Below are 230,686 nucleotides of genomic sequence, written 5' to 3'. Positions count from 1 at the left end.
CTGACGCTCGAGTTCAACGAACGGGGTGACACCGGCATCCACCGTCGCTGTGGGCCCGGTACCGGGAGATTGCTCACTCACCCTGTGAATTCTGCCCCCTGACCAGGACATTAACAAACGGATAGCGGCCTCTCCGGTGAGCTGCACCACGCCTGAACTTCGCGGCGCAAAGGAAGGAGTGCTCGGCAGGTACGCTTAAGCCCATGTGTGGAATCGTAGGATACGTAGGCCGGAACAACGGCGCATCACTGAACAGCGCGGTACTCGAGGACGTCGATTCAAACGGCAGTCACGGCGCCCTTGACGTTGTCATGGAGGGCCTGCGCCGGCTCGAATACCGCGGCTATGATTCCGCGGGCGTTGCAGTCCTGACGGAATCCGGCATCCAGTCGCGCAAGAAATCCGGCAAGCTGACCAACCTTATTGCCGAGCTTCAGGAAGCGCCCCTTCCTGATTCACTGACGGGAATCGGCCACACCCGCTGGGCCACCCACGGCGGCCCGACAGACCAGAACGCACACCCCCACCTGGCCGACGACGGCCGGCTGGCGATGATCCACAACGGCATCATCGAAAACTTCGCAGAACTCAAGGCCGAGCTTCTCGACGCCGGTGCCACCTTCATCTCCGACACCGACACCGAGGTTGCCGCCGTACTGCTGGGCAGCATCTACCGCCGCCTGGCGGACGCCGACGCCGGTTCAGGTTCCGGTTCCGGTTCCGAGGACACGCTGACCCGGGCAATGCAGGAAGCCAGCCAGCGCCTCGAAGGCGCCTTCACGCTGCTGGCCATCCACCAGGACGCCCCCGACGTCGTTGTGGCCTCTCGCCGCAACTCGCCGCTGGTTGTGGGCCTGGGCGAGGGCGAGAACTTCCTCGGCTCGGACGTCTCGGGCTTCATTGACTTCACCCGCCGCGCAGTGGAGCTGGGCCAGGACCAGGTGGTCACCATCACCCCGGACGCGGTTTCGATCACCGACTTCTTCGGCGCTCCCGCCGAGGGTAAGGAATTCCACGTCGACTGGGACGCCGCCGCAGCGGAAAAGGGCGGCTACGACTCCTTCATGGAGAAGGAAATCAATGACCAGCCCGACGCCGTTGGGCAGACGCTGCTGGGCCGCACCGACGCCAAGGGAAACCTGGTGCTGGACGAGCTCCGCATCGACGAGTCAATCCTGCGCTCGGTGGACAAAATTGTTGTCCTTGCCTGCGGAACCTCCGCCTACGCCGGCTCGGTGGCCAAGTACGCCATTGAACACTGGTGCCGTATCCCCACCGAGGTGGAGCTCTCCCACGAGTTCCGCTACCGGGACCCGATTGTCAACGAGAAGACCCTCGTGGTTGCCATCTCCCAGTCCGGCGAGACCATGGACACCCTCATGGCGGTCCGCTACGCCCGCGAACAGGGCGCCAAGGTGGTTGCCATCTGCAATACCAATGGGTCCACCATCCCGCGTGAATCGGACGCCGTGCTGTACACCCACGCGGGGCCGGAAATCGCTGTGGCATCCACCAAGGCCTTCCTGGCGCAGATCACCGCCGCCTACCTGCTCGGCCTCTACCTGGCCCAGCTGCGCGGCAACAAGTTCCGCGACGAGATCAACGCCGTCCTGAGCGATCTCAACGAGATGCCCGCCAAGATCCAGCAGGTGCTCGACAACGCGGATGCCGTCAAGAAGCTCGGCCGGGACATGGCAGATGCCAAGTCCGTGCTCTTCCTGGGCCGCCACGTCGGGTTCCCGGTGGCCATGGAGGGCGCGCTCAAGCTCAAGGAACTCGCTTACATCCACGCCGAGGGTTTCGCTGCCGGTGAGCTCAAGCACGGCCCCATCGCGCTGATCGAGGAGGGCCAGCCTGTCGTCGTCGTGCTGCCGTCCCCGCGCGGCCGCGACTCCCTGCACTCCAAGGTGGTCTCCAACATCCAGGAGATTCGCGCCCGCGGTGCGGTCACCATTGTGATTGCCGAGGAGGGCGACGAATCCGTGGCAGCGTTCTCCGAGCACGTCATCCACGTGCCGCAGACCTCCACGCTCCTGGCGCCCCTGCTCACCACGGTTCCGCTGCAGATCTTCGCCCTTGAACTGGCATCAGCCAAGGGTTATGACGTTGACCAGCCCCGTAACCTGGCCAAGTCCGTCACGGTCGAGTAGGCGCCGATGATCATTGGTATCGGCGTAGACGTTGTGGACGTAGCCCGGTTCGAGCGCCAGGTCGAGCGCACACCCGGGTTGCGCGAGCGATTGTTCGTTGCGGCGGAGCGCGGGCTCAACACCCGCTCGCTGGCCGCCCGCTTCGCCGCGAAGGAAGCGGTGGCCAAGGCGCTCGGAGCACCGGCGGGCATGAACTGGCAGGACTGCTGGATAGGCCTCGACGCCAACGGCAGCCCCACGGTCCAGGTTTCCGGGACGGTCCAGGCCGTTGCGGATGCACGCGGAGTGAACCGCTGGCACCTCTCACTCAGCCACGACGGCGGGGTAGCAACCGCCATGGTGGTTGCCGAGGGGGAATATCCGGGGGCCACCCGGTAGGATTCTAAGCATGCTTAGTGCTTATACCGGGAATCAGGTCCGGGCAGCGGAATCCCCGCTGCTCGAGGCCGGTCTCGGCGGTGAGCTGATGCAGCGTGCAGCGTACGGGCTCGCACAGGCCTGCGTTGGGGAGCTGCACACAACGGGCGGCACTTACGGACGCGCCGTCGTCGTACTGGTTGGCAGCGGCAACAACGGCGGAGACGCGCTCTACGCCGGCGCCCGCCTGCAGCGGCGCGGAGCGGGGACGACGGCGGTACTCACCTCGGATCGCGTGCATACCGATGCTCTGGCCGCCTTCCGCGCCGCGGGCGGGCGGGTTGAACGGCTCACCGGGAACCTCGACCGCATCGCTGAGCGCGTCACCGCGGCCGACCTCATTCTTGACGGCATTCTCGGCACTGGGGGAGTCGGCGGACTGCGCGGCGAGGCGGCCGAGCTGGTCACGAAGGTCAATGTTCGCAGAACCTCCGGCCGGGTTGTGGCGTGCGATGTTCCGAGCGGAGTCAACGCAGACACCGGCGCTGCCTCCGGCGAAGTATTGGCAGCCGATCTCACGGTGACCTTCGGCGGCCTGAAGTCCGGGTTGCTGGTTGGTGCCGGGGCGCGGCTGGCGGGACGCGTCACCACCATCGACATCGGCCTCGGCGACACGCTGGCCGAGCCCAGCCTCTACTCGCTGGAGCCGTCGGAATTCCACCTCCTTTATTCCCAGCCGCAACCGGCCGACCACAAGTACAGCCGTGGTGTTCTCGGCATCGCAGCCGGTTCGGGGATGTACCCGGGTGCGGCCGTCCTGGCCACGGGTGCTGCGCTGGCTACCGGCGTTGGAATGGTTCGCTTCCTCGGCCCGGACGCGGTGACCACCCTCATCAACACCGTCCATCCTGAGGTGGTGTGCTCGCAGGGGGCGGTCGCCGACTCCCATGTGCAGGCGTGGCTCGTGGGGCCGGGCGCTACTGAGGATCCCGGCCAGCGGCAGCGGGCGCGCGACGCGATCGCTTCGGGCCTTCCGACCGTGGTGGACGCCGGAGCCCTCCCGCTGTTGCCGGAGAGGGTCGGGTCGCAGGTTATCCTCACCCCGCACGCCGGGGAATTGGCGGCGCTGTTCGAACGGCGCGGCGATACGGTGGAACGCGACGTCATCGAGTCCGAGCCCGTCGCCTTCGCCCTCCGCGCCGCGGAAGAAACCGGCGCCACCGTCCTGCTGAAGGGCAACACCACGGTGGTGGCAGCACCGGACGGCACGGTCTTCAGCCAGACCAACGCCACGCCGTGGCTCGCCACAGCAGGCTCGGGCGATACCCTCGCTGGGATCCTTGGCGCGCTGGTTGCCACCAACACGAACCATGACGACGCCGGCGCATCGCTGGGGCTGCCGCCGTCGTCGCGCTGGGCAGCGCTTGCAGCAGCAGCTGCGATGCTGCATGGTTTGGCCGGTCAACGCGCTGCGAAGCGCGGGCCGATTGTGGTGAGTGAGCTGCCACGCCATGTCCGGCTGGTTATCCACGAGCTGTTGCGGGACCCGCCCCGCGCTGACCAATAACTTACGTTCACCAAAATGTCAGATCCCTGCGCTATGAAAAGATGCAGGAGACGGCCCGAGCACATCGGGTGACACAAACAAGCAAGGAGCACATATGGAACTGTGGCCAGGAGATGCCTATCCGCTGGGGGCAACCTATGACGGCACGGGGACCAATTTCGCGCTCTACAGTGAGATTGCCGAGAAAGTGGAACTCTGCCTCATCCATGATGATGGCACCGAAACCCGCGTGGCCCTGAAGGAAGTGGACGGGTATGTGTGGCACGGATACCTGCCGCAGGTTGCTCCGGGGCAGAAGTATGGTTACCGCGTCCACGGCCCCTACAACCCAGCCGAGGGCCACCGCTGCAACCCCAACAAGTTGCTGCTCGACCCCTACGCCAAGGCCATCCACGGCGAGATGGACTGGGACCAGGCGTTGTTCAGCTACAACTTCGGTGACGAGACCTCCTATAACGACGAGGATTCGGCATCACACATGATGCTCGGCGTGGTCATCAACCCGTTCTTCAACTGGGACGGCGACCGGATGCCGCGCACCCCGTACCACCAGTCCGTGATCTACGAGGCGCACGTCAAGGGGCTTACCCAGCTGCATCCGGAGATCCCCGAAGAGCAGCGCGGCACCTACGCCGCAATCGCGCATCCGGCGATCATCGCCCACCTGCAGAAGCTGGGGGTGACGGCCATCGAGCTGATGCCCGTGCACCAGTTCGTCAATGACAGCACCCTGCAGGAAAAGGGCCTCTCCAACTACTGGGGCTACAACACCATCGGCTTCTTCGCGCCGCATAACGCGTACGGTTCGTCAGGGGACGAGGGCGAGCAGGTCCAGGAATTCAAGGCGATGGTGCGTGAACTGCACCTTGCCGGTATCGAGGTGATCCTCGACGTCGTCTACAACCACACAGCCGAGGGAAACCACATGGGGCCCACCCTGTCGATGCGGGGCATCGACAACTCGGCGTACTACCGCCTGGTTGAGGATGACAAGCAGTACTACATGGACACCACGGGAACCGGCAACTCACTGAACGTAGGACACCCCCATGCCCTGCAGTTGCTGATGGACTCGCTGCGGTACTGGGTGACCGAGATGCACGTTGACGGCTTCCGCTTCGACCTGGCCTCAGCGCTTGCCCGCGAATTCTACGAGGTGGACCGGCTCGCAACGTTCTTCGAACTCGTCCAGCAGGATCCGATCGTCTCCCAGGTCAAGCTCATCGCGGAGCCGTGGGACGTTGGCCCCGGCGGCTACCAGGTGGGCAACTTCCCGCCGCAGTGGACTGAATGGAACGGCAAGTACCGGGACACCGTGCGGGACTTCTGGCGCGGCGAGCCCTCCAGCATCGGCGAGTTTGCCTCACGGCTGACCGGCTCGGCAGACCTGTATGAGCACTCGGCACGCCGCCCGGTGGCCTCCATCAACTTCGTCACCGCCCATGACGGTTTCACGCTGCGGGACCTGGTTTCCTACAACGAGAAGCACAATGAGGCCAACGGCGAGGACAACAACGACGGCGAGTCCCACAACCGCTCCTGGAACTGCGGTGAGGAAGGGCCTTCGGATGATCCGGTAGTGCAGTCCCTGCGCGCGCGCCAGCAGCGGAACTTCATTGCCACGCTCCTGCTCTCGCAGGGTGTACCGATGATCTCCCACGGCGATGAACTCGGCCGCACTCAGGAGGGCAACAACAACACCTACTGCCAGGATTCGGAGCTGTCCTGGGTGCACTGGGACAACCTGGACCAGCCGCTGCTCGAATTCACCGCCGCCGTGAACCGGCTCCGTTCCGAGCATCCTACGTTCCGGCGCCGTCGGTTCTTCGACGGACGTCCTGTGCGCCGCGGCGAGGGCGAGGCCCTGCCGGACATCGTCTGGCTGGATACCGCAGGTGATCTCATGGCGCCCGAGGACTGGGACTCCGGATTTGGGCGCTCCATCGGCGTCTTCCTCAACGGGCAGGGAATTCACGGGCGCGATCAGCGTGGCCAGCGGATCACTGACCTGAACTTCCTGCTGTACTTCAACGCCAATGATGAACCGGTGACCTTCACGATTCCCTCGGCTGAGTACGGGCCCATGTGGGACGAGGTCATCGACACCGCCGGCGTGTACGCGGACTCCGAGCCCATCCCCGCGGGAGGGACGGTGACCGTGGAGGCCAAGTCCATGGTCGTCCTGCGTGCCCATGAGGAAGCCGAAGATCTGGACCACTCGGTTGCCGCGTCACTGGCAATCCTCGCAAACGAGAACACCGGGAAGACAACCGCCCCGTAAAGGCTTGTCCAACCGCACTACCACACCTCCGAGGAGGCATTCGTGCTGACACCCAAGTCCACCTATCGGCTGCAGATTCGATCCAGCTTCGATCTGACCGCCGCAGCGGAGACCGTGCCCTATCTTGTAGACCTCGGGGTGGACTGGGTGTATCTTTCACCCGTCCTCACGGCGGAACAGGGATCCGACCACGGGTACGACGTCACCGATCCCACCTCGGTGGATCCGGAACGGGGAGGCACGGAAGCATTCGACGCACTGTGCCGGACGGCCCACGAGGCTGGGCTCGGTGTCCTCGTGGACATCGTGCCCAACCACGTGGGCGTTGCCACCCCGGCGCAGAACGCGTGGTGGTGGGACCTCCTGGCCAAGGGAAAGGACTCCCGCTACGCCGAGGCGTTCGACGTTGACTGGGACGCCGGCGGCGGCCGGATCCGGGTGCCGGTGCTCGGAGACAGCGACACCGAGGAAGACCAGCTCAAGGTCGTCGACGGCGAGCTGCACTACTACGAGAACCGGTTCCCCATCGCCGAGGGGACAGCGCAGCCCGGTGACACCGGTGCTCAGGTCCACGCACGGCAGCACTATGAGCTGGTGAACTGGCGTCGTGCGGACAGCGAGCTGAACTATCGCCGGTTCTTCGGCGTGAACACCCTTGCCGGGGTCCGGGTGGAGGTGCCGTGGGTGTTCGATGAGGCGCATTCGGAAGTTCGCCGCTGGTTCGCGGAGTCACTGGTGGACGGAGTCCGGATCGACCATCCGGACGGTCTCGCTGATCCGGCGGGCTACCTCGAGAAGCTTCGGGACCTTTCGGGCGGCGCGTACACGCTCGTCGAGAAGATCCTGGAGCCGGGTGAGGAGCTGCCGGAACGCTGGGCCTGCGAGGGAACCACCGGTTATGACGGACTGGCGGTGGTGGACCGGCTCTTCGTCGACCCTGCGGGTCAGCCCGCGCTGGACGCAGCCGTGCCCACCGAGCGCTTCGTTCACATGATCCACGGCACCAAGCGCGGCATCACTGACGGCATCCTGCGCTCCGAGGTGCTCAGGCTTGCCCGGCTTGTGCCCGGTTCCGCACAGCTTGATCCGGAACAGAGTGCCGACGCGATTGCCGAACTGCTGACGTGCTTCCCGGTCTACCGGAGCTACCTGCCCGATGGTGCGGACCACCTCGCCGATGCAGTGCTGAACGCCAAGGTTCGCCGGCCGGACCTCGGGCCCGTCATTGACGCACTGCATCCCCTGCTGAACCCTTACCTCTCGGACGCGAAAGCTGAACTGACGGAGCTGGCGGTCCGGTTCCAGCAGACCTCGGGCATGGTGATGGCCAAGGGTGTGGAAGACACCGCGTTCTACCGGTTCAACCGGCTGACCTCGCTCAATGAGGTTGGCGCAGATCCGTCAATCTTCTCGCTGGACACTCACGAGGTGCACCGCGCGCTGCTAGAGCGCCAGGAGTTCTCCCCTCTGACCATGAACTCGCTCAGCACACATGACACCAAACGCGGTGAGGACACACGGGCCCGCATCACGGTGCTTTCCGAGCTGGCAGGGGAGTGGACGGAGGCCCTCGACCAGCTCAACCGGCTGGCACCGATCGGTGACACAGCCTTCGCATCCCTGATGTGGCAGGCCCTGATCGGAGCCTGGCCGCTGAGCCGTGAGCGGGCCCACGCCTACGTCGAGAAGGCCTCGCGGGAAGCCGATGCCAGCACCCACTGGACGGCGCCCAATGCCGCGTTCGAGGAGAAAATGCACGACGCCGTCGACGCAGCCTTCGACCGCCCTGAGGTGAACGGCCTCATCGCCTCGCTGGTGGAGAAGACGGCTGCGCCGGGGTGGTCGAACTCGCTGGGCGCCAAGCTCGTGCAGCTCACCATGCCGGGCGTCCCGGACGTCTACCAGGGCTCCGAACTGTGGGAGACCTCCCTGGTGGACCCGGACAACCGGCGTCCGGTGGACTTCGCGGCCCGCAAGCAGGGGCTCGTGGACCTCGCGTTCGGTGCGCTCCCGCAAATTGACGACGGCGGTATGGCCAAGCTCCTCGTCGTCTCGCGTGCCCTGCGGTTGCGCCGGGACCGGCCGGAACTGTTCTCCGGTTATCGTTCGGTGCTGTCCAACGGATCTGCTGCCGAGCACGCCTTCTCCTTCGATCGCGGGGGCGCAGTCACGGCCGTTACACGTCTTCCGCTGCGACTGGAGCGGGCCGGCGGGTGGCGGGACACCGCCGTCGTACTCCCGGAAGGCACCTACAGCTGCGCAATTACCGGCACCGGTTTCGAGGGTGGGCCGGTTCCCGCCGCACGGCTGTTTGAGACCTACCCAGTGGCACTTCTCGTGAAGGAGGAAGCTCGATGAATTCGGAAACTGCCTTTAATCCAACGATCGCAGCACGCTCAAGGTTTGATGTTTGGGCGCCGAAGGCGCAGTCCGTAACGCTGGTGGCAAACGGCACTAACTACCCCATGGTTTCCCGCGAGGGCAGCTGGTGGGAGGCCCCGGAAGCTCCGGCCAGCGGTGAGGTGGACTACGGTTACCTGATCGACGGCGCTGATCAGCCGGTCCCCGACCCCCGGTCCCGGCGACAGCCGGAAGGAGTACACAAGCTCTCCCGAACGTTCGACGCCGGTGCCTACTCCTGGGGCGACAGCAGTTGGGCATCACCTGGGCTGGACGGGAACGTCATCTATGAGATGCACATCGGGACGTTCACCCCCGAAGGCACGCTGGACGCTGCCATCGGGAAACTCGATTACCTGGCGGGCCTCGGCGTGCAGTACGTCGAGTTGCTGCCCGTCAATGCCTTCAACGGCACGCATAACTGGGGTTACGACGGCGTGCTTTGGTACGCGGTGCAGGAAACCTATGGCGGGCCTGAGGCTTACCAACGGTTTGTCGACGCCGCGCACCAGCGCGGGCTCGGCGTCATCCAGGACGTTGTGTACAACCACCTCGGCCCCAGCGGCAACTACCTGGGCCTGTTCGCTCCGTACCTGACCGAGGGCAAGTCCAACACGTGGGGCGAGTCCCTGAACCTGGACGGCCCACTGTCCGATGAGGTCCGCCGGTATGTAGTCGAGAACCTGCTGATGTGGTTCCGCGACTATCACGTCGACGGGCTGCGTCTCGATGCCGTGCACGCCCTGCATGACGAGCGCGCCATCCACATCCTCGAGGAATTCGCGGTGGAAACGGACCGGTGCGCCGCGGAGCTCGGCAAGCCGTTGTTCCTCGTGGCGGAGTCGGACCTCAACAATGCGAGGCTTATTGCACCGCGCAGCGTCGGTGGATACGGCCTGGCCGGCCAATGGAGCGATGACTTCCACCACGCGGCGCATGTCAACGTCACGGGCGAGACAGTGGGCTATTACGAGGACTTCGACTCGATCGGTGCGCTGGCGAAGGTCTACACGGAAGGCTTCTACCACAACGGAACCTGGTCTTCCTTCCGTGAGCGTTCGCATGGGCGTCCCATTGACCCGGCCAGGCACAGCCTGCACCAGCTCGTGGTCTGTACCCAGAACCACGACCAGATCGGCAACCGCGCGGCAGGCGACCGGATCAGCGCCTCGCTGAACACCGCCCAGCTGGCTCAGGCGGCAGTACTGAACATCGCCGGGCCCTTCACCCCGATGCTGTTCATGGGGGAGGAATACGGCGCACTCACGCCGTGGCCGTTCTTCACCTCTCACCCGGAGCCGGAGCTTGGAAAGGCGACGGCGGAGGGACGCCTGAGGGAGTTCGAGAAGATGGGCTGGGACCCGGACACCGTGCCAAATCCTCAGGATCCCGAAACCTTCGTCTCCGCGAAGCTCAATTGGACAGAGCAGGAGCGACCGGAACAGGCACGCCTCCTGAACATCTACCGTGAACTGATCGCGCTGCGCCGGAAGAACAAGGACCTGCACAACCCTGACTTCACGTCAGTGAAGGTCAGCTTCGACGAGGACCAGCGCTGGCTGGTGCTCCACCGGGGAGGCACCGCCGTCGTCGTGAATTTCGCGGACAGTGAGCGGGAGATTCCGGTGGCCGCGAAGAAGGTGCTGCTCAGTACCGAACCCGGGGAATCGATGGGGGACGGCACCGTCTCGCTTCCGGCGCACGGAACAGCAATCGTGAAGGTCTAGGAAAGGCAAGGCCACCATGCGCGAGCTCAGCACGGAGGTGCTTGTGGTCGGAGCCGGACCTACCGGCCTGATGCTCGCCGCCTGGCTGGCCAGGCTCGGTGTCGATGCCGTTCTCGTGGACGGCAAGAACGGACCCACCCGGGAGTCGCGGGCGCTTGGTGTCCATTCGCGCAGCATGGAAATTTATGACCAGCTGGGTGTGGTGGACCGTGTGCTTGCCGAGGGGTACTCGGCGGTAAAGATCCGTCCGGGCTATGAGAACCGTTCCTTCGGCGCCGTACCGATCGGCAGGTTCGGCGCCGGGCTGACGCCCTATCCCGGGCTCCACATCCTGGAACAGAGCAGGAATGAACGCATCCTGCTCGACCGCCTGACGGAACTGGGTGGATCTGTCGAGTGGCAGCTCCCGCTGGTCAGCCTGACCTCCGACGCCGGCGGTGTGACCGCGGAATGCAGCGGGCCCGCCGGGTCCCTGCGCGTCCGGGCGCGGTTCTGCGTCGGGGCGGATGGCGGTTCATCGGCGATCCGGAAGCTTGCGGGAATTCCGTTTGAGGGCCAGACCAACGAGCACACGTTCTACGTGGCGGATGTCAATGCTGTCTTGGGTGTCGCCGAGGACAGTGTGAACCTGCGCTTCGGGGCCGAGGAATTCCTGCTCGGCTTCCCCATGGGCCCCGGCGGCCATCACCGGCTGCTCGGGGTGTTGAGGACCGCCGGCGGTGAGGATGTTCCCGAGTCGCTGGCGCGTCAGCGCCTGGAAAAGGTGTTCGGCGTCTTCTACGGGGAGTCTCACTGGTTCTCCACATACCGCATCCACCATCGCGTCGCAGCCCGCTTCCGGGAAGGTCCGCTCTTCCTTGCAGGGGATGCCGGGCATGTCCATTCACCAGTCGGCGCGCAGGGAATGAACACCGGGCTGCAGGATGCGCACAATCTGGCGTTCAAGCTGGCGGATGTGATTCAGGGGCGTGCCTCGGAGTCCCTGCTCGACCGGTACGAGGTTGAGCGGCGACCGGTGGCGCTGCGCCTGGTCAACAGCACCGACTGGGTGTTCGGCCTGGTGACCTCCGACCACCGGGTGGCCCGCACCATCCGGCGCATCGCTCCGCGGCTCGTCGCCCCTGTGGCCATCCGGCTTCTTCCGCACTTGCCCATCGCGCCCAGGCTCTTCGGTTACCTGTCCCAGATCCGCATCCACTACTGGATGGACGGCTCCTCTCCTGGACGCCGGGGCCGGGTGATCGGCCGGAGACTGCCGTGGACCGGGTCGAATTTCGAGGCACTGCGCTCAGCGGCCTGGCAGGTCCACACCTACGGTGAGGTGGATTCGGAGGTGGCTGCCGCCGTCGGGCATGGTTTGAAAGTGCCGGTTCACTCATTTCCCGCGACGGCCGGCAAGGGGCTTCAGGAGGGGCTGTGTTACCTCGTGCGTCCGGACGGATTTGTGGCGGGGGCAGCGCCGGTGCATACCGCGGTGTCGCAGTTACGGGCGCTCCTGCCTGATCAGTGGTTCGAGGCCGGGCCCACTAGCGACCTAGGATGAATTCATGACCTTTCACCCCGCGGACAACCGCTATGACACCATGCCGTACCGACGAGTGGGCCGCAGCGGGTTGCACCTGCCGGCCGTCTCGCTAGGGCTCTGGCACAACTTCGGCGATGACAAGCCGTTTGATGTGCAGCGGGATATTCTGCGGCGTGCGTTCGATCTTGGCGTCAACCACTTCGACCTTGCAAACAATTACGGTCCTCCCTATGGCTCGGCGGAGACCAACTTCGGCAGGCACCTCAAGGATGACTTCCGGCCTTTCCGGGATGAGCTCGTCATTTCGAGCAAGGCTGGTTACGACATGTGGCCAGGCCCGTACGGCAACTTCGGATCACGGAAGTACCTGCTGGCGAGCCTCGACCAGTCCCTGAACCGGATGGGACTGGACTACGTCGACATCTTCTACAGCCACAGGCCCGATCCGGAGACTCCGCTGGAAGAGACCATGGGTGCGCTGGACACCGCAGTGCGGTCCGGGCGGGCGCTCTACGCCGGCATCTCCTCGTACTCCCCGGAGCGGACCGCTGAGGCAGCGGCGATCCTGCGCGATCTCGGCACGCCGCTGCTGATCCACCAGCCCTCGTACTCCATGCTGAACCGCTGGGTGGAGAACGGCGAGCCGAACCTGCCCGAGGTCCTTGAGCAGGTTGGCGCCGGTTCGATTGCGTTCTCCCCGTTGGCGCAGGGCCTGCTGACCAGCAAGTACCTCAACGGAGTGCCTGAGGGGTCCCGTGCGGCGTTGAACAAGTCGTTGTCCGAGGATCACCTGTCCGAGGACAATCTGCGGCGGGTCCGCGGACTGAACGGCATTGCGGAGTCCCGTGGGCAGACGCTGGCCCAGATGGCCATCGCCTGGATTCTGCGTCCGCAGGGCAAGGGTTCGCCCATCACGTCGTCGCTGATCGGAGCGTCGAGCGTGAAGCAGCTCGAGGACAGCGTGGGCGCCATCAATAACCTCGACTTCAGCGAGAGCGAGCTGCACGCGATCGACGAGTTCGCCGTGGAGTCGGACATCAACCTGTGGGCCAAAGCGCTCGAGGCGTAACAACAACTACTCAGCGTCAGCCTGCCGGTAGCGGCGCCCCCCCGTTCGCGCTGGCTCTCAGACGCGGGCGACTATGAGCCAGCCACGGCCCGGTGCATAGGGCAGGTCACGCACTTCGGTACTGGTGAAACCTGCTTTAGCCAGGGACAGGCAAAGCGCCTCTTGGGAGCGGAATCGCAGAGTGGACATGGAGTCGATGCGCTCACCATCAGCGTGGAAAATGGTCGGGGATTCGAACGTAACGAACTCCCCATCAACCTGGGTTACCTGAACCCAGTCCTCGACCGGTCCCTCTCCCTGGCAAGCCATTCCCCGTCATCAAGAAAGACCTGCGCGACATTGGCAGTCATTGTCGCCAGGTCGTACTGCCCCTCCTGGGAGGAATCTGCGGCAACATCCACCGCGGTTCCCACCAGCCATGTCACCCGGTCTGCCCCCGGTTTGGTCCGGGCGACATCCACCGAGGCCCCGGCAGGGTCGACCCCGAACACCTGGAGACTCCGCTCTGTTACCAGCCGGGAGCACAAGGTCCCTGTACCGCAACCGACGTCGAGAACCGCTGACGAGCCGAACTCGTCCACAAGGTCCACATAGGTGTCCAGATCGCTGCGGTCGGGATCAAGAGGGTCATACACGCGGGCAACCCGTGGGTGATCAAAGATAGCGTCAGGCATCACACAGTCGGTACCTCACCCACTAGGGCTCCAGGGATTTAGTGGGCTCCCGGAATTACCGCCAGAGATCCCGCAACCCCGGGAATGCCTTCTCGTACCCTCTAAGTAGCCGCTGCGCGGTATGCGCGGAGTCGATCAACGGATGCAGTGCGAAAGCCCGCCGCGCCAGTGAGCGGTCCCCCTGCACGACGGCGGCGATCACGTCCTGCTCGACTCCTTTGACCTGTGCCATGAGGCCGAGCTGGTGCGGCGTCGGCGTGCCCACCGGCAGAGCCTCGACGCCGCGGCCGGTGACGCGGGCCGGGATCTCCACCACGGCACCTGCGGGCAGTTGGGAGATTGTGTGCCCGTTGCGGATGTTGAGGATGAGCTCAGCAGCCTCGTCCCGCACCAGTGCACGCATTACCGTCAGGGCGACCTGCTCGTATCCACCGCCCGCCAGGTCCGCTTCATCGCGGGATTCCTCCTCCGTACGGGCTTCGGCAAGGTACCCCTCTTCCCGGAAACGCCGGGCTGCTTCCCAGACGGCGAACGGCGTATCGGTCACGAGCAGCTCCGGGTACAGACCCTCCTGCTGCCGAACCAGCGATTCCCCCCGGGTTTCGGCAGCGGCTGCAACGGACCGCCGGGTCTCCGCGTGGAAGTAGTAGTAGAAGAGATACTCGTTTGGGAGCGCACCGAGCATGTGCAGGAACTGCGGACCGAACACCCGGCCTTCCTCGAACGAAGCCAACCGGGCAGGGTCGGCCAGCAGGGCGGGCAGGAGGTCATCGCCGTCGTAATCTAACGCCCGCAACCATCCCAAATGGTTCAGACCCACGTAGTCGACGCCGGTCAGGACACCGGGGGGCAACGGCACGCCGGCCGCAAGAGACGCCCTACGCACCAGCCCGGACGCGGAGTCGCAGATCCCGATGACGCGTTCGCCGAGGAGCGGCTGCAGAGCCTCGGTGATGATTCCGGCAGGATTGGTGAAGTTAATGACCCATGCATCCGGGCACACCGCGACGATCGCTTCCGCGACCAAGAGCATTTCCGGAACCGACCGCAGCGCATAGGACAGCCCGCCGGCGCCCACCGTTTCCTGTCCCAACAGCCCTTCGGCGATCGCTACCCGCTCGTCCAGCACGCGCCCGGGAGCACCGCCGGGACGGATGGCAACGAAGACGGCATCGGCACCCGCCAACGCGTCCTCCAACCGGTCGCTCACGGTGAGACGGGGTGGCTGCGCGCCGTCCGGTAGGGGCATGTCGTGTGCCACACGGGCGACGGCCGCTGCGCGGGAGGGATCGGCGTCGTACAGGCGGACTTCGTGGACCAATCCGGCAAAGGCTCCCGAGCAGAGCGCACGGTAGATGAGGGGCACTCGAAACCCGCCGCCGCCGATGATAGCCAGTCTGATGGCATGCATGTGGTGATCCTTCCTGTCGCCTGAGCGCAGAGTAATGTGCCCTACATGGCCGCACCCAACCGCTTTGATCCGCTTGCCTCCGCTCGGACCGGGAACGATCCGGAATTCGACCTCCTGCTGACCGGCTCGGTGTTCTTCGACATTATCTTCACCGGCCTCGAAGCGCTGCCCACACCCGGAACTGAAGCCTGGGCCGAGGGGATGGGCTCGTGCCCGGGCGGGGTGGCGAACCAGGCCATCGCGGCAAGCAGATTGGGCCTGCGCACCACCCTGGCGGCCGCATTCGGCGACGACGGCTACGGCGCCTTCAACCGCAGCATCCTCGAGGGGCAGGAGCACGTTGACCTGTCCCGGTCACGCACCTTTGAGCAATGGCATTCGCCGGTGACGGTCTCGCTCTCGGTCGACAGGGACAGGTCGATGGTGACGCACGGACATCCCTCGCCGCTCTCGGCCTCCGCACTTATCGCGGACCTGCCGCGCTGCCGGGCGGCCATTGCGGAGGTCGGTCCGGAGGTGGAACCTTGGGTGCCCGCAGCACACGCCCAAGGCATGCGGCTCTTCGGCGACGTCGGTTGGGACCCAAGCGGAACCTGGTCTTCGGAGGCGCTCGATTCGCTGCAGTTTTTCCACGCTTTCCTGCCCAACGAGACCGAGGCCATGGCCTACACCCGGACCAGAGACCCGTGGGCGGCCCTGTATGCGCTCGCCGATCGGGTGCCGGTGGCAGTAGTGACGGTCGGGCAGCAGGGTGCCATCGCCGTCGACTCCCTGACCGGGGAGGAGGAATGGGTGCCCGCGCTGCCGGTGAATGCCTACGATCCCACGGGCGCCGGTGACTGTTTCGGCGCGGCTTTCGTGATGGGTGATCTGGCGGGGTGGCCGCTTGCGGACCGGCTGGCGTTCGCCAACCTGTGCGCTTCGCTGTCGGTTCAGGAGGTGGGCGGTTCCCTCGCAGCACCCGGTTGGGGAGACATCGCCGACTGGTGGCGGCGGGTGAGTGCCGAGCGCGATGGCGTGCGGAAGCAATGGCTGCGGCGCTACGCCTTCCTGGAGGACATCGTGTCGAACGTTCCTCCGTCAGCGGTGCGGCGCGCGAGCGCCACCATTGCGACGCAATCGGACGCGTAAGGGGGCTTCCAATCAGACCGTTCGCCAGTCGTCACTGGTGATATGGGATCCCGCCTGTGGCCCCATCTGTAGCATCCCGCCGTCCACAGCCCACGATGCGCCGGTGACGTAGCTGCTTGCGGGCGAGGCAAGGAATGCGATGACGGCGGCGATTTCCCGGGCATCGCCAGGGCGCCCCAGGGGTATGCCGGGACGGCTGATCTCGTGCGGGTCCTCGTTTTCCTCGTGCGTCATGGGAGTAGCGATCTCGCCGGGGAGAACCGTGTTTGCCGTGATTCCGCGGTCGCTGAGCTCAAGCGCAATGGTGCGGATCAGGCCGCCCAAGCCGTGCTTCGATGCGTCGTAGGCCGCTGCACCCACCCGGGGCTGTTCCTGGTGCACGCTCGTCACAGCGATGATCCGTCCACCTTTTCCCGCACTGACCATGTGCTTCGCCGCGCGCTGGATGCAGACAAAAGCGCCGTCCAGGTTCGCCCCCACGGTGGTGCGCCACGTATCCAGGTCCAGATCCAGGAACGGAGTTCCGTCACCGGTTCCGGCGTTGTTGACGAAGACGTCCACGCCGCCCAGCTCGTCAGCCAGCCGGTCGATGACGTCGCCGCACGCTGGGATGTCGGTGGTGTCGAGTTGCGCGACGGCCGCTTTTCGGCCTTGAGCCCGCACCTGGCGGGCTGTCTCCTCAGCCCCCTCTTGGTCCGAATGCCAGGTGACGCCGATGTCGCATCCCGCTTCTGCGAGTGCTACCGCGGTAGCGTGTCCGATGCCGGAATCAGACCCGGTGACTATTGCCGTTTTCGGTGAGAAGGTCATGGTCCATCCTGTCGCGCCCTGAAAGTTGAACGCAAGGGTGCACAGCGCGCGGTGCAGCCGGATTCCCGGCGGTCCGCCCGGAACTGACAGAATGGACCTGTGAGTTTTTCAGCAGGACCAGTACCGGAACGGCGTGTGGACATTGACCTCGCCGCGCTGCGGCACAACGTTCGCCACATCGCCGAGATAGCGAGCCCGGCACGCGTCATGGCCGTAGTGAAGGCGGACGGCTACGGACACGGCGCTGTTCCGGTGGCGATGGCGGCGCTGGAGGCGGGCGCAAGGTGGTTGGGCGTTGCCCACATCGCCGAAGCCGTTGAACTGCGCCGCGCCGGCATTGAAGCACCGATCCTCGCCTGGCTGCACACTGAGTCCAGTGATTTCGCCGCTGCCATCGAGCTGGGTGTGGACCTCGGCATTTCGGGTTGGGAGCTGGCTCACGTCGTCGCGGAAGCACGCAGGATCGAGCGTCCCGCGCGCGTGCACCTCAAGATCGATACCGGCCTGGGCCGGAACGGTTGCCCGCCGGAGCAGTGGGAAGCACTCCTGGGCCGGGCGCTGGAGCACCAGGAGGACGGGCTGCTGAGGGTGGTCGGAGTCTTCTCCCACCTCGCCGTCGCGGATGAACCCGACCGCGAAGAAACCGACGAGCAGATTGACCGCTTCCGGGAGGCTGTCGCAGTCGCCGAGGACGCAGGAGTTGACCTTGAGGTACGCCACCTGGCCAATACCCCCGGCACGCTCTCCCGGCCGGACGCGCATTTCGACCTTGTACGGGTGGGCCTTGGAATCTATGGGCTCTCGCCGTTTGACGGGCAGTCCTCGGAGGAGCTCGGGCTCCGCCCGGTCATGAGCTTCCGGACCACCATCGCCAATTGCAAGGAAGTGCCGGAAGGCCACGGTGTCTCCTACGGACTGGCCTACCGCACGGACAAGCGAACCACGTTGGGGCTCGTGCCGGTGGGCTACGGCGACGGCGTGCCACGAGTAGCAACCGGTGCCCCTGTCTCGGTCGGCGGCCGCTTCTACCCGGTAGTGGGCAGGATCGCCATGGACCAGTTCGTCATCGATTTCGAGGAGACCGGGATCGCGGACTCGGAGGACAGTCCACTGGGCCAGGAGGCGGTTCTCTTCGGAGCGGGCGGCGGCACGCCCACAGCCGATGACTGGGCCCGGGCAAGCGGCTCAATCAACTACGAGATTGTCACCCGCATCAGCCCCCGCGTGACCCGCCGGTATGTCGATTCAGAGGCTATTGACGCGGAGGCTGACCAGTGACCGGTCTTGTCTGGTCGCAGGAATTTTCCGTAGCATCCGTCGAGGAGTTGCAGGGCGCGGCCACAAGCATTGGAAGCCGGCTCGCCGCCGGTGACCTTCTCATCCTCACCGGCGAGCTCGGAGCGGGCAAAACCACCTTCACGCAGGGACTGGGCCGCGGGCTCGGCGTGCGGGAAGGCATCATTTCTCCCACCTTTGTGCTGGTCCGGAATCATCCCTCGCTCGCCGACGGGCCCGCGCTGGTCCACGTCGATGCCTACCGGCTCGAGTCAGACTCAGAAATAGACGACCTCGACCTTGAATCGACGCTGGACAGTTCCGTCACAGTGGTGGAATGGGGATCCGGCCGGGTGGAGCACCTGGCTGAGAGTTGGCTGCACATCACGCTGGTGCGTCCCGCCGCCTCTCCTGCTGCCGGTTCGCCCGCGGGGCAGGCGGCACCAACCGATGACGACGACGACGAACCGCGCCAGGTGCGCATCCAAGCCTTCGGTCCGCGCTGGGTGGACCAACAGCTGGGAGCGCTGGTCTAACGTGCTGATTTTGTCCCTTGACACGTCCGCCGCCGCCAGCGCTGGGCTGGTGCGCAACGGCGTCGTTCTCCAGCGGTTCGCCTCAACCGACACGCGCTCACACGCTGAAGTGCTGGCTCCCGCCGTCGAGCAATTGTTGGCAGACGCAGCAGTGCGCGGAACGGAACTCGATGCGATCGTGGTGGGCGTCGGTCCCGGCCCGTTCACTGGGCTGCGTGCCGGCATCGCGACGGCACGGATGCTGTCCTTTGTATGGAGCGTGCCGCTGCACGGAGTGATGAGCCTGGACGCGGTGGCGCTCGACGCCGGGCACGCCGGGGGCGAGTTCGCGGTGGCCACCGATGCCCGGCGAAAGGAAGTGTACTGGGCGCGCTACCGGGCGGAATCTCCGTTGCCGGTCCTCGTGGACGGTCCGCATGTGGGCCCCGCGGAAGATGTTCCGAACCTGCCGGTGTATGGCCGCGGTGCCGGCCTCTATGCTGAGCGGCTGACCGGTTCAGCCGCTGCAACCGAACTCACGCCCGACGCCGCGGCGCTGGCTTTGGTCGCGGAGCATACCCTCGCCAGGGGTGGGACCCTGCGCCCGACTACTCCGCTGTACCTGCGGGAGTCGGATGCCAAGGTGCCGGGCCCGCGGAAGAAGGCGCTGCTGTGACGTTTACTCTTCGGCCCATGCGGCTGCAGGACATCCCCGCGGTCGGCATGCTGGAGCAGAAGCTTTTTCCGATTGATGCCTGGCCGCTGGAACTGTTCTTCGACGAGTTCGCCCAGACCGAGACGCGGGAGTACCTGATTGCCGAAGTTGATGGGGAGCTCATTGGCTACTGCGGCGTCATGGTGGTCGGTAGGACCGCGGACATCCAGACCATCGGTGTGCTGCCGGAGTATGAGGGCCGGGGAATCGGCACGGCAATGCTGACCAGCATGCTCAAGGAAGCGCGGCGGCGCGGTGCAGCGGAAACCCTGCTCGAAGTCCGCGAGGACAACCCGCGGGCGCGCCGGCTGTATGAGCTGTTCGGTTTCGAGCACATCCACACTCGGCGACGGTATTACCGCGATGGTGTGAATGCGCACGTCATGCGGCTGATCTTCGACTCCTCCGGCGCAGCGAAAGGTGATCATGAACCGGTCTGAACCCCTGGTGCTGGGGATCGAGTCCTCCTGTGACGAGACCGGCGTCGGAATCGTGCGCGGAACCACCCTGCTGACCAACGCCGTGTCATCCTCCATGGACGAGCACGTGCGATTCGGCGGTGTCATTCCCGAGATCGCTTCCCGGGCACACCTTGACGCGATGGTGCCCACGCTTCAGCAGGCGCTCGATGACGCCGGGGTGCAGCTGGCGGACATCGATGCGCTCGCCGTCACCTCTGGCCCCGGGCTGTCCGGAGCGCTGATGGTCGGCGTGGCGGCCGCGAAGGCGCTTTCAGTGGCGACGGGCAAACCGCTTTACGCGGTGAACCACCTGGTGGCACACGTCGGGGTAGGGCTGCTCGACTCCGGCGAACTGCCCGAGAACCTTGGGGCACTGCTGGTATCCGGCGGGCACACGGAGATACTGCGCGTACGTAACCTAGCCTCCGACGTCGAGCTCCTGGGTTCCACGATCGACGACGCCGCCGGTGAGGCGTACGACAAGGTGGCGCGCATCCTCGGTCTCGGGTATCCGGGGGGTCCGGCGATTGACCGGATTGCCGCGCAGGGCAATCCTGCTGCAGTGAGATTTCCGCGCGGGCTGAGCCAGCCCAAGTACCTGGGGACCGCTGAGCAACCCGGCCCGCACCGGTATGACTGGTCGTTCAGCGGACTGAAGACCGCCGTAGCACGGTTCGTCGAGGACTGCGAGGCGCGCGGTGTCGAGGTGCCGGTCGCGGACGTCGCGGCGTCCTTTCAGGAAGCTGTGGTGGACATCATCACGTCGAAGGCGGTGCTGGCCTGTACCGAGAACGGCATCACGTCGCTGCTGCTGGGCGGGGGAGTGGCGTCGAACTCGCGGCTCCGTCAGCTGACCCGGGAACGCTGTGAGGCGGCGGGGATCACGCTCACTATTCCGCCGTCGTCGTTATGCACTGACAACGGCGCCATGGTGGCGGCTCTTGCCGCGCGCATCATCATGGACGGCGGCGAGCCCAGCGGGATCGGCTTCGGTACTGATTCCTCAATGCCGGTGAGTACGGTTCACCTCTAACCCTTCGCGTTCATTTGTCAGGACACGCCCCCAAAGGACGCGCGAAAGGGGAGTGTCCTGTGAATTCGCGGGGGGCTGTCGCTCGGGTGGCCTGCGGTTTACGGTAGTGCGATGACTACCTACTCGGAGCTGTTTAGGACTGAGAATGCCCGCTTGACCGAGATCCTCGAGACTGTGGAGGACTGGAATGCCCCGTCGCCGTGTGCCGGCTGGACAGTCCGCGATGTCCTTGACCACCTGATCGACACTGAACGCGATTTCCTGAGCGAGCATGACATTGACACGGGCTCCAGGCCGGACACGGCGCAGGACCCGGCGGGCGCGTGGAAGACTCATGCGTCGCGGGTTCAGCACGTCCTCGACACCGCCGAGCTCGCGGAAACGTCGTTCGACGGGTTTTTCGGGCCGACGACGGTCGGCGCTACGCTCGCAACCTTCTACGGGTTCGACCTGCTGGTGCATCGCTGGGATATTGCCCGCGGCGCCGGCAGGGACACCAAGTTCAACGAATCAGAGCTTGACCTCATTGAGAAGTCGCTCGAGGGATTCGGCGAGAACCTCTACATGGAAGGGATTTGCCGGCCGGCGCTTCCTGCCCGGGCAGATGCGGATCGGGCAACAAGGCTTCTGGCTCGGATGGGCCGCGACGCCGGCTGGCAGCCGGCCGTCAACGCCTGAGTTCGCGCACAACCTGGCGTCGAGTTGTCAGGACACGCACCTAAAGGACGCGCAAAAGGGGTGTGTCCTGCGAATTCAGCGCGGGGGACGGTTAGGCGCGGAGCTGGCGCACCATATCCAGTACGACGGCGCTCAGGTCGCCATTGTTCTCGGCGGCGATGCGGCGCTGGCGCTGGTAACCCGCGCCGCGCTGCAGGATTTTCTCAACGTCGGCGAGCTCCTGGCTGCAACCAAGCTTCGCCGCGACGGGCTCGAGCCGGTTCAGCTCGTCCATCAGATGCTCGGTGACCAGGCGCTCGTTGCCGGCGGCGTCCAGAATGATGATCGCTTCCAACCCGTAACGGGCGGCGCGCCACTTGTTCTCCTGCACATGCCAGGGCGGCATGGTGGGGATCGAGCCGCCGTTGTCGAGGGTGGTTGAGAAGTCGTCCACGAGGCACTGGGTCAGCGCAGCCACCGCGCCGACGTCCTCGAGTGTCGAGAGCCCGTCGCACACGCGCATTTCAACGGTTCCAAGGTTTCCGACCGGGCGAATGTCCCAGCGGATTTCGCTCACCGTATCGATCACACCGGTGGTGAACATGTCCTGCACATAGGACTCATACTCCGCCCACCTGGGGAACTGGAACGGCAGGCCGGCGGTGGGAAGCTGCTGAAACATCAGCGCGCGCTGGGACGCGTACCCGGTATCTTCGCCTCCCCAGAACGGCGACGACGCTGAAATCGCCTGGAAATGCGGGAAGTAGTTCACCAGCCCGTCAACCACCGGAAGCGCCTTGTCCCGGGAATCAAGACCCACGTGCACATGGACGCCGTAGATCACCATCTGCTGGCCCCACCACTGCGTGCGGTCGATCAGCTTGAAGTAACGGTCCTTGTCCGTGACCGGCTGGGAGCGCGGTGCACTGAACGGATGGGACCCGGCGGAGAACAGCTCTACGCCCATCGGGTCCGTCACCTCGCGCACCGCGGCGAGCGACCGGCTCAGGTCTTCTTTGGCTTCAGCGACGGTATGGCAGATGCCCGTCACAATCTCCACAGTGTTGAGGAGGAGTTCCTGCTTGATGTGGGGATGCTCGTCATCGGCCTGCAGCTCGGGATGCTGTTCGTTGACTCCGCGAAGTACCTCTTTGGCCACAGAGACCAGGTCACCGTTGTAACGGTCGACCAGGGCGAGCTCCCACTCAACGCCGAGGGTCGATTGCTCGGACTTCGCGAAATCAATCTTCAATGCTGCTCCTGACCGGTACCGGACTGTTGGAAATGTGTGCCTCGGTATCGCGCCATCGCGGGTGAGAACTGACCCAATAGTAGTGCAGGAGAGGTTCCGTTCTGCCGTGTGAAGCGACCACCCTCAGGAAACGACCGGCATAATTGACGGGTGCCGATCCTGAACAAAGACATGGTCCTGTGTATCTCCCTCGCCGCCCGGCCGAGCAATCTAGGAACCCGCTTCCACAACTGGCTGTATGACCAGCTGGGCCTGAACTACATCTACAAAGCGTTCACCACCACGGATCTTCCGGCAGCCATCGGCGGCGTACGCGCGCTGGGGATTCGCGGGTGCGCCGTGTCTATGCCGTTCAAGGAAGACGTCATCAAGCTGGTGGACCGCATGGATCCCTCCGCGCTGGCCATCGATTCGGTAAACACCATCGTGAACGACGACGGCGTCCTCACCGCCTACAACACCGATTACCTTGCGGTCGCGGAACTGATCAAACAGCGCTCGGAGGTGACGCCGTCGTCGTCGGTTCTGCTGCGCGGCTCCGGCGGAATGGCCAAGGCTGTTGCCGCGGCCGTACGGGACGCGGGCTTCACCCGGGTGACGGTTGTTGCACGGAACGAGGAGGCCGGCAGACGCCTGGCAGGGTTGTACGGGTTCCAGTGGCAGGCCGAGCCGGGAAACTCCACCGCGGACCTGCTCATCAATGTGACACCGCTCGGCATGGCGGGGCAGGACGAGGAGGTCCAGTCCTTCAGCGACGACGCTATTGCGGCAGCGTCGCTGGTGTTCGACGTCGTTGCGTTGCCCTCGGAGACGCCGCTCATCCAGGCGGCCCGGCGCGCAGGCAAGCCCGTGCTCACGGGAGCCGAGGTGATTGCACTGCAGGCGGCCGAACAGTTTGTCCTCTACACCGGCGTGCGTCCATCGGCCGAGCAGATCCGCGAGGCGGGAGAGTTCTCGCGGCAGCCTGCGTAGCTGCCAGCCCGGTACCGGATCTAGCCCAGTACCGGATCGACGACGACGGCGACGCGCTCTTCGCCGATCCGCGTCAGTACCAGCGTGGCCTTGTTTGTTGCCTTCTTCGAGCCGGCGAGGAGCTGCTTGCGCAGCTCTTCGGGCGTGACTGAGGTTCCGCGCTTTTTGATGTCGAGAATCCCTATGTCGTTGGCCTTGACCCACGCTTTCAACGCCTTGACGTTGTAGGGCATCACTTCGAGGACGCGGTAGGGCCGGGCGAACGGGGTGTCTACCAGCTCCGGCGCGCAGATGTAGGCGATGTGCGGGTCGACCAGGTGCCCGCCGATGGAACGAGCAACGTCGGCTACCAATCCGGCCCTGATCACAGCGCCGTCCGGTTCGTAGAGGTAGCCTTCCACCGGACCGATAGGGGCGTCGTCGTCCTCGCCGAAGTTGGTGTGGCTGGTCAGCTCAGTGGCGCCGTCCGCGCCGATGAGCAGGGCGCCGCGGCGGACGTTGTCGCGGCGGAGGGCGTTGAACCAGAGCACTACCTCGGCAACATCGCCGTCCACGCTTACCCACTGGGCTTCGCAGTTGGCCGGAACCGCGTCATGCGGGATCCCGGGCCCGAGCTTCACACCCACAGGCATGCCGGTGTCCGCGAGGCTCTCCACGAAGGACAGGGGAGGCGAGAAGGCTTCCGGGTCGAAGAGGCGCCTGGTGCCTGAGCTGGAAGTGGTCCGTCGGGCGGGGTCCAGCCACACGCCGTCGTACTTTGTCAGGTCAAGGGAGGAGGCATCAGTGTTGACAACAGTCGCGTTGGACCACGGCAGCAGATTCATGGTGGCGGCAGCGGCGGTGGTTTCGTCGAGTTCGACGGCGGTGACGTCGCGTTCCAGCGTGGCGAGGGCCATCGAATCCGAGCCGATCCCGCAGCCAAGGTCTGCGACCTTCTGGACGCCGGCAGTGACGTAGCGTTGGGCGTGGCGGGCGGCGACGCTGAGGCGGGTTGCCTGCTCGAGGCCGGCTGGGGTGAAAAGCATCCGGTCGGCGAAGGGACCGAACTTCACCTGAGCCTTCGCACGGAGCCGGGACTGGGTGAGGGCTGCATTGACGACGTCGGGGGAGTGGCCCGCCGCGCGGAGCTGTTCGTTGAGCCGGAGGCTGTCCGCTTCGGAGTACGGTCCGAGAGAGTTGAGCAGCTCCCAGCCCTCGGGAGTCAGGATGGGCTCAAGGAGGTTCTGGGTCACGGTGTCGCTTTCAACTGGAGCTTTCGGCGAGGGGCTGGGTCCGGTTCTTCAGTCTAGGGGTTGTGCCCGGGGCCGGATCCCCCACGTCCTGCTGTGAAAGTCCGCGCATCACCGGCGTGTTCCCGCCGACACGCCCCTGCCGGCTCCAGGAAGCGGGGAATTCGGACCGGCGCAGGGGGCCCGGCCCGCCCTGCAACACCACCCCTCTGGCACTCGCCTTGACCGAGTGCTAACCGTTGCATAAAGTCAGACTTGGCACTCTCACTATGAGGCTGCTAATCCTTCGAGGATGCGCCAACCGGCACCGCGACGACGGTCAGCGCCTGCTCGATACCCGAAGATTCATTCAAACCAAGTGAAGGAGAGGTCCGAGTGTCGGTCTCTATCAAGCCTCTTGAAGATCGTATTGTCGTCCGCCCGCTGGAAGGCGAGCAGACCACCGCATCCGGTCTGGTCATCCCGGACACTGCCAAGGAAAAGCCCCAGGAGGGCGAAGTTGTCGCAGTAGGCCCCGGCCGCGTTGATGACAATGGCAACCGCGTTCCCGTTGATGTAGCTGAAGGCGACGTCGTCATCTACTCCAAGTACGGCGGAACCGAAGTCAAGCACGGAGGCCAGGAATACCTGGTTCTTTCCGCTCGCGACGTTCTGGCGATCATCGTCAAGTAGTTGTGCAGAAGAACCCCGGTCAGCATCGGCCGGGGTTCTTTCCTGTCAGTACACATTCCTGCACAAGCCTGAAAGGAACGAAACAACATGGCAAAGCAGTTGGAATTCAACGACGCCGCCCGACGCAAGCTCGAAGCAGGCGTCGACAAGCTGGCCGACACCGTCAAGGTGACTCTCGGCCCTCGTGGACGCAACGTCGTCCTCGACAAGAAGTGGGGCGCCCCCACCATCACGAACGACGGCGTGACCATCGCCCGTGAGGTGGAGCTGGACGACCCCTATGAGAACCTCGGCGCGCAGCTCGCCAAGGAAGTTGCCACCAAGACCAACGACGTCGCCGGTGACGGCACGACGACGGCTACCGTCCTCGCGCAGGCACTGGTCAAGGAAGGCCTGCGGAACGTTGCAGCAGGCGCTGCCCCCGGCGCTCTGAAGCGCGGCATCGAGGTCTCCATCGAGGCCGTTGCTGCCCGTCTGCTCGAGAACGCCCGCGAGGTCGTTGGCAAGCAGACAGCAAACGTCGCAGCCATCTCCGCCCAGAGCCAGGAAGTCGGCGACCTGCTCGCCGAAGCTTTCGATCGGGTCGGCAAGGACGGCGTCATCACGATCGAGGAATCCTCGACCACCCAGACCGAACTTGTCCTCACCGAGGGCATGCAGTTCGACAAGGGCTTCCTGAGCCCCTACTTCGTCACTGACGCAGAGCGTCAGGAAGCCGTCCTCGAAGACGCGCTCATCCTGATCAACTCCGGCAAGATCTCTGCTCTGCAGGAATTCCTGCCGCTGCTCGAGAAGGCGCTGCAGGCAGGCAAGCCGCTGTTCATCATCGCCGAAGACATTGAAGGTGAAGCGCTGTCCACCCTGGTGGTCAACAAGATCCGCGGCACCCTCAACGTCGTAGCAGTCAAGGCTCCCGGTTTCGGGGACCGACGCAAGGCCATGCTCCAGGACATCGCCACCCTCACCGGTGCGCAGGTTGTCTCACCGGATCTCGGCCTGAAGCTGGACCAGGTCGGTCTTGAGGTTCTCGGCTCGGCCCGCCGCATCACCGTGACGAAGGACAACACCACCATCGTTGACGGCGCAGGCAGCGAGCAGGACGTTGCGGACCGCATCGCTCAGATCCGCGCTGAAGTTGAGCGCACCGACTCCGATTGGGACCGCGAGAAGCTCCAGGAGCGCCTCGCAAAGCTCGCCGGCGGCGTCGGCGTCATCAAGGTCGGCGCAGCCACCGAAGTTGAGCTGAAGGAAAAGAAGCACCGCATCGAGGACGCAGTGTCCTCGACCCGCGCCGCCCTTGAAGAGGGCATCGTGGCAGGCGGCGGTTCCGCTCTGATTCACGCCTCGAAGGTCCTTGATGAGGACCCAAGCGTGCTCAAGCTCGAGGGCGACGTCGCGACCGCCGTCGGTCTCGTGCGCCGCGCCCTGGTCCAGCCGCTGCGCTGGATCGCCGAGAATGCCGGCTACGAGGGTTACGTCGTCATCGACAAGGTGAGCCAGCTTGAGGTCGGCCACGGCTTCAACGCCGTCACCGGTGACTATGAAAACCTGGTCGACGCCGGCATCATCGACCCGGTCAAGGTCACCCGGTCGGCACTGCGCAACGCAGCGTCGATCGCGGCACTGGTTCTCACCACCGAAACCCTCGTGGTTGAGAAGCCGGTTGAGGAAGAAGAGCAGGGCCACGGCCACAGCCACTAGCGACACAGGGCGGGCGAGGACAGTGACCCACACAGGGAAAAGTCCTGAGCGCCGCCCCTGAGGCTGATGTCCTACCAGCGCCCCGGTCCACACGGACCGGGGCGCTGGTGCGTGAGGGTCCCCCAGTCTGGTGGGGATAACCCCACCAGACGCCGAGGCAAATAGGGGGTACGCACCAGAGACGCGGTGGTACCTCCAAGGGAAGGATTGGAGTATCACTTCCAGTAACAGCGAAAGGCACTTCCTTGAACGAGCGTGCACAACGCCGCCGCGGTTGGTTTGACCAGCTCACAGCGGATATCAGCTACAACTTCGCCGGTTTCTTCATCGGCCTGCCCGCTTTTGTGCTGGCGATTGCCCTATTCAGCGCGGGAATCAGCACCGCAATCATCTACATCGGCGTGTTCATCCTCGTAGGTGGGCTGTACACCGCAAGGTTCTTCGCATCAGCAGAGCGCCAGCTCAGCGAGCGGAACCGCGGACCTCTGCCGCCCGTCTACTACAAGAGCGGCTCCAACAGCTCGAGGCTGCGGGCCCTCCTCGTGCCCATCACCGATCTCCAGTCCTGGAAGGACTTGATCCACGCCGTCGTCAGTTTCCCGGTCCGGGTCGCCGCCTTCTCGATCACTCTCACCTGGATTGCCGGCGCGCTCGGAGCAATGACGCAGTGGCTCTGGATGCGGTTCATTCCCGGGCCGCCCAGTGATATCTGGGACCTGTTGGGAGTCGATCCTGCACTTCATTGGCTATTCCAGTTCGCCACCGGGCTGGTTCTCCTGCTCACCCTTCCGGCTGTCGCGAAAGGACTTGCCCTGCTCCAGCGCGCCCTCGCTGTGGGTCTGCTGACCAACGAACGCCGGCACCTGCAGGAGAGGACCGAGTACCTCACCAACTCCCGTAGCTCGGTGGTAGCAGCTGAGGCCGGAACGCTGCGCCGGATCGAGCGGGACATTCATGATGGTCCCCAGCAGAGGATCGTTCGGATGGCCATGGACCTCGAATCCGCGAAACGGCGGCTGCAGCCCGGTGACTCTGAAACCCGTGACCTGATTGAAGGCGCGATCGATCAGTCCCGCGAGGCCCTGGCAGAACTGCGTTCACTCTCCCGCGGGATCGCCCCGCCGATCCTCATCGAACGCGGGCTGCCGGCTGCGCTCGACGCCGCTGCGGCGCGTTGCCCTGTCCCGGTCACGCTCAGCACCGACGGAATGGGAACCGGCCGCTTCACGCCTGCTGCCGAAAGCGCCGCCTACTTCGCCGCCGTCGAAGCCTTGACCAATGTCGCAAAACACTCCAACGCCACCGAATGCCGCCTCAGCGCCCGCGCGGAAGAAGATGTCCTCACCGTAGAAGTCCACGACAACGGCCGGGGCGGCGCACACGTCGGCAAGGGGACCGGGCTGGCTGGTCTGCAGGATCGGTTAGCAGGCGTCGATGGCGCCCTGGAGGTCGACTCTCCAGCCGCCGAAGGCACCACAGTGCGGATCAGCATCCCGGTCTCGGTCATCCAGCCGGTGTGAACTGAGCCAGCGCCGGAGCGGATGAAACCAGGCGGTAGAGTCCAAAGGTGCGAGTAGTCTTGGCAGAAGATTCCGTCCTCCTGCGGGAGGGCCTCATCCGGCTCGTGGCCGAGGGTGGCGCGGAGGTGGTGGCGGCGGTGGAGGACGGCGACGCCCTCACCGCCGCCGTCTCGACCCACCAGCCCGACGTCGTCATCACCGATGTGCGGATGCCGCCGTCGTTCTCGGATGAAGGATTGCGAGCCGCGGCAGCAATTCGCCAAAGCCATCCGGAAATCGGCATCCTTGTCCTGTCGCAGTATGTGGAGCTGACCTATGCGTCGGATCTGATGGCGGGAGCGTCAGTGGTCGGGGCCGGTGGAGTCGGTTACCTGCTGAAGGACCGCATCTCGCGGCTGGAAGACATGATGGACGCGTTGGTCCGTGTGAAGGACGGCGGTATGGTGCTGGATCCGGAAGTGGTGGCCGCGGCGTTCAACCGGAGGGACGGCAACTCAGTGAGTTTGCTCACGCCGCGGGAGCGGGAAGTGCTGCAGCTCATGGCCGAGGGCCGCACCAATGCGGCTATCGCCCGGCAGCTCACGCTCTCCGCAGGCGGCGTGGAGAAGAACATTTCGTCGATTTTCACGAAGATGGACCTCCCGCCCCACCTGGATGACCATCGCCGCGTGCTTGCTGTGCTGAACTGGGTCCGGAACGGACGCTGACGCGACGGAATAGGGCGCACCCTCCTTTCGTTTTACGATAGAAGACCGCACAACCGGCAGAAAGAAGCCGGTGGTTCCTTCCTCCACATCCCCCGAAAGAGGCGCCGCGTTGAGCGAATTGTCGAACCATGACCCCTTCGGCTTCATCGGCCTGACGTACGACGACGTCCTGCTGCTTCCCGGGCACACGGACGTCATCCCGTCCGAGGCAGATACCAGCTCGCGGGTTTCCCGGCGGATCACCGTTCAGACGCCGCTGCTGTCCTCCGCCATGGACACTGTCACTGAAGCCCGCATGGCCGTCGCCATGGCACGCCAGGGCGGTCTAGGGGTCATCCACCGCAACCTTTCCATCGCAGACCAGGCCGAGCAGGTGGACCGCGTCAAGCGCAGTGAGTCCGGCATGATCACCAACCCGGTCACCATCGGCCCTGACGCCACCCTGCGCGAACTCGACGACCTCTGCGGCCACTACCGCGTCTCGGGACTTCCCGTGGTCGACGGCGGCGGCAAGCTCCTCGGCATCGTCACCAACCGTGACACCCGGTTCGTGTCGGAATCCGACTTCCCGAACCGCCTGGTCCGCGAAGTCATGACCCAGATGCCGCTGGTCACCGGGCACGTGGGCATCAGCGGTGAGGACGCCATCGGCCTGCTGGGCAAGAACAAGATCGAGAAGCTTCCGCTGGTCGACAGCGACGGCATCCTCCGCGGCCTCATCACCGTCAAGGACTTCACCAAAGCGGAGCAGTATCCGCTCTCCACCAAGGACGACGACGGCCGCCTGCGTGTGGGTGCAGCCATCGGTTTCTTCGGTGACGGCTGGGAGCGCGCCATGGCGTTGGTGGACGCCGGTGTGGACGCGCTCTTCGTTGATACCGCCAACGGCCACAGCGCCGGTGTGCTTGAGATGATTGCCCGGCTCAAGGCCGAGAAGTCCGCCGCCCATGTGGACATCATCGGCGGTCAGGCCGCAACCCGCGAGGGCGCCCAGGCGCTGATCGATGCCGGTGCAGACGGCATCAAGGTAGGCGTAGGCCCGGGCTCCATCTGCACCACGCGTGTGGTGGCCGGCGTCGGCGTTCCACAGGTCACGGCGATCTACGAGTCAGCGAAGGCAGCAATTCCCGCCGGCGTTCCCCTGATTGCCGACGGCGGACTGCAGTACTCCGGTGACATCGGCAAGGCGTTGGTGGCCGGTGCTGACACCGTCATGCTCGGCTCCCTGCTGGCAGGCTCCGCCGAGGCACCGGGTGAGCTGGTCTTCGTCAACGGCAAGCAGTACAAGACCTACCGCGGCATGGGTTCGCTCGGCGCCATGCAGACCCGCGGCAAGAACACCTCGTACTCCAAGGACCGCTACTTCCAGGCGGACGTCACGGGCGACGACAAGCTCATCCCCGAGGGTATCGAGGGTCGCGTCGCTTACCGGGGACCGCTCGCATCCGTTGCCTACCAGCTGGTAGGCGGCCTGCGCCAAACCATGTTCTACACCGGCGCACGCACCATTGAAGAGCTGAAGGCCAAGGGCAAGTTTGTCCGGATCACCTCGGCCGGGCTCAAGGAGTCGCATCCCCATGACATCCAGATGACCGTGGAAGCGCCCAACTACGGATCGAAGTAGCCAGCCGAAAGGCTAGAGCGGCCCGAACTGCATCCTGCCGTTCGGATCGCTGTGCGTTCGGGACATCTCCTCAAGCGCCTGCCGTAATCCGGGCTCTTGCCCAATCCGCTCGCGGAAGAGGCGCGCAGCGTTCTCGATGTGCCATGCGGGGATGAGGAGGGTCCCGGCGAAGAACGTGACAAGGAAGAAGACTCCCAGCACAGCACCAGTGACGGATCCGGGGCTGAGGCTCGCATTCCCGGATAGGGCAAGCGCCAGTATGAGTCCGCACGATCCAACCGCCACGAGGGTGATTCCGGTCCAGGCGCCACGTACCGTGCGCGGGGCCCGTGATGACGCCGGATGACGAGATGTTGGAACCTGCCGGCCGCGCCGGCGCGCGTGAAGCGCACCCGCAGCTCCACCGGTGAGCACAGCCCCCGCAACAGCGTAGGGAGCCCCACCGGGTGCGGTGAACGCCAGCGCAAGTGCCACGAGAGCCAGCCAGGCGCACCAGAAATACAGCATGAGGAAAGTAGCCCGGCTCTGTGCGTCGTTGAGCGCCATACGCCTGAGGATGCTGCCGGTGCCCTGTCCTGCCTCGCTGAGTTGAGGCGACATCCAGTAGTCGAGTGAACGGGTTCCCTGACTCATTCGGAACCCGTCGTGTCGTGATCGAGCTCCAGGGCTTCCTCGAACAGCTCCAGCGCCACGGAGCCGTCCACTTCGCGTTTCGCCAGTTGATCGCCGTCACCCGTGGCCAGCTGCCACGTGCCGGACTCGTCGACCATGAGGTTGGCTGTCTTCGACTGCACACCCAGACCATGGTGCTTGATCTGCGCGGCAACCGGTCGGCGCCCAGGTGATCCGCTCCCATCCGATTCCAGCCCTGAATCACCCAGGTAGTGTGCTGCCGCGTCCAACCCGAACTTCAGGACGGGCCTGTCGTTCTTCAGGGGAGTGAACCCGTGAGTGCCGTTGCCGTTGGCGTTCGCCACGAATGCCCCGCCGGCGGATGCCACAGCGAACATGACGTGGTTCCGCTCCGGAGTCACGAGCGCAATCTCGAGCCAATCGCCTGCAGTCGCCATCACGGCGGCGATAAACTCCGTGGGTCCCTTGAGGACCAAATCACTATCGCTTAGTTCGGCCAGGCCACGCACCAGCAGGGTTGTCATGCCGGCCTTGGTCAGTTGCTCGTTGTCTGCCTGCGGGGTGAGCCGAAAGATCTCGCGCGTCAGCGCAGTCGATTCACCGTCATTGAAGGCCAGGAGCGCCAAAATCTCGTGTTCCGTCAGTTGCAGCGAATCCGTAGTGGTCAATGCTCTCTCCGAGATCGGGGGCGGTTAGCGGTTCCTGAAATGACGCTACTATCCGAAGGCCCAGTTCCACGCATCTTCCGCTCCTTCCGCGATGGCATCAGCCCCATCAGAGATGGCGTCCCCTGCATCGGATGCAAAGTCGGTGATCCTTTCGGTGACCGGCACGTCTCCGGACAGGAACTGTGCGCCGGCCCAGACAAGCGAGGCCGCCGCGAAGAACGGAGCAGCCGGCGTGGGCGTGAGGCTGCCCGCTGCAAGGATTGTAGTGATAGCACCGTCGGCAACAACGTGCCCGTCCCCTGACTGGATACCCTGGTAGGTCTGGCCCAGCCCGGTCAGAATGCTGAGCCCGCCGGCGAACTTGCCGGCCAGGTTCAGGGCATTGAGGGTCTGGGTTCCGCGGAGGTATCCCACTTCCGGCGCCGTGCCGAAGCCGGGAGTGAGCAGGTCCGCCCGCGCCATCGCATTCAGGAGGCGCTCGGCTCCAAGTCCGCCGGCAGAAGTGACCCAGTTCGCTATCTGGAACGGCGGCCAGGCACCAAGATCCCCGAGCCCGTTGCCGAAGAGGTCGAGGAGGTCATCGCCTGCGGAGGCAGGGGTACTTCCGTCCGCCGCGCTCGCAGGGACACCGTCGAAGCCGCCGCCGCCGCTGTCGTCGTCGTTGCTTGTCTGCTCCTGCTGCACAGCCTGATCAACCAGCGCGTGCGACTGCGTCTCCAGCATGGCCGCCGTCTGATTGAGCTGCACGCGTACGGAGGTGTGCCAGCGGGTACGGAACTGGGCCGCATCCGGACCGTTCCAGGGAATTCCGTTCAGCAGCGCAGTGATGGTTTGGTCCGCCGTCGTAATAGCGGTGCTGGATCTCCCCATGGAGCGGGCGAGATCGCGCAACTGTTGGGGGTTGGCCCCGATTGTTTCCCCGGACATGGTTCTGACTGTACGGAACGGAACCCGGGCGGGCGATGGGCACCTCTCCCCGCTGGGATAACCTAGACCGGTGACTTACGAGATTGAGATCGGCCGAGGCAAACGCGGACGCAGGGCATATTCCCTCGATGACCTTGCGGTGGTCCCGTCCCGCCGCACCCGGGACCCGCGGGACGTCTCGGTTCAGTGGCAGATCGACGCCTACCAGTTCGAGATGCCGGTCATCGCTGCGCCCATGGATTCGACCATGTCGCCCGCGACCGCCATTGCGATAGGCAAATTGGGCGGGCTGGGTGTTCTCAATCTCGAAGGCCTCTGGACGCGCTACGAGGACCCTACGCCGGTCCTTGAGGAAATTGCCGGACTGTCCACCGAAAACTTCAGCCCCGCGGCCACCCGCCGCATGCAGGAGCTGTACGAGGCACCCATCCAGGCTGAACTTATAACCAGCCGGCTGGCCGAAATGCGCGACGCCGGCGTGACCGTTGCCGGGTCACTCACACCACAGCGCACCCAGGAGTTCTACAAGACGGTCTTGGCCGCGGGCGTCGATATTTTCGTTATCCGCGGCACTACGGTCTCCGCCGAGCACGTCTCCAAGAACGAGGAACCGCTCAACCTCAAGCAGTTCATCTATGAGCTGGATGTCCCTGTCATCGTCGGCGGCGCTGCCGGCTACACACCCGCGCTGCACCTCATGCGCACCGGCGCGGCCGGCGTGCTGGTGGGCTTCGGCGGTGGAGCAACGACGACGACGCGGCGCGCCCTGGGCATTCACTCACCGATGGCGTCGGCCATCTCGGATGTGGCTGCTGCCCGCCGCGATTACCTGGATGAGTCCGGCGGCCGGTACGTCCACGTCATCGCCGACGGCGGGATGGGCACCAGCGGTGACATTGTGAAGGCCATCGCGGTCGGTGCGGACGCCGTCATGCTCGGCTCAGCACTGGCCCGCGCAGAGGAAGCACCGGGCAAGGGCTGGCACTGGGGGCAGGAAGCCCACCACAGCGAACTTCCGCGCGGAGACCGCGTCAACGTCGGTACCGTCGGGCCGCTTGAGGAAGTGCTCTGGGGGCCCTCTCATCACACCAACGGCACCTCGAACATGATCGGTGCGCTTCGCCGCGCCATGGCAACCACGGGGTATTCGGACCTGAAGGAGTTCCAGCGGGTCGAGGTAGTCCTCTCGCCCTACCTTTCCAACGGCTGATTGCCTAAGGTTGAGGGACCAGTCCGCAACGATGAAGGTGGATCACGGCCATGACCAAAGGCGCCCTCAGCCCCCAGCAGCGTGAAGATGCACTTGCCGCTCTCAAGTCCACCAACCAACCCGGCAAGGAGTTGGACATCCTGATCGTGGGCGGCGGCGTCGTCGGCGTCGGTTCTGCCCTGGATGCGGTGACTAGGGGCCTCGACGTCGGAATCGTTGAGGCGCGGGACTGGGCAGCGGGCACATCCTCGCGTTCATCGAAGCTCATTCACGGTGGCCTGCGCTACCTCGAGATGCTGGATTTCGCCCTGGTTCAGGAGGCACTCAAGGAACGCGGCTTGCTGATCCAGCGAATCGCACCGCACCTCGTCCGGCCGGTGCCGTTCCTGTATCCGCTGACCAAGCGGTTCATCGAGCGGCCGTACGTCGGGGCGGGCATCCTGCTGTATGACACGATGGGAATGACTTCCGGCAACTCGCGCGGCGTCCCCATGCACAAGCACCTCACGCGCAGGGGCACCCTCCGGGCAGCTCCGAGCCTCAAGGATGACGCCATGGTGGGGTCAATCCGCTACTACGACGCCCAGGTGGATGACGCACGCTACGTCGTCAACATGATGCGCACCGCGGCGTCCTACGGGGCCAAGGCAGCAAACCGGGTCTCCGTCGAAGACTTCCTCCGGGAAGGGGAACGCGTTGTCGGGGCACGGGTGAAAGACCAGGAGACCGGCGAGGAATTCACCATCCGCGCCAAGCAAGTCGTCAACGCCACCGGCGTCTGGACGGATGAAACCCAGGCCATGGTCACGGACCGCGGTCAGTTGAAGGTCCGGGCCTCGAAGGGCATCCACCTGGTGGTTCCGCGGGATCGCTTCCAGTCCACCGTCGGGCTCATTCTGCGCACGGAGAAGTCCGTCCTCTTCGTCATCCCCTGGGGCAGGCACTGGATCATCGGCACCACGGACACCGACTGGGATCTGGACAAGGCGCATCCGGCAGCGTCGTCGTCGGATATCGACTACATCCTCGAGCACGTGAATAAGGTCGTGAAGCGGCCGCTGACCCGTGAGGACGTGGAGGGCGTCTACGCCGGCCTGCGTCCGCTGCTGGCCGGGGAGAATGACTCCACGGCCAAGCTTTCCCGCGAACATGTGGTTGCCCACCCTGTTCCGGGGCTGGTCGTTGTTGCAGGCGGCAAGTGGACCACCTACCGGGTGATGGCCAAGGATGCCGTGGATGAAGCCTCGCGTGCGCTCGATGAACGGGTACCGGCCAGCTGCACCGAGACCGTCCCCCTGCTCGGTGCCGAGGGCTACCGGGCAGCCTGGAACAAGCGCGCCCGCATGGCGGAGGAAGCAGGGGTCCACGTCGCGCGCGTCGAGCACCTGTTGCAGCGGTACGGCACCGACGCAGAGCTGGTGCTCGGCCTCATCCGGGAGGACGCCTCGCTGGCAGAGCCGCTCCCGGGTGCCGACGACTACCTGCGAGCAGAAGTTGTCTTTGCCACCACGCATGAGGACGCCCGCCACGTCGATGACGTACTGACCCGCCGCACGCGCATCTCGATCGAGTCCTGGGACCGCGGCGTCTCGGCAGCTCCTGTTGTCGCAAGCCTGATGGCTCCGCACCTGAACTGGAGTGATGCGCAGGTGGACCGTGAGGTTAAGCACTACCTCGCCCGGGTGGAAGCTGAAAGACTCAGCCAACAGCAGCCCGATGACGTGTCGGCTGACAGCGCACGCATGGGAGTCGATGACATCGTGCCGCTAAGCTAGGGTCCGGATCGGTGCACCGGTCAGGCAGAGGCGCCCGGCGCACCCGTCCTTCGCACACGTTCCCGAGTTACCCGTGAGAGGCCGGTTGTGACACCCCTCGACCTGCATGACGCCGAATTGACCACACCACAGTTGGTAATCCTCGACATGGTCGCTGAAGACAAGGCCGACGCCGCTGGCCAGTTGGCGGCGCGCCTTCACCAGGCGGGGCGCGTCACGGACCTCGAGGGCTTCCTCGCGCAGGTCAACTCCCGGGAGCACCAGATGGCAACCGGCCTGCCCGGGGGAGTGGGAGTGCCCCACGCCAGGAGCGAGTTCGTCGAGCAAACCTCGATCGCCGTCGGAGTCACGCGGTACGGGCACAGCCTCGACTTCGGTGCCCAGGACGGTCCCGCAACGCTGGTGCTGTTGATCGCGACCCCCGCAGCGTCCTTCTCCGAGCACCTCGAGGTCCTCGCAACCCTGGCCCGTTCCCTGTTCAAGGAGAACTTCCGCGAGTCGCTGCGCCGGGCACACGACGCGGAGGTCATCAGCGAACTCATCAACTCATCGTTGGTGTTCTTCGACCATTAACACCTGGGAAATTTTGCGCAGCTCCGGTGGGTTCGACGCCGTCTGAACCCACCGGAGCTGCACTAAATTTCCGGGTTTATTCCGTCCGCCAGGACCGCCAGAGCGACGCATATGAGCCGCCGAGTGCAAGCAGTTCGTCGTGGGAGCCGAGTTCTGTGATGTTGCCGTTCTCCACCACAGCCACGCGGTCGGCGTCGTGCGCGGTATGCAGGCGGTGCGCAATGGCCACAACCGTGCGGCCCTCCAGAACCGCACTGAGTGAGCGCTCCAGGTCACGTGCTGCCTGCGGATCGATCAGCGAGGTCGCCTCATCGAGCACCAGCGTGTGCGGATCGGCCAGGACAAGCCGGGCCAGGGCAACCTCCTGCGCCTGGGCGGGGGTTACCTCGTACGCACCTGAGCCAACCTCCGTATCCAGGCCCTCAGGCAGGGCGCGCGCCCAACCCAGCGCACCGACGTCGTCCAGTGCCTTTTCGATTTCGGTGGATGTCGCGTCCGCCTTGCCAAGCCGGATGTTGTCGGCGAGGGACCCCACGAAGACGTGATGCTCCTGCGTCACCAGGGCTACCTCCCGCCGCAGCGCGTCGAGCGGCCGATCCACCAGCGGCACTCCGCCCACCGTCACTGAACCGCCGGTGGGCGGATGAATGCCTGCAATAAGCCGTCCAAGTGTCGACTTCCCGGCTCCCGAAGGCCCCACCATCGCAAGGCGCTCGCCGCGCCGCAACTGAAGGTCCACGCCGTGCAGCACGTCATGGCCCGGCCGGTAAGCGTAGCGGGCACCGGAGACAGTGATGTCATCGGACGAGGGCTGAACGTCGGTTGCCGTCCGGTCCGCCGGGACGTTCTTGATCCCGATGATCCGGGCCAGCGAGGCCGCACCCACCTGTATTTCGTCGGTCCACATGATGAGCAGGTCCACCGGGTCGATCAGACGGACGGCGAACAGTGCCACTGTTGCGACCGCGCCGGGAGTGACCAGGTCCATCGAGGCAAGCCAGCCGCCCCACAGCAGCACACCGGCCACCGGAAGCCAGAAAGCGGTGTCCGCAGCCGGAAACAGCACCGATCGCAGCCATAGCGTGTAGCGCTCGGCAGCGAAACTGCCGGTCAGAGCCTCGTCGATCCGGTTGCGGCGCAGTCCTCCGAGACCGAGCGCATCTACGGTGCGGGCACCCTCGATGGTCTCCGTGATGGATCCGTTCACCACCGCGTAGCTCTCCCGCTCGGCCTTGTAGCCGGCGGAGCTGCGCTTGAGGTACCAGCGGGTGGCCGGATACAGCAGGGGAACACCCACCAAAAGGGCAATCGAAAGCAGGGGAGAGGTGAGGATCGCTGCGGCCAGCGTGATGATGATGGTCACCACCGAGACCACCACCTGCGGAACGCCGAAGCGGACGGTGTGGGAGACGGAGTCAACATCGTTGGTGGTACGGGAAACGAGGTCGCCAGTGCCGGCCTTTTCCACCGTGGACAGCGGCAGCGAGGTGACCTGCGCCATGAAATCCTCGCGCAGCTCAGCGAACACCGTTTCACCGAAGATCATGCCGGCCCGGACGGCGAGCTTGCGCAGGACGGCCTGAACCACCAGGAATCCGAGCATCAGCAGTGACATGGCCGCGATGAACCCACTGGTGGTGCCCGCCACCACGGCGTCGACAACCTGGCCGAGAATGAACGGCCCTACCAGGCCTGCAGCGGCTGAGCCGACGTAGAGCAGTACAACCCTGATCAGCCCGCCGCGGTGATGGCGGATCAGGCGCAGCGATTCCGCCTTCACTGCTTGTGCGTCAGCGACCGGCAGCTTCGCCGATGCAGCTACGGCCGGATCGGTCACCGGCTCTGACACCTGGGTATCACTCACTGCGGATCACCACATTTCGATAGGCAGGGACGGCGGACATCAGTTCCTGGTGCTTTCCTTGCGCACTCAGTCGGCCATCTTCGAGGAAGACAACATGGTCCATGGCGCCGAGCATCAGCGGGCTGGCAGTGACGACGACGGTGGTACCGCCTTCGGTGCGCCGCGCCCGTCCCAGCCGCTCGGCGATCCGGGATTCGGTGTGTGCATCGACCGCGCTGGTCGGCTCGATGAGCACGAGGGTCTCGGCATCCGTCAGCAGCGCCCGCGCAAGGACCAGGCGCTGGCGCTGGCCGCCGGAGAATCCGCGTCCCCGTTCGGTGACCTCGGAGTCCAGGCCGGCCTCCAGGCCGTCGAGGATGTCCAGTGCACTGGCGGCCTCCAGTGCGGCAAGGATCTCCACGTCACTGTGCCGCCCGTGCGGATCCAGCTGACTGCGCAGGGTGCCGGTGAACAACTGCGGGTTGGCCTCGCTCACCACAATGCGGCGCCGGACGTCATCGAGGGGGACCTCGTGCAGGGCGGCCCCACCCCACCGGACTACCGCTTCCCGCAACACCGCGTCATCGAACCTGCCCAACCGGGTGGCAAGGTCGGCAGACATCGCGGGGTCAGCTGAGACCAGAGCGGTCAGTCCGCCAGGCTTGAGAGCCACACCACTAGAGGTGTCCACGAGCGGAGCGGGACCGTCCGGTGCTGCGGCAGTTGCGTTGTCGGTGATGTTCGCGTCAACGGACAGCACGTTGATGATCTTTCGCGCTCCGACGAGGGCCCGGATCGAGTGGGACACCCCATCCGCCGCGCTGCGGATCGGAGTCATCAGGAACACGGAGTAGCCAAACAACGCCACCAGTTGGCCGGGCTCAATCTCACCGTTCAACACCAGCGTGGCACCCACCCAGGTGAAGACCACGCTGAAGGCACCGGCGATGAAGACCTGGGAGGCCTCCAGCGTGGCCAGCGAGCGCGCAACCTTGATACCGGCGTCGCGCGTTTCCGCCGACCGCTCACGGTACCGGCTGACGAAAATGTGTTCACCGCCGATCCCGCGCAGCACACGAAGGCCGGCGACAGTATCGGCGCCGACGGCGGTCATCTTCCCTGAAGCGTCACGCTGTTCGCGCTGGCGTGCCTGCAACGGACGGACAACAAACAGAAGCAGCGCGCAGCACGCCGGAACACCGATCAGTACAACAACTGCGAGCATGACCGAGCTCAGAGCGATAAGCGCGCACACCACCAACCAGGAAACCAGTGCACCCGCCAGCCGGGCGGCGACGTAGAAAATCTCACCCAGGCGGGTAGCGTCAGAGGCTGCCGTGGACACGACCTCACCGGTCGAAAGCTTCTGCGGCAAAGCGTCGCCCGTGCGGGTGATCTTGTAGCCCACGAGGCGGATCGACTTGAAGGCCGCCTGCATCCAGTTGCTGATCGCCGCGCGGTGCGCCAGCATACCGGCGAACGCCTGCCCTACGGTAAGCGCAACCAGGATGAGGACCCACCACAGCAGTGCGTCCCAGCTGCGGCCGATGATCCCCTCGTCGATGGCGCGGCCCAGTGCGAAGGGAACAACGGCCTGCGCCACCATGAGGAGCGTTTCGAGTACGACGGCGGCAGCAAGGGTGCCCTTCTGTTTGGATGCCAGCCACAACAGATAGCGGGACGGCGACCTAAGGTCAGGTTGGCCTGGATCGGGGTAGGGGTACGAGCGCACGAGAATCAATCCTAGTCTCAAATCACTCAAAGTGATAGATGATTCCCAATCACTCGCGCGAGAGTGATCTCGGTCTCCTGAGCAGGGCCGCAATTCGTTCCCTTCAGAGGGCACGAAGTACCGTTAAGGGGTGTTGAAAACCGCGCTCAAGCCGCGATGGATCCTTTCTCTGATCCTCGCTCTGGCTATTGCCGCGCTTTTCGTCCTTTTGAGCCAATGGCAGTTCTCGCGCTCGCAGGATTCCGCGCCGCCTCCTCCGAGTACCACCGAGCAGGTTCAGCCCCTCACCAAGGTCTTTCAGCCGGGCATCCCGATGACCGCCGGCGTGGCAGACCAGATGGTCCGGATGGAAGGCCGCTTCCTGCCGGACACCCGCGTTCTGGTGCAGACACGCCTGCAGGGGGACCGCGACGGACTGTGGGTGGTTTCCGCGTTCGAGGTAGCGGACTCCGGGCTGCCGTCCGCTGTTCTACCGGTCGTGCACGGTTGGGTACCTGAGGCACAAGCCGCGTCAGAGGTGCCCGAACGTGAGGGTGTGGCCGTCGTGCAGGGGAGGTTGCTGCCTACCGAAGCCCCGGCGGTTCAGGTGCCCGTTCCCGGTCAGGTTCCCACCCTGTCCGTTGCGCAGCTCATCAACGTGTGGGATGTACCCCTGATGTATTCCGGTTTCGTTGTTTCCTTTGAGACCGTCATGGACGGCAGCACCGTCCAGCCCGAGGCGCCCCTTGAGGCAGTGACCATTGGTCCGCAGCCGCAAGAGACACCGCTCAACTGGCTCAACATTTTTTATGCCGTGGAATGGTTCGTCTTCGCCGGATTTGCCTTCTTCCTCTGGTGGCGGCTCGTGGCTGACGATCACCGCCGCACGCTGGAAGAGGAAGAGGATCAGGACATCGCGTCGGATCAACACTCTCCGCAACAGCTACAACCCACTACCGACGAGGTAAGAACGTGACCGATTCCGTACCCGCCAAGAGCCCGGCCGGCAAACGCCGCTTCGGTGGAACCCACGCCCAAATCCGATCCGCGCTCAGCTTCTACAAGGTGCTGGCGTACGCGACCGGCATCATGCTGCTGCTCGTCGTGGTGGAGATGGTTGCAAAGTACGGCTTCGGTGCGGAGATCATCGCCGGCGGATCCGCTGGGGCGCTCGGCCTGGTTGAAGAAGCCCAGGTGGACGGCGCCGGCGGGTTCAACCTCTCAACAGCCGTGCTCATCGTCCACGGCTGGCTCTACGTGGTGTACCTGATCGCCGACTTCCGGCTCTGGCAGTTCATGCGCTGGCCGTTCTCCCAGTTCGTGATCATTGCACTGGGCGGCGTCATCCCGCTGCTCTCCTTCATCGTCGAGAAACGCGTCCACCGCCGGGTGGAGGAAGAACTCGCGGCCCACCCCCAAGCCAAGGCAAGGTACTGATTCCATGATGTGCAGCCTCACCCGCACTACCACTAGTGTTGACGCGTGACTACGCCCGCTCCTGCTCCAGAACACCAGCCGGTACTTGTTGTCGATTACGGCGCCCAGTACGCCCAGCTGATTGCCCGCCGCGTTCGGGAAGCGGACGTGTACTCGGAGATCGTTCCTCACACGATCAGCACCCAGGAGCTGCTCGCACGCAACCCCGCAGCAATCATTCTGTCCGGCGGACCGTCCAGCGTGTATGCCGAAGGCGCGCCTCGCATAGATCCTGACCTGTTCGACGCCGGTGTCCCGGTCCTTGGCATCTGCTACGGCTTCCAGGCCATGGCATCAGCGCTTGGCGGCACGGTCGCGAAGACGGGCCTGCGTGAATACGGATCCACCGACGTCGCCGTTTCCGAAGGCGCCCGGTCCATCCTCGAGGGAACCCCTGACCATCAGAATGCCTGGATGAGCCACGGCGACTCCGTTCAGGCTGCACCCGAGGGCTTTGACGTCCTGGCCAGCACAGCCGGTGCTCCGGTTGCTGCGATTGCCCACGAGGGCAAGCAGCTCTACGGCGTGCAATGGCATCCCGAGGTCAAGCATTCGGCACACGGTCAGCAGGTGCTGGAGAATTTCCTGTTCAAGGGCGCCCGTCTGAACCCCAACTGGACCACCGGCAATATTGTCGAGGAACAGGTTGAGCGCATCCGCCAGCAGGTGGGAGACGCACGCGTGATCTGCGGGCTTTCCGGCGGTGTTGATTCGGCAGTGGCTGCGGCTCTCGTGCAGCGTGCGGTGGGCAATCAGCTCACCTGTGTCTTCGTTGACCACGGGCTGCTCCGCGAGGGTGAAGCCGAACAGGTGGAACGGGATTTCGTGGCCGCTACCGGCGTGAACCTCTACGTTGCGAATGAGCAGAAGCGGTTCCTTGAAGCACTCGAGGGCGTCGAGGACCCGGAGACCAAGCGCAAGATCATCGGGCGCGAGTTCATCCGTGCCTTCGAGGAAGCAGAGCGGGCCATCATCGCCGACGCCGAAGCCCACGGCGAGAAGATCCGCTTCCTCGTGCAGGGCACGCTGTATCCGGACGTCGTGGAATCGGGCGGCGGCGAGGGTACAGCCAACATCAAGAGCCACCACAACGTGGGCGGACTCCCGGAAGACCTGCAGTTTGAGCTTGTCGAGCCGCTGCGCACCCTGTTCAAGGACGAGGTCCGCGCTGTCGGTGCCAAGCTCGGACTTCCGGCGGAGATCGTAGGGCGCCAGCCGTTCCCCGGTCCCGGCCTCGGAATCCGCATCGTCGGCTCCATCAACGCTGAACGCCTCGAGCTGCTCCGCAAGGCAGACGCCATTGCCCGAGCCGAACTCACGGCGGCAGGCCTCGACAACGAGGTCTGGCAGATGCCCGTGGTCCTGCTGGCAGATGTACGCAGCGTCGGCGTTCAGGGCGACGGGCGTACCTATGGGCACCCCATCGTGCTGCGTCCGGTCTCCAGCGAGGACGCGATGACCGCTGACTGGTCCCGGCTGCCGTATGAGCTACTTGCCCGGATCTCCAACCGCATCACCAACGAGGTCGACGGCGTCAACCGCGTGGTGCTCGATGTCACCAGCAAGCCGCCGGGAACCATCGAGTGGGAGTGACTTCCGGCCGGCAGCTGTTGCCGGCGGTGGAGGGCGCTTAGCTGATAACAGCGTGAAATCCGACGCCGGCCCGCGTTGCTTGCAGCCTCGGTGGGGCAGCGTCGGCTAGCTTGTAAGACATGCCTATCTGGTCAAGATCAGGCCGTGAGGCCGCAGGGAAGAGGACAACCGTGCCAGTGCAGGATGCCGGGGACTCCGCCGAGGATTTCCTGATTCCGTGGCTTCGCAGGCTGGGGCCGCACGCGGGAACAGATACGCTGCTGCATTTCACGCCGTCGCGCTCCAACAGCATAGACCTCACGCATGCGCATCCGTCCGGCCTTGCGCAGCTTCTGGCAGGCCGCCGGACACGCCTGTCCACCCTGCTGCGCGACCCCGATCAGTACGCCGCCGCCATGAAGGCTGCACGCCTGTTGCGTGCCAAGGTCTACGAACTCGCAACCGAGCGCGGAATCGACGTCGGGTATCTTGCTGCGGGCACCGCTTCGTGGCGGACCATTGACGACGGCGGCCGCACGGACTCGCTGACGGCACCGGTCCTGCTGACCTCCGTTGCACTGACTGTGCACGGATCGCAGGATGACTACGAACTTCAGCTGACGGAGCAGGCGCGGCTCAACCCTGCGCTGGTGCGTACGCTGCAGACGGACCACGGGATCGATTTCAACGCAGAAGCCGTTGCTCAGCTTGCCTACAGCACCGCCCGCTTCGACCCGCATCCCGTGCTGGACCGCCTCCGTGCACTGACCGACAACGTGCGCGGAATGACCATCGAGCATCACATCCTCGTGTCAACGTTCGCTGATCTAGCCGATGTCGGAGCGGACTCAGCTGTCAGCCCGGAGCATCCCCTGCTGTCTGCGCTGATGGACGCTGCCCGGGAAGGCATCGACGCTCCAACAGATGCGGAAGCGCCGTCGCGGGACATGCCGCTTGATGACAGGCATCCGTCCACCGAATTCCTGATCCTTGACGCGGACTCCGGGCAGCAGCGGGTCCTTGACGCGGTAACGGCAGGCGGGTCGGTTGTTGTGTCCGCACCTCCGGGAACAGGCCAGACGCAGACTGCCCTGAACGCAGCTGCTGCACTGGCAGAGCAGGGCAAGAGCGTGCTCGTGGTCGCCGAGCGGCGAGGAACCCTCAACCAGTTCGTGCAGCAACTCGACGCGCTGAATCTTGGCTCGCTCGTGCTGCAACTCAATGCCAACAGCAGCTCCACACAGTTGAAGGATCAGCTGGTTCGGGCCATTGTGCGCAATGAGAAGGCCGTGCAGCCGAAGCTCACGTCCCTGCATGAAACCCTCGTGTCCCACCGGCACAAACTGCTTGACCATGTCCGCTCCCTGCACAACGTACGCTCGCGCTGGGGGTGTTCGCCTTACCAAGCCATGCAGTCCCTCGCCGAACTGACGTCACTGAACCCTGCACCGGCCACCACGGTACGGTTGAAGCGCAGCGTCATGGACAGCATTCCGAACCGCACGGAACTGACCACGCGGCTCCGCCGTGCCGCCGAGTTGGGCGGCTTCAGCAAGGAAGCGACCCACAGCCCGTGGTACGGAGCGAAGCTGCGCAACCGCAAGGAAACCGAGCACGCCCACAGCCTGGCGGTGGACCTGGCCCGGGACATCCCGCTCTTGCGCGAGAAGGTCGGGGCGGTTGCGGCGCACTCGCACATCGAGCTGGGAACCACCTTCGAGGAGTGGGGCGGGCAACTGGACCTGCTGGTCGCCGTGCGCGCCAGCCTGGACAAGTTCACACCGGACATCTTCGATCGACCGGTCACGGACCTCATCTCGGCAACGGCGTCCTCGTCCTGGCGGCGGGAACGCACCATCGAGATGAGTTCGATGACGCGGTCCCGTTTGCGCAGGGTCGCCAAGGAATACGTTCGCCCGGGCGTTCATATTGCAGACCTCCACCAGTCCCTCGTAGAGGTACAGGAACAGCGCACACTGTGGACGAAGTACGCCACCACGGAGCGGCACCCGTCAGTGCCGACGGGGCTGGCGGAGATCAACAGCTTCTACCGCGCCATCGATTCCAAACTTACCGAGCTCACGGCGACGCTGGCCGGCACGCCGGGCGAGCCGCAGCTTTCCGGGATGCCGCTGGATGAGCTGGCAACCCGCCTTTCAGAATTGGCCCGCGACCGGCAGAGTCTGGCTACGCTTCCCGAGCGCACGCTGCTGCTCGATGAGATGCGGGACAACGGCCTGGGTGAGCTGCTCGATGACCTCTCTGCGCGTGAAGTGGGTGCCCGCCAGGTGGGGGCAGAGCTTGAGCTGGCCTGGTGGCAGTCCGCGCTTGAGGCGATGATCAGCGGTGATGATTATCTTGCAATGTCCGACGGCGCCAGCCTCCGCACGCTTGAGGCGGAGTACCGCCTCGCGGACAATGCGCATGTCGCTTCCGGCGCGAGCCGCATCCGCTGGGCACTCGCTCAACGGTGGCGGGCCGCGCTCGAGACCATGCCCGCCGAAGCCGATCAGCTCCGCGGCCTGCTGCGCGAGGGTGAGCCCGGGCTGGACGCCCTCAGCGCGCAGGCCGATGAACTAGTCACCGCCCTCATGCCGGTCTGGGCAGCCAGCCCGCTGGTCCTGCCGCTGGTCCTTCCCCAGGGCAAAACGTTCGACGCCGTCATTGTGCTCGACGCCGAATCGATCTCCCTCCAGTCCGTGGTTCCCGCTTTGGCGCGGACACGGCAGGTCATCGCCTTCGGTGACGATCGCCTAGGCGGCCCGCGCAGCTTCACGGTGTCGGTCGAGGACGAGCGCCGGAACACACCTGAGCACCTCCCCAGCGCTTACCAGGCGCTGGCGGCAGTCCTCCCTTCGCTGAAGCTTCGGGAGATCTACCGGGGCGTGGACAAGGATCTGGCCGCCTTCCTCAGTGAACGCTTCTACGGAGATGAGCTGACCCGGCTGCCCTCGGCCTCAGAAGTTTCCGCAATGGAGCGCGCGTTCACCGTCGAGTACCTTGCGGACGGAACCGGCATGCCGAGCTCGGATCACGACGGCGTGGAGAGCGTCGCCGCCGAAGTGAACCGCGTAGTGGATCTGGTCTTCGAACACATCCGAAAGCGGCCGAGTTATTCCCTGGCGGTTGTGACTGCAAGCGCTCGGCACGCCCAGAGGGTCGGCGAGGCTGTTCGGCTTACCATGGCAGACGCTCCGTGGGCAGCTGACTTCTTCCTGCCGGGCAATGAGTCTTTCCGCGTTGTGCCCATTGATCGGGCAGCAGGCCTCACCCGGGATGCTGTTATTTTCTCGCTGGGCTTCGGCCGGACGCCGCACGGGCGCGCGCTGCACAATTTCGGGCCTCTCTCAGCGCCGGGCGGGCGTGGCAGGTTTGTCTCCGCGATGACCCGCGCCCGCTACCGGCTGCACGTCCTCACGTGCTTCCGGCCGGAGGACCTGGATCCTGAACGCCTGGGACATGGCGCGCTTGACTTCTACGAGCTTCTGCGTCGGGAACTCGGCGAGGAAGCGGTGCAGAGCTCCGAGGTCCCGACGGAAGCCGCCAACGAAGACCCGCTGGTTGCGGACCTGGTGGAACGACTCCGGCAGCGCGGCGCCGTGGTCCGAAGCAATCACGCCGAGGTGCTGGACATTGTCGCAGCACCCGCTCCGGATGTTGCGACGGCCGATCAAGCTCTGCCTTTTGTTTCACCCGTGGCGATCGAGTCGGACGGATCGGACCGCTACCGTGGGATGACCGTGAGGGAGAGGAGCCGGCTCCGGCCACAGTTGCTCGAACGGATGGGCTGGCGCTACCTGCCGTTGTGGACGATCGAGGTGTTCACTGACCCGGAAGGCTGCGCCAACCGTATCTCCGGATATCTTGGTTTGGAGCAGGCTGACCGTCAGCGTTCGCGCCGGTCAGCACAGGAGCCGCCTGCAGGAAACGGGGAGACAATGGAAACCGGAACCGACAGCACCCAGCCCGAAGACAATGGCGATGCAGCCGGTGGCAAGGCCGGACCCGCCGCCGGAGACACGCCCGGCGATTCCGGGAGCGGGCATACTGCCGGCGCCGCATCCCCTGCAGCCCAGCCCAGCTCCGAGGCAACAACGAGTACCGCACCGCACGGAGATGTCATTCCGCAGCGTGCCGGTGAGGATGACCCGCGGTCCTGGAATGACGACGACGGCAACCATGACGAGTGGCTGAAGGAGCAGAAGCCGCCGCACTGGAGCTAGCATCCTCACTGCGGTGCTCGGGCCGGCAGCCACCATGGCTCAGGACCAGTGCGCCGCACTGGGATTCACTTACCCGCTGCTGTTCGCCGCGGTAAGCACCAGGTGAACCTGACCCGTGCTGGAGGCTCCGGCCAACGCCGCGGCTTCATCAGGGTTTGCAGCGACGACCACCAGCCCGTCTTCGGTCCCTGACGGGGCCGAGAACGGCCCCGTTCCTGACTCTTCGGACGTCCAGAGCACTGGTAGCCCGCGCGCCAGGACGGTGTTCTTCGCTGACACTTCAAAGCCGTTGCCCGTGCTCAGCACCACGTCCACCCGTTGCCCGGCCGCCACTAGCTGCACGGTTGATGCGTCAGCCGGTCGAAGGGGGACAGCCACCGTGCCCTCAGGGCTTCCGACGAGGAGGCCCGCTCCAACCAGGAAGTTCTGGGCGAGGATATCCCCGGCATAGACAGGCGTTGCCAGCTGCTGTCCGGCGACCAGGTCCGGTGAACCGAATGAGTGTTCCGGGACGGCCGCCTCGGGAAGATGAACAACGGATAGCTGGTCCGCAGTAAGTACCGTACCCACGGGAAGGTCCGCTGACGCAGCAACTACCTGCACGGTGGCCGGATCCGGTGGCAGGAACACTTCAACAGCGACGCCGGCGGCAGCGCAGAGGATGCCGGCAGCCAGCAGGCGCCGTTTTCGAAAGATGAACGCGCGGACCCGGTTCCGGGTCCGGTTGGGAGCGCTGGCGGATTTTCTCATGGACCAACGCTAGGCAGGCAGCCGTGCCAGTGGTCCGGAATGAGCCCCTATGTGGAAAAACCGCCCCGGGAGTGCCGGCTGTGCAGGACAACCGGGACTCCCGACGCGGAAAGCACTCGCGAAAAGATCCGGGCTAGGCCGAAGCCGCCGAGCTGGTTGTCGCGGTTCCCTTTGACCTTGCAGACGACGACGTTGCTGACGACGACGCTGGGGAAGAAGAAGGGGCCTTGCCCTCTGACCCCGACGAGCCTCCAGCCGGCTTGGCCGCCGGGCTGCTGCCCGCCTCGACTGAGGAGGACGTGGCACGGGAGTCCGTTCGGTAGAACCCGGAACCCTTGAAGACAACACCCACGCTGTTGAACTTCTTGCGCAGCCTGCCCTCGCACTCGGGGCAGACGGTCAGGGAGTCATCCGAGAAAGACTGCTGGACGTCGAAGGCATGGCCGCAGTCCCTGCAAGCGTAAGCGTATGTAGGCATGGACAATCCTCCTGGAGAAAGTTGTTCAGTGACGGTCCGGTTGCCCTGGTGACCCAGAAACGTTGGCACTCGACCCGTCCGAGTGCCAATTCTACACTGTCAGCCGGTGGGTGAGGAATGCTGCCCGGATACCTGGAAGAGACCCGAGGGCGTGAAAGCGCCGTGCAGCGGCATATCGAGCGGAGTTGCTTCGACCCTCCCGGCAGGTAGTACTTCCTCGTTGTACAGATAGCCGAGCCTGGCGGCATCCGGCTGTTCGAGGACCAATTGAGCCAGGAACCGGTCGTAGTACCCGCCCCCCTGGCCGATCCTGTTTCCCAGTTGATCCATGCCCAGCCCGGGCACAAGCACCAGGCGGAGCGGTAGCAGAGCCGTGAAACTTCGGCGCTCACCGACCGGCTCCCACAGCGGCGCGCGGGGGCTCTTGGCGAGCTCAACTCCGGGTTGCCAGGACACCCAGCTCAACTGGTACCGCGGTTCACACACCGGAACGACCACGTCGTAGCCCGCCTCAATCAGGGCAGGCAACAGCACCTCGGTGCCGGGCTCCGGAGGAGCTGACAGGTAGGCCGCAATGCACCCGGTGCCCCGCACAGTGCCGGAGTTCAGCCAGGTGAGCACGTGCCTGGCCAGCTCGGCTGCTGCTGTTTGTTGCTCCTGTGCCGCCACGTGGCGGCGCCGCTCACGCAGGGAGCGGCGAAGCTCCTCCTTCATCCGGGAGGCCGGCGTCGGGTTCGGCGAAGACTTCGGCAAAGAAGCGGGTGAGTCCATGCTGGCACTGTACAGCGGGCGTCCGACGTTGCACGTGCATCGAAGGAGCGCCCAATTCTGTAGTGTTGTGGCATGACTGAGCGACCAAGAGTGAACAAGGCCGTCATTCCTGCAGCTGGGCTGGGTACCAGGTTCCTGCCGGCCACCAAGGCGATGCCCAAGGAAATGCTGCCGGTTGTGGACCGGCCGGCCATTCAGTATGTGGTCGAGGAAGCGGTAGGCGCCGGTATCAATGACATCCTCATGATCACCGGGCGCAACAAGAGGTCACTCGAGGACCACTTCGACCGGGTGCCGTTCATCGAGCAGACCCTTGAGGCAAAGGGTGATTTCGAGAAGCTCGCCTCCGTGCGTCGCGCCTCGGAGCTCGGAGACATTCACTACCTCCGTCAGGGGGATCCCAAGGGTCTCGGGCATGCGGTGCTGCGGGCCAAGCTTCATGTTGGGGACGAGCCCTTTGCCGTGCTGCTCGGCGATGACCTGATCGATGAGCGCGATGAACTGCTTGAGACCATGATCGATGTCCAGGCCAGAACCGGGGGGTCCGTGATCGCGCTGATCGAAGTTGATCCCGATCAGATCAGCGCCTACGGCTGTGCTGACATTTCCGGGCTCGACGGTGAGGAATACGTCCGCGTCAACAAGCTGGTTGAGAAGCCCGCTGCTGACGAGGCGCCATCCAACCTTGCGGTCATCGGACGCTATGTCCTGCATCCTCGTGTCTTCGGAGTCCTGGAGGAAACCGGACCGGGCCGTGGCGGCGAAATCCAGCTGACCGACGCTCTGCAGACCCTTGCAGCCGCAGAGGGAGAGGGATCCGGCGTTTATGGCGTTGTCTTCCGCGGCCGCCGGTATGACACGGGGGACAAGCTGAGCTACCTCAAGGCAGTAGTCACCCTCTCCTCCGAACGGGAAGACCTCGGTCCTGACCTGAGGAAGTGGCTGCAGGAGTTCACTGGCTCCTTCGACGGCTAACAACTGACATGTGGGGTCGGTTCACCTGGCCGGTCACCCTTGAAGCCGGCAACCTAGTTCTACGTCCGCTCCGGCACCGCGACAAACGCGAGTGGCTGGAATTGCGTCAGCGCAACCTGGACTGGCTTTCGCCATGGGAAGCGTCCAACCCGGCACCGGGCGGATACTTGCCGACCTACCACGAGATGGTGCGGGCGCTGAATTCGCAGGTGCGCTCGGCCAGTGCGCTGCCGTTCGTGATCGCAGAGCGGCCCGAAGGTGGAGGCAGGCCTGCCATGGCAGGCCAGCTCACCGTGTCAGGAATCGTGTGGGGTTCCGCCCTCACAGCGACACTCGGTTATTGGGTGGACAGGGAGCGGGCGGGCCGGGGAATTGCGCCGACTGCGGTGGCGCTGGCAACCGACTACTGCTTCTGGGAACTCGGTCTGCACCGCATGGAAATCAACATCCGGCCGGAAAACGCTGCCAGTCTCCGGGTAGTCCAGAAGCTGGGTTTCAGGGATGAGGGTATTCGTCGGTCCTACCTGCATATCGCCGGTTCCTGGGCCGACCATCGTTCCTTTGCGTTGACGTCGGACGAGGTTCCAGGCGGTCTTTTGCGCAGGTGGCAGGAGAGAGCGCCGCGGCTCTGACGAACTTCTTGATTTCCCCCTCGGACACACCGCCGCGAATGAGAGACCGAAGGGGCAACTGCTCCTAACGTTTTGTAGGTGGACTTCTCTCTGAACAGCTCAGTCGTACTGGCGGCAATCGTCGGGCTCTGGCTCATCTGGGTGGCCCCCTTCCTGATGCGGCGCCGGCAGCCACTGCCCGTTACCGGCCTCGCACCCATCGCATTTCCAAGCACCGCACACGGAGACGCCGGTTTCCAGAGGAGCGTCATGACAATGTCCGCCGCTGACAATTCACGGCCCGCATCCGCATCCCCGTCTGCCGGGCGCGCAGGTTCAGGGTCCTCGAAGGTGTCAGGCGGCGCACCGGGCCTCCGGATTCACTGGGGCAGGCTCACAATCGCGCTGGTCGGCGCGGTTGCGCTCACAACAGCGCTTGTCACCTCGGTGCTCGCCGTCGTCGGCCTGGCCACTTCAGTCCTTCCTGTGGTTGCGCTCCTGGTGGCGATCGCCAGCGTCGCAGTGCTGCGCACGCTTGCACTGCGCGGGCGCAGCCGCAGTCCCCAGCAGGTCTCGGCTGCACCGCGGGAGCCGGCAGCCGTCCCAGCCCCGGAACGGCACACAGTGAAGCGGCCCACCAGGCTGTTCAATGCCGAGGAGCAGGGAAGCCCCAACACGGCGGAAGAAAGCACACCTCACGACGACGGCGCCTCCGCCACGGTCGCTGCCCCGGTCCAGTTCACTGCAGCCGAGCTGCGCGCAGCGGCACTCGCTGTTGCCGCAGAGTCGGGAGAGAATCCCGCCGGCTCAGGAACGCCCTGGCAGCCCGTGCAGGTACCGAAGCCCATGTACATTGAGGCTCCGAAAGCTGAGCGCGAGGATCCGGCTCCGCTGGACCTGCCCGAGGCGCCAAAGCCCGTGGCAAAGACGCCGATCAAGAACGGTGCCGTCGCGCCCACGACTGCTTCCGCGCCCACGACTGCTTCCGCGCCCACGACTGCTTCCGCGCCCACGACTGCTTCCGCGCCCACGACTGCTTCCGCGCCCACGACTGCTGCTCCGCAGGCCGAGACATCAGCTACACCCAAGATGAACCTGGACGACATCCTGCAGCGTCGCCGCGCCTAGTCCGCGGCTGAAAGCCCGAGTGTTTCGTTGACGGAGGCGGAAGAGCTCGCGCTGCTGGAAGGACGGGCCATTGGGCCGGCACTCGAGGCGGCGGCAGCAGCCCTGACCGGTTCGCTCATCCAATGGTCCCTGAGCGGCATCCATCACCGGCCGGGCGCGGGAGTCACGGGTATTTACGCCATCCGATGCGAGGTATCGGGCGAAATACTGAACGGGTTCCTGTGCGTCACCACCCGTCCGGTACCCGGAACGTTTGCCCGTTCCGTGCGCCTGCACGGTCCGGAAGGCCTGCCGCTCCTGGCCTGGAGCCATCCCAATGATCCGCTGCTTCCTGATCTGGACTGGGCGTGCGATGCCCGCTCTGTTGGTCCCGAACTGTTCGGTGTGCCTGCGGCCACGCTGACAACGCTCGGCTATCGCCCCATGAGGCGGGCAGTGCTTCGGGCCGAGGGCGCGGGGGAGACCCGCTTCCTGAAGGTGCTGCCGCGGGGCCGCGCTGCGGCGCTGTACGAGAGGCACCGGCTACTGCTCGATGCCGGCATTCCCGTTCCACAACCTGCGGAGTCCCCGCGCAGGGATGTGCTGGTCACCAGGCAGGCGTCCGGAACACCACTCGCGCAGCGGCTGCTGGAGGATGGCGCAACCGGTTTTGAGCCGGAAGTTGTGGTCGATCTGCTGGAGCGGTTGCCCCGTGCCGTGTGTGACCTGCCGGCGCGGCGGCCGTGGTCTGCGGGAGTCCACCGCTACGCGGGCGCCGCCACAGCCGTGCTGCCTGACCAATCGGAGCGGATCAGAACGCTGGCTTCCAGGGTGGAATATGGCATCCGCGCAGCACCGGCCGGGCCGGTGGTTCCAACCCATGGTGATTTCTATGAGGGCAATCTTCTGGTCGATGGCGGAAGCATCACTGCTGTTCTTGATCTCGACGGGTTGGGTCCCGGCCACCTGATCGACGATTTGGCATGTTTCCTGGCCCACCTTGCCATGCTGCCCTGCGTTGATGAACGCTACACCGCAGTTCCCGCAGCGCTGGCGCGGTTCCAAAGGGTATTCGAGGAGCGGGTCGACCCCACAGCGCTTAGGGCACGGGCGGCAGGGGTGAGCCTGACTCTTGTAGCGGGTGCAAGGAATTCAGGCCGGAACCAGGCCGGCGGCGGCTGGCGGGAAGGCGCGCTGCAGCGGCTGCTGGTGGCTGAGAACTTCCTGGGTCCGGGCCGCGGTCCGGGTCCGGCTGCTGGATGAGAGTTTTCTCATCAGGGCTTCCTCCTGCTCTCACAATGGATCGCCATGATTGAGCAACGGGACCCGTGGCCGGTTCGGACAGCAGTTGTCCCAACCGGTCACTTCCGAAGGACCCTGGTGCGTCTCCCCCAACCGCGCCCGGGTCCGCCCATGCTGGAAGCAGGTGGACGGTGGCCCGAGATCCGGACGCTGATCTCGCGGCGGTAGAGGTGTGTCAGGAAACGTCGGCGACGAGCCGGTAGCCCATACCGCGCACGGTCGCGAAGCGCTCGGCGCCCAGCTTGTTCCGCAAGTACCGCACGTAGACGTCCACCACGTTGGAGCCGGGATCGAAGTCATAACCCCAGACGCGGGAGAGCAGCTGTTCCCGGCTGAGTACCTGGCCGGGATTGCGAAGGAACGCCTCTGCGAGAGCGAACTCCCGTGCTGAGAGATCCACTTCCTTCCCGTTGACGAGCGCCCTGCGGGACCTCAGATCAAGCTGGAGATCGCCGTGGGAGAGCACGGAGTTGTCGGCGGTCGGGGCTTCCTGCCGAAGGCGCAGGCGCACCCGTGCCAGCAGCTCTTCAAATCGGAAGGGCTTGGACATGTAGTCATCCGCACCGCCCTCCAGCCCCGCCACGGTGTCATCGACCGAGCTGCGCGCCGAGAGAATGATGACCGGAGTGCTGTTCTTGGACTCCCGGAGCCGGCGCAGCACGGTGAAACCGTCTTGGTCAGGCAGCCCGAGGTCCAGCACTATGAGCTCGAAGTCTCCCGTCTGCGCGAGCTGGTACCCATCCCGCCCGTTATCTGCCACGGTCGGCACGTAGCCGGCGGAACGCAGGCCCTTGGCCACGAAGGAGCTGATACGGTCTTCGTCCTCAACGATCAGGATCTGGCTCACGGACGTTCTTCCTCAGCGGTGGTCGGGGTGGAGCCCAGCGGCAGGGACGGGATCGCCATAGTGAACGTCGAGCCCTGCCCGGGTGCAGACCGAAGCTCAACGGCACCCCCATGTGCCTCCGTAATAGCGCTGACGATCGTGAGGCCGAGACCGGCGCCTTCGGTGCGCTTGCTGCTCGGCCCACGTTCGAAGCGATCGAAGATCCTCTTCTGGTCCTCACGGGCGATGCCCGTGCCTTCGTCGCGCACCCAGAGCCACGCGCCGTCGTCGTCCTTTCGGGAGCCGATCGCTATGGTGGTTCCTTCCTCCGTGAATTTCACCGAGTTGGCCACCAGCTGCAGCCACGCCTGGGTGATCCTGCGTGGATCCAGCACTGCAATTGCCTCCGCCCGCGAATCGATGATCCAGCGGCGGGCCCCCAGTGTCCGTGCCTTGTCCATCACATCGTCGGTCAGTCTGCCGAGATTTACAGGTTCGGGGCGCACGAAGTTCGGCCCTGCGATGCCGGCGAGGGTTACGAGGTCATCCACCAGCAGGCGCATCCGGTCGAGCTCATCCAGGGCGATGTCGCGCACCGCCTGGACATCCCTCGGGTCTGACGAGTCCTGCAGCTCCAGGTGCCCCTGCACAATGGTGATCGGCGTGCGCAATTCGTGACCGACGTCGTCGAGCAGTTGGCGCTGTGAGGTGAACGAGCCCTCCAGGCGGTCGAGCATGGCGTTGACCGTGCGGGTCAGGTCGGAAAGATCATCATTGCCGGTCACCTCGATCCGCTGCGAGAGGTCCGTGTCCGTGATGCGCTGCGCAGTTGTGCGGACCCTGCGGATAGGATCGAGCAGCTTGCCGACGAGGAGGAATCCTACGACGCCGATGAGCGCCAGCGTGGCGAAGCTGATCAGCGCATAGGTGCCGAAGGTCCGGTTCAGCTGCTGGTGCTCCGCCTCGGCATCAAATCCCAGTACGAAGAAGGTCGGCTGGGTATCATTCGCGAGCATGACCGGGGCCACCAGGACCCGGTAGTCGGTGAAGGCGGTACTTACCGACTGAATGGTCACCTGATCCGGCGGCGCTACATCGGTTACATAGTTGACCAGCTCCGGATCATCCTCAAGGCGGACGTCGACCTCCTCGTTCGCGAAGAAAATCACCTGGTCACCGCGTACCGCCATCATTCCTTCATTGGGCTGGGTCAGCGTGCGCTGCATGAGGAGGTAGACCAGCTGGTCCGCCTCCACGAACGGCTCCAGTGTGTCGGGATCAATACCGGTTGCCAACAGGGTTTCCAGCTCCTGGAAGCTGCGGGCCAGCGATTCATCCATCTCGCTGTTGAGGTCGTTGCGCTGCAGTGCGTAGGCAGTGGCGCCGGCGAGCAGCAGCCCCAGCGCGCTGAGTACCAGCATTGCCGCCAGCACCCGGGTGCGCACCGATGAGTATCCGCGCAGCGACTGGAGGATACGGGTCCGGAGTCCGGGTTTGCCCTCGCGTTCGCCAGCTGCAGCGGGAGCGTCTGGTTTCACCACGTGCGGCAGCTTCACGAGGATCGTCGGTTCAGCGGACGGGGGAGGGCCCAGCGCCATCCGCTCCGTGGGTGGTGCCTCACCCAGTGGCGGCGAGGCCGGGCCCGTTGCGGGACGGGTGGATGCTCCGGCGTCGGGCCTAGTCATCATCTACCTCGCCGTCATCCTCAATGCCGTCATCGCCGCCGCGTCCCCGACCTCTGTCGTCATCGTCGTCCTGGATCACGGGCGGCGGGGCGGGAACAACAGCGGGTGGCGGCGAGGCCGCTTCCGTAGGTTCGACAGTCGCTTCGGCCGAGGGCTCCGGCGCGGGAGGGGCGGGCACTTCCGAGGGGGAAACGGACGGAGCCGCGGAGCTTGCCGGGGTGGGAGTTTGCGTGGGGCTAGGCGAGGGAGTGCCCGGAGGCGCCGGTACCTGCGTGTCGGTCACGCCTACGGCTGGACCCAGGTTCTCCGGTGCAGGCCCGCGCAACGAGCCGATCATCGCCACGCCAACCGCAACAACAGCTCCCGCGCTGGCTGCGGTAATGAGCCAGGTATGCACCTGTGACCGTTTCATGTACCAAGTATCCCCACACATCATGAGATGCAGATGAGAACGGAAGCGGCTATTTCCGGGCGGCGATCAGGATTCCGAAGACGGTTTGGCCTGTGACTTCTCGGCAAGCAGCCGGTCAAGCAGAGGCTCCACGCGGTACGGGATGTGTTCATGCAGGGCCAGCACTGTCTCGGTTCGGATTACGCCCTTGATGCGCAGGACCGACCGTAGCGCTGACTGGAGGTGATGGGTGTCTTTCGCCGCCACCCGGCACCATACGTCGCCACGGCCTGAGATCTCATGAACCTCGAGCACCTGTTCCAGCGTGCGCAGTGCAGAGATGACACCGTCCAGTTCCCGGTGGGTTACTTCGATCGTGACGAAAGCGACGACGTCGTACTCCAGCCGCGCAAGGTCCAGTTCCCTTCCGCTCCTGCGCAGGATGCCTGATCTGAACAGCCGCTGCATCCTCGCCTGCGCGGTGTTGCGGGCCATGCCGAGAGTCTCGCTGAGCTGGCTGACCTGCGAGCGCGGTTCGTGGACCAACTCGCGGAGGAGACGGATGTCTGTTCGGTCCAGCATGCGTACAACTCCTCGTTCAGCCCACCGGGGAGCCTAATCTCCCACGAATTTTGAGCACGATGATCAGAGTATGCCGAATTCAGCTGCCACGCTAACCCCCAGACCTCACCATCAATAGGAGGAATGGTAGGAATCGGCGGAAGGTGTACATGAGCGTCATCAGCGAATTGCGGATGCGTCCTGCAACCGCGCAGTCTCCCCGCTGGGACGCATCAAGGCGCACACGGCTCGGCCTCACCGTCGTCGTGCTGGCCACGCTGCTGGTGGGGGCCAATCTCGCGACCCCGCTATACCCGCTGATCCGCGCCAACCTCGGCCTCAGCGCCTTCGATACGACGGTAGCGTTCTCCGCGTACGTTCTGACCCTTGTCGCGGGCCTGCTCCTGGTCGGTCACTGGTCGGACCATATCGGGCGCCGGGCTGCACTGGTGCTCGCCGTCCTCACCGGCGTAGTGGGTGTTGTTGTGTTCGGCACAGCCACATCGCTGCCCATGCTGGTCCTGGGCCGCTGCCTTCAGGGAGCGGCAGTGGCGTGCGCTACCGGCGCCAGTTCTGCAGCGCTGCGGGATCTGTTGCCGCACCGTCCGGAATGGGCGTCACGCTTTACGCTGGTTGCGTCCGCGGGGGGAGTGGCTGCAGGGCCGATCGTGGGCGGACTCCTGTCCCTGCTTCCCGAGCCGACAAGGGTTCCGTTCGGGATCTACGCCGTCTTCCTCGCGCTGCTTCTGATTCCATTGGTGCGCCTCGATGCCCGCCCCGCGATCAAGCCCGCGCTGCCTGCCCGCCCATTGTCCGCATTGAAGCCAAGACGCCCAGCGGTGTCCAGGACCGCGCGCAGGGCGTTCTGGTCTGCTGCCGCCGTCGGCTTTCTCAGTTTCGCCGTGTTCGGCTTCTCGCTCAGCCTGGCACCGACCTATGTCACCGCCATGGCCGGAGAGGTCAGCAGGCCTTTGGTGGGCGTGCTTGCCGGGCTGGTCCTGGCGGTCTCGGCTGCGAGCCAGCTATTCCCGCAGGGCGCAGCGAAACCCGCGCAGGCCGGAGCAGTTGGGCTGCTCATTATGGCGGGCGGGGTCGCGCTTGTTCCGCTCGCGGGCAGTGTGGGCAGCGTTTCCCTCTTTGTTGCCGCGTTGGTTCTTGCTGGAGCGGGGCAGGGGATCGCCTTCCGAATCCTCTTCAACGCGGTCGCGCAGCAGGTTGAAGGCTCCCAGCATGCACAGATCATCAGCACCGTCTATGTGATCACCTACCTCGGAAGCGCCGTCCCGGTGCTTGGTTTGGGCCTCGCCGTGGATGCACTGGGGCTGATGACTGCGGTCACTTTCTTTTCGGCTGTGATTGCGGCTGCCTGCGTCGGTATGGCGATTTACCTTCGCCGAAGCGCTGCATCAAAGGCCTGAATCTACAAAGAAATATTTGCAAAGAACACATTGCAAAGGAATCTTTGCAGGTGTATTCTCCTCTCATGGAGTCTGCCAAACCGAACGATCGCACTGTCGATATCAACGCTTTGAAAGCGCTGACGCATCCACTGAGGATCCAGCTTTTGAACGCGTTGTCGCAGTTCGGTCCGCAGACTGCCAGTGCGCTCGCAGCCCGGCTCGGGGAGTCGAGCGGGTCCACCAGCTACCACCTGAGGCAGTTGGCGCGGCACGAGCTTGTCCGTGAAGTGGAAGGTCGGGGATCAGCGCGAGAGCGCTGGTGGGAGCGCCCACCCGGTGCCCTCAACCTCTACTCCAGTGAAATGGCGCATGATCCCGGTACCCGGGAGGTTGCCGCAATCGTCAATCGGGAGTTCAGCCATAATCGGGCCGCGCTGCTCGAGGACTACATGGAACGCGGTCCGTTCGTACTGCCGGAGGAGTGGCTGGATGCCTCGGTCATCTCCACCATCAACGCCCGTCTCACCGCTGCCCAACTCGCTGAGCTGTCGGATGAGCTGATGCGCCTTGCACGCGACCTCTTCGAAAAGTACCGGCCGGACGGCAATGCTTCGCCGGACGCCAAGGCCGTGCAGATCCACCTGAACACCTTTCCGATCGTCCAGGGCCAGTTCCCTGAGCCTGCTTCCCGAAAAGAGCACACGCCATGACCACGCTTGCCGGTCTCTACCCACCAGCACAACCCTCCGGATTCGAAGCCCTGCTCATTGCTGTTGGCCGCTGGCTCGTCAGCACAGGCGAACGGCGCGCTGCGCAGGAACACACGATGGTTGACCACCGTGCACACGAGGACCGTCTCCGCGACGGAACGGCTCTCCGTCATTCAGGGCTGTGGCTCTAGCCCTCTCCGGGCAGCAGGCCCGCGTTGCCCTCCATGCGGTTGAAGATCAGGGTGGTCTCCGTATGTCCTACCACCGGATCGGTGGTGAGGTAGTCCAGTACCCAGTCTCGCAGGGCGTCCGTGTCTGCCACCGCGAGGTGAATGAGGTAATCCACCGCACCTGAAACATGGTACGTGGCGACCACCTCGGGGAGTGCGGGCACGCGGGAGGTGAACCTGTCGATTTCCTCGCGGTTGTGCCCATTGAGCTGCACGGAGATCAGGGCCTGCACAGCACGGCCGATTGCGGCCAGATTCACCTCGGCGTGATAGCCGCTGACGACTCCGCGCTCCGTTAGCTGGCGGGTCCGGAGCAGCGCAGTGGATGGTGCAACGCCCACCTTCTCGGCGAGCTGCGCATTGGTGATCCGTGCGTCAGCGAGCAATTCCTGCACGATTCGACGGTCCACCGGATCCAGTCCGTCCGGTTTGCCACTGTTCGTCATGCGGGTGCTCCTGCCTTGCCTGAGTTCCTGCCTGTGGTCCTGTCTGCGGGAATTCCTCCAGCCTACCGGCGGTGCGTAACCTTGTGCTCATGCCAGAGCACAAGCACGAAAACCCAGCTGCCGACGTCGTCGGTCTCGATATCGGCGGTACCAAGACCCACGGGGTGCGCTGGAGCGCAGGTGTTGTGGCCGCAGAAGCAAAGAGCGGGAGCGCTAATGTCCAGAACGTCACAGCGGAGGAAGCGGCGCGGAACCTCGCAGAGCTCTTCACAGCCTTGGGCGGGCAGGTGGGTCACGTCGTGGCGGGGTCGGGCGGCGTGGATACCGACGACGACGCCGGCGCCCTCCGACAGCTGATCGCCGGGCAGGTGCCGAACGCCCGGATCGACGTTGTCCATGACACCCGCCTGATCCTTGCCGCCGGCGCAGCCTCCACCGGAATTGCGGTCATCGCGGGCACGGGGTCCGTGGCCTGGGGGCTGGACGGCGCGGGTCGGCAGGCGCGCTCAGGCGGCTGGGGGTACCTGCTCGGAGACGAGGGCAGCGGCTACTGGGTGGGCAGGGAAGCAGTGCGCGCAACGCTCCACCGCTTCAACCGCGCAGAACCGCTGGGGGTGCTGGGCGAGTCGGTTCTTGAGGCCACCGGCGCGCAGAAACCCGAAGAACTCATAGCCCTGTTCCACCGGCCGTCGGGTAGGCGCTACTGGGCAGGTCAGGCGCACCTGGTGTTCAAGGCCGCTGTGGCCGGCGACAGCGGCGCCCAAAGGATCATCGACGACGGCGCACGTTATCTGTGTGGGCTGGTTGCCGACGTGGCCTCGGTTCTCGGAGCACACAGTCCGGTCATCATCGGCGGAGGGCTCGCCGTGCATCAGCCAAAGCTGCAGGAATTGATCAAGGCCGGGCTCGCGAAAGACGGCTTCACAGATGTGCGCTTCCTCAGCGTGGACCCGGTGCACGGCGTGGACTACCTCCTGCGAACGGGCGCGCTGTAGCCGGCGGGCAGGTTTACACTGGCGTTCATGGCGCAGGAATGGGACACCCGGGTAGGAGCGTATGCCGTCGTCGTGCGGGATGGAATGATTCTGCTCGCGCACTGGAACGAGCACGGCAGGCAGGGGTGGACGCTACCGGGAGGCGGGCTGGAACTGGGAGAGGATGCGCCAACCGCCGCCGTCCGCGAGGTGCTGGAGGAGACCGGCTACGTCGTCGAACTCGAGGAGCTCCTGGGCGTCGACAGCCTGCACATTGCGCCGGAGGATAGGCTGAACGGTTCCGGCAGGCCGATGCACGCGCTGCGGATTGTCTACCGAGCGCACGCGGTTTCCGGTGAGCTGGTCCACGAACTGGACGGCTCCACTGATGAAGCGGCCTGGGTGCCGCTTGCTGAGGTGCCCAATCTGACACGCGTCGAACTCGTTGACACAGCGATCCGGCTCTCTTACCAAAGCCCGGGCCGGGCGCTACTATAAAACTCTTCCGCTTCCTACCCGGCGGACCACACACGCGATCGATTGCCCTCGAGGCCGACGGAGGTGACGTTATGAACACGGTTTCCATTGCTGCATCCTGCCTGACAGCTGCACGCACCGCCCTCGTCATAACCTCCGCCTCCCGCCCGCAATCGCACTGATTCTTTCCGTGGTGGAGGGCTCCTGAAGAAGGACTTTCCTTGAACACGCTTTCCGAGTACGGCTTTACCGACCGCATCCGCGATCTCTTTTCCTTCACCTTCCCATCCGCCGTTCCAACACCAGGTCACCCTGCGCTCGAACCGGCGCGTGCAATCCGTGCCGACAGGGGGCGGGTCCTGCTCATCACCGCCAACGGACCGCTGCACGTGGACACCGATGGCACAGTGGTCACCGGTGACTGGGTGGCGCTGGCACGAATCTCTGACGACGACGCAGCGCCTCCCGCCGTCGTCGGCCTCCTGCCGCGCTACTCGACTTTGCAGCGCAAGAGAGCGCACGATCCGCTGTCCGAAGCGCAGGTCCTCGCGGCCAATGTTGATTTGGTGGGAGTGGTGGTGCCGATCGACCGTCCGCTCTCGGCCAACCGGCTTGAACGGACCCTCGTGGCCGCGTGGGACTCGGGCGCTGTGCCCCTTGTCATCCTGACCAAAGCCGACCTGAGCAGCCGGTTCGACGAGGTTGTGGGCCAGACCATCGAGCGCGCCCGCGGCGTGGAGGTCTTCACCACCTCCGCCGAGGCCGGGGACGGCCTTGATGCCCTTCACTTGAGGATCGGCGTGGGAAGCACCCTGGCGCTGATCGGTCCCTCGGGCGCCGGCAAGTCGACGCTGATCAACGCGCTGGTGGGTTGTCACGCCCAGGACACCGGGGAGGTGCGTGCGGGTGACGGAAAGGGACGGCATACCACCACGGTGCGGGAGCTCATTCCGCTGGGAGCCGGCTCGGTGCTCATGGACACTCCGGGCGTGCGGGGGTTCGCCCTGTGGGATGCGGAGGACGGGCTGGAGGCGGTCTTCGGTGATATTGAGGAGCTCTTCGGACACTGCCGGTTCACGGACTGTGCGCACGGTTCCGAGCCCGGGTGCGCCGTCCAAAACGCTCTTGGCACGGGTGAGCTGGAGGAGCGCCGCTGGTTGAGCTACCAGAAGATGCAGCGCGAGCTTGCCGGCCTTCACCGCCGCCAGAGCGTCGCAGAGCAGCGCCGGCACGGCCGTTCCTTCCACCGCATGGCAAAGGAAGCGGCGCTCGCGAAGGACTTCCGCAATCGCTTCCGCGAGGGATGAGGCACCCCGAATTGTCGGCTCACAACCGCGCCCGTTAACAGGGAACCGGTTCCGTGTTAACGATTCGAGACAAAGTTTCCGTCCGGGCCATACAAGCGCTTGTGCACAACGAACGCCTAGCTAGACTCAACAAGGTGATGCCCCTGCCAAGCGTTTTCGCGCTTGCCGGGTAAGCAGAATCGCCAGGGAACGGCCGCGGGCCGGGCCCGACGTCGATGAAAGGTATGGCTTCATGACCGGCGAGACTTCGGGCCCCGGCGCGGGCAGTTCCAGCCCCAGGGCAATGATCCAGTTGCGTAACGTGTCCAAGAACTATGGCGGTGGCACGGCCGCTGTGGAGAACCTCAGTATGGACATTGATCGGGGAACAATCACGGTCCTCGTGGGGCCATCGGGCTGCGGCAAAACCACGTCCCTGCGCATGATCAACCGGATGGTGGAACCAACGTCCGGGACCATCCTCGTTGACGGCCAGGACATCGGCGGGCAGCGCGCATCAGAGCTGCGACGATCAATGGGCTACGTCATGCAGTCTTCCGGGCTGTTGCCGCATCGCACCGTGCTGGACAACATCATGACTGTGCCGCGGTTGAATGGCGTGGCCAGGACAGCTGCACGGAAGCGGGCAGCTGAGCTGCTCGACGTCGTCGGCCTCGCGCCGGCCCTCGGAAAGAGGTACCCCGGCCAACTGTCGGGCGGCCAGCAGCAGCGTGTCGGCGTTGCACGCGCACTTGCTGCGGACCCGCCGGTCCTCTTGATGGATGAGCCCTTCAGCGCAGTTGACCCGGTGGTGCGCCACGAACTTCAGGAAGAGCTGCTGCGGCTCCAGCGGGACCTCGCCAAGACCATCGTTTTTGTCACTCATGACATCGATGAAGCCACCATTCTCGGTGACAAGGTGGCAGTTTTTGCCACTGGTGGCCGGCTGGCCCAGTACGCGGCGCCGGAAGAGATTCTGCGCGCGCCCGTGGATGATTTCGTGGCCGGATTTGTGGGCAGGGACCGCGGGTTCCGCCGCCTTTCTTTTCAGGATGGCGGTGGCGTGCAGGTCCACCCCATTGAGACGGTGAGGGTAAGCCGGCTTGCAGATCCGAGCGTCTCCGTCGATTCCTCCTGGACCCTGGCGGTCGACGACGATGGACGCCCCCAGGGATGGGTGCCGAGGGCGATGCAGGACACCGTCCGATCGGCGCAGGACCTGGTGCCTGGCGGTTCGCTGTATCGCCGTGGTGATTCGCTTCGCCGCGCTCTTGATGCGGCGTTGTCCGCGCCGTCAGGCCTGGGCGTGACAGTCGACGATGATGGCCGGGTCCTCGGTGTGGTCCAAGCGGCCGAGGTCCTTGAGCTCATCGAGGAGGCGCGACTGGACCGCGGCCGTACCGATCACAACACGGCGGTCTGACATGCAGTGGTTCATCGACAACTTCTCCTATATTGCGGAGCTCACGGGATACCACCTCGTGCAGGCCATCCTGCCCCTGGTCCTCGGTGTCATCATTGCGGTTCCGGTTGCACAGGCGGCCCGGCTCAGCAAGCCGCTTGGGGGAGTGATACTCACTACGTCCGCACTGCTGTACACGGTGCCATCGCTTGCCATGTTCGTGCTGCTTCCGCTCATACTCGGAACGCAGGTCCTGGATATGATCAACGTCATCGTCGCGCTGACCATCTATGCGGTGGCGCTGCTGGTCCGGTCAACGTTGGATGCGCTCAATTCCATTGACGACGGCGTCCGCCAGGCAGCGGTCGCAATGGGCTTCACCCCATTGCGCCGCTTCCTGACCGTGGACCTGCCGTTGTCCATTCCAGTGCTGTTCGCAGGCCTGCGGGTGATCTCCGTGACCAACATTTCGCTGGTCAGCGTAGGCGCGCTGATCGGTATTCCAAGCCTCGGCACCCTGTTCACCGACGGGTTGTTCAGATCCTTCCCGACTGTGATCGTGATTGGGATAGTCGTGACTCTCGTCCTTGCCCTCGTCATGGACCTGATGCTGGTGTTGCTCGAACGGCTGCTCACTCCCTGGGCGCGGCTGACGAAGGTCACCGCTGACCCGATGACCGTGACGAATGAAGCGAACCTTTCTGCAGATGCCTCACGTGCGGGAGGTGTTCACTGATGGACTACTCAAGCAGTAACCTGCTGGTCCAGATGTTCGAGTGGCTGACGTTCGGGCCGAACTGGAGCGGACCCGGTGGAATCCCGGTCCGGGTGATCGAACACCTGTGGTACACAGCGCTCACCATCCTTATTGCCGCTGCAATCGCCGTGCCGGTCGGCCTGATCGTGGGGCACACGGGGAAGGGCCGCATCATCATTGTTTCCGGCGTCGGAATCCTGCGCGCCCTCCCCACCCTGGGCGTTCTCATCCTGTTCGTGCTGCTGGCAGGCCTTGGACTGATGCCGCCGATCTGGGCACTCGTGCTCCTCGCCGTCCCGCCCATCCTCGCGGGCGTCTATGCAGGAATCTCATCGGTGAACCCTGCAGTCGTGGACGCCGCCCGAAGCATGGGGATGAACGAAGCGCAGGTCTTGTTCCGGGTGGAGGTTCCCAACGGGCTCCAGGTGATCCTCGGTGGCTTCCGCGCAGCCGTCCTTCAAGTGGTGGCGACGGCCGCCGTCGTCGCTTTCATCAATCTGGGAGGGCTGGGAGTCTTCCTGATCGAAGGCACCCAGCTGCGGGACAACGGGCGCCTCTTCGGCGGTGCCGTGGTGATCGCCGTTGTCGCCATTGCCGTTGACGGCGTGATGGCACTGCTTCAACGATTTGCTGTCTCGCCGGGCCTGCGCACATCGCGCACGCCGGCGGAATCACCAAAGACCGGTGGGCAGGAAGCCCACGTCAGTTCACAAGGAGGAACACCATGACCACAACATCCACGCGCGGCTTCCGCCGCAGTCTGCTCGGGTTGACCGCAGGGCTAACCGCGGCGCTTGCCATGACTGCCTGCGGGGTCAACTCAGACCCGCAGGGTGGAACGGAGAGCGAAGGCGCGGAGGGCAGCAGCGGTCCGCTGACCGTCGGTTCGGCAGACTTTCCCGAGAGCCAGATCATTGCCGAGATCTATGCAGGTGCGCTCAATGCCGCGGGCATCGAGGCTGACACCCAGCTCAACATCGGATCGCGTGAGATCTACTACCAGGCGCTCGTCGACGGATCGGTTGACATCATCCCCGACTACAGCGGAAACCTGCTCCTCTTCCTGGATTCGGAAGCAACCGCGGAGTCGGCAGAGGACATCATCGGCGCGCTGCCCGAAGCGCTGGAAGCGGAGTCGCCCGATGTCAACCTCGGGGTCCTGGAGCCTTCTGAAGCCCAGAACAAGGACGCCATGGTGGTCACCTCTGCAACGGCTGAGGAATACGGTCTGACGTCGATCGAGGACATGGCCGAAGTCTGTGACCAGTTGGTGATCGGCGCGCCGAGCACCTTCTCTGAACGTGCTTACGGCCTGCCCGGCCTGGAAGAGAACTACGGTTGCGTGCCGAAGTCCTTTGAACCCATCAACGACGGCGGCGGCGCAGTGACGCTGGAAGCGCTGCTGAATGACACCATCCAGGTCGCCGACATCTACACCACGACACCGTCGATCGCCGACAATGATCTTGTGGTGCTGGAAGACCCGGCCAACAACTTCATCGCCCAGCAGGTGCTCCCGCTGGTGAACCTGGATACGGTTGGCGAGGAAGCACGGGAGGTGCTGAACGAGGTCTCCAGCATGCTCACCACGGAGGACCTGATCAACCTCAACCGCGAGGTGAGCGGCGACGAAAAGCGCAATCCCGCAGATGCCGCCGCTGACTGGCTCGAGGAAAAGGGTCTGGCCGGCGAGTAACGCCGTTCGCCCGGGCATGCCCCAGTCGCATTCATCACAATGCGGTGGGGCAGGCCCGGGCTATGGCATTCTGGGTTGATGGCCGATTTCAAGCAATCCAACAAGCTGCACAACGTCCTCTACGACATTCGGGGGCCACTGCTTGAGCACGCCAAGTACATGGAGGCGGAAGGCCACCGCATCCTCAAGCTGAACATCGGCAATCCCGCGCCCTTTGGGTTCGAAGCGCCGGACGCGATCCTCGTCGACATGATCCGCCACCTGCCCAATGCGCAGGGCTACAGCGATTCCCGAGGAATTTTCTCCGCCCGAACGGCAGTGGTTCAGTACTACCAGGGCCGCGGGATCCAGAATATCGACGTGGATGACGTCTATCTGGGCAACGGCGTCAGCGAACTCATCACGCTCTCGCTGCAGGCCCTGTTGAACAACGGCGAGGAAGTCCTGGTGCCAACGCCGGACTATCCACTGTGGACCGCTTCGGTCAGCCTGGCGGGCGGAACAGCGGTTCACTACCTCTGCGATGAGAGCAACTCCTGGTGGCCGGACGTCGAGGACATCGAGTCCAAGATCACCCCGCAGACCCGGGGGATCGTTCTGATCAACCCGAACAATCCCACGGGCGCTGTCTACCCGCGCTCAGTGATCAAGCAGATCGTGGATCTCGCCCGGCGCCATGACCTCATCATCTTTGCCGACGAGATCTACGAGAAGATCCTGTACGACGACGCCGTGCACGTGAACGCTGCCTCCGTCACCGGCGACGACGTCCTGTGCCTGACCTTCAGCGGCCTCTCCAAGGCCTACCGCATCGCCGGGTTCCGAAGCGGCTGGATGGCCATCTCGGGGCCCAAGCATCGCGCTGCCGATTACATCGAGGGCATCAACCTGCTCGCTAATATGCGCCTGTGCGCTAACGTGCCTGCTCAGCATGCTATCCAGACTGCCCTTGGCGGATACCAGAGCATCAATGACCTGATCCTTCCGGGCGGCCGTCTCCGCCAGCAGCGTGACAAGGCGCATGAGTTGCTTAATGCAATCCCCGGCGTTTCCTGCGAACTGGCACAGGGTGCGCTGTATCTGTTCCCGCGGCTTGATCCCGAGGTCTACCCCATCAAGAGCGACGAGCAATTTGCGCTGGACCTGCTGAAGCAGCAGAAGATCCTGATCTCGCATGGGACCGCGTTCAACTGGATCAACCCGGATCATTTCCGTATGGTCACCCTGCCGAGCGTCGAAGACATTGAAGACGCGATCGGTCGTCTGGCGGAGTTCCTGAGTACGTACAAGCCCTGATCCGTGCGCCCCGGCGGGCGCCTCAACGAGGAGGTTCCATGCACGTAGTACCCGATTTCAGCGTTTCGCCCACGCAGGCTCTGCTTGCGGGACCGGATGTGGATCTCGCACGGATAGACCCGCACTCAACACCGGGTTTCGACGGCAACAAGCAGGAGGGGAAGGCGCGTCTCGAAGCCGGCAAGAAGGGCTTGTCCGAACTGCAGGAGAAGCTGTTCGCGGAGAGCCGGTTCGGCAGTTCGATCTCCGTCTTGCTGATTCTGCAAGCCATGGACACGGCGGGCAAGGGCGGCATTGTCCGGCATGTGGTGGGGGCAGTGGACCCGCAGGGTGTGGAGCATCATGCCTTCAAGGCACCGACGCCCACTGAGAAGAAGCATGACTTCCTGTGGCGGATCCGGAAGGAGCTTCCCGGTCCGGGAATGATCGGCGTTTTCGACCGGTCACACTATGAGGATGTCCTGATTCATCGGGTGCGCCAGCTGGCAACGCCGGAGGTGATTGAGGCGCGGTATGACGAGATCCGGGATTTTGAGGCGGGCCTGGTGGATTCCGGAACGCGCGTCGTAAAAGTGATGCTGCACCTGAGCAAGGAAGAGCAGAAGGAACGTCTGGCGGAGCGGCTAGAGCGTAAGGACAAACACTGGAAGTACAACCCGGGGGATCTGGACGAGCGGGCGCTCTGGGATGAATACCAGCACGCGTACCAGGTTGCCATCGAACGGACGAGCACTCCGGATGCGCCCTGGTTTGTAGTGCCGGCTGACCGGAAGTGGTATGCCCGGATAGCGGTCCAGCAGTTGCTGACTGACGTGCTTGCCGGAATGCAGCTCAGTTGGCCGAAAGCGACTTTTGACGTTGCCGCAGAGAAAGCGAAGCTCGCCGCTACCTGATCAGCTTCTGGATGCGCCTGGTGCATCGGTCTGGTCGCGTGCCGCCGCGAGCCGTTTGCGTGCGCCCTCCAGCCATCGTTCGCAATGGTCTGCGAGGGCTTCGCCCCGTTCCCACAACGCAAGGGACTGTTCCAGGCTCACTCCGCCTGCCTCGAGCTGGCTGACCACCTTCACCAGCTGCTCACGGGCTTCTTCATAGCTCAGCTGGGAAACATCGGTTGCTGCTTCTGTCACCTTCGCCGGAGATTCGGTCATTTCTGGTCCTCGCTGGTGGGAGATTCGATGATGGGCTTCTTCGAAGTTTCGGAACGGGCGCTGATTCGTCCGCCCGCCACCCTGATGGCGAGCAGGGAATCCAATGGTGCCTGATCGGGGGTCCGGACTACATCGCCCTCCTCGTTCTGCACCACTGCATAGCCCCGGTCCAGAGTGTTCTGCGGAGAGAGGGACCTCACGTGGGCGCGAAGGTGGGAAACCCGGTCTGCTTCTCGTGCTACTGCACCTTCAATTGCCATGGTGCTGCGGTCACGCAGCCGTACCAGGTCATCATGGCGGACGCTCACCATTCCGGACGGTTGGGCCAGCACAGGGCGGGAGCGCAGATGTGCCAGCCGCTCAGTCTCGCGGGACATCAGCTGGTCCACGCAGCGTGAAAGCTGCGCCCGTGCCTGCCGGATGCGCTGCAACTCCTCGCTGACGTCGGGGACAACGCGCTTTGCCGCATCCGTTGGCGTTGAGGCCCGAAGGTCCGCCACGTCATCCAGGAGCGGATGATCAGCCTCATGACCGATCGCGCTGACAATCGGCGTGGTGGCCGCTGAGACCGCCCGGACAAGATCCTCACTGCTGAAGGCCAGAAGATCCTCCAGCGAGCCGCCGCCGCGGGCAATGATGATGACATCGACCTCCGGCATATGGTCGAGTTCCAGCAACGCCGAACGAATCTGCGAGACGGCGTTGACGCCCTGCACAGCAACCTCGCGTATCTCAAACTCGACTGCAGGCCAGCGCAGGCGGGCATTCTTCAGCACGTCTTTCTCCGCATCGGAATCGCGTCCCGTGATGAGGCCGATCCGGTGGGGGAGCGCCGGGAGCGCACGTTTCCGATGCGACGCGAAAAGTCCTTCGGCCGAAAGAGCCTGGCGTAGCCGCTCTATTCGCGCAAGCAGGTCCCCCAGACCGACCGGCCGAATGTCCCATGCCTGCATTGACAGGCGCCCTGTCTTCACCCAGAAGTCCGCTTTGAGTCTGGCTACCACCCGGGAGCCACGCTCCAGGGGCATGGTGAGCCGATCCAGAACTGTGCCCCAGACCGTGAGCGACAGCGAGATTTCAGCATCAACATCACGGAGGGTGACAAAGCACATGGAACCGCGCTTGTTGAGTTCAATAACCTGCCCTTCAACCCAGGCGGCGGGGGCGCGCTCGATATGGGCTTTCAGCTTCTCGGAGAGCACATGGAGCGGCCAGGGCTGATCAGCCGAGGTTTCCCCCGCCGTCTCGGGAAGGGTTGTCGGATCCGTGGACACGGAGGAGTCAGCTGTGACCACGGTGCCTACCGGCGCGCCGTCGTGGTTCATCAAATACCGCTTCCTTCCAATACAAGACCCGCCCTATCAGCCTGTCCGGCACTCGTCACCTGCCACCCTCGCGTCACACGGAGGGGACGAGCTGGTGCCGTGCCACTGGTTAATGTTTATCAGGTGCTCCTGACAACGGTTGAACCCGGACCGCAATGTGCAGGAAGAGAGTTTCCGCCCGCCGGTGCCGCCGCAACGACGGCCCCCGCGGGCGCAGGCATAATCGTAGGATCGTCAATCAAGGGAACGGGAGCTGATGAGAACAGCCGGATCGGCCTTCTTTGTCCTGTTTGCACTGATGCTTGGTGTGGTGGCCCTGCCCAGTGCCTGGCTCGCTTCCAATGTGGTGGCCGAAGACGGCTTCGTCCAGCTGACCGCGCCTCTTGCTGACGATGCAAAATTCACGGGTACGCTCGCAGGTGCGCTTGCGGAGGAAGCAACAGCCAGTGTCGAGCTGCCCCCGGGAGTGGCGAACGCGGTGGAGCCGGTGGTGCGGGACGTAGCGCAGGGCATTGCACAGTTGCCCGACTTCGATCGGGCCTGGCAGGACACCCTGCGGCGCTCACATGGCCTGACTTTCGGAGGGCAGGAGCAATTAGATAGTGACTCCGGTGGTCCCGCGGTGTTCACCCTCGACGTTGCACCGCTCGTAGGCCTGGTGACTGCCGAACTTGGCGGTCAATTCGGAGTCGATGTACCGGAACCCGAGCGAACTCTGGTAAATATCGGTGGCACAGACCCGTTTGATCTCGGGGAGAGGGCAGAAACTGCCGCCGACCTGTGGCCGGCACTTGCGATCGCGGCCGGCGTGGGAGCCGTTCTCGCCCTTGTACTGGCTCGTCGTCGAAGCACAACGCTCGCTCTCCTCGGACTCGGAATCCTGCTCACTGGTGGGGTGCTGTGGATCACCTCCGGTTTGGTGCCCGGCCTGGCGAACCAGGTTGGGGATGAAAGTGCAGTGGCCGACGTCTTCAAGGCCGCGCTTGCCGAGCGCGCAGCATCCAGCTTCCAGGAATGGTGTCTCGCGGCGTTGGCAGCGGGGATCCTGCTGCTGGTCGCGGGCGTCGTGGGTCGGCTGCTCAGTGGGTCCCGCCGCTAGCACCGCACCTCCTACTTTTCTGCTCACTGAAGCGCTCGGCTCTGAGCGGACAGCACCCATGCCCCGCCGGGCGGAGATGTGCGGGCCGTTAGCATGGAGGTATGTCCTCCACAGCTGTATCGGTACCCATGCCCATGGTGCCCCGGAACCGGCGCTCGCCGGAAGAAGTCCACGCCGCTGCACCGGTTGCCGGCCAACGCAAGGTACTCCTGGCTGCGCCCCGCGGATACTGCGCGGGCGTTGACCGCGCCGTCATCGCCGTAGAGAAGGCACTGGCACACTACGGGCCGCCGGTGTATGTGCGGAAGCAGATCGTCCATAACCTTCACGTGGTGTCCACGCTGGAGGAGAAGGGCGCCATTTTCGTTGAGGAGAACGACGAGGTTCCGGAAGGAGCGCTCGTGGTGTTTTCTGCACACGGAGTCTCGCCCGCAGTGATCAGGTCAGCAGAAGAGCGCAATCTCCGGACCATCGACGCCACCTGTCCGTTGGTGACCAAGGTCCACCGCGAGGCAGTGCGTTTCGCGCGGGATGACTTCGACATCCTTCTGATCGGTCACGATGGCCATGAAGAGGTGGAGGGAACCGCCGGCGAAGCCCCTGAACATATCCAGATCGTTAACGGACCTGAAGACGTGGACAGCGTAACGGTGCGCGACCCCAGCAAGGTGATCTGGCTCTCGCAGACCACGCTCAGCGTCGACGAGACCATGGAGACTGTGGCGTTGCTGAAGAAGCGGATTCCTACGCTGCAGGATCCTCCGAGCGATGACATCTGTTACGCCACGTCGAACCGGCAGGCGGCAATCAAGAAGATTGCGCCGGATGCGGATCTCGTCATTGTGGTGGGCTCCGCAAACTCCTCCAACTCCGTGCGGTTGGTAGAGGTAGCGCTTGAGTACGGAGCGAAGGCTTCACACCGCGTTGACTTCGCCAATGAAGTGGATGAGTCCTGGTTTGAAGGAGTGTCCACGGTCGGAGTCACCTCTGGCGCTTCCGTGCCCGAGAATCTGGTGCAGGACGTCCTGCGGCTGCTCGCCGATTATGGTTACGCGGACGTCGAAGAAGTGGTTACTGCAGAAGAGGACATCATCTTCTCGCTGCCGAAGGAAATACGCGCAGCGCTGAAGGCCATGGGAGATCCCTCGGGCGGGCTCGGCGGCCGGGGACAGCGACCCACTTCCTGACGTCTCTCCAGCAAGCCGTAAGTTACGCCGTTCGCTCTGCGGGCTCGTCCTCCGATTCTGTATCGATGAGTTCCTGCGCGCTCAACAGCCGGGGTGTGGTCTCCACCGGCTTGGTGGTCAGCTCTGAGGCGCTCGCGTCCGTCTCAAATGCGTTGATCCGGCGCGCGGTGGGAAGCACCCGGGATTCCAGTGTGCCGACAAACGAGTTGTACTTCTCGACCGAGCTCTTGAGCGAACTGCCCAGACGGGTGATGTGTGAACCCATGGTGCCCAGCCGTTCATACAGTTCCCGTGAGAGGTCATACAACTCCTTGGCATTTTCCGTGAGGACATCCTGACGCCAGCTGAACGCGACCCCCTTCAGAATCGCGAGCAGCGTCACGGGGGAGGCCAGCACCACATTCCGCGCGAAGGCGTAGTCCAGCAACGCCGGGTCCGTTTGGAGTGCGCTCGACAGCACCGACTCGAGCGGAATAAAGCACACCACCAGATCGGGGGAATTGTCGGTCCCCTCCCAGTACTTTTTCCGCGCCAGCGTATCCACGTGTGAGCGAACCGCCTTGACGTGCTGGGTCAGGAGTTCGCTGCGGCGCGATTCCTCCGCACCATTGCGCTCTTGGTCCTCTCCGCCCGGCTGTCCTTGGGCTTCCAGATAAGCGTCCAGCGGGACCTTTGAATCGACGACGATCTGCTTGTTCCCCGGCAACTGGATGACCATGTCGGGACGGACAAGGTTGGAGGATCCCTCCCGGGACGCGATGGTGAGGGTGGCCTGCTCGGAGAAATCCACACGGGCGAGCATGCCTGCGGCTTCCACAATCCGCCTCAGCTGCACTTCACCCCAATGCCCGCGCGCGGTGGTGCTGCGGAGCGCGGAAGCCAGCGAGTGGGTCGTGGACAACAGCTTCGAATCCGATAGCTGTGCCTCCTGCAGCTGCTGCGCGAGCTGACCGAACTGATGCGCACGCTCCCTTTCCAGGTGACCCACGTGCGCCTGCACTTGACCGAGCTTGTCCGCCAGCGGTGCAATGGCACGCAGAACCGACTGGTCCTGACCGGACTGTTCGAGAAGCTGCCGGTTCTGTGCGAGCAGGATCCGGTTCTCCGCTTCTGCCGCGGCACGGGCAGACACCGCCGTGCCAAGGCGGGTGCCGGCGTCGTCCATGTCATTGCGCAGCCCGGCGAGGACCGGGCGCAAGAGCACGACGGCGATACCCGCACCGAAGACCAGCCCCAGCACTGCGGTGAGAACTACGAGAAGAAGAGTGTTTCCGTCCATTTCTCCACCATGGCAGGTGCCTCCGACAATTCCGGGATAGGTCGGCTCCGCGGGGCTCCGCGCCGACGCCTCGTCCACGACGGTAGACTGTTTTTCCGTGGCTCTTACTATCGGCATCGTCGGACTGCCCAACGTCGGCAAATCAACCCTCTTCAACGCTCTCACCAGGAACGATGTCCTGGCCGCGAACTATCCGTTCGCCACGATCGAGCCCAATGTCGGAGTTGTCAGTCTTCCTGACCCGCGCCTGGGAAAGCTGGCCGAACTGTTCAGCTCTCAGCGCGTGCTGCCCGCTACGGTCTCATTCGTGGACATCGCAGGCATCGTCAAGGGAGCCTCGGAAGGTGAAGGCCTCGGTAACCAGTTCCTCGCAAACATCCGCGAAGCTGAAGCCATTGCGCAGGTAGTGCGTGTCTTCGACGACCCGGACGTGGTGCATGTGGACGGCGCCGTGAACCCGGTGTCCGACATGGAGACCATCAACACCGAACTCATCCTCGCGGATCTTCAGACGCTGGAGAAGGCAATCCCGCGCGTTGAGAAGGAGGTGAAGATCAAGAAGCGCGAGGCTGCGCAGCTGACTGCAATGCAGGCGGCGCAGGGTGTCCTCGAACGCGGGGATACGATCTTCGCTTCGGTCGCAAGCGACAAGCTCGAGATGGAGCATCTGCGGGAGCTGAGCCTGCTCACGGCCAAACCGTTCATCTACGTGTTCAATGCCGACGACGCCGTTCTCGGCAGCACTGAGCGTCAGAACGAGCTGCGCGCCCTGGTCGAACCCGCTGACTGCATTTTCCTTGACGCCAAGCTCGAAGCCGATCTGGTCGAGCTGGATCCGGAGGAAGCGCGTGAAATGCTGGAGATGAACGGACAGGAAGAGTCCGGACTGGACCAGCTTGCCCGCGTTGGGTTCCACACCCTCGGGCTGCAGACCTATCTCACGGCCGGTCCGAAGGAAGCGCGTGCCTGGACCATCCGCAAGGGCGCGACTGCCCCGGAGGCGGCCGGAGTCATCCACTCAGACTTCCAGCGCGGATTCATCAAGGCCGAGGTGGTTTCCTTCAAGGACCTGGTCTCGGCCGGTTCCATGGCCGAAGCCAAGTCTCGCGGCAAGGTCCGTATCGAAGGCAAGGAATACATCATGGTCGACGGCGATGTGGTGGAGTTCCGATTCAACGTTTGATGTCGGGAGGACCGGGGCCGGAAACCGGCACTGGTCCGCCCATTGTGTCGGTGGCCCTTTCCGAGCATCGGGAGACATCCCGCGTCCCATATCCTTAACTGGTGGTTACGCGACGTGAGGCAGCTCAGATCCTTGATATTCCGTTGGAGATGGCACACCGTCACGGAATCCCTGCCCGGCTCTCAGACGCTGAGTTGTCCGAGCTTTTGCACAATCCACCGGTCTGGCTCGTTCAGTCCAAGGAAAACCGGACGAGTAATCGACCTGTCTGGGTCCAGTTGACCTGCGCGGTCTGTGGTTTCTCGGAAGCCGCGCGGCCTAAGAAGTGGTGGCCGCCGTTCACTTACGTTTGTTGCGCCCACCATTCCCTCGATGAAATCCCACCGGTAATTCCGGGTCTGGTTCGCAGCGAGTACGACGGAATTGGCAGCCGGTTCGTCGGCATCGTCGATGTAGCGGTGCCTGTTCCCTGACCTCCCTTGCCCGGAAGTGATTCAGCCGGGACGTGGGCGCCTCCGATTCTGCTTGATCTCGGACCGCCCACGCTTGTCTTCCAGTCGGCGACGTTGTGACCCTTGTGTACGTCGGGTTGGACGACGGATGGTCGTGGGAGCGACGGCCTCGCGGAGGAGCTCGGCCAGCCGTTTCCTTGCCGCCGTCCGATTGCGTCGCTGGGAACGGTGCTCAGCAGCGCTGATCGTGAGCACGGTGCCCGACAACCGGGCGGCCAGTCGCGCGAGGGCGAGTTCGCGTTGTACCTCAGTTAGAGCTGTCGTAGTCCCGAGGTCGAGACTGAGTTGGACACGCGAGTCCGTAGTGTTGACGCCTTGGCCTCCTGGTCCAGACGCATGGGAGAACTGCTCGAGCAGTTCTCCAGCCGGCACTGTGAAGCCCTGAGGCGCGCCGGGACCCGGGAGTACGTGCAGGCTATCCACACCTGCAAGTCTGCCGTATTCGGAAGAGTTCAGCCCAGGCTGCGCATGGTATCGGTCGATGACTGTGCCGGGCTGCAACTGGAGCCGCACCGTTGCCATGCCGTGCCCTGATGGGAAAATTTGGTTGCATCTCGGTAACAACCATCAACACGCTTTGCTTTTGATACCAAGCAGTAATAAATACCCCTTAGGCTTTCTGCATGTGAGGCACGCCACTTTGAATCAAAGTGCGTGTCAGTCCTTTGTAAAACCATGAAGGACATCTTCCACAACATGAAACAAGGAGGCGGAATGCGTTTCGGACGTACTTCCAAAGCCGTAGGTGTAGCTGCGATAGCTGCACTTGCACTGAGCGCCTGCGCCGAAAGCGGCGGCGGCGAAGATCCCGGCACAGGCGGCGAGGGCGAAGCATCAGGCGGCGCCGTAACCGTTGCCGAGGTCAACCCTTTCACTTCGTTCAACTCTGACAGCGCCACTGGCAACGTCGACATCAACGGCAAGGTCAGCTACCTGACGCATCAGGACTTCTACTACGTGAATGACGCGCTCGAGGTCATCCGCAACGAAGAATTCGGCACCTATGAGGTGACGTCTGAGGATCCGCTCACCGTTGAGTACACGATCAATGAAGGTGTTGCCTGGTCAGATGGCGAGCCCGTCGATGCCGGCGACCTTCTGCTGTCCTGGGCCGTACAGTCGGGTCATTTCGATGATGAAAACCCGGAAGCTGAAACCGGAACCACCTACTTCGCCTACGCCGGTGCCACCGACGGACTCGGACTGACTGGTCTTCCTGAAATCAGCGAAGACGGTCGAACCATGACGCTCGAATACACCGAGCCGTACGCTGATTACGAAATTGCGTTCGGCATCCTCGACACCCCGGCGCACGTTGTTGCCACCGGTGGCGGACTGGCTGATGAGGACGCCCTGGTCGAACTGATTCAGACCGCTCCCGCAGGAGATCCTGAGAGCCCCGAGGATCGTCCGGAGTTGCAGGCGGTAGCTGAGTACTGGAACACAGCATTCGACACCACCACGCTGCCGTCTGATCCGGCACTCTACCTGTCGAACGGTCCATACATCGTTCAGGACATGACTCCTGACCAGTCCATGACGCTGGTCCGCAACGAGGACTACGCCTGGGGCCCCGAGCCCGCACTGGATGAAATCACCATCCGCTACATCGGTGATGCCAACGCCCAGGTCCAGGCTCTTCAGAACGGCGAGGTTGACATTGTTCAGCCGCAGGCCTCCGCTGACACCCTTGCCTCCCTCGAGGCAATCGACGGAATCCAGATCCTTGAGGGCGAAGAGCTTTCCTTCGACCACATCGACCTGAACTACTCCGGCGTGTTCGAGGATGAGAATGTTCGCCGTGCGTTCATGTACACCATCCCTCGTGATTCCATCGTCGAGTCGGTCATCGGCCCGCTGGATCCCGAAGCTGAGCCCCGCAACTCCCAGATCTTCGACATCGGAACGGAAGGCTACGACGCCGCTGTACCGGTCAACGGATCGCAGGAGTTCGCTGAGCCCAACATCGACATGGCCAAGGAACTGCTGGCAGGTGCAACCCCTGAGGTTCGCATCATGTACAACGCTGACAACCCGAACCGTGTTGACGCCTACACACTGATCGCGGAGAGCGCCGAGCAGGCTGGCTTCACCGTGGTTGACGGCGGGCTTCCCGGCAACGAATGGGGATCAGCCCTCGGCGGCGGAACCTATGACGCAACCATCTTCGGCTGGGTCAGCCCTGGCGTTGGAGTGAACGGTGTGCCCCAGCTGTACGGCTGTGACTCCGCCTCGAACTTCAACGGCTTCTGCGATGAAGAAGCACAGGCCGCCATGGATGAGCTGATTGTCACCATCGATCCGGCAGAGCAGCAGGAACTCCAGATCGTCGTTGATACCCGTCTCTTCGAGACCGGCTATGGTCTGCCCCTGTTCCAGTCCATCGGCATCAACGCCGCGGATGAGGCCGTACAGGGTCTGACCTTCAACCCGGGTCTGGTTGGAGTTTGGTGGAACTTCTGGGAGTGGTCGGTAGCCTAAACAGCTCCGCACCGCCCACGTTCACTAGCTAATCGAAAGCGCTGGGGTCGCACTACTGGCCCCAGCGCTTTCGGGTGCTCAGGCACTTCTGCAGTGATTGGCAAGTGCCAAATTTCGACTAAACGTAACGTGGATTACACTCAGTCCGACATGTCGGGCACAACCCGCTTCCTAAACCCCTGAGGCCAAAAAAGACTATGTTGACGTACATTGTCAGGCGGCTGATCGCCGCCGTACTCATTCTTTTTGGCGCTTCGTTCCTCGTGTACATCCTGACTGCATATTCAGGAGATCCACTCGCGGATCTGCGCCAAAGCAACGCCCCCAATCGTGAGCAGCTCATCCAGCAGCGAATCGATCTACTGGATCTCGATGTGCCGCCCATCCTGCGGTATTTCTCCTGGGTATCCGGCGCAGTTCGCTGCGTCGTCCCGTTCGCACTCACCTGCGATCTCGGCAACAGTGTGACCGGTATTGAGGTGACACAGCTCCTCGGTCGTGCAATGGGGCAGACCATCATGCTCGTCACTGCCGCCACCATCCTTGCCATTGTCATTGGCATCACGCTGGGCATCGTGACCGCGCTCCGGCAGTACAGCGGACTCGATTACGGTGTCACGTTCATGGCGTTCCTCTTCTTCTCGCTGCCGGTGTTCTGGGTTGCTGTTCTCCTGAAGGAGTTCGGGGCAATCGGATTCAACAACTTCCTGAGTGAACCGGACATCAGCTTCTTTGCCACAATGGTGTGCGGGCTGGTTGGCGCATTCCTCTTTTACCTGAGTACGTCAGGATCCCTGAAGCGCCGCCTTCTGTGGGCAGCGATCGGATTTGTCTTCGCCTTCGGCATTATCTGGTTCCTCGACCTCACCGGTTGGTTCCTCACGCCCGGCTTTGGACCGATTGTCGTGGCTCTCCTCTCGGTCGGCATCGCCTACGGCGTGACCCTGCTGACTGCCGGCCTGAAGAATCGCAAGGCCCTCTACAGCTCCCTGATCGTCGTCGCGATCGGAATTGTCGCGTACTTCGCGGTGCAGCCCCTGTTGGACCGTGCAACGCTCCTGATGGTGGTTCTGCTCGGTGTTGCCACCGTCCTGGTCGGCCTCGTCGTCGGATACTTCATGGGCGGTTACGACAAGCGTCAGAACATGACAGCAGCGGGGCTCACCGCGTTCCTGATGGGGTTCCTGATCCTGCTGGACCGCTTCATGCAGGCGTGGCCCTCCTACTTCAACAACAACCGGGTCAACGGCCGTCCAATCGCGACAATCGGTGCCTCCACCCCCAACCTCGAAGGAGACTTCTGGGTGCGGGGACTGGACACGTATACGCACCTGCTGCTTCCCACGATTGCCCTGATGTTGATCTCCCTTGCGGGTTACAGCCGCTATTCACGGGCGTCGATGCTGGAAATCATGAATCAGGACTACATTCGTACCGCAAGGGCGAAGGGCCTGGGGGAACGCACGGTCGTGATGCGTCACGCATTCCGCAATGCGCTCATTCCGCTGGCCACGCTCGTTGCCTTCGACATTGGTGCGCTCATCGGCGGCGCCATCATCACCGAGCAGGTGTTCGCCTTCAGCGGCATGGGCCAACTGTTCGTTCAGGCACTCGGAAGGCAGGACCTCAATCCGGTCATGGGAGTCTTCCTGATCACGGGCATTGTTGCCCTGGTCTTCAACCTGGTGGCCGACCTCGTCTACTCCGTTCTTGACCCGCGAGTGAGGGTGAAAGCATGAGCACTGCAGCACAAGAATCAAAGCGATCGAAGCAGCCTGAGGCGAGAGGCCTCAGTCAGGGCCAACTGGTCCGCAAGCGTTTCTTCGGCCACACTGCCGCTGTGGTCAGCATGGTCATTTTTGCGGGCGTCGTCATCATGGCGTTTACCTCAGTGGGCTATGCCGGAATTCCCGGCTGGTGGAAGTGGGACTACGTGGAAACACCGCCACTTGCCAATCCCACGGGTGCACCCACCTGGACACTGCCGTTCAATTTTGGTGACCATCCCTTTGGGCAGGACCGCGTGGGGCGCGATCTCTTCGCCATGACCATGCGCGGTGCGCAGCTGTCCCTGATTGTGATGTTCCTGATTGGACTCGTGGGCGGCATCATCGGCGTCGTTATTGGTGGTGTGTCCGGATACTTCCGCGGCTGGGTGGAAACGCTGCTGATGCGTCTCACTGACGTCATCATCATCATCCCGCTGGTGATCATCGCAGCGGTGCTGGGCACGTTCGGCAACTCCATTTCTGGGCCGGGCACCTTCTTCGGGGCGATCTTCGGCGGCAGCGCCGGCGTCATCCTACTGGGAGTCTTCGTCGGATTCATCATCTGGACCGGCCTCGCGCGTTTGGTCCGCGGTGAATTCCTCAGCCTCCGCGAACGGGAGTTCGTCGATGCAGCCCGCATCGCAGGCGCTTCCAACTCGCGGATCATCTTCAAGCACATCGTGCCGAACGCCGTGGGCGTGATCATCGTCAACACCACCCTGGTCATGGCGTCCGCGATCCTGCTGGAGACGGCGCTGTCCTTCCTCGGACTCGGCGTCCAGGCTCCTGATATCTCGTTGGGTAGCCTCATCAGTGCCAACCAGGCGGCGTTCAGCACCCGCCCGTGGCTCTTCTGGTGGCCGGGTCTGTTCATTGTGATCATCTGCCTGTCGATCAACTTCATCGGTGACGGGCTGCGAGATGCCTTCGACCCCCGGCAGAAGAAGTTCAACGCCAAGAAGGCTGCAGAACCTAAGAAGCCGGCCTGATGAACCGCATACTCTTTGGTGACCGGCTCAGCGCCGGTCGCGCCGGTCTGCTGTCACTGCAGGGCGAAGGTAATGACGCTCAGCAGCAGCAGGCCGGCGATCACGCCAAGCGGTTGCCAGTTGATGCGGCGCTCCACCCGCGCTGCCTCGGTAGCGTCAACGTCGATCAGACCGCTGTCCACACGCCGTTCCCACTCGGATCGGACCAGCAGGGCAGCAAGGCCGGAATCGGTGTTGCTGAGGTCCCCGGGGCGAACGCTTCCACCCGCTCCGTAGCTGGTGCCCGGAAGGTTCTGCATGTGCTCCGGCTTGCCCGCGTGGGTTCCGCGAACTCCGGGAGCAGGCGCAGCCCAGGCGCTGTAGCTGCCGCTCGGCGTGACGAGCTTCAGTGCGTACTTGGTGTCGACGTGGATGAGGCCGGCCCACGGAACATCAACGGTCTGGACCGGGTTGCGCAGTTGAACGCCGGTAGGCCCGACAACCACCGCCGGAAACCAGAACAACCACCATGCCACGGCCGCTACCGCGAGCAGCGGCGCGGCAGTAGCGAGCGCCTGCAGTCCGGACGTCACAACGGAGGCGATCAGACCCACCGCGACGACGGCGCCCGCAATCGCGAGTATCCAGCGGCTGCTGCGGGGGCGGAAGACAGTGGTCTGGATCGGACCGGTAGGCGAGTTCATCCCCCCATATTTCCAACATTTAGTGTCAGCGCAGTAATCAGCGGGAAAACAGCCCGCCCAAAAGCGCCGTACGCACGGTCACACAGTGGAAGGACAGCACTATGACCCACGACATCATTGACGGCAACGGGAGCAATGATCCAACGGAATCCGCTCGCGGACCGGTGCTCGAAGTTCGAAACCTCAGCGTCGACTTCGGGGTGGAGAAGGAATGGGTCCCGGCGGCCATTGACCTGAGCTACTACGTGAACGCAGGTGAAGTGCTTGCGATCGTCGGGGAGTCCGGGTCAGGCAAAAGCGCAAGCTCGATGGCGCTTCTCGGGCTCCTGCCCAGCAACAGCCGTGTCACCGGAGAGGTGATACTGAACGGCAGGTCAATCCTCAATCTTTCCCCGGGGAAGATGAGGGAGGTGCGCGGCAATGACGTCGCGGTCATCTTCCAGGAGCCGATGACGGCGCTGAACCCCGTGTACACGGTCGGGTTCCAGATCGTCGAGACTCTGCGTCTGCACAACGCAATCTCGCCCGATGAGGCGAGGGAGCGCGCCCTCAAACTGCTGGACATGGTGGAGCTTCCTGATCCCGAGAAAGCCTTCCGTTCCTACCCCCACCAGCTCTCCGGGGGGCAGCGGCAGCGCGCCATGATCGCCCAGTCACTCTCGTGTGATCCCAAGCTCCTCATCGCAGATGAGCCCACCACGGCACTCGACGTGACAGTCCAGGCCGAAATCCTCGACCTGATGCGCAACCTGCGCAACAAGCTCGACAGCGCCATCGTGCTCATCACCCACGATATGGGAGTTGTCGCGGACCTCGCAGACCGCATCGCCGTCATGCGTCAGGGCGTCATTGTGGAATCAGGCACGGCAGAGAAAATTTTCAGCCGGCCCGAACATCCCTACACCCAGGATCTGCTCGCAGCTGTACCACACCTGGGCCAGGGAGCAGAGGGCGGCGGTGACGACGTCGACATCACCGCGGCCCTTGCAGCAGCAACCAAATCGGAGCTGGCCGGCGTAGACGCTGAAGAGCTTCAGCGCCGGGAGCGGGTTGTCCTCCAGGGTCTGGAGAAGGAAGTTCAGGCAGAGCGGGAGAGCAGGGGAGAAGCAGTACTCGACCTGGTGAATGTGGCCATCGAGTACCCCAAGCAGGGCCGGGTTCCGGCCTTCCGTGCGGTTGAGAACGCAACCTTGAGCATCCGTCCAGGCGAAGTCATGGGATTGGTGGGGGAGTCCGGATCGGGCAAGACCACCATCGGGCGCGCAGCGGTCGGGCTCCTTCCCGTTGCCGAAGGAGCGCTCAAGGTCGTGGGTACTGACATCTCCGGTCTCAAGCCCACCTCCCGGGAACTCGGCGCAGTTCGGCGCAGCGTCGGCATGGTGTTCCAGGACCCGTCCTCGTCGCTGAACCCCCGGCTGCCCATCGGTGAAAGCATCGGCGAACCGATGTTCCTCGCCGGAGAAGCCAAGGGCTCCGCCTTGCAGAAGCGCATCGAGACACTGCTCGACCAGGTGGAGCTTCCGCGTGCCTACCGGAACCGCTACCCGCACGAGCTCTCGGGTGGGCAGAAGCAGCGCGTCGGCATTGCGCGCGCGCTGTCGCTGAAGCCCAAGCTCATGGTTGCTGACGAGCCCACGTCCGCGCTGGACGTGTCCGTCCAGGCCAAGGTGCTAGAGCTGTTCCAGAACCTTCAGAAGGAAATGGGTTTTGCCTGCCTGTTCGTCACCCATGACCTCGCGGTGGTGGACGTTCTCGCCGACCACATCTGCGTGATGCGGCGCGGCAGGATCGTCGAGCAGGGTACCCGCGACCAGATTCTGCGCAACCCCCAGGATCCCTACACGCAGCGGCTCCTTGCGGCTGTGCCGCTGCCGGATCCGGAGAAGCAGCGCGAGCGACGTGAGCTGCGCGCGCAGCTCCTGGCCGCAGCCGAGTAGCCAGCTTCCACGAACGACGACGGCGCCCGCTGCGGTGGGTGCCGTCGTCGTCGTTTAATGTGCCCGTTAGGCCATCTTTTGCCTAGCGCTTAGACTGGTAGTAGTGCGCGCTGTGCTGCCCGCTTCCATTTTCCCCCGGCACCTCCGCAATCCCGACGAAATCCCCGACGAAACGAGTCATTCCGCATGTCTGTATCCACGAGCAACACTGCAATCCGCAGTGACCTTCGCAACGTTGCCATCGTGGCGCACGTAGACCATGGCAAGACGACGCTCGTTGACGCGATGCTGAGGCAGACCAATTCCTTCGCCGCCCACAACCATCTTGAGGACCGGGTCATGGACTCGGGGGACTTGGAGCGCGAAAAGGGCATCACCATCCTCGCCAAGAACACCACCGTGTTCTACGACGGCCCATCGGCTGAGGGCGAAACAATCACCATCAACGTCATTGACACGCCCGGCCACGCTGACTTCGGCGGCGAGGTTGAGCGCGGACTGTCCATGGTAGACGGCGTGGTCCTGCTTGTTGATGCGTCCGAGGGCCCGCTGCCGCAGACCCGCTTTGTGCTGCGCAAGGCGCTGGCCGCGAAGCTGCCGGTTGTCCTGCTGGTCAACAAGACCGACCGTCCAGACTCCCGCATCGACGAAGTAGTCAGCGAGTCCATGGATTTGCTGCTCGGCCTTGCTTCTGACCTGGCCGATGAGGTTCCGGATCTCGACCTTGACCTCGTGCTCAATGTTCCTGTGGTCTACGCCGCAGCGCGAGCTGGAGCGGCGTCTCTGGAACAGCCGGCAGACGGCACCGTCCCGGAGAATGACAATCTTGAGCCGCTCTTCAAGACCATCATCGACCACATCCCCGCGCCGCGGTACAACCCGGAGGGCGTCCTGCAGGCTCACGTCACCAACCTGGATGCCTCGCCGTTCCTTGGCCGCCTCGCTCTGCTCCGTATCTTCAACGGGACGCTCCGCAAGGGCCAGCAGGTAGCTTGGGCCCGCCAGAACGGTGAACTGAAGACCGTCAAGATCACCGAACTGCTCGCCACCAAGGCCCTGGACCGCGTCCCCACCGAATCCGCTGGACCGGGAGAGATTGTTGCTGTAGCCGGTATCGAGGACATCACCATCGGTGAAACCCTGACCGACGTCAACAACCCGCAGCCCCTTCCATTGATCACCGTGGATGATCCGGCTATCTCCGTCACCATCGGTATCAACACCTCGCCGCTGGCCGGGAAGGTCAAGGGCGCGAAGGTTACTGCGCGACAGGTGAAGGACAGGCTTGATAAGGAGCTGATCGGCAACGTATCGCTGAACGTTCTACCCACCGCCCGCCCGGACGCCTGGGAGGTCCAGGGACGTGGAGAGCTGGCGCTGGCCATTCTTGTGGAGCAGATGCGCCGCGAAGGTTTTGAGCTGACCGTCGGCAAGCCGCAGGTTGTTACCCGGACTGTTGACGGGAAAATCCATGAGCCCATGGAGCACATGACCATCGACGTTCCCGAAGAGTACCTTGGCGGTGTTACCCAGCTGATGGCGGCACGCAAGGGCCGCATGACCAACATGTCCAACCACGGCACCGGTTGGGTTCGGATGGAATTCATCGTTCCGGCCCGGGGGCTCATCGGTTTCCGTACCAAGTTCCTGACGGACACCCGCGGCGCTGGAATCGCGTCCTCCTACTCCGAGGGCTACGAGCCGTGGGCAGGGGACATCGAGTACCGCACCAACGGATCGATGATCGCGGACCGCGCCGGGGTGGTCACCCCGTTCGCCATGATCAACCTGCAGGAACGCGGTTCCTTCTTTGTGCAGCCGACCTCCGAGGTGTACCAGGGCATGATCGTCGGCGAGAACTCCCGCGCCGATGACATGGAAGTGAACATCACCAAGGAAAAGAAGCTCACCAACATGCGTGCCGCTTCCTCCGACACCTTCGAGAACCTGACGCCTCCCCGCAATCTCACGCTCGAGGAATCACTCGAATTCGCGCGGGAAGACGAGTGCGTCGAGGTGACTCCGGAGTCCATCCGCATCCGCAAGGTGGTCCTCGATCCCAACGAGCGCATGCGCGCTGCCCGTTCACGCGCCCGCGCCTAGCAGGCGTAGGCAGTTGCCGGCTCCCGGCATGCAGGTGAACAAACAGAAGGACGACGACGGCGCCAATCCGGCCGCCGTCGTCGCTCCTTCTGCCCGTAGCGGCGACCGCCCGCGCGGAGTCCTCGCCTCCGTCCTCGGCGGCTCACTTGCGGCTGTGCTTGGCACCGCGCTTCATGCCCATATCTGGTACGTGAACGGTGTCGGGATTCCGGCCGGTGCGCTTGCCTCTGTAGTGCTTGCGACCAGTATTGCCGTGTTCGTTGCCGTGGCTGCCCGCAGCATCTTTTTCGCAGCCCTGACCGGAGTAGTCGCGTACATCCTGGTGGGGCTCGCGGCTTCTTTGTCCGCCGGTGCCCTTATCGCTGCCGGCGTTGAGGTGGAGGGCGCGCTTCCGCCTGTGGCCATTGCCGGCTATGTCTGGGTGGTGGGACTGGCCGTCGGAACGGTTGCAGCCGTTGCCCTGTCCTGGTGGGCGTTGCGGCCGTCAGCCCGTCCTGAAGCCGAAGCTCTGTAACGAAGCTCTGTAGTACTGTCTCAGTCCGCGGTGCGGTCTATGTGGTGGGCCAGCATGATGGAGGTCGCGGTGCCGTCCTCGTCCGATTCCCGCCGGGCGTATTCCTCGAACACGTGGCGGATCTTCTCCATCATCTCGGCGCGGTTGGCGTCATTGAGCCGCACTCCAAGACGCCACACGTCGATCTCCGAGGGGTTCAGCCCGTCTATTTCCTGAAGGAACGTTTCGACGAGTACAGGGGCCGCGTTGGGCATGCGGCTTCCCCACGACAATCCGGTGGCGCGATAGGGGATTTCCTTCGCGCCGCGATTGCCCGTCCGCGGCTCCTCGGCCTTCAAAAACTCGGTGGCGAGCAGAGTCCGCACATGGTGCAGCGCCGTGGCGGGGTTGAGATCCAACACCTCGGCGATTTCCTTATTGGTGCGTGCCTTATGCAGGCAAAGCCGGAGGATCCTGAGCCGGACGGGGGAGCTCAGCGCCCTGCCTCGTGCCTGGACGTCCTCATCTGTTTCCATGATTTCCAGCATACGTCAGCAGGCGCTTACTGATTGAATTTAGTCAATCGCGAGGTTGGCCCTACTGCGGGAGTTCTCGGACCGCGCCGCGGAGGTGGGGGAGGCACCGGTTTGGCGGCCGTCACGGCAACCAGCGGAACGACGACGTCCCCGCGCCTTCCTGAAATGGTGCAGGACAGATCGTCCCGTGCAGCCAGGTTGCCGAGTGCATCGGTGAGGCCGCCTTCGATCCGATACCGGACAACAACGCGGGTTCCCAACGGCAGGGAAGTCAGCAGGTGTGCGGCGGAGCTGGACATGGGCATAGCCTGTCATATTACGGTGGGCGCGGGTCGATGCCGGTCCCAACTCCTGTTGCGTTAAGCTGGAAGAGCGACGAAGAGCCGTTAGCGGCACCAGAATCCTAGGGAAGGCGTGGGAAGTGACCTACGTAATCGCACAGCCGTGCGTGGATGTGAAAGACAAGGCCTGCATTGAGGAATGCCCGGTTGATTGCATCTATGAAGGTGAACGCTCGCTGTACATCCACCCGGATGAGTGCGTGGACTGTGGGGCGTGCGAGCCGGTGTGCCCGGTCGAGGCGATCTACTACGAAGACGACACCCCCGATGAGTGGGCCGAGTACTACAAGGCCAACGTCGAGTTCTTTGATGATCTCGGGTCGCCGGGCGGCGCCGCCAAGCTTGGCAACACCGGGAAGGATCACCCGATCATTGCGGCCCTGCCGCCGCAGAACCAGGAAGCGTGACGTTAGCGTGACACCCAACCGGGCCTTCGGGCTCGACCTTCCGGACTACCCCTGGGATGCCATGGCACCCTACATCGAGGAAGCCCGGAAGCATCCGGACGGCGGGGTCAACCTCTCAATCGGAACTCCCGTGGATCCCACGCCGGAGGTTGTCCAGCGTGCGCTCCGCGACGCATCGAATGCGCCCGGTTACCCCACCACTCACGGCACGATCGAGCTGAGGGAATCAATCAGCGAGTGGTACCGCCGTCGTCGTTCTGTTGTTGGTCTTGACCCGGCAGATATTCTGCCAACGGTTGGTTCCAAGGAGCTTGTTGCGTGGCTGCCCACGTTGCTGGGGCTGGGAGCGGGCGATGTCGTTGTGCGTCCCACGGTTGCCTATCCCACCTATGACATGGGAGCCCATTTCGCCGGTGCAACACCGGTGGCCGCGGACTCGCTGGCTGAACTGGATCCGGGCACGCGGGCGCGGGTGCGGCTGGTCTGGCTCAATTCTCCATCGAATCCCACCGGCGCGGTCCAGGACGTTGAAGCCCTGCGTGCCATGGTCGACGCCGCCCGTGGACTGGGCGCGATGGTTGCCTCCGATGAGTGTTACGCCGAACTGGGCTGGGGCGCCTGGGATCCTGCCCAGGGTGGGAACCCGGTGCCCAGCATCCTCGATGCACGGGTCAGCGGAGGGTCCACCGAACAACTGCTGTCCGTCTACTCGCTGAGCAAGCAGTCGAACCTCGCCGGTTACCGGGCCGCGTTCGTGGCCGGTGACAGCGCGGTGCTGGCTAACCTCATCAACTCGCGAAAGCATGCCGGAATGATCGTGCCGTATCCGGTGCAGGAAGCCATGCGCGCAGCGCTTTCGGATGACGCTCATGTCGCCGCGCAGAAAGACCTGTACCGGGCTCGGCGGGAGCAACTCATACCGGCTCTCGAGGCCTTCGGGCTGACCATCTCCGCATCCAACGCCGGCCTGTACCTCTGGGCGACGGCGGGGGAAGACACCTGGCTGACGGTGAGGAGATTCGCGGAGCTGGGCATCATCGTTGGTCCCGGCACGTTCTACGGTGACGCCGGGAACGGGTTCGTCCGGGTGGCGCTCACGGGTTCGGATGAGCGGGTCGCTGCCGCGGCTGCCCGGCTCACCGCGTGAGACCGTGTTGCTATTGCACAACAACGCCTCAACCGATTAGTGCTGAAGGCGTTTGTGCCGGTAGCGTTTTAGCTGACTGAGCTGATCCAGCAATTTCGCATGCTTTTCCATAAGCTCCACAAGGAGAGTCAATGACTGAGCACAACGGCGCCTCACTCCAGTATGACGGAGGAAGCCTGAGCCTCCCGCTGATCCAAGCGGCAGAGGGCAACCACGGGTACGATGTCTCGAAGCTGCTCAAGCAGACCGGTGCCGTTACCTTCGATCCCGGTTTCATGAACACCGCGGCCACCACCTCAGCAATCACGTACATCGACGGCGATCAGGGCATCCTGCGCTACCGCGGCTACCCCATCGACCAGCTCGCCCAGCATTCGAGTTTCCTTGAGGTTTCCTACCTGCTCATCTATGGGAACCTGCCAACACCGACTGAGCTCGCCGCCTTCGATAACCGCATCCGCAGGCACACGCTCCTCCACGAGGAGCTCAAGGGCTTCTTCGGCGGATTCCCACGGGACGCCCACCCCATGCCGGTGCTGTCCTCAGCTGTCTCGGCGCTGTCCACGTTCTACCAGGACTCCCTGGACCCGTTCGACGATGAGCAGGTGGAGCTGTCCACGTTCCGCCTGATGGCGAAGCTGCCGGTCATTGCCGCGTACGCGCACAAGAAGTCCATCGGCCAGCCGATGCTGTACCCGGACAACTCCATGAACCTAGTGGAGAACTTCATGCGTTTGTGCTTCGGCCTCCCTGCCGAGCCCTATGATCTCGATCCCACCATGGTTAAGGCGCTGGACCTCCTGCTGATCCTTCATGCGGACCACGAGCAAAACTGCTCCACCTCCACCGTCCGCCTGGTGGGAAGCTCGAACGCCAACATGTTCGCTTCCATTTCCGCCGGCATCAACGCGCTATTCGGCCCGCTGCATGGCGGCGCCAATGAAGCCGTCCTGAACATGCTCCGGGAGATCAAGGCCAAGGGCATGCAGCCCGAGGACTTCATGGAGAAGGTCAAGAACAAGGAAGACGGCGTGAAGCTCATGGGCTTCGGGCACCGTGTCTACAAGAACTATGATCCGCGGGCCAAAATCGTCAAGGCCACCGCCCACGACATCCTTTCAAAGCTCGGCGGCAACGACGAGCTTCTGGACATCGCAATGCGCCTCGAAGAGAAGGCCCTTGCTGATGACTACTTCATCGAACGCAAGCTCTACCCGAACGTGGACTTCTACACCGGCCTCATCTACAAGGCGATGGGCTTCCCGGAGAAAATGTTCACCGTCCTCTTCGCGATCGGACGCCTGCCGGGGTGGATCGCGCAGTGGCGCGAAATGATGCAGGATCCGCAGACCAAGATCGGCCGTCCGCGCCAGCTGTACACGGGCGCCGGGGAGCGGCACTACCCCGCACGCTAGAAGTTCCAAACGCAGTAACAGCACGACGACGGCCGGTTACCTCCGCAAGGAAGGTGACCGGCCGTCGTCGTACTTCACGTTGCCGTGGCCTTGGCTAGGAGGCGTATCCCTGCGGGTTGTTCTTCTGCCAGCGCCAGTGGTCCTCGCACATCTGGTCCAGTGACTTATGCGCGGACCACCCAAGGTCTGCCAATGCTGACGAAGGGTCCGCATAGCTGACGGCTGCGTCTCCCGGCCGCCGGGGAGCGAATTCGTAGGGGATCTCGTGGCCGGCCGCCCTGGAGAAGGCTGCGAGCACCTCAAGCACCGATGAGCCGTTACCTGTCCCCAGGTTCCAGCGGTGCACCCCGGAGTGGGAGGTGAGAAAGTTCAGGGCAGCTACGTGGCCGTCCGCGAGATCCACCACGTGGATGTAGTCGCGGATTCCGGTGCCGTCCGGGGTCGGGTAGTCATTGCCGAAGACCATGACTTTTTCGCGCCTGCCGACCGCCACCTGTGCCACGAAGGGCAGCAGGTTGTTCGGGATACCCGTTGGATCTTCGCCGATCCGCCCTGACTCATGCGCACCCACCGGATTGAAGTAACGCAGCAGCGCGATGTTCCAGCGGGCGTCGGAGGCACCGACGTCGCTCAGGATGTCCTCGATCTGCTCCTTGGTGCGCCCGTAGGGGTTGGTTGCGTCCAGCGGCATTTTCTCGATGAGGGGTACCTCTTCGGAAGCGCCATAGACGGTGGCTGAGGAGCTGAAGACCAGGGTGCGCACGTTGTGGCGGTCCATGGTGCGCAGCAGGTTCAGGGTTCCACCCACGTTGTTGTGGTAGTAGAACAGCGGCTTCTCCACTGATTCACCGACGGCCTTCAGCCCGGCGAAATGGATGACGGCCTCGACGGCCTCGGCTTCGAACACGGCGTCGAGCGCGTGCTCGTCGAGCAGATCCACCTTGCGGAAAGCCACCTCGCGGCCGGCCAGCTCCTCCACCCGCCTCAGGGCGGTTTCGCTTGAGTTGTAGAGGTTGTCCACTACGACGACGTCGTGGCCCGCCTCCAGGAGTGCAAGTGTGGTGTGCGAGCCAATGTAACCGCTTCCGCCGGTGACGAGTATCTTCATGGGTTCAAGCCTACCGACCAGCGGTATTTCGGACCTAAGTGAGTCACCAGGCTCTTGCTCTGGAGACGTCGGGGCTATCGGTCTACCCTTGGAGGATCACGCGCGAGCCGGTTCGGGTTATGCCGGCGGAGAGGCGGGGACACCGCATGCACGTCAATGGAGCGCCCTCCTGGAAAGTGGGAGCCGGTACGTCTCTGGCCATGTGCTTCGCGCTGTATCTGCGGGACTGCGCCGGCCTCGGTGTGATCGGCAAGCCTGCAGTATCGCCGGTGAAGCCCCCTGTCCGCTGCCTGAATCCGCGCCAGGTGGTCCACGCCGCCGGCGGCGTTCCTGCGCTGCGGGTGGAGTGGGAGGCCTGGTGGTACCAACTGGTTGCCGGATACGGAAACGGTACGGTACTTCCTACGCCGCCGGACTTCCCGGAGCTTGACTCCATGCCCGCCCTTCAGCGCCTCACCCACGCTCACTATGGGACCGCATTGGAATGGACGCAGGAGCGTGACGCATCCTGGTGCGAGCGCGAACAACAGCGCATGCACGACGTAGGTCAGCGGCGGTTCGGTGATCTCGTCCGGGAACGCGAACTCGAACTTGGACGGCCCGCGAGGAACTTCTCGCTCTCCGTGGTGGAGCTGCCGCTGAGCGAAGACCGGGCCTGGTATGTCGAACCGGACATGCTCATTCTGAGCGAGGACCTCTACGACGACGAAGCGACCTTCCGGAGCTATGTCCAGCCGGTGGTGGAGATCATCGCGTAGCGCCTGCTAGGCGGCGACCTCGGCAAGGGTGATCAGCACCTGCCCGGTCTCAGTTTCTGCGGTGGTCCAGCCGCCGTCGGCCCGGTTCCACTGCAGTCCCGCATGGGAGACGGAGGTGATTCCCAGTTCCTTGGCATTGGCCACCGCAAACTGTGCCGCGGCCCACCCCTCTGATCCGGAGGCGCTGGTCACGAGACCCTCTTCGGTTGCAGCTGTGGGTAGGGCTGGAAAGACGGCTGCGAAGCGTTCGGTCACCGCTGCCGCGCTGCCTGATGCAACGGGCTTACGCAGTACGCAGTTCAGCGAGGCGGGGGATTGGCCCGTCAGCGCTGAGGCGAACGCGCGCGCCTCAGGCTCGTGATCGGCATAAGCGTCCGGGTAAGCGCTGCGCTGAACGAGCTGCGCGGCTTCCGTGATGGGCAGACTCTGATATCCCGGAACGGTGACCAGCTCATCGTAGAAGGCGCCGGCAGCGTAAATGGGATCCTGCACCTGCTCCTCGGTACCCCAGCCCTGGGACGGACGCTGCTGAAACAATCCCCGGGAGTCCGGCCCCGCCTGGTCACCGTAGTCCAGATTTCGCAGGCCCGATTCCTGGACGGCGGTGGCCAGCGCAATCGATACCGCGCGCGACGGCAGGCCACGGGTCACGGCTACTCCCGCGATGGTGGATGCGTTTGCGGCCTGCTCCGGCGCCAGCTCATAGATATCCGTACCGACGACGGCGCTGCACCGCTCACGGACCAGCACTTCAGAGGAGTTCAGTTGACTGACGGCCAGGTAGGCTCCACCGCAGACCACCGCCGTCAACAGCGTGAGGACACCGGCTGCGCGAAGGCGGCGCCGTCGTCGGGCCTGCTTCTTGGTCTGGAGCACTCAAATCCCTAGTTGGCGTGGAGCGCAGCGTTCAGTGCGATGCCCTGCCCCGAGCGCTGCCGGGCTTCGACGACGCCGGTGGTCGAGTTGCGGATGAAGAGCACTCCGGACTGCCCCGAGAGGTCGGCAGCCTTGGCGATCGAGCCATCCGGGAGGGTCACCTTGGTTCCTGCCGTGATGTAGAGGCCGGCCTCCACCACGCAGTCGTCACCGAGGGAGATACCGATACCGGCCTGTGCGCTCAGGAGGCAGCGCTCGCCGATGCTGATGCGTTCCTTGCCGCCGCCTGAGAGGGTACCCATGATCGAGGACCCGCCGCCGATATCGGAGCCGTTGCCCACGACGACGCCGGCGGAAATGCGCCCCTCGACCATTGAGTGGCCCAGAGTTCCGGCATTGAAGTTGACGAAACCTTCGTGCATGACGGTGGTCCCCTCGGCGAGGTGTGCGCCCAGGCGAACCCGATCGGCGTCGGCGATCCGAACGCCCGAGGGCATCACGTAATCGACCATGCGTGGGAACTTGTCCACGCCGTACACCACCACCGTGCCACGGGAACGCAGGCGCAGGCGGGTGGTTTCGAAGTTGTTGACGGCGCACGGGCCGAAGTTTGTCCACACGACGTTCGCGAGCAGTCCGAAGAGGCCGTCGAGGTTTATGCTGTTCGGCTGGACGAGCCGGTGCGAGAGCAGGTGGAGCCGGAGGTAGGCATCCGCTGCGTCGGCGGGCGCGTCGTCGAGTGAAGACGCGGTGGTGACTACTTCCTGGGTCACTCCGCGCAGCGCGTCCGGCGCTGCAATAGCCGCTAGTTCGCTGCGCAGCGCATCGGCCTCGCCTGAAGCTTCGCCAAGAACCGGCTGCGGATACCAGACATCGAGTGTCGTTCCGTCTTCAGCCAGCGTGGCCAGGCCGACGCCGAAGGCGGTCCGCGTGGAGGTCTCGGAGGGGGTCAGGGAAGCAGAAGCCGTTTCAGTCATGGCTTCCATTCTACCGAGTAGCTGTTACCGGCTCCCGCCACATCGCCCAGTACGCACGCCCGGCTTCCCACCCCTCGCTTCGCTCGGCGCGGGGCGGGAGGCCAGTACGCTGGGGATCATGACAGCTTCCGACAGCGCGCGCCTTGATCCCTTCGCCGATGTGGCTCAGCTCACCGCGGACATCATCGACATCAACAGTGTCTCGGGTAACGAACGGGCATTGGCTGAAGAGGTGGAGGGGATCCTTCGCGCGTGTTCCCACCTGGAAGTGGTCCGGGACGGTGATTCGCTGATCGGCCGCACCAACCTCGGCCGTGCCGAACGGGTCATCCTGGCCGGTCATCTCGATACTGTGCCGCTGCCGCATGTGCCAGGCTCCCGCGGTACCGTCCCGAGCACCTGGGAGGGCGAGGTTCTCTATGGACGCGGTGCCACCGACATGAAGGGCGGAGTCGCCGTCCAGTTGGCGCTTGCTGCCGCGCTGACAGAGCCGTCCCGGGACATCACCTACGTCTTTTATGACCATGAGGAAGTCGAGGCATCCCTCAGTGGACTGGGCCGGTTGGCCGAAAGGTATCCGGACTGGCTCGAGGCGGATTTCGCGGTGCTGCTCGAACCCACCAACGGCACTGTCGAAGGCGGCTGCAATGGAACGGCCCGCTTCAATGTCACGACGACGGGGCGCGCCGCCCACTCTGCACGGGCCTGGATGGGGGAGAACGCCATTCACGCAATGGCGGAGGTGCTTGTTCGGCTTCGGGACCACGAGCCGGCCACGGTATCGGTGGACGGACTGGATTTCCGGGAGAGCCTCAATGCTGTCCTGATCAGCGGTGGCACCGCGGGGAATGTCATTCCCGATCGTGCCGTTGCCGAGGTGAATTACCGGTTTGCTCCGGATAAGACCCCCGAGGACGCCGAAAAGTATGTGCGTGACCTGCTTGCTGGTTTTGAGGTGGAGCGGACGGATGCGGCAGCCGGCGCGCGCCCCGGGCTGAACCATCCAGCTGCCGCTGCCTTCGTCGCTGCAGTCGGTGGGGAGCCGAAGCCGAAGTACGGCTGGACCGACGTGGCGCGTTTCAGCGCACTCGGCATACCCGCCGTGAACTTCGGTCCCGGCGACGCGCTCCTTGCACACTCGGACGACGAACACGTCCATGCAGATGATGTCCGTACCTGCCTCAAGGCATTAAGCGACTGGCTCGCCTAGACCTGAGGTCGAGGCGAGCCAGTTGTTCGACGGAGGAATCTGCGTTTGGTCTAACCGGCGTTAGTCGGGTCGGTCAAAAGTACTTTCTCGTTCTTTTCCTTACGGGTCTTTCCGCCGGTCCTGAAGCTCAATCGGCCGGAGAGCTTGGTGGCGAAAGTGGTCAACATGAAGTTGATGATGATAAAGATCACCGCAGCGACGATGAGGGCCTGGAAGATGTTTCCCTCGCCCGATCCCAACCGACGGGAGTAGGCGAGTAGCTCGGAGTACGTGATAATGTACCCCAGCGCTGAGTCTTTGAGGATGACGACAAACTGGCTGACTAGTGCAGGCAGCATGGCGACCAGTGCCTGTGGAACCTCGATCGAGCGCAGCGACTGACTTCTCGTCATACCGATCGCCAATCCTGCCTCTCGCTGTCCTTTCGGGAGGTTGAACACGCCGGACCGCACGAGTTCAGCGATGACCGAACCGTTATACAGCGTGAGTCCGAGGACTACCGCAGCGAACGGCGAGTCCTGCGGACGGAGGAGGTCAAGGGTGCCGAGGAGCAACCAGAAGAAGATCATCATGAGGAGCACGGGTACTGCCCGGAAAAATTCGACGACGATTCCGCTGATCCACCGGATGACCGCAACATGGGAAAGTCGACCCAAACCGAAGATCAAACCGAAGACGATAGAGGTGACAACCGAGATAGCGGCCGCACGGAGGGTGTAGAGCAGCCCCTCGAGCAGGAAGAACCGCCAGGTGTCCCACTGCAGGAATGGAGTCCATTTTTCGGGCGCAAACTGCCCCTGAGCGGCCAGTGCCATGATCAGATAGCCGATGAGTCCGACAATCAGAACGGCACCGATGATGTTGCCGATCAGTATATTGCGACGGGACTTCGGGCCCGGCGCATCAAACAGAACCTGCTGTACGCTCATCGTGCCACCGCCAGTTTCTTCGAAGCCCAGGTTGTGAGCAGGCCGATTGGGATGACGAGAATGACGAATCCGAGCGCGAATGTGAAGAAAATTGGATAAATAACGTCGGAGCGGAACTCGATCATCTCCTTCATCACCGTTGAGGTCTCGATGGCAACTGATCCCGCTGCCGCGACCGTCGAATTCTTGATGAGCGCAATCAGTACGTTACCGAGCGGCGCAATCGCCCCTCGGAACGCCTGCGGGAGAATGATCAGGCGGGCAGCCGGCATGAAACTGAGACCTATTGCACGGGCCGCTTCAGCCTGGCCGAGGGGGACCGTGTTCACTCCGCTGCGAATAGCTTCACAAACGAAGGCTGCGTGGTAAATGGCAAGCCCGAGGATAGCGATCCGGAAGAGGCTGACATTGAGGTCTTCAGCAAGCGTGAAGCCGAGTTGGCCGAACAGGCCGAGGAACCCGAAGGCGAGGATGATCGTCAGGGGCGTGTTCCTGAAGATGTTGACGTACGCCGCGCCGAGCCATTGCAGGCTCGCGATGGGTGAGATTCGCATGAGCGCGAGAAGCGTGCCCAGCAACAGCGCCCAAACCCCAGCCCACAGGGTCAGCTGAATATTGACCCAGAATGCCCCGAGGACATCGTATTCGACCAGGAGGGACAGATAGTCCTCCATTTATTCGGCCTCCCATACATAGATGAGCGGTGGGACAGCCGGAGCCGCCCCACCGCGATGAGTGTCAATCAGACGCAGTCATCGGGCGTCGGCGGGTTCAGTTCCGAGTTCGGCTCGTAGTCAACGCCTTCAAGGTTGTTCGCCAGTGCTTCTTCCCAGGCGCCTTCTTCGATCATCTTCTCGATCGCCGCGTTGATGTCCGAGCAGAGCTCGCTCCCCTTGGTGAGGCCGACTCCGTAGCGCTCCTCCGAGAAGGTGTTGCCGACAACCTTGAAGTCGCCGCTTTCCGCATTGGCAGCGAGACCGGCAAGGATGATGTCATCGGTGGTGACGGCGTCAATAGCACCGCTCGCCATGACGGAAACGCACTCGGCGTAGCCTGGCTGCTCGACAAGGTTGACGCCGGGGTACTCTTCCTTGATCTTGGTCGCCGACGTTGATCCGGTGACTGAGCAGAGGTTCTTGCCCTCAAGATCTTCAGGACCGGAGATGTCGCTGTCCGCAGGAACCAGCAGGTCCTGACCGGCAATGAAGTATGGACCGGCGAAGTCGACGGTTTCCTTGCGGGTGTCCGTAATCGAGTACGTTGCGAAAATCATGTCAACCTGCTCGTTGGCCAGCATGTTCTCGCGGTTGGCCGAAGGGGCTTCCACCCATTCAATCTGGTCTTCGCTGTAGCCGAGCTCGCCTGCTACGTACTTGGCCACATCGACGTCGAAGCCGGTGTACTCGCCGCCCTCGTCGAAGCCGAGGCCGGGCTGATCGAACTTGATGCCAATGCGTACGGAATCAGCAGCTGCTTCGCCGGTGCCTTCTCCGCCGCCTTCAGGCTCGCCTCCGCCGCCGCAGGCGGACAGGGTGAGTGCGGCAGCCGCGGCCATCGCCAATGCGCCGTATCGTGTTTTTCGCATGATTTCTCCTCGCGTTATTTCCTGATGGGAATTCGTAGGTGGTCAGTGGGCAAGGATTTTGCCGAGGAAGTCCTTGGCGCGATCACTTTGCGGATTGGTGAAGAACTCTTCCGGGGTGGCCTGTTCAACGATCTGGCCGTCAGCCATGAAGATCACGCGGTCGGCAGCTTTGCGGGCAAAGCCCATCTCGTGGGTGACCACGATCATGGTCATCCCTTCCTTGGCCAGTGCAACCATGGCATCCAGGACCTCATTGATCATCTCCGGGTCCAGCGCGGACGTCGGTTCATCAAACAGCATCACCTTTGGCTGCATGGCGAGGGCCCGTGCAATGGCGACGCGCTGCTGCTGGCCCCCGGATAGCTGCGCGGGGAGCTTCTGTGCCTGGTTGTCCACGCCAACGCGCTTCAGCAGCGACATCGAAAGCTCTTTCGCTGCGGCGGCCTTCATCCCCTTGACCTTCACAGGGCCGAGAGAGACGTTCTCGAGGATGGACTTGTGCGCGAACAGGTTGAAGGATTGGAAGACCATGCCGACATCAGCACGGAGCTTTGCCAGGGCCTTGCCTTCTGCCGGCATTTCCTTCCCGTCGATCCGGATCTCGCCGTTGTCGATGGTTTCCAGACGGTTGATGGCGCGGCAGAGCGTGGACTTGCCTGATCCGGAGGGGCCGATCACCACCACCACCTCGCCGCGGGCAACTTCGAGGTTGATGTCCTTGAGTACATGCAGCTCACCGAAGTGCTTGTTGACGTTCTTCAAAGAGACGAGAGGCTGTGCTGACGAGTTGGACGCGGACGTTGGCGTGCTCGACTGTGTGTCACGAGTCATAGAAAGAAATGTAGCGAAGAATTCCCGACCGGCGATACAGCGGCTGGCCGAAAGTGGAAATCGTGATTCAAGAGCAACCAACGCGGAAGGGTCCCTGCGGCGGTTAGCCTTGGGTATATGAGTCCCCACAGCGGCACAAACGATCAGCACACCGGCCCTCCCGCGGCACCGGCGCGGCGTCGCGGACAGGTAGAACTCCGTCGGGACCAGGCGAGCACGGCGCAGTCCGATCAGTACCTGTTGGACTCCGATGAGGAAACCCCCTTCACCAAGACTGATCCCTGGCGGGTCCTGCGGATCCAAAGCGAATTCGTGGAAGGTTTTGGAACCCTGTCCGAATTGGGTCGGGCGATCAGCGTTTTTGGCTCCGCGCGGACTCCGAGGGATTCCCCGTACTACGCAATGGGTGAAGAAGTGGGACGGCTCCTGGTGGAAGCCGGGTACGCCGTCATCACCGGCGGCGGCCCGGGTGCAATGGAGGCTGCGAACAAGGGTGCCTGCGAGGCCGGCGGTGTTTCCGTGGGGCTCGGCATCGAACTGCCCTTCGAACAGGGCATGAACGAGTGGGTGGATCTCGGCATCAACTTCCGCTATTTTTTCGCCCGCAAGACAATGTTCGTCAAGTACGCACAGGGCTTCATTGTGTTGCCCGGAGGCTTCGGAACCCTGGATGAGCTCTTTGAAGCGATGACGCTGGTCCAGACGCAGAAGGTCACGTCCTTCCCGATCGTACTGATCGGTTCCGAGTTCTGGGGTCCGCTGTGGAACTGGGTGCGGAACACGCTGCTCGCCAACGGAATGATTTCGGAGAAGGACCTGTCACTGGTTCACCTGGTCGATGACCCGGCCGACGCCGTACGTGCCGTACTCGCTGATACAGCACGGCACACCGGGCCCTAAGCCATGACGGTTTTCCTCGTTGTGGTTGCGGTTGCGGCAGTGGGCGCCACTGCGTTCTTCGCCGTCGGGCGTGGGTGGCCCCGCGGGAGCGGGTCTTCAGGAGGAGAGCCCGGAGCCCTTCCCGGCCTGGTTGAACCGACGCCTTCCCTGCCGCCGGTCCTGCTCCCGGAACACCCGAGCGCTACGGACATCGGCAGTGTCCGCTTTTCGCTTGGGCTGCGTGGGTATCGCATGGATCAGGTGGACGAGGTCCTGGACAGTCTGGCAGCCGCCCTCGCCGAACGCGATGCTCTCATTGAAGCACTACAGGAGCAGAACCGGGAGCGCCGGTGAGCGCGGTCAGCGGCAGCGATGGCCGCCTGCGGTGCGGTTGGGCAGTGTCGAGCGCGGACTACGAGGCCTACCATGACAACGAATGGGGACGCCCGGTCACGGGCGAGGCTGCGCTCTTCGAAAGGATCAGTCTCGAAGCGTTCCAGTCCGGGCTGAGCTGGATCACTATCCTCCGCAAGCGGGAGAATTTTCGTGTGGCTTTCGCCGGATTCGAACCGCGGAGAGTTGCCGCTTTCGATGACGACGACGTCACACGCCTCCTCGGCGATGCAGGCATTGTGCGCAACCGGGCCAAAATCCTCGCAACCATTGCGAACGCCCACGCGCTCCTCGCGTTGCCCGCGGGCACAACGCTTGGAGGAATCCTGGACGCGCACCGGCCGGCGCCGAAACCAGCGCCGCAAGCACTCACCGATGTTCCCGCCGTAGTGCCGGAGTCTGTCGCGCTTGCGAAAGAACTCCGATCCCGCGGGTTCCGCTTCGTCGGTCCCACCACCGCCTATGCCATGCAGCAGGCAACCGGATACGTCAACGATCACCTTGCGTCCTGCTGGGTGCGGAACAATTCAGCGTAGCGGTGTGATGGGCGCCGCACCTGCGATTAGCTCGGCACGCACTTCTGCGGGATAATAGGGAAAGGACGAGCGTACGGGGGAGTCTCCGCCGTGCAATGTTGACCGCGGCCTTCGTCCGGTCGCGCACCGTGGAAGGAAACTACTTAGATGGCTGCGATGAAACCCCGTACCGGTGATGGACCCATGGAGGTCACCAAAGAGGGACGCAGCCTCATCATGCGGGTTCCGATCGACGGCGGTGGACGCCTCGTCGTCGAGCTCAACGCTGAAGAAGCAGGCAAGCTCAAGGATTGCCTGCTCACGGTAACGGGTTAGAGAACCAGGGTTTTCAGGCGGAAGTTCAGGCCGGCATCTTGACGGCCATCAGGAGACCATTCCCGGCCGGCACCAGCGTGCTGACCAACTGATCGTTAGTGCGCAGCGTCTTGCCTACCTGCCGCAAGGTGTTCGTGGAGGCGTCCCGTACGGCGGGGTCGGCAACCTTGCCACCGTCAAGGGCGTCGTTGATCAGAATCAGTCCTCCGCGCTTCAACAGACGGACTGCCTGGTCAGCGTAGAGCGGAAGGTTGGCCTTGTCCGCATCGATGAAAACAAGGTCGTAGGCAGCATCGGTCAAGCGGGGAAGTACGTCGGCTGCCCGCCCGGAAATAGTCCGGGTGCGGTTCGCCGGAATTCCTGCCTCGGCATAGGCCTCGCGTGCAGCCCGAAGATGGTCTACATCCGAATCGATAGTTGTCAGCACTGAGTTCTGGCCCATGCCGCGCAGCAGGCATACGCCGGAAACACCCGCCCCGGTGCCGACTTCCACCACGGTCATCGCTTTTGACGCAGCAGCGAGTACCGTCAGAGCCGCCGCAACTCCCGTACTGACGGGGGAAACTCCGAGCTCGTGGGATCGGTCCCTCGCCCGGAGCAAAACATCATCTTCAACGGGCAGGCCTTCCGTGTAGGACCAATTCGCCTGCTTCTGCGCGCTCATGATGTTCCGTTCTGTCCAGGAGCCAAAGGGTGATCGTAGCCGTCCGGGCTACCGGACGCCGCCGCTTCCAGCCTACTGCCGATCCGGGATGGGCACCGGTAACGCCGTTTCCGGACAGCCGCGCGTCCCGGAGACTCGCGCCATTTATTCAGCGGGCTCTCAGCTACATCCGGCACCATGAATATGCAAGAGATGCGATCCGAGGCATCCAAAAGAGGCAAAGCCCCGAATACGATATGCACGCGGTTCCGGCTCTATAGGCGGGCATCGCGCACATTCAATCGAGGGCGAGAGGAGAAGGTCGATGTCTACTTCGCGCATAGTGGCACCAGCAGGGAACGCCACCACCGGAGAGCACGATCAGGAGGTATCCGACTGGGTCCCTCCAACATGGGAGGAAGTGGTCAGGGACCACTCACCAAAGGTCTACAGGCTTGCATACCGGCTGACTGGCAACAAGTATGATGCCGAGGACCTCACGCAGGAGGTTTTCGTGCGTGTCTTCCGTTCGCTTGCTAACTTCAAGCCCGGAACGCTGGACGGCTGGCTTCACCGCATCACCACCAACCTCTTCCTGGATCAGGCACGGCGCAAGAATCGCATTCGCTTCGATGGGCTTGCCGATGATGCCGAGAATCGCCTGCCCAGCACCCACCCCAGCCCGGAACGCAGCTTCGAATTCAACAACCTCGACCTCGACGTACAGGCGGCCCTTGAGGAGCTGCCGCCGGACTTCCGTGCTGCTGTTGTCCTGTGTGACCTGGAGGGACTTCCGTATGACGAAGTTGCGCGCGCGCTCGGCGTCAAGCTCGGTACTGTGCGCTCTCGGATCCACCGTGGCCGCACGATCCTTCGGGAGAAACTTGCCCACCGGGATCCCCGGCAGTCCGAATCCGCCCCACCCCGCCTCAGCCTGCCGCGCATAGCAGGTGCCCGCTAGGTCCATGCGCCACCCAACCCGTTTCCTGATCGACTATGTGGCGGGCGAGCTCAGTCTGGCTCGTCAGTGCGCCGTCGAGAAGCACCTGCTTCGCTGCAACCAGTGCCACGAAGTCGTGGAGCAGGAACAGGCTATCCGCCGGCGGCTGAGGAGCACATCCACCCCGGGACCGTCCGAGGAGCTGTTCGAGCGTATTCTGCGCAGATCCACGGAGCAATCGGGTAATGTGTCTCAGCCTCGAGCTGCTGGAATTTCGGCGACTCACCTCACTCTCGATGAGAGCGTCCCCGTCGACGAGCCGTTCATGCACCGCAACCGTGCCGTCATCGCCGTGGGCAGCGCACTCGCCGTCGCCGCAGTAGCAACGCTCACGGCCGCGTACGCGCTTGGATCGGAGGTGAACGCCGGTGACCTGACGGCTGCAGGCGGTTCAGCGTCGGTGACGGAAAGCTTCCAGACCGTGGCAACAGCCGCGCCGGCCACTTTGACCTCCACGCAGATTGACCAGCTGCGTGACGACGGCTGGTTCTGTCCCGAGTTGCAGACGCTCGGTTTCGATCTCGTCCGCGCTGAAGCGCTTGAGATCGAAGGCAGGCCCACCCTGCAGTTGGAACTCTCCGACGGAAGCCATTCCCTGACCATTTACGAACAGCGCGGCGGGACCGAGGGCATGGAGGCCGCTCCGGTCAATGCGGCAACCGGCAACACCGTCGAAGAGGATGGATTCGAGGAGATCGGCGGGGCAGAACAGACGGTTTGGCTGCATCCGGGTCGCGCGTGGCAGCTTGTGATCGATTCCGGTTCCGCCACGTACACAGTGGTCTCCACCCTGCCCGTCGCCGACATGCCGCGTGCGGTCAGCCAGTTGATGTTCAATGAACACTCCCAGCTGGCCTTTTCACGCCCGGATGCACCGAGCGACCCCCTGAGCCGCATCCTCCGCGGGCTTGGGAAGCTGGCGCAGCCGGCGCCGTGACGTAAATAGATTCAGGGTTGTCCTGCAGGTAGGCTTCGAAGGTGTTTGGAATCAACGGATACGAGTTCCTTCTTTTGGCGCTCATCGCTGTCATCGTCCTTGGTCCCGAACGGCTGCCCGAATACGCTTCCCAACTTGCGCAATTGGTCAAGGGGCTGCGCCGGATGGCCACCGGAGCCCGCGAACAACTTCGTGAAGAAGTAGGCACCGAATTCGACGACGTCGACTGGCGCAAGCTCGACCCACGCCAGTATGATCCGCGGCGCATCATCAAGGAGGCCCTTCTTGATGACATCGAAGACGCCATCAAACCCGTCAGTGAAAACGGCTCGAAACCCCAGTCCCGCTCAATCGCAGCTTCATCCGGAGCAACGGCGAACGGTGCAGCTTCAGTCAACTCGCCGGAGGGCACCGCACCGGCGCAGACTCCGGTCAGCTCCCCACGCCTGAGCGCCGGTCAGGCCGCCCCTTATGATCACGAGGCCACTTGAAGCGCTCCCCAGGGAATTTTTGCGTCGTCGAACGGCTCAGGTTCCCTTAGGAGTAACCTTCAGCAGTTTCTCGCTCAACCCGCGGGGCCGCACGGCCAGGGCAGAAGCAATCCGGTTCAACTCCTCTGACGCTCCGGTACCCCGTGCCAGAACCACGGGCTGCCCCTTGTCCCCGCCCTCCCTCAACGCAGGTTCAAGCGGGATACTGCCGAGAAGAGCGACGTCATACCCGACCGTCGTGGTGAGTCGGCGCGCAAGCTCGGCGCCGCCGCCGCTGCCGAACACCTCCATACGCTCACCGGAGGGAAGCTCGAGCCATGACATGTTCTCGACGACCCCCGCAACCTTCTGCCCAGTCTGCACGGCCATGGAGCCCGCCCGTTCTGCGACGTCCGCAGCCGCGGACTGGGGAGTCGTGACGATCAGAAGTTCGGCGTCAGGAAGTAGTTGCGCCACGGAGATAGCGATGTCGCCTGTCCCGGGCGGCAGGTCCAGGAACAGAACATCAAGATCACCGAAATACACATCCTGCAGGAACTGCTCCAGAGCACGGTGCAGCATGGGTCCACGCCATGCAACAGCCTGGTTTCCGGCGACGAACATGCCGATCGAGATTGCCTTGACCCCATACGCCACCGGAGGCAGGATCATCTCGTCCACCCTCGTGGGAGACTGGCTGATCCCCATCAGTCCCGGTACCGAGAATCCGTAGACGTCCGCATCCACGATTCCGACCCGAAGGCCCCGCGCAGCCATCGCCGTCGCAAGGTTCACCGTAACGCTCGACTTGCCAACTCCGCCCTTGCCGCTTGCAACGGCAAGAACCCGCGTGAGCGAGCCCGGCTCATTGAAAGGGATCCCACGTTTCGCTCCGGGGCCGCGCAGCCGCTCTTTCAGCGCGTCGCGCTGGTCCTGGGTCATCACGGCCAACTCCACCGATACTCCGGTGACGCCGGGCAGTCCACCAACCGCGGCTTCGACATCCCGGGTAATTGTGTCGCGAAGCGGACATCCCGCGATGGTGAGCAGGACGCGTATGGTGATGGCGCCGTCGTCGTAGGTTGTAATGCCCTCCACCATGCCCAGCTCGGTGATAGGACGCCGAAGCTCCGGATCAAGAACCTTCCCCAGGGCAGCGAGGACCGCAGATTCCTGCGTCACTGCCGGTCCTTGCGCACCGGCGGCACCTGGGGGAGGGAAACGGTGGCGTCGGAGACCCTGCGTTTGGACCTGCGCTGGGGCGGTGCATCCTGCCCGTCTGCTGATTCGAGCAGTTCTTCCATGACCGAGCGCAGCTCGGATCTGACGAAGTCCCGTGTGGCTACCTCGCGCAGGGCGATGCGCAGTTCCGCAATTTCCCGCGTGAGATATTCAGTGTCCGAGAGGTTGCGCTCCGCGCGCTGCCGGTCCTGCTGCAGCGAGACGCGGTCGCGGTCATCCTGGCGGTTCTGGGCCAGCAACAGGAGCGGAGCGGCGTAGGAGGCCTGGAGGGACAACATCAGCGTGAGCAGCGTGAAGCCGATCGCTGCGCTGTCGAATCTCCAGTCCTCGGGAGCCCAGCTGTTCCAGGCCAGCCACACGGCGACGAACACCGTCATGTAAAAGAGGAACTGCGGCGTGCCCATGAATCGCGCGAAGTTCTCGGTTGCACTTCCGAATGCGTCAGGGTTGGGGCGCAGCCTCGGCAGCAACCGGGCGCGGCTTTCGCGCGGTGTGTCCAGGCCGGTCGTGGTCGCAGTTCTGGTTCTCTCAGCCATTTGTGCCTCCCCGCGTCAGGTCAGGCGTGACATCCTGGGCACGCCAGTCTTCAGGGAGCAGGTGATCCAGAACGTCGTCAACGGTCACCGCCCCCACCAATCGGCCATCGCCGTTGACAATCGGCAATGAGTTCAGGTTATAGGTTGCGAGAATCCGGGAAACCTCGCTGATATTCGCCTGGTCGCTGACCGGCTCCAGATCGGTATCGACGATATTGCCCAGGGGCTCCGGCGGCGGATAACGCAACAGCTGCTGGATGTGAACCACGCCGAGGTAACGGCCGGTCGGAGTTTCCAGCGGCGGGCGGCAGACGAAGATGGAGGACGCCAGCGCCGGTGTCAGCTCCTCCCTGCGCACGTGCGCCAGAGCCTCGGCAACGGTGGCTTCCGGAGGCAGGATGACCGGGACGGGCGTCATGAGGGATCCCGCAGTGTCCTCTTCGTACTGCAGGAGGCGGCGGACGTCCTTCGCGTCATCCGGCTCCATAAGCTGAAGCAGCTCCTCTTTCTGATCCTCCGGCAGTTCATTCAGGAGGTCGGCGGCGTCGTCAGGATCCATTTCTCCCAGTACGTCGGCCGCCCGTTCCCGGTCGAGCGACGACAGAATCTGTACCTGGTCGTCGTCGGGCAGTTCCTGGAGAATGTCAGCGAGGCGCTGGTCCTGGAGCTCGCCCGCCACTTCAATGCGGCGCTTGTCGCTCATTTCATGGAGCGCGTCAGCGAAGTCTGCGGCCTTCAGGTCATCATGCTGGGCCAGGAATGTTGTTGCCGCCTGCGGCTCATCTGCAGCGCCATGGTAGGCGTCGAGCCAGTCGATGATGAGCCGCTCACCGCGGCGCAGGCCCCGAAGCCGTGACTGCGGGCCGCCGCGGCGAACGAAAATCTGGGACACGTGCCAGTCGCCGGAGCGGTCCTTCTCCATGGCGACGTCTTCAATTGTGGCTTCACCGCTGCCGTCGCGGAGTGTGATCCTGCGGTCGAACACCTCGGCGACCACGAGCCGCTCCGCGCCGCGCTGGTCGAAGCGGCGGAGATTGACCAGTCCGGTGCAGATGATCTGCCCTGCGTCGATGGAAGTGACGCGTGTCATTGGCACGAAGACGCGCTTTTTCCCGGGAACCTCGACCACCAGGCCCACCACCTGCGGCACAACCGCAGGTCCGCGGTCCAGCACGACGGCGTCACGAAGGCGCCCGAGACGGTCTCCGAGCGGGTCGAAAACGTCCAGGCCCAGGAGGCGTGCCACGAATACGCGCGTTGGGTTGCTGCTCACATCCTCAAGGCTACTGCCGTTGCGGCACCAGAGCCGTATCGCGTGACAGCCCGCACAGCGCAGCGCCGGGAGAAGTTCACCGCGAGCGATACGGCGACACGGTGGGAGGTATCTAGGCAACAATGAAAGTATGTCAAACGTTTTTGGACGAACTGCCTCACGCGATGAGGGCCGTACGCTGCCGAAGGGCGAGACCATTGGCCGGTACGACTCCTATCTGGATGCGCAGAAGGCGGTGGACTACCTCGCAGACAGCAAGTTCCCGGTGCAGCAGGTTTCGATCATCGGCAATGACCTCAAGACCGTGGAACGCGTGACCGGACGGCTCAGCTACCCGCGGGTTGCACTCGCCAGCGCAGCGACCGGCGCGTGGTTTGGCCTGTTCGTCGGTTTTATCCTGACGCTTTTCGGCGGGGACTCGACGTACCTGCCGATCCTGTCCTCCATGGCGCTCGGCGCCGTTTTCTGGGTGCTGTTCGGCGTGATCGCCTATGCGTTCCAGCGGGGTAAGCGTGACTTCACCTCCACCAGCCAGGTTGTGGCCACCAGCTACGACGTTCTCGTCGATCCCGCCGTTGCAGGCGAAGCGCGGCGGATGCTCCAGCAGCTTCCCATGAACTCGCGTCCACAGGGAGGTGCGGGCGTGTCCTCTCAGCCGTGGGGGACGCCGCCTCAACACAATCAGCACCCGCAGCAGGGCCAGCCGCCGGTCCAGCCTCCGCAGCGTCCGGAAGGCTGGAGCCAGCCGCCGGCCCAGCCGCCGCATGTGCAGGCACCGGAGACCGCGAACGGCGCCACGTCCGCTGAAACGTCCGAATCCGCTGAAGGCGGCGAGGAACAGCAGGCCGCCAACAAACGCTCCACCCGCGGCCAGTTCCCCGATCTGCCGGACGGCAGGCCGCAGTACGGAGTGCGCGTGGAGTCCCAGCCCGTCAAGGAGCAGCCTGAGCAGGCCGAGCCTGCCGTGCAGAACGCGCAGCCACAGGAATCCCGCAAGGAATAGCTGGAATGCGTCGCGTGAAAACCCGGCGCTTACGAACAAGGAAGGCGGACAGCTACGGCTGTCCGCCTTCTTCTTTTCCTGCGTTCTTCGTTTTACGCCATGTTCGTTGAATCCGCATTCATCGAGTGGGTGCGGATCTAACCACTACTCGCCGGTCGGGCTGTAGATGCCTTCCATCCAGGCTTCGACATCGTCGGGCTCACGGGGGAGCGCCGAGCTGAGGTTGACCGGACCGTCCGCCGTCATCAGGATGTCGTCCTCGATCCGGACGCCGATGCCTCGGTACTCCTCGGGAACTGCAAGGTCCTCGTCCTTGAAGTACAAGCCGGGTTCGATGGTGAAGACCATCCCCTCCGTCAGGGTCCCGTCCAGGTAAAGCTCACGTTTGGCCTGGGCGCAGTCGTGCACGTCCATACCGAGGTGGTGGCTGGTGCCGTGCGGCATCCAGCGGCGGTGATGCTGGCCTTCTGGCGAGACCGCCTCCTCCAGCGGAACCGGAAGGAAACCCCACTCATCCAGCCGTTCAGCCAGGACGGCCACAGCGGCGGCATGCACTTCCCGGAACTTCACGCCAACCTTTGCGGCGGCGAAACCGGCGTCCGCGGCGTCCAGTACGGCCTGGTAGACCCTGCGCTGAATCTCCGAGTATTTCCCATTCACCGGCAGTGTCCGGGTTATGTCCGCGGTGTACAGGCTGTCTGCTTCGACGCCGGCGTCCAGGAGCAGCAGGTCCTCAGCGCCCACCTGCCCGTTATTGCGGATCCAGTGGAGGATCGTGGCGTTGTTTCCCGAGGCTGCGATGGTGTCGTAACCGAGGTCATTGCCTTCCTCCCGGGCGCGCGCGAAGAAGGCTCCTTCGACAACGCGCTCGCCGCGGGGATGCGTGATGGCGCGCGGCAGTTCCTTGACCACCTCGTGGAAGCCGTTCACCGTTGCCTCCACAGCCTTGCGCATCTGCGCGATCTCCCACTCGTCCTTGATCAGGCGGAGCTCGGACAGGGCCTCCGCGAGCTTTGCGTCGAGCTCGTCGGAGGCCTCCAGGTCCACGGAGGTGTTGATTCGGGAGGTGTCCACCAGGGCGTCCGCGTTCAGGTCTACTTCACGCAGCAACCGGATCCGGATGCCACCGATTTCGACAGCACCCGCGTCCTTCGTGATTGCCGCTTCAAGATCGGCAAGGTCGGCTGTTTCCAGGACCAGCAGCGCGCGCACTTCCGCGCGGGAGAGCCGGGAACCGATCCAGAATTCGCCGTAGCGTGCGTTTGCATAAAATTCCGCGCTGTCCCGGCCGGCCAGTTCACGGAAGTAAAGCGTGGCATGGTGATTGCCGCCGTCGTCGCCCTTGCCCTCTTCGGCAGGTTCCATCACCAGCACTGCGTCCGGCTCGTGATCCAGGCCGAGCCCGGTCAGGTGGGCAAATCCGGAGTGCGGCCGGAAGCGGTAATCGGTGTCGTTGGAACGGACCTTCAACGGCCCGGCGGGAATGACAAGGCGCTCACCCGGGAACTGGCGGGAGATTTTCAGGCGACGCTGGGCGGCGTACCGCGCAACCTCAGCCTCCGCGGGGAGATCAGTACCTTTTGCGGCCCAACTGGAGCTCATGAAGGCCTTGAAAGCATCAGAATCCGGGCGTTGGGACCGGTTCTCGTTGCGACTGGACAGCGGCTGTTCCTCCGGTGTGACAGGTGTGGCGTCACTGCCGGTGCCGGTCGGGGTCATGGTTACTGCCGGTGGGGTGTTCTCTGCTGTACTCACCACACCATGGTCCCACCGGCGGAGAAATGAGCCAAACATCCGGCACCGCCGACACGAGCGGAGCGGGCGTACAGTTGTTTGGTGAGAATTGACCTGCACGCCCATTCCAACGTCTCAGACGGCACTGAAAGTCCTGCGGACCTCATGCGCGCTGCCGCGGCTGCCGGTCTGGATGTCATCGCGCTGACCGATCATGATGCGACCGCCGGATGGGCAGCGGCCACGCAGGAGGCACGGAATCTGTCGCTGGTACTGGTGCCCGGGATGGAGGTGTCCTGCCGCACCGATACGGGTATCAGTGTGCACGTGCTGTCCTACCTGCATGACCCGGAGCACCCGGGCCTGCTCGCTGAGATCGGACGCTCCCGGGACGCTCGGCTTACCCGGGCCGAGCGCATGGTCGAGAAACTCGCCGCCGACTATCCCATTTCCTGGGCGCACGTGCTTGAACACGTTGCTGACGGCGCGACTATCGGGCGGCCACACATTGCGGACACTCTGGTGACGCTGAACGTTGTCGGCACGCGGAGCGAAGCATTCGCGAACATGCTCAGTGCACGCTCGCCCTACTGGGTGAGCCACTATGCACCCCACCCGGCAGACGCCGTCGCACTGGTCCGCGAAGCCGGCGGGGTTCCGGTGTTCGCCCACCCCGTGGCGTCCGCACGTGGGCGGATTGTGGATAGTGCAACCACCGGCGAGATGATCGATGCTGGTCTGCTCGGCCTGGAAATTCATCACAGGGACAATCCTCCGGAGGGGCGGGAGGAGCTTCAACGCATCGCTGCCCGGCACAATCTGCTGGTGACGGGATCCAGTGACTACCACGGAACGGGCAAGCCGAACCGGCTGGGGGAGAACGTTACGAGTTCGGAGATGTTCGCACGCCTGGAGGAGATGGCGACCGGAAGCAGCGTCATCCGGTAGGGGGTGCCAACCATGGGCCGAGGCGCCGGGTCATCACGTCGATTGCCTGTTCATTGCTGTCCACGCAGACGAAGCGCCGCTCAAGTTTGCCTGCGACTGCGCCAAGCGTTCCGGAGCCCGCGAAGAAGTCCAGGACCCAGTCTCCCGGCCGGCTGCTGGCAGCCACCGCACGGCGAACCAGGCCCTCAGGCTTCTGGGTGGGATAGCCGGTCTTTTCCTTGCCCGTCGGGGAAACGATGGTGTGCCACCAGACGTCAGTGGGCAGCTTGCCGAGGGCGACCTTCTCCGGTGTGACGAGACCCGGCGCCATGTACGGCTCACGATCCACCTCGGCACTGTTGAAGTAGTACCCGGACGGATCCTTCACGTACACCAGGATGTTGTCGTGTTTGGCGGGCCAGCGGCTCTTCGCGCGGGCACCGTAGTCGTAGGCCCAGATGATCTCGTTGAGGAAGCATTCGCGACCGAACAGGGCGTCCAGCATCACCTTGGCATAGTGCACTTCGCGGTAGTCCAGATGCACGTAGAGTGTTCCGTCCGTTGCCAGCAGCCGCCACGCCTCCGCCAGGCGGGGCGCAAGGAACTCCCAGTAGTCCTCGAACGCATCGTCGTAGCTCGCGAGCATGCCCTTGACGGTGGAGTAGCTGTGCCCCTTGAATCCGACGCGGTCCCCGGCTCCGGGCGCGCTGCGGACCATCGAGGTCTGCTGCCGGCGCTGAGCGCGGCCGGTATTGAACGGCGGATCCACGTAGATCATGGCGAAGGAGTTGTCCGGCAGCCGGGAAAGGTATTCCAGGTTGTCTGCCTGCACCACGAGGTTGGGTCCATCCGGCCGCCAGGCCGGATGGACCGGTGTTGCTTCCACGCTATTGATCAGCTGTCTGCAGCGGGCTTGGGGATCACTTCGCCGTTGCGCCGACGCGTACGGGACCGGTTGCGTTTGGGCCGCTCGGACCCTTCGGTCCGGTCCACTTGCCTTGGACCGCTGTCCGCAGAGCGGTCCTCACCGGCTGAGCCGGATCCACCGGTACGACGACGACCGCCTGCCTTTTCATCGGAACCCCGCCGCCCGCTGTTGCCGCCGGAGCGCGCGCGGTCGTTTGTGCGGTTCTTTTTGCCGGTCTCGCCGAGATCCTCGAGCTTCTCGGCGTTGATGCCGGCCAGCTTCCGCTGCGCGCGGGGCAGCCGGCCCTTGGTGCCCTCGGGGATGTCAAGGTCCGTGTACAGGTGCGGTGATGAGGAGTAGGTTTCAACCGGTTCCGCCTGGTCGAGGCCGAGGGCCTTGTTGATCAGGCCCCAGCGGGGAACATCATCCCAGTCGACGAAGGTGACGGCGGTGCCCTTCTTGCCGGCTCGCCCCGTACGTCCCACGCGGTGCAGGTAGGCCTTCTCATCCTCCGGGCACTGGAAGTTGATGACGTGGGTGATGTCCTCAACGTCGATACCGCGGGCCGCAACCTCGGTGGCCACCAGGACATCGATTTTGTCACCGCGGAAGGCCCGCAAGGCCTGCTCGCGCGCTCCCTGGCCGAGGTCGCCGTGGATGGCTCCGGCCGCGAAGCCTCGGTCGATCAGCTCCTCCGAAAGCTTGGCGGCCGTGCGCTTGGTCTTGGTGAAGATGATGGTGCGTCCGCGTCCGCGGGCCTGGAGGATGCGGGCTACAACCTCGTCCTTGTCCAGGTTGTGCGCACGGTAGATAACCTGGCGGATGTCCTTCTTGGTGGCGCCGTCGTCCTCGGGGTCAGCGGCGCGGATGTGCGTCGGGTGGGACATGTAGCGGCGCGCCATGGCAACGACCGGGCCGGGCATAGTGGCCGAGAACAGGAGCGTCTGGCGCACCGAGGGCGTTGCTGAAATCAGGGTCTCGACGTCCGGGAGGAACCCGAGGTCCAGCATTTCGTCGGCTTCATCCAGCACCACGATGCGGACGTTCTTGAGCGACAGGATCTTCTGGCGGTACAGGTCGATCAGGCGTCCCGGTGTGCCCACCACAACTTCGGTTCCGCGCTTGAGGGCCTCGATCTGGGGCTCATACGCTCGGCCACCGTAAATGGTGACGATGCGGGCATTGCGCTTTGCCGCAGCCTTCGTCAGGTCAGCGGCAACCTGGACGGCAAGCTCACGCGTGGGTACGACGACAAGCGCCTGCGGAGCACCTGGCGCCGGAAGTTTGTCATAGCCGTCATCCGACGGGCCCACCACGCGCTGCAGCGCGGGCACGCCGAAACCGAGTGTCTTGCCTGTTCCAGTCTTGGCCTGGCCGATGATGTCGTGGCCGCCGAGGGCAATGGAGAGCGTCATGGCCTGAATGGGGAAGGGATGCACGATCCCCGCGTCCGCAAGGGCTTCGACGATATCGGGGCGGACATTGAAGTCAGCGAAGGTCTCAGGAGTTTCCTGATGCGGCTCATCAGTGGTGACGAGGGTTTCTTCTACGAAGATTTCGTCGTCGCTGTTGTCTGCATGGAGGTGGTGGTTGTCTGTGGTCACTCTTACTACCGTTTCGATTAGGCACTGCCGCCGCGCAGGCTCAACGCCGGGCCCGAAAACAGGGGCCCGCTCGGAGCAGGACGAGGCAGGGCGTCCAGTGGAAGCCGATCGCGGGCTAACAACTGCGTCTCGGAAGCGGAACGTTCCGCTTCCGAGCTGGGAAGACTAAGATCGCGTAGGTATTGCGGGTCGATTGCAGGGAGGCCGCCTGTTCGTTGAACTGCGGCCCACCGCGTTCGGAAACTGAAACTAAGTTCTTAAGAACGACCGGGCATCCATTACTACGCGTTCAAGTCTACCCTGCCGCACTTTCACTTTCCGACGGCGACTCCTCCTGCCGAACGCTCCGCACCAGTTCAAAGCGCAGTTCCCGCCGGGCGATATCAGCGGTGACCAACCTGACACGCACCTCATCGCCGGCCGTCATGACGCCGTCGCACCGTGCCTCGACCGCAGGGTCAGCGACCTGAATGATTCCGTGCGGCGCGCCGTTACCGTTGGCGGTGACCGACGCGTCCGGTAACGGCTTCGAGCCCGTGATGACGACGGCGTCGAACTCCTCGCCCACGCGGTTGCTCAGCAATGCTGCCTCCACGGCAGCGATCGCGCCGCTCTCCAGTCGTGAAGCCAGCTGATTCGAGGACGACATCAGAGCATTCAGTTCCGGAAGGGCATTCCGGACCCAGTCGGGAACATCCCTGCCGGCACACAGCGCTTCGCAGGTCACCAGGACAAATCTGTCCACCAGGCGCCTGAGAGGTGCGGTGGTGTGGGCATAGGGTGCGGCGATCGCCGCCTGCTCAACTGACTCGGGAATAGCGCCGTCGAACGATGTATAGCCGGCGCCGCGAAACAGTGACGCAGCAGCATGCATGAGTGAAAGCTGGCGCGGATCTGAGGTGTCGAGGCTGCGCAGGAATTCGCCGTAGGGGACGTTCGCGGGCCAGGAGCGCCCGAGCGCGCGGGCCTGGTGCCGGAACCGGGCAAGGGACGTCTCGTCAGGGGCCGGCATGGTGCGGAGTATCCCCACGCCTCCCTCGAGCATGATTTCGGCGGCCGCCATGCCCGTCATCAGCGAAAGCTGTGCGTTCCAGTCTTCAGACGCAAGGGGCGGGCGCGTGACGATGAAGTAGCGTTCGCCGTCGTGCGCGATTTCCTGCTCCGGAAGGTTCAGGCTTGCGCCGCCGCGCTCCTTCTCGAGCGCGATGCGCTTGGTTCCAATCTCCTTCAGGAGGGTCAGGTTCTCCGCGGCGCCGCCTGAGTCGAGGTCTTCCTGCACCTGGTCGTAGGTGAGTTGCGCACGGCTCCTGACCACAGCACGCCCGACGACGACGGACTCCACCTGTGCGGCCTCGTCCAGTTCGAACTCCCAGACGAAGGCGGACCGGTTCCTGCCCGGCAACAGGCTGGCTGCGTCCTCAGCGATTTTCTCCGGGTGGAGGGAGATGCGGCCGTCCGGTGCGTACATGGTCTGGCCGCGAAGGCGGGCTTCCGTGTCTATCGCACCGCCCGGTGCCACGAAGGCGGGAACATCCGCAATGGCGTACCAGACGCGGTAGCCGGATCCGGCGCGCTCCAGGTGAAAGGCTTGATCCAGATCGGTTGATCCGGGAGGGTCGACTGTGATGAAGCCGAGACCGGTGAGGTCACGTTCCGGCGGTACGAATGAGTCCACAGCAGCCTTCGCCTCCGCCAACACCTCAGGCGGGAAGTCGGCGCGCAGTTCCAGTTCCTGCCGGAGGCTTTCCAGCGCTGCGGTGAGCTGTACCTGGGAGTCCCGGTTGCTCAGATCCAGATGAGAATACGGCACAGTGCCCACCGTAGTACACAGTCAGCTGGAGCAGCGGAAGGAATCGGCGCGCGGGTACCCTTGTTCCCATGACTGCCTTGCATCCGCCTTCCCCGTCGAGCCCTTCGCCAGCATCCCCGGCGGAGAGGGCCGGCACCGGGTTGGGGCCGCTCAATCAGTTTGTTGTCGACCTGTTCGGCGTCATGGCTTATGGCGAGCTTTCGGCGTTTGAGCGCTTGTCCTCGGATGCTCGTTTCTCCCCGACCCTGCGGGACCGGGCTGCGCTGGGACGGCTTGCCGTGACGGAATTCGAGCACTTCGAGATGGTCAGCGCGCACCTTGCGGGCCTCGGTGTTGACGTTGAAGAGGCAATGCGGCCCTTCCAGGCATCGATCGACTCCTTCCACGAGCGGACCCGCCCGGCTGACTGGTACGAGTCGCTGATGAAGGCCTACGTCATTGACGCAATCTCCGGTGACTTCTACAGCGCGCTCGCTGAACACCTCGACGACGACACGCGGGAGATTATTGCCCGTATCCAGTCAACTGCCGAGCAGGGAGGTCTGCTGCAGCCACGGTTGAAATCAGCTCTTTCCGACGATCCCCGGCTCGCTTCGCGGCTTGCGCTGTGGGGACGCCGCCTGGTGGGGGAGGCGCTGACCCAGGCACAACGCGTGGGCATCGAACGCCAGTTCCTGGGCGGGCTCCTGTTCAAGGGCTCTTCTGCGGATCATGAACGGCAGACTGCCCAACTCTTTGCGCAACTCACCCGTAATCATTCGCGCCGTATGAGTTCGTTGGGGCTAACGGCCTGAGTGGAGCTACCCGCGACGTGGGGTGTTCAGCGGTTGGCGATTCCTTCACTGGCCTGTGGATAAGTCGGTTTGACTTGTCCTGCACATTGGTGGTTTTCGGTCGCGGTTAGTACACGTGTTCGATAAAATTTTGGGTATGGCCGTCGCACTGCTCGAACCTCGCCCGGAGGACACGTCTCTCCTGGGTGGAATGCGTTCGGACCTACAGGTCTTTGCGCAGCAGCTGGAATCGACATACCTGACGCTTAGCCCGCAGGAGGCCGCGGTGACCCTGGTGGAGGTTGAGCAGCTCTCCAACCTGGTCGATCACTTGCAGACTGTGGTTGCCCGTGCCGCTGAGGACCACCAACTCGCTACCGTTGACGCCCTAGATCCGTACAAGAACACTGCGGACTATTTGCGGGCGAAAATCGGTATCAGCCGCTCCGAAGCGAACCGCCGGTTACGGCTGGGTCACGACGTCCTGCCCGAGGTTCCCGGGCCAGGAGCCGCGCTCGTGCCTGCCTTGGGTGTGCTGGCTGAAGCGACCAAGGTCGGTGCGGTCAGCAGCCGTGCTGCGACCATCATCCGCAACGCCGTGCACCGGGTCTCCACTGTCGCGACCGGCCGTGACCTGGATGCCATGGAAGAGCACCTGGTCCGCCAGGCCGTCGAGTCCGACGAGGACGTCCTGCGGGTCCTTGCCCAACGCTGGGAAGACATCATCGATCAGGACGGCACCGAGCCCACCGAGAAGACCCTCCGCGCACGCCAGGGTGTGTTCCTGCGCGGTAGGCGCCTCGGCCTGCACTTCATGGAAATCGGCGCCACCGACGAACAATACGAACACCTCATCACCGTCATGAACACCGCCACCAACCCCAGAACCCACAGCATCACTGGCGAGGCCGACGGAGACCGCACGACCGACGGAGACGGCACGAGGGACCGCGGCAAAGAAGCTCTAACCAGTCCGGACCAACCGACCCGTGAACAGAACCTGCTCGACGGGCTGGTTTCAGCATGCCGGATCGCGCTCACAGGTGATGGTCTTCCAGCAACCGGAGGACACCGACCCCAGGTAATGGTCACCATCAACTACCGCGACCTCCTCAAAGACCTGACAAGCAGCGGAAACGTCGGGCACGGCGGACACGACGGGCATTCGGTCTTCGCCCAACAGATAAGCGCCCGCAGCATCCGCAAGCTCGCCTGCGACGCCGACATCCTCCCGCTCGTCCTCGGCGGCAAGGGGCAGGTCTTGGACATCGGCCGCACCCAACGTCTCTTCCCACCACATCTGCGACGGGCACTGGTCGCACGCGACAAAGGCTGCGCGTTCCCCGACTGCACCACACCCGCAACCTGGTGCGAAGCCCACCACATCATCCCCTGGGCTGCAGGCGGAACCACCAACATCAGCGACGGCGTGCTGCTCTGCACCCGACACCACCACCAGATCCATGAGGGAAACTGGACAGTCGAATCAGTCAACGGAATCCCCTGGTTCACACCACCCAAATACCACGACCCGCAACGAACACCCAGACGCAACCGCTACTGGCAAGTAGAACAAGCCATCCACAACCACCTCGCGCGCTCTGACACCGGCACGAGCTCCAACGCAGAGCCACCCCGACCAACGGCACCGCCCGGCGCCGGCGGTGCGGGCTGGCGCGGGCGCTGGTTGTGGGGGACACACCGGTTGCGGAGACTACAGCTAGGCGGGAAGTTGTGCCCGGAGCTTCGCCGCCGCTTCCTGCGGATCATCCGCCTCGGTAATGGCCCGGACCACGACCACTCGCGCCGCGCCAGCCGCCACCACCTCTTCTACGTTCAGCAGATCGATTCCGCCAATGGCAAACCAGGGCTTCAACGCCAAACCCTCACGGGCCCGGTCCGCCTCCAGCCGCGCAGCTTCGCGCACCAGTTCGAGGCCCACGGCGGTCCGCCCGGGCTTGGTCGGCGTGGCCCAGACCGGGCCAGTACAGAAGTATCCGACGTCGTCGTTCGCTGCAGCACCGGCCACCTCCGCAGGTGAGTGCGTCGAGAGCCCTATGGTGCCGCCGTCGTGCAGGAATTGTTGCGCGAGCGCAGGAGGAAGGTCCCGCTGCCCAACATGCAGTACCGGGGCGCCGCTGACCGCGGCGATGTCTGCGCGGTCATTGACGGACCAAAGCTTCCCGTGTGCAACGGCGGACGCACGCAGCACCGAAAGCAGCTCGAGCTCCTGTGCGGCTTCCAGGGACTTGTCCCTTAATTGGATGATGTCTACGCCGCCCTCGAAGGCAGCGTCAACGAAAGCGTCGAAGTCTTTTTGCTGTGGTCTCGAATCCGTGCACAGGTAAAGGTGGGCAGCGCTCAGTTTCATACCCCTACAATAAGGGGGTACTGCGGGAGCCGTGCCGCGTCCGGGAATCACCGGTCTGCCACACGGCTGAGAGGGCGTCCGACGCCGACCGCGTTGTGAGAACAACGAACCTGATCCGGATCATGCCGGCGTAGGGAAGGACTCCTGGTGGAGAAACACGTGGACGTCGCTGTGATCGGCGGGGGCATCATTGGGCTTGGGATCGCCTGGGAAGCGATCCGCAGGGGGCATTCGGTCGCACTGGTGGACCCGGATCCCGCAACCGGCGCCACTCAGGCCGCTGCAGGCATGATCGCCCCGGCCAGCGAACTGCATTACCGCGAAGAGCACCTTCTCGAGCTCACGGTGGACTCCGCATGTCGCTACCCGGACTTCCTTTCCTCCCTCGCCTGGACGGGAATTGATCCCGGCTACCGCAAAACCGGCACCCTGGTCCTGGCGATCGACGGCGCCGACCGCACCGCACTCGCTGACCTCCGAGACGTACAGACCCACCATTCCCTGTCCGTTGAACAGGTGTCCCTCCGCGAGGCACGCCGGTCGGAGCCAATGATCGGACCAGCTGCCACCGCGGCGTTCTCCGCGCCGGACGACCACCAGGTCGATCCGCGGAAGCTGGCCGCAGCGCTGCTGGCTGCCCTCGGCGAACGCGGACGCCTGGTCCAGGCACGAGCCTCCGGCCTTGATTATGACGGCCGTCGTGTGACAGGCGCGATCCTTGAAGACGGCAGCGTCCTTCCGGCCCGCCACACTGTCGTTGCGAACGGTCTTGCGGCCGCACAACTTGCAGGGCTGCCGTGCCGGCTTCCGCTGCGGCCAATCTACGGTGACATCCTCCGCCTACGGGTACCCGCTGCACTGCAGCCGCTGCTCAGCCACACCGTTCGCGGTCTGGTGCGTGGTACGGCCGTCTATCTGGTTCCCCGCGCGGACGGAACCGTTGTACTCGGCGCAACAATGCGCGAGGACGGCAACAGCGGCGTGTCAGCAGGGGGCGTCTATCAACTGCTGCGCGACGCCCGCCAGCTCGTTCCGGCCGTTGCTGAGCTTGAACTAGAGGAAGCGCTGTGCCGCGCACGTCCCGGTACGCCGGACAACGCGCCGCTGCTCGGTATTGTCCCCGGAGCTGACGGACTGATCATTGCAACCGGCTTCTTCCGCCACGGAGTACTGCTGACGCCGGTGGCGGCCGCGCTATGCGTGGACCTGCTGGAGGGCAAACCGTGCCCGCCGGGCCTTGAGCGGTACAGGCCGGATCGTTTTGAGGAAGGACAAGCATGAACGCATTGGCCAAAACCGTCACCGTGAACGGGGTGCAATCAGCTACCCTCGCCCTGGACCTGTTGCATCTCGTGGCCGAGCTCACCAGCAGAAATCTGACACCTACCGGGCAACCGGCTGACGGGTCACGCCTTGGTGTGGCCGTGGCGGTCAACTCGGCGGTCATTCCGCGTAGCGAGTGGTCCGGCTGGGAACTGACTGAGGGCGACGACATCGAACTCGTTACTGCCGTACAGGGAGGATGACATGGACCCGAGCACAACGCTGAGCGCCGACACCCTCGTAATCGACGGAATCCCGTTGAACTCCCGGCTGATCATGGGAACCGGGGGAGCGCCCAGCATGGAGGGACTCGGTGAGGCGCTCGCTGCATCAGGGACGGAACTGACCACCGTCGCAATGCGCCGCTACACACCGGAAACAGGAGCATCGCTGTTCCAGCTCCTGCACTCGCAAGGGATGCGTATCCTGCCGAACACCGCCGGATGCTTCACTGCGCGTGAAGCCGTTCTGACTGCTGAGCTTGGCCGGGAGGCACTGGAAACCAACTGGGTCAAGCTCGAAGTCATCGCCGACGAGCACACCCTGCTGCCGGACGCCCTGGAATTGGTGGAAGCAGCCGAAACGCTGGTGTCCCGCGGGTTCACCGTCTTTGCCTACACGAACGACGATCCCGTCCTCGCCCTGCGACTTGAGCAGCTGGGTGCAGCCGTGGTCATGCCGCTGGGTGCACCGATCGGCACAGGACTGGGCATCCTGAATCCCCACAACATTGAGCTCATCGTGTCCCGCGCAGGAGTCCCCATTGTGCTCGACGCCGGAATCGGCACGGCGTCGGATGCGGCCTTCGCGATGGAGCTGGGCTGTGACGCGGTTCTCCTGGCCACAGCGGTAACCCGCGCCCAGGACCCCGTGGCAATGGCGGCCGCGTTTCGGCACGCTGTTCTGGCTGGTCGTCTGGCGTCACGGGCAGGAAGGATACCCAAACGTGAGCATGCGCTCGCTTCGTCACCACACGATGGCCGCGCTGATCTCTAGCTGCACCGATTAGCTGCACCGATTAGCTGCACCGATTAGCTGCACCGATTAGCTGTGCCTCTTGGCTGAATCGCCTAGCGGAAGTCAGCTGATCAGCGCCGCTTGAGAATTGCAGTCATGGCCTCTGCGTCTGCCTGCTCGCGGTGACGGCCGAACCACCAGGCGGCACACGCGGTCACGATGGTTGCTGCAACCAGCGGTAGGAGCCAGACCATCCAGAACAGATCAGGATGGTATCCCAACCCCGCGAACTGCAGAATGATCCACAGGATCAGCGCCGAGCTGAGGGAGATCCCGGGAAGCAGCAGCATTCCATATCGATGATGGCGCCGGTCAGCAAACCAGGCGAAGAAACCGATGGAGATGGCGACGCCGGTGACCACAATCAGCGAAACCATGGAGGATCACTCCGGTTAGAGAGCGCCGAACCCGATGCGGCGCGACTCGCTCTCGCCAATCTCGACGTAGCCAAGAACACCGGCGGGAACGATTACCTGGCGCCCCTTGGAATCGGTCAGGCGAAGTTCTGCGCCACCGTTCATTGCTTTGCTGACCACATCGGCAACCTCGTCTGCCGTCTGGTTCGAATCGAGCACAATTTCGCGGTTGACGTTCTGAACGCCGATCTTGATTTCCACAGCTAAAGCCTTTCGTTGACGAGCAAATGACTCTCGGAGGTGCACACCCGGCGCCTCTGAACTAAGGGAAATGTAACTTACATTTCTTTGGGGAACCGACTAATTCCGCGCCAAGCTAAACGGTAGACGAGCTCACTGGCTGCATCGATGTCGAGGCTACCGTCCGTCTCCAGCCAGTATCGGGCGCTGACCTGCGCCATGCCGGCCATAGCCCGCCCAAGCAGGGTTGCCTCCAGATGGGAAAGCCTCGTGTCTCCTGAGATGACGCCGGCGATCTCGTCAGCGAAGCGTGCATTGAACGCTTCAAGGCGGCGGCTGACATCAGGGTCGTTATTGAGGTCCGATTCGAAGACGATCCGGTGGGCCTGGCTGTCCTGCGCGATGAACTGGAAGTATGCGCGCATAGTGGCGTGCACGCGCATCTTGTTGTCCGTGGTGGACCGCAACGCCTCGACCAGCAGTTCGGTCAGCGATGCTAGATGGCTTTCCAGCAGTGCAAGGTACAAGTCCCTTTTCCCGGGAAAGTGTTGGTACAGCACCGGTTTGCTGACATGCGCAACTTCGGCGATCTCATCCATTGCCGCGCCGTGGTATCCATTCGCGACGAACACCTCATGGGCGGCGCTCAGCAATTGCCGCCGCCGCTCGTCCCGCGGCAGCCGGGTGGCTTTTCCGTTTGCCGGTGCCTCTGAACTCACGTGTCTGGGCTTTCGGTTGTGTGTCTCATACGGACCTGAATCCCCAGCCGTGCAGCGGGGTTCTCCAGTCTACTGCGCAACGGGCGGCAACGGGCTCTGACGGCATCCGAGTGGGTCGTGCAGTGGACGCCGCAACAGTGTTACGCAACAGGCAGCCCGTGGGCATACATTGAAGCATGCGTCCTTTGACTCTTTCCCCCGGCCCGTTGGTGGAACCCCTTGCCGAGCTCAGCAAGGAAGAGATAGAGCGGTATTCACGTCACCTCATCCTTCCGGAGTTCGGACTTGAAGCCCAAAAGCGCCTCAAGAACGCGCGGGTCCTGGTGATTGGTGCCGGCGGCCTGGGCTCACCTGCGATCCTCTATCTTGCCGCGGCCGGAGTAGGAACGCTCGGAATTGTGGATGACGACGTCGTCGACGTCTCCAACCTGCAGCGGCAGGTAATTCACGGGGTGGGCAATGTCGGCCAGACTAAAGCTAGCTCGGCCGAGCAAAGCATCGTGGACCTCAATCCGCACGTAGCGGTGATCCGGCACGAGGTACGTCTGGACAACAGCAACGTCATCGAAATTTTTTCCGGGTATGACCTGATCCTTGACGGTACGGATAATTTCGCTACCCGGTACCTCGTCAGCGACGCCGCAGAGATCCTCGGTAAACCTTATGTCTGGGGCTCCATCCTGCGTTTCGACGGTCAGGTGAGCGTCTTCTGGGCCGAGCCCTCGGTGGGAGGCCCCAGTTACCGTGATCTCTACCCGGAAGCGCCTCCGCCGGGTGCAGTTCCATCCTGCGCTGAAGGAGGCGTGCTCGGTGTGTTGTGCGCGCAAATCGGCTCAGTGATGGTCAACGAGGCGATCAAGCTGATCACCGGGATCGGTTCAACGCTTTTGGGACGGGTACTGATTTTCAATGCACTCGACATGACGTGGCGCGAACTGCGGGTACGCAGAGATCCTTCGGCTGCGCCGATCACTGAACTCTCCGACTATGAAGCGTTCTGCGGCCTTACGCCGAACACTGAGCAGGAACCGGAAGAATTGCCCTCGATTACCGCCGCACAACTGGAGGAACTGCTGAAGGAACGTGCTGCGGGTAGGCGTGACTTCGACCTGATAGACGTGCGCGAACCGGGCGAATATGACATTGTCCGCATCGAAGGAGCCACTCTAATGCCCCAGAACCGGATCCTTTCAGGCGAGACAGAACTCGACACTGCCCGGGAAATGTATGTCCACTGCAAAGCCGGCAGCCGTTCCGCCAATGTCGTCCGGCATCTTCGCGAACAGGGTGCGGGCAGGGTCTATAACGTGGAGGGCGGAATCCTGCAGTGGGTCCATGACGTCGAACCGGAGAAACCTGTGTACTGAGCAGTATCCAGCAGTACTAAGCAGGTGCCGGAAAACGCGGGCGCCGCCCGAAACTTCAGACAGTTCCGGTGCGGGCTTCCAACTCGTGAACAGGACAGCTCTGTTCCGGCGGCGGTGCAGCAGCGTCCTCAGGTTCGATCCCGTACAGGGCCTCCAGTGCAGAGGTGTAGTCTTCCTGCCGTCCCTCCGCGGCGAGCTGCCGCGCACGAACCGTGGGAACGTGAAGGAGTTGGCGGACCATCCGGCGCAACGCAAACTCCACCTCTTCTGCTGCAGCGGTGCAGCCGTGCTGCGCACGGACACGGGCCATCTCGGCGTCGAGCACCTGTTGAGTGTGCTTGCGAAGGGCCACGATTGCAGCATCAACGGACCGCGAAGCGGCCTGTTCCTGGAAGGCCTCGGCCGCACCGGACACCAACTCACCGGCCTGGCGAAGTGATTCCGCCTGTTCTTCAGGTGCGGCCAGGCGCACCGACTCCAGCGTGATGAGTTCCACGTTCTGCACAGAAGCCACCTCGGGATCGAAGTCGTGGTTCAGTGCGAGGTCTACGATCACGAGGGTGCGGTCAACGCCTTCCCTCAGTTGCTGCATGTCGGCAGCGCTGACCCGGCGTTCACTGCCGCTGCAGCCTATGACGACATCCGCGCGAGTGAGCGCACCGGGCAGTGCTTCGTCTGAGAGGGCGGTTCCGCCGCGCGTGGCGACAAAACCCTCAGCCCGCCCCGAGGGGGAGTAGACGGAAACATCTGTGCAGCCGCGTTCGCGGAGGAGTGCCATGGTAGCTCCCGCGTAGGCGCCGGTACCAAAGACAACCACTGACTTCTCCGAGAGGTCGCGGGTACTTGAGAGGTCCGCAGCGAGGTCGAGGGCAACCGAGACAATGGAGCGTCCGCGCGCTCCGAGGGCGGTTTGCGCCCCGACATCACGGGCAGTACGGGAGGCTGCCTGGAAGAGCCGCACAAGACCGCCGCTGGCGGTTCCCGTGCTTTGGGACTCGACGAGCGCACGACGCACCTGGCCAGCTATTTCCCGTTCGCCGACGACGGCGGAATCCAGCCCTGCGCTCACGCTGAAGAGGTGGCGCGGTACATCCTGCCCGGTGAGGGTGGTGAATGATCCGGAGACCTTGCTCTTCGGCAACCCGGAGGTGTCACTGATTGCTGCAATAAGCGATGAGCGGGCTGCCTCGATATCCGCGTCAGAGGTGGCCTCGCCGTAGATTTCAAAGCGGTTACAGGTGGCAAGCGATACCGCGCCGGCAAGCGCCGGGCTGTCTTGAAGCGCGGATGAAGCAACCTGGGCGGCCCCGACGCTCAGCCGGGCGACCGTCTCCAGGTCGATATCCGAGTGGGTCGCGACCAAGGAAAAGTAATTCACAGCCATTCCAGCATAGCCAAGACGGGCATCGGGACCCTAATAGGGTTGCCTAACTCACCAAGGTCCTTACAGCGTCGGAATCCGCGCCCTTGAGCGGAAGTGAAGGCGGATGGCCGCTTCGGTTCGTCCCTGCAGGAAGGTGATTTCGACCACCAGCGAGGAACGCGGTTATCCAAGCGGGTCGAACTTCGGCAGAATCGACCCATGACCCTCAGCGCAACGCACCCCCTGACGGACGGAACGACGTCGGAGTCTCCGCTTATCCAGTCCTACCTCGGCCGGACACCGTCCCGCAGACCCGTCTGGTTCATGCGGCAGGCGGGACGCTCGTTGCCGGAGTACCGCGCGCTGCGGGAGGGCACAGCCATGCTTGACGCCTGCCTTGATCCCGCCATGGCCGCCGAGATCACCCTGCAGCCTGTGCGGCGCCATGACGTCGACGCCGCCATCTTCTTCTCCGACATCGTGATCCCGCTCAAGCTCGCGGGCGTGGACGTGGACATTGTGCCCGGTGTTGGCCCCGTTCTGGGAAGCCCCATCCGCAGCGCGGCGGACATCGCAGCGTTACCTGAACTGACGGACCGGGCACTGAATCCGATCCGGGAGGCGGTGGCCCGTACCGTCGCTGAACTGGGAAGCACGCCGCTGATCGGCTTTGCAGGCGCTCCATTCACGCTCGCTGCCTATATGGTCGAGGGCAGGCCGTCCCGCGATCACCTGGGTCCCCGCACCATGATGCACGCGGATCCCGATGCCTGGCGGGCACTCACCGAGTGGGCGGCAGACGCCTCCGGCCTGTTCCTGCGGGCGCAGCTGGAAGCCGGCGCCAGTGCCGGTCAGCTGTTCGATTCGTGGGCCGGATCGCTGGGGCTAGACGACTACGTAGAGCACGTTGCGCCGGCGTCATCCCGTGCGCTCGATCATATCCGTGACCTCGGAGCACCGCTCGTGCATTTCGGAACGGGCACCTCGGAGCTCCTGGTGGCCATGCGGGATGTCGGCGTCGATGTGGTGGGAGTGGACTACCGCCTTCCGCTCGACGAAGCCAACAGGAGACTCGGCGGAACGGTCGCGCTGCAGGGCAACATCGATCCAGCTCTCCTCTCGGCACCGTGGGAGGTACTCGAAGCGCACGTACGGGCAGTGCTGGAAGCGGGATCGTCTGCTCCCGGTCACGTTGTCAACCTCGGGCACGGCGTTCCGCCCGATGCTGACCCCGAGGTGTTGACCAGGGTAGTTTCACTCATTCATTCGGTGCCGCCGAGCCGATGATCCGAGGGAAGCAGGTCGAGGCTGGCCCCGCCGTCGTCATCATCGGAGGCGGGATCGCCGGATTGTGCGCTGCGCGGGAACTGGTGGTGGCGGGTCTGCACGTGACCGTGCTTGAATCCTCTGCGGTGTTCGGAGGGTCCGTAGCCAGCCATGAACTGGCCGGACTAACGCTCGACGCCGGTGCGGAGTCGTTCTCGACCCGCTCCGACACTGTGCCGGCTCTGGCGCGTGAGCTCGGGCTGGGCGACTTGATCCGCACCCCGAATGGGGCCGGTGCGTGGCTGTACCTGCGGTCAGCGGAGAGCGGGTCCACCGCGGTCCCGCTGCCACAATCCGGAATCCTTGGGATACCCGCGGATGTGCGCGATCCTGCGCTGCCCGGGCTGATCGGGCGTGCAGCGAGCCTCAGGGCGGGCCTGGACCGTGCGTTGCCCCTGGGCAACCTGCTGAACCAGGATCAGCTCAGCCTCGGTGCGGTGGTACGCGCCCGGATGGGGCCGGAGGTGCTGAAGCGGTTGGTGGCTCCCGTCGTCGGTGGTGTGCTCTCGGCTGATCCTGATGACCTCGATGTCGACGCGGCCGCCCCCGGATTACGGGCAATGATGCGTAAGCACGGATCGCTCGGCGCGGCAGTGGGCGCCATGCGGAAAGCTGCGCCGGCGGGCACCGCCGTCGCGGGTCTTGAGGGTGGGATGCACCAGTTGGCGTCTGCGCTGTCCCAGCGCCTGGAGCGTGACGGCGCAGTCCTTCGGGCATCGGAGCGCGTGCAGCGCGTGCAGCGCACTGCCAACGGTTGGACCGTGACCACCCGGACCGGCGCTATGCAGACCGATGCCGTGGTGGTTGCAACTGACGGTCCCACCGCCGTCGACCTGCTGACGCCGACGGTACCGGGACTGGCCGACGACCGTCCGGCTGTGGTACCGGCGGTGGCTCTGGTCAGCCTGGTGGTTGATGTGCCGGAGCTCGATGCGGCGCCGCGCGGGACGGGCGTGCTGGTAGCCAGGGATGCGCCCGGTATGCGGGCAAAGGCGTTGACTCACGCCACCGCCAAGTGGCTGTGGTTGGCCGAGCGGGCAGGCCCGGGAAGCCACGTGCTGCGCCTGTCCTTCGGTCGCGGCGCAGTTGACGACGAAGCGGCACAACAACCCGACGCTGACCTCTATCTGGCCGCCTTGCAGGATGCATCGGCGCTTCTTGGGGTCGAGATCACGCAGACGGACGTCGTTGACTGGGACGTAGTGAGATGGAACAATGCACTGCCGCACGCCACGCTGGGGCACCGGGACCGGGTTGCCCGCATTCGCGCTGCGGCAGCCGCTGAGCCCGGGCTTGAACTCACCGGTGCATGGCTTGCGGGCACGGGGCTGGTAGCGGTGATCGACAATGCCCGTGACCGCGGGGCTGCACTGGCCAGGCGCCTGCTCGTGGATCGTTGACACCCGGCGTTGTGAGATTGGTAACCTTCTACTGACTGTAGAACTCTCTAATTTTTATTTGCCTGTTGACAGGAGCAGACTGGATCCATGAGCGAAAATGCGGGCTATAACCACGTGCAGAGTACCTCCGCCAGCCACACGTCGCAGAGCGGTGAGGACACTGGAACGGATCAGTTCTACACGCTCTGGACAGTCTTCAAGCGGTCGGCCGGGGCTCCGGACAACGGCGCAGCGCTCGAAACTGCCACTTCCGAACTCGAGGCAGCAGGCGTCAGCGTCCGCGGCTTCTATGACGTCTCCGCCATGCGTGCAGACGCAGACATCATGATCTGGCTCCACGGTTCCCAGGCGGAGGATCTCCAGAGCGCCGTCCGTACCCTCCGTCGGACGGCAACCCTCGCCGGTGCAGACATCGCGTGGTCCGCCATGGGCGTACACCGTGATGCCGAGTTCTCCAAGAGCCATTCGCCCGCGTTCGCCCGCGGAGTGGCGCCGGCGGAATGGGTCTGTGTCTATCCCTTTGTGCGGTCCTATGACTGGTACATCCTTCCCAGCGAGGAACGACGCGAAATGCTCTACGACCACGGCATGAAGGGGCGCAAGTTCCCCCAGGTGCTCTCTAACACGGTGTCCTCGTTTGCCCTTGGCGACTGGGAATGGATTCTGGCCCTGGAAGCTCCCGAGCTCGTGGATCTGGTGGATCTCATGCGCCACTTGCGGGAAACCGAAGCCCGGCGGCATGTCCGCGAAGAAGTTCCGTTCTACACGGGCCGGCGGATCAACGCCCGGGAAGTAGCAGAGGTACTCCGATGAGCACGTCCACGTTCAATCCACTTGACGGCGTCGATGAAAACGGACGGATGGCACCGAAGAATTACGACGCGATCGTGCTTGCGTCCTTTGGCGGCCCCGAAGGCCAGGATGATGTCATTCCCTTCCTCCGCAACGTCACCCGCGGCCGCGGCATCCCCGACGAGCGTCTGGAAGAGGTCTCGCACCACTACCGGGCCAACGGCGGCATTAGTCCGATCAACCAGCAGAACCGCGAACTGAAGGCCGCGATGGAGGCAGAGCTTGCCCGCCGCGGCATTGACCTGCCGGTGCTGTGGGGCAACCGGAACTGGGCCCCCTTCATTGCGGACACCCTGAAGGAAGCGTACGACGCCGGTCACCGCCGCATCCTGGCCGTCACCACCAGTGCATACTCCTGCTACTCCAGCTGCCGGCAGTACCGGGAGGACCTCGGTATGGCGCTGGTTCAAACTGGGCTGGCCGGCCGGCTTGAAGTGGACAAGGTCCGCCAGTACTTCGATCACCCCGGGTTTGTGGAGCCGTTCGTCGAGGGAGTCACCCGCGGGTTGAAGTCCGTTCAGGAACGCCTCGCCGCAGACGGCGAGTCCGGGGCTCCGGTGCATATCATGTTCGCCACCCACTCCATTCCCACCGCTGACGCCGAAGCCGCCGGCCCCCGGAACGAAGCCGGCGGGCCGGTCCTCGATGAGGGCGCCTACGTTGCCCAGCACCTTGCCACTGCGCAGGCTGTACTAGACCGCGTGCCGGCGGCGGCAGATTCCGAATGGTCGCTCGTGTACCAGTCGCGATCGGGGGCACCGCACGTGCCATGGCTGGAGCCGGACATCAACGACGCCCTGGGTGACCTCGCGGCCACCGGTGTCAAGGGTGTTGTCATCGTGCCGCTGGGATTCGTGAGTGACCACATGGAGGTTGTCTGGGACCTTGATACCGAGGCGATGGAAACCTGCGCGGAACTGGGTTTGGTAGCCGAGCGCGTTCCGACGCCCGGCACGCATGCGAAATTCGTCAGCGGCCTCATTGACCTGGTCAGCGAGCGCACCGCGGACAACACCATCATCGAGCGGCCTTCCACCACGGACCTTGGTCCCTGGTATGACGTCTGCAGGCCCAACTGCTGCGCAAACCGCAGGGGAGAGAAGCCCACTGTCGCCGGTGCCGATTCCACCGTCGGGGTCCCGGGAGCAAAACAGGCATGACCCCGGCCGTGCGGGTAGGAACCCGTGCCAGTGCGCTCGCGCTGACGCAGACCACGACGGTGGCGGAATCGCTCGCAGCTCTGGGCGAATTCGGCTACGAGCTCGTGCGCGTGAGCACCACCGGCGACGTCAACCGTGCGTCCCTGTCCCAGATCGGCGGCACCGGTGTCTTTGTGGCAGCCCTTCGCGAGGCACTGCTGGATGACAACTGCGACGTCGCGGTCCATTCCCTCAAGGATCTACCGACAGGGGAAGCCGAAGGCCTTACCGTTGCGGCTGTCCCCGAACGCGCCGATATCCGGGATGCACTGTGCGCCCGCGACGGACTGACACTGGCCGGGCTGCCCGAAGGCTCCAGTGTAGGGACCGGTTCTCCGCGACGCGCTGCACAGCTCAGGGCTGCCCGTCCTGACCTCTCCATCATCGATATCCGCGGCAATGTGGATACCCGTCTGGCCCGGGTCGCCGGCCTGGTGGATGGCGGACCGGGGGACCTCGACGCCGTGGTGCTGGCCGCTGCGGGCCTGACGCGCCTCGGCCGCCAGGGGCTCATCACGGAGTATCTGGCGACCGAATTGATGCTGCCCGCGCCGGGGCAGGGCGCACTGGCTGTCGAATGCCGCTCCGACGACGCCGGTGCCTCCGTTTTCGCCCAGGCTCTCCGACAGTATGATCACTTACCCACCCGACTCGCCGTTACGGCTGAACGGGCGGTTCTGCGCAGGCTCGAAGCCGGCTGCACGGCTCCTATCGGCGCCCATGCCACAGTGACTGACGACGTGCTGACCCTGGAAGCTGTGGTGTGCAGCGCAGACGGCGGCCGCTTGCTGCGCCGCACAGAAATCACCGCGGACCTTTCAGTGGGTGGAGCAACCAGCGCCGGCGTCGTGCTGGCCGAAGAACTGCTCGCGAACGGTGCGGCGGAAATTGCCGGGCTCAGCGCGGATCTATGACCGTCGGTCGCACTAACGGTGATCTGTCAGGACTGACCGTCGCGCTGCTCCGGAGTGCGGATCGGGGTGCCGCAATGGCAGCGGAACTGACCCGGCGTGGCGCAAAGACGCTGTTGGTTCCGCTGATCGACTGGGAACTTCCCGCAGATACCGCTGAGTTGGACCGGTTCCTGGATGCTGCAGATTCCTACGATTGGCTGGTGCTCACGAGCGTTACAACCGTGCGCGTTCTAGCGCAGCGGGCACGCGTTCGGCGGGTTTCCCTGTCATCGCTCATCGGTTCCGTAAAGGTAGCCGCCGTTGGAGCCGCTACCGGTGCTGCGCTCGCGGAACTCGGAGTGAACGTTCAGCTGACCCCAGAGGAGGACCAATCTGCTGAAGGGCTTCTGGCAGAACTGCCTGCGCAGCCGGCTCGTGCCCTGCTGCCCCAATCGGATCTTGCCGCCGACACGCTGCGGGCAGGCCTGGCCGGCCGCGGCTGGATGATCGACGCGGTCACCGCCTACGTCACTGTCGGTTATCCCGCTGCTGCCGAACGGCGGGTCGGTGCCGTCAACGACGGTGCTGACACCGGCGACTCGGTCGACGGCGATACCGTCAGCGCCAACCCCGGCGAGCCGGCAGGAACGGTCACGCAAAAGGAATTGTTGGGCGACCTTCGGCAGGGAAGAATCGACGTCGTCGTTCTCACGTCACCCAGCATCGCGGCCCGGCTGCATGCCATGATGGAATCGCTGCCCGGCACCGTGGCAACGGTCGCCATCGGGCGCCGCACGGAGCGGGACGCGTCAGCGCTGGGAATGCGGATCGACGCAACAGCATCCGCCCCCAGCCCGGCAGGAATTGCAGATGCGGTGAGCACCGCCGTCGTCAATCATCGGAAGAGGAACTAACGCATGAGCTTCCCTCAACACCGGCCCCGCCGGCTGCGCTCCACCCCGGCAATCCGCCGGCTGACGGCGGAGAACCGGCTCAGTCCGGCAGAGCTGGTTCTGCCGGCATTCATCCGTGAAGGACTGACCGAGCCCGTCCCTATCAGTTCGATGCCGGGAGTGGTTCAACACAGCTCGGCCACCCTGAAGCGTGCTGCAGCGGAAGCCGCCGGGCTTGGCATCGGAGGCATCATGCTCTTCGGCATTCCTGCGCACCGTGACGCGACAGGGAGCGCGGGAATCGATCCCGACGGCGTCCTCAACCGCGCCATCGCTGATGTCCGCTCTGAAGTGGGGGATGCCCTCGTCATCATGAGCGATGTGTGCCTGGATGAGTTCACCGACCACGGCCACTGCGGTGTGCTGGCGGACGACGGTGCCGTGGACAATGACGCAACGCTGGAACTCTATGCGCAGATGGCGGTTGCCCAGGCCAACGCGGGCGCGCACGTGCTCGGCCCGTCCGGGATGATGGACGGCCAGGTGGGTGTCATCCGCCGCGCCCTTGATGATGCCGGTCATCCGGAGATCTCCGTGCTGGCTTATGCGGCCAAGTACGCTTCCGCGTTCTACGGTCCTTTCCGGGAGGCTGTGGACTCGCAGCTGACCGGTGACCGCCGGACGTACCAGATGGATGCGGCCAACCGCCGGGAAGCGCTTCACGAGGTGCAACTGGATCTCGAGGAAGGCGCTGACATGGTGATGGTCAAGCCGGCAATGAGCTACCTCGATATCGTCGCGGACGTGGCTGCTATGTCGCCGGTTCCGGTTGCCGCTTACCAGATCTCGGGCGAATACGCCATGATCGAGGCTGCTGCCGCGAACGGCTGGATTGACCGTCGTCGTTCCATTGAGGAGTCAGTGCTCGGTATCAAGCGTGCGGGAGCGCAGATCATCCTCACGTACTGGGCCACCGAGCTCGCCATCTGGCTGAAGGAGAGCAAGTAAATGACACACTCCGAGGATCTCTTCGCGCGGGCACAGACGCTCATGCCCGGCGGGGTGAATTCGCCGGTGCGGGCCTTCGGCTCCGTGGGCGGCACTCCCCGCTTCCTCGTGTCGGCACAGGGTCCATACGTGACCGACGCCGACGACCGCCGGTACGTTGACCTGGTGTGCTCCTGGGGGCCGGCGCTGCTCGGGCATGCCCATGCCGCGGTGTTGGACGCAGTCCATCAGGCGGCTGATCGCGGGCTGTCCTTCGGCGCGTCCACGCCGGCTGAAGCCGAATTGGCGCAGCTGGTGCGGGACCGGGTGTCCGCCGTCGAACGCATCCGTATGGTTTCCACCGGCACTGAAGCGACCATGACCGCGGTCCGCCTGGCGCGCGGGTTCACGGGCCGCAACCTCATTGTGAAGTTTGCCGGCTGTTATCACGGTCACCTGGACGGGCTGCTCGCGGCCGCCGGGTCGGGGGTTGCGACACTGGCACTCCCGGGATCCGCCGGCGTGACGGACGCGACTGCAGCCGAGACGCTTGTGCTGCCGTACAACGATGTTGAGGCGGTGGAAGCCGCTTTTGCCGAGCACGGAGCTTCCATCGCGGCGGTCATCACCGAAGCTGCCCCGGCCAACATGGGCGTAGTCGAACCCGCCCCCGGCTTCAATGCGGCGCTGTCCAGGATCACCGCAGAGTACGGTGCGCTCTTCATCATGGACGAGGTCCTCACGGGCTTCCGAGTGGGTCCAGGCGGCTACTGGGGCCTTGTCGGCGAGGGCGAGGGGTGGTCCCCGGACCTGCTGACATTCGGCAAGGTGATCGGTGGCGGGCTTCCTGCCGCTGCGCTCGGTGGCCGGGCAGACGTCATGGAATACCTGGCGCCGCTGGGACCGGTCTATCAGGCGGGCACACTCTCCGGGAACCCGCTGGCCATGGCGGCAGGAGTTGCCCAGTTGACCCACGCAACCGACGAGGTCTACCGGCACATCGACGCCCGCTCCCTGGAGCTCTCCGCCGCGGTATCGGAGGAACTGTCCCGGGCCGGCGTCGACCATTCAGTCCAGCGTGCCGGGAACCTGTTCAGCATCGCCTTTGGGACGTCCGAGCGCGGCGTGGTGAACTACGCCGACGCCCAGGCGCAGGAAACGTTCCGGTATGCGCCGTTCTTCCACTCCATGCTTGAATCCGGCGTCTACCTCCCGCCGTCGGTGTTCGAAGCGTGGTTCCTTTCCTCGGCCCACGACGACGCCGCGATGGAACTCATTGTGTCGGCGCTGCCGGCCGCCGCGCGCGCCGCAGCTGCCGCAGGAGCGACGCCCCCGGGCGTCTAGCTTTCACGCGGTCTTCATCCAGGGCGCAGGAATGGCCGGTCGCCCCCAGTGGGGCGCCGGCCATTCCTGTTCTGTATCTGTGGAAGCGGGGGAAGTCCTAGAAGGCGGGAGCTACGTCACCGCTCGGCCAGGTTTCTTCGATGTACTGCTTGACCTCGGGGGAGTGCAGCAGCTCCTCGAGCTTGGCGATGCGTGCATCACCCTCGGAGGAGGTGTTCCAGGCGAGGAAGTTCGCATACGGGTTGCTTTCGACGGACTCCACAATGAGGGCGTTCTCCGTGCTGAGACCGGCGTCCAGAATGTAGTTTCCGTTGATGATGGCAAGATCTACGGTCGGATCCTGCAGATCATTGAGCAGCAACTCCGGCTGATTCTCGATGAACTCGAGACCCTTGGGATTCTGCTCCTCGGTCAGCGACAGGACGGAGGCCTCTGCTTCGATGTTCTCCAGCAGGCCGGCTTCCTGCAGGAGCGTGAGGGCGCGCGCCTGGTTGGAGGGGTCATTGGTGATGGCTACGCGACCCCCGTCGGGGATAGCCGCGACGTCGTTGTGCTTTTCGGAGAAGGCAGCGTAGGGCTCGATGTGCACGCCCTCACCATGGGCGAACTCATAGCCTTGGCTCTCGACCTGGCTCTCGAAGTAGGGCAGGTGCTGGAAGTAGTTGGCATCCAGGTCGCCTTCGCTCAGCGCGATGTTGGGAGTGGTGTAGTCGTCGAACTCCTGGATCTCGAGCTCAATGCCGCTGCCTTCGGCCAGGTTGTCACGTACGAACTCCAGAATCTGGGCGTGGGGTACCGGGCTCGCGCCTACGGTAACCGTAGCCGGGCTGGCGGGATCGAGGGTTTCGACGGCGGCGGCCGGAGCGCTGTCGCCCGCTCCGCACGCTGAGAGGGCAAGAAGAGCGGCCAGTCCGGCGGCTGCCAGCGAAAACTGCTTACGCATGTTCAGTGCGTTCCTTTCGTAGTACCGGCGGCCGGGGTTATCCGGGCGCCGGGTTCAAGACGGCTGGCGGCTACCGGCCGTCGTCGGCCGCGCCTGAAAAGCGCGGCAAGTTGTGGGTCAGTGTCAGACTCCGACGACGTTCGCGGCTTCTGCGCGACGGGCCTGTCTGCTGCGGCGGGCACCGGCCGTGGCCGCTGTTCGGTGGTCCACCCGCTGGGCAAGCCGGTCCCCGATGAACTGAATGATCTGCACAATCGCGACAATGATCACGATAATGACCACCATCACTGTGGTGTCGAACCGCTGCAGGCCATAGTTATAGGCCAGTCTGCCCAGACCTCCGCCACCGATGATTCCTGCCATGGCTGAGTACCCCACGAGAGCGACGAGGGTTGTCGTGAAAGCAGCAATCAAGGACGGAAGGGCCTCGGCGATCATGACCTTGGTGATCACCTGGAGACGGGTGGAACCCATGACAAGGGCGGCGTCAATCTTGCCTGGCGTGACGTCACGCAGGCTCGTCTCCACAAGACGGGCAAAGAACGGGATGGCTCCGATACTCAGCGATACTGACGCAGCAACGGGACCGATCGAGGATCCGGTCAGGAGGCGGGCCAGCGGAATCAGGGACACCATGAGGATCGCGAAGGGAATTGACCGCGTGATGTTCACAACCACATCGCTCACAACGCGGTTTGTCACCGGCATGGGACGCAGGCCTCCCGGGCTGCTGGTATGCAGAAAAACACCGAGCGGAAGTCCGATCAGCAGCGTGAAAAATCCCGAGATACCGATCATTTGGAGAGTCGCGAGGAACTCCTCCGGCAGCGCTTCTGTAATTCCAGGGTTCTCGAAAAGATTGTCGAGGAAATTCATGCCGCAACCTCCACGTGCACGCCGGCGTCTTCGAGATAGGCGGTGATTTCGCTGATAGGCCTCGGGGAATCAACTTCAACGCGTAGCCTGCCGAAACGGGAGCCTGCGAGTGTCTCCACCGTTCCTGCGATGACGTTCACACTGGCATCAAAGCGCCGGGTCAGTTCGGAGAGGACCGGCGCTGAAGCGCTCCTTCCGACCAGCAACAGGTCCAGCTCGGGTAGAGACTGATTCACGGCGGTGGAGGGCAGCGGCATCAGGGATTTGCCCAGGGAGCCGGTGCGGTTACCGACAACGTCCTGAAGGGGACCGTGCTCGATGATGCGGCCGCGCTCAAGCAGGGACACCGAATCGCAGATCCGCTTCACCACGTGCATCTCATGCGTGATGACCAGGACCGTCAGGTTCAGCGTGTGGGTGAGGTTGCGAATGAGCGTGAGGATGTCCTCAGTGGTGGCGGGGTCGAGCGCCGAGGTGGGCTCGTCGCACAGCAGCACGTCCGGATCCGAAGCCAGCGCCCGGGCGATTCCTACGCGCTGCTTTTGGCCGCCGGAGAGCTGGGAGGGGTAGGCGTCTGCGAATTCTGCGAGGCCGACCAGGGAGAGCAATTCGCCGACCTTCCGGGCGATCTCCCCCTTTGGGGTCTTCACCAGCTCCAGGGGATGTGCAACATTCTGGGAGGCCGTCCTCGAGTCCATGAGGTTGGCATGCTGGAAGACCATGCCGATACGACGCCTGGCTGTCCGGACTTCGGAATCCTTGACGCGCGTAAGGTCCCGGCCGTCAATGACGACTGAGCCGGACGAAGGGCGGTCAAGAAGGGTCAGGCACCGGACGAGAGTTGATTTGCCTGCGCCCGAGTGTCCCACAATGCCGTGGATTGAACCTTTGGGCACTGAAAGGGTGACATCGTCCAGAGCCGTGATGGTTCGCTCGCCCTGGCGGTAGGTTTTGCGCAGGTTGGTGACTGTAATCATTGGTCCTCATGCTGTGTGGGGCTCCGCAGGATCGGCTGCGGATCCCCTGCTCCGGCGAGCAGGGAAGAAGTATTGTCAGCGCGCCGTTCGGGAGGAAGCGGCAGCCGGGGCCGCCGGGGAACCGGCCGTGGCAGGCGCGCATCGATGCTCTGCAATTCTGGCACGTGTGAAAGATCCGGCTGAAATTTAGTGCTGAGGATCACTGATAAGGCATTGTCGTCGTAATTTATGCCCGTTTCGTCGAAGATTGTGCGGCTTCTAGGTGGTGGCTGAGTCAGCCTGGGCGCCGGTATTCCGTTTGCACTCACGAGGCGATCGCCGGCCACTGGCCCTCCACCACTGCATCCGGATTGCTGCGGCGGAGGTATTCCTGGAAACTTTCGGCCTGCCGGAGCGCCCAGGTCATCTGGAACTCATGCAGCTCCGAGGCAGGTTTGCGCAGGTGCGGGAACCGCTCCGCCAGGACCGCGGCCACGCCGAGAGTCGCCAGGACATCGGCGGCCGAAGTATGCGCGTTCTCCAACGGGACGCCGTAATGCGCGCACATGGCGGTGAGAGTTCTTTTTCCCGGCCGGAAGCGGTCTGCGTGCTTGTCCATCACGTACGGGTCCAGCACCGGAAACGGGTTGGGTGTTCCAACACCATGGCGCACACCCTCACGTGCGAGGACCGTGAAGTCATAGCGCGCGTTGAAAGCAAGCACCGGAATTCGGTCCCGGAAGAACCCGAGGAGGACGGCTGCAATCTGGCTCACTACGAGGGAGGCAGGGGACCCGTACGCTTGCGCCGTCTGGCTGGCAATGCCATGGACGGCAGTGGCCTCGGGTGGAATGTCCACCCCGGGATCGGCCAGCCACTCATGATGCTCCTGAACCTCGCCGCGGCCATCGACGAGGATGATCGAGGCCGTCACGATACGTGCGGTGAGGGGATCGCGGCCGGTTGTTTCAAGATCGAAGGCCGCCCGGGGACACATGTGCCAGCTGTTCATGGCTCCGACGCTATCCGGGGGCTCTGACATTTCCGTTTCTGCTGTTCGTCGGCACCCGGGAGCCGTCCAGGCTGCTGTTCGCTTGTCGATAGTCTGGGTTGGTGCACGAGAAAGGTCTGGACTATGACGAGGCGGTCCTCGACGTCGTCAGCCTGATTCCCTCAGGGAAGGTGCTGACGTATGGCGATATCGCCGTGATCCTTGAAAAGGGCGGCCCGCGTCAGGTTGGAGCGGTCATGTCGCGCGGAGGCGCCGATGTTCCGTGGTGGCGCGTTCTCCGCGCTGACGGTAAGCCGCCGCTGGGGTTGGAAGCTACCGCAGTCGGCCACTATCTGGACGAATCAACGGCGTTGCGGCCCGTGGCCGAACGGAGTCGGGAGGCGGGCGGTTCCGCCGGGTGCCGGGTCGATGTGCAGAAGTCCCGCTGGAATCCCGGGCCGGCAGAGCAGGCCGCGCTTCAGCGCATCCGTGCCGACTTTCACGCTGCGGTTCCAACCTGGGACGAGAGTCCACCCGAATTGTCGGAGCCGGATGATGGGCTGTAAGCATGAGTAGCTCTCCGCGCGTCGACGCAGTTCGCCTACCCGCCGCTGGCCTGCGGTTGCCGGCCAATGCCGGGCAGGCACTGCCCACCCCGGTCCTCAGCGCCGAACAACAGGAGGTGCTGGCCCTGGGCCCGGGAGAGGGCCCGGTGCTTGTCCTTGGCGGTCCGGGAACCGGCAAGACGCAGCTGTTGGTGGAGACCGCGGTCAGCCGGGTTCTGGACTCAAAGGTGGAACCTCACCGGATCCTCATCATGGCGCCCACCAGGATGGCCACAGCACGCCTTCGGGATGAGGTCACTTCCCGTCTGGACCGCAGCGTAAGCGCGCCGCCGGCACGTACCTGGTCGTCCTACGCCTTCGACCTCATCCGTCGAGCCCGCGTGGCAGGGCTGCTGCCCGAGCTGACCCGTTCTCCCCGGCTGCTTTCCGGCGCTGAACAGGACCTGATCATCAAGGAACTCCTGGAGGGCCATCGCCTATCGGGTCAGCTGGAGGCGCGATGGCCTCCGGGATTACGGCTCGCTCTTGGAACAAGAGGTTTCAGGCAGGAGATTAGGGAGCTCTTTGACCGTGTGAGCGAGTTCAGTGTGCATGCTGAAGAGCTTGCTGACTTCGGGCGCAGGTTTGATCGACCCGAATGGGTCGCCGCAGCAGCCCTCTACAGTGAGTACCGGGACATTCTGGACCTCCGGATGCCGGAGGCTTTTGATCCCGCCGGAATCCTGACCGCCGCGCGGGGCATCCTTGAAACCAATCCCGGATTCTGCGTTGAGGAACGCAGTAAATATTCCCTGATCCTGATCGATGATTATCAGGAGTCCAACACGGCCATGCACGCGCTGTGCGGCGTTCTTGCCGAGGGAAAAGATGCTTTGATTACCTCCTGCCCCGACACCGCAGTACAGGGCTTCCGTGGTGCCCGTCCAGAGCTTGCCGCGCGGTTGCACGAGGTGCTTGGTGGGGTCCGCACCGTGCAGTTGACCACCTCCCACCGCCTGTCCGGGATGCTTGCATCGGGCTGGGCATCGATTGCGGCGAGGACGCCTGTGAGCGGAACGCCTGTGGGCTACCGAAGGCTGACAGAGCCAGGTGAAGCCGCTGCAGTCAAGGCACAGGCCGATGCTGACACTCCAACAGCCGGAACTCTCTCCGTTCACGTGGTTGACTCTGGTTTCCATGAGCAGCGCTACGTTGCGCAACGGATTCTGGAGGCACATGTTGATGACGGGCGGAGCTTTGACCAGATCGCCGTTATCACCAGGACGGGCACGCAGGTTACTGAGCTTCAGCGGTACCTCGCGGGCCAGGACATCCCCGTCAGCGTCCCGCCGGCCGAGCGTGCTATCCGCGATGAACCGGCAGTCCGGCCATTGCTTGACATCCTCGCCGCCGTGACGGGAGTGAGAGAGCTTGATGCGGAATTGGCCGTTTCACTCATGACATCCCGGATCGGCGGGGCCGGGCCGCTTGAGATTCGCCGCCTGCGTCAACTGCTGAGGCAGGAGGAACGGCTGGAAGGGGGAGCAAGGAACTCTGACCAGCTGATTGTCGATCTTCTGGCTGAGGCTTCGTTTGATGACCCCAGGGCGCAACTCCGCCCGGTCCGGCGGCTGCATGGGATGCTGAGCGCTGGTCGTGACGCGTTGCAGGATGAGGCGAGTACGCCTGAAACAGTGCTGTGGGCGGTGTGGTCCGCATCCAGGCTCTCCTCCCGATGGGAAGAGGCTGCAGTCCAACAGGGAGCGTCAGCGGCACGCGCGGACCGGGATCTCGATGCCGTTGTTGCACTGTTTCAGACGGCCGAGCGTTACGTGGACCAGATGCCGGGGGCACCCACAACCGGTTTCCTGGAGTACCTGCTGAGCCAGGAGCTTCCAATGGACACGCTCGCAGCACGCGCCCAGAAAGGAGCCGCCGTCGCGGTCATGACACCGGCCGCTGCGGCCGGCCGCCAATGGCCGGTAGTGATCGTGGCTGGCGTACAGGAGGGGGTATGGCCCAATCTCAGGGTCAGGGGAGAGCTGCTGGGCTCAGGTGATTTGGTTGCGCTTCTGGAGCATGGCCGGGACTTCCGGTATCACCGTGATCCGCTTTCCCTGATGCAGTTGACTCGGGCCGACGAACTGCGAAGTTTTTCGACCGCGATCAGCCGTGCGTCCGAAGAGTTGGTCTGCGTGGCGGTTTCGTCGGAAGATCAGCAGCCTTCTTCCTTCCTGGAAATCCTCGACCCGCTTCCGCCCGGTACTTACGAGCGCCCCCGAACGGAGGTGAAGCGTCCGCTGACCCTGCGTGCGCTCGTTGCAGAGCTGCGGAAGTACGCCCAGCAACCTGAACGAAATGCCGACACCGCTGCCGAAGCCGTCCGGCACCTCGGAAGGATGATGCTCCACGAGCCGCGGGTTCCGGGTGCAGATCCCGCACAGTGGTGGGGCCTGTCGGCGCTCTCTACGTTGGATCCGGTCATTCCCCCTGATGCCGTCATACCGGTCTCACCCTCGAAGGTGGAGGCGGTACTGGCCTCACCTCTGAACTGGTTTGTCTCGGCGGCTGGAGGAGAACGGCCCACTGACTTCGCCAGGTCACTGGGGACGCTCGTCCACTCCATCGCACAGGACATGCCGGACGCCACGGGAAACCAATACGTCGCGGAACTGGCCCGCCGCTGGCCCGCCCTCGGTATGAAGGACACCTGGGAAACCAAGGCGGACCTCCGGCGTGCCGAGGAAATGGTGAGGAAGCTCGGCGCTTACCTCGTGGAGATGAGAAAGTCCGGCCGCACATTGGCCGGCACTGAGGTGAGCTTCAGCGTTGACCTGCCGGTGATTGTTGAAGGCGGAGAGCGGCAGGCGCGCCTCCGCGGGCAGATCGACCGCCTCGAAACTACCCATGATGGCGGACTATTCATTGTGGATCTCAAGACCGGGAGGAAAGCCCCAAAGGATTTCGATATGCCGGCCCACCCGCAGCTTGCCGCGTATCAGGTCGCTGCCAGTGCGGGCGGGCTCGCCGACAATCCCGGAATGGTTGCAGAACCCGCGGAAATACAGACGCTAGGGGGAGCCGCGCTCGTGCACCTTGGCACAAGTGCCAAGTCCCCCAAGGTTCAGGATCAGCCCGCCCTCGGGCCAGAGGACTCCTGGCCGCAGGAGATGATTCAGCAGGCTGCTGGACTGATGTCTGCGGCTGAATTTGAAACCGTCCACGACCCCAGCCGGTCAGCGTACGGCGGCGCCGGGTGCCGGCTGCCGGAGATTTGCCCGCTGTGCGTTGAGGGAAGGCAGGTAACCGAATGAGCCTGGAAGCGGCACACCTCCGGGCGACTGATACTGCGTCGGCGGATACTGCGTCAATGTACTCCGCGGAAGCATTGGCTCAGCTCCTTGCCGGCGGGACCAGCGCGGACATCCTGTACCCGACCGGAGAGCAGACCCGCATCATCGAAGCTCCGCTTCAGCCTCTGCTGGTGATCGCCGGGGCAGGGTCCGGAAAGACCAAGACCATGGCCGACCGCGTGGTGTGGCTCGTTGCAAACGGTCTGGTTCGGCCTGATCAAATCCTGGGCGTCACCTTCACCCGTAAGGCGGCCGGTGAGCTCGCTGCCCGCATCCGGCAACAACTTCAGGCGTTGTACCGTGCCCAGGGAGAGAGCACTCTTGAGTCAGGGGAGGACCGCCTGGAACCCACCATCTCCACCTATCACTCCTACGCCAATGGAATCGTGCAGGACTACGGTCTACGCCTCGGCGTGGAGCGCGATGCCGTCATGCTTGGCACGGCGCAGTCCTGGCAGCTGGCAGGCAGAATCGTTGAATCCTACCGGGGCCCATGGGAACACCTGTCGGCGGCGAGGACAACGCTGACCGGAGCTGTTCTCACCATGGCTTCGGAATGTGCCGAGCACCTTGTAGACCCTGCGGCAGTGAGGATTTCACTGCTCGAGCAGATCGACTCAGTAGCGGCCCGCCCCTACCTGCTCGGAAAGCCGAAACCGTCCACGCAGGGCGCACGCGATCTGCTGAATAAACTGCGGACCCGTGTCACTGTCACTGAGCTGGTGGAACAGTACGCAGCAGCGAAAAGTCAGGGCGGGCAGCTTGATTACGGTGACCTTGTGTCGCTGGCCGCACGTATCGTCAGCGAAGTGCCGCAGGCGGTCGATGCTGAGCGGCAGAAATACGCAGTTATCCTACTCGACGAGTTTCAGGACACCTCGCATGCACAGATGGTCCTCTTCGCCAGGCTGTTCGGTGACGGCCGGTCGGTGACGGCGGTGGGAGATCCGCACCAGTCCATCTACGGGTTCCGTGGGGCATCAGCCGGTCAGCTGGGGACATTCAGGTCACGATTCCCGGTGCACACCGGTGCCCGGCTGGAGCCAGCGCCCATGGTTAATCTTTCTGTGGCGTGGCGGAACTCCACGAGCATCCTTGCGGCGGCCAATGCAGTGGCTGAACCGCTCAACGTACCGCCTCCATGGCTCGGCCCGCAGCACCAGCTGAAGGTTCCCGCTCTGTTAGCGAGGCCAAAGGCACCGCTGGGAGAGGTGTATCTTGCGCGCTACCGCAGCGAAAGCGCCGCTGCGCCGCAGGACCCATCCGCACCGGACAATCCGCAGGCCAATGAGGCGGCTGCGATGAGCCGCATCATTCAGGAGCAGCGGCGTCGGTACTTCGATCTGGACGACGACGGTCGGCCGCTGCGCCCGACCATCGCCGTTCTTTGCCGCGGGCGCCGGCAGTTCGAGCCGTTACGGCAGGAACTGCAGTCGCTGGGGATACCGGTCCAGGTCATTGGATTGGGAGGACTCCTCCGCACGCCGGAGATCATCGAGATCCTCTCAGTGCTTCGGGTCCTCGGGGATCCGGAACGGTCAGATGCGATGCTGCGGCTCCTCGCCGGAGCACGCTGGCGCCTCGGCAGCGCAGACCTGATGGCGCTCGGTGATTGGGCACGGCAACTGGCCTACGATCGGGAGCTCCGGATAAGTCAGCTCCGGGTGGGCACCGGAAAGCCTGATGCGCAGGAAGGCGCTGCCCACCAGGGCAATACCCGGGATTCAGCCGTGTCTGAGCCTGAGCAGCTGCCAACGCCAACGGAAGACGCAGAGCCGGCCAGCCTTGTTGACGCCGTTGATCACCTTCCACCAGTGGGCTGGGTATCAGGCAGCGGGCGCACTCTTTCTGAAACAGGAAGGGAGCGCCTCGTACGTCTGCGGGACGAACTGCGCGGGCTGCGCCAGTCAGTGGGAGATGACCTGCATAGCCTCATCGGTGAAATCGAGCAGACACTCCTGCTGGATATTGAGCTTGCTGCCAAGCCTGGAGTGAGCGTGCACGAGGCCAGGCGCAATCTCGACGCGTTCGCAGACGCCGTCAGCGGGTTCGTCTCGACGTCGGACCGCATTGACGTTCAAGCCTTCCTTGCCTGGCTGGAGGCCGCTGACTCTGAGGAGGATGGATTACCTGTCACAGCGCTGGAGACAAGCAGGGAAGCCGTTCAACTACTGACAGTGCACGCTGCCAAAGGTCTCGAGTGGGACGTGGTGTTGGTGCCGGGGATGAATGAGGGTTCTTTTCCGAGCGGAACCGGATCGCGCTGGAGCTCGGGAGATGCTTCGGTACCGTGGCAGCTTCGCGGCGATGCCGCAGAGCTGCCGCAGTGGGATTGGGACCAACCTGACCAGAAGTCCTGGCTTGACAGCGAAAAACTGTTCGCGGAGGACGCCCTGACCCATACTGAACGTGAGGAACGGCGGCTCGCCTACGTGGCACTTACACGGGCACGCCATGTCCTCGTCTGTTCGTCGTCGGCATGGGGAGGAGGGCGCTCCAAACCGACGGCGCCGTCCCGCTATCTGGAACGGCTGCGGGAACTCGCGGCGGCCGGTGAACCGGGATACCGGGAACTGGCCTGGATCGAAGACGTCGCTGTGGGCGCTGACAATCCCGCTCGTGCACACAGCGACAGGGCGATCTGGCCAATCGATCCCCTACGCCGGCGCCGCGGCGGAATGGAGCTGGCTGCGGCGGCTGTTCGGGCAGCGGCGGATGACCTGCGCCATGGTTCTGGCCCTGAACCGGGCACCGAAGATATTGACTTACCGGGACGCTGGAGTGATGAGGTCCGTAAGTCGCTGGCGCGGCAGCAGGGCAGACTTGCCTCCGTACCGGTTGAACTTCCCACCCATATCTCCGCCTCCCTGATGGTCGAGCTCACAGAGGATAGCGACGGCGTTGCACGGCGGTTGCGACGGCCTGTGCCACGGCGTCCGGGAACCGCCGCCCGGCGCGGAACGGCATTCCACGCGTGGATCGAAGAATTTTACGGAACAACAGGGATGCTCGATCTAGGCGAGTTTCCAGGCGCGGCCGACTCCTTCGTGGACGACGGCCTGCAGCTTGAGCAGCTTGCCGAAACGTTCCGGCAGTCGATGTGGGCGCAGCGGGTGCCGTACGGCATTGAAGTGCCCGTGGAAACACGCGTTGGGTCCGTTGTCGTCCGCGGCCGGATTGATGCGGTGTTTCAGGACGACGACGGCACCTGGGACCTCCTCGACTGGAAGACCGGGCGGCCTCCGGCGCCGGCGGACCGTGAAGCGAAAGCAATCCAGCTGGCGATCTACCGGCTGGCATGGTCTCGTCTGAAAAACGTGCCGCTCGCTGGTGTTCGGGCAGCGTTTTACTACGCAGCGGAAGATCAGCTGGTTCGGCCACACGATCTCGCGAGCAGTGAAACATTGGAAGCAATTGTGCGGAAGGCGACGAGCGCCGGGTCCGGCGGTTAGGGGCGCGGAATTATGGGGAGAGCGGAAGTTTCGAGATTTTCCGGGTCCTGTGGAGCCGCTGCGACCTCAGCGTCGTCATCCCTGCTCACGAAGTCTTCATCCCCAGCGTTGGCGGCCAGTGCGGCTTCCTCGGCGGCGAGATCGGCGGAGAGTGAGCGCATCATCTCTTCGGCTTCGCTGACCATGCCGTCGTCGCCGAGGGCCAGGCCGCGAACCATCCACTGTGCCAGCGCAAACTCCGCTGCCAGCGCGGCGCGCCGCAAGAGATGCTCGTCCGCGGCATCGGGGCGGGCGCTGACATAGGCCTCGTGCACCTCGTCGGCGAACTCGGTGTCCTGCGTTGCGGCGAGCCAGGCGAAATCATCCGCGGGGTCGCCGATGGAAAGGTCCGTCCATCCTGCCACCGCACAGACGCGGCCCGCCGCAAGGAGCAGGTTGTCTTCGTGGATGTCGCCATGGACCACGGTGGGATTGAATCGCCAGAGTGAGACATCCTCCAGCGCGTGCTCCCAGCGACGCAGCAGATCCGAGGGGATTCTGCCGGTGGTAGCGGCCTGATCCAGCTCGTTGAGCCGGCGCTGCCGTACTTCGTTCGCTTCATACGCAGGCAGGTCGGCTTCGTTGACGAGGGTCCTGGGCAGTTCGTGGACCGCAGCGATTGCGCGGCCGATTTCCCTGGCCAGTTCACGACCGCCCTTTGCGAGCTCATCGAGAGACCGCGGTGATCCTTCAATGTGGGAGTACACGAAGGTGCGAAGGTCACCGAGCCTCACGGTGCCTGCAACGTGAGGAATGAGGAACGGGAGCTCAGCACGAACAGCGGGAGTGAACGCACGCAGTACCTGCAGTTCCGTCTCCAGGCGCATGCTGGCCTCGGCGTGCCGTGGTGCGCGAACGCGCCACTGCTTGCCGGAGTCATCGATCAGTAGGGCTGACTCGAAGTCGGCGGGATCATCGGGGGCGCTGGAGACGCCGGTCGGGGCAAGGCCCGGCACGGCCGCGCTGGCAAGGGCCGCAAGTTCCATCGGTGAGCGTTTCACATCATCCACCGTAAGCGCGCGAGGTCACCGGCTCGAATGTCCAGCAACGGCGAGTCGCCGCTCACCCCCACTATTCCTCCAGAAAAGCCCTTTCGAATGTCTTTTTGTGGGCGCGGGACCGTACCGTAGAAATATGACCCAAGCCGTCGGCATGCAGGCAGCCGCAATCGCAAGCCTCCCACCACTCGGATCTCTGCCCCTGGCACGCGGCACGGCAGACCGCGGCTCAACCTTCCGCATCACCCCTGACCTCTTCGATCAATTGTGGGACCAACCGGAAACCCGCATCCTGCATCTTGCCCGCAGGCGTTCTCCCTTTCGCAACGGCAGGCTCGTGCTGAGCCCTGTTGCGGAAGTGGAGCGTCCGGAGAACCCTGTTTATCTGGGAAGTACGGTGGAAACAACGGCGGACATGCCGGCAGGAACACACATCGTGCTGGTGGAGCATGAAGACGTTCAACCCGCGCTCGCGGCTGACGAGGACTGGATCGGATTGCGTGACGCCGCATCGGATTTGCCGGCACAGGAATCCGGGTTGTTCGTGGAGGCGGTGGCCATCTCCAACTGGCACGCCACCCATACTCACTGCCCCCGCTGCGGACAGCCCACCGAACCGATCGACGGAGGTTGGGTGAGGCGTTGCCCTGCCGATGAAAGCCTGCACTATCCCCGAACTGATCCGGCCATCATCGTCACCGTGACGGACGAGGAAGACCGCCTGCTGCTGGGCTCCTCCGCTGCGTGGCCCCAGAACCGGTTCTCTACGCTCGCAGGTTTCGTCGAGCCAGGGGAATCGCTGGAGGCAGCCGTCGTGCGGGAGGTCGAGGAAGAATCAGGAATAGTTGTTCACTCGCCCACGTACCTCGGCTCCCAGCCCTGGCCGTTCCCTGCGTCCTTGATGCTCGGATTCACGGCGAAGGCAGCACATGCACGTCCGGTGCCTGACGGCGTCGAAATCAGGGACGTGCGTTGGTTCAGCAGGGAAGAACTGTTCGCCGGTCTGAAGGAGGAGCGGTTGTCCGTTGCATCCGGTGCCTCCATTGCACGAGCATTGATTGAACACTGGTACGGCGGTCCTTTGGAGGAAGAGCCATTCGCCGGGAGACCATAGTGGACGGCTCGGTCGAAGAGAAGATCCTCGCCGGTCTGGACAATGAACAGCGGGCGGTGGCCTCCCAACTGAGTGGCCCGCTCTGTGTTCTCGCAGGAGCCGGAACAGGCAAAACACGCGCAATCACGCACCGCATCGCCTACGGCGTACACACAGGCGTGTACAAGCCTCAACAGGTCCTTGCGGTGACTTTCACTGCGAGGGCTGCCGCCGAGATGCGCACCCGGCTCCGCGACCTCGGAGCACAGGGAGTTCAGGCACGCACTTTTCACGCGGCAGCACTCAGGCAGCTGCAATACTTCTGGCCCCAGGCGGTCGGTGGAACCCTGCCCGCCCTTGTCGACCACAAGGCCCAGCTCATCGCCGAAGCCTCGCGGCGGCTGAGGCTCAGCACCGACCGCGCCACAATCCGCGACCTTGCTGCTGAAATTGAGTGGGCCAAGGTATCCATGCTGACACCGGATACCTATGTCGAGTCCGCGAACGGCCGGGCGGAACCGGCAGGCATGGATGCCACAACTGTGGCCCGGCTGTTCAGTGCCTATGAAGACCTCAAAGTGGACCGCAACGCCATCGATTTCGAGGACGTGCTGCTCATCACCGTCGGCATCCTGCAGGAAGACCCGAAAGTGGCAGCAACAGTGCGCGGGCAGTACCGGCACTTTGTGGTGGACGAATACCAGGACGTTTCGCCGCTTCAGCAGCGGCTCCTGGATCTGTGGCTGGGCGAACGGGAAGAGCTTTGCGTAGTGGGTGACGCCAGCCAGACCATCTACTCGTTTACTGGTGCCACCAGCTCGCACCTCCTGAATTTCACCGGCAGGTACCGGCAGGCAGAAGTCATCAAGCTCGTCCGGGACTACCGATCGACACCACAGGTCGTCAATCTCGCCAACGCACTGCTCGCGGCGCGCACTGCGGAAGCCGGGCGCCGCGGCGGGACGGGCACGTGGGCCACGCCACTTCAACTCATTGCACAGCGCCCGCCCGGCCCGGCTCCTACCTTCACGGAGTGCAGCGATGACGAGGCTGAGGCAGCGGAGGTCGCCCGCCGAATTTCCCGCCTGCTCAGTGACGGCGTGCCCGCGAGCGAAATCGCGATCCTCTACCGGACCAATGGCCAGTCCAGCGCCTATGAGCAGGCGCTCGCCGCCGCGGGAATCGGCTACCAGTTGCGGGGTGCCGAGCGGTTCTTCGCCCGACGTGAAGTGCGCGACAGCCTGCTGCAGCTGCGTGCTGCAGCACGGGTGGCAACAGATGACGACGTCCCTCAGCTGGTCCGCGATGTCCTCGCGTCCCTGGGTTACACCCAAGTTGCACCGCAGAGCTCCGGCGCTGTGCGGGAGAAGTGGGAATCGCTCGCTGCGCTGGTATCGCTTGCCGACGAGCTTCACCAGGCCCGCGCAGCGCAGGGTTTCACGCTGCAGGATTTCGTCGCCGAGCTTGAAGAACGGGCAGCAGCACAACACGCCCCCACGGTTCAGGGCGTAACGCTTGCATCGCTTCACTCGGCGAAAGGCCTTGAGTGGGACGCGGTGTTCCTGGTGGGATTGAGCGAGGGATTGATGCCGATTTCCTTCGCCGACACTCCTGACGCAGTCGACGAGGAACGTCGCCTCCTCTATGTCGGCATCACTCGTGCACGCAAGCACCTTGGCCTGTCCTGGTCCACATCCCGCACCCCGGGCGGCCGCGCGTCACGCAAACCATCCAGGTTCCTGGATGGTCTTCGCCCGGATTCCGGAGGCACGCGTCCATTCCGGCAGCCCATACCCCGCCGGGAGCGGAAGGTATCGGCGCCAGCGCACTGCCGCACGTGCGGGAAGGTGCTGGGTTCTGGGGCAGAACGAAAGATCGGGCGCTGCAGCGACTGCCCGGCGAACTACAGCGAGGAGACGTTTGAAGCACTGCGCCAGTGGCGTCTGAACGCCGCGCGTGAAACTGACGTCCCCGCATTCGTTGTCTTCACGGACGCCACGCTGGTAGCCATCGCAGAAGCCCGCCCTGATTCACTGGAGAAGCTTGCGCAACTCGCGGGGGTGGGGCCGGCCAAATTGGACCGCTACGGAGAGTCGGTGCTGAGTGTCCTCGCGGAAAGAGCCTAGCGGCCCTCAGGATCGATGGGCAGCCGAGGAGGAGAAGCTCCCCATCAGCTCGGATACTGCACCCTATCCGGTGGAAGTGCGCCGCTCGGCCCGTCGCCGCAGAACCGTCAGTGTGGATCTGCGGGACGGAGTTGCGGTCGTTTCGATTCCAGCTACTTTCACCGCCGGACAGGAAAAGCAGTGGGTCGAACGAATGGTTGCCAAACTTCACGCAAAGTCCGTCCAGCCCACGCACTCGGATACCGGGCTGGTCGAGCGCGCTGCAGAATTGTCGGCTCGGTTCCTGGGAGGACGCGCGAGGCCCAACAGCATCCGGTGGGTTACCAACCAGAATTCGCGCTGGGGATCTGCCACTCCGGCTGCCCGGGCCATCAGGCTGTCGCACAAGCTTCAGGGAATGCCGGATTGGGTCATCGACTATGTGATCCTGCATGAGATGGCGCACCTGATCGAGCCTTCACACAACGGGACCTTCTGGGCGCTCCTGGACAATTACCCTCACACTGAAACAGCCAAGGCGTTCCTGCTTGGCGCGGCTTACGCGGCGGACCACGGACTCAGCGGACGCTAGCTCCCACTACCTAGTACCGACAGGACCGCTTGAGGGGCTGACCGGCAAAACCTACCCACTCAACGCGGGTCGTCGTCCTTGTTTGTTGGACCGCCGTCGCCCTCTTCCGAGTCAGTTTCGTCTGTCGTCGCCGGATCCTCGTCAGCAGGGGACTCGAACCCGCCCGCGAGCAGCTTCTCCAGCGCTGCATCCACGTCGGCGTCGGCGGATTCGGCCAGTTGGCGCCTCTTGCTGAAGCCCGCCGGATCATCGAGATCCTCCGGCGTAGGCAGGAGGTCAGGGTGCTGCCAAATTGCATCCCGCCCGTCAATTCCGCGCTCCTGACGCAACTGGTCCCAGAGGGCTGCCGCATCACGGAGACGTCGGGGACGCAACTCGAGACCGACAAGTGACGCAAAGGCGTTTTCTGCCGGTCCGCCCGTTGCCCGGCGGCGCCGAACCACTTCGCGCAACGCGACCGATGAGTCGAGATTGGCGGTAGCGGCCGCGGTGAGCTCATCCACCCAGCCTTCAACAAGCGCGAGCGTGGTTTCCAGCCGGGCGAGTGCGGCGTCCTGCGAGGGTGTGCGCTCGGGCATGAAAACACCCTCGGAAAGGGCGCTCTGCAGTGACTCCGGATTCGACGGGTCTATGTCGCGGGCAACTTCCTCGATCTTCGACATGTCGATATGGATTCCGCGCGCGTAGCTCTCGATTGCGCCGAGCAGGTGTCCGGTCAGCCAGGGCACCTGCGTGAAGAGCCGCACATGGGCAGCTTCCCGAACGGCAAGAAACAGTCGAACATCATATTCGGAGATGTCCAGGCCCTGCCCGAATGCGGCGACGTTGGCAGGGAGCAGCGCCATACTGTTCTCCGCCAAAGGTATGCCGATGTCCGTGGAACTCACCACGTCGCGGGACAGTGCGCCGACAGCCTGGCCCAACTGCATTCCGAACATCGCGCCACCCATGTTCTGCAGCATGGACGCGGCTCCGCCCATCATGGTTTTCATCTCTTCCGGCATCTGCTCGGTGATCGCGTTGGAAAGGGCGAGGGCGATGCTGGTCGCCACCGGTTCAGTCAGCCGCTTCCAGGTCTCCATTGTTGCCTCGACCCATTCCGCGCGGGACCACGCTTTCCCAAGGAGAGCGGTGGACGGGAAGTCGGTGACTGGATCCAGCCACATTTCTGCCAGCCGCAGTACCTCGTCAACTTCACGCTGGTCCTTGCTGCCCACCGACGGGTCGCCGCCCGTCGCAGCTGCACGGCGCGCCTGATCCCTGGCCATCGTCCAATTCACTGGGCCTTCAGACTGTGCGGAGAACATGGCCTGGACCTGCTGCATCATCATCGCCATGGCCTGCGGATCATTGGGAAGACCGGCCGCCTTCGCGATCTCCTGGGGGTTCATGCCCTGCATGTTGCCGCCCATCAAGCGTTCGAGCATCTCGGAAAGCGGATCCTTGGGAGTGTCGTCGTCGTTGTTCGACGGATTGGAGCTCATCGATACCACCGGTCCTTGATTGAAACTTGGTCGGATTGTGCTCGTATGGTGCTGAATGGAAGCAAACCCCGGCACTTACAGTTGCCGTGGCGAGCTGCAGCACTGGTCAGTCAGGATCTCAAACGTTACCGGCACGTCCCAGACTTGTCCCGCACGTCCTGCGCGAGTTCGCTCTAGGCAAAGCAACGTTTGTTCCGATGCAAAGCGCGCAGAGCAGGCTTGTAGGCTTGGCATGTGAAGCCCTGACACCCCGTCCGCCGGGGTGACCTGCGGCGCCCCCAATCCAAAGGTGACATCCGTTGACCCAGCCGCTTTCCCAGGACACCAACAGGCCAAAGCATGATGCCGTGAAAAGGGATCCCCGCTTCACCGTCATGGCGGTATCGGGGCTGCTCGCGCTGGGCCTCGGGGCAACGGCTGTTCTGTTGCCGTCTCCCTACGTGGTCGAGTCACCCGGTCCCACTTTCAACACCATCGGGGAGGTTAACGGTGAACCGTTGATCACCGTCGAAGGCAGGGAAACCTTCCCGACGGACGGTGCGCTGGATTTGACCACCGTCTTCGTCGCCGGAGGACCGGGGCAGACAATCAGCGTTTTCGATGCTTTCCGTGCCTGGGCGGATCCCGCACAGGCAGTCACACCGCGCGAACTGGTCTACCCGCCGGATGTCTCGGAATCGGACATTGAGGAGCAGAACGCGGAGGCTATGACATCCTCGCAGGAATCCGCAGTGGCCGCTGCGCTCGCTCACCTGGAAATTCCGTACGGGGAGACGCTCTCAGTCGTAGGCTTCGCCCCGGACTCGGCCGCTGAAGGCATCCTTCAGGACGGCGACCAGCTCACCCTCATCGACGGCGAGCCTATCGAGTCGCTGGAGCCGTTGAAGGAAGCCTTGAATGCAGCGGGTGGAAAAAGCGTTGACATCACTGTGGCCCGAAACGGTGAAACGGTGGTGGAGTCCGTGAAGCCGCTGCTGGGGGAGTCCGGCGACTATCAGCTCGGCGTCTTTCTGATGTCCGAGTTCGAGTTCCCCTTCGAGGTGGACATTGCCCTGAACAATGTCGGCGGCCCGTCTGCCGGCATGATGTTCGCCCTCGGGATCGTCGACACCCTGACCGAGGGGCAGCTCACGGGCGGGAGGCACTTCGCCGGAACCGGAACGATCGACTCATCCGGTGCCGTCGGGCCCATTGGAGGCATCCGCCAAAAGCTGGTTGGTGCCAGTGAGTCGGGTGCCGAGGTATTTCTTGCGCCCGCCGCAAACTGCACTGAAGTTGTTGGCCATATTCCCGACGGTCTTCGCGTCATCCGCGTGGAAACCCTGGACGACGCCGTCACCGCCGTCCGGACGCTGGGAGAAGATAACGACGACGGCGCGCAGCTCCCCTCATGTGAGGATCCCGTCTGACAGGCATAGTCGGATTGGACACGATTGAGAAACGATTCCGGGGCGCCGCGGTTCAGGCGGAACTGAATTGTGTGGGCCAGACGTGCACAGGGCAGAATGAACAACAGTGGACCGTGCGCCGCTGCGCATCCAGCACTCCCGTACCCCCAAGGATGAGGTAATAGTGACATCCGGACCTGACCGCCCGTTCGGCAGCAGACCAAGCCAACCATATTCCTCCCCACCCCGGCGGCGTGGGCCGCTGGTACCGACCCTGATCGTTCTCGGTCTGCTCGTCGTCGGCTTCGTGTATTTCTCACAGGTTTATGCCGATGTCCTCTGGTACAACCAGCTGGGCTTCCTCGAAGTATTTGTCACCGAGAACCTCTCGCGGATCGGCCTGTTCGTGGCTGCCTTCCTCATCATGGGCGCAAGCGTTTACTTCAGCTTGCGTATCGCCTACCGTTCACGGCCCATTTACGCTCCCGACAGCAGCGTCCAGGACAACCTGAACCGCTACCAGGCCCAGCTCGAACCGATCCGCAGACTGCTCATGATCGGCATTCCCGTTGTGCTCGGCGCGTTTGCGGGAACCGCAGCGTCTTCACAGTGGGAACGGATGCTCCTGTTCTTCAATTCGGAGCCCTTCGGAGAGACGGACCCGGAATTCGGGCTGGACATCGGGTTCTACGTCTTCACTTTGCCGTTCCTGAGCTTCCTGCTCGGGTTCCTGGTGAGCGTCATCGTCATCAGCGGGATCGCCGGAGTACTGACGCATTACCTGTACGGTGGCATCCGCCTTGAGGAGAAAGGTCTCTTCACGAGCAAGGCAGCCCGGACGCACATCGCGGTACTGGCTGCACTCTTCCTGATCCTGCAGGGCGTCAACTACTGGCTTGACCGCTACTCCACCGTCATCAGCAGCGACGGTAAATGGGCTGGCGCTCTCTACACCGACGTGAACGCAGTCATCCCAACCAAGGCGATTCTTGCCGCCGCCGCCATCATTGTTGCGGTCCTGTTTATCATTTCCGCAGTGATTGGCCGGTGGCGCCTGCCCGTGATCGGTACGGCCATGCTGGTCATCACTGCTATCCTCGCCGGCGGCGTATACCCGTGGGTCATCCAGCGGTTCCAGGTTGTTCCGTCGGAGTTCAGCCGGGAAGAGCCGTTCATTGAGCGCAACATTGAGATGACTCGAGCTGCCTACGGCCTGGACCAGGTGCAGGTCAATGACTATGGGGTTGAGGAAGTTCCCCAGGAGGGAGCGTTGAACGAGGACGGCGAGACAACAGCCAACATCCGCCTTTTGGACCCCAACCTTGTGAGCGACGCTTTCAGCCAGCTCCAGCAGTTCCGCCAGTACTACCAGTTCCCGGAGATCCTGAACGTCGACCGCTACGAGATCGACGGCGAGATCGAGGACACCGTTATTGCAGTCCGCGAACTGAACACCGCGGGTGTTCCGGATGGCTGGATCAACGAGCACGTCTACTACACGCACGGCTACGGCGTGGTTGCAGCAGCCGGTTCAACCGTGGAACCGGACGGGCGCCCCGAGTTCATTCAGTCAGGTATCCCGACCACGGGCCTGCTGGGGGATGAGAGCACGTTTGAGCCGCGCATCTACTTCGGTGAGGAATCACCGGAGTATTCGATCGTCGGTGCTCCAGAGGGAGCCACGCCACTTGAGATCGACCGGCCCCAGACGGAGGAATCCGACCAGGAGGCCCGCAGCACGTTCCTGGGCGACGGCGGTCCGCAGGTGGGAAACTTCTTCAACCGGCTGGTGTATGCACTCAAGTTCCAGTCCACGGATCTACTCCTGTCGGACCAGGTAACGAGCGAATCCCAGATCCTGTATGACCGTGATCCCGTTGAGCGCGTGGAGAAGGTTGCCCCTTACCTCACGCTGGATAGCAACACCTACCCGGCCATCGTTGATGGGCGCGTCAAATGGATCATCGAGGGTTACACCACAACGTCCGACTACCCGTACTCCACTCAGCAGGAACTTCAGTCCGCCACAGTGGATTCCCTGACCGCCGAAGGTGTCGCCACCGCCTTGCCTGCTGAGCAGGTGAACTACATCCGTAACGCGGTGAAAGCCACGGTTGACGCCTACGATGGCTCGGTTGATCTTTACGCCTGGGATGATCAGGACCCCATTCTGAAGGCCTGGCAGAAGGTGTACCCGACGTCGCTGCAACCGTACAGCGAGATGTCGGCTGACCTGATGGCGCACGTACGGTACCCGGAGGACCTCTTCAAGGTCCAACGGGAGCTGCTCGCGCGCTACCACGTGACAGAGACCCAGCCTTTCTACAGCAACAACCAGGCGTGGGCTGTACCGGTTGATCCGACGCTGGAAGAAGGCGAGCAGGACGTCAAGCAGCCTCCGTTCTACCTCTCGCTCCAGATGCCCGATCAGGAGTCGGCCAGCTTCTCACTGACCACTCCGTTCATTCCATTTGTTCCGGAGGGCCAGGAACCGCGCAACATCCTTTACGGCTTCCTTGCAGCGGACGGTGACGCCGGTACCGGTGAACCCGGTGTCAAGGCAGAAACCTATGGAACCCTGCGATTGCTCGATTCGTCCGGTCAGGACTCCGCCGTCGGGCCGGGCCAGGCGGCAAACCTCTTCAACTCGGACACTGAGGTCTCGCAGGAGCTGAACCTGCTGCGCCAGGGCGCCTCCGAAGTGATCAGCGGTAATCTCCTGACGCTGCCCATCGGTGGCGGAATCGCTTACGTGCAGCCGGTGTACGTCCAGTCCTCGGGGGACTCGTCCTTCCCCGTCCTGCGGCGTGTGCTGGTGAGCTTCGGTGATCAGGTCGGCTTTGCGCCCACCCTGGATGAAGCACTGGACCAGGTGTTCCAGGGAGACTCCGGCGCTGTGACCGGAGACAGCGAGAATGTGGGGGAGACCCCTGATCTGCCTGCGCCGCTGGTGGGCTCGGATTCCGGGAACGAATCCCCGGAGGAGCCGACGGAGGAGCCCACCACACCCGCAGAGCCGGGCACGGGTGATCCGGCAGCGGATCTCCGGGCGGCGCTGGAGGAAGCGAACGCGGCAATCCAGGAGGGCCAGACCGCGCTCGCCGAGGGCGACTTCGCCGCCTACGGTGAGGCACAAGAGCGGCTCGACCAGGCACTGCAGCGGGCACTGGATGCCGAAACGCGTTTGTCTGAAGCGTCCGGAGGAGCCACCGAATAATGCATCTGGATCCCGATTTGGGATCCGCCCCCGCGGCGGGTAGAGTAGTAATCACGCCGCGGGGTGGAGCAGTTCGGTAGCTCGCTGGGCTCATAACCCAGAGGTCGCAAGTTCAAATCTTGCCCCCGCAACTAGAAAACGAAGGTCCCGGAAGCTTGGCTTCCGGGACCTTCGTCATTCCCGCATCATTTCGCCCTTTTGCGTGCCCGGCTCACCTACACTATGTCCATGATCGAGCAGGGCGCTGTGGGTGAGGACAAGGAACGCGGGGAGACGGCGCTCCAGCGTGTTGACCGGAACTGGCTTGAGATACTCCAGGAACTTCGTGTACTCCAGACCGGTATCCAGATTCTCACCGGCTTCCTGCTCACACTGCCGTTTCAGTCGCGTTTCACGGAGCTGGACTCATTTCAGATCGCGGTCTATCTCGTGCTCGTCGTGTTGTCCGCCCTGATCACGGCCCTGCTGCTCGGTACTGTGATCCTGCACCGGACCTTCTTCCGGCTGCGCATCAAGGAGGCTTTGGTACGCCATGCCCATCGCATCCTGAGGACCACAATGGTCCTCGTGGCCCTCGTCCTCGTTGGAACAACCGGTCTGGTCTTCGACATCGTGTTGAGCCGGACGGCGGGAACGGTGAGCGCCATCGGTCTGTCCATGACGATTCTGGCGCTGTGGGTGGCCGTACCGCAGGTGCTCAAACGTCGGTCGATGAAGGAAGTCAGTCCTGGCGAAGGTCCTGATACGCATTGAGCGCCCGTTCGCGCGAGACTTTCAGGTCCAGCAGCGGCGGAGGATAGCCGGCCGGTAGATCCGTCCAGGGTTCATGAACTTTATGCGCGGAGCGCAGCTCCGGAATCCATCGACGAAGGTAACCGCCGTCCGGGTCAAACTTCTTGCTCTGCGTGACGGGGTTGAAAATCCGGAAGTAGGGTGCGGCGTCTGCGCCGGAGCCTGCCACCCATTGCCAGTTCGCCGCGTTGTTGGCTGGATCCGCATCCACCAGGGTGTCCCAGAACCACTGTTCGCCCACACGCCAGTCCACCATCATGTTCTTCACAAGGAACGAACCGACCGCCATACGAACCCGATTATGCATCCATCCGGTATGCCAAAGCTGACGCATGCCTGCATCGATTAAAGGGAAACCGGTTCGCCCATACTGCCAGGCATCAAGTTCGTCGGAGTCCGGTTGCTGCCACGGGAAGGCGTCGAATTGCGGTCGGTAGTTCTCTGTCGCCAGACGTGGCTGGTGGTAGAGCAACTGCCAGCAGAACTCACGCCAGCCGAGTTCCTGGGTGAAGATCGCGAGGTCACTGGCGGTCGCGGAGGTGGATGCGGCCCGGGCAGAGTGCCAGACCTGGAATGGGCTGATCTCACCGAACCTCAGGTGCGGGGAGAGGCGGCTGGTTCCCTCAACGTCAGGCAGCTGGCGGGCATCGGCGTATCCGTCAACTGTGCCGGTCACGAAGCGATCGAGGAGCGCTTGCGCTGTCAGCTCTCCGGGCGTCCACGTCTGTCTGAGGCCACCTGCCCAGTCGAACGTGTCGGGGAGGAGGTGCCACTCGTCGAGGTCCTCCGAGTCGACGTTCGGACCGCGCAGCACTATCGGTCCATCAAGGGGTTCCCGTGGCGCGGGACGGTTACGGCACGCACGCCAGAAGGGGGTGAAGACCTTGTACGGGGAGCCGCTGCCCGTCGTGACTTCCCAGGGTTCAAACAACAGGTTCGCCTGAAAGCTGTGCACCTGGTACCCCTCGTCGCTGAGGGAACCCTTGAGTGCAGCGTCAACGTTTCTCTCAGCGAGCACATACCGGCGGTTCCAGAAGACAGCATCCGCCCCGGACTCTTCGATCAGGCGGGGGATCACGTCCGCTGCGGGACCTGATCGGAGCACCAGTGGAATCCCCTGATCCTCGAATGCACTGCGGAGCGAGGACAGCGAGTTATGGAGCCACCAGCGGCTGGCGCCACCCAGGGGCCGAATTCCCTCACTCACTTCATCGAGCACATAACAGACGACGACGTCGCCACGCTCTGCAGCAGCGTGCAGGGCAGGATTGTCGGCGATGCGCAGGTCGTCGCGGAGCCACACCAGTGTCAGAGCCATAAAGCCAATCTACCGGCGGCTTGGCGAACCTTTAACGGGAGCAGCGGCGGTTCGAGGCTCGAACCGCCGCCGTATGCCGAGTGGTGAATCAGTATTTCGGGCTGTCCGCACCCTGCTCGATGGCAGAGGGCGCCTCGGCTCCGGAGCCGCCTGATTTCAGGGCGGCGAGGCGTGCCTCGATCTCACTTTGCTCGCCGAGGTCCTCAAGGCTCTCGAACTGGGCGTCAAGGCTCGAATTGGCAAGTTCTGCCTGACCGAGAACGCGAGCCTCTTCACGACGGATCTTCTCCTCGAAACGCCCTACCTCGCTGGTCGGGTCCATGAAGTCGATGCTCTTCATGGCATCATGCACCTGCGCCTGTGCTGCGGCCGTGCGTGAACGCGCAATGAGCTCATCGCGTTTGCTGGTCAGTTCGTTGAGCTTGCCCTTCATCTGGTTCAGCCCGGTCTTGAGCTTTTCCACAATCTCCGTCTGAGACGCGATCGTGGGCTCTGCGCCCTTGGCCTCATTTTCAGCGGTGATCTGACGCTGAATAGCAACCTTGGCCAAATTGTCGAACTTCTCCGCGTCAGGCACATCGCCGGACGAACGGTACTCGTCGGCCTTCTTGGAGGCCGCGAGCGCCTTGTTGCCCCAGTTGCGGGCGTTCTCTCGGTCCTCGTTGTAGTCCTCCTGGAGCATGCGCAGATTACCGATGGTCTGGGCCACCGCGCTTTCGGCTTCGGCGATGCTGTTCGAGTAGTCGCGGACCATCTGGTCCAGCATCTTCTGCGGGTCTTCAGCCTGATCCAGCATTGCGTTGATGTTGGCCTTCGCCAGTGTTGCGATACGTCCGAAAATTGATTGCTTTACCATGGGTTACCTTTCGATCTTCCTGAGTAGTTCACTGCCTGTTGAGGTCGCTCACCTAAAAATCTCCGAAGCCGCCCCCGAAGTCACCGAATCCGCCGCCACCGGCATCGAAACCACCGAATCCGCCGCCGCCGAACATGCCGGCGTCACCGCCTCCGCTGAACCCGCCGCCGCCGCCGAAGAATCCTCCACCGTGCCCGCCTCCGTTGAGGATGGAACCAATGAGGATGCCGCCGAGGAGTGCGCCGCCCATGCCGTCCCCGCGGCCGCCGAACATACCGCCGCCTCCAAAGCCGCCCATACGTCCACCGAAGCCGTCCACATCGCTCTGCGCGATCTGACCGGCCTGTTCGGCCAAAGCGACAGCCTGCTGGGCATGGGAGAGCGCCGTCACCGGGTCATCCGACTGGATGCGCATCGCATAGTCAAGGTTGCGCTCCGCCTCCGCCAACCTAGTCCGGGCTTCACTGCCCACGCCGCCGCGCCGGGCACGAATGTAGTCCGCCGTACCTGAGATCCGTGATTGGGCGGCCATGATGGTGTGCTGCAGGCTTTCACGTGCCCTGCGGGTCTGTTCTGCGTGATCACGGACTCCGCCGATGGCGGCGTCGAGCTGCGTATGCGCAGTCTCGACTCGCTGGAGGAGCGCCACGGGGTCTATCTTCCCCGACGCGATCTCCCGCTTCACCGATTCCAACGCTGCCGTTGTGCCCGCTACCGGACCGGCGAGTTCAGGGTTGGAGCCGGCAGCAACCATGGCCTGGGCCTGCGCAACGTCCTGGGCCGCATCCGAGACGGCCCGTTCCATTTCGCGTTCGGCAGTGTCCAGTTCCGTGGCACGGCGATCGATGGCTTCCAGCAGGACCTTGGTCTGGTGGACACCTTCTTCGGCGGCTCGGACGGCGACGACGGCGGCACCGGTGTTGCCCTCGGACAGATGCCTTTGTGCTGTGGAAGCGGCATTGTCAACGAACTGCAGCCTTTCGCGCGCCTGGACCACGTTGTCCTCGATTTGCGCGGTCGCCGAGGTAGCGTACCGTCCCTGGAGCTCTCGCAACGTACGTTCAGCCGCGTTCAGCCGCGTTCCGACATCGTTCGCGGAAGCCTGTGCATCCGACAGGGCCTGCGGAGCATTGCGTTCCAACTTCCGCAGGGCGTCGAAATCTGCCTTGTGCTCCTGCAGGCTGGCATTAACCGACTCACACCGGCGGATGATGTCACCAAGCCACTTCCGTTGGTCTTCCTCTGTGTCCGGAATGTGGTCATCAAGCTGCTGCTGAAGCTTGAATGACTCGCTCATATGGGCCTTCGCTGCGGTGATATCCGCCGCGAACGGCTTGACTGCTTCATCGCCGTACTGGGCCTGCGCGAACCCGACTTCCTGCTCGCTTGATTTGATGGCGTCGTCCGCTGCTATCAGCAGGCTTCCCGCGCGAAGCCGCAGGTCCTCCACGCTCAGTGAAGCCAACGGATCCAGAACCTGACCGTCGGCCCCGCGGCCGGGTCCGAACTCGATTTCTGAAGGGTGCCGGTTTTGCTCCTGTGCGTCCGGCTTACGGCGCTTTGACCGGAGATAGAAGTATCCACCCACACCAGCCAGGACGAGCAGGCCTCCGATGAAGAGGAACGAACCTCCTCCTCCGTCACCGGACGTTCCGGCAGGGCTGACGGTGCCGCCGTCGAGAACCTGGTCAACCCCGGTGACTGCAGCGACAGCAGCGCCCGTCCAGTCGTCGTTCTCCAATTCCGGTACGGCGAAACTCTGGTAGATCCCGTTCGACTGGTCATCCACAACGCTCGAACTGTCCGCAAGGAGGCCGCCTGTCCGATCGTCGACGCCGATCACAAAGATTGCATCGTCAGCCTGCAAGCTACTGGTCTCGGCAGTGGCTATCGCCCATTGTTTGGCGTCCGACGGGTTGGTGAAGGAGTCAACGTAGGCGACATGCAAGGTGTAGCCGTGCTCAGCCTGCAGCTGTTCGATCGACTGTTCAACCTCCTGCTGTTCGGAATCAGAGAGGACGTCCGCCTGGTCAACCACCGTTTGGGAATTGAAATCAACAGGATCTACGGCATAGGCGGGAGCGGCAACCAAAGGGCTCAGCAGGGCGGCTGTTCCTACACCCACGGCGGAGCAGATGCGTGCAATGCTCGACTTCATTCACAACCCTTCAGCAGTGTCCGCCGGGCGCTCCGGGAACTGGCGAACAGCCGTTGGCAAGGCACAGATCCCCCGGGTTCGCCTGACTGCGATTCTATGGTGCGCTCTGGGGGCAGTCCACCGGGTGGGCTATGCCGCGAGCGAAACCGCTCCAGGACCTGCACCGTAACCAGCTTTTTCCCACTTGCGGGAGAATGAAGAACGAGGTCGTCCGGTGGGCTCACAGCCGCCGTACAGGCAACGTCAGTCGCGGGTACAGATTGCTTTGCCATAGTTCTAGAAGCATCAGTGAAAGGACAACCGATGACCGAGAACACAACCGGTTCCTACAACGGACCGCTTCCTCCACGGCCAACTAATCCGCCCAGCCACAACCCCAACCTCCCCGCGGCGCAACAGCAGCACCAGCCGATCACCGCACCGACGGCGGACCCATATCATTCGGTCGGGAACGGGCCCGAAACTCACGCAGCCGGCGGGCACCAGCAGGGTGCTTCCTTCGGGTACGGTCCGTATGCGCGGCCAGCGGGCCAAGGGAAGAAGCAGCGTGGGCCCGTGAAGCGCGTTGGATCCGGTACGTTCCTGACCGGGATGCTCGTGGCCGGTCTTCTCGGCGGAGGAGTGGCCGTCGGAGCAGACGCCCTGCTGGAGACGGGCAACCAGGGACCCAACAACGGCACGTCCCAGGCCCAGTCTGTTGTGGTTAATGACACCGAAAGCGTCAACGAGATTACCGGCGCCGCAGCCAAAGCTTCACCGAGCGTCGTCACCATCTCCGTGAACGGCGGCGGGTCAGGCGGGTCAGGTTCAGGGATCATTCTTGACGCTGAGGGCCACATCCTCACCAACACGCACGTCGTCACCCTGGGGGGCCAGGTTGCGGACCCTGCCGTTGAAGTTCGCACGAACGACGGACGGGTATTCCAGGCTCAGATAGTGGGCACTGACCCGCTCTCGGACCTGGCTGTCATCAAGATCGATGCGCCGGACCTTCAGCCGGCCACCCTCGCTGATTCGTCGGAACTGAACGTCGGTGATGTTGCAATAGCAATCGGCGCTCCGCTCGGGCTGAGCGGCACCGTCACGGACGGCATCGTCTCGACGCTCAATCGCACAATCAGCGTGCAGTCGTCGGCCGTTCCTGAAGAACAGTCGGATGCTCCGGAACAGGCTCCGGGAGACGGATTCAACTTCCTCCCGCCTGATGGTTCCCAGGCGCCGCAGCAGGGATCCCAGGGCTCCATCTATCTGAACGTGATCCAGACAGACGCCGCGATCAACCAGGGTAATTCGGGGGGTGCGCTGGTGGATTCTCAGGGTCGGATCATCGGCGTCAATGTCGCGATCGCGTCGGCAGGTTCGGGGGAGAGCGCCGGCAACATCGGTGTCGGCTTCTCCATCCCGATCAACTATGCCCAGCGCGTAGCGGAAGAGATCATTGCCAACGGTGAAGCAACGCACGGGTTCCTCGGTGTGAGCGTCGGCGCAGCGGCATCCGACAGCGCGGCGGGAGCCAGCTCCTTCTCGGTCGGTGCGCAGGTGCAGTCCGTAGAGCCCGGCAGCCCAGCCGAGACCGCGGGCTTCCAGGAAGGGGACGTCATTACCCGGGTGGGTGAATTGCCGATCGAGGACCCACAGGCCCTCACCGCAGCCGTCCGGATGCTCGCTGAAGGGCAGTCCACGCAGATCGAACTCGTCCGTGGCGGAGAGACCCTGACGCTCGATGTAACGGTCGGTCAGTCGCCGGCCTGACCCGGTGGATTCAAGTAGCGGCAGCTCCCTCTCGAGGGGGCTGCCGCTGCGTCATATTCCTGCTGTGATCAGGACACCTTTGTGGTTAGCTTGTCTGCGGGCAGCAATGGGCCGAAGGAAAGGCAGCAATGGACGAGGCAATTCCCGCGCTGAATATCGCGGTGTTGGTCAAGCACGTACCGGACACCCAGTTCGACCGTCATCTCGACGGCGAGCACCGCACCACCGAGCGGTCGGAAAGTATTCTGTCGGAACTCGACGAGTACGCCCTCGAAGCGGCACTGCAGCTTGTCGAAGCGCAGGGCGGAGACGGTCATCGGGTCACGGCGGTCACCATGGGCCCGCCAGCCGCTGTGAACGCCGTGAAGAAGGCACTGCAGATCGGCGCACACGAAGGCATCCACCTATGTGATGATGCCCTCGCCGGCTCGGATGCCTCCGGCACCTCACGCGCGCTCGCCGCCGTCGTACGCCATCTGGGCACTGCGGATCTGGTACTGACGGGCATGGCCTCCACGGACGGTGAGACCTCCCTGGTTCCAGCGCAGCTCGCAGAGCTGCTGCAGTTGCCCCAGGTCACCTTCGCGTCCAGCCTTGAGCTCACGCACGACGACGGCGGCCGCCAATTGATCGCCCGCCGGGAAAGCGACAATGTGGCTGAGACGGTCAGGAGTACGCTGCCCGCCGTGGTGTCGGTGACGGACCAGATCAATGAGCCGCGGTACCCGAACTTCAAGGGCATCATGGCAGCCAAGAAAAAACCGATCACCACCCTCACCCTTGCTGACATCGGACTCGATGCTTCCGAGGTTGGATTCAGCGGAGCGTGGACGCGGGTCGAGCAGGCGCAGCAGCGTCCTCCACGCTCGCAGGGCGTCATCATCACCGACGAGGGCGATGCCGGTCGGCGACTGGTTGATTTCCTCGCTGAGCAAAAGCTGCTCTGAGCGCAGCGATCCCAGCCAACCACTTCTCAAGGAGCCTTTGGAATGGCAAATGTCCTCGTTTACATTGACACGCCCGGTGAGCACCTGCACAAGACCGATCGTGAGCTGTTGACCCTTGCTGGAATGCTGGGCGAGCCGGTGGTTGCACTCTGTGGAGTGCTGACGGACGGTGTTTCGGCAGAACTCGGCGCTCACGGAGCTGGCGTGCTGTATCAGCCTGCAGAGGACGGGCTCGGTGACGTGCTCGTGGCGGGCAAGGCGGCTTTTCTGGCAGCCGCAGCGGTGGAGGCGAAAGCTGATGCAGTGCTCCTTGGCAACACGTTCGAAGCCAAGGAGATCGCTGCGCGGGTCGGAATCCGCTTGTCTTCAGGTGTCATCACGGATGCCATCGCAGTGGGCGAGGACTTCAGTGTCACGAAGTCGGTGTTCGCAGGCTCCTACACGGTGAACGCTTCCGTCACCACCGGGTGCCCGATCATCACGGTCAAGGCCAACAGCGTGGAGATCGCAACAGTGCAGGGCGGTTCCAGCCCCGAGGTTCGCCGGGTGCACGTCGCAGTGCCCCGCCACGCAGCACGGATTACGGAACGTTCCGAACGGGCCGTGAGTGGCCGACCGTCGCTGGACGAAGCACGCATCGTGGTGGCAGGGGGCAGGGGAGTGGACGGTAACTTTGGACCGGTCGAGGAACTTGCCGACGCGCTCGGCGGTGCTGTGGGTGCGTCGAGGGCCGCTACGGATGCCGGCTGGATTGATCATTCAGCCCAGATCGGCCAGACGGGCAAGACGGTCTCCCCGCAGCTTTACATCTCCGCGGGCATCTCCGGCGCCATCCAGCAGAAGGCCGGCATGCAGACGGCGAAGGTCATCGTGGCAGTGAACAAGGACCCGGACGCCCCGGTTTTCGACATCGCGGATTTCGGCATCGTGGGTGACCTGTCAACTGTCTTGCCGCAGGCGACGGCAGAGATCAACAACCGCAGGAGCTGAACATGCCAGACGTTCCTGAACGGCCGGAAGACGGGGTAAGCCGGGTTCTCTGTTTCGTAGCGCATCCCGATGACATTGATTTTGGCGCAGCGGGCACCGTGGCTCAGTGGACCGCGGCCGGCGTCGTCGTTGAATACTGCATCATGACCGATGGCGACGCAGGCGGCTTCTCCGATGAGCATCGTCCGGACATAGTTGACCGGCGGCGAAAGGAGCAGCGGGCAGCCGCCCGGCTGGTCGGCGTCGAAACGGTGCATTTCCTCGGGTACCGGGACGGCTACCTGGAACCGAGCCTGGAACTGGTGGCCGGCGTCGTGGAGCTCATCCGGAGTGTCAGGCCGCACATCGTGCTGTCCATGCACCCTGAGCGGAACTGGGAGCGCATCCAGAAGAGCCACCCGGACCACCTGGCATGCGGCGAGGCCGTCACCCGCGCGATTTATCCCGCTGTGGAGAATCCCTATGCTTTCCCCGATCTCGCTGCGCGCGGACTGGACGCGTATCGCGTGCCCTGGCTCTGGTTCTTCGGTGGTCCCACGCAGCTCGAAAACCACTTCGTCGATGTGACTGACCATGTGGAAGACAAGATGCGGGCGTTACGTTTCCACGCCAGCCAGCACCCCGACCTTGAGCGGATGGACAACACTGTTCGCGCGTTCCTGGCCGCTAATGCACAGCGCGGCGGTCTTGCCGCGGACCGAAGCGCCGAGGTCTTTCAGGTGGTTCCGGTCAACACCGAAGCTACGATCGCCGGGTTCTGACAGGCGCGGGATGGGCAGTCCGGCTGAAGCTCGGAGCCCATCCCAGCGTTCCCTCTCAGGCGTCGAAGGGGATCTGCGCGACGATCGGGAGGGTAGGCGTTTCAGAGCCGCCCTCCGGTTCGACGGTGATTGCGAGGCCGCTGTACGTTCGGATGCCTTCAATTTCGAGCTCGGTGTGCGCAACGTCCTCGCCGGTCATGGTTCCCAGCGATTCCGGCGATGCGCCGTCGGCAGGAAGACGCCACATCTGGTACACCTTGCCCTCCGGTGGGGCCGGTACATCATCGAGGGTCACGACGGCGGCATCCCTCGACTCCGAGAACGCAAGTTCAGCAGTGCCTGTGTCACCGATCGCGATCTGTTCACGTTGGACATCCCCGGCCTGCAGGACCTGCTCCTGGATAGAGGAAGGCTGCAAATTCTGCGCCACGGTCACGCCGCCCACCGCCACGACAACCGCAGCCGCTGCTGCAAGCAACCAGCGACCAGCAGGAGACTGGGTTCGGCGGGCGCTACGGCGTGCTGCCAGCTCATCCCCAGCGCCGGTCACGGGGGAAGCCGGTGAAGACACTTCCTCGGCCGGCAAATTCGCGACGATGCGCGCAAAAAGGTCAGCGGGCGGTTCGTCCTCCTGCGTTGCATAAGCCTGCGCCAATGTCTCGCGTGTGGAGCGAACCCGCGCATTGAACGCCTCACGGGTTTCAGGAGAGGCAGCTGAGATGTAGTCCTCGAGTGTGGCGCGCTCCTCTTCGCTCACAGCATCCAGGGCATACATCTCAGCCCACTCGGCGGCCAGGCCGCCGGCCAGGTCCTGCCGAAGATCATCTGCAAACTGCTTGTTCATATCCTTGTCCTGCATCTCAGTTCACCCCCAAACATGTTTTCAACCGGATTAATCCGTCTCTGATTCTCGACTTGATGGTGGGTACCGCCACGCCGAGCTTTTCTGCCACTTCCCGATACGTCAGCCCGCCGTAATAGGCGAGGCGCACCGACTCCTGCTGCGTGCCGGTCAGGGTCTCCAGGCACCGGACCACCGCTTCTGCTTCCAGCCGCTGCGTGACGGTGTCAACGACGTCGTCATGGTCCTTGACCTGCATGGCTGCGCCGTACCGGGCTTCGCGGTCAGTGGAACTCTGTTCGGACCGCACCCTGTCCACTGCGCGGCGATGGGCCAGGGTCATAAGCCAGGCCATGGGGCTGCCCGCCTCCGCGTTGAACCGGTCCGCCATGTTCCACACCTGCAGGTAGACCTCCTGCGTTGTGTCTTCGCTCAGCTCCGGGTCAATCAGAACGCGCCGGGCCAGTCCATACACCCGACGGGACGTCTGAGCGTAGAACTCCGCGAAGGCGCTCTGGTCCTGCTGGGCGATCCGAGCCAACAGACCAGCCAGGTCAGGCGCGGCGCCAGAGGACGCGTCGGCCTGATCAGGGTCTGATCGAGCTGGGTTAATCCGGCTCACACGTGGTGTATCCATAGGTTTCAAGCATAAAGCGCCGGAATGGGTATCCCGAACATGATGACCCCGTGCGCGGGTCAGGACATCTCGCCCGACTGTTCCTCCGCCCATGCCTGACCGCCGTTTCTGCAGGTTTCCGTGCCCGATCCGCTACAACTGATATCACCTCTAGTTCGAAGCGGCTGACGCGGTGGATGGGTCCAGCGGATCAGGCGTTATTCACGGATTGCCACCGCGATCAGGGAGTCGGCATTGAGGGTGGGCTCGTTGCCCAGTTTCTCCATGAAGCGGCTGCGCACTCGCTCCCTGCCCGCTGCATCAGGAGGCAGCAGGAACCGGTAGCCCGTCCCCAGCACCAGGGTCCAGGCAAGGTCAGCGTCCAGGGGGATCTGCAGAGGAGCAGTGTGCACTTCGATTGACCCGAAGCCGACTGTCTCCAGGAAAGAGTACAGCTTCTCGACTGAGGATATTTCGGTCATTTGCCGAAGTGGTGGAGGAACCGGGGCATCGCGCAGGTCAGGCTGTTCTTCGAAGCAGGCCTCCCGCAGCAATGACACAAACGGTTCGTGGGCGCCGTCCTGCCAGGTGCTGATGGCAAGCTTGCCGCCACTGCGCAGTTGGGACGCAAGATGCCGGGCGCCGGCGGCCATGTCCGGGAGGAAGAAGAGCCCGTAGCAGCAGAGCACTGCATCATAGGTCTGTTCAGCGGCCCACACGGAGACGTCAGCCTTCGTGAAGTTGACGGAGTCCAGCCCTAAAGCAGAAGCCTTCGCGGCCGCCAGCGCCAGAAGCCCTGAGGACAGATCCACCGCGTCAACTCGCGCGTCAGGGCCCACAACCTGGGCCGCGGGGATGGTGCTCGCTCCGCTTCCGCAGCAGGCATCCAACACGCTCTGGCCGATGTGCAGATCTGCGGCGGCAACCACTGCGTTGCCCATGGTGTTCCAAAGGGCCGGAGCGAAGCGCTCGAAGTGCTCGGCGCCGTCGTCGAACAGGTTAGCTACCGTGGTCACGAACGGCCCTCCATCATGGGTTGTGAAAGTTGGGCGCCCTTGAAGTCCTGCTGGCGCCAGGCCTCGTACACCACGATGGATGCCGAGCTGGCCAGATTGAGCGAACGTCGGGAGGGAAGCATGGGGAGCCGTACCCTCGCGGTGACCGCTTCATGGTTCTTCACTTCGGGAGGCAGGCCCACGGACTCCGGACCAAACAGGAGTACGTCGCCTGGACGGTACTTGATGTCCGAGTACGTGATGGTGCCCTCAGAGGTGTAGGCAAACAGCCGATCAGGCTCCAGAGCAGAGAGCGCGGCGTCCAGGTCAGGGTGCACGGTCAAAACGGCGAGGTCGTGGTAGTCCAGACCCGCCCGCCGCAACTTGGCGTCTTCCAGGTCGAAGCCGAGGGGTTCGATGAGGTGAAGTTCAGCGCCGGTGACCGCGGCCAGACGAATGGCATTCCCGGTATTGCCGGGAATTTCTGGAGTGTGGAAGAGGATGCGGAACACTGTGCAATCCTAGCGCCCGGCAGCGGCGAGCAAGCGTGCGAGCACCGGCACCTGGACTGTATTGGGTTGGGGGCCCTCGGACAGGAAGCGCCGAACCTCCCGAAGCAGTGTTCCGGCGTTGGCAACGTGGACGGAGACGAGAGCCGAACGATCCAGCGAGGGCGGGTAGTCCACAATTGGTTCGAACGGGTTGTCCTGCTTGCCGTGCAGAGCCAGCCATCCCCGGACATTGCACTCCGGGAACAGATCCTGAACCTTGCGCACCGTGTCGGTGAGCCGCACATCACCGGCATGGCGGCCGCGATGCCGCAGGCGGTGTCCGTCCCACGAGTAATTCCCCGGCGGCGCCAACAGGGAATCAACTATGGCGATGCGGTAGCCCGCCAGCAGCGCATGTCCGACCTCGGCACCCCCTCCGAACGAAAGCCCGTTGACAAGCCGGACGCCGGGAAAACCGGGAAGGAGGCCGGCCTCCAGGAGGCGGGCCGTCGCCCGCTCACCGTCATAGCGGGCGGTGGTGCCCGGCCGAAGCCGGCCAAGGGCACCGGGCTGGCGGGCCGTACCGTGAACCTGTTGTTGCGCCAAGGCGAGCGGTAACGGCGGACGGTGCGTTCCGGCGTCGTAAGCGGGCTCGTAGCGCGCGGCTTGTGCATGTGCTTCGGAGGGTGCCTGTGCTCGCTGCCGCTTCGGCCTGGCCGCCGGCCGCGCTCCGGGCAACGGATCCTCGACGCCGAGGGTGCGGTCGTAGCGGCGGCGTCGCTCCGGATCGGAAAGCAGCTCGTAGGCCACGGCCACTTCGTGGAACAGCTCAGCGTTTCCCCCCTGGTCAGGATGAGCCGTCCGGGCCGCTTTGCGGTAGCCGTCCTTGATCTGTTTCGCAGTGGCACTTCTGCTCACCCCGAGCACGGCGTAGTACGTGCGGTCGGGGGCTGCCATAGTGGCCTTTCGTGGCGAAGAAGGATCAGGAACGGTGTTCGCAGGTTCCGCGCTTGACTGTAAACGGTGTCGTTCCCTCCGGCAAATGGCCGGATAGCATCAGGTGCATGGCGGGCAATAACGAGGTACACAGCGGGTTGGACTGGTACGCAACCGGAAGCGAGCGCGAAGATCACAGCGGTCAGCGCTTCACGGACTGCGATTTCACCGAAATGCGCAGCGAGGGTTCCGTCTTCAGCGGTTGCGTTTTCCGCAATGTGAGGTTCAACGTGTCGACCCATGTCAACAGCGCGTTCGACAATTGCCGGTTCGAACACTGCAACTTTTTCGATGCCACCTTCGAAAGCTGCAAGTTCACGGGCAGCGTCTTCACTGGGTCTTCCCTCAAGCCGATTCGGGTGGTTGGAGGCAACTGGTCGTTCGTCTCGTTAGCGGGGGCCGACCTGCAGCGCAGCGTCTTCTCCGACGTGAACTTCACGGAGGCCGACTTCACCCGAACGGACCTCCGGGACGCTGAGTTCCGAGATTGCCGCCTCACCAGCATCTCCTGGGGCGGCGCCCGTCTGAAAGGCACTGACCTCCGCGGGAGCACCCTCGAGGGGATTGATGCGGAGAACTTCAATGTCCGCGGCGCCGTCGTCGACGTCTCCCAGGCGCTCGCCGTTGCAGAGGCACACGGCGCGGTCATCCGTTGAATCTCATGGTTGCGCTCAGTCCATTGGCCTTCCGGGAGCCGGCGTGAGATGTGCTCGCTAGAGTAGGTGCCGGTGTTGTCAAGGGTTTTTTGAAATCCAGGAGGATCAGGGGTCGTGCGGGAAGGGGGAGCTTCGATGGCATGGAGGGATCGGCCGCTTCTGAGATATGCCGTTCTGTTCTTCCTTGCGCCGCTGCTCGCCGGATGCCGGATCGAGGTGCCCGTCAGGCCGGCCGAAAGCGGGTCAACCAGCCCCACGACGACGGCGCCTGCGCCCTCGGACGCCGTCTCCGGGAGTTCCTCGGAGTTGCCGCCGCTGACGCGCGCCGACATCGTCGGTAATGACATGACGTTTGACCGTGGCGGCTACATTGAAGAAGCTGACACGGTCGCCTTCTCGGACGGGTTGTCGAGAGTTCCGGGGTGGGCGCAGGAGAAATCATTGGTCAGCGGCGAGTCTGTGTACATCAGCGACGCGGGGTGCACCGCGTCATTGCGATCCACACCGCCACAGGGCCCTCTGGTGGTCGCTGGTGATGACCAAGCCTCCACCGAAGCGCTGTTCCGGTTCCTGGACCCGAGCATCCTGCCGGAGTACCTCGTGACCACGAACTGGTTATGGGGAGCGTCGCCCGCGGAATCGACGGCATCGATCGAGTTCCTGACCTATGAGCAGGGCGCAGCCGGCGACGATCCCGCGAGTATCGTATCGCTGCGCCTCTTCGGGGCAACGGGGACTGGGTTGGCCTTTACCGTTTCGTGTCCGTCCGACAAGCAACTGGCTGCAGCCGTCGAAGAAGTACGCAGCGGCATCTCGGTGATTCCACCGCGTTAGCGATTGTCGGCGCGCATCCAGCGCCCGTACAGGGCAGAGTCGGACTCCAGCAATGACGCCAATGCCAACTGACGGAGCTCGGGGCTGCCAACGCCGGCGGCGATATGCGTGCCCTGGCCACCGGCCAGCAGCGGGCTGAGTGAGAGGCACAGTTCGTCAACCGCATCCTCAGCAAGGAAACCGCCGAAGATACTCGGCCCGCCTTCGCAGAGAATGCGGCCCAACCCTCGGTCGTTCAGCAGTGAAACGCACGTGCGCGCACTAACGCTCTCAGCACCCGCACTCACGACGTCGGCAACCTCCGACAGGGAACGCACGCGCTCCTTCTCCGCGGCCGCGGTCGTGACCAGGATGGGGCGGACCGGAGAGAGCCTGAACAGATCGCTGTCCGGCTCGATCCCCAGCGTTCCCGAAATGATCGCCAGAGCAGGATGGGCGGGCAGTCCCTGCTCAGTACGCCACCGGCTGTCCTCCTCGCTGACCAAAGGCCCTGCGTAACCCTCGGCGCGCACGGTCCCCGCACCCACCAGGATCACATCGCTGACCCGCCGGAGGAGACCGAACAGGCGTCGGTCGCCGTCATTGCCCAGTGGTGCGGAAACGCCCTGATGCGTCGCTGAACCGTCGAGGCTGGTGATGAAGTTGAACCGCACCCAGGGGCGCTCAGCAGGGTAACCGTACAGCTCGAGCAGGTCGTCGTCGGATCGGTCGGCTGCGCTGTGCGGCAGAAGTTGATTGATCAAGGCTGGTTGACATCTCCCATGTTGTGCCGGAGATAGGCCGGTTGACGCCAGCCCATCGCTGCTTCCACCACATTGATGGCGGAACGGGCCGCAGTTACGTTGTGCATCCGAAGGATTCGGGCTCCGCCAACGGCGCACATGACGGCGGCGGCAATGGATCCTTCGACTCGTTCCGGCTTGGGCAGGTTCAGCGTCTCCCCGATGAAATCCTTGTTCGACACTGCAGCGAGGGTGGGGTATCCGAGCCCAGCGATTTCGGCGAACCGGCGCGTGATATCGAGTGAATGCAGGGTGTTCTTGTTCAGGTCGTGGCCGGGGTCCACCAGAATGCGGTCTTCGCTGATGCCAAGCATGACAGCGAGCTCTACCTGCCGAACCAGGAAATCCGCCACCTCCGTCACCACATCCGTGTAGGCAGGCCGCCCAAGTACGGTGCGCGGCTCGGCGAGGCTGTGGGTGATGATCACGTGCGCGCCGGTCTCGGCAACCACCGCGGCGAGGTCCCGGTTACGCAGGCCGGTGGTGTCGTTGACGACGTTCGCGCCCGCCTTAATGGCTTGCTCCGCCACTTCCGGAAGGAAGGTATCGGCAGAGATGACGACGTCGGACGCGTCTCGAACTGCCTGAATCACCGGAATAATCCTGTCGGCTTCCTCAGCAGCCGGGATAGCCGGACCGGGGGCAAAGGGTGCGCCGCCGATATCCACCCAGTCGGCGCCGTCGGACACTGCCTGCAGGGAAGCATCGACTGCCGCCTGCAGTGCGAAGGTGCGTCCGCCGTCGTAAAAGGAATCAGGAGTGCGGTTGATGATCGCCATGAGCGCGATCTGGCGGTCGAAGTCCAGGACGCGCTGCCCGAACGTGTGCCTGGCATGCAGCAGGTGGGGAACGAACTGCGGTGAGCCGGGATGTACGGGGGTCTGTTCCACAGCTCATTTCTATCAGTCGTTCCTGACAGTCCAGTGCCTAGCCGTTGTTTCGGCAGGACAAACCCTCTATGCGCGGTTATTCGGGGCGTGTCCTGCCAACTCAACGGCGCCCGTTCGGCTTTGATGGCGCCCGACGGTAGAATTGACGGGTGCCCGTGTACCTCGATCACGCGGCGACCACGCCCCTCTCGGCGCCCGCGCTCGCCGCACTCACTACCGAACTCAGCCGTAGCGGCAACCCTTCATCGCTGCACGGCTCCGGTCGGCGTGCCCGCAGGGTTGTCGAGGATGCGCGCGAGACGCTGGCCCGGGCAGCCGGAGCGCACCCGTCCGAGGTCATTTTCACTTCCGGCGGTACAGAGGCCGACAACCTTGCTGTCAAGGGACTTTTCTGGGCCCGTCGTGACGCAGAACCGCAGCGGACCCGGATCCTTTGCAGCGCCGTCGAGCACCCTGCTGTCCAGGACACCGTCGAATGGCTCGAACGGCACGAGGGCGCCCGGGTCACCTGGCTTCCGGTGACAGCGGAAGGAATCGTCCGGTTGGACGCGCTCCAGCAGGAGCTCGACGGCGGCGCGGAGGACATTGCGCTGGTCACTGTCATGTGGGCGAACAACGAGGTGGGTGCGCTGCAGCCAATCGCCAAAATTACAGCAGCCGCGGCAGCTCACGGCATTCCGGTCCACTCGGACGCGGTTCAGGCGTTCGGCTCGGTGCCGGTTTCCTTCGCCGAATCTGGGCTGGCCACCATGGCCGTCAGCGGGCACAAAATCGGCGGTCCGGTAGGTGTGGGAGCGTTGTTCGTCGGCCGGTCGGTGAAGCTCACTCCCGTCCAGCACGGCGGCGGACAGGAGCGGGACATCCGCTCCGGCACCCTGGATACCGCCGGGATCGCGGCGTTCGCAGCAGCAGCCGACGACGCCGTCACGCACCTTCCCGGGGAATCCGTACGGCTGGCGGAACTGCGTGACCGGCTGATTGCCGGCGTCGAGCGGGTTGTGCCTGAGGCCATCCTCCGGGGGCCGGCACGTGAACGGTTGCCGGGCAACGCCCATTTCACCTTTCCAGGGTGCGAGGGTGACTCGCTGCTCTTCCTGCTGGACGTGGCCGGAGTGGAATCCTCCACCGGATCGGCGTGCACCGCCGGAGTCCCGCGGCCCTCACACGTGCTGCTGGCCATGGGATTGAGCGAAACCGAGGCCCGCGGTGCACAGCGTTTCAGCCTCGGGCATACATCAACGCCGGAAGACGTTGACGCCTTGGTGGCCGCGCTGCCGGAAGCGTACCAACGCGCACGCAAGGCAGGCATGTCAGGGCACGCATCATCAATTCAGACCGCAGGAACAGGCTTCAGTTAGGGAGAGCGCACAACAATGAAGGTACTCGCAGCGATGAGCGGCGGCGTCGATTCGGCCGTTGCGGCCGCCCGCGCGGTGGAGGCGGGACACGATGTGGTGGGCGTCCACCTTGCTCTCTCACGCATGCCCGGGACCCTGCGCACCGGCAGCCGCGGATGCTGCACCATCGAGGACAGCCGCGATGCCTGGCGTGCCTGCGACATTTTGGGCATCCCGTACTACGTGTGGGACTTTTCCGAGCGGTTCAAGGAAGACGTCGTGGACGACTTCATCGCCGAGTACGCCGCCGGGCGTACACCGAATCCCTGCATGCGGTGCAACGAGCGGATCAAGTTCGCGGCTCTGCTTGAGAAGGCGCTGGCCCTCGGCTTCGATGCGGTGTGCACCGGCCACTACGCGAAGGTCACCGAGAACGCCGACGGCAGCCGCGAACTGCACCGGGCCGCCGACTGGGCCAAGGACCAGTCGTATGTGCTGGGCGTGCTCACGCACGAACAGCTGAAGCATTCCATGTTCCCGCTCGCTGAAACGCCGTCAAAGGCTGAAGTCCGGGCAGAGGCTGAGCGTCGCGGTCTGTCCGTCGCCAACAAGCCGGACAGTCACGACATCTGCTTCATTCCCGACGGCGACACCCGCGGCTGGCTGGAGGAGCGGATTGAGCTCAGCGAAGGCAACATCGTGGACGTGGAGGGCGAAACCATCGGAACCCACCCCGGCGCCAACGCATTTACGGTCGGCCAGCGGAAGGGTCTCAAGCTCGGACGGCCGGCTCCCGATGGCAAGCCCCGGTTTGTTTTGGAGATCCGTCCGAAGGAAAACACAGTGGTGGTCGGGCCCGAGCGCATGCTCGCCGTCGACCAGCTGCGCGGTATCAAGGTGTCGTGGGCAGGGCTGCCGATCCCCGCCGTCGAAAGCGGTGAGGAATTCGACTGCATGGCCCAGGTACGTGCACACGGTGATCCCGTCGACGCGCGTGCGCAGGTGGAGTACGACGACGACGGCCGCCAGAGTCTCGTGGTTCGGCTCACTGAACCGATGCGCGGTGTCGCGCCCGGGCAGACGGTCGTCATCTATCAGGGAACCCGCGTGTTGGGGCAGGCGACGCTGGATTCGGCCCGTTCGCTCGAGCGCCCTGACCTTGCTGCGGCGCGCTGAGAACGGGCACTGCGCAGACATAATGCGCTCGGCGTCTGCGCGGTCTGCTTAACTGGAACCATGACTGAGAAGACCCGGCGCTTCGACCCTTCCGCGAGCTCACTCGCCGGCGAGGTGAATCCCGCCGTTATGGAGGAACTGCTCTCAGTTCGGGGCAGCATCGACAACATCGACGCCACACTTGTGTATTTGCTGGCTGAACGGTTCAAGGCAACGCAGCGTGTGGGTCACCTGAAGGCCGAGCACAAGCTCCCGCCGGCGGATCCAGCTCGCGAGGCAGCCCAGATCTCCCGGCTGCGCGCACTGGCGGAGGAAGCCCATCTCGATCCGGCGTTTGCGGAGAAGTTCCTGAACTTCATCATCTCCGAGGTTATCCGCCACCACCAGGATATTTCCCAGAACCACTCGCTCCGCGATGAATAATCCCGCAGGGGCGCCTGAAGCAGGGGCACGTGAAGCAGCGGCGCCTGAAACCAGCGCCGTGACATTCACGGCGCTCGGATCCTGGCCCGGCCAGGACCCGGTGGAAGCACAACGGATAATCCGGGGCGAGCTCGGCAGCCCCAATCTGCCGTTCCTTCCCTCCCTACCGGACCGCGGGGTCGGTAGTGACGAGATCGGCCGGACCGCAGCGCTGCTCGCCGACCTCCCCGTGGACCTCCAGCCGCATGGCTGGAGGCTGGTCGACCGCCCGGGAAAGGACCTGCGGCGGGCGGTATCCGCGCTGTCCACGGATCTTGACGTTCTTGCCGATCTGGTGGGGGCTGAGGAGCGTCCCGCGAGCTCGCTCAAAGTTCACTGTCACGGGCCTTTGTCACTTGCTGCAAACCTTCACCTCCATCATGGCGAACGTGCCCTGCTCGACCACGGAGCCCGGCGCGACATCCGGGATGCGCTCATTGACGGAGTCGCATCGCTTCTGCGGCGCGCTGCCATTTCGAGCCCGGGCGCCCAGCTCACACTGCAACTGGATGAACCGCAGATCGACGGAGTCCTCGTCGGCACCATACCGACCGCCAGCGGCTACCGTACGCTGCGCGCCGTTCCGGAGCACGAAGCAGTCGAAGCCTGGAACCTCCTGGCGGAAGGAGCACGCAAAGCCGGTGCTGCCGCCGTCGTGCTCTCCTTCAGGACGGGAGGGCAGGTTTCACTGCTTGAGCGCGTGCCCGGTGTAGGTATCGCCGTTCCCCTCGACGGACTGTCACACAGCGAATGGGAGGCGCTGGCGGAACTGATCGAAGCCGGCCGAACGCTGTGGGCGGGAGTCCGGGTTCCCCGCGGCAAACCTGCGCGGGTGCAGGACACTGCAGATGCCCTTCTGCGTCCCTGGCGCGGACTCGGGCTGGCCCTGGGATCACTGGCCTCGACCCGCCTGACGCCCGCGGGTGCATTGGCAGAAGAGGGACCGGCTCATGCCCGCAAGGTACTGGCGCACCTGAATCAGAGTGCTGACGCGCTGAACCAGGCGATCGCCGACGCCTGAGACGCTTTTTTCGCTGTGCTTCCGCCGTGCGCAGCGCGTTTACGTCCGCCGTTCCCAGCGAGCCGGCGCCACGTCAGGCGGCAGGCCGCCGTCGTATTCGGTGAGCTCATAGGTGAACCATCCCGCGTACACGAGAACCGGCCCGAGTTGCCGGTGCAGCACGTTGGTCTTGATGCGGAACCGGTGCTCGTCGTTATCCCACCACTGCTCCATGTACGCCTGGGCGCCGACGGCGTCGGGCAGCGGAAGCCTGAGCCCGGCGAACAGGCGGGTGGCTGAGGAAACCATCCGCATGCGGCCGCTGCCCGTGACCTCGCAGGTGAGGGCGGTGGCCATACGCCGATGGGCTCCGAGGTAATCGACCAGCCGGCCATCGGCCCACGAGGTGGTGTCCTCGAATACCCGAGACACCTTACTGAAGGAAAGATCTCGGCGGGCGGTCAGTGAAGGCCTACCGAACGGATCCCGATGGGCCCAGTTCCGCACAGTGAAGTCCACGTTGTTCTCGTACTCCGGGAAGAACGAGTTCTCTTTTGCTGCCAGTGCGAAAAACGGTCGGACGAGTGGGGCAGGGCTTCCTGCCACGTCGAACGTACCGTGTCCGGTTCCGTACACTCTCGAGTCTTCATGGAGGCTGAAGTACTCCTGAAGCTCGGGTTGCAGTCGGCTGAACCCGGCGCCGAGGGCTTGCTGATAGATCGAGGACGTCATAGTCATCTCCTTTGTATGGGCCAGTCCGGCGTGATACTGGCCGTGGATCGAGCACGGGCGGGCAGGCCCGCGCGGGCGTTCCTTACCTGGCGGCGAGCGGCGTCGGAGCAGTCGAAGACTCCTCCCGCCGGATCGATGGTCACAGGCGTCCGGCCGCCTTCAGCCGGATATAGAGGTCCGCGAGTTTTGACGGGAGTTCGTGCGGGGATTCGTCCACAACTTCCGCCCCGAGCTGGCGGAGCCGTTCCTTGATGGCAGCGCGGTCCAGCAGCGCGCGTTCAGCGGCTGCGGCGCGGTATGTTTCCGCTGCAGTGCCGCGCTGGGAACGCAACTCGTCGAGATGCGGGTCCCGGACTGAGGCAATCACCACCACATGCTGGGAGGTCAGTGCTGGCAACATCGGAAGGAGGCCTTCCTCGACGGCGCCGGCATCGAGCGCTGTGAGGAGCACCACCAGGCTGCGGTGCGCCGAAATCGAACGAACCTGCGCAGGAATCTGCGAAAAATCGGCTTCGATCAGCTCAGACTCGAGCGGAGCCATCGCCGTGACCAGGGACTCGAGCAGATTCCCTTTCGCTCCGGACTGCACGCGGGCACGCGGGCGCCGGTCAAAGGCGATGAAATCGACGCGGTCGCCGCCGCGCTGTGCCAGCACTGCGAGGAGGAGGGATGCCTCGATCCCGGTGTCCAGGCGGGGCTCATCCTCGATCCGGGCCGCTGAGGTGCGTGAAGTGTCCAGCACAAGAACTACTCTTCGGTCCCGTTCCGGTCTCCAGGTCCGCACTACGGTGTCGCGCCGTCGTGCGGACGCTCGCCAATCGATTGATCGGACGTCATCTCCGCGGACATAGTCCCGGAGAGAATCGAACTCGGTCCCTGCCCCACGTATTTGAACTGCGGCGCGGCCATCAAGTTCACGCAGGCGCCTCAGCTTCGACGGCAGGAGGCGCTTGGAATGGAAGGGCGGCAGCACCCGCAGGGTGCCCGGCGCCTGGATGGTGACCTGCCGGGCGGCGAGTCCAAGCGGACCTGCACTGCGAATGGTCACGTGGTGTACCGACAGGTCACCCCGGCGACGCGGAGCCAGCTGGACGGAAAGATTGCGACCTTCGCCCGCAGGAACACTCAGACGGTGGACCGGATTCCGGGCTCCAGCGGACGGTTGCCAGCCCTCCCGTATCCATCCCCGGAAAGTCCGCGTGGCATGGTTACGCACAGTGAGGGTACTGACTGTCTCCTCGCTCAGGCGGACGGAGCCCGGCAGCTTTCGCTGAACGCCGATAGCCCGCGGGGAAGCAGCGAAAGCGAGGTCCACAGCGCAGCCGAGGACTAGGAGCGCAACCCACAGCGCGATCGATACGGCGCCTGGATAGAGAAGCACGGGGATAACTCCGAGAAGCGCCAGGACAACGAGGCGAGCAGTGATGCTCATGCTGACCCCACATCTACCTCGGCACGGGCACGGTGCTGAGGATATTGGCCAGAACGCTGTCCACGCTGACCCCGTCCATCTGCGCTTCGGGGCGCAGCGCGACCCTGTGCCGCAGGGCGGGGAGCGCCAGCGCCTTGACGTCATCCGGTGTGACGAAGTCGCGGCCGGAAAGCCAGGCCCAGGCACGGGAAGTGTTCAACAGCGCAGTGGCGCCGCGTGGAGAGACACCGAGCTGGAACGACGGCGCGGAGCGCGTTGCGCGCACCACGTCGACGATGTAGCTCAGCACCTCAGGAGCAACACCAACCCGCTGTACAGCGTGCCTGGCGGCGGCGAGGTCCGCTTCTCCTGCAACTGCCCTCACGCCGGCGGCTGCCAGATCCCGTGGGTCAAACCCTGCACTGTGCCGCCGGATCACCTCAATTTCATCGTCCCGCTCGGGCAGTGGGAGGGTCAGCTTGAGAAGAAAGCGATCGAGCTGCGCTTCGGGCAGCGGATAGGTTCCCTCATACTCAACAGGGTTCTGCGTGGCGGCGACGATGAACGGTTCCGGCAGGGGGCGGGTTACGCCATCCACAGACACCTGCCGCTCCTCCATGGCCTCCAGCAGGGAAGCCTGTGTTTTGGGTGGCGTGCGGTTGATTTCATCGGCAAGGAGGATGTTGGTGAAGACAGGACCCTCGCGAAAAGTGAACTCGGCCGTTCTGGATTCGAAGATGAGCGAGCCCGTCACGTCGCCGGGCATGAGGTCGGGCGTGAACTGGACCCTCTTCGTGTCAAGGCTGAGCGCGGCTGAGACGCTGCGTACCAACAGCGTCTTGGCGACTCCGGGCACCCCTTCAAGGAGGACATGCCCCTTCGCGAGCAGTGCGATCAGCATCCCGGTTACCGCAGCATCCTGACCGACCACCGCCTTCGCAACCTCCTCACGCACAGCGACAAGCGCGTGGCGCGAAGGATCCGCCGTGGCCGTACCCTGCCCGCCAGTGGCAGTGCGGCGGGACGCTGAATCCTGCTCCTGGTGATCGACGGGCAGTGCCGGTTGGTGCGGGTATTGCTGATTCATGAACGACGAATCTCCTGTTCGAGTTTGTCCAGTTCCTGGCTCCACTGCACCAGTTGTGCATCGGAGTGCGGCAGCTGAGAGTTAAGCAGGGAGTCAAGTTCCGCGGGATCCCTGCCAGTTTTAGAGGCGGCGGCCGCCACAACGGTTGTCCGCGGGTAAGCGGGCGGTATGCGCAGCGCCGCCGCGAGTCGTGCCAACGTCGCGGCGCGCAACGTTTCGGCGGCGTGTTGCACCGCTCCTGCATCCTGATAGAGGCGTGCCCTGCCTGCGGCGGTTTCAGCCGACCGGACGACGACGGGAAGCGGCTCGGTGACGAGGGGGCCCAGACGGCGCCCCCTCCAGAAAATAGCGAGCAGGGCGGTGATCAGCAGCCAGAGCATCAGCGGGTTGACGAAGTCGGGCAGCAGGGCCAGCGGATCAGCCGGTCCGGCGGTGACCGCCAGGTCATCCTGCGTGGGTTGGTACCAGACGAGCGTCTTCGTGCTGCCGAGTACCCTCAGCGTGAGTGCGGCGTTGCCGTGTTCGTCAATGCGGCCGTTGCTGATGATCCCGCCGTTACCCAGGACGCCGATTTCTCCGTCGGCAGTGGTCACAAAAGTTCCGGCGGTGTTGCCGTCTCCTTCTCCGGGAAGCGGGAAACAGGTGACCGCGCCGCGGTAGGAAAAGCCTCCGGGGCTCACTGAGCCGGCTGCCGTCGCAGCCGCGTTGGAGCAGTTCGCCGGCAGCGGGTCTGTGATGTCAGCCGGAATAACTCCAGCGGACCGTACGCCGTCGGCCAGCTCGGTCAGAATGGTGAGGCCTGGCTCGATCAGCACGGTCCGGTCAGCGAGAGTGCCGCCGAGTGACTCCAATTGCTCCGAGGTGAGCCAGGATTGGGGATCGTGTAACAGCAGAGTGTCATCGGATCCCCGCAGTGCGTCAATGGCGTCTTCAAGCGACTCCGCACGGATGACCTCGACGCCGCCGCGCTCCAGTACTTCCGCGGCGGCCCGGGCCCCACCCGGTGCGGCGTTTTCGGGAGACAGCGGATTCTGCTCCCCGAACCCGGCAGCGATGGCTCCAATGAGAACAGTGACCAGGAGGAGGGCGCCCAGGATCAACCAACCGCGAGCCTGTTTGAGCGTTCCGAAGAAGGTTGAACCCACGCTCTGCCCGTCGCCCACTATTTCGGCGCTGGTTCTCTCTTTGTTGGCCCCGCCCGGTGGATGTCTCGTCTCCGTTGTGGCGCTCATACCGGTGCCGTCCACTGCTTGGCGTTGGCCTCGCGGCGGGGCTGGGTCCGCTGCAGTTCCTGATCGAGGTCCACTGCCCTCTCGTAGTCCGTCCGGTCTGCGGGCCGGGCACCGTAGTGAACTTCGTTGAAGCGCAGAGCGAGCCAATCGAGGTCCTCTGCCTGCGTGGCGAAAAGGTCCTGCAGCAGTCGGGCAACCTCAACGGCCGTGCGCCCTGCCTGCTCATCGAGGATCACGCGTTCCTCCGCGGCCCGGGTGATGGCCCGGAAACGCTCAGTGAGAGCCTCATCCCAGTTCCCTGCCCGGGCGGCAGAATCTGCATAGTCCCGATGCGCCTGGGCAGCAAGCCGGGATTGTTCCTGGAAGACTGTTGCGTCAACGCGCTTCCGTGCGTTGAGGCGCGGTTTCACCAGCAGTACGGCCGCGATGATGACGACGACGGCGCCCACTGCCAGCAGGATGGTCCCCAGTCCGGCATCGACGCTCCTGATCTGGCTCAGGACTTCGCCGAGCCAGGTGAGGAAAGCCGTCCAAGCGCGTTCGAGGATCGATGGCTCGGCCTCCTGGTAGATGCCCTTCGCCAGTTCCTCCCGCAGCAGTTGTCGGGCCTCTTCGGCGTCCAGCTGTTCGGGCACGACGAAAGGGATCAGCGCTCCCGCTTGTTCGGCCGGCATGCAGCCTAGACCTCTGGCCGGTCGTGCGGGCTCTGCGGCCCGGGGTGTCCGAACCCTTCCCGGGGTGACTGACCGGGAATGGGGGAGTACGTACCCTGCGCGCGCGCCTCATTCTCCCGCAGGAGGACGATATCGAATCCCTCGCGCCGGATTCGAAGGTCGACATAGAGCAGAGCGGTGACGCCGGCCTGGAATGCGAAGCCAATGGCCGTGAAAACCGCTGTCACGGCCTGAACGATCAGGAGCACGGGCAGTGATTCGAGCAACGCTGCTTCGGTTGAGGCGGGCGCCGACGTGAATGATCCAAAGCCGAAAGCCAGGAATGAGACGGGCGCCGCAACGACCTGCGTGATGATCGAGACGATGATCGATGTCAGTACCAGGATGCCGAAGGTCCGCCACCAGTTCCCGGTGGTGAGGGTCCATGACCGGCGAAGCGCCGCGATGGGCCCGACGCCCTCGAGCATAAGCGCCGCGGGGGCCATGATCCACTTGATATTGAGCCAGACGGCAACGGCAACGGCGGCCAGTACACCGACCACGACAATTGCTATTGCCGCGTCCTCAAGGGCCAGTGACAGGCCAACAAGAATCACCACGAGTACGCCAACGGAGACGGTCCAGAGAAGGAAGAGCATTGCCCCGAGCCCTATGAGCGGGAGGATTCTGCGCCCGGCGAGCTTCCACAGCTCGGCGAATCCAGTGCGCTCATCGAGGACGGCGCGGGCGATCGGAATGATCAGCACGCCCTGGAGAATGAGAACGCCCACCGAAGTCAGCAGAATGAGGACGGAACCGACGGAGAGAGCTGACGCTACAAGCCCGGTGACCTCCGCCGACGAGGCGGAGATGGGGTCGAAGGTAGCGAGGGACCCGGTGAGTCCGATCGTGAGCAGAACAGTAAGGACAGCGACGATTACCTGAAACAGGATGGCCGTTCCGAAGGTGGAGAGCGGGTTGCGGCGGCAAGCCTGGAAGGCGCCGTCCAGGATCTCGCCCAAACCGAGCGGACGAAGCGGAATGATTCCGGGTTTCGGCGGAACCTGATACCCGTGGAACTGGCCGGGCGGGGGAACGGGCCATCCGGGGTTCCCGTGTGGCGCTGCCTGCTCCGAGGGCCAAGCCTGGTTCTGCCCCCACGTCGGTTGCTGGTTCTGACCCCACGGTGCTGGTCCGGAAGGGGACTGCCATGGGCGGTCCTCAGGTTGGTCTTCCGGAACGTTTCCGCTCATCCCTATCCCCTTACACCGGTCTGTTGGTCACTGCGCCCGTACAGGAGCCGTTTACACGCGACCTCTTATGCGCAGCCTCTGATTGCCCCTACACCGAGAACTATAGTTATCGGAACTGACGTTTCCGGCGTCGAACCGATGCTGTGCAGGCGGCCGGGTTCTATTGTTCTGCATCGGACCGGCTTTCCCTCGTACTTTTCGCGAATTTGCCCGCAAATCGTCCTCTAGGATGACAAAGGCGGGCAAGCCGCGGGTGCGGGATGCGCGCCAATGCGACATTGGTGGGGGCAATGGGACAATATGGGATTATGAAGGCACGCATTTTGGTCATAGACGACGACGAAGCACTGGCTGAGATGATCGGCATTGTTCTGCGGAACGATGGCTTCGATCCGGTGTTTTGCGCCGATGGTGCGCAGGCGGTTGATGTCTTCAGGAGTACCAAGCCTGATCTCGTCCTTCTGGACCTCATGCTTCCGGGGATCGACGGGATCGAAGTTTGTAGGCAGATCCGCAACGAATCAGACCTTCCCATTGTCATGCTCACCGCCAAATCGGACACGTCCGACGTCGTTCGCGGACTGGAGTCCGGCGCGGACGATTACGTACCGAAGCCCTTCAAACCGGCCGAGCTGGTTGCACGGGTCCGCGCCCGCCTGCGGCCCGGAGATCAGAAAGCACCCGAAACACTGCGCATCGGCGAGGTCAGTATCGATGTTGCAGGACACTCGGTCACCAGGGCGGGGGAGCCGATCTCCCTGACGCCGCTTGAATTCGATCTACTCGTTGCACTGGCGCGCAAACCCTGGCAGGTCTTCACGCGGGAGCTCCTGCTGGAGCAAGTGTGGGGATACCGGCACGCAGCGGACACCCGGCTCGTTAATGTCCATGTACAGCGGCTTCGATCCAAGATCGAAAGGGATCCTGAGGCCCCGGAAATCGTACTGACCGTTCGCGGCGTCGGATATAAGGCGGGACAAGCGTAATTTGGAATGGCGTGTAGCCCAATCCCTCAGCTCGGCGTCAAGTGGTGCCGCGCGGGGATGGGGATGGATTCAGTCCATCATGGCGCAAACCGCAAGGCGCTGGCGGCAGTCACTGCTGTTCAGGACCGTGACCTCCACCCTGGTGCTCACCGCCGTCGCGCTGGTGGCCGTTGGAGCGTTCCTCTCCAGCCAGATTGCGAACGGCCTCTACCAGGAGAGGTTGGAGCAGTTCAAGGCTGAGGCAAGCGCCGGCCTGAGCGAGGTCAAGCAGATTTTCGCACAGACCTCGGTCACTGACCGTGAGTCGACCGCGCAGCTCGTCCGCGACACGCTCCCCAGCCTGGAGGGCGGTGGCGCTGACGCTCCCCGGCAGTATTCGCTCAAGAGCGTTCCCAATCAGGAAGGCCCTATCTTCGTTTCGCCGTTCGCAAGTTCGAATCTTGTGGAGTCCTCCGCTATCCCTGAAGAGCTCGCGGAAGCCGTCCAGAACGGTGACGCCCAATACTGGTCGCCGATCACCCTCGCGACGTCCGCCTCGGGCACCGAGTTCGACGTGCCGGGTATCGCTTTCGGAACCAAGGTCACTCTTCCTCCGGATCAGACGGAATACTCGCTGTATCTGATTTACGACCTCTCCTCCATGCAGGCCACCCTTGATTACATCCACGGGGTCACGTGGATCGGTGGAACCCTCTTGCTGGTAACCATCGGCGCGATCGTCTGGCTCGTCACCAGAAGCGTGGTCGGGCCGGTCAGCCACGCTGCGCTGGTGTCTGAGAAGCTGGCAGCGGGTCAGCTGGAGGAGCGCATGGAGACCCAGGGCGAGGATGAGGTAGCCCGGCTTGGAGCCTCCTTCAATCACATGGCAGCCAGCCTGCAGGACCAGATCACCCAGCTGGCCCAGCTCTCCCAGATGCAGCAGCGGTTTGTATCGGACGTATCGCATGAGCTACGGACTCCCTTGACCACCGTTCGCATGGCCGCCGAGGTCCTCCACGAGGCGCGGGAGGACTTTGATCCGGTCAACCGGCGCTCGGCCGAAATCCTGTACAACCAGGTGGAACGCTTCCAATCGCTGCTCGCAGACCTCCTTGAAGTTTCACGCTTCGACGCGGGGGTGGCTGTGCTGGACGCTGAGGCCACTGATATCTTCCAGCTCGTCCACCACGTCATTGATGGAGCACGCCCGCTCGCCGAGAGCCATAAGTCTGAGATCACTGTGATCTCGAATGAAACGAAGTGCGTCGTAGACGCGGACCCTCGACGCATCGACCGCATCTTGCGCAACCTCGTTGTCAACGCCCTCGAGCATGGCGAAGGGAAGCCCATCAATATCTACATAGCATCGAACCCGGATGCCGTGGCAGTGGCAGTAAGGGACCACGGAATCGGCATGACTCCGCTCGACGCTGCGCGGGTGTTCGACCGCTTCTGGCGTGCGGACCCCGCACGGGCCCGCACTACAGGCGGAAGCGGTCTGGGGCTGTCGATCGCAACTGAGGATGCGCGGCTGCACGGCGCCTGGCTTCAGGCCTGGGGATCTCCGGGGGAGGGCTCCTGCTTCCGTCTTACCCTGCCCAAGCGGCGGGACTCGGTGCTGAAGGTTTCGCCATTGCCGCTACCCCCGCGGCAGGCTGCGCTCCCACCAGGTCCGGCGGCATCTCCGACGACACCGGACGCCGTTCCTACCCTTCATGGCGCGGGCGGGAGCGAGCTATGAACGCGTGGCCCCGCTTGCAGCGAGTCAGCATACTGATCCTGCTCATCTCGCTGCTCAGTGCGTGTTCGTCCATCCCCAAAGCAGGGCCGATCGGCACAATCGAGGCTACGGCCGAGGATGAGTTGGGTCCTCGCTTTGTCAACGATCCGCCACCGCCCCGAGAGGGTGCAAGCGCGGCTGAGATACTCGACGGTTTTCTTTTTGCCGGCATCGGCGTCTCCGACAACTACAGTGTGGCGCGGTCTTTTCTCACTCCCGCCCTGGCAGAGACATGGGAGCCCGAAGAGGAAATTACCATTTACCGGTCGGACTTCAAGATCAGTTCTACGCCGACCGAAGGTGAACTGCAGCTTCAGCTCGAGGTAGCCGCCTATATCGATGGATCGGGTATCCGTCGCAATGTGGCAGCGGGAACCACGGAATCGATCACCGTCCAATTGGAACAGGTTCAGGGTCAGTGGCGCGTCGCGGAGATACCGAGCGGGATCATGATTTCCGCCGCGGACGCCGAGGCGTTCCTGCAACCGCATGAGCTGTACTTCTACAGCAGTAGTTATCAGTATTGGGTTCCCGATGTCCGGTGGTTCGTGAACCGCCAGGGTATTGCGACCAACATCGTGCAGTCGCTCATCGACGGACCGGCGCCGTATCTGCAAGGCGCAGTGACCAGCGCATTCCCCGAAAACGCAGCACTGGCTGTGGAATCGGTACCGATTGAATCCGGCACCGCAACCATCGACTTCACCCAGGACATCCTGACGGCTGCCGACAATCTGCGGCGTCAACAGATGGAACAGCAGTTGAGGGTCACCCTCACCGGCCTTAATACAGTCAATTCGGTGGAACTCAGGGCAGGGCAACCCATCGACATCGATATTGATCCAGACCTGGTTCTTCCCAAGCAGGACCCGGCTGTGCCGAGCCAACAGATAGTGATCAGCGATAACGAGCTTGCCTTCTTCCAGGGCGGTCAGCTCACGACGGAGGACGGCGTCCCCTCCGTCTCGGAGTTCGACCCGGTTGATCCCGCCATGTCCTATGACACGAGGAATTTCGCCTTTCTCAACGGTGACCGGACGGAACTCATGGCGACCGGCCTCGAGCAGAATGTCCGGACGGTCGTTACCGGGTCAAACCTCACCCACCCCAGCTATGATCCTGCCAACTGGATCTGGACGGCCGGCACCGCGGGAGGGCGGTCCTATGTCCGCGCCGTTCCGCCGGGCGGAAGCGCCGGCAACGCCATCGAGGTTCTCACCGCTTGGCTGGGTAACCGCACGATCAGCGAGATCCGCATCTCGCGCGACGGCGCGAGGGCGCTCATTGTGGCGCAGCAATCGGGTAAGAGTCAATTGCTGTTGTCTGGGGTGAGCAGGAGTGAGGACGGAGTGCCCCAGGCGTTGAGCGATCCCATCTCCCTCAACCCCACCGGAGCCATAGACACAGCGAAATGGGTAACGGAAACTTCCGTCGTCGTCGCTGATACCGCCAACGAGGGGGCGGTGACCGCCACCTTGATTCCTTTTGCAGCCAGCATCGATGAATACTCTCCGCTCGAAGGGCTTGAACACCTGAGCGCGGGCACAGGAAGCACCAACGTGTTCGCTCAAAGCGGCACCAGTATCTTCGGCGTCGTCGGTAATGCCTGGACAGACCAGGGCGTCGTAGCGCGGGACCCGTCGTTCGCAGGCTGATCGCCCTTTTCGTTGCGTTATCCACAGGCCCGTCTAATAAAGCAACCTAACCGCCTGGTCCATGGCACGGTGTAGCAATGTGGCGAGAAGATATTGCGCGCAGCCTTGACCGAATGAGACTGCATCCCGGTTGGAACAGGGTTGTGGGTGCGTTGCGGGAGTTCTGGTCCCTGATCTTTCCGACAGAGTGCGTGGTCTGCGAGCGCCCTGACAGCTCTCTCTGTCCCGATTGCGCGGCGTTTCTGCGACGCGCAACCGTGCGGCCTTTTCGGGCTGACCAGGGCGCGGAGGGCCTGCCCGAATCCGAAGGCGCGCAGACGGCGGTTGCAGCGGGCGGAGCTGACAGCTTCTCGCCGCTTCCGGTCATTGCGGCCGGGCCGTACGCCAAAGCGGTGTCCGCAGTCCTGCTCGCTTTCAAGAATCACGGTCACACCGACATTGCCCGGTGGCTGCAGGCCGCCCTCGCCGGAGCGCTGCACGAGGCCAGATGGACGCTTTGCCCTGATTCGCCGGAAGTGCTGCTGGTCCCGGTTCCAGCGCGCGCAGCGTCGATCCGGCGTCGCGGTTATGATCCGCTGACCCTGCTGCTTGATGCACTCTCCAGGCGCCGCGAGTTGCCGGCAGGAACCACCATCGCTCCCGCGGTACGCATCAGTATTCGACCGGCACTACTGTGGACGCGGATCTCAGGCGGCCTGTCACAGAAGGCCCTCGGCAAACGGGGCCGGCGACAAAACCTCCTCGGCAGTATGGAAGCTGCGCCCGCAACGCGGAACGTCGGAATCGCCCGGCCCTGCATCGTTGTGGACGATGTTCTGACAACAGGAGCCACCATCGCCGAAACCGTGCGCGTGCTGCGCGCCTCCGGCGCGGTGGTGGCAGGCGCCGTCGTTATCGCGGCCACGCCGGCCCCGAGCGGGAAGGATGCAACGACGACGGCGGTCCTCCCAGCGGTCTCGAAGGTACCTCCCAGCGAACCCGCCGAAAAAAACCGGTGGGTAGGGGTGAATTCAAACAACGGGTGAACTACCGTGAAGTATGGGTATCACAACGAAGACAGTTACCCATCGACAGCGGCTGGAAGGAGCGGATCCTCGGCCGCTGTTGTGTCACCTGAGCGATTTTGGAGGGCACTATGGAATTCATGATCAACGGACGAAACCTCGCTGTTTCTGACCGGTTCCGGGAATATGCGGAAGAGAAGATCGACAAAATCGAACAACTGGGGGACAAGGTCCAGAGGCTGGACGCGAAGGTAACGAAGGAGCCGAACGCGCGCCAGGCAGACAGCGCACTCACCGTGGAGCTCACCGTGATGCAAAAGGGTCCTGTGATCAGGGCCGAGGCGTCGGCAGCGGACAAGTTCGCAGCCTTCGATCTGGCGTACAGCAAGCTGCTGGAGAGACTGCGCAGGGCCAGGGACCGGCGCAAGGTGCACCATGGAAGGCACACACCCGTCGCAGTCCGGGAAGCGACTGCCACCCTTGAACCCGCCAGCACGGAACAACCGATCTACGCGGCTTCTTCCAACCACACGGGCAGCGATCCAGCTCAAGCAGCTGATCAGACCGGGTACGAGGTTGAAAGCGACATCCCCGCTGGCGATTCGCCGGTACTGATTCGCCGCAAGGTCTTCTCGGGAGTTCCGATGAGCCTTGATGATGCCGTCGACAATATGGAACTTGTCGGGCACGCTTTCTATCTTTTCGTTGACTCACAGACAGGGGCGCCTTCGGTCGTCTATCGTCGTCAGGGGTGGACCTACGGAGTGATCACTCTCGATTCGAAATGCGCGGACGGGCCGGAAGACCCGCATGAGGAACTTGTCGCTTACCGTTCACGTGAGTCGGCAACCGCTTAGCGTCTGAGCGGGAATCTATGATCGAACAATGACCTCCTCCCTGACTCTCCTCCAGGCACGTCGGATCGCACTGGAGGCGCAGGGACTGGCACGGGAACGGCCCACCAATACCCCGGGAACGCGGGAGGTGGGCCGTATCCTTGCCCAGCTGCAACTTCTGCAGATCGACTCCGTGAACGTGCTCTCCCGCAGCCACTACCTGCCGCTGTTCGCACGGCTCGGACCCTACGACCGCACGCTGCTGGATCGGCTTTCGTCCCGTGCGCCCCGGCGTCTGGTGGAGTACTGGGCCCACGAGGCGAGCCTCGTCCTCCCTGAACTCTTTCCCTACCTCGTCAGCACCCAGAGCCGAAAATGGGCGAGTGCATCCTCGCTGCCCACTGAAGTGCGGCAGGTCCTCAGTAACCGCATCCTCGAGCTGCTAAGCGCAAGCCGCCCACTCACCGCGGCCGAGGTACAGGACCGCATCGGCCATTCCGAGCAGAAGAGAACGGGCCAGTGGGGCTGGAACTGGAGCTCCGCAAAAAGGGTGCTTGAGGACCTCTTTCAGCAGGGGCTCATCTCGTCCGCAGGACGGACTGCGCAGTTCGAGCGGCGCTACGCACTGACAGAAAAGGTGATGCCTGATCCGGCTCTTGCCAACCTCGACATACCCCCAGCAGATGCCTACCTTCACCTGACGGAGCGCGCAGCCCGGGCACTGGGAATCGGTACCACCCGATGTCTGGCAGATTATTTTCGTATTCCCGTGAAAGCCGCGACAACCGCCGTCCATGTGCTGGTGCAGCGCGGAACACTGATTCCTGTATCGGTTGCGACGTGGAAGCAGCCCGCCTACCGCTATGCCGGATCTGTTCTTCCACGGGCTGCCACCGGAAGGGCATTGCTGAGTCCTTTCGACTCATTGGTCTTTGAACGGCGGAGGCTTGAATCGCTGTTCGGCTTCCACTACCGCATCGAGATCTACACGCCGGCTGAGAAGCGGACGTATGGCTACTACGTGTTGCCGTTCCTTCTTCGTGATTGCATGGCTGCTCGGGTGGACCTCAAGGCGGACCGGGCGCAGGGGCAGCTGCTGGTGAGAGCGGCGCATGGTGAGCCGTCGATGCCCGCGGACACCGCCGTCGAACTGGCGGCGGAACTCGTTCTCATGGCCGGATGGCTGGGACTGGACGAGCTGATCGTGGAACCGCGAGGAAACCTGTCGGCCCAGCTGGCTGCGCAGATGGCCGAGGAATACGCGGGGAACTAAATCGAGGGACGGTACGTCTCTCACGTAGACTGAATTCGCCAGGAAACGGCGTACCTAGATTGGGAGCAAAAACCAGTGCCATCACTTCTTGAACGAGTCCTTCGTACCGGCGATAAGAAGACACTGAAGCAACTCCGCAACTACGCCGACGCGATCAACGTACTCGAAGATGAGTTCCGCGCCCTCAGCGACGAGGAATTGCGCGGGGAGACCGATAAGCTGAAGAAGCGCTACGAGGACGGGGAAACCCTGGAGGCGCTCCTGCCCGAGGCATTCGCTGCCGTGCGGGAAGCGGCCGGGCGCACACTGGGGCTTCGTCATTTCGACGTTCAGCTGATGGGAGGCGCTGCGCTCCATCTGGGCAACATCGCCGAAATGAAGACCGGTGAAGGAAAGACCCTCGTCGCCACCGCGCCGGCTTACCTGAACGCTCTCACCGGCAAGGGCGTCCACATCGTCACCACAAACGACTACCTGGCCGAGTACCAGTCCGACCTGATGGGCCGGGTTTTCCGTTTCCTTGGATTGAGCTGCGGCTGCATCCTGTCCAAGCAGGATCCTGCCACCCGGCGCGCACAGTACGCATCGGACATCACCTATGGCACAAACAATGAGTTCGGATTCGACTACCTCCGCGACAACATGGCCTGGAGCGCCGGCGAACTGGTCCAGCGTGGACACAACTTCGCGATCGTCGATGAGGTTGACTCGATCCTGATCGATGAGGCGCGGACGCCGCTGATTATTTCCGGGCAGGCCTCGGGTGATGTGAACCGGTGGTATACCGAGTTCTCCAAGGTGGTTACCCGCCTCACTCGGGATACGGATTATGAAGTTGACGAGAAGAAGCGCACCGTCGGTGTTCTTGAGAGCGGCATTGAGAAGGTTGAGGACTACCTCGGCATTCACAACCTCTACGAATCAGCCAATACGCCGCTGATCGGCTTCCTGAACAATGCGATCAAGGCGAAGGAACTTTTCAAGCGGGACAAGGACTACGTCGTTTTGAACGGCGAGGTCATGATTGTCGATGAACATACGGGTCGAATGCTTGCCGGTCGGCGCTACAACGAGGGAATGCACCAGGCGATCGAGGCCAAAGAAGGCGTTGAGATCAAGGCGGAGAACCAGACCCTCGCCACGGTCACACTGCAGAACTACTTCCGCCTGTACAACAAGCTGTCGGGCATGACCGGTACTGCGGAGACGGAAGCCGCTGAGTTCATGGGAACTTACAAGCTGGGCGTTGTGCCCATTCCCACCAACCGGTCCATGATTCGCGAGGACCGCTCGGACCTGATTTACAAGAATGAGATTGCGAAGTTTGATGCCGTCGTCAAGGACATCGTGGAGCGGCACGAAAAGGGACAGCCGGTGTTGGTGGGTACAACGTCGGTTGAGAAGAGCGAGTACCTCTCCAAGCAACTCGCCAAGGCGGGCATCCGGCACGAGGTACTGAACGCGAAGAACCATGCCCGTGAGGCCTCGATCGTCGCGCAGGCGGGCCGCAAGGCTGCGGTGACGGTGGCAACCAATATGGCCGGTCGCGGTACGGACATCATGCTCGGTGGTAATGCCGAGTTCAACGCGGTGGCCGCTCTCGAGAAAAAGGGCCTGCATCCGGCGGAGAACCCAGAGGAATACGAGGCTGAATGGCCTAACGCTCTCGCCGCGGCAAAAGACGCGGTGGAGGCAGAGCAGGAGGAAGTCCGGGATCTCGGGGGGCTCTATGTGCTCGGAACGGAACGGCACGAATCCCGGCGTATCGACAACCAGCTGAGGGGCCGCTCCGGTCGTCAGGGCGATCCCGGAGCGTCTCGTTTCTATCTCTCCCTCACCGATGATCTGATGCGCTTGTTCAACTCCGGCGCTGCGGAGCGGATCATGAACAGTTCATCGATGCCTGATGACGTTGCGCTGGAATCGAAGTTGGTCTCCAAGGCGATTGAGAACGCCCAGGGCCAGGTGGAGGGACGCAACGCGGAGCAGCGAAAGAACGTCCTGAAATACGACGACGTCCTGAACCGGCAGCGTGAGGCAATCTACAGCGACCGCCGGCGCATCCTGGAGGGCGATGACCTGCACGAGAAGGTGGAGCACTTCCTCGAAGACGTAGTCACGGCGATGGTGGATGAGGCGACCGCACAGGGCCACGGCGACGACTGGGACTACGAGCTCCTCTGGACCAACCTCAAAACGCTCTATCCGATCAGTCTCACTATCGACGAGGTAGTTGAGGAAGCCGGCAGTAAGTCGAAAATCACCCGCGATTTCCTGCACGCCGAGATTCTCTCCGATGCGAAGGTCGCCTACAAGCAGCGTGAAGAGTCGCTCGGCGAGAAGTCCATGCGGGAGTTGGAGCGCCGCGTTGTCCTGTCTGTCATTGGCAGGAAGTGGCAGGAGCATCTCTACGAGATGGATTATCTGAAGGAAGGCATCGGTCTGCGTGCCATGGCACAGCGCGATCCGCTCGTGGAGTACCAACGTGAGGGATTCGTACTGTTCCAGGCGATGATGGAAGCCATTCGCGAGGAGAGCATCGGCTACATCTTCAACCTTGAGGTTGAAGTAGCGCCGGCACAGCGGTCGGGACTGCCTGGCGTGGCAGATGGCCGCGGGCTGGTGGACACCCCGACAATCAAGGCTGCAGGTCTTGAGGAACCTGAGCGCCCTGCCAGCCTGGCGTTCACATCACCCAACGCTCAGGGTGGCGTGGAGACCCGGGTCGAAAGACGGCGCAGCGAGGCTGATGATGACTCCGCTAAGGGCGGTCGGGCGGAACAGCGCGCTGCTGCCAAGCGCCGCCGCAAGTAGCCGTTTGGCGGTGGTGCCAAATCGGAGGACGTCATCCGATTTGAAGTTCGGTGACGCGCCACTGGCCACGCCAGCGCTCGATCCGCAGGGCGATTGCCCTGGCGCGTTGTTGCTCTGCTGCGACAACTGAAACTTCGAAAATTGAGGCAGTGATCGGGCAAATGCGCACGCTTCGAATGAGGACGTTGCGATGAAGGCGTGAGGCGCTGCTACCGGTTCTTCCGCCAGATGCGGATCCTCGTGTTTGTTCGATGCTGCGAACCAGATTGGAACGCAGCTGAAGACGCTCATAGCTGCGCGCGTCGAGCATCCTTGCCATCTGCTGCAGCGGTCTCGTTCCGCCGAGAACCTCGAGGGCACCCCGGGCGACCTTCCTGGCCAGGGTCTCGAGCTCGTCCGGGATCACCGGTTCCGGGCTCGGCATCGGGGCAGGCGGCCGCGGAAGCGAAAGTACCGTTGCTTCATCTGTCCGGCCAAGGGCCGTTGGGTCATGGAGCAGGAGAGGGCGCGGCGCGCCGCTTACCTTCGCAAGGGGCGCAACGTCGGCGGTGGTGGGCAGATGGGAGATGGCGCTCACGTGGTTTCCTCGTTTCATTTCGATGCCGGTGAAGCACCCATTGGCGGATGGAGTATCTGTCCGGGCAGAAGCAGCTCCGGGTTGTCTCCGATAACGTCCCTGTTCGCCGCATACCAATGCGGCCAGATCTCGGCTACTTTCGCGTCCGAGGCTGCCGGACCCAGATGCCGGGCAGTCAGGCTCCACAGCGAGTCGCCTGGCTGCACCACCATTTCTTCCGGTCCCGCACCTGGGGCAGACCCACTGTCGCGCGGGTCTTTGACCAGCAGGCCTCCAGCGGTGGGTTGCGCGCTTGGTTGCCAGGAAGGTTTGAGTACTTGTGGTGCTTCAACCGGTACCCATTGAGGGTTCAGGTTGGAGATCTCCTCCCCACCGTTAGCCTGCCCACCGTTAACCTGCCCAGCGGAAGCCTGCACAGCGGCGGATGACAATGGAGCTACGGCAGTTCCAGCATGTGCGCACGGGACCGTGATCAGATTGACACCCAGAGCCAGGCAAGCCGCCCGCCGCATGAAGATCGGAGCAAGAGATCCGATCCGCTGCGCGGCTTGTGGACGGCCCTGCCGGCGAAGCAACTCCGCCAGAATGGCGAAGCAGAAGCTGAGACTCCACCATGCCAGGACCAATGCGCCAAGGATGGCGACTCCCGCGCCCACCACTGTCGACAAACCGCTCCCGGTAGTGGAGAGCGCCTGAGCCTCCGCCAGCGTCTTCCCACCGAAAGCCAAAGCGCTGCCGAGCAACAGAATGGCAAGGACTGATCCTGTTTCCATCCACGTCGATTTCATTCCAACTCCGTTTGATGCAGTTTGATGCAGTTTGATGTGTTCGATAGGACTTGTCTATCGTGGATCGTGTTGAATGTCTACTGGTTGACCCGGTGATTTCATCGACCGTAGGCTGGTCCGATGCGCTGGACAGCACTTTTTGACGATATTGAGGCGCAGCTGGAAGCTGCGGAGCGGATCGCCGGCGATGCTGAAGTCGCGGACCGTGTTCGTCGTGAACAGGGTGGAGTGACCATCGCTGACCGCGTCCGCGGTCAGCTTGGTTTCGTTCTCAGGGTGGAAACGTCAGGCGGGGGGAAATTTGACGGTGAGTTGACCCACGTCGGCTCGGAGTGGCTCGTCCTGAGCAAAGCCCCAGCGGAAGTGATAGTTCCCCTCACCGCCATCAGTCTTATCGGGGGCCTGGGTCGCAACGTTGCCGTTGGAACTTCGCGCGTAAGGGAAGGACTGGGGCTTGGATCCGCCCTACGAACTCTCGCCAGGGACCGTGCACGCGTCATCGTGCACCGGGTCGAGGGGAGCCCACGGATCGAAGGAATCATCGACCGGGTGGGTAAGGATTTTCTCGAGATTGCGGCGGTTTTGCCCGGTGAACTGCGGCGATCGGCGAGCGTTTCTGCCGTCTACGCTGTTCCCTTTGCGGGAATCGCTGCGGTCTCCTCGAGTTGACCGTCTGAGCGCGGTGCCCAGCAGGCACCGCGCTCAAACATCGGCGGAGCAGGTTCCCTAAAGTTCCTGCTCCACATGTATGCCGTCCTTCACGCTTGCTGCTGTTCTCTGGTAGGCGCGTGCGATGTAGTCCTCGAGTACCTGAGTCTCCACCCGCCATTGCCCACGGCCGCCAACCTGGATGGCTGGAAGCTCACCAGAGCGCACCAACGCGTAAGTCTGCGACGACGAGATATTGAGCACCTCGCCTACATCGGCCAGGGTCATGAACCGTTTCTGTGCCACGAAAGCCGCCTTCCCTTCGTTCCACGCAGGAAACCCTTCTGTCCCATCTTGCCACCCCTGAGCACTTCGGATCTCGATATCCACAGTTTGCTGCCAATTTGTCCTTTTGGTTTCCATTTGTTCGGACACTGCAACAGAATTACTTCGGGCGCGACTCCGTCGACGAGTTGCGTAGATGATTGTTAAGAGCGGGGAACAGGGGAACAACACGTGAGTCTCAAGATCGATAGTCCAGCGAGCACAGGAGCGCCGGTCCGTCTGCGGAAGCCGTCGTGGAAGGACCCTCGTCTTCTCGTCGGGATACTGCTCGTGTGTGTGTCAGTCGTTGGTGTGATCGCGCTCGTCGAAAGTGCAAACAAAACTGTCGCGATCTATGCCGCGCGAGGGGATTTGCCGGTTGGTTCGGAGCTCACTGAAGAGGATTTCCGCATCGTGCCGGTGCGGTTGGGGGAGGTCGAGGATTCGTACAGAATGGTCAGTGAAGGCCTTCCGGAGAACGCAGTTGCTTTGAGGCTTATCTCTGCGGGAGAACTGCTTCCTGCCTCCGGCCTAGGAGCGCCGGATGCCCTCGACCGTAAACCGGTAGGTTTGACCATCGAGGATCCGCTGCCCGCCGGAACCGCCACCGGTGACCGCGTCGACGTCTGGGTGTCACCACGCGGCGAGGGCAACGGCTTCGGCGCTCCGGAGCTGCTGCTTGAAGGTGCCGAGATCTATGACTACGCGGAGGAGGACTCCGCGCTGGGAGCCACCTCTTCTGCCCGCGTTTTCGTGCTGGTCGCTGATGAGACTCTTCCTGCGCTCCTTGATGCGCTGTCCAATGAGGCGAGGATCGCCGTCGTCGTTAATGCAGGTGCGCAGTGAGTATCCCAGTGGTAACGCTCGGAAGTTCCGCCAGCGACTGCGTGCCCGGTCTGGAACAGCTTCGCGGTCCAGTCACTGTGGTTCGGCGCTGCGCTGAATTCGCGGACATGATTGCGGCTTGCCAGACGGGGATCGCGCGGGCTGCAATCATCGCCTTCGATGCAGAAGAGCTCACGGCCTCGCTGGTGGAACGCCTGCGTACCGCTGATGTGGCCGTCGTTGCCTTGACCGACGACGACGACGCAAGGGAACGGCTGCGTGCGCTCGGGGTACGGCATCTTGCCTCCTCTGCGCCCTCCGTAGTCCTGGCAGATGAGGTTGCCGCCGCCGTTGCGGATCTCGAATCACAGCGCACGGGAAGCCTGATCGGTTCGTTCGCGGATACTTCACGTGCACTGGCGCCCCAAGCGCCGTCCCGGTCCGAAGAAGTCGAGCCAGATGGGAACGGCATCGTGTTCGCTGCGTGGGGCCCCACCGGTGCCCCGGGCCGCACCACGGTAGCGGTCAATGTTGCAGCCGAACTGGCTGCGACAGGTTCCCGCGTCCTGCTCGTCGACGCCGACACCTACGGCGCGAGCGTTGCCGCGTTCCTCGGACTGCTGGATGAGTCAGCGGGCATCGCCCAAGCCTGTCGCCTTGCAGATCAGGGCGTCCTCAACGCAGCGGCGCTGGAGCGAATCTGCACCAAAGTGGCACTCGACGGGCACGCACTCTTTGTCCTGACCGGCGTCACCCGCGCTGATAGGTGGGCGGAGGTGAGACCGTCCGCGCTTGGCCTTGTTCTGGCACTTGCGCGTTCGATGTTCAATTTCATAGTGATTGACTGTGCATTCGGTCTCGAAGCGGATGAAGAATTGAGCTTCGACACCCTAGCCCCGCGCCGGAACGGGGCGACGCTGCGGTGCCTTGAGCTGGCGGACGAGGTGTATGCAATCGGATCCGCTGATTCGGTTGGGGTTCCCCGCCTTGTGCGGGCGTTGACCGAGCTGGATGAAGTGGTGCCCACACTGACGCCACGGGTCGTGTTCAACAAAGTACGGGCAGCGTCGGTGGGCCGTTCGCCCGAGCGACAGCTTCGCGAGGCATGGGAACGCTTTGGTCCGTCCGTTCCTATTTCAACTTTCCTGCCCGCCGACTTCGAGGCTGCTGATGACGCCCTTCTCAAGGGTTCGACGCTGCGGGAAGCGGCTGCAGCCTCACCACTTCGCCAGGCGATCGCCTCACTGGTTGATGCACCGATTGAACAACGGCGGCGCGGCTCTACTAGGCCAACCTCCAACGAAATGAAGTTTTCCAGCAACGGCGTTAGGCTTCCACAGTAAGGGGGTCGCGAAGGGGCGGCCTTTCATTTCGTTACGGAGGCGGTTCATGTCGTCTGGATCCAGCACCACGGAACAGTCCAGCTCTGACACATCATTCACCGAGTTCATCCAGCACTACTACCAGCACCTCGCGGATGACGATGCCGGCACCTATTCGCCGGACGCGCTGACCAAACGGGCGCTTGAGCACCGCTCGGTGGCCGCAATCCGGTCCACGGGTGAGGCGCTTGTCGGGGTCTTTGACCAGGACGACGCGAGCATAGTCATGATCGTCACTGACGATATGCCTTTCCTCGTCGACTCCGTGACAGCGGAGCTGGTGCGCCAGCAAGCGGCCATCCGGCTGGTAGTGCACCCAACTTTCGTCACGGTGCGTCACCGGTCATCCCACGAGCTCATGCGGCTGCGACGGGTTCCGTCCTCAGCAGGTTCATCGAGTGGAGATACCGCGGCACTTCCAAACCTCGCCGATCTGGTGGCCGAGAGTGACGTCAGTGCGCACGTCGAATCCTGGATCGCGGTCGAGATCGGCCGAATCAGCGACGAGAAGCGGCGTGCAGAGATTATTGAAGGCCTGCAGCGCGTCCTCACGGACGTCCGCGCTGCAGTTGAGGACTGGGCGGCGATGCGCAGCAAGCTGCGCGAAGTGTCATCAACGCTGCAGCAGGTGCCGGCAGATGCCGGGATACCAGGTCTTGAGCAGGCGCAGGAGCTGTTGGCGTGGCTGGACGGGGGGAATTTCACGTTCCTCGGCTACAAGGAATACGACCTCGAGACAGAAAATGGTGAGGACGTTCTCCGCGTCCGTGAAGACAGCGGGCTGGGCCTGCTGCGTCACCCGATCGATGGCCGGCCCGTCCAGCATCTGACGCAGGCTGGCCGCGCCAAAGCCCGTGAGAAGCAGCCGCTCGTCATTACCAAGGCCAATTCACGCTCGACGGTACACCGCGCGGCTTACCTCGACTACATCGGCATCAAGCGGTTCGACAGCCAGGGCAACGTATCCGGTGAGCGGCGGTTTATCGGATTGTTCGCCACGAGCGCCTACACCGGATCCGTTCGCAGCGTTCCTATCGTCCGGGACAAAGTGAATGAAGTGTTACACCGTTGCGGGTTCCCTTCGGACTCGCATTCCGGTAAGGACCTGCTGTCCATTCTCGAGACGTACCCGCGGGATGAGCTGTTCCAGGTTGATGTCGATGACCTCGTCACGACGGCCATGGGCATCCTGAGGCTGCAGGAGAGGCGCCGTACAAGGCTGTTCCTCCGCCCGGATACCTATGGACGGTTCATGTCCGCACTGGTATACCTCCCTCGGGATCGCTACACAACCAGCGTTCGGCTGCGCATCGAGGATGAGCTGCGGCGTACATTCAAGGCCGAGTCCATCGATTACGAGGCGCGGATGAGTGAATCCGCCCTCGCGCGTCTGTTCTTCCGCATCCGGCTTCCCAAGGGTGCCGAAGTAGCCCACGTTGAGGTTGCCGAGCTTGAGCAGCGCCTCGTGATGGCTGCCCGTTCCTGGTCCGAGGGCATCGATGAAGTGGCACGGACCCGGTTCAACCGCCGGGATGCAGATCGATTCTCACGCCTGTGGGCTGAGGCGTTCCCCGCTGCCTATCGTGTTGATTACGAAGTGGAGGACGCGCTCGAGGACATCGAACGGTTCGCCGCCTATGACCGGATGGATACAGCCGGTCCGATCATGCATGTCTACGTTCCATCAGGTGCAGGCGAGCATCTGGAAGAGGACGCGCGGCTCAAGTTATATCTCACCGAGCCGAAAAGCCTCAGTCAGATCTTGCCGTTCCTGCACAATCTCGGTCTGGAGGTGCTCGACGAGCGTCCCTTCGAGATTGAACGTTCCGACGGCCGGGACTTCTTCCTCTACGACCTCGGCTTGCGTTACCCGCAGGGAATTGATCCAACAGGTACGGGTGAACTGTTGGAGGAGGCGTTCGCCGCCGCCATGGCTAATGCCAGTGAATCCGATTCATTCGATCGACTCGTCCTGAAGGAAAACCTACGCTGGCGGCAGGTAGCCATTCTTCGCAGTTGTGCGAAGTACATGCGGCAAATGGGCAACATGAACTCATACGGGTTCATCAGCGACACTCTGCTGGCCAACCCCGGGGTAACGCGCAAGCTGATTGCGCTCTTCGAGGGACGCTTCGATCCCGACCTCAGTTCCGGACAGCGCGAAGAAACGACGGCTCGCGTGCGTCGCGAGTTGGACTCTGACCTGGAGCAGGTTCCCACTCTTGACGCTGACCGGGTGCTTCGCACCTTCGCCAACGTCATCGAAGCGACACTGCGCACAAACTACTTCCAGGACCAGCACCACATCAGCTACAAGCTGAACACTGCTGCCATCGAGGGAGCTCCGCATCCGCGCCCGAAGTTTGAAATCTGGGTGTACTCACCTCAGGTCGAAGGCGTTCACCTACGTTTCGGGGACATTGCGCGGGGTGGACTGCGTTGGTCCGATAGGCGCGAAGACTTCCGCACAGAGATTCTCGGCCTTGTAAAGGCCCAAACGGTGAAGAATGCTGTGATCGTTCCGACTGGTGCGAAGGGTGGTTTCTACGCCAAGCAGTTGCCTGATCCCGCACAGGATCGCGCAGCGTGGATGGCAGAGGGCCAGGCAAGCTACCGCACGTTCATCCGCGCCCTCCTCGACATCACAGATAACCTCGTGACTACAGAGGACGGCGAGCAGGTTGTTCCACCCGAAAGGGTGGTCCGGCATGATGGCGACGACAGCTATCTTGTGGTGGCCGCGGATAAGGGGACAGCTTCCTTCTCAGACATCGCCAACGAGCTTTCCGCTGAATACGGCTTCTGGCTGGGCGATGCCTTCGCATCGGGTGGTTCCGTTGGGTATGACCACAAGGCAATGGGCATAACAGCCCGCGGGGCGTGGGAATCGGTAAAGCGACACTTCAGCGAGTTCGGGGTGGACACACAATCCGAAGAGTTCACAGTGGCCGGTGTCGGTGACATGAGCGGAGACGTCTTCGGTAACGGAATGTTGCTCTCGACGCACATCCGCCTCGTAGCGGCTTTCGATCATCGCCATATTTTTCTGGACCCCAACCCCGACGCATCGAGATCGTTCGACGAGCGCAAGCGGCTCTTTGAACTTCCGCGGTCCAGTTGGGCCGATTACAACCCGGAGCTGATCAGTGAGGGCGGCGGTGTATACGCGCGTCACGTGAAATCCATACCGGTTTCGGCGCAGGTCCGCGAGGCACTCGGTCTTGATCCCTCGGTGACGAGCATGAGTCCGCCGGAACTTCTCCGTGCCATCCTCAGCGCTCCGGTTGACCTTCTGTACAACGGCGGTATCGGCACCTACGTAAAAGCCTCCACCGAGTCACACGCAGATGTGGGCGACAAGGCAAATGATGCCATCAGGGTCGACGGGAACCAGCTGCGTGCACGCGTGGTCGGCGAGGGCGGAAACCTCGGAATGACCCAGCGCGGACGCATCGAGGCGGCGCTGAAGGGAGTAATCCTGAATACCGACGCAATCGACAACTCAGCAGGCGTGGATTGTTCTGACCACGAGGTCAACATCAAGATATTCGTTGACCGGATGGTACGCATGGGTCGCCTCGGCGAGGAGGAGCGCACAGAATTCCTGCACTCGATGACTGAGGAAGTGGCCGAACTCGTTCTTCAGGACAACATCGACCAGAACGTGCTGCTTCTCAACGACCGCCAGCGGGTACTGGAATGGAGCCCGAGCTTCGAGCGCTTGATGGACTGGCTGGAGTCCCATGCAGATCTCAACCGGGAACTGGAAGCTCTTCCCACCACGGTCGAGCTCAGTTCACGGGTAGAAAGCGGACAAGGCCTTACCGCGCCGGAGTTGTCGGTCCTCGCCGCCTACGCCAAGATTGAGCTGACCAAGGCGCTGACCCGGAGCGATCTCGCTGATGATCCCTGGTTCAAGGGAACTTTGCGGCGTTATTTCCCCAGGCAGGTGGTCGAACGGTTCGACGAGGAGCTGGACACCCATCCGCTGCGCCGCGAGATCATTTCGACCGTCATCGCGAACGACATGGTCAATATGGGCGGAATCACCTTTGTTTTCCGCGTGATGGAAGAAACATCGGTGAACGAGTCCGTCGTCGCACGTGCCTTCGTTGCACTGCGGGAGATCTACGAACTGGACCACATCGTCGAAGCTCTTTCGGAGCTTCCTCCAAGCTTTCCGACTGAGCACTGGACCACGGTCCACCTCGATGTGCGCAGGTTGCTTGACCGGGCTGTGCGGTGGTTCGTCAACCACGTTGGCCGTGGCACAACAGTGGAAGAAGATATCGCTGCCTTCAAGCCGCTGCTCGATCCGCTGCGCACCAAGCTCGTCAACTACGTGCGCGGCGGGGACCTGGAACGGGTGCGCAGCTGGTTCCAGCGCGCTGAGGAGTGGGGACTGCCCGATTCGATTGCGCAGCACTGGGCGGAGCAATTCGAGTCATTCGGCCTGCTGGACGTTGCGCTCATCTCGCGTCGCGTCGATGAGCCGGTCGAGCGCATCGCCGAGGTCTACTACGCCATTTACGACCGCTTCAATGTGGATAACCTGCTTGAGCGCATCACTTCATTGCCCAGGGAGGACCGCTGGCAGGCGCTCGCTCGCGCTGCGCTCCGCGATGATCTCTACTCGACTGTCTCTGAGATGACCGTGTCAGTCATGAACAGCTCATCGCATCTCGGATCGTCAGACGCGTCCAGCAGGCTCCAGGAGTGGGAGAACCTCAATGCTGAGCACCTCGACCGGGCAAAGAAGATGTTCGCCGAGGTGAATCAGCTTGAACGCGATGACATGGCATCCCTCTCAGTTGCACTACGCTTGCTGCGTTCAATAGTGCGGCAGTAAGGGAGACATAGGTGGCAATCTTCACCGACCCGATCCGGGAACACTCGGGTTTCGCGCCGGGTGATGCTGAGTGGCTGCACCTGTTGGTGGGGGACTGGCAGATGGTTGCCGACCTCGCGTTCGCTGACCTTGCACTGTGGTTTCCCCTGCACGACGGCGGCTACGTTGCCTTGGCGCATGTGCGTCCGTCAACGTCGCACACAGTGTTCCATAGCGACTTCGTCGGTGAACGGATTCGTGCTGATCTTCAGCCATTGGTTGACAAAGCCTGGGAGAGCCAGAAGATCGAGCGTTCCGGGGAAACGAACTGGACCACGGAAATGGCGATGCGTGTCGAAGCAGTTCCGATGGTGCGCAACGGGAGAACACTCGCCGTCGTAACCTCCCACATGGACCTGTCGAGTTCACGCATGCCATCCCGATTGGAGCTGACCTACCGCCAGTGCGCGTATGATCTGCTGCGCATGGCAACCCTTGGCCTATGGCCCGATTTTGCTACGCCCACGGGGTCGAGGCGTGGTGCTCCACGCGTGGGCGATGGACTGATCCGGCTCGATGTCGACGGCGTGGTGCAGTACGCCAGCCCGAACGGTGTCTCGGCATTCCGCCGGCTGGGTGACGTTGAAACACTCGAAGGCCGCCCGCTTGCCGAAATTGTCACATCCCTGTTGACGGACCGGCGGGTGGTCGACGAGACGCTTCCCCTGGTGCTGACTGGAAAGATGCCCTGGCGGACTGAAATCGAATCAAAGGGCGTAAGCCTGTCCCTGCGTGCAATTCCGCTGCGTGACGAAAAGGAGCGTTTCGGCGCCCTTGTGCTCTGCCGCGATGTGTCAGAACTCAGACGCCGCGAAATGGAGCTGGTGTCGAAGGACGCCACCATCCGAGAGATTCACCATCGAGTGAAGAATAATCTGCAAACGGTAGCGGCGCTCCTGAGAATGCAGTCGCGTCGGATGGTGAGCGATGAGGCAAAGCAGGGCCTCGAACAGGCGATGCGCCGAGTCGCCACCATTGCGCTGGTGCACGAGACGCTATCGCAGGGTCTCTCCCAGAGCGTGGACTTTGACGAGCTCATCGCGCGCCAGTTCCGTCTGTCCGCTGAAGTAGCGTCGCCCAACCAGGCGGTGCGTACTGAGCGGGAAGGCAAGTTCGGCGAGCTACCCAGCGACTTCGCTACCCCGCTCGCGCTGGTCATCAACGAGCTGGTGACGAACGCCGTCGAACATGGGCTGGCGGACCAACCGGGTACGGTGTGGCTGAAAGCCAACCGAAGCGTGGGCGACGACGGCGAGATGCTCACTGTGTCGATTATGGACGACGGCGCCGGGCTGCCCTCCGAAGGGTACAGCGAGGGGCTGGGGCTGCAGATCGTTCGGACGCTGGTGATGAGCGAACTCGGCGGAACGATTGAATGGACCTCCCGTGAGGGAGGAGGCACGGTCGTGACCATTGAAATGGGCGTCCCGGGAGCGCGTCGGAAAACGGGAGCTTCCGCGCCCACTCCGCAGAGGAACTGACGGTCGGCTCACGAACAGAGGCACCGCAGACTGAAGGAAAGGGAGGGCATCCGCCGGATGCCCTCCCTTTCCTTCGTCTGTTGAGCGCGAAATTATCAGCGCCGGTTTCTCAGGAGGCGCGACGCGCGCGGGCAGCCCGGCGTTTGAGCGCGCGGCGCTCATCTTCGCTGAGACCGCCCCATACTCCGGCGTCCTGACCGGATTCTATTGCCCATTGGAGACAGGTATCGATGACCTGGCAACGGCGGCAAACGCTCTTCGCTTCTTCGATCTGAAGCAGGGCGGGCCCTGTATTGCCGACCGGGAAGAACAGTTCCGGGTCTTTGTCTAGGCAGGCAGCGCGGCTACGCCAGTCCATGCTGATCACTTTCTCCTTACGACTCGCTAGGTTTGTGAAAACATTCACGAGGGGTGTCATAGTAAAGGGGGCCACTACGGCCCCCGCATTTTCCTTCATTAAGGCTGTCACGTTACGAAGACGCAAACAAGGGGTAGCCGGAAGGTAATTGCCTCAAACCATGAGGGATGCGTCACACAGTTGACATCAGGCAAAGCAGTCGTAGCTGTGATCGACTATGTCCGGTAGGGTGCGACTGTGTCAAGACCCGTACCTCTGCCTCAGCACGATGGAATAGCCCGGCCGGTGGGCGTGACTATCATCGCGGCAATCCTGCTCTGCGAAGCGGCCGCTCTTCTCGCCGTCGCCGGGTGGTTCGCTTTCGGCCTCATGACCAGTACGCCCACCTCGCTGGGCGGTGCAATATTCATGCTGGTGCTGTTGCTTCTCTTTGCAGGGTGGCTCCTCACCGTGGCCCATTTCCTCTTCCGCGGTTACCGGTGGACACGATCAGCGGCCCTCGTGTTTCAGTTCTTCGTGATCGTTGTGGCAGTACCCACGCTGACCGGTGGAATTCTTTGGGTAGGTCTTTTGCTTCTGGTTCCCGCGGTGGTGGTCGTGCATCAGCTCTTCACCCGCTCGGTGGTGGCCTTCACCACCGCTACCAGTGATGGCACACCGACGTTGTGACGGGCGCTGTCAGGCAGGTCCCTGTGGCTTCCTGCCCGTAATGCAGTCTTCGCATTTCGCGATCTGGAGCTCCATCAACCCGTTCGAATTCACCAGGATCCCCCGTCCAGCCGGCGCCATGCCGTCAACGTCCACGCGCAGTCCGAAGGCATCACCGTCACTGGGGGACCGGGGGCCGAGAACAATTCCCAGCGGATTGCTCCGAAGGCCAGCCAGGGCGGGGCTGGTCGAAATTGCAGGGGACGGCGAGGAAGCAAAAACCGCCCGGGATCCGCTCAGCAGGAGCCCGGCCAGATATTGATGAACCTCGCGCGGCAGCAGGTCGGCGTCGTCGACGAGTAAGAGATTGTCCTCGCCGGCCCCGGTGATGGTGACCCGCTTCCAGAAGGCCGCGTCGTCTTCCCCCGTGCCGGGCCGCAGGCAGTTGATTGACGAAGGGGCCAGATGCTCGATGACGTCCAGCGTTTGCGATTTACCCGTTCCGCTGGACCCCACGACGAGCGCGGCGGTCCGTGGTGGAATTTCCAGCTGTACAGTAGCCAGGTTGTCGCCGCCTTTACCTACCGGCAGCCGGATGGACCGCGGGCCTCTCGACCCTGGTTCAAGTTCAGCACTGGTCACGGAGCGCGGAAGCGCCGCAACCGGGAAGGGTTGCTGTGCGGGTTGCACGTCACATACGGGTCCGGAATCCATGAGAAGCTGCGCCACGGCGTCAGCCTCGGCACTGATACGGCCCTGGACGAACGCGCGGCCCGGGATCGGATCAAGGGCAGGAAGCTTCGGCCAACTCAGTAGCGTCTCGGAACTGGCGCCGAGCGGAAGGTAGAGGCGGTTGGTCAGCATGGAGAAGAACCGGCTGGCAATGAGTTCCCGCTCTCCCGAAATGACGAGTGTGATTCCAGCGGCCTCGCCATCCCGCACGATGTCCTGCAGTGCATCTTCGGCCTTAGCAAACCGGCTGGATCGAAAAGCGGTGGCCCATCGGCCCCAGCCCGTAATGAAGACGGTGATGTGCGGAGCGGTCTCAGCAAGTCCTGGAGCCCCGTTGAGACGGTCGGCGAGGAGTTCGGCGATCCGCTCCAGAACGCGCGTGGCCCGTTTGACTTCAGTGGACGTTACCCAAGCACCGATCTGTGGAGCGTCGCTGACCGCGCGCAGGCTTGAGTCGCCGTCGAGCAGGTACAGGTGCCCGTCTGGCTGTGTGCGGAGATGCTCGGCCGACACATGTGAAAGGACTCTGGCCAGCCCGCTGCCGGACGAGCCCACAAGTGCAAGATGCGAGTGGTGTGCGGGATGCCACACGAGCGGACGTTGTTCCTGCTGCTCCGGAATGTCCAGCAGACCGAGTTGGAGCATGTTGGGCGGGACCGCAATGGAATGCGTGATCGTAGCGGGGAGCGGTGCACGCACGGGTGCACGCAGCGGCGGTAGCGGTAGGTTCCGCGCTGCGTTGATAGCGGAGGAGACCAGAGCAGGAAGGCTATCCGCCGTGCCGTGCAGTCTTTCGTTTGCCTGATTTCTCTCCCTATTGAAGGAATTGTCTGCGTCGGAACTACTGGCCAGGAAAGAAGCCAAGGTCATGATGCACGGTGCCAGGGAGTCAGTGCCGGGCGCCGTCGTCGTCGCAGTCTGGAATTCAATGGGCTGTCCGGAGGCGATGCGCAGGAATCCGCGACCGGGCAGGTTTACCGGGATGGAGGAGGCGACTGCTGACTCAAGCACGTCCTGGGACTCCATCGCCGATTGCACTCTCAGGGCAACACTTGCAGTGATATTCGCGCGGATGTCGGACGTGATCGCGCCCTGTGGACGTTGAGTTGCAAGGACGAGATGCATTCCCAGCGATCGTCCAAGGGTTGCAATCCGCATCAGTTCATGGACGGAACCGGGAACTTCGTCACTAAGCATCCGGAATTCGTCGATCACGATGATCAGGCGGGGAAGCGGCGTAGGGGTGCGATCGCGGTATTCAACGTAATCGGCGGCGCCGGCGTCTGCGAAGAGCGCCTCCCGCCGTTTGACCTCGGCTTTGAGTGAGACGAGCGCGCGCGAGACGGCCGCCGCAGACAGGTCGGTGAGCATGCCGGTGACGTGCGGCAGGGCTGCAAGCGCGCCGAGACCGGAGCCTCCCTTGAAGTCGATGAAAAGAAAGTTCAGGTCTGCGGGGGAGTGGTTCAGCGCGAGGCCGAGGATCAGTGTTCGCAGAAACTGTGATTTGCCGGAACCTGTCGTGCCCGCGATGAGCATGTGCGGACCCTCGGTCACCAGATCGAAGGTCAGAGGCCCCGCCGCCGATGATCCGATAGCCGTGATCAGCTGGCCGTTCTCCGCGGGACCACGCCACCGTTCTGCAGTGGTCTCGCTGCCGCACGGTATCAGATCCGTGAGTGCGACAGCCTCCGGGACTGTTGCCTCGGTACTTCCCGCCGCTTGTGGGGAGGCGCGAGTTCCGATTGCCCGGGCCAGCACCTCGAACGTATCCGGTTGCACGAAGTCGGGTTGGAAGCGGACCGTGCCCTCCGGGGTCGTGAGTAGTGGATCGGGAGGGAAGTAGTCGATAACCCTGGGACCCACCTCCTCGCAGCTGGACGTGGAGAAACGGTAGAAACGGACTCCTTTCACCTCCGTAACCAGACCGGCGTCGAAGAGCAGGACGGTGGAGTACCTGCCGGAGGCTGCGAGGTGCGCGTACCGTGTGGGATCTGCTACGAGGGTGACACGTGGCAGGAACCGGGCGGCGGACGGTATTCCTGCCTTCGCGTCGAAACACAGAATCTCTCCAGTTTCGGGCAGGGCGGAGAGCTGCAGGATCAGGAGGCCGGCGACATTGGGGAGGATGTGTTGCGGACCACGGATGTCCAGATTGAGTGGTTCCTCGCCATCCGGTCCAACCAATGGGATCAATACGGGTGCGTCGGTAATCACGGGCGGATGCCAATCCGCCGGCTCGGGTTTGGGTTGAACATTGGCAGGCTGGTCGGCGTTGCCCAGTCGCAGATAGCGTCGGCCGGTGCTTAGCGGTAACGAATATCCGGGCGTGGTCATCTGCGGACGGAAGGCCGCGAGTGTGAGTCCGCCTGCGTCCGGTGCTGCCCGTCGTCGTCGTGCACTGTCTTTGGACGCAGCGGCGGCGACTGCATTAGCGAACGCGCGGCGTTTCTTTCGGCCGGTGATGAGCGGAACCATCCCGGTGGCGGCGGAGAGCGCGCTGAACGCCAGAAAAAACCACATACCGGTGGTAACGGCGAGCACGATACCCAGCACGAGGGGTAGGAAGGCAGTGATAATCAGGAGCCGGCTGCTCTCCGGCGGCGGGGGAGCGCTGACTTCGCAGGGCTCGGTGAGCTCCTCGGCGAGTGGCGGATCATCGGTGGTATGCGCCAGGACGACGGCGCAGCGACTGGATCCGATGCGGATGTCGGAGTCGGTGGTGATGGGGATTCGTTCGGTTCGGGCTCCGTCTACCCAGACGCCGTTGGACGACTGCCGGTTGCGGAGGGTCAGCGTGTCATTGGTAACCGTGAGGACGGCGTGCAGACGGGAAAGGTCAGGGTCATGAATGGTGATGTCTGCGCCGCTTCGGCCTATCGTGTAGACGCCGCGCGAGAGGGGTATGGCCTTGCCGGCGTCGGGTCCGGACCGCACGAGAAAGATCAAACTGCGTGGAGTGGACGGGCCCGTGCTCGGGTGTGCGCCGGTGGCGGCGACGATCACCGCTCCGGATGTGAAGGGTGGCCTGCCCGGCTGTAACTCAGCGAGCGGCCTTCCATCAATGAGGAGACACTCGGTGCCGGCCCGCCTGGAGAGCTGTTCGTGCAGCTGGCCTGCGCTCGCGAGGTGTGCCTCTGTGATGACCAATTCTTCTGTGGGTTCTCCTCCTGTCAGCTGCACGCCGGGACCTGCGGCGAGCGTGACGTGCAGATCCATGATCCGAGCCTAGGGGCTCGGATGACCTGGTTTGGTGCGTCGGTTCGGATCTGTGGATAAGGCTGACTTGTGTTGTACCGTGCACGAACGATTACGTGAGCTCGCTTGGCGCCCCAGACCGCCGAATTGCACGGTCGGCACGACGGTCGGGTAATCTTGACCCCGCAGGCTGGGACAAGCCTTCAGTACCCAACCGGATCCGGGAGAATTTGTGAATGTTGATCTCGTCGTCGTGGGGTCAGGCTTTTTCGGCTTGACCATTGCTGAGCAGGCTGCCACTGAACTCGGATTGAAAGTGGCCGTTATAGACCGCCGTCACCACATTGGCGGAAATGCTTACAGCGAGAAGGAATCTCAAACCGGTATAGAAGTCCATCGGTATGGTGCACACCTTTTTCACACATCCAATGAGCGCGTGTGGGCGTATGTGAACCGATTTACGCAATTCACGAACTATCTGCACAAGGTTTACACAAATCACAAGGGCGTCGTATATCCAATGCCGATTAACCTCGGCACAATCAACCAGTTTTTCAACGCCGCCTACAGTCCTGCGGAAGCAAAAGCTCTGATTGAGAGCCAAGCTGGGGAATTGGCAGGCACGGACCCCAAGAACCTCAATGACAAAGGCATACAACTGATAGGGCGCCCGCTGTATGAGGCCTTCATCAAGTACTACACCGGGAAACAGTGGCAAACCGATCCGCGGGATCTGCCCGCAGAGATCATCTCCCGTCTACCGGTTCGCTATACATACGACAACCGGTACTTCAATGACACTCACGAAGGTCTGCCGGTCGATGGCTATACGGCCTGGATCGAACGAATGGCTGATCATCCGAACATCACGGTCGAACTAGATACCGACTTCTTCGATGAAGGGCACCAGTACTCGAGATCCACCACTTTGGGACAGGTCCCTGTTGTCTATACCGGGCCGGTTGACCGGTACTTCGACTATGCGGAGGGCTCCCTTTCCTGGCGCACGATAGATTTGGAAGAGGAGGTCCTCCCGATTGAGGACTTTCAGGGTTGTGCCGTCATGAATTACCCGGATGATGGAGTGCCCTACACCCGCATTCACGAATTCCGCCATTTCCATCCTGAGCGCGACTACACCAAAGATGCAACGGTCATTATGCGGGAATTCTCGCGATTCGCAACGGAAAAAGATGAACCGTACTATCCGATCAACACTGAAGAAGACCGGAAGAAATTGGTGGCCTATCGCGATCTGTCCAAGGGAGAACAGTCGGTAATTTTCGGTGGTCGTCTAGGGACCTACAAGTACCTCGATATGCACATGGCCATTGGATCTGCCCTCTCTATGTTCGACAACAAGATCAAGCCTCACTTCGGTGGCGGGACGGCGCTGCAGAGTGGAGGAGTGGACGCGTGAGTTCATCTGAGGAAGGCAAATGGCGACCGATCCAACGCGTCGTGCTGCCTAGGGAGGGTCAGGCAGACACAATGCCGCTGTACGTGGATGCCGGCCCTGTCTCGGGTTTCCGCCTGATCGAGAACGATGAGTGGGCACGCAAGACCAAAAAAAGGGATGAGAAGCTCAGTCTCTTCGGGTCGGTTCAGGCTGATGCACACATCGAGGATGTACGGTCACGTCGCTCGATCTTCGTCAGGGAAGGCGCCCAGCTTTCATTCGGCACCTACTTCAACGGCTTTCCTGCCAGCTACTGGCGGCGCTGGACCACGCTGAGCTCGATCCGATTGTCGGTGAAGACTACAGGGCAGGGATCGGTGCTCGTGTACAAGTCTTCCGCGCGCGGGACACTGCAGCGGGTGGACAGCCAAAGGGTGAACGAGAACTCCAGTATCGTATTCGACCTTCCGCTGGCGCCGTTCGGAGATGGTGGCTGGTACTGGTTCGACCTTCTGGCAACCACCGGCGGTCTGACACTCGAATCCGCAGACTGGCTGACGGACGTGGACCCAGGCAGGCCCGGCGATGTGACGCTTCAAATCACCACGATGGACAAGCCCGGTTACTGCCTGGACAATATCGCCATCCTTGGCGCTGACGAGGACCTTCTGGAGGGGATCCGGGAGGTACTTATCGTTGATCAGGGCAGCCGGAAGGTCGCTGAAGAGCAGGGCTTTGAGCCGGTCGCCCGAAATATGCGCGGGAAGCTTAGGATAATCGACCAGACCAATCTTGGTGGATCCGGAGGCTTCGCCCGCGGAATGTTCGAGGCACTCGAAAACCAAAGCGACTATGTACTCCTGATGGACGACGACGTCGTGATCGAGCCGGAGGGAGTCCGACGGCTCATCACCTTTGCCGGTTATTGCAGGCGCCCCACGCTCGTTGGTGGTCATATGTTCGACCTCCATAATCGAACGGTTCTTGAGACGTATGGTGAGGTAGTCGATCCGTACCGCATGCATTGGGAGCCCCCGCATGCAGATATGGAGACCAGGCATGACTTCAGCCTCACCAATCTGCGCCTCACACGTTGGGCCCATCGACGAGTGGACGTCGACTACAACGCGTGGTGGATGTGCCTGGTCCCCACGGCGGTGATTCGTGACGTGGGCCTGGGCCTGCCTCTCTTCATCAAGTGGGACGACGTCGAATTCGGGATACGCGCCAAGGAAGCCGGCTATAGCACCGTTTCCCTTCCGGGGGCCGCCGTCTGGCATGTGTCATGGGGCGAAAAGGACGACATGGTGGGTTGGCAGTCCTACTTCCATGAGCGAAACCGGATCATTGCCGCGCTGCTTCACAGTCCGTCGAAGCATGGCGGACAGCTGCTCATCGAGTCGCTGAAGCTCGACGTGATGCGCCTTATCTCGATGCAGTATTACACCGAGCACTTGCGCCTCATGGCGGCGGACGACGTCTTCAAGGGTCCGCGCGCGCTGGTCGGACACCTCGCCGACAAGATCGTCGAGGTCAATGCCCTGAAACCGAAATTCTCCGACGCTGATTTCAGGGCCGATGTTGATTCCTTCCCCGCACCCCGTTTGGGAAGCGCACTCCAGGGAGCCCAGACGGCATCCCCGCCCGCACGCAAGAAACTTGTGCCTTGGGCCGTAAAGACCGTTGCCCGCATGCTGCTTAAAAAACCGGACCCAACCGCTCAGGAACGTCCCGAGGCGATTCTTGCCCACCGGGATAACCGGTGGTGGATGCTCGCGCGCTACGACAGCGTGATCGTTTCCAACGCAGAGGGCAACGGCGCGTCCTGGTACCGACGAGACCGCGGACGCCTGGTGTCCATGCTGGTCCGTGCGTTTGCCACCAAGGTTCGTTTGCAAAGTAACTGGGCAACACTGGCCGAGCAATACAAGAGCGAACTGGGCTTCCTCGCCTCGGAGGCATCGTGGCGCTCGATCTTCAGGGAGCATACCGTTCGAGACACCAAATATGACTGATTCTGTACTGACCGCACCGGGGATCAGCAGGGGACTGCGAGACGTCCTGGACCATCGCTTCCTGCTGAAGCTCCTTGTCAGAAAAGAAGTCAAGGTCCGTTATCGGGGCTCCCTCTTGGGCCTGATGTGGTCCTATGTCAAGCCCGGCGTGCAGTTCGTGGTTTTCTATCTTGCGCTCGGAATCTTCCTTGGTATGGAGCAAAGGCAGGAAAACTACGCAATCTACCTGTTCTCGGGGATCATACTGGTGAATTTTTTCACCGAGGCAGTGCGGAATTCCGCCAGATCGATCACAGAGAACTTCGCGCTGGTCAAGAAGATCTACATTCCGCGGGAACTGTTCCCTCTGGCGTCCGTATGGGTTTCAGCTGTTCACTTCTTTCCACAATTCGTCATCCTCCTGGCGGCCTGCCTGCTCGGCGGGTGGAGCTTTAGCCTTCCCGCCCTCATCTCGGCCTTGTCAGGTTTTCTCATCGTAGGAATCTTTGCCATTGGGCTCGGCTTGTTCTTCGGTGCGGTGAATGTATTTTTCCGCGACGCCGAGAACATTGTTGACCTGATCGTTCTGATTGCACCGTGGGTTGCTCCGGTTCTTTATTCAACCGCGCAGGCGCAGGCAGCATTGGGCGGCGCGTTCGTGCTCTACATGGGGGATCCGCTTGCGGTAGGGGTCGAGCTGTTCCACCTCGCTTTTTGGTTCCCGACCCTCGGCGGGGACGCTCCGTTGGCGCCGGATCTGTTGTCGGTATGGCTCTGGTGCGGTCTTGGCGTGGCGATTCTGACTGCACTGCTCGGTCAGTTTACTTTCCGGCGGATGTCCGGACGATTCGCCCAGGAGCTCTAGGTGGTGGCTACTGCAATATCTCTTGAAAGTGTGAACAAGCGGTTCGTGCTGCGGCACACCCGCTCCCTCAAGGAAGCCGCGGTATGGCTTCTACGCGGTCGTCGCCACGAGCTGAGCAAGAGCTTTCTCGCGCTGCAGGGAATAGATCTTCATGTCCGACAGGGGGAGACTGTTGCTCTTCTCGGATACAACGGATCCGGTAAATCGACGATGTTGAAGCTCATTTCCGGGGTTTTACAGCCGGACCATGGCAAGGTACTGACTGCCGGTCGCGTTGCCGGTCTCATAGAGGTGGGGGCGGGATTCCACCATGACCTGACCGGTCGGGAGAACGTCTACCTGAACGGCGCCATTCTGGGGATGACTGAGACGGAAATCGATGAAAGCTTCACATCCATCATCGACTTCGCCGAGATCGGTGAGTTCATCGACACGGAAGTGAAGTTCTATTCATCCGGCATGTATCTGCGCCTGGCCTTTGCTGTTGCGGTCCACACCGATCCTGAAGTTTTCCTGATCGACGAGATACTGGCGGTCGGAGATGAGCCGTTCCAGGCGAAGTGTTTGGAGAAAATCCGGGAACTTGTGGCTGCCGGCAAAACGCTCATTGTGGTTAGCCATGACCTCGACCTGGTTTCGACCGTTTGTCAGCGGGGGGTGCTCTTGCGTCAGGGCGAGATTCTCTTCGACGGCCCGGTGAAGGCTGCGGTGGAGAAACTGCGGGCGGAAGGACCGTGACCCACTCGGGACTGGCGCAGGATGCCTACCTGACACATGGCAGGATGGCTCTCGGATTATGGGGCTCTTCGGGATTGAGGGTGTAGTCGGCGTGATCGGGGGTGGGCGCGTCGGAGGCGGGATAAAGGTCGAGGCCTTCCGATGATGGAAGTTCCTACGCTCGCCATCTGAAAGACCTCGACGTGCTCAACGCTACCTTCGCTACGCCCGACCTCACCACGTTCTGCCGGCTTGACGAGCTCGGCCTCGAAGCCATCGGACAGCACCTTGCTCCTGACCGGGCGGTTATCGAGTGTCGTGTCGTTCAGGTTGATTCATGGTGCCGGACATGCGGGGCCGAGGGCGTACCGCGAGACACAATCACCCGCTCTCTCGCGCATGAGCCGCTTGGGCACCGGCCTAAGACGCTGCTCCTCAGGGTCCGCCGCTACCACTGTGAGAACTGCGGGCACACCTGGCGGCAGAACACAGAACTCGCAGCTGAGCGGAGGGCGAAGATCTCCCGCCGTGGGCTACGGTGGGCGCTGGAAGGAATCGTCATCGATCACCTCACCGTGTCCCGGGTTGCAGCCGGTCTTGGGGTGTCTTGGCATACCGGGAACACCGGTGTCATGACCGAAGGCAAGCGCCGACTGATCAATGACCCGGGCAGATTCGAGGGGGTGAGCGCGATCGGGGTGGATGAGCATGTGTGGCGGCCATACCCGTCACGGTGACAAGTACGTGACCGTGATCATCGATCTCACCCCGATGCGAGAGAAGACGGGCCCGGCCGGCTGCTGGACATGGTTGAAGGCCGCTCTAGGCAAGTGTTCAAGCATTGGCTCGCCAACCGACCACAAACATGGCGAGCGGGCATCCAGGTCGTTGCCATGGACGGGTTCACCGGTTTCAAAACCGCTGCCTCTGAGGAGCTCCCGGAAGCGGTCCCGGTCATGGATTCGTTCCACGTGGTCCGACTCGCCGGCGACGGGTTGGACCGGTGCCGGCAACGTGTTCAGCAGACCACACCCGGACACCGGGGTCGAGCAGGGGATCCGCTCTACCGGGCCCGACGGACCCTGCATACCGGCGCGGACCTCCTCACCGATAAGCAGAACACGCGCCTTGATACTGTCTTCGCGTCTGAGGAGCACGTCGAGGTCGACGCGACCTACCGGGAACCCGATAAGAAAAAGGGGAAGCAGATGATGCAGGCCGTCATCAACTCCGTCAGTAACTGTGTTCCTACTGCACTCGTTGAGGTCCGGCGGATCGGTCGGACCCTGAAACAGCGTGCAGCTGACGTCCTGGCGTTCTTCGACCGCCCCGGCACCAGCAACGGCCCCACCGAAGCGATCAATGGGCGCCTCGGGCACCTACGAGGCTCAGCCCTCGGCTTTCGGAACCCCACAAACTACATAGCCCGAAGCCTGCTCGAATCGGGTGGCTTCAGACCCCGACTGCACCGTTAATTACGGTGAGCCGGTTATGGTCGCTGGCTTGCGGGCCCGCGAGCGGAACACCGCCGTTCTCGAACGAAAGGTTTAATCGCCCCAGCCGAGCGCCTGGGTCACCCGCCGGCCGAACTCACCAGCGAGTGTCTCCATATAGGTGCGCGTTACGTGGTGCTCATCCATGAAGACAAGAACGTTGCCAACGATCATCGGGCATGAATCGGGGACACAGATTCGGTCGGTCATGTCGATGAGTTCCAGACCTGGTATGTCCGCCAGCGCCTGGTGCGCGGGCGTCTCCGGCATCAGGGCATCGCGTTCCGGGTTGCAGTCCGGGTGCTCCGCTCCTTTTTTGCTGATGCAGGTGGGAGGGTGGAAGCTCAGGCGGGGGTTGTCGCGTATGCCGACTACTGGAATGCCCTCGCTCGTTATTTTCCGGACAGCGGTCTCGTACCCTTCAACGATTGTTTCAGCAGGCTTGCCCGCGGCTGCTTTCGTCGACACGGTAAAGACTGCGTCTGGTTGGTGCTCGAGGATGTATTGGAGTGCATTTTCATTGCGTTCGTTGCACCAGGCGTCGGCATTCGCTCTGGTATCGCCGAAACTGCAGCCTCCTCGCACCAGGCTGATAACACGCCAGCCCTGCTTTTCGGCAACGGGATGGATAGCGCCATTCCATTGCTGCATGTGCGAGTCACCTACGACAACGACCGTCTTCACCGGGTCCGACGTCGGTTCGAACAGGTAACAGTGGTCGACGAGTTCGGGGTTGGCTGGCTTCCATTCACTGTCACACCGCGCTCCGGCTGGACCCCATTGGTTGTCCAGCTGATCGAGAAGGGGGATTACCTGAGCATCTTCGTCTCCCTTATAGACGAAGTCCGGCTCCAGCGCCCTTGCCCCCGGATTGTTGGCTTCCGCCTGCGCTGCCGCTGCTGAGGCCCGCGCATCGATATAAAGCTGCCACGCCAGCGTGGGGACCGCCCCGAGAGCCATCGACAATGCGACCACGACAACGGCTCGCTGAGGCCGTTTGTTGCTCCAGTGCCATTCGCGGACGGGCTTCTCGACGTAGCGCGAGGTCAGGGCCGCGAGCAGGACCGAGGCGAGGATGATAAGCGTTCCGGACACAAAGTCCGCCGACACCGAACCGTTCCATGCCAGGTAGATCACCAGAATGGGCCAGTGCCAGAGGTACAGCGAATACGACATATCGCCGATCTTCACGATCGGGTTCGAACCAAGGATCCGATCCACGCCAAAGCGGCTTCCGCTGGTACCCGCGACCAGAACGAAGGCTGCCGCAAGCGTCGGCCATAGCGCCAGGTACCCCGGAAACTGCTGCTCGACCGGTATGACGAAACCGCAGACCACGATCGCCAGCACACCTGTCCAGCCGAGTATTACCCGCGGGATCTTTCCGAACTTCAGGTATGGAACGGCGAGCGCAACAAGGGATCCCAGCGCGAATTCCCACAGTCTGGTACGGGTATCGAAATAGGCGAAGGCCTGATTGACTGCGGTCTGCCAAATTGAGAAGGCGAGCGAGCTGACGAAGATTGCGGAGAAGACGAGCACAAGCAGTCGACGCAGGCGAAGACGCATCGCACCCGCCACGCAGACGCAGGCCAGGAAAATCAGCGGCCACAGGATGAATATCTGGCCCTGGACTGAGAGCGACCAGAAATGCTGCAGGGGACTTGCACCGCTGTGGTCCTGTGCGTAGTAGTCGACGGAAGCAGATGCCAGGGCCCAGTTCTCGACATAGAACAGCGAGGCGTAGACCTGGGTGATGACTTCCTGCCAGCGGTCCTGGGGAAGGAATATGAAACCGCCGGCTGCAGTCGCGATCAGCACCACTGCAGCGGCCGGCACCAGACGTTTGAAGACGCGCGCCCAGTAACCGAACAAGGCAAGGGGGCTACCCGACTCAACCTTGCGCGTAAACGATAGGGTAAGGAGGAAAGCGGAGACGAAAAGGAAGACGTCGACTCCGCCCGACACGCGTCCGAACCAGATGTGATAGAGGACAACCAGCCAGAGAGCTAATGCCCTGAGACCCTGAAGCTCGGGCCTGTATCCGGATTCTTCGGGTTTTGGGGTATTCCGTCGCGGGCGCAGACCGTCGACGTGCGGCTTTACTGCGCCTGCGTAGCCAGTTTCTGGCACAGTACCCTCTTTCCCACCTTTAGACACAAACTCTTCAAGTTTACCCGGAGCGCGGGAGTGGTCCGGTCCGGATTGTTGCGCCATCAGCGAAGCGACCCCATGTCGCAGCCTGGTCCCGGGCGTTGGCCTGGCGACGCGGCGACTTTCAGTCCTGCAGGGAGGGCCAGCCTGTGAGTCTCGCCAGTTCCGCTTTCATGAGAGGAGCAGTGGAACGACCGTACAGCCCTGAGATGTGGTTGTTATCCATGTAGACGAAAATTCTCCCGATCACGGCAGGGCATCGTCCATCAGGGCAGTATGCCGAAGTCAGGTCCGCGGAGAAGTAGCGGGGGTCGTCGGGGAGGATGTCGCCGGGATTCTCGTCGGCAAATTTCTCCCCCACCGCCGGGGCGCATTCAGGGCTGCCGGCGCCGTTCCGGTATACACAGTCGACCGGGCTGGACTCATATCGGGGGTTGTCCCGCACGCCCACCACAGTGATGCCGGCGCTGGTGAGTTCCCGGACGGATTGCTCGAGGTCAATCACGACTCCCTCGTCATCTGAGTCGAACTTGGTCTGCGTCGAGGGCATGAATACGACATCCGGGGTCTCACTATGGAGGTAGTGGCGCACGAGATCATTCCATGTATTGCATGAGTTGTCCCGGGATTCGTTGCGTACACCGTAATTGCAGCCTCCGCGACTGATGGATACGACCTTCCAGCCCACTTCCTTTCCAATTTCCATCACCGGGGCAGCTAACTGGCGTGCGTGGGAGTTCCCAATCACAGCGACCGTTTTTGTTGCGTTCGCAGGCCCCTGTTCCGTGCACAGTTCATCTGTGCCGGGCCGTGGCGTGGGCATGTCCGGTCCCTGGCAGGGTCTTTCTAAGGTGACCCAGTCCTGTGCGACTACGGCAAGCGGCGGGAGGATTTCAGCCGAGGGATTCTTCAGCGGACCATACTGCGGAGTGAGTGAAAGGGCTCCCGGATTCTCGGGGGAGATACCACGCGCTTCAGCACGGGCGATGGAGGCTTCGAGGGTGTACTTCCAGATGAGTGTCGGTACTGCGGCTGCAGCGACCAGCGCCGCGATGAGGAGGACCCCGGTGGTAGCTTCATTCGTCGTCCGAAACCTGATTTTCCGCAAGGGCGTCTCTACAAACCGCGTTAGCAGTAGTGACAGCAGGATGGAGCTGGCGATGATCGCTGTACCCGTGGCAAGACTCGCCGTCTCGCGGTTCTGCACTATCAGAGTGATCACCAGGATGGGCCAGTGCACCAGGTAGAGCGCGTAGGAACTCGACCCCATACGGGCAAGCAACGGGGAGGCGAGAATACGGTCTGCCCCCAGACGAGAATTGGTTTGGCCTGCAACAAGCACAAAACTGGCAGCGAGGGTGGGCCAGAGCGCAATGTAGCCGGGAAACGACTTCTCAACCTGGAGGATCATGCCCAGAGATACGATCCCGAGTAGCCCCAGCCAGCCCAGGAGAACACGAGGTCCGCGCGGGATGGAAAGCCAAGGCAGGACTAGGGCCAGCAGCGAACCCAACGCAAACTCCCAGAGCCGTGCCCGGGTGTCGAAGTAGGCGAAGAGCTGATTCGTGGAGGTCTGGTGAATTGAGAAACTGAGGGAGAGCACAAAAATGATGGTGAACATGCAGAGCAGAGCCGCCCGCAGGTTCCAGCTGAACCTGCGGGCAATCAACGCGGTCCCCACAAGGATGAGCGGCCAGGCGATGAACACCTGGCCCTGAATGGACATCGACCAGAAGTGCTGCAGGGGGCTGGCCGTGCTGTGGTCAGCCGCATAATAGTCGACCGACGTCACCGCCAACAGCCAGTTTTGGTAGTAGAAGAGGGAGGCCAGAATGTGGTTTTGCAACTCCTGCCAACGAGACGCCGGAACCAGGGCGTATACAGCCAGCCCTGTTCCGAGGAATGTCACGACGGCGAGCGGAAGCAGTCTGCGAAAAAGGGAACTCCAGTAGGCACGCAGCGAGGGCGCCTCTCCGCTGTCAAGGCGCCTGGTGAAGGAGAGCGTGAGCAGGAAAGCGGATATGAACAGGAAAACGTCGACGCCGCCCGATACCCGGTCCAGCCAAACGTGGTACACCACTACCAGTAGGACGGCCAGTGCCCTGAGGCCCTGAATCTCGGGCCGGAATTGCCGCTCCTCTCCAGTTCCCGGACGCGTCGGCGATGCATCCGCGGCGAGTGCATACGCGCGGGTAGGCATGTTTGGTGTCAGTCCCTCCGTAAGTGATTACAAAGTCTATCGGCCGAGCAGAGTGAAGCGCGGTGCCTTCGCGCCGTGGAGGGCCGGGGAGATTTAGAGCTGAGACCTCAGCCCCATCCTGGCAAGTTCAGTTGGCGGGCGAGCTTTTCGATTTCCCAGTCGAACCTTTCCGCTCCGGTCGCTGCATCGATGCTTCCAGACCCCACGTCGACGGCGATCTGATCAAGCGCTGACCCGGGCAACCTATAGACAAGTGGGGAAAGGAAAGCCAGAGCAGGGCGGTTGAGCGAGCTGTCCTGAAAATAGGGAAGCATGTCCTTCACAGCCGGTTCGGCGCTTTCCGGAACGCCGCAGGTTTCCACGAGGTATGGCCCTGGGACATTGGCAGCGGCCGCTGCCGTGAGAGAGTCGCACCCCTGCGGGCTTGCGATGAAAGCCTGGAGCTTTCTTGCGGATTCAGCATGTTCGGTGCTGCTCGAAACATGAACGCTTTCAGGCAGCCAGATAGTAAGCGCTGATTCATTGGCGTTTGTTCCCGGGAAAGGAAAAAGACCGATGTCGTCGAGCTGGTCAGGGAAGCTGAGAGCGAGTTCGTCGATCACGGATGTCAGCGAGGGGTAATGGGCGCCAGTGCCGCCAGCAAGCATCGCTAGCGCCTGTCCCAGATCCGCTGTCGCCGCATCCTCATTGAACATACCTGCTGCATATGCTTCGCTCAGATGTTCGAAACCCTTGATGGCGGCGGAGTGCGCGGCATAGGCCGATTCGTTGGCGGTGTATTCCTGTGCGAAATCCGGATCAGTCAGATCCACGTTGGCGAAGTCACCGAGTATAAATAACTGTGCCGTCAACGCCGTGTCATACGTCTGGATAATTGCAGTCCGGCCGTCCGCCTCAATTTTCTCGTTGTTCTCCATGAATTGGTCCCACGTGGTTGGCACGGTCAGATCCAGCTCTTCGTACACTTTTTTGTTGTAGAGGATTGCAGCTGCCATGCCGCTCCCGTACGGCACGCCGTATACTTCGCCGTTCGTGCTTGCGCCCCTTACGAATGACTCCGATACGTCATCCATAAACGGTTCGTCCGTGACGGGGAGGATGGTATTTTCCGGGTCCAGCTGGGAAAGCAGCGGACTGGTGGGGTATGTGAAGACGTCAGTCATCTCGTTGGACTTCAACTGCTCCCGTACCACGCTTGCACCCTCGCCGCCGCGGGGGCGGATCTCAAGTTCGACGTTGATGTCTGGGTTGAGCACTTCGAAATCTTGCACGACCCGTTCCGCCGAAGCGAGCGATGCTGGCGTATCCTCGACGAGCCAGGTGACACTCTCCTCCGTGTTGACGCCTTCACTGTTGCTGCAGGCGCCGAGCGCTAGAAAGAGGATAGCGAGCCCGATAGCGACTGCAGTCTTACGCAGTGAACCGTATGTGGTCATTGGTGCCTTTCGGTAGCCCACCGGCTCTTCTGGTTGGGCATTTGTGTGCTGTACGTTGTGCGAGTCGGATGCGGCCTTGGTGATCATTGGCAAATGGAAAGTTTGTAGAGGGCAGCGTCGCCTTCCTTATCAATCAACTCGACGCCAGGAGCTGCGTCGGGTTGGGTTAGGCCCATCAATGGATGCGAGCCGCGGTGTACCTCGCGCGAACCGAAATCCAGCGCCCAGTAGACTCCAAGACGTTCCACCGCGGGACATATGGCAGGATTGTACGCCGCATCTTCCCAGTGTCGGAGCACCAACTTCTCGTCGGGAGAGCGTTGCCCGAAGATATGCGGCGTCACAGTCGAGCGGTCGGACAAGGCGTATACAAGCGAAGCCCCAGTCCAGGGATTGCCCAGTACAACTCCGTCTTCGGGTACATGTGATGGAACCCGTTCGAGCAGTTCGAGCTCATCAGACGAGACGAGCAGGGAAGTTGTGTCGGAATTGTATCTGGCAGCGAGCTTTTCTTGGGCCAGGCCCATTGAGCCGCCTTGAATAAGAAAGGCCGCAACCAGCACAAGGACGGCGGCGATTCCCGCCCGCAGAGGCGCATCGAACCTTGCGCTGCGCTCGATGGTGCGCTCTCGTACCGCACCCAGCGCCGAAGTCGCCTGCCTGATCAGTCGTTCCGCTCCGATCACTGCTATCGGCAGCGTCACGGTCGGAAGCAGAGCGGCGAGACGGTTGCTGTCGTTGTACCAGATCCCCGTCCAAAACATTCGGAACCACCCGGGCGCCCAACTGCTGACGATCATGAACAGAAACAAGCCGACTAGGAAGGTACCAAGCACCCATATTCGGGAAGGCTCTCGGACAAGTACGTAGATACCGACGATCGTGAATGCCGCTATCACCCACGCGGGGGTGATTCCCATGGGACTGCTGGTTAGGACCTCACCGATTGCCTGCCCTGCGCTCTGCCGGGGAGGCCATGTTGAACTGGATGCGGCTGGCCGGAAAACCCACCACGCAACCAGGCCGGCAACCGCGTAGGCACCGGTGAGAAACAGCCAAAGTCTGAACTGTCTCCGCGCAAGAGTGGACCGTGGCTGCGCACGCGCCGTCCGGTAGTTCACGTACAGCCGGGCAAGGAGGACCGGAGAGGTGAAGGCGATGAGGGCCAGCACGGTACTGGGATGCGACAGGGCAAGGCCGGGAAGGGCCGCCACCATCAACCCGATGCCGAGCCTCGGATTGGCGTACGTGCCCGAGTGCGCCAATCCGAGTATCTGTATGGATGCACCAAGGGCAGCGGGCAGGATGGCGATGGAGAGCAGATTCGGGTAGAGAACTCCGTAGTCCACCATCAGATATGGAAAGGCGGAGGACCCGGAGGCCACCGCGCCGGTGATAAGGACCGGCAGCATCCGGTTTCCCATGATGCGCGTCACTAGGAATATGAGACCCAGCGGCCAGAACAGGGAGGCGATAGTTATATTGGTGAGATTAATCGCTTCCGGAACGGTGGTTCCCATCGACTGCATGACCACGCTCACTACATCGTGCCACGCCGCCGGGTAAAAGGCTCTCGACGCTTCGGTGAGGTTGCCAAGTGTCAGGGATGAGCCGTCGCCGGTCTCGATGATGTGCCGCACCGCGTTCAGGTGGTAGATGTTGTCGAATGTTTGCGAGATGGCGCCAGGAGACCCAAAAGCGCGGGCGAAACGAATCGCGATGATCGAGGCCGGAATGACGACCGCAAGAAGGTAGATGGCAGCAAGCGGCACCCGTACCTTGTCAGGGAGAGCGAACAGTCGGGTTGGCACGCTCACAAATCTGGGGCCGCCGTTCGCGGGCGTCGCTCGGAGGGCCAGCACAAACCGGACAAGAAGCACAGCAAGAGCAAGCACGAAACAGCCGACGAGCAGGACCCATACGCTCCAGTCCATGCCGACCGGCCCGCAGAGAACAGCTGCCACTCCGGCGACCGATACGGTTGTGGGGCCGGCGAAAGCCCAAAGCGAAAGACCCCGCACTCCTGCAGTCCGCAGGAGGAAGGCGCCGGGAATAAGCAGAAGGACTGCCGTTCCAGCTAATAGGGGCAGCGCCTGCCACCAAGTCATGAAAGCTCCTAATGCCGTTGAGGTGTCTGTCCGGTCGGTTGACGCTTCTTGCGGCTCCAGGGCGGCGCGAGGGCGATACCGGCGCCCGACCGACCACAATACAACATGCACCTAATAGCCCCCCTCGAAGGAGCACGCGCGGTGAAGCGGGACGTATTACCTGTGGGATACTGAATCGGTGAATCGAACGTGGGTCGTCATTCCGATGTTTAACGAAGCGACAGTTGTAGGGTCTGTCATCAAGGGGTTGCTCACCGAATTTCCAAACGTAGTGTGCGTTGACGACGGGAGTGTCGATGGCAGTCAGGACATCGCGCGCGCGGCAGGCGCTGTTGTGGTGCAGCACCCGATCAATCTTGGACAGGGAGCTGCTCTCCAGACGGGCATCGAATACGCCCTAGAGGACCCTAAGATGTTTGCAGTCGTCACTTTTGACGCGGACGGACAGCACAGGGTCCAGGACGCACGTACCATGGTGGATAGGTTGCTGAGCGACGAGGCTGACGTCGTTCTCGGCTCGCGCTTCCTCGACAACAGGACCAAACTGGCGCCGATGAAGCGGCTGGTTCTCAAGACTGCTGCGCTTCAGTCCCGCATGGCCACGGGCCTTGACCTCACCGATGCCCACAACGGTCTCCGCGCCTTCAACCGGTACGTCGCCGAGAACGTTCACCTGACCCAGAACCGGATGGCGCACGCGACCGAGCTTGTTCACCAGTTGGCGGAACTGAAGCCCCGCTGGGTCGAGCACCCCGTGGAGATTGTCTATACTGACTATTCGAAGGCAAAGGGCCAATCACTATTGAATTCAGTCAATATTTTGGCTGAGCTCTTCTTGAGGTAATCATGCTATTCATTGTTCAGGCCGTCCTCGTCATTGCCGTCATTTTACTGTCGCTCGTGTTGATGCGCGGTGGATCGAATGCCCGACACATGGCTGTTCGTCGTATAATCCTTCTTCTCTTTTCGCTTACTGCGGCGTTTTCGATCCTATTTCCGGAGATTCTCTCAACCATCGCGTCCTGGTTCGGCATCGGTCGCGGGACGGACCTGGTTCTCTACGGCTTCATTGTGTGCTTCCTTCTGTTTATCGCCTCGACCTATCAAAGGTTCAGGCACACCGAAACCGCGCTGACGCGCCTCTCGCGTCGAATTGCGCTAGATGAAGCCGAGCGGCCCTGGCATGAAGCATCTGAAAAAAACTGAACCCGACGACCTACTTATAGCTGAAACGAGAGAACCGGAAAATATGACAATTGACATAATGTTGCCCTACTACGGTGACGTCTCCATGATGAAAGCAGCTGTGGACAGCGTGCTGAAGCAGGAAGATAGTGACTTCAAACTCACGATTGTCGACGACGGTTATCCGGATGACTCCCTGCCCGCCTACTTCGAGGGGCTGGTGGCTTCAGACAGTCGGGTCGCCTACCACCGAAATGCGGAAAATCTCGGTGCTAATGGTAACTACCGCAAGTGCCTCGACCGTTTGGAGCATGAGTTCGCTGTAATCATGGGCGCTGACGATGTGATGCTGCCCAACTATGTGGCCACCGTGCGGGCAGCCTTCGCGTCTAGCGATGATGTGGATCTGGTTCAGCCCGGCGTTCAGATCATCGATGAAAACGGGGCGTTCTACTCACCGCTGGGCGATCGGATCAAATCGCTTATCCGTCGGCAGGCTGTTGGTGACAGCGAACGGTCCGTGCTTGCCGGCGAAAAGGTTGTCGGCAGCCTCCTGAATGGAAACTGGCTGTACTTCCCCTCGGTCGCGTGGAGGTCGAAGGTTCTCAAGGAACACTCTTTCCGGACCGAGTACGACGTCGTTCAGGATCTTGCTCTGGCCCTAGACGTTCTGATGTCAGGCGGCAGATTGCTTGTCACCGACACCCTTTGCTTCCAGTACCGTCGACACCGCCAGAGTGACTCGTCCCTGCGTGCGCTCGATGGTCGCCGCTTCGACGAGGAGCGGCGCTTCTTCCAGGCCTACAGCGATGAGCTGGGAAGCATGGGGTGGGGGCGTGCAGCAAAGTCCTCCCGCACGCACTTCACATCGCGACTAAACGCGCTCACCTTGTTGCCAACCGCGGCGTCCAAGCAAATCTGGGGCGGCGTTCGCAAGCTGTCCAAGCACATCCTGGCACCATAACGGCGTCGGCATTCCGGTTGCCCGATGTCGACTCGGGCAGATCATCCCCTGCAGCACAGAACCCGTCGGGTGAAGCCCGGCTGATAGTCTTATCCCTGAATTTTGTCAGGGATTCCGAATTTGTTTGGTCCCCGCGGCACGAAAGAAAATACGAGGTAGAAGAGAATGTCCGTACTAGACGGCGCGTCGGTTCTGATCACTGGCGGCACAGGGTCACTGGGTAAGGCTCTCATCCGCGAAATCCTGGATAATTACGACGTCCGGCGGCTCGTCGTGTTCAGCCGGGACGAACTCAAGCAGCTTGAGGCTCGCCGTCTTTTCAACGATGATGCCCGCCTTCGGTGGTTCATCGGAGACGTGCGCGACCGGCATCGTCTCGAGCGGGCGTTCCATGACGTTGACTACGTGATCCATGCTGCGGCGCTGAAGCAGGTGGATACGGCTGAGTACAACCCGTTCGAGTACGTCGAAACCAATGTTCGAGGCTCACAGAACGTGATCGACGCCGCTATCGATGCCGGTGTCAAAAAAGTTGTCGCGCTCTCGACCGACAAGGCCTCCAGCCCGGTCAACCTTTATGGCGCCACCAAGCTGTGCGCCGACAGGCTCTTCATCTCAGGTAATCACTACGCTGCCGCCTACGACACCCGGTTCTGCGTTGTCCGCTACGGAAACGTGATGGGCTCGCGAGGATCGATTGTCCCCATCTGGAAGGCTTTGGCCGACTCCGGTCAGTCGCTGCCGCTCACGGACAAGCGCATGACACGCTTCTGGATCACCCTCGAGCAGGCGGTCGCCTTTGTGCTCGATTCCTTCGAGATCATGCAGGGTGGGGAGCTTTACGTTCCAAAGATTCCGTCCGTCCGAATCACTGATCTGGCCGAGGCCATCGCGCCGGGCGCAGCGACCCATGAGATTGGCATCCGGCCCGGCGAGAAGCTCCACGAAGAAATGATCGCAGCGGACGACTCGCGCCGAACCATTTCCGAAGGCGACCGCTATATTGTCATGCCGCATCTGGCCGGATGGGGTTACGAGGCGCCTTCCGACGGCGAGCCGGTCAAGGACGGCTGGAGCTACCAGTCGGACGGCAATGAAGTCTTTCTTTCGGTTGACGAGCTTCGCCTCATGATCGCAGCGGAGGGATTCTAGCCAGTGTTGCCTTACGGGAAGCAGTCTATCGACGCCGAGGACATTGAAGCGGTCGTGGCTGCTCTCAAGAGTGACTGGCTCACCACGGGACCAAAGGTTGACGAGTTCGAGGCCGCGATCTCGCAGGTTGCAGGCGGCTCGCATGCAGTGGCAGTCACCTCCGGCACGGCGGCATTGCACTGCGCATACGTTGCTGCCGGGATCCGGCCGGGCGACGAGGTTGTCACAACACCGCTGACGTTTGTGGCTACCGCTGCTACTGCGGCGGTAGCCGGAGCGAAGATCGTTTTCGCGGATGTCGAATCGTCCACCGGAAACCTATCCCTGGATGCGGCTGCGGCAGCCGTATCCAGTCACACACGCGCTATCACCGCCGTCGACTACGCAGGGCTTCCCGTGCACGCGTCGGCGTTCAGGAGTCTTGCCCATGCGAACGAGGCGTTCTTCATTGAAGACGCTGCGCATTCGGTGGGTTCAGCTCTCGACGGTGTTCCCGTAGGACAGCTTGCCGACATAACCACTTTCTCGTTCTTCCCCACGAAGAACATGACCACCGCTGAGGGCGGGGCGGTTGTTTCCCCGGACGCGGATCTGGCGGCGAAAGCCCGCAACTTCAAAGGACAGGGGCTGGTACGCAGTAAGGACGCGCTTCGGTACCCGGACGAAGGACCCTGGCACCAGGAGGTCCACGAGTTCGGAATCAACTATCGTCTGCCCGACGTCCTGTGCGCATTGGGAGTCAGCCAGATCAGCAAGCTTGCGAAATTCAAGGCCCGCCGCCAGCAGATCCATGATCAGTACAACGCAGCCTTCGACGGCAATGAGCAACTAACTGTGCCGGGCGTCATTGACGGGGCCTCTCCGGCATGGCACCTGTACCCACTGCGGGTGCCGGCCGACCGGCGACGCTCCATCTTCGAGCAGCTGCGTGAGCGCGGCATCGGAGTGCAGGTCAACTACATCCCTGCATACTGGCACCCAGTCTTTGAGGATCTGGGCTACAAGCGCGGAATGTGCCCCAATGCCGAACTTTACTACAGCCAGGAAGTCTCGCTTCCACTGTTTCCGGCGATGTCCGACAGCCAGGTCGGCGAAGTGATTGAGTCCGTCCTGGACGTGGTTGGAGAATGACCGCGGCACAGCCAAAAGTCGTGGCTGTTATCCAGGCGCGCGTCGGGTCCACCCGACTGCCCGGAAAGGTTCTCCGCAGCCTTGGCCCCCGGCCGGTCCTTGCATGGGTGGTTCGTGCCGCCCAGGCGGCAGGGGGGATTGACGGCGTCGTAATCGCCACCTCCACGGAGGCATCTGATGATGTGATCGCCGACTTTGCGCGGCAGCATGGAATCCAGGTGGTCCGCGGCAGCGAAGGCGACGTGTTGGCACGGTTCCTGCAGGCGGCCTCCGAGACCGGTGCCGACGCAGTCGTAAGGCTGACAGCTGATTGTCCGCTGTTGGACCCCGACATCATCTCTCAGGTGGTCGGGATTTGGAGGCGGACTCCGGGCTTCGACTATGTCTCGACCACCCTCGTTCGATCCCTGCCGCGGGGTCTCGATGTGGAGCTTGTGACGGCAAATGCACTCAGCCGGGTGGGCAGCCGCAGCGAGGCGCATCATCGTGCGCATGTGACAAGCGGTGTCTATGAAGAAGGCGCCGGTTTTTCCTGCGCCGGGCTGATCTTGCAGCCGGGCTACTCGCACTACCGGGTGACGCTGGACACTCCCGAAGACGCCGCCGCACTGGATGCACTCGCCTCGCTTCTTCCCGATGGTCCGCCCGCATGGTCCGACACTGTGCGCGTACTCAATGATCATCCGGAAATTGTGGCGCTGAACGCGGAGATTGAGCAAAAAGCACTGATCGAGGGCTGAGATGCGCGTTCTTTTCCGGTGCGACTCCACCCGGCATGAGGGTCTCGGGCATCTTGCGCGGTCAGTGGCGGTCGCTGAAGCCGCCGACGCAGCAGGCTGGGACCTGCTCTTCTGCGGCGAGATTGAGAATGCCGTCGGGCAGGAGCTTCTGGAGTCCCGGGGATTCAGGCTGATAGCCGCGCCCGATGGCAGCAGCGGACTGGCGGACGTGGCTGCCGAGCTGCGCGCCAACGTCGTCCATGTCGATTCCTATGCCGGGCAGGGCGCGCTCCTGGAGGACCTGTCGATGAGGGGTGTCCTCCTCAGCTCCGTCGAGGACGGGCACTATGGGCGACGCCCTGCGGATCTGGTGATCGACCCTTCGCCAACCAGTGAACGCCTACACCGCCCGGCCGACGGTAGCGGACGTCTGCTTCGTGGGGCGAAGGCCATTCCCTTACGCGGCTCGCTGCTGAACTCGCGTTCCAACGACGACGGCGAGCAGCATCCCGGATCAGCGGTGATGGTGGTGATGGGCGGGACGGATGCGCTCGGACTGACCGACGAGGTGGCCCAGCTGTGGGTCGATTCAGGTTCGGACGGTGTGTGCCATGTCGTGGCTGCGCAGAAGCCGACGGCGGCGGACCGGTGCGCTGGAAACCAGCGCATCATATGGCATCAGCCGGGTCCTTCTGTACCTGCGCTGTTCAGTGCAATGGACCTGGTCATCAGCGGCGCCGGCACCACAACCTGGGAGCTCGCCGCTCTGGGCGTGCCAATTGCACTCATCCAGCTCGTGGACAATCAGCGGGATAATTACGCATTCGCGACCGACAGCGGCTTTGCAATCGGCCTTGGCGAGGTCAAGGACGGTCGCCTACAGGCGGATGGGGCAACTGCACTGCTTGCCGAAGTGCTGGGAAATCCTTCACGGCGCGCGGCGTTGTCCGCCGCCGGTAGGTCCATGGTCGACGGACGCGGTAGCGAGCGGATCCTCGACAGCTGGTCATGGATGATTCAGGCCGCTGACCGGCCGCGAGTTAGAGAAGCGACCCTGGATGACGCCTCAGTACTTTACGACTGGCGCAACGACCCGCGCGTGCGCAGCGTCTCCCGGACGGGCGGCGAGCTTCAGTGGAACCCTCATTTTCGCTGGGTCCAGCAGACGGTGATGAGGGAGGACCGGACGCTCCTCATGGTCGAGCAGGGAAATCGGCCGGTTGGGACCGTCCGTTTCGACAGGATCGGAGATGAGCCGGACAGGTTCTGGGAGGTGTCCATTACCGTCAGTCCTACCATGCGAGGCAAGGGGATGGCCGGGGCAATCCTTGCAGAGGGTGAACGCTATTTCCGTCGGAGCGTACCGCACTCCGTGCTGATCGCGGAGATGCTCGAAACAAATCAGGCGTCCTACCGCTTGTTCCGTTCCGCCGGATACGTTGGCGGACTAAAGCCTGTTTCCGGTGGAAAGGATGAGCAGCGCTGGTACCAACTGCGGAAGTCGGTCCAGACAGCTGACAATGTGGGCTAGATCAGGTCCCAGGTGAGAGGGGTCCCTGCGACCGAGTCGGTTGTGAAGGTTCGTCCCGATACCGTGTCAAGGAATGCCGGTGACAGGCCGCCTGCCGGCCGGATGGACCGCACATTGTCGGCGTCAACGACGTCGCCCTTCTTGACGTCTTTCACAACATACAGCGACCGTCGAAGCCGCTGACTTTCAGCCTCGCCGGAGGTGATGCTGAAAGTCGGGGATCCGAGCGATTCCCACGCAGCTGCCGTTTCGTCCACCAGCGCTTTTAGTTCGTGTGGTTCGAGGGAGAAATCCGAGTCCACCCCGCCATCGGCGCGGCTGAGGGTAACGTGTTTTTCGATGACGGTGGCACCGAGTGCGACGGCAGCGACTGCTGCACCGATGCCCATAGTGTGGTCAGAAAGCCCGACCTGCACTCCGAAGGTGTCCCTGATGACGGGAATGGTCCGAAGGTTCGACTCCTTGGGCGAGGCGGGGTAGGAGGAAGTGCATGCCAGCACGGTTATCTGGTCATTGCCTTCGGCCCGAATGGTCTGTACCGCAAGATCGATGTCGGAGACCGAAGCAGCGCCGTTCGACAAGATGATCGGCTTGCCGGTTCGAGCGACTGTTCGCAACAGTGGCAGATCCCCGATCTCAAGCGAAGCGACCTTGTAGATAGCAACATCCAGGCTCTCAAGCAAGTCCACCGCAGTGGAATCAAAGGGGCTTGAAAACGGAATCAGACCATGTGACCGCGCCCGGCTGAAGAGCTCCTCGTGCCACTCCCACGGTGTATGCGCCTGCTCGTACAGGGAGTAGAGATTCTGTCCTCCCCAGAGCGGGTGATCCGCTGAGATCATGAACTCCGGCCGGGTGGAATCGATCGTGATCGTGTCTGCTGTATACGTCTGGAACTTGACCGCCTGAGCCCCTGTTTCGGCCACCATATCGATGATGTCCAGCGCCCGGGACAGATCCCCGTTATGATTGCCTGAAACTTCAGCGATGATGAACGGCCTGGAGTCGGGCCCTATGGTTTGGTCCACGACCCTGTACGGCATTGGCGTCATAACTCTTCCTTGCTTCTGGGATCTTTTCGTTGTGAACTATACCGTCTTGCGGCGGCGCTTCCTCACGACGACGATGGCGGCCACTACGACTGCCAACAGTATTAGGGCCGTCAGAGTCGCGATCCCCGCCGCTAGCGTAGTTGGAATGAAGAGTGCCGCAAGGGAGAGAACGATCAGCACCACCGTTGTGATCAGGAACGGACGCAACCGCAGCCCCTCAGCTCCGGCGCGACGGGCCAACAGGAG

At 63.2% G+C, this 230,686-nt stretch carries 203 protein-coding genes, 1 tRNA gene and 2 pseudogenes (2 of these 206 cut by a window edge); 127 read left to right on the top strand and 79 right to left on the bottom strand.

The features are described from left to right. Positions 1-111: the 5' end (the start) of a type I pantothenate kinase gene (gene coaA / locus AC1MBU_RS13565; protein WP_404800763.1), read on the bottom strand. The gene continues 900 nt to the left of window position 1, outside the view; only the first 111 of its 1,011 coding nucleotides appear in the window; its start codon is at positions 109-111; its stop codon lies off the left edge, out of view. A gap of 92 nt (positions 112-203) precedes the next feature. Between coaA and glmS the strand changes: the two genes are divergently transcribed. The 8 genes from glmS (at position 204) to mgrA (ending at position 13,076) form a co-directional block, all read left to right on the top strand. Next, positions 204-2,150 carry a glutamine--fructose-6-phosphate transaminase (isomerizing) gene (glmS, locus tag AC1MBU_RS13560; protein WP_471671988.1) on the top strand — a complete coding sequence of 649 codons (1,947 nt, stop codon included), beginning with the start codon at positions 204-206 and terminating at the stop codon, positions 2,148-2,150. A 6-nt stretch (positions 2,151-2,156) separates the two neighbouring features. After that, positions 2,157-2,528 (top strand): holo-ACP synthase, encoded by a 372-nt coding sequence (locus AC1MBU_RS13555; RefSeq protein WP_277359686.1) that lies wholly within the window; start codon positions 2,157-2,159, stop codon positions 2,526-2,528. Between the two features lie 10 nt (positions 2,529-2,538). Continuing rightward, on the top strand, positions 2,539-4,074 hold the full coding sequence (locus AC1MBU_RS13550; protein ID WP_479787525.1) for an NAD(P)H-hydrate epimerase: 1,536 nt from the start codon (positions 2,539-2,541) through the stop codon (positions 4,072-4,074). A gap of 94 nt (positions 4,075-4,168) precedes the next feature. Continuing rightward, on the top strand, positions 4,169-6,355 hold the full coding sequence (gene glgX, locus AC1MBU_RS13545; protein ID WP_277359170.1) for a glycogen debranching protein GlgX: 2,187 nt from the start codon (positions 4,169-4,171) through the stop codon (positions 6,353-6,355). A gap of 42 nt (positions 6,356-6,397) precedes the next feature. Continuing rightward, positions 6,398-8,713: a malto-oligosyltrehalose synthase gene (treY, locus tag AC1MBU_RS13540; protein ID WP_479787523.1), complete on the top strand. Its 2,316-nt coding sequence runs from the start codon at positions 6,398-6,400 to the stop codon at positions 8,711-8,713. Beyond that, a complete protein-coding gene (treZ, locus tag AC1MBU_RS13535; protein ID WP_479787521.1) occupies positions 8,710-10,482 on the top strand; it encodes a malto-oligosyltrehalose trehalohydrolase in 1,773 nt (590 codons plus the stop codon). Before treY ends, treZ begins: the two co-directional genes overlap by 4 nt. Before the next feature lie 16 nt (positions 10,483-10,498). Beyond that, a complete protein-coding gene (locus AC1MBU_RS13530) occupies positions 10,499-12,025 on the top strand; it encodes an FAD-dependent monooxygenase (protein ID WP_479787520.1) in 1,527 nt (508 codons plus the stop codon). A gap of 4 nt (positions 12,026-12,029) precedes the next feature. Then, positions 12,030-13,076, top strand: a complete 1,047-nt coding sequence (gene mgrA, locus AC1MBU_RS13525) for an L-glyceraldehyde 3-phosphate reductase (RefSeq protein WP_479787517.1) — start codon at positions 12,030-12,032, stop codon at positions 13,074-13,076. 263 nt (positions 13,077-13,339) lie between these two features. Here mgrA and AC1MBU_RS13520 read toward each other — a convergent pair whose 3' ends face one another. After that, on the bottom strand, positions 13,340-13,750 hold the full coding sequence (locus tag AC1MBU_RS13520) for a class I SAM-dependent methyltransferase (RefSeq protein WP_479787515.1): 411 nt from the start codon (positions 13,748-13,750) through the stop codon (positions 13,340-13,342). 55 nt (positions 13,751-13,805) lie between these two features. Beyond that, positions 13,806-15,152 carry a family 4 glycosyl hydrolase gene (locus AC1MBU_RS13515; RefSeq protein WP_479789795.1) on the bottom strand — a complete coding sequence of 449 codons (1,347 nt, stop codon included), beginning with the start codon at positions 15,150-15,152 and terminating at the stop codon, positions 13,806-13,808. Between the two features lie 54 nt (positions 15,153-15,206). Here AC1MBU_RS13515 and AC1MBU_RS13510 point away from each other — a divergent pair, with 54 nt between their 5' ends. Continuing rightward, positions 15,207-16,292, top strand: a complete 1,086-nt coding sequence (locus AC1MBU_RS13510) for a PfkB family carbohydrate kinase (protein ID WP_479787512.1) — start codon at positions 15,207-15,209, stop codon at positions 16,290-16,292. A gap of 12 nt (positions 16,293-16,304) precedes the next feature. On the opposite strand, the gene AC1MBU_RS13505 is transcribed toward AC1MBU_RS13510, so the two are convergent. Further along, entirely contained in the window at positions 16,305-17,102 is a 798-nt protein-coding gene (locus AC1MBU_RS13505) for an SDR family oxidoreductase (RefSeq protein ID WP_277359177.1), read from the bottom strand. A gap of 99 nt (positions 17,103-17,201) precedes the next feature. Here AC1MBU_RS13505 and alr point away from each other — a divergent pair, with 99 nt between their 5' ends. The 6 genes from alr (at position 17,202) to AC1MBU_RS13475 (ending at position 21,779) form a co-directional block, all read left to right on the top strand. Further along, positions 17,202-18,380 carry an alanine racemase gene (alr, locus tag AC1MBU_RS13500; protein WP_479787509.1) on the top strand — a complete coding sequence of 393 codons (1,179 nt, stop codon included), beginning with the start codon at positions 17,202-17,204 and terminating at the stop codon, positions 18,378-18,380. Next, positions 18,377-18,913 (top strand): tRNA (adenosine(37)-N6)-threonylcarbamoyltransferase complex ATPase subunit type 1 TsaE, encoded by a 537-nt coding sequence (gene tsaE / locus AC1MBU_RS13495; protein ID WP_479787506.1) that lies wholly within the window; start codon positions 18,377-18,379, stop codon positions 18,911-18,913. The genes alr and tsaE overlap by 4 nt, the downstream gene beginning before the upstream one ends. 1 nt (position 18,914) lies before the next feature. After that, entirely contained in the window at positions 18,915-19,568 is a 654-nt protein-coding gene (tsaB, locus tag AC1MBU_RS13490) for a tRNA (adenosine(37)-N6)-threonylcarbamoyltransferase complex dimerization subunit type 1 TsaB (RefSeq protein ID WP_277359179.1), read from the top strand. Between the two features lie 17 nt (positions 19,569-19,585). Further along, positions 19,586-20,047, top strand: coding sequence for a ribosomal protein S18-alanine N-acetyltransferase (gene rimI, locus AC1MBU_RS13485; protein WP_277359180.1), 462 nt, complete (start codon positions 19,586-19,588; stop codon positions 20,045-20,047). Further along, a complete protein-coding gene (tsaD, locus tag AC1MBU_RS13480; RefSeq protein ID WP_479787503.1) occupies positions 20,034-21,101 on the top strand; it encodes a tRNA (adenosine(37)-N6)-threonylcarbamoyltransferase complex transferase subunit TsaD in 1,068 nt (355 codons plus the stop codon). Before rimI ends, tsaD begins: the two co-directional genes overlap by 14 nt. 111 nt (positions 21,102-21,212) lie before the next feature. Continuing rightward, complete coding sequence (locus tag AC1MBU_RS13475; protein ID WP_479787502.1) at positions 21,213-21,779, top strand: TIGR03086 family metal-binding protein; 567 nt, start codon at positions 21,213-21,215, stop codon at positions 21,777-21,779. A gap of 91 nt (positions 21,780-21,870) precedes the next feature. On the opposite strand, the gene AC1MBU_RS13470 is transcribed toward AC1MBU_RS13475, so the two are convergent. Continuing rightward, positions 21,871-23,010, bottom strand: coding sequence for a glutamate--cysteine ligase (locus AC1MBU_RS13470; RefSeq protein WP_479787501.1), 1,140 nt, complete (start codon positions 23,008-23,010; stop codon positions 21,871-21,873). 150 nt (positions 23,011-23,160) lie between these two features. On the opposite strand from AC1MBU_RS13470, the gene AC1MBU_RS13465 reads away from it, so the two are divergent. Continuing rightward, positions 23,161-23,982: a shikimate 5-dehydrogenase gene (locus AC1MBU_RS13465; RefSeq protein WP_479787498.1), complete on the top strand. Its 822-nt coding sequence runs from the start codon at positions 23,161-23,163 to the stop codon at positions 23,980-23,982. Between the two features lie 20 nt (positions 23,983-24,002). Here the strand turns inward: AC1MBU_RS13465 and AC1MBU_RS13460 are convergent, their stop codons facing one another. Further along, complete coding sequence (locus tag AC1MBU_RS13460) at positions 24,003-25,214, bottom strand: class I SAM-dependent methyltransferase (protein ID WP_479787497.1); 1,212 nt, start codon at positions 25,212-25,214, stop codon at positions 24,003-24,005. 372 nt (positions 25,215-25,586) lie between these two features. On the opposite strand from AC1MBU_RS13460, the gene groES reads away from it, so the two are divergent. The 5 genes from groES (at position 25,587) to guaB (ending at position 31,435) form a co-directional block, all read left to right on the top strand. Further along, positions 25,587-25,883: a co-chaperone GroES gene (gene groES / locus AC1MBU_RS13455; protein ID WP_204531574.1), complete on the top strand. Its 297-nt coding sequence runs from the start codon at positions 25,587-25,589 to the stop codon at positions 25,881-25,883. An 87-nt stretch (positions 25,884-25,970) separates the two neighbouring features. Then, on the top strand, positions 25,971-27,584 hold the full coding sequence (groL, locus tag AC1MBU_RS13450) for a chaperonin GroEL (RefSeq protein WP_479787494.1): 1,614 nt from the start codon (positions 25,971-25,973) through the stop codon (positions 27,582-27,584). Positions 27,585-27,829: 245 nt separating this feature from the next. Next, entirely contained in the window at positions 27,830-29,104 is a 1,275-nt protein-coding gene (locus tag AC1MBU_RS13445) for a sensor histidine kinase (RefSeq protein ID WP_479787493.1), read from the top strand. Between the two features lie 59 nt (positions 29,105-29,163). After that, positions 29,164-29,811, top strand: a complete 648-nt coding sequence (locus AC1MBU_RS13440; RefSeq protein WP_479787489.1) for a response regulator — start codon at positions 29,164-29,166, stop codon at positions 29,809-29,811. Between the two features lie 118 nt (positions 29,812-29,929). Next, positions 29,930-31,435, top strand: a complete 1,506-nt coding sequence (gene guaB, locus AC1MBU_RS13435) for an IMP dehydrogenase (RefSeq protein ID WP_404800746.1) — start codon at positions 29,930-29,932, stop codon at positions 31,433-31,435. 12 nt (positions 31,436-31,447) lie between these two features. Here the strand turns inward: guaB and AC1MBU_RS13430 are convergent, their stop codons facing one another. From AC1MBU_RS13430 to AC1MBU_RS13420, 3 genes are read right to left on the bottom strand one after another with little or no spacing between them, the layout of a single operon-like run. After that, positions 31,448-32,068, bottom strand: a complete 621-nt coding sequence (locus AC1MBU_RS13430; protein WP_479787486.1) for a hypothetical protein — start codon at positions 32,066-32,068, stop codon at positions 31,448-31,450. After that, positions 32,065-32,736, bottom strand: a complete 672-nt coding sequence (locus AC1MBU_RS13425; RefSeq protein ID WP_346027154.1) for a hypothetical protein — start codon at positions 32,734-32,736, stop codon at positions 32,065-32,067. Before AC1MBU_RS13425 ends, AC1MBU_RS13430 begins: the two co-directional genes overlap by 4 nt. Positions 32,737-32,784: 48 nt before the next feature. After that, positions 32,785-33,663: a hypothetical protein gene (locus AC1MBU_RS13420; RefSeq protein ID WP_479787483.1), complete on the bottom strand. Its 879-nt coding sequence runs from the start codon at positions 33,661-33,663 to the stop codon at positions 32,785-32,787. Between the two features lie 70 nt (positions 33,664-33,733). On the opposite strand from AC1MBU_RS13420, the gene AC1MBU_RS13415 reads away from it, so the two are divergent. The 3 genes from AC1MBU_RS13415 (at position 33,734) to AC1MBU_RS13405 (ending at position 37,221) form a co-directional block, all read left to right on the top strand. Continuing rightward, the gene (locus AC1MBU_RS13415; RefSeq protein ID WP_479787481.1) at positions 33,734-34,873 is read left to right on the top strand and encodes a GuaB3 family IMP dehydrogenase-related protein; all 1,140 of its coding nucleotides are present in this window, start codon (positions 33,734-33,736) and stop codon (positions 34,871-34,873) included. Between the two features lie 50 nt (positions 34,874-34,923). Beyond that, complete coding sequence (locus tag AC1MBU_RS13410; RefSeq protein ID WP_346027151.1) at positions 34,924-36,648, top strand: glycerol-3-phosphate dehydrogenase/oxidase; 1,725 nt, start codon at positions 34,924-34,926, stop codon at positions 36,646-36,648. Positions 36,649-36,795: 147 nt separating this feature from the next. Continuing rightward, positions 36,796-37,221, top strand: coding sequence for a PTS sugar transporter subunit IIA (locus AC1MBU_RS13405; protein ID WP_082565933.1), 426 nt, complete (start codon positions 36,796-36,798; stop codon positions 37,219-37,221). A gap of 76 nt (positions 37,222-37,297) precedes the next feature. On the opposite strand, the gene AC1MBU_RS13400 is transcribed toward AC1MBU_RS13405, so the two are convergent. Together AC1MBU_RS13400 and AC1MBU_RS13395 are read right to left on the bottom strand one after the other, a co-directional pair. Further along, positions 37,298-39,085 (bottom strand): ABC transporter ATP-binding protein, encoded by a 1,788-nt coding sequence (locus AC1MBU_RS13400; protein ID WP_479787478.1) that lies wholly within the window; start codon positions 39,083-39,085, stop codon positions 37,298-37,300. Then, positions 39,078-40,796 carry an ABC transporter ATP-binding protein gene (locus AC1MBU_RS13395; protein WP_479787476.1) on the bottom strand — a complete coding sequence of 573 codons (1,719 nt, stop codon included), beginning with the start codon at positions 40,794-40,796 and terminating at the stop codon, positions 39,078-39,080. The genes AC1MBU_RS13400 and AC1MBU_RS13395 overlap by 8 nt, the downstream gene beginning before the upstream one ends. 130 nt (positions 40,797-40,926) lie before the next feature. On the opposite strand from AC1MBU_RS13395, the gene AC1MBU_RS13390 reads away from it, so the two are divergent. The 4 genes from AC1MBU_RS13390 to AC1MBU_RS13375 all read left to right on the top strand — a co-directional run bounded on the left by AC1MBU_RS13390 (position 40,927) and on the right by AC1MBU_RS13375 (position 48,046). Beyond that, positions 40,927-41,751: an SURF1 family protein gene (locus AC1MBU_RS13390; RefSeq protein ID WP_277359257.1), complete on the top strand. Its 825-nt coding sequence runs from the start codon at positions 40,927-40,929 to the stop codon at positions 41,749-41,751. Next, on the top strand, positions 41,748-42,212 hold the full coding sequence (locus tag AC1MBU_RS13385; RefSeq protein WP_479787474.1) for a DUF3817 domain-containing protein: 465 nt from the start codon (positions 41,748-41,750) through the stop codon (positions 42,210-42,212). Before AC1MBU_RS13390 ends, AC1MBU_RS13385 begins: the two co-directional genes overlap by 4 nt. A 45-nt stretch (positions 42,213-42,257) precedes the next feature. After that, a complete protein-coding gene (gene guaA, locus AC1MBU_RS13380; RefSeq protein WP_479787473.1) occupies positions 42,258-43,844 on the top strand; it encodes a glutamine-hydrolyzing GMP synthase in 1,587 nt (528 codons plus the stop codon). Positions 43,845-43,963: 119 nt separating this feature from the next. After that, entirely contained in the window at positions 43,964-48,046 is a 4,083-nt protein-coding gene (locus tag AC1MBU_RS13375) for a DUF4011 domain-containing protein (RefSeq protein ID WP_479787470.1), read from the top strand. Between the two features lie 69 nt (positions 48,047-48,115). Here AC1MBU_RS13375 and cpaB read toward each other — a convergent pair whose 3' ends face one another. The 3 genes from cpaB to AC1MBU_RS13360 form a co-directional block, all read right to left on the bottom strand. Beyond that, positions 48,116-48,796 (bottom strand): Flp pilus assembly protein CpaB, encoded by a 681-nt coding sequence (gene cpaB / locus AC1MBU_RS13370; protein ID WP_277359261.1) that lies wholly within the window; start codon positions 48,794-48,796, stop codon positions 48,116-48,118. A gap of 133 nt (positions 48,797-48,929) precedes the next feature. Then, the gene (locus tag AC1MBU_RS13365) at positions 48,930-49,274 is read right to left on the bottom strand and encodes an FmdB family zinc ribbon protein (protein WP_277359262.1); all 345 of its coding nucleotides are present in this window, start codon (positions 49,272-49,274) and stop codon (positions 48,930-48,932) included. A 99-nt stretch (positions 49,275-49,373) separates the two neighbouring features. Further along, positions 49,374-50,045, bottom strand: coding sequence for a 5-formyltetrahydrofolate cyclo-ligase (locus AC1MBU_RS13360; protein ID WP_346027147.1), 672 nt, complete (start codon positions 50,043-50,045; stop codon positions 49,374-49,376). 72 nt (positions 50,046-50,117) lie between these two features. Here AC1MBU_RS13360 and galU point away from each other — a divergent pair, with 72 nt between their 5' ends. The 4 genes from galU (at position 50,118) to AC1MBU_RS13340 (ending at position 54,001) form a co-directional block, all read left to right on the top strand. Further along, positions 50,118-51,020 (top strand): UTP--glucose-1-phosphate uridylyltransferase GalU, encoded by a 903-nt coding sequence (gene galU, locus AC1MBU_RS13355; RefSeq protein ID WP_056544238.1) that lies wholly within the window; start codon positions 50,118-50,120, stop codon positions 51,018-51,020. Positions 51,021-51,028: 8 nt separating this feature from the next. Beyond that, entirely contained in the window at positions 51,029-51,652 is a 624-nt protein-coding gene (locus tag AC1MBU_RS13350; RefSeq protein ID WP_277359264.1) for a GNAT family N-acetyltransferase, read from the top strand. Between the two features lie 78 nt (positions 51,653-51,730). Further along, complete coding sequence (locus tag AC1MBU_RS13345; protein WP_479787464.1) at positions 51,731-52,759, top strand: hypothetical protein; 1,029 nt, start codon at positions 51,731-51,733, stop codon at positions 52,757-52,759. Between the two features lie 27 nt (positions 52,760-52,786). Beyond that, a complete protein-coding gene (locus AC1MBU_RS13340) occupies positions 52,787-54,001 on the top strand; it encodes a phosphotransferase (protein WP_479787463.1) in 1,215 nt (404 codons plus the stop codon). Between the two features lie 214 nt (positions 54,002-54,215). Here the strand turns inward: AC1MBU_RS13340 and AC1MBU_RS13335 are convergent, their stop codons facing one another. The 4 genes from AC1MBU_RS13335 to AC1MBU_RS13320 all read right to left on the bottom strand — a co-directional run bounded on the left by AC1MBU_RS13335 (position 54,216) and on the right by AC1MBU_RS13320 (position 57,524). Then, positions 54,216-54,887, bottom strand: coding sequence for a response regulator transcription factor (locus tag AC1MBU_RS13335; RefSeq protein ID WP_277357684.1), 672 nt, complete (start codon positions 54,885-54,887; stop codon positions 54,216-54,218). Next, positions 54,884-56,554, bottom strand: a complete 1,671-nt coding sequence (locus AC1MBU_RS13330) for a sensor histidine kinase (RefSeq protein ID WP_479787462.1) — start codon at positions 56,552-56,554, stop codon at positions 54,884-54,886. The genes AC1MBU_RS13335 and AC1MBU_RS13330 overlap by 4 nt, the downstream gene beginning before the upstream one ends. Continuing rightward, the gene (locus AC1MBU_RS13325) at positions 56,544-56,963 is read right to left on the bottom strand and encodes a hypothetical protein (RefSeq protein WP_479787460.1); all 420 of its coding nucleotides are present in this window, start codon (positions 56,961-56,963) and stop codon (positions 56,544-56,546) included. The genes AC1MBU_RS13330 and AC1MBU_RS13325 overlap by 11 nt, the downstream gene beginning before the upstream one ends. Before the next feature lie 66 nt (positions 56,964-57,029). After that, positions 57,030-57,524: an Lrp/AsnC family transcriptional regulator gene (locus AC1MBU_RS13320; protein ID WP_277357681.1), complete on the bottom strand. Its 495-nt coding sequence runs from the start codon at positions 57,522-57,524 to the stop codon at positions 57,030-57,032. 149 nt (positions 57,525-57,673) lie between these two features. On the opposite strand from AC1MBU_RS13320, the gene AC1MBU_RS13315 reads away from it, so the two are divergent. The 3 genes from AC1MBU_RS13315 (at position 57,674) to AC1MBU_RS13305 (ending at position 59,804) form a co-directional block, all read left to right on the top strand. Continuing rightward, a complete protein-coding gene (locus AC1MBU_RS13315) occupies positions 57,674-58,921 on the top strand; it encodes an MFS transporter (protein ID WP_277357680.1) in 1,248 nt (415 codons plus the stop codon). Positions 58,922-58,986: 65 nt separating this feature from the next. Beyond that, positions 58,987-59,613 (top strand): winged helix-turn-helix domain-containing protein, encoded by a 627-nt coding sequence (locus AC1MBU_RS13310; protein ID WP_056544257.1) that lies wholly within the window; start codon positions 58,987-58,989, stop codon positions 59,611-59,613. Further along, a complete protein-coding gene (locus tag AC1MBU_RS13305) occupies positions 59,610-59,804 on the top strand; it encodes a hypothetical protein (protein ID WP_277357679.1) in 195 nt (64 codons plus the stop codon). Before AC1MBU_RS13310 ends, AC1MBU_RS13305 begins: the two co-directional genes overlap by 4 nt. On the opposite strand, the gene AC1MBU_RS13300 is transcribed toward AC1MBU_RS13305, so the two are convergent. After that, positions 59,801-60,289 (bottom strand): Lrp/AsnC family transcriptional regulator, encoded by a 489-nt coding sequence (locus AC1MBU_RS13300; protein WP_346027143.1) that lies wholly within the window; start codon positions 60,287-60,289, stop codon positions 59,801-59,803. The genes AC1MBU_RS13305 and AC1MBU_RS13300 overlap by 4 nt on opposite strands. 89 nt (positions 60,290-60,378) lie before the next feature. Here AC1MBU_RS13300 and AC1MBU_RS13295 point away from each other — a divergent pair, with 89 nt between their 5' ends. From AC1MBU_RS13295 to AC1MBU_RS13255, 9 genes are all read left to right on the top strand, one after another. Then, positions 60,379-61,284, top strand: coding sequence for an N-acetylglucosamine kinase (locus tag AC1MBU_RS13295; protein WP_479787457.1), 906 nt, complete (start codon positions 60,379-60,381; stop codon positions 61,282-61,284). 27 nt (positions 61,285-61,311) lie between these two features. Beyond that, positions 61,312-61,761 (top strand): NUDIX hydrolase, encoded by a 450-nt coding sequence (locus tag AC1MBU_RS13290; protein ID WP_056544268.1) that lies wholly within the window; start codon positions 61,312-61,314, stop codon positions 61,759-61,761. A gap of 200 nt (positions 61,762-61,961) precedes the next feature. Next, the gene (gene rsgA, locus AC1MBU_RS13285) at positions 61,962-63,047 is read left to right on the top strand and encodes a ribosome small subunit-dependent GTPase A (RefSeq protein WP_479787454.1); all 1,086 of its coding nucleotides are present in this window, start codon (positions 61,962-61,964) and stop codon (positions 63,045-63,047) included. Positions 63,048-63,330: 283 nt separating this feature from the next. Continuing rightward, on the top strand, positions 63,331-64,449 hold the full coding sequence (locus AC1MBU_RS13280; RefSeq protein ID WP_479789781.1) for an ABC transporter ATP-binding protein: 1,119 nt from the start codon (positions 63,331-63,333) through the stop codon (positions 64,447-64,449). A gap of 1 nt (position 64,450) precedes the next feature. Then, the gene (locus tag AC1MBU_RS13275) at positions 64,451-65,164 is read left to right on the top strand and encodes an ABC transporter permease (protein ID WP_479787452.1); all 714 of its coding nucleotides are present in this window, start codon (positions 64,451-64,453) and stop codon (positions 65,162-65,164) included. Next, positions 65,164-65,913, top strand: a complete 750-nt coding sequence (locus AC1MBU_RS13270) for an ABC transporter permease (RefSeq protein ID WP_346027140.1) — start codon at positions 65,164-65,166, stop codon at positions 65,911-65,913. The genes AC1MBU_RS13275 and AC1MBU_RS13270 overlap by 1 nt, the downstream gene beginning before the upstream one ends. Continuing rightward, the gene (locus AC1MBU_RS13265; protein ID WP_346027139.1) at positions 65,910-66,881 is read left to right on the top strand and encodes an ABC transporter substrate-binding protein; all 972 of its coding nucleotides are present in this window, start codon (positions 65,910-65,912) and stop codon (positions 66,879-66,881) included. Before AC1MBU_RS13270 ends, AC1MBU_RS13265 begins: the two co-directional genes overlap by 4 nt. Positions 66,882-66,959: 78 nt before the next feature. Then, entirely contained in the window at positions 66,960-68,177 is a 1,218-nt protein-coding gene (locus AC1MBU_RS13260) for a pyridoxal phosphate-dependent aminotransferase (RefSeq protein WP_346027138.1), read from the top strand. 38 nt (positions 68,178-68,215) lie between these two features. Then, positions 68,216-69,070 carry a polyphosphate kinase 2 family protein gene (locus tag AC1MBU_RS13255; RefSeq protein ID WP_277357670.1) on the top strand — a complete coding sequence of 285 codons (855 nt, stop codon included), beginning with the start codon at positions 68,216-68,218 and terminating at the stop codon, positions 69,068-69,070. Here AC1MBU_RS13255 and AC1MBU_RS13250 read toward each other — a convergent pair whose 3' ends face one another. Then, the gene (locus AC1MBU_RS13250; RefSeq protein ID WP_479787450.1) at positions 69,071-69,325 is read right to left on the bottom strand and encodes an exodeoxyribonuclease VII small subunit; all 255 of its coding nucleotides are present in this window, start codon (positions 69,323-69,325) and stop codon (positions 69,071-69,073) included. It lies immediately after the preceding gene. Next, positions 69,322-70,650, bottom strand: coding sequence for an exodeoxyribonuclease VII large subunit (gene xseA / locus AC1MBU_RS13245; protein ID WP_479787448.1), 1,329 nt, complete (start codon positions 70,648-70,650; stop codon positions 69,322-69,324). Before xseA ends, AC1MBU_RS13250 begins: the two co-directional genes overlap by 4 nt. Before the next feature lie 256 nt (positions 70,651-70,906). On the opposite strand from xseA, the gene AC1MBU_RS13240 reads away from it, so the two are divergent. Next, positions 70,907-71,749: a hypothetical protein gene (locus tag AC1MBU_RS13240; protein WP_277357668.1), complete on the top strand. Its 843-nt coding sequence runs from the start codon at positions 70,907-70,909 to the stop codon at positions 71,747-71,749. Positions 71,750-71,850: 101 nt separating this feature from the next. After that, positions 71,851-72,936 carry a 4-hydroxy-3-methylbut-2-enyl diphosphate reductase gene (locus tag AC1MBU_RS13235; protein WP_479787447.1) on the top strand — a complete coding sequence of 362 codons (1,086 nt, stop codon included), beginning with the start codon at positions 71,851-71,853 and terminating at the stop codon, positions 72,934-72,936. A gap of 22 nt (positions 72,937-72,958) precedes the next feature. On the opposite strand, the gene AC1MBU_RS13230 is transcribed toward AC1MBU_RS13235, so the two are convergent. After that, positions 72,959-74,293 carry a DNA recombination protein RmuC gene (locus tag AC1MBU_RS13230; protein ID WP_318533004.1) on the bottom strand — a complete coding sequence of 445 codons (1,335 nt, stop codon included), beginning with the start codon at positions 74,291-74,293 and terminating at the stop codon, positions 72,959-72,961. A gap of 19 nt (positions 74,294-74,312) precedes the next feature. On the opposite strand from AC1MBU_RS13230, the gene ychF reads away from it, so the two are divergent. Continuing rightward, positions 74,313-75,398 carry a redox-regulated ATPase YchF gene (gene ychF / locus AC1MBU_RS13225; protein WP_479787445.1) on the top strand — a complete coding sequence of 362 codons (1,086 nt, stop codon included), beginning with the start codon at positions 74,313-74,315 and terminating at the stop codon, positions 75,396-75,398. 101 nt (positions 75,399-75,499) lie between these two features. Continuing rightward, positions 75,500-75,871 (top strand): hypothetical protein, encoded by a 372-nt coding sequence (locus tag AC1MBU_RS13220; RefSeq protein ID WP_277357665.1) that lies wholly within the window; start codon positions 75,500-75,502, stop codon positions 75,869-75,871. Positions 75,872-75,892: 21 nt separating this feature from the next. On the opposite strand, the gene arfB is transcribed toward AC1MBU_RS13220, so the two are convergent. Continuing rightward, the gene (gene arfB / locus AC1MBU_RS13215) at positions 75,893-76,333 is read right to left on the bottom strand and encodes an alternative ribosome rescue aminoacyl-tRNA hydrolase ArfB (RefSeq protein WP_277357664.1); all 441 of its coding nucleotides are present in this window, start codon (positions 76,331-76,333) and stop codon (positions 75,893-75,895) included. A gap of 291 nt (positions 76,334-76,624) precedes the next feature. On the opposite strand from arfB, the gene AC1MBU_RS13210 reads away from it, so the two are divergent. The 3 genes from AC1MBU_RS13210 (at position 76,625) to AC1MBU_RS13200 (ending at position 81,149) form a co-directional block, all read left to right on the top strand. Continuing rightward, positions 76,625-78,391 carry an ABC transporter family substrate-binding protein gene (locus AC1MBU_RS13210; RefSeq protein WP_277357663.1) on the top strand — a complete coding sequence of 589 codons (1,767 nt, stop codon included), beginning with the start codon at positions 76,625-76,627 and terminating at the stop codon, positions 78,389-78,391. A 197-nt stretch (positions 78,392-78,588) separates the two neighbouring features. Next, positions 78,589-80,130, top strand: a complete 1,542-nt coding sequence (locus AC1MBU_RS13205) for an ABC transporter permease (protein ID WP_277357662.1) — start codon at positions 78,589-78,591, stop codon at positions 80,128-80,130. Continuing rightward, the gene (locus AC1MBU_RS13200; protein ID WP_056544313.1) at positions 80,127-81,149 is read left to right on the top strand and encodes an ABC transporter permease; all 1,023 of its coding nucleotides are present in this window, start codon (positions 80,127-80,129) and stop codon (positions 81,147-81,149) included. Before AC1MBU_RS13205 ends, AC1MBU_RS13200 begins: the two co-directional genes overlap by 4 nt. Before the next feature lie 53 nt (positions 81,150-81,202). On the opposite strand, the gene AC1MBU_RS13195 is transcribed toward AC1MBU_RS13200, so the two are convergent. Further along, the gene (locus AC1MBU_RS13195; RefSeq protein ID WP_277357661.1) at positions 81,203-81,832 is read right to left on the bottom strand and encodes a PH domain-containing protein; all 630 of its coding nucleotides are present in this window, start codon (positions 81,830-81,832) and stop codon (positions 81,203-81,205) included. A 101-nt stretch (positions 81,833-81,933) separates the two neighbouring features. Here AC1MBU_RS13195 and AC1MBU_RS13190 point away from each other — a divergent pair, with 101 nt between their 5' ends. The 3 genes from AC1MBU_RS13190 (at position 81,934) to AC1MBU_RS13180 (ending at position 86,386) form a co-directional block, all read left to right on the top strand. Beyond that, on the top strand, positions 81,934-83,769 hold the full coding sequence (locus AC1MBU_RS13190; RefSeq protein ID WP_277357660.1) for an ABC transporter ATP-binding protein: 1,836 nt from the start codon (positions 81,934-81,936) through the stop codon (positions 83,767-83,769). A 186-nt stretch (positions 83,770-83,955) separates the two neighbouring features. Continuing rightward, the gene (gene typA / locus AC1MBU_RS13185; RefSeq protein ID WP_056544321.1) at positions 83,956-85,872 is read left to right on the top strand and encodes a translational GTPase TypA; all 1,917 of its coding nucleotides are present in this window, start codon (positions 83,956-83,958) and stop codon (positions 85,870-85,872) included. 28 nt (positions 85,873-85,900) lie between these two features. Beyond that, positions 85,901-86,386 carry a hypothetical protein gene (locus AC1MBU_RS13180; protein WP_277357659.1) on the top strand — a complete coding sequence of 162 codons (486 nt, stop codon included), beginning with the start codon at positions 85,901-85,903 and terminating at the stop codon, positions 86,384-86,386. A gap of 20 nt (positions 86,387-86,406) precedes the next feature. On the opposite strand, the gene AC1MBU_RS13175 is transcribed toward AC1MBU_RS13180, so the two are convergent. Together AC1MBU_RS13175 and AC1MBU_RS13170 are read right to left on the bottom strand one after the other, a co-directional pair. Continuing rightward, complete coding sequence (locus AC1MBU_RS13175; protein WP_277357658.1) at positions 86,407-86,901, bottom strand: ArsR/SmtB family transcription factor; 495 nt, start codon at positions 86,899-86,901, stop codon at positions 86,407-86,409. Between the two features lie 26 nt (positions 86,902-86,927). Then, positions 86,928-87,200 carry a putative acetyltransferase gene (locus AC1MBU_RS13170; RefSeq protein ID WP_277357657.1) on the bottom strand — a complete coding sequence of 91 codons (273 nt, stop codon included), beginning with the start codon at positions 87,198-87,200 and terminating at the stop codon, positions 86,928-86,930. Between the two features lie 122 nt (positions 87,201-87,322). Here AC1MBU_RS13170 and fdxA point away from each other — a divergent pair, with 122 nt between their 5' ends. The 3 genes from fdxA (at position 87,323) to AC1MBU_RS13155 (ending at position 90,211) form a co-directional block, all read left to right on the top strand. Then, positions 87,323-87,649, top strand: a complete 327-nt coding sequence (fdxA, locus tag AC1MBU_RS13165) for a ferredoxin (RefSeq protein ID WP_056544327.1) — start codon at positions 87,323-87,325, stop codon at positions 87,647-87,649. Positions 87,650-87,710: 61 nt separating this feature from the next. Next, positions 87,711-88,796 (top strand): succinyldiaminopimelate transaminase, encoded by a 1,086-nt coding sequence (gene dapC / locus AC1MBU_RS13160; protein WP_479789779.1) that lies wholly within the window; start codon positions 87,711-87,713, stop codon positions 88,794-88,796. Positions 88,797-88,927: 131 nt separating this feature from the next. Next, positions 88,928-90,211, top strand: a complete 1,284-nt coding sequence (locus AC1MBU_RS13155; RefSeq protein WP_277357655.1) for a citrate synthase — start codon at positions 88,928-88,930, stop codon at positions 90,209-90,211. Positions 90,212-90,305: 94 nt separating this feature from the next. On the opposite strand, the gene galE is transcribed toward AC1MBU_RS13155, so the two are convergent. Further along, positions 90,306-91,319, bottom strand: coding sequence for a UDP-glucose 4-epimerase GalE (gene galE, locus AC1MBU_RS13150; protein ID WP_479787437.1), 1,014 nt, complete (start codon positions 91,317-91,319; stop codon positions 90,306-90,308). A 146-nt stretch (positions 91,320-91,465) separates the two neighbouring features. Between galE and AC1MBU_RS13145 the strand changes: the two genes are divergently transcribed. Continuing rightward, positions 91,466-92,077, top strand: a complete 612-nt coding sequence (locus AC1MBU_RS13145) for a hypothetical protein (RefSeq protein WP_277357653.1) — start codon at positions 91,466-91,468, stop codon at positions 92,075-92,077. 6 nt (positions 92,078-92,083) lie between these two features. On the opposite strand, the gene AC1MBU_RS13140 is transcribed toward AC1MBU_RS13145, so the two are convergent. Together AC1MBU_RS13140 and dapD are read right to left on the bottom strand one after the other, a co-directional pair. After that, positions 92,084-92,953, bottom strand: coding sequence for a hypothetical protein (locus tag AC1MBU_RS13140; protein ID WP_479787435.1), 870 nt, complete (start codon positions 92,951-92,953; stop codon positions 92,084-92,086). Between the two features lie 8 nt (positions 92,954-92,961). Further along, complete coding sequence (gene dapD, locus AC1MBU_RS13135; protein ID WP_479787434.1) at positions 92,962-93,930, bottom strand: 2,3,4,5-tetrahydropyridine-2,6-dicarboxylate N-succinyltransferase; 969 nt, start codon at positions 93,928-93,930, stop codon at positions 92,962-92,964. A gap of 118 nt (positions 93,931-94,048) precedes the next feature. Here dapD and dapE point away from each other — a divergent pair, with 118 nt between their 5' ends. Further along, the gene (gene dapE / locus AC1MBU_RS13130; RefSeq protein WP_479787432.1) at positions 94,049-95,140 is read left to right on the top strand and encodes a succinyl-diaminopimelate desuccinylase; all 1,092 of its coding nucleotides are present in this window, start codon (positions 94,049-94,051) and stop codon (positions 95,138-95,140) included. 50 nt (positions 95,141-95,190) lie between these two features. Here dapE and AC1MBU_RS13125 read toward each other — a convergent pair whose 3' ends face one another. From AC1MBU_RS13125 to AC1MBU_RS13110, 4 genes are all read right to left on the bottom strand, one after another. After that, positions 95,191-96,069: an amino acid ABC transporter permease gene (locus AC1MBU_RS13125; protein WP_479787430.1), complete on the bottom strand. Its 879-nt coding sequence runs from the start codon at positions 96,067-96,069 to the stop codon at positions 95,191-95,193. Further along, on the bottom strand, positions 96,066-96,743 hold the full coding sequence (locus AC1MBU_RS13120) for an amino acid ABC transporter permease (RefSeq protein WP_277357649.1): 678 nt from the start codon (positions 96,741-96,743) through the stop codon (positions 96,066-96,068). Before AC1MBU_RS13120 ends, AC1MBU_RS13125 begins: the two co-directional genes overlap by 4 nt. A 68-nt stretch (positions 96,744-96,811) precedes the next feature. Then, complete coding sequence (locus AC1MBU_RS13115) at positions 96,812-97,654, bottom strand: glutamate ABC transporter substrate-binding protein (RefSeq protein WP_277357648.1); 843 nt, start codon at positions 97,652-97,654, stop codon at positions 96,812-96,814. A 42-nt stretch (positions 97,655-97,696) separates the two neighbouring features. Further along, the gene (locus tag AC1MBU_RS13110) at positions 97,697-98,485 is read right to left on the bottom strand and encodes an amino acid ABC transporter ATP-binding protein (protein WP_277357647.1); all 789 of its coding nucleotides are present in this window, start codon (positions 98,483-98,485) and stop codon (positions 97,697-97,699) included. A 117-nt stretch (positions 98,486-98,602) separates the two neighbouring features. Here AC1MBU_RS13110 and AC1MBU_RS13105 point away from each other — a divergent pair, with 117 nt between their 5' ends. From AC1MBU_RS13105 to AC1MBU_RS13090, 4 genes are all read left to right on the top strand, one after another. Next, entirely contained in the window at positions 98,603-99,385 is a 783-nt protein-coding gene (locus AC1MBU_RS13105; RefSeq protein WP_277357646.1) for an LOG family protein, read from the top strand. A gap of 3 nt (positions 99,386-99,388) precedes the next feature. After that, positions 99,389-99,718: a DivIVA domain-containing protein gene (locus AC1MBU_RS13100; protein ID WP_277357645.1), complete on the top strand. Its 330-nt coding sequence runs from the start codon at positions 99,389-99,391 to the stop codon at positions 99,716-99,718. Next, positions 99,715-100,293: a DNA-3-methyladenine glycosylase I gene (locus tag AC1MBU_RS13095; RefSeq protein WP_277357644.1), complete on the top strand. Its 579-nt coding sequence runs from the start codon at positions 99,715-99,717 to the stop codon at positions 100,291-100,293. The genes AC1MBU_RS13100 and AC1MBU_RS13095 overlap by 4 nt, the downstream gene beginning before the upstream one ends. A gap of 147 nt (positions 100,294-100,440) precedes the next feature. Beyond that, positions 100,441-100,608, top strand: a complete 168-nt coding sequence (locus AC1MBU_RS13090) for a DUF3117 domain-containing protein (protein WP_081737717.1) — start codon at positions 100,441-100,443, stop codon at positions 100,606-100,608. Between the two features lie 25 nt (positions 100,609-100,633). Here AC1MBU_RS13090 and AC1MBU_RS13085 read toward each other — a convergent pair whose 3' ends face one another. Next, a complete protein-coding gene (locus AC1MBU_RS13085) occupies positions 100,634-101,272 on the bottom strand; it encodes an O-methyltransferase (RefSeq protein WP_479787426.1) in 639 nt (212 codons plus the stop codon). A gap of 304 nt (positions 101,273-101,576) precedes the next feature. On the opposite strand from AC1MBU_RS13085, the gene sigE reads away from it, so the two are divergent. Genes sigE through AC1MBU_RS13070 form a run of 3 tightly spaced genes read left to right on the top strand, consistent with a single transcriptional unit; the run spans position 101,577 to position 103,679 of the window. Continuing rightward, the gene (gene sigE / locus AC1MBU_RS13080; protein ID WP_277357642.1) at positions 101,577-102,212 is read left to right on the top strand and encodes an RNA polymerase sigma factor SigE; all 636 of its coding nucleotides are present in this window, start codon (positions 101,577-101,579) and stop codon (positions 102,210-102,212) included. A 4-nt stretch (positions 102,213-102,216) separates the two neighbouring features. Next, the gene (locus tag AC1MBU_RS13075) at positions 102,217-103,188 is read left to right on the top strand and encodes an anti-sigma factor family protein (protein WP_479787425.1); all 972 of its coding nucleotides are present in this window, start codon (positions 102,217-102,219) and stop codon (positions 103,186-103,188) included. Positions 103,189-103,229: 41 nt separating this feature from the next. After that, the gene (locus tag AC1MBU_RS13070) at positions 103,230-103,679 is read left to right on the top strand and encodes a twin-arginine translocase TatA/TatE family subunit (protein ID WP_277357640.1); all 450 of its coding nucleotides are present in this window, start codon (positions 103,230-103,232) and stop codon (positions 103,677-103,679) included. Between the two features lie 36 nt (positions 103,680-103,715). Here AC1MBU_RS13070 and AC1MBU_RS13065 read toward each other — a convergent pair whose 3' ends face one another. From AC1MBU_RS13065 to AC1MBU_RS13055, 3 genes are read right to left on the bottom strand one after another with little or no spacing between them, the layout of a single operon-like run. Then, positions 103,716-104,840 (bottom strand): Mrp/NBP35 family ATP-binding protein, encoded by a 1,125-nt coding sequence (locus tag AC1MBU_RS13065; RefSeq protein WP_479787423.1) that lies wholly within the window; start codon positions 104,838-104,840, stop codon positions 103,716-103,718. Further along, positions 104,837-105,436, bottom strand: a complete 600-nt coding sequence (locus AC1MBU_RS13060) for a DUF1003 domain-containing protein (RefSeq protein WP_479787422.1) — start codon at positions 105,434-105,436, stop codon at positions 104,837-104,839. The genes AC1MBU_RS13065 and AC1MBU_RS13060 overlap by 4 nt, the downstream gene beginning before the upstream one ends. Further along, positions 105,429-106,709: a magnesium transporter MgtE N-terminal domain-containing protein gene (locus tag AC1MBU_RS13055; protein ID WP_277357637.1), complete on the bottom strand. Its 1,281-nt coding sequence runs from the start codon at positions 106,707-106,709 to the stop codon at positions 105,429-105,431. Before AC1MBU_RS13055 ends, AC1MBU_RS13060 begins: the two co-directional genes overlap by 8 nt. A 130-nt stretch (positions 106,710-106,839) precedes the next feature. Here AC1MBU_RS13055 and AC1MBU_RS13050 point away from each other — a divergent pair, with 130 nt between their 5' ends. Then, a complete protein-coding gene (locus tag AC1MBU_RS13050; RefSeq protein ID WP_479787421.1) occupies positions 106,840-107,712 on the top strand; it encodes a YflT domain-containing protein in 873 nt (290 codons plus the stop codon). A gap of 144 nt (positions 107,713-107,856) precedes the next feature. Here the strand turns inward: AC1MBU_RS13050 and AC1MBU_RS13045 are convergent, their stop codons facing one another. Beyond that, a complete protein-coding gene (locus AC1MBU_RS13045; RefSeq protein WP_479789776.1) occupies positions 107,857-109,431 on the bottom strand; it encodes an aminopeptidase P family protein in 1,575 nt (524 codons plus the stop codon). A gap of 117 nt (positions 109,432-109,548) precedes the next feature. Here AC1MBU_RS13045 and AC1MBU_RS13040 point away from each other — a divergent pair, with 117 nt between their 5' ends. Further along, the gene (locus tag AC1MBU_RS13040; RefSeq protein ID WP_277357635.1) at positions 109,549-110,394 is read left to right on the top strand and encodes a PHP domain-containing protein; all 846 of its coding nucleotides are present in this window, start codon (positions 109,549-109,551) and stop codon (positions 110,392-110,394) included. Here AC1MBU_RS13040 and AC1MBU_RS13035 read toward each other — a convergent pair. From AC1MBU_RS13035 to AC1MBU_RS13025, 3 genes are all read right to left on the bottom strand, one after another. After that, positions 110,384-111,268 carry a DNA-methyltransferase gene (locus AC1MBU_RS13035; protein WP_277357690.1) on the bottom strand — a complete coding sequence of 295 codons (885 nt, stop codon included), beginning with the start codon at positions 111,266-111,268 and terminating at the stop codon, positions 110,384-110,386. The genes AC1MBU_RS13040 and AC1MBU_RS13035 overlap by 11 nt on opposite strands. Next, a complete protein-coding gene (locus AC1MBU_RS13030) occupies positions 111,268-112,884 on the bottom strand; it encodes a DEAD/DEAH box helicase (protein WP_479787420.1) in 1,617 nt (538 codons plus the stop codon). The genes AC1MBU_RS13035 and AC1MBU_RS13030 overlap by 1 nt, the downstream gene beginning before the upstream one ends. Positions 112,885-113,179: 295 nt before the next feature. Then, positions 113,180-114,694, bottom strand: coding sequence for an RNB domain-containing ribonuclease (locus tag AC1MBU_RS13025; protein ID WP_479787419.1), 1,515 nt, complete (start codon positions 114,692-114,694; stop codon positions 113,180-113,182). Positions 114,695-114,762: 68 nt separating this feature from the next. Between AC1MBU_RS13025 and AC1MBU_RS13020 the strand changes: the two genes are divergently transcribed. Both AC1MBU_RS13020 and AC1MBU_RS13015 read left to right on the top strand, forming a co-directional pair. Then, positions 114,763-115,488 (top strand): ferritin-like fold-containing protein, encoded by a 726-nt coding sequence (locus tag AC1MBU_RS13020; RefSeq protein WP_346027120.1) that lies wholly within the window; start codon positions 114,763-114,765, stop codon positions 115,486-115,488. A 136-nt stretch (positions 115,489-115,624) separates the two neighbouring features. Next, positions 115,625-116,893: pseudogene (locus AC1MBU_RS13015) on the top strand (HNH endonuclease signature motif containing protein); the annotation flags it as partial. A gap of 294 nt (positions 116,894-117,187) precedes the next feature. Here AC1MBU_RS13015 and thiE read toward each other — a convergent pair. Further along, positions 117,188-117,838, bottom strand: coding sequence for a thiamine phosphate synthase (gene thiE / locus AC1MBU_RS13010; RefSeq protein ID WP_277357630.1), 651 nt, complete (start codon positions 117,836-117,838; stop codon positions 117,188-117,190). Positions 117,839-117,985: 147 nt separating this feature from the next. On the opposite strand from thiE, the gene thiO reads away from it, so the two are divergent. The 3 genes from thiO to AC1MBU_RS12995 are packed head-to-tail and all read left to right on the top strand — an operon-like array spanning position 117,986 to position 120,157. Further along, entirely contained in the window at positions 117,986-119,119 is a 1,134-nt protein-coding gene (gene thiO / locus AC1MBU_RS13005; RefSeq protein ID WP_277357629.1) for a glycine oxidase ThiO, read from the top strand. Beyond that, a complete protein-coding gene (thiS, locus tag AC1MBU_RS13000; RefSeq protein WP_346027117.1) occupies positions 119,116-119,364 on the top strand; it encodes a sulfur carrier protein ThiS in 249 nt (82 codons plus the stop codon). The genes thiO and thiS overlap by 4 nt, the downstream gene beginning before the upstream one ends. 1 nt (position 119,365) lies before the next feature. Further along, the gene (locus tag AC1MBU_RS12995) at positions 119,366-120,157 is read left to right on the top strand and encodes a thiazole synthase (RefSeq protein ID WP_346027116.1); all 792 of its coding nucleotides are present in this window, start codon (positions 119,366-119,368) and stop codon (positions 120,155-120,157) included. Between the two features lie 92 nt (positions 120,158-120,249). Here AC1MBU_RS12995 and AC1MBU_RS12990 read toward each other — a convergent pair whose 3' ends face one another. The 3 genes from AC1MBU_RS12990 to AC1MBU_RS12980 all read right to left on the bottom strand — a co-directional run bounded on the left by AC1MBU_RS12990 (position 120,250) and on the right by AC1MBU_RS12980 (position 121,493). Beyond that, on the bottom strand, positions 120,250-120,555 hold the full coding sequence (locus AC1MBU_RS12990) for a hypothetical protein (protein WP_277357626.1): 306 nt from the start codon (positions 120,553-120,555) through the stop codon (positions 120,250-120,252). Between the two features lie 15 nt (positions 120,556-120,570). Then, a complete protein-coding gene (locus AC1MBU_RS12985) occupies positions 120,571-120,795 on the bottom strand; it encodes a DUF3107 domain-containing protein (RefSeq protein WP_056549637.1) in 225 nt (74 codons plus the stop codon). Between the two features lie 77 nt (positions 120,796-120,872). Then, on the bottom strand, positions 120,873-121,493 hold the full coding sequence (locus AC1MBU_RS12980) for a TetR/AcrR family transcriptional regulator (protein ID WP_056549639.1): 621 nt from the start codon (positions 121,491-121,493) through the stop codon (positions 120,873-120,875). Between the two features lie 185 nt (positions 121,494-121,678). Here AC1MBU_RS12980 and moeB point away from each other — a divergent pair, with 185 nt between their 5' ends. Then, positions 121,679-122,860 (top strand): molybdopterin-synthase adenylyltransferase MoeB, encoded by a 1,182-nt coding sequence (gene moeB / locus AC1MBU_RS12975; RefSeq protein ID WP_277357625.1) that lies wholly within the window; start codon positions 121,679-121,681, stop codon positions 122,858-122,860. A 55-nt stretch (positions 122,861-122,915) separates the two neighbouring features. Here the strand turns inward: moeB and AC1MBU_RS12970 are convergent, their stop codons facing one another. After that, positions 122,916-124,244, bottom strand: a complete 1,329-nt coding sequence (locus AC1MBU_RS12970) for a glutamyl-tRNA reductase (RefSeq protein ID WP_277357624.1) — start codon at positions 124,242-124,244, stop codon at positions 122,916-122,918. A gap of 198 nt (positions 124,245-124,442) precedes the next feature. Between AC1MBU_RS12970 and hemE the strand changes: the two genes are divergently transcribed. The 8 genes from hemE (at position 124,443) to hemL (ending at position 133,117) form a co-directional block, all read left to right on the top strand. Then, positions 124,443-125,510, top strand: coding sequence for a uroporphyrinogen decarboxylase (gene hemE, locus AC1MBU_RS12965; protein WP_277357623.1), 1,068 nt, complete (start codon positions 124,443-124,445; stop codon positions 125,508-125,510). Further along, a complete protein-coding gene (gene hemG, locus AC1MBU_RS12960) occupies positions 125,507-126,949 on the top strand; it encodes a protoporphyrinogen oxidase (protein WP_479787416.1) in 1,443 nt (480 codons plus the stop codon). The genes hemE and hemG overlap by 4 nt, the downstream gene beginning before the upstream one ends. 87 nt (positions 126,950-127,036) lie before the next feature. Continuing rightward, the gene (gene hemQ, locus AC1MBU_RS12955) at positions 127,037-127,762 is read left to right on the top strand and encodes a hydrogen peroxide-dependent heme synthase (RefSeq protein WP_346027111.1); all 726 of its coding nucleotides are present in this window, start codon (positions 127,037-127,039) and stop codon (positions 127,760-127,762) included. Then, a complete protein-coding gene (locus AC1MBU_RS12950) occupies positions 127,759-128,961 on the top strand; it encodes a ferrochelatase (protein ID WP_479787414.1) in 1,203 nt (400 codons plus the stop codon). The genes hemQ and AC1MBU_RS12950 overlap by 4 nt, the downstream gene beginning before the upstream one ends. Next, positions 128,958-129,914: a hydroxymethylbilane synthase gene (gene hemC / locus AC1MBU_RS12945; protein WP_346027109.1), complete on the top strand. Its 957-nt coding sequence runs from the start codon at positions 128,958-128,960 to the stop codon at positions 129,912-129,914. The genes AC1MBU_RS12950 and hemC overlap by 4 nt, the downstream gene beginning before the upstream one ends. Continuing rightward, a complete protein-coding gene (locus AC1MBU_RS12940; RefSeq protein WP_479787412.1) occupies positions 129,911-130,807 on the top strand; it encodes a uroporphyrinogen-III synthase in 897 nt (298 codons plus the stop codon). Before hemC ends, AC1MBU_RS12940 begins: the two co-directional genes overlap by 4 nt. A 3-nt stretch (positions 130,808-130,810) precedes the next feature. Further along, complete coding sequence (hemB, locus tag AC1MBU_RS12935; RefSeq protein ID WP_479787411.1) at positions 130,811-131,794, top strand: porphobilinogen synthase; 984 nt, start codon at positions 130,811-130,813, stop codon at positions 131,792-131,794. Continuing rightward, complete coding sequence (gene hemL, locus AC1MBU_RS12930; RefSeq protein ID WP_471671935.1) at positions 131,795-133,117, top strand: glutamate-1-semialdehyde 2,1-aminomutase; 1,323 nt, start codon at positions 131,795-131,797, stop codon at positions 133,115-133,117. Positions 133,118-133,214: 97 nt separating this feature from the next. Here hemL and AC1MBU_RS12925 read toward each other — a convergent pair whose 3' ends face one another. The 4 genes from AC1MBU_RS12925 to AC1MBU_RS12910 all read right to left on the bottom strand — a co-directional run bounded on the left by AC1MBU_RS12925 (position 133,215) and on the right by AC1MBU_RS12910 (position 136,904). Continuing rightward, positions 133,215-134,060 (bottom strand): MetQ/NlpA family ABC transporter substrate-binding protein, encoded by an 846-nt coding sequence (locus tag AC1MBU_RS12925; RefSeq protein WP_479787409.1) that lies wholly within the window; start codon positions 134,058-134,060, stop codon positions 133,215-133,217. A 123-nt stretch (positions 134,061-134,183) separates the two neighbouring features. After that, entirely contained in the window at positions 134,184-134,936 is a 753-nt protein-coding gene (locus AC1MBU_RS12920; protein ID WP_479787408.1) for a methionine ABC transporter permease, read from the bottom strand. Beyond that, positions 134,933-135,913, bottom strand: coding sequence for a methionine ABC transporter ATP-binding protein (locus tag AC1MBU_RS12915; protein ID WP_277357613.1), 981 nt, complete (start codon positions 135,911-135,913; stop codon positions 134,933-134,935). The genes AC1MBU_RS12920 and AC1MBU_RS12915 overlap by 4 nt, the downstream gene beginning before the upstream one ends. Before the next feature lie 304 nt (positions 135,914-136,217). Continuing rightward, positions 136,218-136,904 carry an exonuclease domain-containing protein gene (locus tag AC1MBU_RS12910; protein ID WP_479787406.1) on the bottom strand — a complete coding sequence of 229 codons (687 nt, stop codon included), beginning with the start codon at positions 136,902-136,904 and terminating at the stop codon, positions 136,218-136,220. A 101-nt stretch (positions 136,905-137,005) separates the two neighbouring features. Here AC1MBU_RS12910 and AC1MBU_RS12905 point away from each other — a divergent pair, with 101 nt between their 5' ends. From AC1MBU_RS12905 to AC1MBU_RS12895, 3 genes are read left to right on the top strand one after another with little or no spacing between them, the layout of a single operon-like run. Continuing rightward, positions 137,006-137,449, top strand: a complete 444-nt coding sequence (locus tag AC1MBU_RS12905) for an MGMT family protein (protein WP_471671932.1) — start codon at positions 137,006-137,008, stop codon at positions 137,447-137,449. A gap of 2 nt (positions 137,450-137,451) precedes the next feature. Then, complete coding sequence (locus tag AC1MBU_RS12900) at positions 137,452-140,742, top strand: ATP-dependent helicase (protein ID WP_479787404.1); 3,291 nt, start codon at positions 137,452-137,454, stop codon at positions 140,740-140,742. Further along, positions 140,739-144,233, top strand: coding sequence for an ATP-dependent helicase (locus AC1MBU_RS12895; RefSeq protein ID WP_479787403.1), 3,495 nt, complete (start codon positions 140,739-140,741; stop codon positions 144,231-144,233). Before AC1MBU_RS12900 ends, AC1MBU_RS12895 begins: the two co-directional genes overlap by 4 nt. Here AC1MBU_RS12895 and AC1MBU_RS12890 read toward each other — a convergent pair. Then, the gene (locus AC1MBU_RS12890) at positions 144,230-145,273 is read right to left on the bottom strand and encodes a macrolide 2'-phosphotransferase (RefSeq protein ID WP_082566187.1); all 1,044 of its coding nucleotides are present in this window, start codon (positions 145,271-145,273) and stop codon (positions 144,230-144,232) included. The two genes, AC1MBU_RS12895 and AC1MBU_RS12890, sit on opposite strands and share 4 nt — an antisense overlap. A gap of 133 nt (positions 145,274-145,406) precedes the next feature. Here AC1MBU_RS12890 and nudC point away from each other — a divergent pair, with 133 nt between their 5' ends. The 3 genes from nudC to AC1MBU_RS12875 are packed head-to-tail and all read left to right on the top strand — an operon-like array spanning position 145,407 to position 149,060. Next, positions 145,407-146,384, top strand: a complete 978-nt coding sequence (nudC, locus tag AC1MBU_RS12885) for an NAD(+) diphosphatase (RefSeq protein ID WP_479787401.1) — start codon at positions 145,407-145,409, stop codon at positions 146,382-146,384. Next, a complete protein-coding gene (locus AC1MBU_RS12880; protein ID WP_479787400.1) occupies positions 146,384-148,489 on the top strand; it encodes an ATP-dependent DNA helicase UvrD2 in 2,106 nt (701 codons plus the stop codon). The genes nudC and AC1MBU_RS12880 overlap by 1 nt, the downstream gene beginning before the upstream one ends. Continuing rightward, positions 148,467-149,060 (top strand): M48 metallopeptidase family protein, encoded by a 594-nt coding sequence (locus AC1MBU_RS12875; protein WP_318533001.1) that lies wholly within the window; start codon positions 148,467-148,469, stop codon positions 149,058-149,060. Before AC1MBU_RS12880 ends, AC1MBU_RS12875 begins: the two co-directional genes overlap by 23 nt. Positions 149,061-149,119: 59 nt before the next feature. On the opposite strand, the gene AC1MBU_RS12870 is transcribed toward AC1MBU_RS12875, so the two are convergent. Continuing rightward, on the bottom strand, positions 149,120-150,544 hold the full coding sequence (locus AC1MBU_RS12870) for a zinc-dependent metalloprotease (protein WP_479787398.1): 1,425 nt from the start codon (positions 150,542-150,544) through the stop codon (positions 149,120-149,122). 347 nt (positions 150,545-150,891) lie between these two features. On the opposite strand from AC1MBU_RS12870, the gene AC1MBU_RS12865 reads away from it, so the two are divergent. From AC1MBU_RS12865 to AC1MBU_RS12850, 4 genes are all read left to right on the top strand, one after another. After that, positions 150,892-151,953 carry a YlbL family protein gene (locus AC1MBU_RS12865; RefSeq protein WP_479787397.1) on the top strand — a complete coding sequence of 354 codons (1,062 nt, stop codon included), beginning with the start codon at positions 150,892-150,894 and terminating at the stop codon, positions 151,951-151,953. Between the two features lie 163 nt (positions 151,954-152,116). Beyond that, on the top strand, positions 152,117-155,149 hold the full coding sequence (locus AC1MBU_RS12860) for a UPF0182 family membrane protein (RefSeq protein WP_428831016.1): 3,033 nt from the start codon (positions 152,117-152,119) through the stop codon (positions 155,147-155,149). A 57-nt stretch (positions 155,150-155,206) separates the two neighbouring features. Next, positions 155,207-155,280, top strand: a tRNA-Met gene (locus AC1MBU_RS12855). A 97-nt stretch (positions 155,281-155,377) separates the two neighbouring features. Beyond that, complete coding sequence (locus AC1MBU_RS12850; RefSeq protein WP_277357604.1) at positions 155,378-155,902, top strand: DUF6328 family protein; 525 nt, start codon at positions 155,378-155,380, stop codon at positions 155,900-155,902. On the opposite strand, the gene AC1MBU_RS12845 is transcribed toward AC1MBU_RS12850, so the two are convergent. From AC1MBU_RS12845 to AC1MBU_RS12835, 3 genes are all read right to left on the bottom strand, one after another. Further along, the gene (locus tag AC1MBU_RS12845; RefSeq protein ID WP_479787395.1) at positions 155,871-157,259 is read right to left on the bottom strand and encodes a cryptochrome/photolyase family protein; all 1,389 of its coding nucleotides are present in this window, start codon (positions 157,257-157,259) and stop codon (positions 155,871-155,873) included. The genes AC1MBU_RS12850 and AC1MBU_RS12845 overlap by 32 nt on opposite strands. Before the next feature lie 88 nt (positions 157,260-157,347). Continuing rightward, entirely contained in the window at positions 157,348-158,115 is a 768-nt protein-coding gene (locus AC1MBU_RS12840) for a PspA/IM30 family protein (RefSeq protein ID WP_277357602.1), read from the bottom strand. A gap of 52 nt (positions 158,116-158,167) precedes the next feature. Then, a complete protein-coding gene (locus tag AC1MBU_RS12835) occupies positions 158,168-160,273 on the bottom strand; it encodes a TPM domain-containing protein (protein WP_479787393.1) in 2,106 nt (701 codons plus the stop codon). A gap of 303 nt (positions 160,274-160,576) precedes the next feature. Here AC1MBU_RS12835 and AC1MBU_RS12830 point away from each other — a divergent pair, with 303 nt between their 5' ends. The 4 genes from AC1MBU_RS12830 to AC1MBU_RS12815 all read left to right on the top strand — a co-directional run bounded on the left by AC1MBU_RS12830 (position 160,577) and on the right by AC1MBU_RS12815 (position 164,723). Next, the gene (locus AC1MBU_RS12830) at positions 160,577-162,025 is read left to right on the top strand and encodes a S1C family serine protease (protein ID WP_479787391.1); all 1,449 of its coding nucleotides are present in this window, start codon (positions 160,577-160,579) and stop codon (positions 162,023-162,025) included. 128 nt (positions 162,026-162,153) lie between these two features. Further along, the gene (locus AC1MBU_RS12825; protein WP_479787388.1) at positions 162,154-162,972 is read left to right on the top strand and encodes an electron transfer flavoprotein subunit beta/FixA family protein; all 819 of its coding nucleotides are present in this window, start codon (positions 162,154-162,156) and stop codon (positions 162,970-162,972) included. Between the two features lie 42 nt (positions 162,973-163,014). Continuing rightward, positions 163,015-163,962 (top strand): electron transfer flavoprotein subunit alpha/FixB family protein, encoded by a 948-nt coding sequence (locus tag AC1MBU_RS12820; RefSeq protein ID WP_479787387.1) that lies wholly within the window; start codon positions 163,015-163,017, stop codon positions 163,960-163,962. A 2-nt stretch (positions 163,963-163,964) separates the two neighbouring features. Next, entirely contained in the window at positions 163,965-164,723 is a 759-nt protein-coding gene (locus tag AC1MBU_RS12815; protein ID WP_479787385.1) for a PIG-L deacetylase family protein, read from the top strand. A 55-nt stretch (positions 164,724-164,778) separates the two neighbouring features. On the opposite strand, the gene AC1MBU_RS12810 is transcribed toward AC1MBU_RS12815, so the two are convergent. The 5 genes from AC1MBU_RS12810 to AC1MBU_RS12790 form a co-directional block, all read right to left on the bottom strand. Beyond that, on the bottom strand, positions 164,779-165,567 hold the full coding sequence (locus AC1MBU_RS12810) for an anti-sigma factor (RefSeq protein ID WP_346027090.1): 789 nt from the start codon (positions 165,565-165,567) through the stop codon (positions 164,779-164,781). A 16-nt stretch (positions 165,568-165,583) separates the two neighbouring features. Further along, positions 165,584-166,201 carry an ECF RNA polymerase sigma factor SigK gene (gene sigK, locus AC1MBU_RS12805; RefSeq protein WP_404800699.1) on the bottom strand — a complete coding sequence of 206 codons (618 nt, stop codon included), beginning with the start codon at positions 166,199-166,201 and terminating at the stop codon, positions 165,584-165,586. Positions 166,202-166,398: 197 nt separating this feature from the next. Next, positions 166,399-167,196, bottom strand: a complete 798-nt coding sequence (locus AC1MBU_RS12800; protein WP_479787383.1) for a class I SAM-dependent methyltransferase — start codon at positions 167,194-167,196, stop codon at positions 166,399-166,401. Next, on the bottom strand, positions 167,193-167,687 hold the full coding sequence (locus AC1MBU_RS12795) for a tRNA (cytidine(34)-2'-O)-methyltransferase (protein ID WP_479787381.1): 495 nt from the start codon (positions 167,685-167,687) through the stop codon (positions 167,193-167,195). The genes AC1MBU_RS12800 and AC1MBU_RS12795 overlap by 4 nt, the downstream gene beginning before the upstream one ends. 9 nt (positions 167,688-167,696) lie before the next feature. Next, positions 167,697-168,623, bottom strand: a complete 927-nt coding sequence (locus AC1MBU_RS12790) for a J domain-containing protein (RefSeq protein WP_479787379.1) — start codon at positions 168,621-168,623, stop codon at positions 167,697-167,699. Between the two features lie 107 nt (positions 168,624-168,730). On the opposite strand from AC1MBU_RS12790, the gene AC1MBU_RS12785 reads away from it, so the two are divergent. Next, positions 168,731-169,318, top strand: a complete 588-nt coding sequence (locus tag AC1MBU_RS12785; RefSeq protein WP_479787378.1) for a pentapeptide repeat-containing protein — start codon at positions 168,731-168,733, stop codon at positions 169,316-169,318. A gap of 135 nt (positions 169,319-169,453) precedes the next feature. Continuing rightward, positions 169,454-170,152, top strand: a complete 699-nt coding sequence (locus tag AC1MBU_RS12780) for a hypothetical protein (protein ID WP_479787376.1) — start codon at positions 169,454-169,456, stop codon at positions 170,150-170,152. Here AC1MBU_RS12780 and AC1MBU_RS12775 read toward each other — a convergent pair. Beyond that, a complete protein-coding gene (locus AC1MBU_RS12775; protein ID WP_479787375.1) occupies positions 170,149-170,895 on the bottom strand; it encodes a pyrimidine reductase family protein in 747 nt (248 codons plus the stop codon). The two genes, AC1MBU_RS12780 and AC1MBU_RS12775, sit on opposite strands and share 4 nt — an antisense overlap. Further along, entirely contained in the window at positions 170,892-171,824 is a 933-nt protein-coding gene (gene folP / locus AC1MBU_RS12770) for a dihydropteroate synthase (RefSeq protein ID WP_318533018.1), read from the bottom strand. Before folP ends, AC1MBU_RS12775 begins: the two co-directional genes overlap by 4 nt. A gap of 149 nt (positions 171,825-171,973) precedes the next feature. On the opposite strand from folP, the gene AC1MBU_RS12765 reads away from it, so the two are divergent. Genes AC1MBU_RS12765 through AC1MBU_RS12750 form a run of 4 tightly spaced genes read left to right on the top strand, consistent with a single transcriptional unit; the run spans position 171,974 to position 175,820 of the window. Beyond that, positions 171,974-173,182, top strand: coding sequence for a cysteine desulfurase family protein (locus AC1MBU_RS12765; RefSeq protein WP_277358333.1), 1,209 nt, complete (start codon positions 171,974-171,976; stop codon positions 173,180-173,182). A gap of 15 nt (positions 173,183-173,197) precedes the next feature. Continuing rightward, the gene (gene mnmA / locus AC1MBU_RS12760) at positions 173,198-174,337 is read left to right on the top strand and encodes a tRNA 2-thiouridine(34) synthase MnmA (RefSeq protein WP_277358334.1); all 1,140 of its coding nucleotides are present in this window, start codon (positions 173,198-173,200) and stop codon (positions 174,335-174,337) included. Between the two features lie 60 nt (positions 174,338-174,397). Then, positions 174,398-174,760: a chorismate mutase gene (locus tag AC1MBU_RS12755; RefSeq protein WP_056549711.1), complete on the top strand. Its 363-nt coding sequence runs from the start codon at positions 174,398-174,400 to the stop codon at positions 174,758-174,760. After that, a complete protein-coding gene (locus tag AC1MBU_RS12750) occupies positions 174,753-175,820 on the top strand; it encodes a uroporphyrinogen decarboxylase/cobalamine-independent methonine synthase family protein (protein ID WP_479787373.1) in 1,068 nt (355 codons plus the stop codon). The genes AC1MBU_RS12755 and AC1MBU_RS12750 overlap by 8 nt, the downstream gene beginning before the upstream one ends. Before the next feature lie 39 nt (positions 175,821-175,859). On the opposite strand, the gene AC1MBU_RS12745 is transcribed toward AC1MBU_RS12750, so the two are convergent. The 6 genes from AC1MBU_RS12745 to AC1MBU_RS12720 form a co-directional block, all read right to left on the bottom strand. Beyond that, the gene (locus AC1MBU_RS12745; protein WP_346027084.1) at positions 175,860-176,531 is read right to left on the bottom strand and encodes a DUF4166 domain-containing protein; all 672 of its coding nucleotides are present in this window, start codon (positions 176,529-176,531) and stop codon (positions 175,860-175,862) included. 139 nt (positions 176,532-176,670) lie between these two features. Then, positions 176,671-177,963 carry a DUF58 domain-containing protein gene (locus AC1MBU_RS12740; protein WP_479787372.1) on the bottom strand — a complete coding sequence of 431 codons (1,293 nt, stop codon included), beginning with the start codon at positions 177,961-177,963 and terminating at the stop codon, positions 176,671-176,673. Between the two features lie 13 nt (positions 177,964-177,976). Beyond that, positions 177,977-179,029: an AAA family ATPase gene (locus AC1MBU_RS12735; protein WP_277358339.1), complete on the bottom strand. Its 1,053-nt coding sequence runs from the start codon at positions 179,027-179,029 to the stop codon at positions 177,977-177,979. After that, the gene (locus AC1MBU_RS12730; protein ID WP_479787371.1) at positions 179,026-180,261 is read right to left on the bottom strand and encodes a DUF4350 domain-containing protein; all 1,236 of its coding nucleotides are present in this window, start codon (positions 180,259-180,261) and stop codon (positions 179,026-179,028) included. Before AC1MBU_RS12730 ends, AC1MBU_RS12735 begins: the two co-directional genes overlap by 4 nt. Further along, positions 180,258-180,935: a DUF4129 domain-containing protein gene (locus AC1MBU_RS12725; protein ID WP_479787370.1), complete on the bottom strand. Its 678-nt coding sequence runs from the start codon at positions 180,933-180,935 to the stop codon at positions 180,258-180,260. Before AC1MBU_RS12725 ends, AC1MBU_RS12730 begins: the two co-directional genes overlap by 4 nt. Before the next feature lie 5 nt (positions 180,936-180,940). After that, complete coding sequence (locus AC1MBU_RS12720; protein ID WP_277358342.1) at positions 180,941-182,167, bottom strand: DUF7847 domain-containing protein; 1,227 nt, start codon at positions 182,165-182,167, stop codon at positions 180,941-180,943. 308 nt (positions 182,168-182,475) lie between these two features. Between AC1MBU_RS12720 and mtrA the strand changes: the two genes are divergently transcribed. From mtrA to secA, 7 genes are all read left to right on the top strand, one after another. Further along, a complete protein-coding gene (gene mtrA / locus AC1MBU_RS12715) occupies positions 182,476-183,153 on the top strand; it encodes an MtrAB system response regulator MtrA (protein ID WP_056549723.1) in 678 nt (225 codons plus the stop codon). Positions 183,154-183,232: 79 nt separating this feature from the next. Further along, positions 183,233-184,873 (top strand): MtrAB system histidine kinase MtrB, encoded by a 1,641-nt coding sequence (gene mtrB, locus AC1MBU_RS12710; protein ID WP_471671909.1) that lies wholly within the window; start codon positions 183,233-183,235, stop codon positions 184,871-184,873. Continuing rightward, positions 184,870-186,567, top strand: coding sequence for an LpqB family beta-propeller domain-containing protein (locus AC1MBU_RS12705; protein WP_479787367.1), 1,698 nt, complete (start codon positions 184,870-184,872; stop codon positions 186,565-186,567). The genes mtrB and AC1MBU_RS12705 overlap by 4 nt, the downstream gene beginning before the upstream one ends. 113 nt (positions 186,568-186,680) lie before the next feature. Beyond that, positions 186,681-187,592, top strand: a complete 912-nt coding sequence (locus AC1MBU_RS12700) for a ComF family protein (protein ID WP_471671907.1) — start codon at positions 186,681-186,683, stop codon at positions 187,590-187,592. Between the two features lie 110 nt (positions 187,593-187,702). Further along, the gene (gene hpf / locus AC1MBU_RS12695; protein WP_277358346.1) at positions 187,703-188,428 is read left to right on the top strand and encodes a ribosome hibernation-promoting factor, HPF/YfiA family; all 726 of its coding nucleotides are present in this window, start codon (positions 187,703-187,705) and stop codon (positions 188,426-188,428) included. A gap of 28 nt (positions 188,429-188,456) precedes the next feature. Further along, positions 188,457-189,680, top strand: coding sequence for a winged helix-turn-helix domain-containing protein (locus AC1MBU_RS12690; protein ID WP_346027076.1), 1,224 nt, complete (start codon positions 188,457-188,459; stop codon positions 189,678-189,680). A 75-nt stretch (positions 189,681-189,755) separates the two neighbouring features. After that, positions 189,756-192,494: a preprotein translocase subunit SecA gene (gene secA / locus AC1MBU_RS12685; RefSeq protein WP_277358348.1), complete on the top strand. Its 2,739-nt coding sequence runs from the start codon at positions 189,756-189,758 to the stop codon at positions 192,492-192,494. A 31-nt stretch (positions 192,495-192,525) separates the two neighbouring features. On the opposite strand, the gene AC1MBU_RS12680 is transcribed toward secA, so the two are convergent. Further along, positions 192,526-193,071, bottom strand: a complete 546-nt coding sequence (locus AC1MBU_RS12680) for an Rv3235 family protein (protein WP_277358349.1) — start codon at positions 193,069-193,071, stop codon at positions 192,526-192,528. A gap of 14 nt (positions 193,072-193,085) precedes the next feature. Next, entirely contained in the window at positions 193,086-193,859 is a 774-nt protein-coding gene (locus AC1MBU_RS12675; RefSeq protein ID WP_471671905.1) for a LysM peptidoglycan-binding domain-containing protein, read from the bottom strand. Between the two features lie 120 nt (positions 193,860-193,979). On the opposite strand from AC1MBU_RS12675, the gene AC1MBU_RS12670 reads away from it, so the two are divergent. Beyond that, positions 193,980-194,528: a hypothetical protein gene (locus AC1MBU_RS12670; RefSeq protein WP_479787364.1), complete on the top strand. Its 549-nt coding sequence runs from the start codon at positions 193,980-193,982 to the stop codon at positions 194,526-194,528. Positions 194,529-194,585: 57 nt separating this feature from the next. Here AC1MBU_RS12670 and AC1MBU_RS12665 read toward each other — a convergent pair whose 3' ends face one another. Continuing rightward, positions 194,586-194,813 carry a helix-turn-helix domain-containing protein gene (locus AC1MBU_RS12665; RefSeq protein ID WP_277358352.1) on the bottom strand — a complete coding sequence of 76 codons (228 nt, stop codon included), beginning with the start codon at positions 194,811-194,813 and terminating at the stop codon, positions 194,586-194,588. A gap of 210 nt (positions 194,814-195,023) precedes the next feature. Between AC1MBU_RS12665 and AC1MBU_RS12660 the strand changes: the two genes are divergently transcribed. The 4 genes from AC1MBU_RS12660 to AC1MBU_RS12645 are packed head-to-tail and all read left to right on the top strand — an operon-like array spanning position 195,024 to position 203,407. Then, complete coding sequence (locus AC1MBU_RS12660) at positions 195,024-195,677, top strand: SAF domain-containing protein (RefSeq protein ID WP_277358353.1); 654 nt, start codon at positions 195,024-195,026, stop codon at positions 195,675-195,677. Then, entirely contained in the window at positions 195,674-196,999 is a 1,326-nt protein-coding gene (locus AC1MBU_RS12655) for a CpaE/TadZ family protein (protein WP_277358354.1), read from the top strand. Before AC1MBU_RS12660 ends, AC1MBU_RS12655 begins: the two co-directional genes overlap by 4 nt. Positions 197,000-197,045: 46 nt before the next feature. Beyond that, on the top strand, positions 197,046-201,887 hold the full coding sequence (locus AC1MBU_RS12650) for an NAD-glutamate dehydrogenase (RefSeq protein ID WP_479787360.1): 4,842 nt from the start codon (positions 197,046-197,048) through the stop codon (positions 201,885-201,887). A gap of 11 nt (positions 201,888-201,898) precedes the next feature. Then, positions 201,899-203,407, top strand: a complete 1,509-nt coding sequence (locus AC1MBU_RS12645) for a sensor histidine kinase (protein ID WP_471671901.1) — start codon at positions 201,899-201,901, stop codon at positions 203,405-203,407. Positions 203,408-203,516: 109 nt separating this feature from the next. On the opposite strand, the gene AC1MBU_RS12640 is transcribed toward AC1MBU_RS12645, so the two are convergent. After that, positions 203,517-203,765: a WhiB family transcriptional regulator gene (locus AC1MBU_RS12640; protein ID WP_056549944.1), complete on the bottom strand. Its 249-nt coding sequence runs from the start codon at positions 203,763-203,765 to the stop codon at positions 203,517-203,519. Positions 203,766-204,050: 285 nt separating this feature from the next. Between AC1MBU_RS12640 and AC1MBU_RS12635 the strand changes: the two genes are divergently transcribed. Next, positions 204,051-204,434, top strand: a complete 384-nt coding sequence (locus AC1MBU_RS12635; protein WP_346027071.1) for a hypothetical protein — start codon at positions 204,051-204,053, stop codon at positions 204,432-204,434. Between the two features lie 9 nt (positions 204,435-204,443). Here the strand turns inward: AC1MBU_RS12635 and AC1MBU_RS12630 are convergent, their stop codons facing one another. Continuing rightward, complete coding sequence (locus AC1MBU_RS12630; protein WP_479787359.1) at positions 204,444-208,361, bottom strand: FtsK/SpoIIIE domain-containing protein; 3,918 nt, start codon at positions 208,359-208,361, stop codon at positions 204,444-204,446. Positions 208,362-208,572: 211 nt separating this feature from the next. Between AC1MBU_RS12630 and glf the strand changes: the two genes are divergently transcribed. The 5 genes and pseudogenes from glf (at position 208,573) to AC1MBU_RS12605 (ending at position 214,790) form a co-directional block, all read left to right on the top strand. Next, the gene (gene glf / locus AC1MBU_RS12625; protein WP_479787358.1) at positions 208,573-209,760 is read left to right on the top strand and encodes a UDP-galactopyranose mutase; all 1,188 of its coding nucleotides are present in this window, start codon (positions 208,573-208,575) and stop codon (positions 209,758-209,760) included. Continuing rightward, positions 209,757-211,754: a glycosyltransferase gene (locus tag AC1MBU_RS12620; protein WP_479787357.1), complete on the top strand. Its 1,998-nt coding sequence runs from the start codon at positions 209,757-209,759 to the stop codon at positions 211,752-211,754. Before glf ends, AC1MBU_RS12620 begins: the two co-directional genes overlap by 4 nt. After that, on the top strand, positions 211,747-212,598 hold the full coding sequence (locus AC1MBU_RS12615; protein WP_479787356.1) for an ABC transporter permease: 852 nt from the start codon (positions 211,747-211,749) through the stop codon (positions 212,596-212,598). Before AC1MBU_RS12620 ends, AC1MBU_RS12615 begins: the two co-directional genes overlap by 8 nt. 3 nt (positions 212,599-212,601) lie before the next feature. Further along, the gene (locus AC1MBU_RS12610; protein ID WP_479787355.1) at positions 212,602-213,336 is read left to right on the top strand and encodes an ABC transporter ATP-binding protein; all 735 of its coding nucleotides are present in this window, start codon (positions 212,602-212,604) and stop codon (positions 213,334-213,336) included. A 182-nt stretch (positions 213,337-213,518) separates the two neighbouring features. Next, positions 213,519-214,790: pseudogene (locus AC1MBU_RS12605) on the top strand (ISL3 family transposase). A 72-nt stretch (positions 214,791-214,862) separates the two neighbouring features. Here the strand turns inward: AC1MBU_RS12605 and AC1MBU_RS12600 are convergent. The 4 genes from AC1MBU_RS12600 to AC1MBU_RS12585 form a co-directional block, all read right to left on the bottom strand. Further along, positions 214,863-216,941, bottom strand: coding sequence for an acyltransferase family protein (locus tag AC1MBU_RS12600; RefSeq protein WP_479787354.1), 2,079 nt, complete (start codon positions 216,939-216,941; stop codon positions 214,863-214,865). A 145-nt stretch (positions 216,942-217,086) separates the two neighbouring features. Next, positions 217,087-219,162, bottom strand: coding sequence for an acyltransferase family protein (locus AC1MBU_RS12595; RefSeq protein ID WP_479787353.1), 2,076 nt, complete (start codon positions 219,160-219,162; stop codon positions 217,087-217,089). A 107-nt stretch (positions 219,163-219,269) separates the two neighbouring features. After that, positions 219,270-220,598, bottom strand: coding sequence for an ABC transporter substrate-binding protein (locus AC1MBU_RS12590; RefSeq protein WP_479787352.1), 1,329 nt, complete (start codon positions 220,596-220,598; stop codon positions 219,270-219,272). Positions 220,599-220,681: 83 nt separating this feature from the next. Further along, positions 220,682-222,706 (bottom strand): DUF6541 family protein, encoded by a 2,025-nt coding sequence (locus AC1MBU_RS12585; protein ID WP_479787351.1) that lies wholly within the window; start codon positions 222,704-222,706, stop codon positions 220,682-220,684. A 178-nt stretch (positions 222,707-222,884) separates the two neighbouring features. Between AC1MBU_RS12585 and AC1MBU_RS12580 the strand changes: the two genes are divergently transcribed. The 7 genes from AC1MBU_RS12580 to AC1MBU_RS12550 all read left to right on the top strand — a co-directional run bounded on the left by AC1MBU_RS12580 (position 222,885) and on the right by AC1MBU_RS12550 (position 229,388). Continuing rightward, positions 222,885-223,550 (top strand): glycosyltransferase family 2 protein, encoded by a 666-nt coding sequence (locus tag AC1MBU_RS12580; protein ID WP_479787350.1) that lies wholly within the window; start codon positions 222,885-222,887, stop codon positions 223,548-223,550. 2 nt (positions 223,551-223,552) lie between these two features. Next, on the top strand, positions 223,553-223,912 hold the full coding sequence (locus AC1MBU_RS12575; RefSeq protein WP_479787349.1) for a DUF2304 family protein: 360 nt from the start codon (positions 223,553-223,555) through the stop codon (positions 223,910-223,912). Further along, entirely contained in the window at positions 223,890-224,855 is a 966-nt protein-coding gene (locus AC1MBU_RS12570) for a glycosyltransferase family 2 protein (protein ID WP_479787347.1), read from the top strand. The genes AC1MBU_RS12575 and AC1MBU_RS12570 overlap by 23 nt, the downstream gene beginning before the upstream one ends. Before the next feature lie 165 nt (positions 224,856-225,020). Next, a complete protein-coding gene (pseB, locus tag AC1MBU_RS12565) occupies positions 225,021-226,007 on the top strand; it encodes a UDP-N-acetylglucosamine 4,6-dehydratase (inverting) (protein ID WP_479787345.1) in 987 nt (328 codons plus the stop codon). Positions 226,008-226,061: 54 nt separating this feature from the next. Further along, complete coding sequence (locus AC1MBU_RS12560; protein ID WP_479787344.1) at positions 226,062-227,138, top strand: DegT/DnrJ/EryC1/StrS family aminotransferase; 1,077 nt, start codon at positions 226,062-226,064, stop codon at positions 227,136-227,138. Beyond that, positions 227,135-227,878: a cytidylyltransferase domain-containing protein gene (locus AC1MBU_RS12555; RefSeq protein WP_479787343.1), complete on the top strand. Its 744-nt coding sequence runs from the start codon at positions 227,135-227,137 to the stop codon at positions 227,876-227,878. The genes AC1MBU_RS12560 and AC1MBU_RS12555 overlap by 4 nt, the downstream gene beginning before the upstream one ends. Before the next feature lies 1 nt (position 227,879). Next, complete coding sequence (locus AC1MBU_RS12550) at positions 227,880-229,388, top strand: GNAT family N-acetyltransferase (protein ID WP_479787342.1); 1,509 nt, start codon at positions 227,880-227,882, stop codon at positions 229,386-229,388. On the opposite strand, the gene pseI is transcribed toward AC1MBU_RS12550, so the two are convergent. Together pseI and AC1MBU_RS12540 are read right to left on the bottom strand one after the other, a co-directional pair. Next, positions 229,385-230,440 (bottom strand): pseudaminic acid synthase, encoded by a 1,056-nt coding sequence (gene pseI / locus AC1MBU_RS12545; RefSeq protein WP_479787341.1) that lies wholly within the window; start codon positions 230,438-230,440, stop codon positions 229,385-229,387. The genes AC1MBU_RS12550 and pseI overlap by 4 nt on opposite strands. A 36-nt stretch (positions 230,441-230,476) precedes the next feature. Next, positions 230,477-230,686, bottom strand: partial view of a lipopolysaccharide biosynthesis protein gene (locus AC1MBU_RS12540; protein ID WP_479787339.1) — the final stretch only. The gene runs 1,200 nt beyond the window's last position; 210 of the gene's 1,410 nt are visible here — the last part of the coding sequence; its start codon lies beyond the right edge, outside the window; it ends in the stop codon at positions 230,477-230,479.

The organism is Arthrobacter sp. PTI12, assembly GCF_056679915.1.
Note: the sequence above shows the minus strand (reverse complement) of the source record. Positions and strands in the feature narration are given on the sequence as shown.

Bases quoted from the DNA above. Each gene is read 5' to 3' on its own strand.
- mtrB (WP_471671909.1), top strand. From the start codon at position 183,233: ATGGCGCAAACCGCAAGGCGCTGGCGGCAGTCACTGCTGTTCAGGACC.
- xseA (WP_479787448.1), bottom strand. From the start codon at position 70,650: ATGAACCACGACGGCGCGCCGGTAGGCACCGTGGTCACAGCTGACTCC.
- AC1MBU_RS13430 (WP_479787486.1), bottom strand. From the start codon at position 32,068: ATGAGTCAGGGAACCCGTTCACTCGACTACTGGATGTCGCCTCAACTC.
- AC1MBU_RS13300 (WP_346027143.1), bottom strand. From the start codon at position 60,289: ATGACGAACAGTGGCAAACCGGACGGACTGGATCCGGTGGACCGTCGA.
- galE (WP_479787437.1), bottom strand. From the start codon at position 91,319: ATGAAGATACTCGTCACCGGCGGAAGCGGTTACATTGGCTCGCACACC.
- AC1MBU_RS13555 (WP_277359686.1), top strand. From the start codon at position 2,157: ATGATCATTGGTATCGGCGTAGACGTTGTGGACGTAGCCCGGTTCGAG.
- AC1MBU_RS12780 (WP_479787376.1), top strand. From the start codon at position 169,454: ATGGCATGGAGGGATCGGCCGCTTCTGAGATATGCCGTTCTGTTCTTC.
- AC1MBU_RS12615 (WP_479787356.1), top strand. From the start codon at position 211,747: ATGACTGATTCTGTACTGACCGCACCGGGGATCAGCAGGGGACTGCGA.
- thiE (WP_277357630.1), bottom strand. From the start codon at position 117,838: ATGAAACTGAGCGCTGCCCACCTTTACCTGTGCACGGATTCGAGACCA.
- AC1MBU_RS13510 (WP_479787512.1), top strand. From the start codon at position 15,207: ATGGCCGCACCCAACCGCTTTGATCCGCTTGCCTCCGCTCGGACCGGG.
- AC1MBU_RS13190 (WP_277357660.1), top strand. From the start codon at position 81,934: ATGACCCACGACATCATTGACGGCAACGGGAGCAATGATCCAACGGAA.
- AC1MBU_RS12700 (WP_471671907.1), top strand. From the start codon at position 186,681: ATGAGACTGCATCCCGGTTGGAACAGGGTTGTGGGTGCGTTGCGGGAG.
- AC1MBU_RS12735 (WP_277358339.1), bottom strand. From the start codon at position 179,029: ATGAATCAGCAATACCCGCACCAACCGGCACTGCCCGTCGATCACCAG.
- AC1MBU_RS13050 (WP_479787421.1), top strand. From the start codon at position 106,840: ATGTCAAACGTTTTTGGACGAACTGCCTCACGCGATGAGGGCCGTACG.
- AC1MBU_RS13420 (WP_479787483.1), bottom strand. From the start codon at position 33,663: ATGTCCGGGGAAACAATCGGGGCCAACCCCCAACAGTTGCGCGATCTC.
- AC1MBU_RS12920 (WP_479787408.1), bottom strand. From the start codon at position 134,936: ATGAATTTCCTCGACAATCTTTTCGAGAACCCTGGAATTACAGAAGCG.
- treZ (WP_479787521.1), top strand. From the start codon at position 8,710: ATGAATTCGGAAACTGCCTTTAATCCAACGATCGCAGCACGCTCAAGG.
- AC1MBU_RS12575 (WP_479787349.1), top strand. From the start codon at position 223,553: ATGCTATTCATTGTTCAGGCCGTCCTCGTCATTGCCGTCATTTTACTG.
- AC1MBU_RS13265 (WP_346027139.1), top strand. From the start codon at position 65,910: ATGACCACAACATCCACGCGCGGCTTCCGCCGCAGTCTGCTCGGGTTG.
- AC1MBU_RS12810 (WP_346027090.1), bottom strand. From the start codon at position 165,567: ATGAACAAGCAGTTTGCAGATGATCTTCGGCAGGACCTGGCCGGCGGC.
- mtrA (WP_056549723.1), top strand. From the start codon at position 182,476: ATGAAGGCACGCATTTTGGTCATAGACGACGACGAAGCACTGGCTGAG.
- AC1MBU_RS13275 (WP_479787452.1), top strand. From the start codon at position 64,451: ATGCAGTGGTTCATCGACAACTTCTCCTATATTGCGGAGCTCACGGGA.
- hemL (WP_471671935.1), top strand. From the start codon at position 131,795: ATGACACACTCCGAGGATCTCTTCGCGCGGGCACAGACGCTCATGCCC.
- AC1MBU_RS13305 (WP_277357679.1), top strand. From the start codon at position 59,610: ATGACCACGCTTGCCGGTCTCTACCCACCAGCACAACCCTCCGGATTC.
- AC1MBU_RS12705 (WP_479787367.1), top strand. From the start codon at position 184,870: ATGAACGCGTGGCCCCGCTTGCAGCGAGTCAGCATACTGATCCTGCTC.
- AC1MBU_RS13410 (WP_346027151.1), top strand. From the start codon at position 34,924: ATGACCAAAGGCGCCCTCAGCCCCCAGCAGCGTGAAGATGCACTTGCC.
- AC1MBU_RS13045 (WP_479789776.1), bottom strand. From the start codon at position 109,431: ATGACCCCGACCGGCACCGGCAGTGACGCCACACCTGTCACACCGGAG.
- AC1MBU_RS13320 (WP_277357681.1), bottom strand. From the start codon at position 57,524: ATGCTGGACCGAACAGACATCCGTCTCCTCCGCGAGTTGGTCCACGAA.
- AC1MBU_RS13210 (WP_277357663.1), top strand. From the start codon at position 76,625: ATGCGTTTCGGACGTACTTCCAAAGCCGTAGGTGTAGCTGCGATAGCT.
- AC1MBU_RS13115 (WP_277357648.1), bottom strand. From the start codon at position 97,654: ATGCGAAAAACACGATACGGCGCATTGGCGATGGCCGCGGCTGCCGCA.
- AC1MBU_RS12845 (WP_479787395.1), bottom strand. From the start codon at position 157,259: ATGGCTCTGACACTGGTGTGGCTCCGCGACGACCTGCGCATCGCCGAC.
- AC1MBU_RS12755 (WP_056549711.1), top strand. From the start codon at position 174,398: ATGACTGAGAAGACCCGGCGCTTCGACCCTTCCGCGAGCTCACTCGCC.
- glgX (WP_277359170.1), top strand. From the start codon at position 4,169: ATGGAACTGTGGCCAGGAGATGCCTATCCGCTGGGGGCAACCTATGAC.
- hemE (WP_277357623.1), top strand. From the start codon at position 124,443: ATGACCCTCAGCGCAACGCACCCCCTGACGGACGGAACGACGTCGGAG.
- AC1MBU_RS13520 (WP_479787515.1), bottom strand. From the start codon at position 13,750: ATGCCTGACGCTATCTTTGATCACCCACGGGTTGCCCGCGTGTATGAC.
- AC1MBU_RS13330 (WP_479787462.1), bottom strand. From the start codon at position 56,554: ATGATGACTAGGCCCGACGCCGGAGCATCCACCCGTCCCGCAACGGGC.
- hpf (WP_277358346.1), top strand. From the start codon at position 187,703: ATGGAATTCATGATCAACGGACGAAACCTCGCTGTTTCTGACCGGTTC.
- AC1MBU_RS13075 (WP_479787425.1), top strand. From the start codon at position 102,217: ATGCGCCACCCAACCCGTTTCCTGATCGACTATGTGGCGGGCGAGCTC.
- AC1MBU_RS12650 (WP_479787360.1), top strand. From the start codon at position 197,046: ATGTCGTCTGGATCCAGCACCACGGAACAGTCCAGCTCTGACACATCA.
- AC1MBU_RS12850 (WP_277357604.1), top strand. From the start codon at position 155,378: ATGATCGAGCAGGGCGCTGTGGGTGAGGACAAGGAACGCGGGGAGACG.
- AC1MBU_RS12840 (WP_277357602.1), bottom strand. From the start codon at position 158,115: ATGGTAAAGCAATCAATTTTCGGACGTATCGCAACACTGGCGAAGGCC.
- AC1MBU_RS13295 (WP_479787457.1), top strand. From the start codon at position 60,379: ATGCCAGAGCACAAGCACGAAAACCCAGCTGCCGACGTCGTCGGTCTC.
- thiS (WP_346027117.1), top strand. From the start codon at position 119,116: ATGAACGCATTGGCCAAAACCGTCACCGTGAACGGGGTGCAATCAGCT.
- AC1MBU_RS12550 (WP_479787342.1), top strand. From the start codon at position 227,880: ATGCGCGTTCTTTTCCGGTGCGACTCCACCCGGCATGAGGGTCTCGGG.
- hemG (WP_479787416.1), top strand. From the start codon at position 125,507: ATGATCCGAGGGAAGCAGGTCGAGGCTGGCCCCGCCGTCGTCATCATC.
- AC1MBU_RS12790 (WP_479787379.1), bottom strand. From the start codon at position 168,623: ATGGCAGCCCCCGACCGCACGTACTACGCCGTGCTCGGGGTGAGCAGA.
- AC1MBU_RS12915 (WP_277357613.1), bottom strand. From the start codon at position 135,913: ATGATTACAGTCACCAACCTGCGCAAAACCTACCGCCAGGGCGAGCGA.
- AC1MBU_RS12970 (WP_277357624.1), bottom strand. From the start codon at position 124,244: ATGGCTGTGAATTACTTTTCCTTGGTCGCGACCCACTCGGATATCGAC.
- dapE (WP_479787432.1), top strand. From the start codon at position 94,049: ATGACAGCTTCCGACAGCGCGCGCCTTGATCCCTTCGCCGATGTGGCT.
- mnmA (WP_277358334.1), top strand. From the start codon at position 173,198: ATGAAGGTACTCGCAGCGATGAGCGGCGGCGTCGATTCGGCCGTTGCG.
- AC1MBU_RS12595 (WP_479787353.1), bottom strand. From the start codon at position 219,162: ATGCCTACCCGCGCGTATGCACTCGCCGCGGATGCATCGCCGACGCGT.
- AC1MBU_RS13155 (WP_277357655.1), top strand. From the start codon at position 88,928: ATGACTGAGCACAACGGCGCCTCACTCCAGTATGACGGAGGAAGCCTG.
- AC1MBU_RS12835 (WP_479787393.1), bottom strand. From the start codon at position 160,273: ATGAAGTCGAGCATTGCACGCATCTGCTCCGCCGTGGGTGTAGGAACA.
- dapD (WP_479787434.1), bottom strand. From the start codon at position 93,930: ATGACTGAAACGGCTTCTGCTTCCCTGACCCCCTCCGAGACCTCCACG.
- AC1MBU_RS13145 (WP_277357653.1), top strand. From the start codon at position 91,466: ATGCACGTCAATGGAGCGCCCTCCTGGAAAGTGGGAGCCGGTACGTCT.
- AC1MBU_RS12720 (WP_277358342.1), bottom strand. From the start codon at position 182,167: ATGAGCGGAAACGTTCCGGAAGACCAACCTGAGGACCGCCCATGGCAG.
- AC1MBU_RS13090 (WP_081737717.1), top strand. From the start codon at position 100,441: ATGGCTGCGATGAAACCCCGTACCGGTGATGGACCCATGGAGGTCACC.
- rimI (WP_277359180.1), top strand. From the start codon at position 19,586: ATGCGGCTGCAGGACATCCCCGCGGTCGGCATGCTGGAGCAGAAGCTT.
- AC1MBU_RS13255 (WP_277357670.1), top strand. From the start codon at position 68,216: ATGCACGTAGTACCCGATTTCAGCGTTTCGCCCACGCAGGCTCTGCTT.
- AC1MBU_RS13110 (WP_277357647.1), bottom strand. From the start codon at position 98,485: ATGACTCGTGACACACAGTCGAGCACGCCAACGTCCGCGTCCAACTCG.
- AC1MBU_RS13280 (WP_479789781.1), top strand. From the start codon at position 63,331: ATGATCCAGTTGCGTAACGTGTCCAAGAACTATGGCGGTGGCACGGCC.
- AC1MBU_RS12895 (WP_479787403.1), top strand. From the start codon at position 140,739: ATGAGCCTGGAAGCGGCACACCTCCGGGCGACTGATACTGCGTCGGCG.
- cpaB (WP_277359261.1), bottom strand. From the start codon at position 48,796: ATGAGAAAATCCGCCAGCGCTCCCAACCGGACCCGGAACCGGGTCCGC.
- AC1MBU_RS12670 (WP_479787364.1), top strand. From the start codon at position 193,980: ATGCGCTGGACAGCACTTTTTGACGATATTGAGGCGCAGCTGGAAGCT.
- AC1MBU_RS13310 (WP_056544257.1), top strand. From the start codon at position 58,987: ATGGAGTCTGCCAAACCGAACGATCGCACTGTCGATATCAACGCTTTG.
- AC1MBU_RS13250 (WP_479787450.1), bottom strand. From the start codon at position 69,325: ATGACCGAATCTCCGGCGAAGGTGACAGAAGCAGCAACCGATGTTTCC.
- AC1MBU_RS12640 (WP_056549944.1), bottom strand. From the start codon at position 203,765: ATGGACTGGCGTAGCCGCGCTGCCTGCCTAGACAAAGACCCGGAACTG.
- AC1MBU_RS13350 (WP_277359264.1), top strand. From the start codon at position 51,029: ATGTGGGGTCGGTTCACCTGGCCGGTCACCCTTGAAGCCGGCAACCTA.
- AC1MBU_RS12740 (WP_479787372.1), bottom strand. From the start codon at position 177,963: ATGAGCATCACTGCTCGCCTCGTTGTCCTGGCGCTTCTCGGAGTTATC.
- AC1MBU_RS12820 (WP_479787387.1), top strand. From the start codon at position 163,015: ATGGCAAATGTCCTCGTTTACATTGACACGCCCGGTGAGCACCTGCAC.
- AC1MBU_RS13375 (WP_479787470.1), top strand. From the start codon at position 43,964: ATGCCTATCTGGTCAAGATCAGGCCGTGAGGCCGCAGGGAAGAGGACA.
- AC1MBU_RS13205 (WP_277357662.1), top strand. From the start codon at position 78,589: ATGTTGACGTACATTGTCAGGCGGCTGATCGCCGCCGTACTCATTCTT.
- AC1MBU_RS13170 (WP_277357657.1), bottom strand. From the start codon at position 87,200: ATGTCCAGCTCCGCCGCACACCTGCTGACTTCCCTGCCGTTGGGAACC.
- AC1MBU_RS13505 (WP_277359177.1), bottom strand. From the start codon at position 17,102: ATGACCTTCTCACCGAAAACGGCAATAGTCACCGGGTCTGATTCCGGC.
- AC1MBU_RS12785 (WP_479787378.1), top strand. From the start codon at position 168,731: ATGGCGGGCAATAACGAGGTACACAGCGGGTTGGACTGGTACGCAACC.
- AC1MBU_RS12870 (WP_479787398.1), bottom strand. From the start codon at position 150,544: ATGAGCTCCAATCCGTCGAACAACGACGACGACACTCCCAAGGATCCG.
- AC1MBU_RS12675 (WP_471671905.1), bottom strand. From the start codon at position 193,859: ATGAAATCGACGTGGATGGAAACAGGATCAGTCCTTGCCATTCTGTTG.
- AC1MBU_RS12995 (WP_346027116.1), top strand. From the start codon at position 119,366: ATGGACCCGAGCACAACGCTGAGCGCCGACACCCTCGTAATCGACGGA.
- AC1MBU_RS12585 (WP_479787351.1), bottom strand. From the start codon at position 222,706: ATGACTTGGTGGCAGGCGCTGCCCCTATTAGCTGGAACGGCAGTCCTT.
- sigK (WP_404800699.1), bottom strand. From the start codon at position 166,201: ATGGATACACCACGTGTGAGCCGGATTAACCCAGCTCGATCAGACCCT.
- hemB (WP_479787411.1), top strand. From the start codon at position 130,811: ATGAGCTTCCCTCAACACCGGCCCCGCCGGCTGCGCTCCACCCCGGCA.
- AC1MBU_RS13270 (WP_346027140.1), top strand. From the start codon at position 65,164: ATGGACTACTCAAGCAGTAACCTGCTGGTCCAGATGTTCGAGTGGCTG.
- AC1MBU_RS13105 (WP_277357646.1), top strand. From the start codon at position 98,603: ATGAGTCCCCACAGCGGCACAAACGATCAGCACACCGGCCCTCCCGCG.
- pseB (WP_479787345.1), top strand. From the start codon at position 225,021: ATGTCCGTACTAGACGGCGCGTCGGTTCTGATCACTGGCGGCACAGGG.
- AC1MBU_RS13405 (WP_082565933.1), top strand. From the start codon at position 36,796: ATGGTCGCTGAAGACAAGGCCGACGCCGCTGGCCAGTTGGCGGCGCGC.
- AC1MBU_RS12990 (WP_277357626.1), bottom strand. From the start codon at position 120,555: ATGGTTTCGCTGATTGTGGTCACCGGCGTCGCCATCTCCATCGGTTTC.
- AC1MBU_RS12815 (WP_479787385.1), top strand. From the start codon at position 163,965: ATGCCAGACGTTCCTGAACGGCCGGAAGACGGGGTAAGCCGGGTTCTC.
- AC1MBU_RS12590 (WP_479787352.1), bottom strand. From the start codon at position 220,598: ATGACCACATACGGTTCACTGCGTAAGACTGCAGTCGCTATCGGGCTC.
- AC1MBU_RS12950 (WP_479787414.1), top strand. From the start codon at position 127,759: ATGAGCACGTCCACGTTCAATCCACTTGACGGCGTCGATGAAAACGGA.
- nudC (WP_479787401.1), top strand. From the start codon at position 145,407: ATGACCCAAGCCGTCGGCATGCAGGCAGCCGCAATCGCAAGCCTCCCA.
- AC1MBU_RS12830 (WP_479787391.1), top strand. From the start codon at position 160,577: ATGACCGAGAACACAACCGGTTCCTACAACGGACCGCTTCCTCCACGG.
- AC1MBU_RS13475 (WP_479787502.1), top strand. From the start codon at position 21,213: ATGACTACCTACTCGGAGCTGTTTAGGACTGAGAATGCCCGCTTGACC.
- AC1MBU_RS13240 (WP_277357668.1), top strand. From the start codon at position 70,907: ATGAGAACAGCCGGATCGGCCTTCTTTGTCCTGTTTGCACTGATGCTT.
- AC1MBU_RS13550 (WP_479787525.1), top strand. From the start codon at position 2,539: ATGCTTAGTGCTTATACCGGGAATCAGGTCCGGGCAGCGGAATCCCCG.
- AC1MBU_RS12825 (WP_479787388.1), top strand. From the start codon at position 162,154: ATGGACGAGGCAATTCCCGCGCTGAATATCGCGGTGTTGGTCAAGCAC.
- AC1MBU_RS12940 (WP_479787412.1), top strand. From the start codon at position 129,911: ATGACCGTCGGTCGCACTAACGGTGATCTGTCAGGACTGACCGTCGCG.
- AC1MBU_RS12630 (WP_479787359.1), bottom strand. From the start codon at position 208,361: ATGGATCTGCACGTCACGCTCGCCGCAGGTCCCGGCGTGCAGCTGACA.
- AC1MBU_RS12745 (WP_346027084.1), bottom strand. From the start codon at position 176,531: ATGACGTCCTCGATCTATCAGCAAGCCCTCGGCGCCGGGTTCAGCCGA.
- AC1MBU_RS13235 (WP_479787447.1), top strand. From the start codon at position 71,851: ATGTCCTCCACAGCTGTATCGGTACCCATGCCCATGGTGCCCCGGAAC.
- hemQ (WP_346027111.1), top strand. From the start codon at position 127,037: ATGAGCGAAAATGCGGGCTATAACCACGTGCAGAGTACCTCCGCCAGC.
- pseI (WP_479787341.1), bottom strand. From the start codon at position 230,440: ATGACGCCAATGCCGTACAGGGTCGTGGACCAAACCATAGGGCCCGAC.
- AC1MBU_RS13020 (WP_346027120.1), top strand. From the start codon at position 114,763: ATGACTGCCTTGCATCCGCCTTCCCCGTCGAGCCCTTCGCCAGCATCC.
- glmS (WP_471671988.1), top strand. From the start codon at position 204: ATGTGTGGAATCGTAGGATACGTAGGCCGGAACAACGGCGCATCACTG.
- hemC (WP_346027109.1), top strand. From the start codon at position 128,958: ATGACCCCGGCCGTGCGGGTAGGAACCCGTGCCAGTGCGCTCGCGCTG.
- AC1MBU_RS13315 (WP_277357680.1), top strand. From the start codon at position 57,674: ATGAGCGTCATCAGCGAATTGCGGATGCGTCCTGCAACCGCGCAGTCT.
- AC1MBU_RS13125 (WP_479787430.1), bottom strand. From the start codon at position 96,069: ATGAGCGTACAGCAGGTTCTGTTTGATGCGCCGGGCCCGAAGTCCCGT.
- mgrA (WP_479787517.1), top strand. From the start codon at position 12,030: ATGACCTTTCACCCCGCGGACAACCGCTATGACACCATGCCGTACCGA.
- AC1MBU_RS13530 (WP_479787520.1), top strand. From the start codon at position 10,499: ATGCGCGAGCTCAGCACGGAGGTGCTTGTGGTCGGAGCCGGACCTACC.
- typA (WP_056544321.1), top strand. From the start codon at position 83,956: ATGTCTGTATCCACGAGCAACACTGCAATCCGCAGTGACCTTCGCAAC.
- AC1MBU_RS13100 (WP_277357645.1), top strand. From the start codon at position 99,389: ATGACGGTTTTCCTCGTTGTGGTTGCGGTTGCGGCAGTGGGCGCCACT.
- AC1MBU_RS12730 (WP_479787371.1), bottom strand. From the start codon at position 180,261: ATGAGCGCCACAACGGAGACGAGACATCCACCGGGCGGGGCCAACAAA.
- AC1MBU_RS12910 (WP_479787406.1), bottom strand. From the start codon at position 136,904: ATGAACAGCTGGCACATGTGTCCCCGGGCGGCCTTCGATCTTGAAACA.
- AC1MBU_RS12750 (WP_479787373.1), top strand. From the start codon at position 174,753: ATGAATAATCCCGCAGGGGCGCCTGAAGCAGGGGCACGTGAAGCAGCG.
- groL (WP_479787494.1), top strand. From the start codon at position 25,971: ATGGCAAAGCAGTTGGAATTCAACGACGCCGCCCGACGCAAGCTCGAA.
- AC1MBU_RS13325 (WP_479787460.1), bottom strand. From the start codon at position 56,963: ATGAAACGGTCACAGGTGCATACCTGGCTCATTACCGCAGCCAGCGCG.
- tsaD (WP_479787503.1), top strand. From the start codon at position 20,034: ATGAACCGGTCTGAACCCCTGGTGCTGGGGATCGAGTCCTCCTGTGAC.
- galU (WP_056544238.1), top strand. From the start codon at position 50,118: ATGACTGAGCGACCAAGAGTGAACAAGGCCGTCATTCCTGCAGCTGGG.
- dapC (WP_479789779.1), top strand. From the start codon at position 87,711: ATGGCACCCTACATCGAGGAAGCCCGGAAGCATCCGGACGGCGGGGTC.
- AC1MBU_RS13120 (WP_277357649.1), bottom strand. From the start codon at position 96,743: ATGGAGGACTATCTGTCCCTCCTGGTCGAATACGATGTCCTCGGGGCA.
- AC1MBU_RS12570 (WP_479787347.1), top strand. From the start codon at position 223,890: ATGAAGCATCTGAAAAAAACTGAACCCGACGACCTACTTATAGCTGAA.
- sigE (WP_277357642.1), top strand. From the start codon at position 101,577: ATGTCTACTTCGCGCATAGTGGCACCAGCAGGGAACGCCACCACCGGA.
- AC1MBU_RS12900 (WP_479787404.1), top strand. From the start codon at position 137,452: ATGAGTAGCTCTCCGCGCGTCGACGCAGTTCGCCTACCCGCCGCTGGC.
- AC1MBU_RS12555 (WP_479787343.1), top strand. From the start codon at position 227,135: ATGACCGCGGCACAGCCAAAAGTCGTGGCTGTTATCCAGGCGCGCGTC.
- AC1MBU_RS12925 (WP_479787409.1), bottom strand. From the start codon at position 134,060: ATGCGTAAGCAGTTTTCGCTGGCAGCCGCCGGACTGGCCGCTCTTCTT.
- AC1MBU_RS13365 (WP_277359262.1), bottom strand. From the start codon at position 49,274: ATGCCTACATACGCTTACGCTTGCAGGGACTGCGGCCATGCCTTCGAC.
- AC1MBU_RS13060 (WP_479787422.1), bottom strand. From the start codon at position 105,436: ATGGCTGAGAGAACCAGAACTGCGACCACGACCGGCCTGGACACACCG.
- AC1MBU_RS13180 (WP_277357659.1), top strand. From the start codon at position 85,901: ATGCAGGTGAACAAACAGAAGGACGACGACGGCGCCAATCCGGCCGCC.
- AC1MBU_RS13085 (WP_479787426.1), bottom strand. From the start codon at position 101,272: ATGAGCGCGCAGAAGCAGGCGAATTGGTCCTACACGGAAGGCCTGCCC.
- AC1MBU_RS13360 (WP_346027147.1), bottom strand. From the start codon at position 50,045: ATGGACTCACCCGCTTCTTTGCCGAAGTCTTCGCCGAACCCGACGCCG.
- AC1MBU_RS13200 (WP_056544313.1), top strand. From the start codon at position 80,127: ATGAGCACTGCAGCACAAGAATCAAAGCGATCGAAGCAGCCTGAGGCG.
- AC1MBU_RS13260 (WP_346027138.1), top strand. From the start codon at position 66,960: ATGGCCGATTTCAAGCAATCCAACAAGCTGCACAACGTCCTCTACGAC.
- AC1MBU_RS13195 (WP_277357661.1), bottom strand. From the start codon at position 81,832: ATGAACTCGCCTACCGGTCCGATCCAGACCACTGTCTTCCGCCCCCGC.
- AC1MBU_RS13175 (WP_277357658.1), bottom strand. From the start codon at position 86,901: ATGGAAACAGATGAGGACGTCCAGGCACGAGGCAGGGCGCTGAGCTCC.
- AC1MBU_RS12725 (WP_479787370.1), bottom strand. From the start codon at position 180,935: ATGCCGGCCGAACAAGCGGGAGCGCTGATCCCTTTCGTCGTGCCCGAA.
- AC1MBU_RS13290 (WP_056544268.1), top strand. From the start codon at position 61,312: ATGGCGCAGGAATGGGACACCCGGGTAGGAGCGTATGCCGTCGTCGTG.
- AC1MBU_RS12690 (WP_346027076.1), top strand. From the start codon at position 188,457: ATGACCTCCTCCCTGACTCTCCTCCAGGCACGTCGGATCGCACTGGAG.